The sequence below is a fragment of the Nonomuraea sp. NPDC050383 genome (assembly GCF_044459125.1).
GTDB lineage: Bacteria > Actinomycetota > Actinomycetes > Streptosporangiales > Streptosporangiaceae > Nonomuraea.
Window position 1 is genome coordinate 1 of sequence record NZ_JBITIP010000017.1, and the last position, 170,354, is coordinate 170,354.

The 170,354-nt window shown below is 73.7% G+C and carries 128 protein-coding genes and 1 tRNA gene; 51 read left to right on the plus strand and 78 right to left on the minus strand.

Annotated elements, in window-relative coordinates:
• Positions 1-186: 186 nt before the first annotated feature.
• The 3 genes from ACIBG4_RS32895 to ACIBG4_RS32905 are packed head-to-tail and all read right to left on the minus strand — an operon-like array spanning position 187 to position 2,198.
• Positions 187-906, minus strand: coding sequence for a metallophosphoesterase (locus ACIBG4_RS32895; RefSeq protein WP_397205302.1), 720 nt, complete (start codon positions 904-906; stop codon positions 187-189).
• Positions 899-1,147: a BON domain-containing protein gene (locus ACIBG4_RS32900; RefSeq protein ID WP_310713372.1), complete on the minus strand. Its 249-nt coding sequence runs from the start codon at positions 1,145-1,147 to the stop codon at positions 899-901. Before ACIBG4_RS32900 ends, ACIBG4_RS32895 begins: the two co-directional genes overlap by 8 nt.
• Positions 1,148-1,190: 43 nt before the next feature.
• Positions 1,191-2,198, minus strand: coding sequence for a DNA topoisomerase IB (locus tag ACIBG4_RS32905; protein WP_397205304.1), 1,008 nt, complete (start codon positions 2,196-2,198; stop codon positions 1,191-1,193).
• A gap of 56 nt (positions 2,199-2,254) precedes the next feature.
• Here ACIBG4_RS32905 and ACIBG4_RS32910 point away from each other — a divergent pair, with 56 nt between their 5' ends.
• From ACIBG4_RS32910 to ACIBG4_RS32920, 3 genes are all read left to right on the plus strand, one after another.
• Positions 2,255-2,509, plus strand: a complete 255-nt coding sequence (locus ACIBG4_RS32910; RefSeq protein ID WP_310713368.1) for a hypothetical protein — start codon at positions 2,255-2,257, stop codon at positions 2,507-2,509.
• Positions 2,510-2,511: 2 nt separating this feature from the next.
• Entirely contained in the window at positions 2,512-3,609 is a 1,098-nt protein-coding gene (locus ACIBG4_RS32915) for an SDR family oxidoreductase (RefSeq protein ID WP_397205306.1), read from the plus strand.
• A gap of 81 nt (positions 3,610-3,690) precedes the next feature.
• Positions 3,691-5,517 (plus strand): transketolase, encoded by a 1,827-nt coding sequence (locus ACIBG4_RS32920; RefSeq protein ID WP_397205308.1) that lies wholly within the window; start codon positions 3,691-3,693, stop codon positions 5,515-5,517.
• A gap of 146 nt (positions 5,518-5,663) precedes the next feature.
• On the opposite strand, the gene ACIBG4_RS32925 is transcribed toward ACIBG4_RS32920, so the two are convergent.
• Both ACIBG4_RS32925 and ACIBG4_RS32930 read right to left on the minus strand, forming a co-directional pair.
• Positions 5,664-6,050, minus strand: coding sequence for a ChaB family protein (locus ACIBG4_RS32925; protein ID WP_310713362.1), 387 nt, complete (start codon positions 6,048-6,050; stop codon positions 5,664-5,666).
• A gap of 52 nt (positions 6,051-6,102) precedes the next feature.
• Positions 6,103-6,384, minus strand: coding sequence for a hypothetical protein (locus tag ACIBG4_RS32930; RefSeq protein WP_310713359.1), 282 nt, complete (start codon positions 6,382-6,384; stop codon positions 6,103-6,105).
• Positions 6,385-6,454: 70 nt separating this feature from the next.
• Between ACIBG4_RS32930 and ACIBG4_RS32935 the strand changes: the two genes are divergently transcribed.
• The 3 genes from ACIBG4_RS32935 (at position 6,455) to ACIBG4_RS32945 (ending at position 9,669) form a co-directional block, all read left to right on the plus strand.
• Positions 6,455-6,934, plus strand: coding sequence for a shikimate kinase (locus tag ACIBG4_RS32935; protein WP_397205310.1), 480 nt, complete (start codon positions 6,455-6,457; stop codon positions 6,932-6,934).
• Between the two features lie 193 nt (positions 6,935-7,127).
• Complete coding sequence (locus tag ACIBG4_RS32940; RefSeq protein WP_397205312.1) at positions 7,128-9,008, plus strand: protein kinase; 1,881 nt, start codon at positions 7,128-7,130, stop codon at positions 9,006-9,008.
• Positions 9,009-9,126: 118 nt separating this feature from the next.
• Complete coding sequence (locus tag ACIBG4_RS32945; RefSeq protein WP_397205314.1) at positions 9,127-9,669, plus strand: dihydrofolate reductase family protein; 543 nt, start codon at positions 9,127-9,129, stop codon at positions 9,667-9,669.
• Positions 9,670-9,699: 30 nt separating this feature from the next.
• Here ACIBG4_RS32945 and ACIBG4_RS32950 read toward each other — a convergent pair whose 3' ends face one another.
• Positions 9,700-10,737, minus strand: a complete 1,038-nt coding sequence (locus ACIBG4_RS32950) for an asparaginase (RefSeq protein WP_397205316.1) — start codon at positions 10,735-10,737, stop codon at positions 9,700-9,702.
• Positions 10,738-10,945: 208 nt separating this feature from the next.
• On the opposite strand from ACIBG4_RS32950, the gene ACIBG4_RS32955 reads away from it, so the two are divergent.
• The gene (locus ACIBG4_RS32955; protein ID WP_397205318.1) at positions 10,946-11,965 is read left to right on the plus strand and encodes a LacI family DNA-binding transcriptional regulator; all 1,020 of its coding nucleotides are present in this window, start codon (positions 10,946-10,948) and stop codon (positions 11,963-11,965) included.
• Here the strand turns inward: ACIBG4_RS32955 and ACIBG4_RS32960 are convergent.
• Entirely contained in the window at positions 11,962-13,305 is a 1,344-nt protein-coding gene (locus ACIBG4_RS32960) for a 6-phospho-beta-glucosidase (RefSeq protein ID WP_397205320.1), read from the minus strand. The two genes, ACIBG4_RS32955 and ACIBG4_RS32960, sit on opposite strands and share 4 nt — an antisense overlap.
• Positions 13,306-13,377: 72 nt before the next feature.
• Positions 13,378-14,136, minus strand: a complete 759-nt coding sequence (locus ACIBG4_RS32965; RefSeq protein WP_310713348.1) for a DeoR/GlpR family DNA-binding transcription regulator — start codon at positions 14,134-14,136, stop codon at positions 13,378-13,380.
• A 132-nt stretch (positions 14,137-14,268) separates the two neighbouring features.
• On the opposite strand from ACIBG4_RS32965, the gene ACIBG4_RS32970 reads away from it, so the two are divergent.
• The 7 genes from ACIBG4_RS32970 (at position 14,269) to ACIBG4_RS33000 (ending at position 23,607) form a co-directional block, all read left to right on the plus strand.
• On the plus strand, positions 14,269-15,459 hold the full coding sequence (locus ACIBG4_RS32970; RefSeq protein ID WP_397205322.1) for a carbohydrate kinase family protein: 1,191 nt from the start codon (positions 14,269-14,271) through the stop codon (positions 15,457-15,459).
• Between the two features lie 4 nt (positions 15,460-15,463).
• Complete coding sequence (locus tag ACIBG4_RS32975) at positions 15,464-16,876, plus strand: ABC transporter substrate-binding protein (protein ID WP_397205324.1); 1,413 nt, start codon at positions 15,464-15,466, stop codon at positions 16,874-16,876.
• Complete coding sequence (locus ACIBG4_RS32980; protein WP_310713343.1) at positions 16,873-17,769, plus strand: sugar ABC transporter permease; 897 nt, start codon at positions 16,873-16,875, stop codon at positions 17,767-17,769. The genes ACIBG4_RS32975 and ACIBG4_RS32980 overlap by 4 nt, the downstream gene beginning before the upstream one ends.
• The gene (locus ACIBG4_RS32985) at positions 17,766-18,581 is read left to right on the plus strand and encodes a carbohydrate ABC transporter permease (RefSeq protein WP_397205326.1); all 816 of its coding nucleotides are present in this window, start codon (positions 17,766-17,768) and stop codon (positions 18,579-18,581) included. The genes ACIBG4_RS32980 and ACIBG4_RS32985 overlap by 4 nt, the downstream gene beginning before the upstream one ends.
• Before the next feature lie 17 nt (positions 18,582-18,598).
• A complete protein-coding gene (locus ACIBG4_RS32990) occupies positions 18,599-21,382 on the plus strand; it encodes a sugar-binding protein (RefSeq protein WP_397205328.1) in 2,784 nt (927 codons plus the stop codon).
• Between the two features lie 65 nt (positions 21,383-21,447).
• Positions 21,448-22,551, plus strand: coding sequence for a winged helix DNA-binding domain-containing protein (locus ACIBG4_RS32995; RefSeq protein WP_397205330.1), 1,104 nt, complete (start codon positions 21,448-21,450; stop codon positions 22,549-22,551).
• A gap of 96 nt (positions 22,552-22,647) precedes the next feature.
• Positions 22,648-23,607 carry a sugar kinase gene (locus ACIBG4_RS33000; protein WP_397205332.1) on the plus strand — a complete coding sequence of 320 codons (960 nt, stop codon included), beginning with the start codon at positions 22,648-22,650 and terminating at the stop codon, positions 23,605-23,607.
• On the opposite strand, the gene ACIBG4_RS33005 is transcribed toward ACIBG4_RS33000, so the two are convergent.
• The 3 genes from ACIBG4_RS33005 to ACIBG4_RS33015 form a co-directional block, all read right to left on the minus strand.
• A complete protein-coding gene (locus ACIBG4_RS33005; RefSeq protein ID WP_397205334.1) occupies positions 23,597-24,532 on the minus strand; it encodes a slipin family protein in 936 nt (311 codons plus the stop codon). The genes ACIBG4_RS33000 and ACIBG4_RS33005 overlap by 11 nt on opposite strands.
• Before the next feature lie 74 nt (positions 24,533-24,606).
• Complete coding sequence (locus ACIBG4_RS33010; protein ID WP_397205336.1) at positions 24,607-25,170, minus strand: DUF4232 domain-containing protein; 564 nt, start codon at positions 25,168-25,170, stop codon at positions 24,607-24,609.
• Positions 25,171-25,270: 100 nt separating this feature from the next.
• Complete coding sequence (locus ACIBG4_RS33015) at positions 25,271-26,641, minus strand: MFS transporter (protein ID WP_397205338.1); 1,371 nt, start codon at positions 26,639-26,641, stop codon at positions 25,271-25,273.
• A 261-nt stretch (positions 26,642-26,902) separates the two neighbouring features.
• Here ACIBG4_RS33015 and ACIBG4_RS33020 point away from each other — a divergent pair, with 261 nt between their 5' ends.
• Positions 26,903-27,772: a LysR family transcriptional regulator gene (locus tag ACIBG4_RS33020; protein WP_397205340.1), complete on the plus strand. Its 870-nt coding sequence runs from the start codon at positions 26,903-26,905 to the stop codon at positions 27,770-27,772.
• Between the two features lie 30 nt (positions 27,773-27,802).
• Here the strand turns inward: ACIBG4_RS33020 and ACIBG4_RS33025 are convergent, their stop codons facing one another.
• Positions 27,803-28,546 (minus strand): ABC transporter permease, encoded by a 744-nt coding sequence (locus ACIBG4_RS33025; protein WP_397205342.1) that lies wholly within the window; start codon positions 28,544-28,546, stop codon positions 27,803-27,805.
• 218 nt (positions 28,547-28,764) lie between these two features.
• On the opposite strand from ACIBG4_RS33025, the gene ACIBG4_RS33030 reads away from it, so the two are divergent.
• Entirely contained in the window at positions 28,765-28,974 is a 210-nt protein-coding gene (locus tag ACIBG4_RS33030; RefSeq protein ID WP_397205344.1) for a S1 RNA-binding domain-containing protein, read from the plus strand.
• Between the two features lie 50 nt (positions 28,975-29,024).
• Here ACIBG4_RS33030 and ACIBG4_RS33035 read toward each other — a convergent pair whose 3' ends face one another.
• Together ACIBG4_RS33035 and ACIBG4_RS33040 are read right to left on the minus strand one after the other, a co-directional pair.
• Positions 29,025-29,501 (minus strand): VOC family protein, encoded by a 477-nt coding sequence (locus ACIBG4_RS33035; protein ID WP_397205346.1) that lies wholly within the window; start codon positions 29,499-29,501, stop codon positions 29,025-29,027.
• Between the two features lie 72 nt (positions 29,502-29,573).
• Positions 29,574-31,007, minus strand: a complete 1,434-nt coding sequence (locus tag ACIBG4_RS33040; RefSeq protein ID WP_397205348.1) for an MFS transporter — start codon at positions 31,005-31,007, stop codon at positions 29,574-29,576.
• 99 nt (positions 31,008-31,106) lie between these two features.
• Here ACIBG4_RS33040 and ACIBG4_RS33045 point away from each other — a divergent pair, with 99 nt between their 5' ends.
• Together ACIBG4_RS33045 and ACIBG4_RS33050 are read left to right on the plus strand one after the other, a co-directional pair.
• Positions 31,107-31,556 (plus strand): MarR family transcriptional regulator, encoded by a 450-nt coding sequence (locus ACIBG4_RS33045; protein ID WP_355438372.1) that lies wholly within the window; start codon positions 31,107-31,109, stop codon positions 31,554-31,556.
• Between the two features lie 544 nt (positions 31,557-32,100).
• Positions 32,101-32,388 (plus strand): hypothetical protein, encoded by a 288-nt coding sequence (locus tag ACIBG4_RS33050; RefSeq protein ID WP_397205350.1) that lies wholly within the window; start codon positions 32,101-32,103, stop codon positions 32,386-32,388.
• Between the two features lie 15 nt (positions 32,389-32,403).
• Here ACIBG4_RS33050 and ACIBG4_RS33055 read toward each other — a convergent pair whose 3' ends face one another.
• From ACIBG4_RS33055 to ACIBG4_RS33065, 3 genes are all read right to left on the minus strand, one after another.
• Positions 32,404-32,997 (minus strand): YdeI family protein, encoded by a 594-nt coding sequence (locus ACIBG4_RS33055; RefSeq protein ID WP_397205352.1) that lies wholly within the window; start codon positions 32,995-32,997, stop codon positions 32,404-32,406.
• 152 nt (positions 32,998-33,149) lie between these two features.
• The gene (locus ACIBG4_RS33060; RefSeq protein ID WP_397205354.1) at positions 33,150-34,037 is read right to left on the minus strand and encodes an NAD(P)H-binding protein; all 888 of its coding nucleotides are present in this window, start codon (positions 34,035-34,037) and stop codon (positions 33,150-33,152) included.
• On the minus strand, positions 34,034-35,287 hold the full coding sequence (locus ACIBG4_RS33065; RefSeq protein WP_397205356.1) for an MFS transporter: 1,254 nt from the start codon (positions 35,285-35,287) through the stop codon (positions 34,034-34,036). Before ACIBG4_RS33065 ends, ACIBG4_RS33060 begins: the two co-directional genes overlap by 4 nt.
• A 79-nt stretch (positions 35,288-35,366) precedes the next feature.
• On the opposite strand from ACIBG4_RS33065, the gene ACIBG4_RS33070 reads away from it, so the two are divergent.
• Together ACIBG4_RS33070 and ACIBG4_RS33075 are read left to right on the plus strand one after the other, a co-directional pair.
• Positions 35,367-36,266 (plus strand): LysR family transcriptional regulator, encoded by a 900-nt coding sequence (locus ACIBG4_RS33070; RefSeq protein WP_397205358.1) that lies wholly within the window; start codon positions 35,367-35,369, stop codon positions 36,264-36,266.
• Between the two features lie 136 nt (positions 36,267-36,402).
• Positions 36,403-36,966, plus strand: coding sequence for a hypothetical protein (locus ACIBG4_RS33075; protein ID WP_397205360.1), 564 nt, complete (start codon positions 36,403-36,405; stop codon positions 36,964-36,966).
• 118 nt (positions 36,967-37,084) lie between these two features.
• Here the strand turns inward: ACIBG4_RS33075 and ACIBG4_RS33080 are convergent, their stop codons facing one another.
• Genes ACIBG4_RS33080 through ACIBG4_RS33100 form a run of 5 tightly spaced genes read right to left on the minus strand, consistent with a single transcriptional unit; the run spans position 37,085 to position 43,521 of the window.
• Positions 37,085-38,011 (minus strand): dihydrodipicolinate synthase family protein, encoded by a 927-nt coding sequence (locus tag ACIBG4_RS33080; RefSeq protein WP_397205492.1) that lies wholly within the window; start codon positions 38,009-38,011, stop codon positions 37,085-37,087.
• A 2-nt stretch (positions 38,012-38,013) separates the two neighbouring features.
• The gene (locus ACIBG4_RS33085; protein WP_397205362.1) at positions 38,014-39,015 is read right to left on the minus strand and encodes an oligopeptide/dipeptide ABC transporter ATP-binding protein; all 1,002 of its coding nucleotides are present in this window, start codon (positions 39,013-39,015) and stop codon (positions 38,014-38,016) included.
• Entirely contained in the window at positions 38,999-40,951 is a 1,953-nt protein-coding gene (locus ACIBG4_RS33090; protein ID WP_310713311.1) for a dipeptide/oligopeptide/nickel ABC transporter permease/ATP-binding protein, read from the minus strand. Before ACIBG4_RS33090 ends, ACIBG4_RS33085 begins: the two co-directional genes overlap by 17 nt.
• The gene (locus tag ACIBG4_RS33095; RefSeq protein ID WP_397205364.1) at positions 40,948-41,907 is read right to left on the minus strand and encodes an ABC transporter permease; all 960 of its coding nucleotides are present in this window, start codon (positions 41,905-41,907) and stop codon (positions 40,948-40,950) included. Before ACIBG4_RS33095 ends, ACIBG4_RS33090 begins: the two co-directional genes overlap by 4 nt.
• 6 nt (positions 41,908-41,913) lie before the next feature.
• Positions 41,914-43,521: an ABC transporter substrate-binding protein gene (locus tag ACIBG4_RS33100; protein WP_397205366.1), complete on the minus strand. Its 1,608-nt coding sequence runs from the start codon at positions 43,519-43,521 to the stop codon at positions 41,914-41,916.
• Positions 43,522-43,663: 142 nt separating this feature from the next.
• Between ACIBG4_RS33100 and ACIBG4_RS33105 the strand changes: the two genes are divergently transcribed.
• The gene (locus ACIBG4_RS33105; protein ID WP_397205368.1) at positions 43,664-44,380 is read left to right on the plus strand and encodes a FadR/GntR family transcriptional regulator; all 717 of its coding nucleotides are present in this window, start codon (positions 43,664-43,666) and stop codon (positions 44,378-44,380) included.
• A gap of 216 nt (positions 44,381-44,596) precedes the next feature.
• On the opposite strand, the gene ACIBG4_RS33110 is transcribed toward ACIBG4_RS33105, so the two are convergent.
• Entirely contained in the window at positions 44,597-45,829 is a 1,233-nt protein-coding gene (locus ACIBG4_RS33110; RefSeq protein WP_397205370.1) for a serine hydrolase domain-containing protein, read from the minus strand.
• A gap of 291 nt (positions 45,830-46,120) precedes the next feature.
• Between ACIBG4_RS33110 and ACIBG4_RS33115 the strand changes: the two genes are divergently transcribed.
• From ACIBG4_RS33115 to ACIBG4_RS33125, 3 genes are all read left to right on the plus strand, one after another.
• Positions 46,121-46,852 (plus strand): helix-turn-helix domain-containing protein, encoded by a 732-nt coding sequence (locus ACIBG4_RS33115; protein WP_397205372.1) that lies wholly within the window; start codon positions 46,121-46,123, stop codon positions 46,850-46,852.
• Between the two features lie 112 nt (positions 46,853-46,964).
• Positions 46,965-47,399: a MarR family winged helix-turn-helix transcriptional regulator gene (locus tag ACIBG4_RS33120; RefSeq protein WP_397205374.1), complete on the plus strand. Its 435-nt coding sequence runs from the start codon at positions 46,965-46,967 to the stop codon at positions 47,397-47,399.
• A 40-nt stretch (positions 47,400-47,439) separates the two neighbouring features.
• Positions 47,440-47,793, plus strand: coding sequence for an ester cyclase (locus ACIBG4_RS33125; protein WP_397205376.1), 354 nt, complete (start codon positions 47,440-47,442; stop codon positions 47,791-47,793).
• A gap of 24 nt (positions 47,794-47,817) precedes the next feature.
• On the opposite strand, the gene ACIBG4_RS33130 is transcribed toward ACIBG4_RS33125, so the two are convergent.
• The 3 genes from ACIBG4_RS33130 to ACIBG4_RS33140 all read right to left on the minus strand — a co-directional run bounded on the left by ACIBG4_RS33130 (position 47,818) and on the right by ACIBG4_RS33140 (position 50,514).
• On the minus strand, positions 47,818-48,996 hold the full coding sequence (locus ACIBG4_RS33130) for an acyltransferase family protein (protein WP_397205378.1): 1,179 nt from the start codon (positions 48,994-48,996) through the stop codon (positions 47,818-47,820).
• Positions 48,997-49,371: 375 nt separating this feature from the next.
• Entirely contained in the window at positions 49,372-49,800 is a 429-nt protein-coding gene (locus ACIBG4_RS33135; RefSeq protein ID WP_310713295.1) for a DUF1707 domain-containing protein, read from the minus strand.
• 48 nt (positions 49,801-49,848) lie between these two features.
• Positions 49,849-50,514, minus strand: a complete 666-nt coding sequence (locus tag ACIBG4_RS33140) for a phosphotransferase (RefSeq protein ID WP_310713293.1) — start codon at positions 50,512-50,514, stop codon at positions 49,849-49,851.
• Between the two features lie 185 nt (positions 50,515-50,699).
• Here ACIBG4_RS33140 and ACIBG4_RS33145 point away from each other — a divergent pair, with 185 nt between their 5' ends.
• From ACIBG4_RS33145 to ACIBG4_RS33165, 5 genes are read left to right on the plus strand one after another with little or no spacing between them, the layout of a single operon-like run.
• Positions 50,700-51,530 (plus strand): ABC transporter ATP-binding protein, encoded by an 831-nt coding sequence (locus ACIBG4_RS33145; protein WP_310713291.1) that lies wholly within the window; start codon positions 50,700-50,702, stop codon positions 51,528-51,530.
• Positions 51,520-52,338, plus strand: a complete 819-nt coding sequence (locus ACIBG4_RS33150; RefSeq protein WP_397205381.1) for an ABC transporter permease — start codon at positions 51,520-51,522, stop codon at positions 52,336-52,338. The genes ACIBG4_RS33145 and ACIBG4_RS33150 overlap by 11 nt, the downstream gene beginning before the upstream one ends.
• Before the next feature lie 60 nt (positions 52,339-52,398).
• On the plus strand, positions 52,399-57,096 hold the full coding sequence (locus ACIBG4_RS33155; RefSeq protein ID WP_397205383.1) for an SDR family NAD(P)-dependent oxidoreductase: 4,698 nt from the start codon (positions 52,399-52,401) through the stop codon (positions 57,094-57,096).
• On the plus strand, positions 57,093-61,067 hold the full coding sequence (locus tag ACIBG4_RS33160; RefSeq protein ID WP_397205385.1) for an SDR family NAD(P)-dependent oxidoreductase: 3,975 nt from the start codon (positions 57,093-57,095) through the stop codon (positions 61,065-61,067). The genes ACIBG4_RS33155 and ACIBG4_RS33160 overlap by 4 nt, the downstream gene beginning before the upstream one ends.
• 7 nt (positions 61,068-61,074) lie before the next feature.
• Complete coding sequence (locus ACIBG4_RS33165; RefSeq protein ID WP_310713285.1) at positions 61,075-62,235, plus strand: acyl-CoA dehydrogenase family protein; 1,161 nt, start codon at positions 61,075-61,077, stop codon at positions 62,233-62,235.
• On the opposite strand, the gene ACIBG4_RS33170 is transcribed toward ACIBG4_RS33165, so the two are convergent.
• The 11 genes from ACIBG4_RS33170 to ACIBG4_RS33220 form a co-directional block, all read right to left on the minus strand.
• Complete coding sequence (locus tag ACIBG4_RS33170) at positions 62,198-62,929, minus strand: 4'-phosphopantetheinyl transferase family protein (RefSeq protein WP_397205387.1); 732 nt, start codon at positions 62,927-62,929, stop codon at positions 62,198-62,200. The genes ACIBG4_RS33165 and ACIBG4_RS33170 overlap by 38 nt on opposite strands.
• Positions 62,920-63,714 carry an alpha/beta fold hydrolase gene (locus tag ACIBG4_RS33175; RefSeq protein ID WP_310713281.1) on the minus strand — a complete coding sequence of 265 codons (795 nt, stop codon included), beginning with the start codon at positions 63,712-63,714 and terminating at the stop codon, positions 62,920-62,922. The genes ACIBG4_RS33170 and ACIBG4_RS33175 overlap by 10 nt, the downstream gene beginning before the upstream one ends.
• On the minus strand, positions 63,711-64,799 hold the full coding sequence (locus tag ACIBG4_RS33180) for an HAD-IIIC family phosphatase (RefSeq protein WP_310713280.1): 1,089 nt from the start codon (positions 64,797-64,799) through the stop codon (positions 63,711-63,713). Before ACIBG4_RS33180 ends, ACIBG4_RS33175 begins: the two co-directional genes overlap by 4 nt.
• On the minus strand, positions 64,796-65,971 hold the full coding sequence (locus tag ACIBG4_RS33185; RefSeq protein ID WP_397205390.1) for an acyl-CoA dehydrogenase family protein: 1,176 nt from the start codon (positions 65,969-65,971) through the stop codon (positions 64,796-64,798). The genes ACIBG4_RS33180 and ACIBG4_RS33185 overlap by 4 nt, the downstream gene beginning before the upstream one ends.
• Complete coding sequence (locus ACIBG4_RS33190; protein WP_310713276.1) at positions 65,968-66,219, minus strand: acyl carrier protein; 252 nt, start codon at positions 66,217-66,219, stop codon at positions 65,968-65,970. Before ACIBG4_RS33190 ends, ACIBG4_RS33185 begins: the two co-directional genes overlap by 4 nt.
• Before the next feature lie 19 nt (positions 66,220-66,238).
• Positions 66,239-67,084, minus strand: coding sequence for a 3-hydroxyacyl-CoA dehydrogenase family protein (locus ACIBG4_RS33195; protein ID WP_397205392.1), 846 nt, complete (start codon positions 67,082-67,084; stop codon positions 66,239-66,241).
• Positions 67,085-67,168: 84 nt separating this feature from the next.
• Positions 67,169-76,999, minus strand: coding sequence for an SDR family NAD(P)-dependent oxidoreductase (locus ACIBG4_RS33200; protein WP_397205394.1), 9,831 nt, complete (start codon positions 76,997-76,999; stop codon positions 67,169-67,171).
• 74 nt (positions 77,000-77,073) lie between these two features.
• Positions 77,074-82,182 (minus strand): beta-ketoacyl synthase N-terminal-like domain-containing protein, encoded by a 5,109-nt coding sequence (locus ACIBG4_RS33205; protein WP_397205396.1) that lies wholly within the window; start codon positions 82,180-82,182, stop codon positions 77,074-77,076.
• Positions 82,183-82,215: 33 nt separating this feature from the next.
• Positions 82,216-87,555 (minus strand): SDR family NAD(P)-dependent oxidoreductase, encoded by a 5,340-nt coding sequence (locus tag ACIBG4_RS33210; RefSeq protein ID WP_397205398.1) that lies wholly within the window; start codon positions 87,553-87,555, stop codon positions 82,216-82,218.
• A 31-nt stretch (positions 87,556-87,586) separates the two neighbouring features.
• Positions 87,587-92,989 carry an SDR family NAD(P)-dependent oxidoreductase gene (locus ACIBG4_RS33215; RefSeq protein ID WP_397205400.1) on the minus strand — a complete coding sequence of 1,801 codons (5,403 nt, stop codon included), beginning with the start codon at positions 92,987-92,989 and terminating at the stop codon, positions 87,587-87,589.
• Positions 92,979-101,693, minus strand: a complete 8,715-nt coding sequence (locus tag ACIBG4_RS33220) for a type I polyketide synthase (RefSeq protein WP_397205402.1) — start codon at positions 101,691-101,693, stop codon at positions 92,979-92,981. Before ACIBG4_RS33220 ends, ACIBG4_RS33215 begins: the two co-directional genes overlap by 11 nt.
• Before the next feature lie 274 nt (positions 101,694-101,967).
• Between ACIBG4_RS33220 and ACIBG4_RS33225 the strand changes: the two genes are divergently transcribed.
• Together ACIBG4_RS33225 and ACIBG4_RS33230 are read left to right on the plus strand one after the other, a co-directional pair.
• On the plus strand, positions 101,968-103,362 hold the full coding sequence (locus ACIBG4_RS33225) for a condensation domain-containing protein (protein WP_397205404.1): 1,395 nt from the start codon (positions 101,968-101,970) through the stop codon (positions 103,360-103,362).
• Between the two features lie 33 nt (positions 103,363-103,395).
• Complete coding sequence (locus tag ACIBG4_RS33230) at positions 103,396-104,964, plus strand: amino acid adenylation domain-containing protein (protein ID WP_397205406.1); 1,569 nt, start codon at positions 103,396-103,398, stop codon at positions 104,962-104,964.
• 82 nt (positions 104,965-105,046) lie between these two features.
• Here the strand turns inward: ACIBG4_RS33230 and ACIBG4_RS33235 are convergent, their stop codons facing one another.
• A complete protein-coding gene (locus ACIBG4_RS33235) occupies positions 105,047-105,304 on the minus strand; it encodes a phosphopantetheine-binding protein (RefSeq protein ID WP_310713259.1) in 258 nt (85 codons plus the stop codon).
• A gap of 212 nt (positions 105,305-105,516) precedes the next feature.
• Here ACIBG4_RS33235 and ACIBG4_RS33240 point away from each other — a divergent pair, with 212 nt between their 5' ends.
• The 3 genes from ACIBG4_RS33240 to ACIBG4_RS33250 all read left to right on the plus strand — a co-directional run bounded on the left by ACIBG4_RS33240 (position 105,517) and on the right by ACIBG4_RS33250 (position 109,475).
• On the plus strand, positions 105,517-107,313 hold the full coding sequence (locus ACIBG4_RS33240) for a condensation domain-containing protein (protein WP_397205494.1): 1,797 nt from the start codon (positions 105,517-105,519) through the stop codon (positions 107,311-107,313).
• A gap of 83 nt (positions 107,314-107,396) precedes the next feature.
• Complete coding sequence (locus ACIBG4_RS33245; RefSeq protein WP_397205408.1) at positions 107,397-108,299, plus strand: hypothetical protein; 903 nt, start codon at positions 107,397-107,399, stop codon at positions 108,297-108,299.
• Positions 108,300-108,305: 6 nt separating this feature from the next.
• On the plus strand, positions 108,306-109,475 hold the full coding sequence (locus ACIBG4_RS33250; RefSeq protein ID WP_310713254.1) for a cysteine desulfurase family protein: 1,170 nt from the start codon (positions 108,306-108,308) through the stop codon (positions 109,473-109,475).
• A 21-nt stretch (positions 109,476-109,496) separates the two neighbouring features.
• Here ACIBG4_RS33250 and ACIBG4_RS33255 read toward each other — a convergent pair whose 3' ends face one another.
• From ACIBG4_RS33255 to ACIBG4_RS33350, 20 genes are all read right to left on the minus strand, one after another.
• Positions 109,497-110,498 carry a hypothetical protein gene (locus tag ACIBG4_RS33255; protein WP_397205410.1) on the minus strand — a complete coding sequence of 334 codons (1,002 nt, stop codon included), beginning with the start codon at positions 110,496-110,498 and terminating at the stop codon, positions 109,497-109,499.
• Positions 110,499-110,520: 22 nt separating this feature from the next.
• A complete protein-coding gene (rfbA, locus tag ACIBG4_RS33260; protein WP_397205412.1) occupies positions 110,521-111,399 on the minus strand; it encodes a glucose-1-phosphate thymidylyltransferase RfbA in 879 nt (292 codons plus the stop codon).
• Entirely contained in the window at positions 111,396-112,352 is a 957-nt protein-coding gene (rfbB, locus tag ACIBG4_RS33265; RefSeq protein ID WP_397205414.1) for a dTDP-glucose 4,6-dehydratase, read from the minus strand. The genes rfbA and rfbB overlap by 4 nt, the downstream gene beginning before the upstream one ends.
• 5 nt (positions 112,353-112,357) lie before the next feature.
• Positions 112,358-113,542 carry an ABC transporter permease gene (locus tag ACIBG4_RS33270; RefSeq protein ID WP_310713250.1) on the minus strand — a complete coding sequence of 395 codons (1,185 nt, stop codon included), beginning with the start codon at positions 113,540-113,542 and terminating at the stop codon, positions 112,358-112,360.
• The gene (locus ACIBG4_RS33275) at positions 113,539-114,717 is read right to left on the minus strand and encodes an ABC transporter permease (protein ID WP_310713248.1); all 1,179 of its coding nucleotides are present in this window, start codon (positions 114,715-114,717) and stop codon (positions 113,539-113,541) included. Before ACIBG4_RS33275 ends, ACIBG4_RS33270 begins: the two co-directional genes overlap by 4 nt.
• 26 nt (positions 114,718-114,743) lie before the next feature.
• Positions 114,744-115,688, minus strand: a complete 945-nt coding sequence (locus ACIBG4_RS33280) for an ABC transporter ATP-binding protein (RefSeq protein WP_397205417.1) — start codon at positions 115,686-115,688, stop codon at positions 114,744-114,746.
• Complete coding sequence (locus tag ACIBG4_RS33285) at positions 115,685-116,713, minus strand: nitrous oxide reductase family maturation protein NosD (protein WP_397205419.1); 1,029 nt, start codon at positions 116,711-116,713, stop codon at positions 115,685-115,687. The genes ACIBG4_RS33280 and ACIBG4_RS33285 overlap by 4 nt, the downstream gene beginning before the upstream one ends.
• A gap of 11 nt (positions 116,714-116,724) precedes the next feature.
• Positions 116,725-117,255 carry a 4'-phosphopantetheinyl transferase superfamily protein gene (locus tag ACIBG4_RS33290; RefSeq protein WP_397205421.1) on the minus strand — a complete coding sequence of 177 codons (531 nt, stop codon included), beginning with the start codon at positions 117,253-117,255 and terminating at the stop codon, positions 116,725-116,727.
• Positions 117,252-118,106 carry an alpha/beta hydrolase gene (locus ACIBG4_RS33295; protein ID WP_310713244.1) on the minus strand — a complete coding sequence of 285 codons (855 nt, stop codon included), beginning with the start codon at positions 118,104-118,106 and terminating at the stop codon, positions 117,252-117,254. The genes ACIBG4_RS33290 and ACIBG4_RS33295 overlap by 4 nt, the downstream gene beginning before the upstream one ends.
• A gap of 29 nt (positions 118,107-118,135) precedes the next feature.
• Positions 118,136-119,023 carry an ester cyclase gene (locus tag ACIBG4_RS33300; RefSeq protein WP_397205423.1) on the minus strand — a complete coding sequence of 296 codons (888 nt, stop codon included), beginning with the start codon at positions 119,021-119,023 and terminating at the stop codon, positions 118,136-118,138.
• Position 119,024: 1 nt separating this feature from the next.
• Positions 119,025-119,459: a phosphopantetheinyl transferase gene (locus ACIBG4_RS33305; RefSeq protein WP_397205425.1), complete on the minus strand. Its 435-nt coding sequence runs from the start codon at positions 119,457-119,459 to the stop codon at positions 119,025-119,027.
• Entirely contained in the window at positions 119,456-120,361 is a 906-nt protein-coding gene (locus tag ACIBG4_RS33310) for an ACP S-malonyltransferase (protein WP_397205427.1), read from the minus strand. Before ACIBG4_RS33310 ends, ACIBG4_RS33305 begins: the two co-directional genes overlap by 4 nt.
• Positions 120,362-120,441: 80 nt before the next feature.
• Positions 120,442-121,311 (minus strand): alpha/beta fold hydrolase, encoded by an 870-nt coding sequence (locus ACIBG4_RS33315; protein WP_310713240.1) that lies wholly within the window; start codon positions 121,309-121,311, stop codon positions 120,442-120,444.
• A complete protein-coding gene (locus tag ACIBG4_RS33320) occupies positions 121,308-122,555 on the minus strand; it encodes an NAD(P)/FAD-dependent oxidoreductase (protein WP_310713239.1) in 1,248 nt (415 codons plus the stop codon). Before ACIBG4_RS33320 ends, ACIBG4_RS33315 begins: the two co-directional genes overlap by 4 nt.
• The gene (locus ACIBG4_RS33325) at positions 122,552-123,319 is read right to left on the minus strand and encodes a nitroreductase family protein (protein ID WP_310713238.1); all 768 of its coding nucleotides are present in this window, start codon (positions 123,317-123,319) and stop codon (positions 122,552-122,554) included. Before ACIBG4_RS33325 ends, ACIBG4_RS33320 begins: the two co-directional genes overlap by 4 nt.
• Positions 123,316-125,658, minus strand: coding sequence for a beta-ketoacyl synthase N-terminal-like domain-containing protein (locus ACIBG4_RS33330; RefSeq protein ID WP_397205430.1), 2,343 nt, complete (start codon positions 125,656-125,658; stop codon positions 123,316-123,318). The genes ACIBG4_RS33325 and ACIBG4_RS33330 overlap by 4 nt, the downstream gene beginning before the upstream one ends.
• 29 nt (positions 125,659-125,687) lie before the next feature.
• Positions 125,688-126,752 carry a glycine cleavage T C-terminal barrel domain-containing protein gene (locus ACIBG4_RS33335; protein WP_355439402.1) on the minus strand — a complete coding sequence of 355 codons (1,065 nt, stop codon included), beginning with the start codon at positions 126,750-126,752 and terminating at the stop codon, positions 125,688-125,690.
• 2 nt (positions 126,753-126,754) lie between these two features.
• Positions 126,755-127,240 (minus strand): 3-hydroxyacyl-ACP dehydratase FabZ, encoded by a 486-nt coding sequence (gene fabZ / locus ACIBG4_RS33340; protein WP_310717295.1) that lies wholly within the window; start codon positions 127,238-127,240, stop codon positions 126,755-126,757.
• Positions 127,237-127,527, minus strand: coding sequence for an acyl carrier protein (locus tag ACIBG4_RS33345; RefSeq protein WP_175601782.1), 291 nt, complete (start codon positions 127,525-127,527; stop codon positions 127,237-127,239). Before ACIBG4_RS33345 ends, fabZ begins: the two co-directional genes overlap by 4 nt.
• Before the next feature lie 36 nt (positions 127,528-127,563).
• Positions 127,564-128,316, minus strand: a complete 753-nt coding sequence (locus tag ACIBG4_RS33350; RefSeq protein ID WP_310717296.1) for a 3-oxoacyl-ACP reductase family protein — start codon at positions 128,314-128,316, stop codon at positions 127,564-127,566.
• 156 nt (positions 128,317-128,472) lie between these two features.
• On the opposite strand from ACIBG4_RS33350, the gene ACIBG4_RS33355 reads away from it, so the two are divergent.
• Positions 128,473-130,140 (plus strand): FAD-dependent oxidoreductase, encoded by a 1,668-nt coding sequence (locus tag ACIBG4_RS33355; RefSeq protein WP_397205434.1) that lies wholly within the window; start codon positions 128,473-128,475, stop codon positions 130,138-130,140.
• A 105-nt stretch (positions 130,141-130,245) separates the two neighbouring features.
• Here the strand turns inward: ACIBG4_RS33355 and ACIBG4_RS33360 are convergent, their stop codons facing one another.
• Positions 130,246-131,712 (minus strand): BTAD domain-containing putative transcriptional regulator, encoded by a 1,467-nt coding sequence (locus tag ACIBG4_RS33360; protein ID WP_397205436.1) that lies wholly within the window; start codon positions 131,710-131,712, stop codon positions 130,246-130,248.
• Positions 131,712-132,905 (minus strand): macrolide family glycosyltransferase, encoded by a 1,194-nt coding sequence (locus tag ACIBG4_RS33365; protein WP_397205438.1) that lies wholly within the window; start codon positions 132,903-132,905, stop codon positions 131,712-131,714. The genes ACIBG4_RS33360 and ACIBG4_RS33365 overlap by 1 nt, the downstream gene beginning before the upstream one ends.
• Positions 132,906-133,076: 171 nt before the next feature.
• Between ACIBG4_RS33365 and ACIBG4_RS33370 the strand changes: the two genes are divergently transcribed.
• Complete coding sequence (locus tag ACIBG4_RS33370) at positions 133,077-134,189, plus strand: DegT/DnrJ/EryC1/StrS family aminotransferase (RefSeq protein ID WP_397205440.1); 1,113 nt, start codon at positions 133,077-133,079, stop codon at positions 134,187-134,189.
• A 15-nt stretch (positions 134,190-134,204) separates the two neighbouring features.
• Here the strand turns inward: ACIBG4_RS33370 and ACIBG4_RS33375 are convergent, their stop codons facing one another.
• From ACIBG4_RS33375 to ACIBG4_RS33390, 4 genes are all read right to left on the minus strand, one after another.
• Positions 134,205-136,520, minus strand: a complete 2,316-nt coding sequence (locus tag ACIBG4_RS33375) for a M28 family peptidase (RefSeq protein ID WP_397205442.1) — start codon at positions 136,518-136,520, stop codon at positions 134,205-134,207.
• A gap of 103 nt (positions 136,521-136,623) precedes the next feature.
• Positions 136,624-137,223: a dTDP-4-dehydrorhamnose 3,5-epimerase family protein gene (locus tag ACIBG4_RS33380; RefSeq protein WP_310717302.1), complete on the minus strand. Its 600-nt coding sequence runs from the start codon at positions 137,221-137,223 to the stop codon at positions 136,624-136,626.
• A complete protein-coding gene (locus tag ACIBG4_RS33385) occupies positions 137,223-138,443 on the minus strand; it encodes a methyltransferase domain-containing protein (protein ID WP_397205444.1) in 1,221 nt (406 codons plus the stop codon). Before ACIBG4_RS33385 ends, ACIBG4_RS33380 begins: the two co-directional genes overlap by 1 nt.
• Before the next feature lie 28 nt (positions 138,444-138,471).
• Positions 138,472-139,071 carry a DUF1707 domain-containing protein gene (locus tag ACIBG4_RS33390; protein WP_310717304.1) on the minus strand — a complete coding sequence of 200 codons (600 nt, stop codon included), beginning with the start codon at positions 139,069-139,071 and terminating at the stop codon, positions 138,472-138,474.
• Between the two features lie 199 nt (positions 139,072-139,270).
• Here ACIBG4_RS33390 and ACIBG4_RS33395 point away from each other — a divergent pair, with 199 nt between their 5' ends.
• Positions 139,271-140,692 (plus strand): NDP-hexose 2,3-dehydratase family protein, encoded by a 1,422-nt coding sequence (locus ACIBG4_RS33395; protein WP_397205496.1) that lies wholly within the window; start codon positions 139,271-139,273, stop codon positions 140,690-140,692.
• Here ACIBG4_RS33395 and ACIBG4_RS33400 read toward each other — a convergent pair.
• Both ACIBG4_RS33400 and ACIBG4_RS33405 read right to left on the minus strand, forming a co-directional pair.
• Positions 140,673-141,509, minus strand: a complete 837-nt coding sequence (locus ACIBG4_RS33400; protein WP_397205446.1) for a TIGR03621 family F420-dependent LLM class oxidoreductase — start codon at positions 141,507-141,509, stop codon at positions 140,673-140,675. The two genes, ACIBG4_RS33395 and ACIBG4_RS33400, sit on opposite strands and share 20 nt — an antisense overlap.
• On the minus strand, positions 141,506-142,207 hold the full coding sequence (locus tag ACIBG4_RS33405; RefSeq protein WP_355439374.1) for a 4'-phosphopantetheinyl transferase superfamily protein: 702 nt from the start codon (positions 142,205-142,207) through the stop codon (positions 141,506-141,508). The genes ACIBG4_RS33400 and ACIBG4_RS33405 overlap by 4 nt, the downstream gene beginning before the upstream one ends.
• Before the next feature lie 281 nt (positions 142,208-142,488).
• Between ACIBG4_RS33405 and ACIBG4_RS33410 the strand changes: the two genes are divergently transcribed.
• Positions 142,489-143,448: an aldo/keto reductase gene (locus ACIBG4_RS33410; RefSeq protein WP_397205449.1), complete on the plus strand. Its 960-nt coding sequence runs from the start codon at positions 142,489-142,491 to the stop codon at positions 143,446-143,448.
• Here ACIBG4_RS33410 and ACIBG4_RS33415 read toward each other — a convergent pair.
• The 3 genes from ACIBG4_RS33415 to ACIBG4_RS33425 form a co-directional block, all read right to left on the minus strand.
• Entirely contained in the window at positions 143,424-144,050 is a 627-nt protein-coding gene (locus ACIBG4_RS33415) for a response regulator (protein WP_397205451.1), read from the minus strand. The genes ACIBG4_RS33410 and ACIBG4_RS33415 overlap by 25 nt on opposite strands.
• A gap of 19 nt (positions 144,051-144,069) precedes the next feature.
• Positions 144,070-144,711, minus strand: a complete 642-nt coding sequence (locus ACIBG4_RS33420) for a sensor histidine kinase (RefSeq protein WP_397205453.1) — start codon at positions 144,709-144,711, stop codon at positions 144,070-144,072.
• A gap of 529 nt (positions 144,712-145,240) precedes the next feature.
• Entirely contained in the window at positions 145,241-146,206 is a 966-nt protein-coding gene (locus tag ACIBG4_RS33425) for a UbiA family prenyltransferase (protein ID WP_397205455.1), read from the minus strand.
• Between the two features lie 407 nt (positions 146,207-146,613).
• Here ACIBG4_RS33425 and ACIBG4_RS33430 point away from each other — a divergent pair, with 407 nt between their 5' ends.
• Both ACIBG4_RS33430 and ACIBG4_RS33435 read left to right on the plus strand, forming a co-directional pair.
• Positions 146,614-148,446: a 2-isopropylmalate synthase gene (locus tag ACIBG4_RS33430; protein ID WP_397205457.1), complete on the plus strand. Its 1,833-nt coding sequence runs from the start codon at positions 146,614-146,616 to the stop codon at positions 148,444-148,446.
• A 43-nt stretch (positions 148,447-148,489) separates the two neighbouring features.
• Positions 148,490-151,384, plus strand: coding sequence for a LuxR C-terminal-related transcriptional regulator (locus ACIBG4_RS33435; protein WP_397205459.1), 2,895 nt, complete (start codon positions 148,490-148,492; stop codon positions 151,382-151,384).
• A gap of 45 nt (positions 151,385-151,429) precedes the next feature.
• Here the strand turns inward: ACIBG4_RS33435 and ACIBG4_RS33440 are convergent, their stop codons facing one another.
• Positions 151,430-151,672, minus strand: coding sequence for a DUF5988 family protein (locus ACIBG4_RS33440; protein ID WP_310708871.1), 243 nt, complete (start codon positions 151,670-151,672; stop codon positions 151,430-151,432).
• Positions 151,673-151,954: 282 nt separating this feature from the next.
• On the opposite strand from ACIBG4_RS33440, the gene ACIBG4_RS33445 reads away from it, so the two are divergent.
• Positions 151,955-155,194 (plus strand): GH92 family glycosyl hydrolase, encoded by a 3,240-nt coding sequence (locus ACIBG4_RS33445; protein ID WP_397205462.1) that lies wholly within the window; start codon positions 151,955-151,957, stop codon positions 155,192-155,194.
• A 16-nt stretch (positions 155,195-155,210) separates the two neighbouring features.
• Here ACIBG4_RS33445 and ACIBG4_RS33450 read toward each other — a convergent pair whose 3' ends face one another.
• Positions 155,211-156,122, minus strand: coding sequence for an SMP-30/gluconolactonase/LRE family protein (locus tag ACIBG4_RS33450; protein WP_397205464.1), 912 nt, complete (start codon positions 156,120-156,122; stop codon positions 155,211-155,213).
• Positions 156,123-156,322: 200 nt separating this feature from the next.
• On the opposite strand from ACIBG4_RS33450, the gene ACIBG4_RS33455 reads away from it, so the two are divergent.
• Positions 156,323-157,729: a glycoside hydrolase family 6 protein gene (locus ACIBG4_RS33455; RefSeq protein ID WP_397205466.1), complete on the plus strand. Its 1,407-nt coding sequence runs from the start codon at positions 156,323-156,325 to the stop codon at positions 157,727-157,729.
• A gap of 191 nt (positions 157,730-157,920) precedes the next feature.
• Positions 157,921-158,487: an NADAR family protein gene (locus ACIBG4_RS33460; RefSeq protein ID WP_397205468.1), complete on the plus strand. Its 567-nt coding sequence runs from the start codon at positions 157,921-157,923 to the stop codon at positions 158,485-158,487.
• A gap of 18 nt (positions 158,488-158,505) precedes the next feature.
• Here the strand turns inward: ACIBG4_RS33460 and ACIBG4_RS33465 are convergent, their stop codons facing one another.
• A complete protein-coding gene (locus ACIBG4_RS33465) occupies positions 158,506-159,462 on the minus strand; it encodes an SDR family NAD(P)-dependent oxidoreductase (RefSeq protein WP_397205470.1) in 957 nt (318 codons plus the stop codon).
• A 90-nt stretch (positions 159,463-159,552) separates the two neighbouring features.
• Here ACIBG4_RS33465 and ACIBG4_RS33470 point away from each other — a divergent pair, with 90 nt between their 5' ends.
• Positions 159,553-160,143, plus strand: a complete 591-nt coding sequence (locus tag ACIBG4_RS33470; RefSeq protein WP_310708865.1) for a TetR family transcriptional regulator — start codon at positions 159,553-159,555, stop codon at positions 160,141-160,143.
• Between the two features lie 195 nt (positions 160,144-160,338).
• On the opposite strand, the gene ACIBG4_RS33475 is transcribed toward ACIBG4_RS33470, so the two are convergent.
• From ACIBG4_RS33475 to ACIBG4_RS33485, 3 genes are all read right to left on the minus strand, one after another.
• Positions 160,339-160,412 (minus strand) — tRNA-Lys (locus ACIBG4_RS33475).
• A gap of 46 nt (positions 160,413-160,458) precedes the next feature.
• Complete coding sequence (locus ACIBG4_RS33480; protein WP_397205472.1) at positions 160,459-161,385, minus strand: nucleoside hydrolase; 927 nt, start codon at positions 161,383-161,385, stop codon at positions 160,459-160,461.
• Between the two features lie 284 nt (positions 161,386-161,669).
• The gene (locus ACIBG4_RS33485) at positions 161,670-162,062 is read right to left on the minus strand and encodes an OsmC family protein (protein WP_397205474.1); all 393 of its coding nucleotides are present in this window, start codon (positions 162,060-162,062) and stop codon (positions 161,670-161,672) included.
• A gap of 52 nt (positions 162,063-162,114) precedes the next feature.
• On the opposite strand from ACIBG4_RS33485, the gene ACIBG4_RS33490 reads away from it, so the two are divergent.
• Positions 162,115-162,864: a hypothetical protein gene (locus tag ACIBG4_RS33490; protein WP_397205476.1), complete on the plus strand. Its 750-nt coding sequence runs from the start codon at positions 162,115-162,117 to the stop codon at positions 162,862-162,864.
• An 84-nt stretch (positions 162,865-162,948) separates the two neighbouring features.
• Positions 162,949-163,722, plus strand: coding sequence for an FAD:protein FMN transferase (locus tag ACIBG4_RS33495; RefSeq protein ID WP_397205478.1), 774 nt, complete (start codon positions 162,949-162,951; stop codon positions 163,720-163,722).
• A 25-nt stretch (positions 163,723-163,747) separates the two neighbouring features.
• On the opposite strand, the gene ACIBG4_RS33500 is transcribed toward ACIBG4_RS33495, so the two are convergent.
• Entirely contained in the window at positions 163,748-164,023 is a 276-nt protein-coding gene (locus ACIBG4_RS33500; protein ID WP_310708856.1) for a hypothetical protein, read from the minus strand.
• A 195-nt stretch (positions 164,024-164,218) separates the two neighbouring features.
• On the opposite strand from ACIBG4_RS33500, the gene ACIBG4_RS33505 reads away from it, so the two are divergent.
• Positions 164,219-164,599, plus strand: coding sequence for a phage holin family protein (locus ACIBG4_RS33505; protein WP_310708855.1), 381 nt, complete (start codon positions 164,219-164,221; stop codon positions 164,597-164,599).
• 4 nt (positions 164,600-164,603) lie between these two features.
• Positions 164,604-165,941 (plus strand): aromatic amino acid ammonia-lyase, encoded by a 1,338-nt coding sequence (locus ACIBG4_RS33510; RefSeq protein ID WP_397205481.1) that lies wholly within the window; start codon positions 164,604-164,606, stop codon positions 165,939-165,941.
• A gap of 4 nt (positions 165,942-165,945) precedes the next feature.
• Here the strand turns inward: ACIBG4_RS33510 and ACIBG4_RS33515 are convergent, their stop codons facing one another.
• Positions 165,946-166,800 (minus strand): alpha/beta fold hydrolase, encoded by an 855-nt coding sequence (locus ACIBG4_RS33515; RefSeq protein ID WP_397205483.1) that lies wholly within the window; start codon positions 166,798-166,800, stop codon positions 165,946-165,948.
• A 48-nt stretch (positions 166,801-166,848) separates the two neighbouring features.
• Between ACIBG4_RS33515 and ACIBG4_RS33520 the strand changes: the two genes are divergently transcribed.
• Positions 166,849-167,451 (plus strand): TetR/AcrR family transcriptional regulator, encoded by a 603-nt coding sequence (locus ACIBG4_RS33520; protein WP_310708852.1) that lies wholly within the window; start codon positions 166,849-166,851, stop codon positions 167,449-167,451.
• A gap of 12 nt (positions 167,452-167,463) precedes the next feature.
• On the opposite strand, the gene ACIBG4_RS33525 is transcribed toward ACIBG4_RS33520, so the two are convergent.
• Complete coding sequence (locus ACIBG4_RS33525; RefSeq protein ID WP_397205486.1) at positions 167,464-168,453, minus strand: LacI family DNA-binding transcriptional regulator; 990 nt, start codon at positions 168,451-168,453, stop codon at positions 167,464-167,466.
• Positions 168,454-168,646: 193 nt separating this feature from the next.
• Between ACIBG4_RS33525 and ACIBG4_RS33530 the strand changes: the two genes are divergently transcribed.
• Both ACIBG4_RS33530 and ACIBG4_RS33535 read left to right on the plus strand, forming a co-directional pair.
• Entirely contained in the window at positions 168,647-169,537 is an 891-nt protein-coding gene (locus ACIBG4_RS33530) for an amidohydrolase (RefSeq protein WP_397205488.1), read from the plus strand.
• Positions 169,534-170,223, plus strand: coding sequence for a cysteine dioxygenase (locus ACIBG4_RS33535; RefSeq protein WP_397205490.1), 690 nt, complete (start codon positions 169,534-169,536; stop codon positions 170,221-170,223). Before ACIBG4_RS33530 ends, ACIBG4_RS33535 begins: the two co-directional genes overlap by 4 nt.
• The last annotated feature ends 131 nt before the right edge of the window (positions 170,224-170,354 follow it).

Genomic DNA, 170,354 nt, shown 5'->3' on the forward strand with positions numbered 1-170,354 from the left:
ATTTTTTCCGCTTTATCTTTTAAATATTAAAAAAAAACCACAAAACAACACAAAACTTTCCCTTTTTTTCTGTGTGGGGGGGGGGGCGGGGGGGGGCCCCCCCCCCCCTTCTGTTGCGCGGTTCCCGGAGTTTCGGTTCCTGACGTCTCGGTTCAGGATGCTTCCCGGGTCCTCAGCGTGCCCGCCTCAGCATTCGAGGCAGTACACCCCGTACGCCTTGCCCAGCACCGGCAGCGCCACGTTGCGGACCCGGATGCCGCCCGGGGTCAGGCCCTTCTCCGTGCCCTTGTGGGCGTGGCCGTGCAGGACGAGGTCCGCGCCGGCCGTGTCCACGGCCTCGGCGAGCAGGTAGCTGCCGAGGAAGGGGTAGATCTCCAGCGGCTCGCCCTCCAGGGTCTCCTTGATGGGCGAGTAGTGCGACAGGAGGACCCGCCGGTCGGCCTGCATCTCCTTCAGCGCGAGCTTCCAGCTCTCGGCGATGAGCCGCGTGTGTCCCACGAAGTCCTTGATCTCGCGCTCACCGAACTCGCTCGCGCACTTGCCGGCGAACCCGCCGCCGAACCCCTTGCCGCCCACGACGCCCAGCCTCGTGCCGGCGCACGTGAGGACCGCGCCGTCGTCGTCCAGCACGGTCACCCCGGCGTCGCGCAGCTCACTGGCGATCTCGTGCTGGAGGTCGGAGTGGTAGTCGTGGTTGCCGAGGACGGCGACGACCGGCACGGGCAGGTCGCGCAGCTCGTCGGCGACCACCCGGCCCTCCTCCAGCGTGCCGTGCCGGGTGAGGTCTCCCGCCAGCATCAGCACGTCGGCGCGCTCCTCGATGCCCTCGAGCCGCTTGCGGTACTCGCCACGGACGTCCTCGCCCAGATGGATGTCGCCCACGGCCGCTATGCGGACTTCAGTCAAGGTGCTCATCCTCCCCCGGCTCGTTGACGACGACGACCTTGATCTCGTTGTGCACCTTCAGGTCCGGGGCGGTCTCGTGCGCCACCTCCCCGAGTCGTACGCGTTGATCGCTCCCGCTCACCTGGCCGCGCAGGAACAGCTGGTCCCCTCTGACGTCGACGTGGATGCCGAGCTCGTGGGTCCGCGCATCCTCGGCCAGCGCCTGCTGGATGCGGGCCGCGACGTACTGCGGAGCTTCCATGGATGCCTCCTTCCCTGACGCCGCATGCCCGGGTATGAATCCCTCAAACGGCGCGTATCAGGTCGATAACGGCGCGTTCTACGGCGCCATGGGTGGCGAGCTGGCCGAAGTCCGCCTCGGCTCCCAGCTCGGTCAGGACGGGCGCGACCGTGCGTCCCCGCTGGTACGCCTGGACCACACGGGGGTCCACGTACGACTCGCGCGCCACGGTGGGCGTGTTGCCCAGGTAATCGGACACCTCCCGCATCACCCGGGTGATCGCCCGCTTCCGGGCGGCCTCCCCCCGCCCCTCCGCCGCGTGCGTGGACACCGAGAGGCCGACGGCGGCCAGCACGGTCGCGTGCCAGGTGCGGAAGTCCTTGGCGGTGAAGTCGTCGCCGATCTTCTCGCGGAGGTAGTCGTTGATGTCGTCGCTGCGCACGTCCACCCAGCCGTGCCCCTGCCGGTAGAACAGCAGCTCCCCGTCAGGGTGGCGGCGCTTGAGCGACCTGATCACCGAGCACACCGAGGAGTCGGCGATCACCACCTCGCGCGGGATGTCGCCCTTGGCCGGGTACGCGCAGGTGATCGTGTCCCGCGAGCAGGTCACGTGCTCCATCCGCAGGGTCGCCAGCCCGAAGGTGTCGTAGGTCTCGCCGCCCACGCGGAAGAAGCCCACGTCCAGCATCCGCGCCGCGGCGGCCAGCACCCGCTCCCGGGTCAGGCCGCGGCCCCGCAGCGCCTCGTCCACCGCCTTGCGGAAGTCGGGCAGCCGCTCGGCCAGCTCCAGCACCCGGTCGAACTTGATCTTGTCCTGCTGTTCGCGCCACAGGTCGTGGTAGCGGTACTGGCGGCGCCCCGCGGCGTCGGTGCCGGCCGCCTGCAGGTGACCGGCCGGCGAGGCGCAGATCCACACATCGGTCCACGCGGGCGGGATGACCAGCGCCTTGATCCGCGCCAGCGTCTCCGGGTCCACCGGGCGGCCGTCCGCGTGGTGGTAGCCGAAACCCCGCCCACGGCGCCGGCGGTGGATCCCCGGCTCGTTCTGGTCACTGGGATGCAGCTCGGCCACGGACGCCCGGCTACCCCCAACGTTAGGCGCCAAACGGCAGGGGCAGGTGATCCGCCATGTCTGAGAACAACCAGTGGGAACAGCGCTCGGAGTCGGGCAAACCCATGGTGCCGGCCACGCCGAGGGACGTGGTCCACATCCGGGCCGGCTCGTTCATCCTCGTGTTCGCCCTCGCGCTGGCGGCGCTGGGGCTGATCGCCGGGATCCCGGTGCTGACCGGCATCGCGGCCGTCGCGGCCGTGGTCACCATCGTGGACATCGTGCTGGCCGTACGGCGGCAGAAGAGCAGGAACGTGGGAGAGGCAGGCTGAGCATGACACCGCAGCGAACCGAACTGGACACCTCGGCCGGGGAGCCGGCCGGCTCCCTGGCCGGCGCCGTCGCCGAGACGGCCGAAGGGCTGCGCACGCACGACCTGCGCGGCAAGGTCGTCGTGGTCACCGGCGCCAGCGGCGGCGTGGGCCGGGCCGTGGTGCGCGAGCTGGGCGCCAAGGGGGCCAAGGTGGCGCTGATCGCCCGCGGCACGACCGGGCTCGGCGCCGCCGCCGTGGACGTGGGCGCCGCCGGCGGCAGCGGGAAGGTGTTCGAGGCCGACGTGGCCGACTACGAGCAGCTCCGGGATGCGGCCGAGCAGATCGAGGCCGAGATGGGCCCCATCGACGTGTGGATCAACGTCGCGTTCTCGTCGGTCTTCGCCAAGTTCACCGACGTCACCCCCGAGGAGTACGAGCGGACCACCGCCGTCACCTACCTCGGCTACGTGTGGGGCACCCGCGTGGCGCTCGACCTCATGCGCCCCCGCGGCCGGGGCGCCATCGTGCAGACCGGCTCGGCCCTGTCGCACCGCGGCATCCCCCTGCAGTCGGCGTACTGCGGCGCCAAGCACGCCATCAAGGGCTTCACCGAGTCGGTGCGCACCGAGCTGATGGCCGAGAACAGCGACATCAAGATCACCCTGGTGCAGCTCCCGGCGGTCAACACGCCGCAGTTCGACTGGGTGCTGTCCAAGCTGCGCCGCCATCCCCAGCCGGTGCCGCCCATCTACCAGCCCGAGGTCGCCGCGCGCGGCATCGTGTACGCGGCCGAGCACCCCGAGCGCAAGGAGTACTGGGTCGGCATCACCACCGCCGCCACCATCATGGCGGAGCGCGTCGCCCCGGCCCTGGTGGACCGCTACCTGGCGCGTACCGGGATGAAGTCGCAGGTGACGGACGAGGAGCAGCCGAGCGGCGTGGCGAACCTGTGGGAGCCGGCCGACGAGGACAAGGACTACGGCGCCCACGGCAGCTTCGACCGGCGCTCGCACGCGCGCAGCCCCCAGCTCTGGCTGTCCCAGCACCGCCGGCCCGTCCTCCTCGGCCTCGCGGCGGGCGCGGCGGCGGCCACGGCGCTCCTCCGGCGCAAGCGCTGAAAGGTCTGCCCGACCGGCGGGGACACGGCGTTAAGCGGGCGAGTTGGGGTAGTCGGCGGACGACCAGAGGAGGCCCTGACCATGCCTGAACGCGATCTGCACTACCTGACCGAGCTGGCCGCCCAGCTGCGCGTGGACTCCGTGCGCAGCTCGGCCGCCGCCGGATCGGGCCACCCCACCTCGTCGATGTCGGCCGCCGACCTGATGGCGGTGCTGTTCACCTGCCATCTGCGCTACGACTTCGACCATCCCGACAACCCCGCCAACGACCATCTGATCTTCTCCAAGGGGCACGCCTCGCCGCTGCTGTACGCGCTGTTCAAGGCGGCGGGCGCCATCGGCGACGAGGAGTTGCTGTCCTTCAGGAAGCGTGGCAGCCGGCTGGAGGGGCACCCGACCCCGCGCCTGCCCTGGGTCGACGTGGCCACCGGGTCGCTGGGCCAGGGCCTGCCGGTCGGCGTGGGCATGGCGATGGCCGGGCGGCTGGAGCGCCTGCCGTACCGGGTGTGGGTGCTGTGCGGCGACAGCGAGCTGGCCGAGGGCTCCGTGTGGGAGGCCGCCGAGCTGGCGGGCGACGAGGGGCTGGCCAACCTGACGCTCATCGTGGACGTGAACCGGCTGGGCCAGCGCGGCCCCACCCGGCACGGCTGGGACACCGGCGCGTACGCGCGCCGGTTCGGCGCGTTCGGCTGGCACACCATCGAGATCGACGGCCACGACCCCGGGCAGATCGACTTCGCGCTGGGCGACGCCTGCAACACCCGCAGGCGGCCCACCGTCATCCTGGCCAAGACCCGCAAGGGCGAGGGCGTCGTGGAGGTGGAGAACCGCGAGGGCGCCCACGGCAAGGCCCTCAAGGACCCCGACACAGCCGTCGCCGAGCTGGGCGGCGTGCGCAACCTCACCGTGGACGTGCACCTGCCGGAGCCCATGCCGCAGCCGTACCGCTTCGACGACGGGCCGCTGACGCTGCCGGAGTACGAGCCGGGCACGCGCGTCGCCACCAGGACCGGGTACGGCGAGGCGCTGGCCGCCCTCGGCGCGGCCCGCGGCGACGTGGTGGCGCTGGACGGCGAGGTGGCCGACTCCACCAGGACGGAGGAGTTCGCCAAGGCGTTCCCGGAGCGCTTCTTCGAGATGTACATCGCCGAGCAGCAGCTCGTCGCCGCCGCCGTCGGCATGCAGGCGCGCGGCTTCGTGCCGTACGCGGCGACGTTCGCGGCGTTCCTCACCCGGGCGCACGACTTCATCCGGATGGCCGCGGTCAGCCAGGCGTCGATCAGGATCGTCGGCTCGCACGCCGGCGTGGCGATCGGCGAGGACGGCCCGTCGCAGATGGGGCTGGAGGACCTGGCCATGTTCCGGTCCGTGTACGGCAGCACGGTGCTCTACCCGTGCGACGCCAACCAGGCCGCGGCCCTGACGGCCGAGATGGCCGGCGTCTCCGGCGTGTCGTACCTGCGGACCACCCGCGGCGACACACCTGTCATCTACCGGCCCGGCGAGCGCTTCCCCGTGGGCGGCTCGCGGGTGCTGCGCCACACACCGGCCGACCGGGCCACGATCGTGACCGCCGGGGTGACCGTGCACGAGGCCCTCGCGGCGGCCGACGAGCTGTCCGCCGCGGGCATTCCGGTGGGCGTCATCGACCTCTACTCGGTCAAGCCCGTCGACACGGCCGCGCTCACCGCCGCCGCCACCACGACCGGGAACCTCATCACCGTCGAGGACCACCGGCCCGAGGGCGGCCTCGGCGACGCGGTCCTGGACGCGGTGAGCGAGCTGGGGCCGCGCGTGGTCAAGCTGGCCGTACGGGGGCTGCCGGGGTCGGCCACGCCGGAGGAGCAGCTCGCGGACGCGCGCATCGACCGCCGCGCCATCATCGACGCGGTCAAGCGCCTGCTCTGAGCGCGGCTTCTCCGCTTCGCGGGGGAGGCAGGCGAACGGCCCGCCGGGACGAACCTGGCGGGCCTGACGGGTGGGGACGGGTGGGCGATGCGGACCGGTGGGGATGTGCGGACCGGTGGGCCGGGCCGGCCCGCCGGGCGCGCGTCCTAACGGCGGGCCTTGGCGGTGGCCCGGCGGTTGGCCTTCTTGATGGCCTCGACCAGCTCTTCCTTGGTCATCTTCGACCGGCCGGTGACGCCCAGCTCGGACGCCACCTTCTGCAGGTGGTCCTTGCTGGCGTTGGCGTCGACGCCCTCGGCCGTGCGGCCGGAACGATCCTTGGCGCCCTGGTCCGACGGTCCCTTGCCGGACTTGGGCTCCCAGTGGTCGCCGACCTTCTCGAACGAGTGCTTCAGCGCGGCGAAGGCCGTCATGTGGGCGCGGCGCCCCTCGCCGTACGTCTGCACCGCGGAGTCGTGCGCCTTCATCCACGTGGCCTGCGCCTTCTTCGGCGAACGGCGGATCGTCGACGGCAGTTCATCTTCGGCTGGCATGTCGGTTCACCTCCTGCAGGGGCTCTTCCCCGCTCGTGGCTGATGATGGCGGTTACAGCGGGGGCTCGTCGTAGCGGCGGCGCTCCTCGTACACCGTCGTCCGGCGCGCCTCGGGCTCCTCGTAGATCTCGTGGCGGTGCACCGGCTCGTCGATGGGTCCTACCGCCCTGCGGGTGACCTGGATCCGGTAGATGCCGAACAGGAGCCCGATCAGACCACCGAGCATGAGGATGACGCCGACGACGTTGATGTCGAGGCCCGCGAGGTCGAACTCGACGGCCCACGTGAGGATCGCGCCCAGCATGATGAGGATGATGCTTCCGGCGATGGTCATTAGTACCTCCTTGACAAGAGGAACCTCTATCCACATGGCAAAAAACAAACCAGTAGTGATGGTCGGGCTTATGGGCTCAGGCAAGACGTCCGCGGGACGCCTCGTCAGTCAGGCCCTTGACCTGCCCTTGAGCGACAGCGACCCGTTCCTGCTCGACCGGTACGGAGCCACGGCGGCGCAGATCGTGGCGCGCGACGGAGCCGACGTCCTCCACCGGCGGGAGGCCGAGCACGTCCTGTCCGAGCTGGGCGGCGAGCCCAAGGTGATCACCGCGGCGGCCAGCACCGTCGAGAACCCCCGGGTACGCGCGGAGCTGCGGAGCAAGGCGTTCGTGGTGTGGCTGGACGCGCCCGACGCGGTGCTGGCCGAGCGGATGCGCTCCGGCGACCACCGGCCGGAGTTCGCGCCGTCGGTGATGCGGGCGCGGCGGGAGCCGTACTTCCGCGAGGTCGCCGACCTGACGTGCGACGTGAGCAGGATGACGCCCGAGGAGGTGGCCGAGGAGGTGCTGCGGAAGATGGGCTCGTCCGCGGGCGGCGACGGCTCCTAGCGGCCGGCGCGGGTCGTCCCCGTCCGGGACGCTGGCATAATGATCATGACGCACGGGTCCTCCGAGGCGCGCGGAGGACCTGTGACGTCCTCTCCCGTACCGCCGTCACCACCGCTCTCCCGGGGCAGGCCCGGCGGCGGCCGGCGCGAGGCGCAACCAATCTCCCTCCGGCGGCATCTAAGCATCAGTGACGATGCGCTTGGTGCCGGGCGACCCCGTGAGCCTCGGCGGCTACTGGCTAGCCGGACGGCTGGGTGCCGGCGTGCGGGGCGTGGTCTACGACGCCTACGACGACGAAGGCCGCCGGTTCGCGCTCAAGGTGCCCCGAGGTGAGGTCACCGACCAGCTCTCCGACGCCGTCTGGCGGGTCTCGCCGCGACACCTGGCCCGAGTGGTGGACGTCGGGGTCGACGGGGCCGTGCCGTACATCGTGAGCGAGTTCGTCGAGGGTCCCGACCTGCGGCAGGCGGTGGAGCGGCACGGGCCGTACACGGGCGGGGAGCTGGCCGCGCTGGCCCTCGCGGTGGCGACGGCGCTGCGCTCGCTGCACGCGGTGGGCATCGCCCACCGGGACCTGCGCCCCGAGAACGTGCTGCTCTCCCCGTACGGGCCCACCGTGATCGACCTCGGCGTGACGGTCCCGGACACGGTCGGCACGCGTACGTACCTGGCCCCCGAGGTGTTCACCGGGGGACGGCCGGGGCCGGAGGCCGACGTGTTCGCCTGGGGCGGGGTGCTGCTGTTCGCCGCCACGGGCCACGACCCGTTCCGCGGGGAGAGTCTGGGCGAGGTGATGCACCGGCTGCTCGCCGTGGACCCCGACCTGGACGCGCTGCCGGAGCCGTTGCGCGCCCTGGTGGGGCAGGCCCTGTCGAAGAACCCGGCCGACCGCCCGCCGTCCGCGGAGCTCCTGGCGGTCGCGGACGCCCTGCCCCGCCCTCCTGTCCCGGCGGCCGGCAGTGCGGGCGCCGGCGTCGAGGGGGCCTGGAGCGGGTGGGGGCGGCTGGTGGCGCCGGCGGGGCTGGTGGGGCCGCCGTCGCTCGGCGAGGTGGCCGAGCGGGTGTTCGCGTCGCTGACGCCGCGTCAGCAGGAGGAGGCGCCCGCGCTGCTGCTGCGCCTGCTCGACGAGGACGCCGTCGGCTGCGACGCGCACGGGGTCCTGGACCGGCTCACGGAGGCCGGTCTCCTCGTACGGCGGAGCGTGGCCGTGCCGCCCACCCGGGCGGAGGCCGGCACGCTGGTGGCCGTCAGCGGCGACTGCGTCGAGCCGGCCAGCGCCGCGCTGGTCCGGGCCTGGCCCCGCTTACGCGCCTGGGCGTCCGAACGTCCCCCCGCCCGGACCGGCCCCCGGCCCGGCACCGCGACCCGCACCGGGGACGACCACGCGGACGACCACGGGACCGATCAAGGGGCCGGTCCCGCAGTCGTTCCCACGGTGGGGGGCGCGTCCGGAGGGCGTGGCGGGGAGGGCGAGCCCGACCTGACCCCGATGTACGTGGCTCACCGGGCCATGCTCACCGACCTGCGCCGCCTGACCGGCCTGCTGGCGGAGCCCGCCACGTTCACCTCCGCGCGGGCGGGCGCGGTCCGCTGGTACACCAGGTCCCTGCTGACCGCCATCCATCACCACGTCGACGGCGACGCGGCCCTGTGGCCGGTCGTCGCGCGCGCCGCCGGCCGGGACGTGGACCTCTCCCCCTACACCGGCGGCCACGAGGCGCTGAGCCCTCTGCTGGAGCGCTGCCACGCGGCCGTGGACGGCGATCTGGCCCGGCTCGGGCGCGAGCTGAAGCCGATGCTGAATCTCCTCGCCGAGCACATCGCCGGGGAGGAGGCCGAGCTGTTCCCGATCATCAGGGTGTCGGTGCCACCTGCGGCCTGGGCCCGGGTCGAGAGGCAGGTCGCCGGGCGGGCCGGCGTACGGGAGATGACGTTCAGGATGCCGTGGCTCGACCGGCACGCCACCGGGGACGAGACCGAGCGGCTCCTGGCCGGGACGGGCCGGACGTCCAGGGTGTTCCTGGCGCTGACCCGGCCCGGCTACCGGCGCCGGGAGCGGCTCGCGTTCGGTTAGCGGCCCCGCGGGGCCCCGGCAGTCGCTCGGAGGTCACTCGGGTCTCTCCCGTGACGGCTCTCACCGGCTCGGGTCATGATGGAGCGGCACGAGGTCCGGGCCTGGGAGAGGCGGGGCGATGGGCAAGCTGCTGTACTCGGCCACGATGTCGCTGGACGGCTTCATCGCCGGTCCCGGGGGCGACATGTCGTGGCTGACGGACTACCTGGGCCCCAACCCGGCGGTGGAGGAGCTGATCGGGCGGATCGGCGCGCTGCTCGTGGGCAACCGCAGCTTCGGCGGCGACGATCCGCACAAGGGCACGGACAAGGAGGGCAAGGCGTTCGGCGGAGGCTGGAGCGGGCCGCAGTTCGTGCTCACCCACCGGCCGCCGGAGCGTCAGGTGCCGGGGACCACCTTCGTCGCCGACCTCGCCGAGGGGGTCGCCGCGGCCAGGGCAGCCGCCGGTGACGCGTACGTCAACGTCATCGGCGCCGACGTCGCCCGGCAGTGCCTGGAGGCTCGGCTGCTCGACGAGGTCTTCGTGTGCGTCGCGCCGATCATGCTGGGCGACGGGGTGCGGCTGTTCGACCATCCGGGCGGGCGGACCGTCAAGCTCGAACGTCTCAGCCTCACGGAGGCGCCGCTGGCCACGAACATCTGGCTGCGCGTGGTCAGCTGACGGCCCCCGGGTGGGGGGTTCTCCTCGAAGTCACCTCGTCCTCTCGGTCGTGCCGGCGGGCCAGGGCCGGTCCTTGGTGTGTGAGGCGCCGGTGCGCGCCGCCAGCTCCTCGCGCACCCGGGCGCGGTCGCGGTGGCAGCCGAGCAGGGCGCCGAGCAGCACCCGAGCCTGCGACGCGCGCAGAATCCCGGTGGGGATCGCGCCGGCCGCCACGAGGTCCGCGCCGCCGCCGTTGCCGTACAGCGCGGCGACGGGCCCGGCATCGACCCGGGTCGACAGGGCGACGACGACGCCGGCCTCGGTGAGCCGGGCCACCTCCCGAGTGACGATGGGGTTGGCGTTCCCCGCGCCGAGCGCCTGGAGCACGATCCCGGTGGCTCCCGCGCGGGCCGCCGCGACCAGCGCCGTGTCGTCGCAGCCCGGGTAGAGGGCCACGACGTCGGTCCGGACGCCGTCGAGGTCGTACGCGTCCAGGTCGAGCGGCTCGGACCGCACCGGCGTCAGCGTGATGTCCACCTCACCGGCGCGCACCCGGCCGAGCGGGCCGCCGTCGGGCGCGGAGAACGCCGCCGGCGCGACCGTGTGGGTCTTGCGGGTCCCCCGGGCGGCGTGGACGACGCCGTCGAAGCAGATCAGCACGCCGAGGCCGCGGGCCGCGCCGGACGCCGCGACGGTGATCGCGTCGGCGAGGTTGCGCGGGCCGTCGCCGTCCACGGCGTCGGCCGGACGCTGGGCTCCGGTGAAGACGACCGGCCGGGGGTCGTCGTGGAAGAGGTCCGCCAGGTAGGCGGTCTCCTCCATGGTGTCGGTGCCGTGGGTGACGACGACGCCGAGCACGCGGTCGTCGGCGAGGGCCTCGCGGGTGCGCAGGGCGACCTCGCGCATGTCGGCCGGTGTGAACAGGTAGCTGCCGGCGCGCAGCACGTCCACGCCCTCCACCTCGACGCCGGGATCGGCCGGGAGCCGCCCGAGGAGGTCGCCGGCCGCGTCCTTGGCCAGGCCCACCCCTTGCGTGTCCCGGCGGGTGGCGATGGTCCCTCCCGTGGACAGGACGATGACCTTGGACACGCGACGGCCTCCTAGGGAACGTGATTGCCCAAACGTTTGGGCCAAACGTTTGGTAGCATCTGACCTGCGCCTGAGTGATGTCAATAACTCAGCGTTAAAATCAAGAAAACGCCGGCCGCCCGCCACGGCACACGAACCAGGCGAGCCAGAGTTCACCGGAGGCCGAAGGGCATTGGGTGCGGAGAAGGCACGACCGGTAACCCTGCAGATGATCGCCGACCAGCTCGGTCTGCATGTCTCCACCGTGTCACGCGTGCTGCACGCCAAGCCCGGCGAGGGGCTGCGGGCGGCGTCCAGCCCGACCGTCGAGCGGGTGCGCCGGCTCGCCGACGAGCTCGGCTACCAGCGCAACCCCCATGCCATGAGCCTGCGCACGCAGCGCAGCAACCTCGTCGGCGTCCTCGTCCCCCGCCTGTCCGACATGGTTCTCGCGACCATCTACGAGGGCGTCGAGGAGGCCGCCGCCGAGCACGGCCTGTCCACGTTCGTCACCAACACCCGCGACGTCCCCGAGGTGCAGCGGGCCCGGACCGAGATGGTCCTCGGCCGCCGCGTCGACGGCCTGATCTTCGGTGACGCCCACTCCGACTCGTCGTTCCTCGACGAGGTGGCCGCGCGCGGGGTCCCGTTCGTGCTGGTCAACCGGCGGGCCGGCGGGCACCCGGCGGTGGTGTGCGACGACTACCTGGGCGGCCGGATGGTCGCCGACCACCTGCTGGAGCAGGGCCACGAGGACGTGGCGGTGGTGGCCGGCGAGCCGTACGCCAGCACGGGCATCGACCGCACCGGCGGCTTCGCCGACCGCTTCCGCGAGGCGGGGCTGCCGATCCCCGCGCACCGGATCGTGCACTCCCGCTTCGACGCCCAGGGCGGGCGCGCGGGCACCGAGCGGCTGCTCGCGACCGGCCCCCGTCCGTCGGCCGTCTTCGTGGTCAACGACTTCGGGGCCATCGGCACGATCGGCGCGCTGCGCGACCACGGGCTGCGGGTCGGCGCCGACATCGCGGTCGTGGGGTTCAACGACACGCCGCCGGCGGCCGAGCTGCCGGTGCCGCTGACCACGGTCCGCTCCCCCATGCGGGAGATGGGCCGCCGGGGGCTGCGGCAGCTCGTCCGCGTCCTCGGGGGCGAGCAGGCCGAGAGCGAGCTGCTCCGCCCCGAGCTGATCGTCCGCGCGTCGAGCGACCCCACGCTGTACGAGCGGCTGACGACCGGGACCGTGGGCTAACGGCCGGGCAGCACCTCGGCGAGCTGCGGCACGCGGGCGCGGTAGCCGTCGAGGAGCCGGCGGGCCGTCCCCACCGAGTCCACCAGGGGGTGCAGCGCGAACGCCTCGACCGCCAGCCGCGACGAGCCGGTCAGGGCGGCCTCGATGGCCGTCTGCTCCACCGCCTTCACCTGCTGGACGAGTCCCAGGAACCGGCCGGGCAGCGGCCGGGTGGCCAGCGGCCTGACCCCCGAGCCGTCCACCGCGCACGGGATCTCGACCACCGCGTCCTCCGGCAGGCCCGGCACGGCCACGCCGTTGCGCACGTTGAGGATCATCGTGGCGGGCTCGCCGCGGGCGATCGCCGCCATGAGCGCCAGCGCGATGCCCTCGTACCCGCCCGCCTCCAGGTCGGCGGCGTCACGCTCGCCGGCGTCGGTGACGTCGCGGGCCTCGGCCATGTACGACTCGTCCCGCTCCCTGCGCGCCCGGGTCCACTCGGCCAGGGCCTGTCCGGGCCGCTCGCGCACCGCCGCGTAGAACCGCTCCTGCTGCTCCAGCAGGGACTCGCCGCGGGTGCGGCCCGAGGTCGCGGCGACGGCCTCGCGGGTGAAGTAGTAGTAGTACAGGTACTCGTTGGGCAACGCCCCCAGGGTGCGCACCCAGTCGGGGCCGAAGATCCGCGCCTCCTCCACCTGCCGCAGCGCCGTGTCGTCGGCCAGCAGGCCGGGCAGCACGTCACGGCCCTGGTGGGACAGGCCGCGCAGCCAGCCGAGGTGGTTGAGGCCCACGTAGTCGGGCGACACGCGGGCCGGGTCGAGCCCGAGGGCGGAGGCGGCCCGCCGGACCAGGCCGATCGGCGAGTCGCAGATGCCGACCACGCGCTCGCCGAGGACGCGGCGCATGGCCTCGGTGACCATGCCGGCCGGGTTGGTGAAGTTGATGACCCACGCCCCGGGGGCCAGGGCGGCCACCCGCTCGGCCACGCGCACCGCGACCGGGATCGTGCGCAGGCCGTAGGCGACCCCGCCGGGGCCGGTGGTCTCCTGGCCGAGCAGGCCGAGGTCCAGCGCGACCCGCTCGTCGGCGGTGCGGCCGGCCAGGCCGCCGACCCGGATGGCGGAGAAGACGAAGTCGGCGTCGCGCAGCGCGGTGTCGAGGTCGGTGGTGACGCGCACCAGGGGCGGGTCGTCGTGCCCCGCGGCGAGCTGCGCCAGCACGTGGCCGACCGCCTCCAGGCGCTCGGGCGACACGTCGTACAGCACCACCTCCTCCACCCGGGGCTTGGCGGTGTCGCGCAGCAGCGCGCCGTACACGAGCGGGACCCGGAAGCCCCCGCCTCCCAGAACGGCCAGTCTCATCCGATCTCCTCACATGCTCGCGTCGTCACACGGGTCGTCGCAGGGGTCGTCGCACAGGTGGTCGTACGGTCGTCATGCCAGCAGGATCTCGGCGCCGGCGTCCGCGCAGGCGCGCAGCGTGGACGGGTCGGCGCCCTCGTTGGTGACGAGCACGTCCACGTCCTCCGGCCCGCACACCCGCAGCGCCCCCGTTCCGGGGAACTTGTGCCGGTCCACCACCAGCACGACCTGCCCGGCCGCGGCGATCATCGCGCGCTTCAGCGGCACCTCGGCGAGGGTGGTGTCCACGAGCTGGCCGTCCGCGCGGACCCCGCTCCCGCCCAGGAACACCCGGTCCGCGCACACCTGTCCGAGCGCCTCCTCGGTCAGCACGCCGACCAGCGAGTGGTACGGCCGGCGCAGCATCCCGCCGAGCAGCAGCAGCTCGACCACCGGGTCGTCGCGGAGCACGTCGAGGACGGCGAGACTGGAGGTGACCACGGTGACGCGGCGCCCGCGCAGCCGGCAGGCCAGCCGCATCGTGGTGGTGCCGATGTCGAGCAGGACGACGTCGCCGTCGCCGACGAGTGTCGCGGCGCGCGCGGCCACGGCCTCCTTGTCCTGCTCGTCGACCACGGCCACCTCGGCGAAGGGCCGGTCGGCGTCGGCGTCGGCGCCGGCCAGGGCACCGCCGCGCACGCGCCGGAGCGTGCCGTCGCGGTCGAGCACCTCCAGGTCGCGGCGGATGGTGGACGGGCTCACGCCCAGTTGCGCCGCCAGGTCGCGGACGCTGGTCGCCCCCGAGAGCCGGACACGGCGCATGATCTCCGCATGCCTGAGGTGCTGGAGCACGATCGGATTCTAACAGTCAAACACGCGCATGAACGAGCATCTTCTACCATTTGCTCACACGAAACACTTGATGTACGCGAGTAAACGTGCAAGATTGCGCACATCTCGGTCTGTCGAGGAGGTCCCATACCCGTGTCTGCCCAGGCGTACGACCCTCTCGCCGATCAGCGGAGCCCCGGAGCCCCGCAGTTCGACGTCTTCCTAGCGGGCACCGTCTTTCTCGACATCGTGTTCACCGGCCTGCCCGCGATGCCCGCCGCGGGCACCGAGACGTGGGCCGAGGGCATGGGCTCGTGTCCGGGAGGCATCGCCAACCTCGCCATCGCCACCAGCCGGCTGGGCCTGCGCACGTCGCTGGCCGCCGCGTTCGGCGACGACGACTACGGTGACTTCTGCTGGCGCACGCTCGCCGAGCAGGAGGCGGTGGACCTGTCCAAGTCGCGGCGGTTCGAGCACTGGCACACGCCGGTGACCGTCTCCATGGCCGTCGACCGCGACCGGAGCATGGTGACCCACGGCCATCCCGCGCCCATGTCGGCCTCCGACATGATCGGCGATCCGCCCCGGTCGAGGGCCGTGATCGTGACGCTCTCCGCCGAGGAGCCGCTCGGAGCGCCGCCCGGCGCCGCGTGCAACTGGGCCGAGCTGGCCCAGCGCGAGGGCGCCCTCATCTTCGCCGACGTGGGCTGGGACCCGTCGGGCGCCTGGTCGCCGTCGCTGCTGGACCAGCTCTCGGTGTGCCACGCGTTCATGCCGAACGCGGTCGAGGCGATGGCCTACACCGGCACCGACAACCCGCGCGACGCCCTGTACGCCATCGCCGACAAGGTGCCGCTGGCCGTCGTCACGGACGGCGCGAACGGGGCCATGGCCATCGACTCGACCACCGGCGAGGAGGCGTACGTGCCCGCCCCCCGGGTGCGGGCCCTCGACCCGACCGGCGCAGGCGACGTCTTCGGCGCCGGCATCGTGCTCGGCACCCTGCGCGGGTGGCCGCTGGCCGACCGGCTGGCGTTCGCCGGGGTGTGCTCGGCGCTGGCCGTCCAGCAGTTCGGCGGGTCGCTGGCCGCGCCGGGCTGGGGCGACATCGCGGACTGGTGGCACGGGGTGCGGGGCGCGGCCGGGAGCGGCGGCGCCTACGGCGACTCGCTGGCCCGCCGGTACGCCTTCCTCGACCGGCTCGTGCCGGCCGTCCCGGTGGGCGCGGTGCGCCGGGCCGCCGCCACGATCGCCCGGCACGCCGACCTGGAGAAGCCCGCTCCGGAGGCGCCCACGGAGCCCGACGTACCGGCCGCGCCGCGCGTGCCCGTTCAGAAGGAGTAGCACCATGATCACCCCGACGCGTGAGGGCCGGACGCGAGGCCACCGCGCTCCGCGGAGGCGGGGCGCGCTCGCCGCGTTCGCGGCCGGTGTCCTGGCCCTCGCCGCCACCGCGTGCGCGCCCGGCTCCTCGGCCCCGCCCGCGCCGACCCCCGACCAGCCGGCTCCCTCGGCCGTGCGCACCGACGCCGGGTCCCTGGGCGATGTGACGCTCACCGTCTGGGACCAGGAGGTGCGCGGCGGGCAGGCCGCCCAGATGAAGCAGCTCAACGCCGCGTTCGAGGCCAAGTACCCCAACATCAAGCTCAAGCGGGTGTCCCGCTCGTTCGACGACCTCAACACCACGCTGCGCCTGGCGCTGAGCGGCAACGAGCCGCCCGATGTGGTGGAGGCCAACAACGGCCGCTCCTCGATGGGCCAGTTCGTCAAGGCCGGCCAGCTCCTGCCGCTGGACTCCTACGCCGACGCGTACGGCTGGAAGAGCCGCTACCCGGAGTCGGTGCTGCGCTACTCCCGCTACAGCGCCGACGGCAAGGTGTTCGGCGAGGGCAACCTGTATGGCCTGCCCCAGGTCGGCGAGGTCGTCGGCGTCTTCTACAACCGCGCCAAGCTGACCAAGCTCGGCCTGGAGCCGCCGAAGACGTGGGCCGACCTCCAGACGGCGCTGGCCAAGGCCAAGACCGCCGGCGAGCTGCCGATGCAGCTCGGAAACCTCGACAAGTGGCCCGCCATCCACGTGTTCGGCACCGTGCAGGGCCGCCACGTCCCGGCCGACCAGATCGCCACGCTGGCCTTCGGCCGCAAGGGCGCCTCGTGGACCACGCCGGAGAACGTCAAGGCCGCCGAGGAGCTGGTCGGCTGGGTCGACCAGGGCTACTTCGAGAAGGGCTTCAACGGCCAGGGCTACGACCCGGCCTGGCAGGCGTTCGGCAAGGGCCAGGGCGTCTTCCTCGTCGCCGGCACCTGGCTGCTGGCCGACCTGGAGAAGGCCCTCGGCAAGGACCTCGGGTTCATGCTGCCGCCCGGCGCCACGCCGGACGCGCCACCCGTCGCGACCGGCGGCACCGGCCTGCCGTTCGCGATCACCGCCAAGAGCCCCCATCCGGACGCCGCCGCGGCCTACGTCGACTTCATCACCAGCGCCGACGCCATGAAGGTGCTCACCTCCACCGGCAACCTGCCGGTCGCCGACACCGGGCAGCAGACCGTCAAGGCCGGGCCCCAGCAGGACGTCTTCACCGCGTTCGGCACCGCCACCAAGGAGAACGGGCTCGTGCCGTACCTCGACTACGCCACCCCCACCTTCGCCGACACCCTCGGCGCGGCGCTGCAGGACCTGCTCGCCAAGAAGGTCACGCCGAAGGAGTTCCTCGACACGCTGGAGAAGGACTACAAGACCTTCGCGGAGAGCAACGGGTGAGCAGGCGGGTGAGCATGGGCCGGCCTCCGGGAGAGCCCAGGCGCATCGCCTACCTGTACCTGCTGCCGGCGTTCGCCGTCTACGCGGCGTTCCTGCTCTACCCCATCGGCCGCGCGGTGCAGATCTCCCTGTACGACTGGGACGGTCTCACCCTGGGCCGGTGGGCGGGCCTGGACAACTACACCGCGATCCTCTCGGACGAGCGGCTGCGGGCCGGGTTCGGTCACGCGCTGGTGCTGATCGTGTTCTACGCGGTGATCCCGCTGGCCATCGGGCTGACGCTGGCCGCGATCCTCAACCACGCCAAGGTGCGCGGGCTCGGGTTCTTCCGGACCGTGGTGTTCCTGCCGCAGGTGGTGGCCATGGTCGTGGTGGCCGTCGCCTGGCGGCGGGTGTACGCGCCGGACGGCACGCTGAACGCGGTGCTCGGCGCGCTCGGCCTGGACGGGCTCACGCGGGGCTGGCTGGGCGACCACACGTTCGCGCTGCCGGCCGTCGGCGTGGTGGGCACGTGGTTCGAGACGGGGCTGGTGACCGTGCTGCTGCTGGCCGGGATGAGCCGCGTGCCGATGGAGCTGTACGAGGCGGCGCGGCTCGACGGGGCCGGCGCGGTCAGGGAGTTCTTCGCGGTCACGCTGCCGTCGGTGCGCGGGGAGATCGCCGTCGCGCTGACGCTGACGGTGATCGCCGCGCTGCGGACCTTCGACCTGGTGTACGTCACCACGCGCGGCGGGCCCGGCGACTCGACGTCGGTGCCGTCGTTCGAGGTCTACCACCGGGCCTTCGGGCTCGGCCAGGTCGGCTCGGCCGCGGCGATCGGCGTGACGCTGACCGTGGTCATCTTCGCGATCTCGTTCGCGGTCAACCGGCTGGCCGACAGGGGGACCTCGTGATCTCGCGTACCGAGCGGGTGGCGAACTACGTCATCCTGTGGGCGTTCGCCGCGTTCGCGCTGTTCCCCGTCGTGACGATCCTCGGCGCCGCGCTCGGCCCGGACGACGCGGGCCCGGCGGGACAGGGGTTCGGGCCGCACCTGGGCAACTTCGCGGCGGCGTGGGAGGCCGGCCGGTTCGGCACGTACCTGCGCAGCAGCCTCGCCGTGTCGTCGTTCGTCGTGGTGGTCAGCGTGGTGCTGTCGATCATGAGCGGGTACGCGTTCGGCACCATGCGCTTCCGCGGCCACACCGTGCTGTTCTACCTGTTCATGCTCGGGATCATGATGCCGAGCGAGGCCATCGCGGTGCCGCTCTACTTCGACCTGCGCTCGCTCGGCCTCATCGACACGTTCTGGTCGGTGGCGCTGCCGCAGGTGGCGCTGTCGGTGGCGTTCGGCACGTTCTGGATGAGGGCCTACTTCCGGGCGAGCAGCAGGGCGATCGCCGAGGCCGCCCGCATCGACGGCGCCTCGACGTGGCGCACGCTGTGGCAGGTGCTGGTGCCGCCGGCCCGGCCCGCCATCGTCACCTTGATCGTGCTGGTCTTCATGTGGACGTGGAACGAGTTCCTCATCCCGTTGATCATGGTGACCAGCGAGTCGCTGCGGACGGCCCCGCTGGGCCTCGCCTTCTTCCAGGGCCAGTACACCTCGGGCTTCACCCTCCTCGCGGCCGGATCGGTCATCGTGGCCACCCCGGTCGTGGTGTTCTACCTGTTCCTGCAGCGTCACTTCGTTCGCGGGCTGCTCCAGGGGGCGGTCCGCGAGTAACCCACCCGGAGGTCCCTTTGCGCAGACCCTCGCCACCCCCCTCACCTCGCCGATGGGCGGTCCTCACCGCCGCGGCGTCGCTCGTCCTCGCGCTCGCCCCCGCCCCGCCCGCGTCAGCGGACCCGGCCGCGTCAGCGGACCCGGCCGCGTCAGCCGACCCGGCCGCGTCAGCCGACCCGGCCGCGACCGGCTCGGGGCCGGCGGCGGATCTCGACGTGCTGTTCGTCGGCGCCCACCCCGACGACGAGGCGTTCAGCCTCTCGACGCTCGGCCAGTGGAACGAGGACCACCACGTGCGCACCGGCGTCGTCACCGTCACCCGGGGCGAGGGCGGCGGCAACGCCGTCGGCCCCGAGGAGGGCCCGGCGCTCGGACTCATCCGCGAGGCCGAGGAGCGCACGGCCGTCGGCGGGGCCGGGGTCCGCGACGTGTTCAACCTCGACGACGTCGACTTCTACTACACGGTCAGCGCCCCGCTCACCGCCCAGATCTGGGGCGACGACACGCTGGAGAAGGTCGTCCGGATCGTCCGGCAGACCCGTCCCGAGGTCCTGCTGACCATGGACCCGGCCCCCTCCCCCGGCAACCACGGCAACCACCAGCAGGCCGCGCGCCTGGCCGTGCAGGCGTTCCACGCGGCGGCCGACCCCAAGGCGTACCCGGAGCAGATCACCCGCGAGGGGCTGCGGCCGTTCGCGCCCGCCAAGGTGCTCCTCGGCGGCGGGCGCGGCACGTCACGCACCGGCCCCGACTGCGCCGCCACCTTCCGCCCCGCCAACCCGGCGCAGAACGTCTACGGCGTGTGGAGCGGACGCCCCTCAGCGAGCCACGGCGGCCGGACGTGGGCCGCGATCGAGCGCGACTCCCAGCGCGCGTACGCCTCGCAGGGCTGGGCCGTCTTCCCCGACGTGCCCGCCGACCCGGCCCAGCTCGGCTGCGACTTCTTCACCCAGGCGGACGCGCGGGTGCCGTTCCCCGAGCCGGGCACGGCCGCCGCCGCGGCGCCCACCGCGATCCTCGACGGCGCGCTGGTGCGGGCGAGCGGCGCCGTGCCGCTCGGCACGCTGCTCGACCTGCGTCCCGGCACGTTCGACGTCCGCCCCGGCGCGGCGTTCACCGTCAAGGTCACCGCGACGGCGCCGCCGCGCGAGCCGCTGGGCCGCTCCACCGTGGCGCTGCGCGTGCCCGACGGCTGGAAGGCCGACGGCTCCGGCGACCTGGGCCGGCTCACGCCGGGACGCACCGGCACGGCGACGTTCACAGTGACCCCGCCGAAGGGCGCGGCTCCCGGTGACCGGGCGCGGCTCGCCGCGACGCTCACGACCGAGCGGGGCACCGGCCACACCGACCGGCAGGTCGAGGTGAGCCCGGCCGTGCGCGGCGTCCAGCAGCTCCTGCCGCAGGTCGGCCAGTACGAGAAGTGGGCCGCCGAGGTCGGCGTGCCGCAGCTCCGCGGCCTGGTCACCCCGGTTCTCACGCTCCCGTCCGGCGGCTCGCGCCAGGTCGGCGTCGTCGTCACCAACGTCAGCGACGCGGCGCAGTCCGGCACCGTGCGCCTGGACCTGCCGGCGGGCTTCACCGCCGACCGGGCGGAGGCGCCCTACAGCGGGCTGGCCGCCGGGGCGTCGGCGACGGTCACGTTCACCGTCACCAACACGGACGCCTCGCTGAAGACGTCCAACGACGGCGGCGACTACGCCTACACGATCACCACGACCAGCTCCGACGGCTCCAGCGTGACCAAGCCGGCCCTGGAGCTCGTCCCCGCGACGGCCATCCCGCGGGCCGCCTCGGCGCCCGCCGTGGACGGCGCGGAGGGCGACGGCGAGTACACCGGCGCGGCCCTGGACATCTCCCGCCTGTGGGAGGGGACCGCGTGCTCGTCGGCGGCCGACTGCTCCGGCACGGCCAAGGTCACCTGGCACGACGACACCCTCTACCTGCTCGTGCAGGTCAAGGACGACGTGCTCGGCACCCGGCTGGCCGCCTCCGACTGCAAGCGGCACTGGCGCACCGACGCGGTCGAGGTGACGATCGACCCGCGCGGCACCTCCGAGAACACCTCCACGACGTTCAAGGCGGCGGTGCTGCCGGTGACGGCCGAGGGGCCGCCGTGCGCGCTGCGCGACGCCGACAACCACCAGGGGCCGGCCACGGGCGTGCGGATCGCGTCCAAGGTGTCGTCCGGCGCGTACGCCGTGGAGCTGGCCGTCCCGATGGAGCAGCTGCCAGGCGCGGTGGACCCCGCCCACCTCGGGCTGAACATCCTCGTGTACGACTCCGACACCCAGGACAAGACCGGCCAGACGCGCATCGGCTGGTCGACGTGGGGCGGCGTCCAGGGCGACCCGTACCGGTGGGGCGTCGCGACACTGCCCGGCTACCAGCCGCCGGCGGGCCGGCCCACCACGCCGCCCGACCCGGTGATCCCGGCCACCGGCCTGTCGAGCCTGGACTCGCCGCAGTCGCTGGAGCAGGCGGTCCGGCTCGGGCTGCCGCTCGCGGGCGGCCCGGCGGCGAAGGCGTCCGAGAGCGGCCGGGTGAGCGCCGCCACCCCTGGCGCCACCGGGGGCCAGGGCTCGGTGAGGGTGACGCTGCGGGCAGGTGGCGCCGGTGAGGCGCACCTGTTCGTCCGCGACGCCCAGGGCACGGCGGGCAGCCGGGTCGTCAAGGTCGGCGGGAAGGGCGTCACGACCGTGAGCGTGCCGCTGACGCGGGCGCTCGGCGCCGATCCGGCCGTCGTGGCCGGCTGGCTGGCCCCGGGCGGAGGCACCGCGGCCTCGCGGGTGACCGTGCGCTGACAACCTCGCGGTAACGAGGGAATCGCGGAAGGACGTCTTCCGCGATTCCCTCTAGCGTTGCCGGCATGGATCCCCTGCTCAGCCGCCGGGCCCTCAACCGGGCCACCCTCGCGCGGCAACTGCTGCTGCGCCGTACCGGCCTGCCGGTGGTGGACGTCGTCGAGCACCTCGGCGGCCTCCAGGCGCAGACCCCCCACACCTGGTACACCGGCCTGTGGAACCGGATCGAGGGCTTCGACCCCGCCTCGGCCTCCGGCCTGCTGGAGTCCCGCGCGCTGGTCCGCATGGCGTTGCAGCGCTCGACGATCCACCTGGTGAGCGCGCGCGACTGCCTGGCGATGCGGCCGCTGGTGCAGGTGGTCACGGAGCGGATGACGCGTACGACGTTCGGCCGGCGCCTGGCGGGCGTGGACCTGGACGAGCTGGCCGAGACCGGCCGAACGCTGCTGGCGGAGCGGCCCATGACGTTCGCCGAGCTGGGGCGGGCCCTCGCCGAGCGGTGGCCGGGCAGCGACCCGCACGCGCTCGGGCAGGGAGTGCGGTGGCTGGTGCCGCTGGCGCAGGTGCCGCCACGCGGGCTGTGGGGCAGGAGCGGCCCGGTCGCGCACGTCCCGGCCGACACGTGGCTGGACGGCCTGGACGTGCCACCCATGACGGCGGCCGAGCTGGTCACGCGCTACCTGGCGGCCTTCGGGCCGGCGACGGTGAAGGACGCGCAGACCTGGTCGGGCCTGACCCGGCTGGCGGAGGCGGTGGAGGGGATGGACCTCCTGCGGTTCCGCGGCGAGGACGGCCGCACGTACTACGACCTGCCGGACGCGCCCCGGCCGGACGAGGACGTCCCGGCGCCCGCCCGGCTGATGTACGACTTCGACAACCTGTTCCTGTCGCACGCCGACCGCTCCCGCGTGATCACGGAGTCGGGGCTCCGCGCGCTCGGCGGGTTCATGGGGACGAACGTGATGCCGCGCCTCGTCCTGGTGGACGGCTTCACGGCCGGGGACTGGACCGTCACCCGCGCCAGGGGCGTCTCCACGCTCACCCTCCACCGGTGGGAGCCGAGCGCCTCCTTCGACGAGGCCGAGGCGGAGGCGCGGCGGCTGCTGGAGTTCCTGGCCCCCGGCGACGAGCACCGGACAGCGGTGGCCGACGGCCCCTCCAAGTCCTGACATGCCGTGCGATGTACAAAGGAGGGCCGCGAACAGTGGATCTACGCCCCCCACGGGCCGTATGTTGGCGAGCGTGCACGAGCGGAACCACCTCCGATGACCTCCCCCGCGACCGATCTGGTGACCTTCGGCGAGACCATGGCGCTGTTCGCCGCCCGCCGTACCGGCCCGCTCCGCTTCGCCCGTGACTTCGATCTCGGGGTGGGCGGCGCGGAGTCCAACGTCGCGATCGGCGTCTCCCGGCTGGGCCATCGCGCGGCCTGGGTGGGCCGGGTCGGCGCCGACGAGTTCGGCGACCTGATCCGGTCCACGCTGCTGGGCGAGGGCGTGGACGCCCGCGCCATCACCGACCCGGGCGCGCCCACCGGACTGATGATCAAGGGCAGGCGCACCGCCGAGCTCGTGGACGTGCGCTACTACCGCTCCGCGAGCGCCGGCTCCCGCCTGTCGCCCGGCGACCTCGACCCGGACCTCGTCGGCGGCGCCCGTGTCCTGCACGTGTCCGCGATCACGCCCGCGCTGTCCGGCTCCGCCCGTGAGGCCGTCCGGCACGCGATGGCGCTGGCGCGCTCGGCGGGCGCGCTGGTGTCGCTCGACGTCAACTACCGGGCGGCGCTCTGGTCGCCCGCGGAGGCCGGGGCGTGGCTGCGGGAGACGGTCGCGGACGTGGACGTGCTGTTCGCCACCGGGCCCGAGGGCCGGCTGATCGCCGACGTCGAGCAGCCGGTCGAGCTGGCCCGCGCCCTCGCCGACCTCGGCCCCCGGCACGTGCTGGTCAAGGCGGGCGCGGAGGGCGCCCTGGAGCTGTCCGATGGCGTGGTGCGGCACGCCGAGCCGTACCGGGTGACGGAGGTGGACCCGGTCGGCGCGGGTGACGCGTTCGCGGCGGGCTGGCTGGCCGGCTGGCTGTCGGGCCACGGCCCCGAGGAGCGGCTGCGCACGGCCTGCGCGGCGGGCGCGTTCGCGGTCACCTCGCAGGGCGACTGGGAGAGCCTGCCCCGCCCCTCCGACCTGCACCTCCTCCAGCGCGGCACGGACGACGGCGTCAGCAGGTAGCCGCCCCGCGCTCCTTCGCGGGCTCCGGCACGGCGGCCTCGGTCAGCGCCGGCGTGTCCTCCAGCGGCGCTTGCTCCAGCCTCGGCTGCTCCAGCGGCGGCTGACTGTCTCCTTCGATCTCGCCCGGCCCGGCCCGCTCTTCCCGAGGCTGCTCGGCCACCTGTCCGGTGGCCTGCGTGGCGCGGTCGAAGAAGCGCAGCAGCTCCACCGGCAGCGGCATGATCAGGGTGGAGTTCTTCTCGGCGGCGACCTCCACCACGGTCTGCAGCAGGCGCAGCTGCAGCGCGCCGGGCGTCTTCGACATGATCTCGGAGGCGTCGGCGAGCTTCTGGGAGGCCCGCAGCTCCCCGTCCGCCACGATCACCCGGGAGCGCCGCTCGCGCTCGGCCTCCGCCTGACGCGACATGGAGCGCTTCATGGTCTCCGGAAGCTGGACATCCTTGATCTCGACCCGATCGATGTGGATGCCCCACCCCAGCGCCGGGCTGTCGATCATCAGGGCGAGGCCCCTGTTCAGCTCCTCGCGGTTGGTGAGCAGGTCGTCCAGTTCGCTCTTGCCGATGATCGAGCGCAGCGACGTCTGGGCCACCTGCTCCACCGCGTACAGGTAGTTCTGGACCTCGATGGTGGCCCGCAGCGGGTCCTGGACCCTGAAGTAGGCGACCGCGTCGACGCGGACGGAGACGTTGTCGCGGGTGATGCCCTCCTGCGTGGGGACGGGCATCGTGACGATCTGGACGTTGACCTTCTTCATCCGTTCCGCGAACGGGATGAGCATTCTCAGCCCGGGCTCCCGGACCTCCTTCTGTGCCCGGCCGAAGCGGAAGACGATGCCCCGTTCGATCTGGTTGACGACCCGCACGCTGCTGAGTGCCACCACGATGACGAAGAAGGCGATCACGATGAGAATGATGTTGATGTCCATGACGGCATCCCTTCCATGTCGAGCCTAGGCCCGGAAGAACCGTCATGGGAGGGTGCGGCCGACGTCGCCGGAAGTCAGCCCACCGGCGTCACGTCGACGCCGCCGCACACCGGGCCGCCCGGGAGGCGGACGGTCACGCCGGGCCCTCCGCCCGGGGGCGTCGCGCGCAGCCGGGCCGGGCTGACGCATCCCGGCTCCACGACCGTCCAGTGCAGGACGGAGCTCACGCTCGCGCCCGGCTCCAGGGTCGCCACCTCGCCGGGCCCCTCCAGGTTCCGCACGCTCACCGGCAGGAGGCCGCCGTCCGCGTCGAGCAGGGCGATGCCCGGATGGCCGGACAGGACGCAGGCCGCGCCGGACACGTTGGTGAAGGTCAGGGGGGCGTACCGGTTGCCCGCCCCGGGGTCCACCCGGCCGAGCCGCACCCGGAGGCCGCCGGCGGAGCAGACGTCCGCGCCGGCCGGGCGCCCGGTGATGGGCGACGCGGGGGTGGACGACACGGGGGCGGACGACACGGGGGCGGACGACACGGGGGCGGACGATGCCGCGGCGGAGGACGCGGGGCGTGCCTGGGTGCAGGCGGTGCCCGCCGTCAGCAGCAGCCCGCCGATAATCCCGGCAATCCCCAGCTTTCTCATCAACACCACTTATGCCCATCCAGAGCCCACCCAACTCCGCCAATCAGCCACGTAAGTGCAGCTAACGGGCATCGTCCCGCGCCCGCGCCCCGGCGGCTGGTCAAGCTCGTCGGGCAGCCCCTGAGCCACGGGTGAACCAGACCGCGGCCACCCCGCACAGCACGGCCGCCAGCACGAGCGAGAGTGCGGAGCCGGTCACCGTTCCCAGACCGGCGAAGGCGCCCATGAGGGCGACCCCGAGCGTGGCGCCCGTCTGGCGCACGGCGTTGAGCAGCCCTCCGGCGGCCCCGGCCGTGCCCTCGGGCGCCGCGGCGATGACGGCGGCCGCCAGGGCGGGCAGCACGAGCGACACCCCCGTGCCGGTGAGCAGCAGCCCCACGGCCAGCCACCCGTACCCCGCCTCGGCCGCGACCGCCCAGGCCAGCCCGCCGCCGCCCGCGGCGAGCAGCGCCAGCCCCACCAGGATCGGCGGGCGCGGGCCGACACGGGCGACGATCCGGCCGGTCAGCGGCGGGTTGACCGCGAACGGCAGGGTGAGCGGCAGGAACGCCAGGCCGCTGGCCACCGCGCTGAGGTGACGGCCCTGCTGGAGCAGCAGCGGCAGGACGAAGAGGCTGCCGTTCAGGGTGAAGCTCACCGCCGCCCCGGCGGCCAGCCCGGCCCGTACGCCGCCGCTGCTCAGGAGCGGCCGGTTGAGGACGGGGGCGTCGCTGCGCCGTTCCAGGACCACGAACGCGCGGGCGGCCAGCGCCGTGGCGACGGCGGAGACGGCCGCGTGCGCCCAGGACCGCGAGCCCGCGGCGATGAGCGCGTCGGTCAGCAGCGCGAGCACCGCGCAGGCGGCGAGCTGGGCCGTCCAGTCGATCCGCCGCTCGCCGCGCGGGCACGCCAGGCCCCGCCCCGCGGTCAGCGCGAGCACCAGCAGGCCGATCGGCACGTTCACCAGGAAGATCGCCCGCCATCCGGCCAGGTCCACCAGCGCACCGCCCGCGACGGGGCCGGCGGCCACGGCCGCGCCGCTGATCGCCGCCCACGCCGCCACGGCGCGGGTCCGCTCGGCGGGCGCGGGGTAGAGCCGCGCGATGACGGCCATCGAGGCGGGCACGCAGGCGGCTCCCGCCGCCCCCAGCACCGCCCGCAGCCCGACCAGCACGCCCAGCCCCGGGGCGAACGCCGACAGCAGGGAGCCCAGCGCGAACACGGCCACACCGGCGCGCAACACCCGTTCGGCCCCGTAACGGTCGGCGACCGCCCCGGCCGACAGCAGCAGCGCGCCGAAGACCACGGTGTAGCCGGTGGTCGCCCACTGCAGACCGGCGATGGAGGTGCGCAGCGAGACGGCCAGGTCCGGCTCGGCGACCGAGAGCACGGTCATGTCCAGGAGCACCATGAAGTAGCCGAGCGACACACCGAGCAGCGCCGCCGCGCGCCCGCGACCCGGCGGGGCCGCGACGATGGAGGGAGAAGTCATGCGCCCCACTGTCCGGCCCGGCCCCCGCTCCCCTCCACCGGCAGGACCGCAGCCCGCGTTCGGAATCCCCGAACGCCCTCGCTACACCGGAGGCAGCGGGAAGCGGTGGATCTCGGCGCGGTGACCCGCCGAACCGGCGAACTTGGCGTCATCGGTGAGCAGCGGCACCCCCAGCAGCTCGGCGAGCGCCACGTACATGCCGTCTACTCCGGAATGCCGGGGCCGGTGCGGGCGGTTGGGACGGGCGTGGAGTTGCGTCAGTTGCGGACCTTCGAGGCCGTCGTACGGCACCGGACGGTGACCGACGCCGCCAACGCCCTCGGCATGGCCCCCTCCAGCGTCTCCGAGCAGATCCGCGTCCTGGAGAAGTCCCTCGGCGTGACGCTGTTCGACCGGACGCCGAAGGGGATGCTCCTGACCGGGGCCGGGCGGCGGCTGCAGGGCTGGGCGCGGCGCCTGCTCGACCAGGCCGAGCAGGCGCGCCGGGAGGTGGCGCGGCAGCCGGAGGACGTCCGGCTCGGCGCGCTGGAGACGATCGTCGCCGCGTGCGTGCCGCGGGTGCTGGGCAGACTGGCCGAGCGCCGTCCGGGGCTGCGGGTCGAGGTGCGGCCCAGTGTGAGCCGCGACGACCTGCTCGCCGACGTGACGTCCGGGCGGCTGGAGGCGGCGCTGGTCCTCGACACGGGCGACGCGCTGGGCGATCTCGGGTTCGCCCCGCCACCGGCGCCGCTGACCTTCCTCGACGTCGACTCCGTCCCCCTCGTCCTGGTCGCCGCTCCCGGCCATCCGCTGCTCGAACGGTCCCAGCTGTCCCCGGACGACCTGTCCGGCGAGCGGCTGCTGGTGAACGCGCCGGGGTGCTCGTTCCTCATGGCCGCCGACCGGCTCATCGGCCCCGGGCCGGAACGGCTCCCGGTGGGCGGGGTGCAGGTGATGCGCGCCTGGGCCGAGCAGGGCCTGGGCGTCGCGCTGCTGCCGGACTTCGCGGTGTCCGCCGCGCTCGCGGCCGGCACGCTCGCCCGGCTGCCGTTCCCGGCGCCGGATCTGGAGCTCCGGCTCGTCTGGCACGCCGACCGCGAGCACCTCCCCGGACTCCGCGACGTCCTCTACGCGGCCGGCACCCCGGGCTGACGCCTGTCCGCGGGTTCCCGGACGGCGCTCTCAGCTGCCGAACCCGCCGCGCGCGACCACCTCGATGGTCACCACGGTCGCCACCGCCTCGGCGGCCAGCAGCGCCACCAGCACCACGAGCTGCACGATCCCGGCCTGTACGGGGCTCGCCCCGCCCAGCAGCATGCCCACGAACGCGCCCGGAAGCGTGACCAGCCCCACGGTTCGCGTCTGATCCAGGGCGGGCACCAGCGCCTGGGCGGCCGCCGGGCGGCAGATCTCCAGCGCCGCCTCCCTCGGGCCGAACCCGAGCGACAGGGCCGCCTCCACCTCTCCCCTGCGCTGGACCAGCTCGTCCATGGCACGCCGCCCGGCCAGCGTGGTGGCGGTCAGGCAGCCGCCGAGCAGGATCCCGGCGACCGGAATGATCACGATCCCGGCCGTGGTGATCACCCGGCCCGCGGCCAGGACGCCCAGCACCGGTACGGTGCCCGCCGCGATGGGCACCCCCGCCCACCACCCGGCCCGGCCGGGGGTGATGCGCCGGCCCGCGGTGAAGGCGGCGACCCCGTACATGAGCAGGATGAAGCCCGCCACCGCGGCGGAGAGGGTGACCACCCAGGCGATCACCGCCGACACCGCGCCGAGCTGCGCGGCCGCGCGCAGGCAGGCGGTGACGACGGCGCGTCCGTGACCGAGCCGGCCGAGCCACGCCACCAGGGTCGCCAGCACGACGAGGACGACCAGCGCGACCGGCAGGAGCGGGGTGACGGTGATCAGCGATGAGGAGCGCACGACAAGCAGTCTGACGTCGCCGGCCGCTCCCGCCGGGAGGCGGGGCCCTTCCGGACCGGCCTTTCCCGGGCTACCATCGTCCTCATGACTGCCGGGTCGGCCATGCGCCGCGCACAGAATGGGCCCCCGGCCGGCGTTTGATCACCGCGCGGGCCAGAGGCCCGCCCCCGTCACGAGCAGTGCGGACAGCCACTCGTGACGGAATGGAGGTGACATGTATGAGCTGGCAGGATTTTCTCGCCCGTCACCAGGTCGGTGACGTCGTCGAGGGCGTGGTGACCAGTCAGGTGCCGTTCGGTTCGTTCGTCGAGTACGACGGCTTCACCGGTCTCGCGCCCCAGCAGTCCTGGCCCGTCGGCAGCCGCGTCTCGGTCAAGATCCTCGCGATCGATTCCGAGAGGCAGCGGTTCAGCCTGGCCGGAGTGTGAGTGAGCGCTGATCCGGGGGAAGGGCACTCCCCCGGATCAGCCGCCTGAGGTCAGTCCGTCGGCAAGGGCGCCTCGGTGCCGAAGCCGTCGAGCGAGCGGCGCTCCTCAAGGCTCAGCGTCTCCTGGAACACCGTGATGTGCAGCCCGGCGGGGGCGTCGAGCCGCGCGTTCAGGGACTGCCACGGGGTGAGGGTGGGCGGCGCGACCTGCTCGGCGCCGGCCTCCACCAGCCGGTCCGTGGTGGCCTGGGCGTCGTCGACCTCGAACGCGATCCGGATCCTGGGCGCCACCTGGCGGCCGACCTCGACCTCGTCGATGAACTCCTTCTGGGCCGTGTTCGCGATCTCCAGGGTGGCGCGGCCGGCGTCGAGGATCGCGACCCGGGCGTCCCCGTCGTTGGAGAACGCCGCCTGCTCGGGCAGGCCCAGCACGTCCCGGTAGAACGCGAGCGCCGCCTCGTAGTCCTCGGCCTCGACGACGAGGCGGAGCTGGCGGACGGGGGACGGCTTGTCCTCGGCTGTGGTCATGGGAGGCTCCTGCCCTTCACGTGCTCGATGCTTTGTGCAGGAACAACCGCCGCGACGCCTGAGCCGTTCCCGTCATGCGTCCTGCGGCGTGGCGGAGACCGCGGCCGCGGGAGCCTTACGCCGCACGGCGAAGGGAGAGATCGCGGCGCCGATGACGGCGACGGCCGCGCTGAGCCAGAACAGGGTGGTGAAGGCGGAGTCGGGCACGCCCACGGCGCGTCCGGAGGTGCTGGAGACGATCACCGCGGCGGCGAGCTGGCTGCCGATGACGCTGCCGACGGTGCGGGAGATGTTGTTGATGCCGTTGGCGGTGCCGGTCCGGGTCAACGGCACGATGTCGGCGATCAGCTTGGGCAGCGCGCCCATGACAAGCCCCGATCCGGCCCCGACGATCCCGTAGAACACCAGGTGCTCCCACCGAGCGGTGTGCGCCATGGCGATCAGTACGGCCCCCGTGGTGAACAGCAGGAATCCGCCCGCCAGCGGCCAGCGCGGACCGAGGACCGAGGTGATCCGGCCGACGGCCATGCCGGCAGGGATGATGGCCAGCATTCCCGGGAGCAGCAGCAGTCCGGCGACGGTGACGGACGTCCCGAACCCGGCGCCGTCCGCCCCCGGCTGCTGCTGGGCGAACAGCGGCATGGTCAGGTAGAAGAAGTAGGATCCCGCTCCGAACAGCAGGGCGGCGGCGTGCGTCACCAGCATGGGCGGGTCGGTCAGCTCGCCGACGTCGATGAGCGCGTCCTTCCTGGCCCGCTCCACCACCATGAGCCCGCCGAGCAGCAGCACGCCGAGGGCGAACAGGCCGAGCACCCACCCCGACGTCCAGCCCCATGAGGGCCCCTGGGTGAGGGCGAGCAGCACCGCGACGAGGCCCGCGGCGAGGAGCGCCGCCCCGGGCAGATCGAGGCCGCCCGAGGCGGTGTGCCTGCTGGCGGGCACCCACCGCGTCACCATCAGCAGGCTCACCACCGCCAGCAGCGCGCCGAGGACGAACAGATACCGCCAGGACAGGTGGTCGGCCATCAGCCCGCCGACCACCAGGCCGAAGCCCGCGCCGGCGCCGACGACGCCGGACACCAGTCCCATCGCGAACGGCAGCCGCTCCCGGGGCAGAGCCTCCCGCAGGATCGCCATGGACAGCGGCACCACCGCCAGCGCCGCGCCCTGGACGACGCGGGCGGCGATGAGCTGGCCGATGTTCTGCGCCATGGCCGCCCCGGCCATACCGGCCGCGTACGCGACCAGCACGCCGATCATCACCTGCCGCTTGCCGTACAGGTCGCCCAGGCGGCCGAGCAGCGGCGTCAGCACGGCGCTGGAGAGCAGGAACGCGCTGAGGATCCAGGCGGACCAGGTCCGGGTGGTTTCCAGCTCCCGGGTCAGGAGCCCCAGGGTGGGGACCACCACTGTCTGCATCAGCGAATAGCCGAAGACCGCCGTGACGAGCGTGACCATGACTCCGGTGACGTTCGCGGCGGGGTCCGTCGTGGGGGACGCGGTCATGAAGACCCCTTCTAGTTCGTAGTACGTATAGTTGGCTGTACGAACTACAGTAGTTGGGACCGCGAACTATCGTCAATTAGACTGAGCGGAGGAGGTGCCATGACCAGCACGACGGGCACAGAGGCCGACGTACACCTGGACTTCGCCGCGGCGTTGGTGCGCATGTCGCATGTGGTGCAGTACGTCTTCGCCGATGTGAGCCGCGAGCACGACATCACCCCGCAGCAGGCGCAACTGTTGTGCCTGCTGATCGGCGGCCCGGTCGGCATGACCGAGCTCAGCAGGCTCCTCCATCTGGAGAAGTCCAGCCTCACCGGACTCGTGGACCGCGTGGAGCGGCGCGGGCTGGTCACCCGGGTCCGCGACCTGGAGGACCGCCGCGCCTGCCGGATCGAGCTGACACCGGAGGGCACACGGCTCGCCGTCGAGTCGCACGAGCAGATCACCCGGAAGCTCACCACTCTGGGCGAGGTGCTGCCGGACGCCGACAGGCAAGGGTTCGCCGCCGTCGTCACACACCTGCTCACCCGGTACGCGACCCAGCAGTAGGCCACCGTGCGGCCCGTGACGATCGCCGCCGGCTCCGGCTCCTCAAACGCGGATGATCTCCATGGTCACCCAGCCCTTGATCATTTGTGGCCCGGTGGTCACACGCAGGTCACCTGAGCTCATTACGTTGCCCTCACCTTTGTGCCGACGTGAGAGGCGGATCACCCCTGGCGGAGCCCTTCCAGCTGATGCTCGACGAGCTGACCGCGGAGTACGAGCGGCAGCTGCGTCGCGTCCGGGACGCCTACGGCAGGCTGGCCGAGCTGAAGGCCACCGCGCGGTCGGGCGACGGGATGGTCACGTCAGGTGGGACCGCGCGGAGAGGTGCGGGCCATCGAGCTGAACCCCCGGGTCTACCGCAAGCTGTCCCCCTCGGAGCTCTCCCACGAGATCATGACGCAGATCGAGCGGGCCACCGCCTCCGTGACCGCGAGCTCGCAGGAGCTCATGGGCCCGCTGGTGCCCGGGTCACGTCTTCACCCCGGCCGCTCCGGACCTGACCGAGGAGCCGGACGACGGCCCTGCCGACCTCATGGACGCCCTCGTGGTAGACGCCCTCACCGAGCATGCCGGCGTCGTCGCGGTCCGGCGGGCCTGGCGGACCGTGTCAGGAGGGTCGCCGGAGCGCGGGCGGCGGGCCTACCTGGCCGAGGCTGACCCGGGCGTCCCGGCCTGGGACCTGACCGTGGACGCCCAGCGGGAGCTGGTCCAGATGGGGATGGACTCGCCACAGGTCGAGGTGTACTGGAGCGGCGACGACCTGCCGCCCTACCACCGGGCGGCCCGCACGGGCGCAGCGCTCCTGTGGCGGCGACCGGAGACCACGCCGTAGCCGGCGGTCGTGTGGTCAGCGCACCTTCTCGCCCGCCGCGAGCGTGGCGACCATCCTGCGCAGGCGGGCCGACCGCGTCCGCGGCGTCCTCGCGGTCATGAGCCGCAGGATGACCGTGTACCGGTCCGTCTTGCCGAGGGTGTCGAAGAAGGCCCTGGCCCGCTCGTCGCCCTCCAGCGCCACGGTCAGATCTTCGGGGACGGTGACGTTCCTCGGCGACTCGTACGCCGCGTCCCACCGCCCGTCCGCCTGGGCCGCCAGCACCGCCGCCAGGCCCGCCGGACGCATGCGGCCCTCGGCGAGGAGCTGCTCCACCTTGGCGACGTTCACCTTCGACCACACGCTCCTGGGCCGGCGCGGCGAGAATCGCTGCAGGTAGGACGCCTCGTCGCACGACCGGGTGTGGCTGTCGATCCAGCCGTAGCAGAGGGCGACGTCGAGGGCCTCGCCGCGGGTCACGGACACCGTGCCCGACCCCTTCTTCGCGATCCTCAGCCAGACGTCGGCCGCCGATCCGTGCTGCTCGGCCAGCCACGCCTCCCACTCGCCGGCGCTGCCGAACGCCATGACACTCGTGTCCGTGCCGGTGGCGACGGGTCCTCGGGGCATCTGGATGTTCCCTTCCTCGGCTCGGGTGACGCCGGCGTCCTGCCGCGCACAGGGAACGCTACGAGGCATCGAGGAACGTCACGTTCCTCAAGGGAAGGGGAGAACGTCGTACCTTCGTGACGACCGCTCTCCCGGGAACCTGATCGATCGCGTCATCGAGCGACGTCGGCGAACGCCGCGGCGTGGTCGCGGACGAAGTCGGCGATGTCGCGCGGGGGGCGGCCGAGCAGGCCGGCGACCGTGCCGGTGGTGAAGTCGCCCCAGCCGGAGACGTACGCCTGCGCGTACTCCTCCAGCATGTCGACGATCCAGGCCGGGACGCCGTGGCCGAGCAGCGTCTTGCGCTTGGCGTCGTCGCTGACCGGCAGGTACGTGACGGACCTGCCGAGGACGTGACTCAGCCGGCCGGCGACCTCGTCGAACGTCAGCGAACGCGGGCCGGTCAGGGTGTACGTCTCCCCGTGATGACGGTCCGGGTCGTCGAGGAGCACGCGGGCGGCGCACTCGGCGATGTCGCGTACGTCGATCATGCCGATCCGCGCCGAGGCCATGTTCAGCGCGAACGTGCCGGTGGCGGCGATGTCGCCCGCCTCGTTCAGCAGGTTCTGCATGAACCAGTGCGGGCGCAGGACCGTCCAGCGCATGCCGCATCGTTCGGTCTCCTGGTCGGACAGCGCGTGCAGTCTGCCGCTGCGGTTCGGCGCGTCGTGCGCCGCGCCGACGACGGACAGGCGCACGACGCGCTCCACACCGGCCTGGCGTGCGGCCCACATGACGTTCATGTTGTTCTCCGGAGCGCGCGGGCCGTTCGGGGTGAGCAGCCACACGTCGTGCACGCCCTCGAAGGCGGGCGGCAGCGACCGGGCGTCGTCGAGGTCGCCGACGAACACCTCGGCGCCCTGCCGGCGCGGGCCGTCCGCTCTGGACTCTTCGCGGACGAGAGCGCGGAGGTCCACATCGGCCCCTTCCAGCGCGGTCAGCAAGGCGGTGGACACGGTCCCGGTGGCTCCGGTGATCAGTACGGTGCGCGACACGGTCATTCTCCTGTGGTGGTGGTGGGGATACGGACTGAGGTCTTCGAGGGCCTGCCTGCCGCCCGGTTTGTGGTGACGCGCTCCAGGCACCAGAGCACGACGGTTCCGGCCGACAGGAGGGCGCCCAGGACGCACACGCCGGTCCAGCCGCCGGTCGACCAGACGACCGAAGCCAGCGCGGAGCCCACCGCGCCGCCGACGAACAGGGACGTCATGAAGGCGGAGTTGATCCGGTTGCGGGCCTCGGGCCGGAGCGCGTAGAGGACGTTCTGGCTGCTGTTGAGCACCGCCTGATGCGCCAGGTCCAGCACGATCACGCCGGCGAGCAGCCAGATCAGCGAGCGCCCGCCCGCCGAGATCGCCGCCCAGGACGCCACCAGCAGGACCGTGCCGGCGCCGGTCACGATCTGTACGAGCCCGCGGTCGGCCAGCCGCCCCGCCACCAGGGCGGTCAGCGCACCCACGGCGCCGACCAGCCCGAAGAGGCCGACAGCCGACTCCGACCAGCCGTACGGCGAGCCCACCAGCAGGAACGTCAGCGCCGTCCACAGCACGCTGAACGAGGCGAGGCTCAACGCGGCGATACCCGCCCGCCAGCGCAGCAACGGCTCGTACCGGAACATCGCGACCGTCGAGCGCAGCAGGCCCAGGTAGGACCGGTTTCCGCCGTCTCCCCCGAGCCGGGGCAGGAAGGTGCGCAGCAGCACGGCCATCAGCACCATCAGCGCCGCGTTCACCCAGTAGACCGTCCGCCACCCGCCCAGCTCCGACAATGCTCCGGACGCGGTGCGCGCCAGCAACAGGCCGAGCATCAGCCCGGTCATCACCGTGCCCACCACCCGGCCACGCTCGGCCGGGTCCGCGAGCGTCGCCGCGAACGGCACCACCACCTGCGCCCCGACCGAGGTCAGCGCGGTCAGGGCCGTGCTGACCAGGAGCACCGTGCCGTTGGGGGCGGTGGCCGAGACCAGCAGGAACACCGCGGTCACCGCGTAGAGCGACACCGCCAGCCGTCGCCGCTCCATCAGGTCGCCGAGCGGCACCAGCAGGATCAGCCCCAGCGCGTACCCGCCCTGCGCGGCCGTCACCAACAGCGCCGCCCGCGACGGCCCGATCGCCAGCTCCCGGCCGATCACGTCAAGCAGCGGCTGCGCGAAGTAGTTCCCCGCGACCGCCAGCCCCGTCGCCACGGACATGAGCAGGAGCAGTCCGGGTGACAGGCCGCCGCCGTCCCCGTGAGGTCTCATCGCTGTCATGCCCCCAGCCTGGATGACAGGGGATCAATGAGTCCAACACATGCTTGTCATCGAAGCGATCGCGCATCACGATTGATCCATGGAGCTCCAGCAAATGCGCTATGTCGTCGCTGTCGCGGAGACGAGCAACTTCACCCGCGCCGCCGAGCAGTGCCTGGTCGTCCAGTCCGCGCTGAGTCACCAGATCGCCCGCCTGGAACGCGAGCTCGGCGCCAAGCTGTTCGAGCGCACCAGCCGTCGCGTCCAGTTGACCCCCGCGGGCGAGGCGTTCCTCCCCGCGGCCCGCCAGGCCCTCGACGCCGCCGAACGAGCCCGCGCCGAGGTGGCGGCCGCCGCCGGCGAGATCCGCGGCCGGCTCGCCGTCGGCGCCATTCCCACCGTCGCGGCGGTCGACCTCCCGACCGCGCTGCAGCACTTCCACCTGCGGCACCGGCAGGTGCGGATCAGCCTCCGCTCGGGCGCGAGCGAGGAGCTGACCGAACGGGTGCGGCAGGGCACCCTGGACGCCGCGTTCCTCGGACTGCCGGTGGGCGTACGACCCGAGGGCGTCCGCGGTCGCGAGCTGGGGCGCGGCGACCTCGTCGCCGTGGTGGCGCCCGGCCACCCGCTGGCCGACAGGGAACGCGTGGACCTGCGCCAGTTGTCGGACGAGCCGTTCGTCGACTTCCCCCCGGGCACCGCCGCGCGGGCCCAGTCGGACGAGGCGTTCGTCGCAGCCGGGGTCCGGCGCGAGGTCGCGTTCGAGGTGACGTCCGTGGACTTCATCGCGCGCCTGATCCGGCAGGGCCTGGGCATCGGAATGCTGCCCGCCGCCTTCGTGTCCCAACTCCCCGACCTGCCCGTCCTCCGGCTTCGCGACGCCCCCGCCCGCATGGAGCACCTCATCTGGAGCCGTTTCCCTCCCTCGCCCGCGGCGGCGGCGTTCCTGTCCGGGCTCGGCGTCCCGGCAGCGGAGGCCTCAGGATCGCCGGACTCCTGACGCGACGATGCCGGGCGAGAGCGGATGGATCACCGTACAGGCGGACCCGTGCTCACCCCGCAGGCGGACGACGGTCGCCGTCATGACGGCGACCATGGATTTCGCTCACTGCAGGCTCTCGCCGAAGGACATGGACATGCTCATGAAGTCTCTGCCGGCCGCGCTGGCGGCAACGGCTGTCGCCGCCCTCACCCTGGTCCCCGCCGGCCCCGCCGCGGCTGCCACGATCGAGATCCGTCCCGGACAGGTCTCGACCCTGAGACAGTCGAACAGCAAGTTCAGCTGCCCGACGAACGAAGTGCTGATCGGCCGCGAGCACCGCGGCGACGAGAACGGCGACACCACGTTCCGCTGCGGCCGCATCTACATCGACAACGTCCAGGTCACGGTGCTCAAGGTGGACATCTGGGGCACCAAGACGGACGAGAACAGCCACGACTACCACACTCCGGCGAACCAGGCCATCACCGGGATCCGGCACGACGGGGACGAGAACGGCGACACCATCTACTACAGCGGCGCGCTGTTCCTGGGCGGCCAGGCGGTGCAGATCACCCCCAGGCAGCTGGAAGGCTGGGTCAGGGAGAACAACCACGCCTCGATGGGCGGCGCCAACCAGGTGATGACCGGCCGCAGGCACAGCGGGGACGAGAACGGCTGGACCCAGTACGAGTACGGCTGGATCTCGTACATCGGCTGATCACGGGAGCGATGGCGATCCTGGCAGGACGGCAGCCCGGCTGACGGTGGGGGAGCTCGGCTCCCCCACCGTCACAGCCCGGACCCCGTCGTTGTCCCGACCCGTGGGCGGCCAGGCGTTACAGCAGGCCCGCCGTGGCCAGGTGTTTGCCGATGCGGCCGATCTCGTCGTCGTTCAGGGGGATCTGGGGCGGGGCCGTGACCGGGCAGGCGATGATGCCGCGCAGGTACAGCGCCGCCTTGAAGGCCCCGAGTCCCGCCGAGCTGCCGCCCATGCGGCCGCCGCCCACCCGGACGATGTCGAAGAGCCGCACCAGGCGCTCCTGCTCCTGCCGGGCCGCCTCCCACTCGCCCCGGCCCGCGCAGGCGGTCAGCCGGACGTAGCCGTGCGGGTCGACGTTGCCGAGCCCGGGCACGACGCCGTCGGCGCCCATCCACAGGGCCGAGTCGACCGTCACCTCCGACCCCGTGAGCACGCTGAACCCCGGTGTGCGGCCCAGGATGACCTCCCGCAGGCCGCCGTCGTCGCCGCTGGAGTCCTTGACCCCGGCCAGCACCCCTTCGGCGGCCAGCTCCAGCAGCAGGGCGGCGGGGAGCTTGGTGTGGACCGAAACCGGCAGGTCGTAGGCGTACAGCGGCAGCCCGGTCCGGTCGGCGATGAGCCGGAAGTGGGTGCGGATCTCCTCCGGGTGCGTACGCGTGTAGAAGGGCGCCGTGGCGACCAGGCCCGACACGCCCGCCTCGACGGCCACCCGCGCGTGGTCGAGGACGCGGGGCGTCGTCATGTCGATCACTCCGGCGAGCACCGGGACCTGCCCGGCCACGTGCCCCACCACCGTGTCCAGCACCACGCGCCGGTGGGCGTCCGGGAGGTAGGCCACCTCGGAGGACGAGCCGAGCACGAACAGCGCGTCCACGCCGCCCTCGATCAGGTGGTCGACGAGCCGGGTGAGCGACCGGACGTCCACCTCGTGCTCGGGGGTCATCGGGGTGCACACCGGGGGGATCACCCCCGTCGCGGGCGCGGGTCCGGCGGGGTCAGGCATGGTCACGAGCGCTCCTGGATCAGGTCGAGGTCGGTCGCTCCCGCCGCCACCGGGTGGTGGCAGTGGAAGTGGTGGTCGTCGCCGTCGGCGGTCGCGGCGGGCCAGGCCGCCGCGCACGTGTCGTCCGCGCGCCAGCAGCGGGTACGGAACGGGCAGCCGCTCGGCGGCCGGGTGGCCGAGGGCACGGCGCCGGTCAGCGGGATGGGGGTGATGGGCGAGATCAGGCCGGGCGTCGCGGAGAACAGGGCCCGGGTGTACGGGTGCCGGGCCCGCAGGGGTACGGCCCGCGCCGGCGCCTGCTCCACGATCCGCCCCAGGTACATGCTGACCACCCGGTCGCTCATCCGCCTGACCGTCTGGATGTCGTGCGAGACGAACACCATGGCCAGGCCGAGTCGTTCCTTGAGGTCGAGCAGCAGGTTGAGGATCTGCGCCCGTACGGACACGTCGAGGGCGCTGGTCGGCTCGTCGGCGACGAGCAGGGCGGGCTCCAGCGCGAGGGCGCGGGCGACGGCGACGCGCTGGCGCTGGCCGCCGGAGAGCTGGCCGGGCAGGGCGTCGGCGACGGAGGAGGGCAGCCCGACGAGGCCGAGCAGCTCGCGGACCCGGGCGTCACGCTCGGCGGGCGTGCCGCGCCGGTGCACGTCGAGCGGGTCGCGCAGGACCTGCCGGACGGGGAGCCGCCGGTTGAGCGCCGTGGACGGGTCCTGGAACACCATGCCCACGCCGGTGCCGACGAGGGCGCGGCGCTCGGCGTCGTTCATGGCCCACAGGTCGCGGCCGTTCAGGGACACGGTGCCGGACGTGGGCCGTTGCAGCCCGACGAGGACCCTGGCCAGGGTGGACTTGCCGCAGCCGGACTCCCCGACCACGCCGACGGTCTCACCGGAGGCCACGGTCAGGCTCGCGTCGGTCAGGGCGTGGACGCGGTCGCGGGAGAACAGCCCGCCGGTGCGCGCCTTGTGGACGACGTGGACGTCCTTGAGCTCAAGCAAGGTGCTCACTCCCCGCGGTCTCCAGGCCGGCCGGCTGCGTGGTCGCCGGATGGTGGCAGGCGTACGCGTGCCGGTGCGCGTCGCCCTCCAGCGGTGGCGCGTCGGTCCAGCACACGGCGGTCGCCATCGGGCACCGGTCGGCGAACCGGCATCCGGCGGGGAACCCCGAGGGCGGCGGCACGACGCCGCGGATCTGGGTGAGCCGCTCGGCCCCCGACTCAAGGGACAGCACGGAGCCGAGCAGCCCGCGGGCGTAGTGGTGGGCGGGCGCGCCGACGAGCGCCGCCGTGGCGCCGGTCTCGACGATCTGCCCGCCGTACATGACGACGACCCGGTCGGTGACGTCGGCGACGAGCGCGAGGTCGTGGGAGACGAGGATCAGCGCGAACCCCAGCTCCTCGCGCAGCCGCAGCAGCAGCTCGATCACCTGGGCCTGCACGGTCACGTCGAGCGCGGTGGTGGGCTCGTCGGCGACGATCAGCCGGGGCTCGCGTGACAGCGCCATCGCGATGAGCACCCGCTGCCGCTGCCCGCCGGACAGCTCGTGCGGGTACGCCGACAGGGTACGGCCGGCGTCGAGGCCGACCAGCTCCAGCAGCTCGGCGGGCGAGCGGCGGCCGCCGCGGCGGGTGACCTGCTTGAGCTGGGCCTTGATGGTCATGGCGGGGTTCAGGGACGACAGCGCGTCCTGGTAGATCATCGCCATGTCGTGGCCGAGCAGCCGGCGGCGGGCCTTGCGCGGCAGGCCGAGCAGCTCCCGCTGGTCGAAGCGGACGTGGCCGCTGACGCGGGCCTCACGGGGTTGCAGGCCCATGATGGTCAGCGCGGTCAGCGACTTGCCGCACCCCGACTCGCCGACCAGGCCGAGCACCTCGCCGGGCCGTACGTCGAAGGCGACCCCGTCCACGATGTCGACGCCCCCGGTGAAGCCGATGCGCAGCCGCTCCACCGACAGGATCGGCGGCCCCGAGGGCAGGGGCCGGGCCCGCTCGGCGAGTCTGCGGGCGGCCTCGGCCAGGCCGGGCAGCTCGACGAGCTCCCCGGAGCCGGGCTCGGCGCGCTCCACCGGGTCGTCCTTGACGGGCACGGCCTTCTTGGCCGCGGGCGCCGCCCAGGCGTCGGAGACACCTTCGGACAGGATGTTCAGGGCGAGCACGGTGAGCAGGATGAACAGGCCGGGGAAGACTGTCGCCCACCAGCCGCCGAGCAGCACGAGGTTCTTGCCGTCGGCGATGACGCTGCCCCAGGACGGGTTCGGGGGGCGGACGCCGGCGCCGATGAACGACAGCGACGCCTCCAGCACGATGGCGTCGGCCACCATCACCGTGCAGAACACGAGCACCGGCGCCGCGCAGTTGACGGCCACGTGCCGGAGCAGGATGTGCGGGGTGCGGGCGCCGATGACGCGCTCGGCCGCCACGTAGTCCTCCCCGTACTGGGCGAGGACGTTGGCCCGCACGACCCGGGCCACGGACGGCATGTAGAGGAACGCGATGGCCATGACCAGCACCGGGATGCTGCCGCCGAAGACGGCCACCAGCACCGCGGCCAGCGCGATGCCGGGGAAGGCCATGATGACGTCGAGCACCCGCATGAGCGTCTCGTCCACGCCCCTGCGGGAGGTGGCCGCGACCGCGCCGACGACCGCCCCGGCCACCAGGGCGAGGCCGGTCGCGCCGAGGCCGATGAGCAGGGACCAGCGGGCGCCGTACAGGAGCCTGGACAGGATGTCGCGGTTGGCGCTGTCGAGCCCCATCCAGTGCCCGGCGGACGGGCCGCCGCCGGCGGCCTCCTGCACGTACGGCGAGTGAGGCGCGATCCACGGCGCGAGCAGGGCGGCGAGCACGACGAGCGCGATGACGGCGAGGGCGGCCCACGACAGCGGGCGCAGCCGGCGGAAGCCGATGCCGGGCCGGGACAGGCGCTCCCCCAGGGCACGTCTCATGCGGCGCTCCTCAGGCGGGGGTTGACGAGCAGGTAGAGGATGTCGACGGCGAGGTTGACGACCATGAAGCCGACGGCGATGGTCAGCACCACGCCCTGCACCACGGCCGGGTCGCCGTCGCGCACCGCGTTGATCATGAGCTGGCCCATGCCGGGCAGGCCGTAGATCTGCTCGATGACGACGGTGCCGCCGATGAGGTAGCCGATGCGCAGGCCGAGCACGGTCAGCGGGTTGATGAGGGCGTTGCGCAGCACGTTGCGGCCGACCACGACGACGGGCGGCAGGCCGCTGCCGACGGCGGTGCGGACGTAGTCGCGGTCCAGCTCCTCGACCATGGACGTGCGGATGACGCGGGTGAGCTGGGCGGCGGCCGGCAGCGACAGCGACAGGGCGGGCAGCGTCATGGAGCGCAGCCAGCCGGAGAAGGAGTCGGCCGGGTTGATGTAGCCGCCCGTCGGGAACAGGCCCTCGCCGACGGCCAGCCACTGGATCAACAGCAGCGCCAGCCAGAACGCGGGCGCCGCGACCCCGACCAGCGAGACGATGCGGATCACCTGGTCGGGCCAGCGGTCGCGGAACAGCGCGGCGGTGACGCCGAGGACGAGCGCCAGCCCGACGGCCACGGCCAGGCCGAGGAACGTGAGCTGCAGCGTCAGCGGCAGCGCCGTCGTCACCGACTCGATGACCGGCTTGCGGGTGAGCACGCTGGTGCCCATGTCCCCGCGCACCAGGTCGGCGACGAAGCGCAGGTAGCGCAGCGGCAGCGGGTCGAGCAGACCGTTCTCCAGCTGGAACTGGTGGATCTGCTCGGGGGTCGGGTTCGCGCCCTGGAAGTACGCGTACTCCGGCTTGCTGTTGGAGAAGCGCATCACGATGAACACGAACGCGACGACCCCGAGCACCAGCGGCACCAGGATGAGGACGCGCCGGACGAGCAGGCGGGCGATGAGGACCATGGCGGCTCAGACGCGCTTGGTCTGGAGCACGTTGATGCCCGGGTACGGCTGCGCGCGCACGCCGGACAGCTTCTTCGGGTCCCAGGCGGTCATCAGCTCGGTGTGCACGACCGGGTAGACGACGGCCTGCTCGGCGATCAGGTCGAGGTACTTGTGCAGCAGCTCGGCCTTCTTCGTCTTGTCGGGCTGCTTGGTGGCCTCGTCCATCATGGCGAACAGCGCCTTGGCGTCCTTGCTGCCCTCGAAGTGGCTGTACTTCATCCACAGGCCGCCGGAGACGTAGTTGTAGCGCATGATCAGGTCGGCGTCCATGCCGAACTGGTTGGGGTTCGAGGCGGCGGCGACCACCTGGTAGTCCTGGAACTGGTCCATCTTGGCGAACAGCGCGGCCGTGTCCTGCGGCTCCAGCGTGGTCTTGACGCCGATGGCCTCCCAGGAGGCGGCGATGGTGGGCAGGCAGTCCACGAGCCAGCTCACGTTCACCGACATGAGATTGACCGTCAGGCCGCTCACCCCGGCCTCCTTGAGCAGCGCCTTGGCCTTGTCGGGGTCGTAGTCGTAGACGACCGCGGCGCGCTTGTGGTCGGGGTGGCCCTCGTTGAGGAACGAGCTGGAGGCGGTGCCGTGGCCCTTGAGCGCCACGTCGATGAGCTTCTTCTTGTCGATCGCGTAGTGCAGGGCCTGGCGGACGCGGACGTCGTCGAACGGCTTCGCGCCGGTGTTGAACATGAGGAACAGGTGGTTCATGCCGGCGCCGCCCTCGACCGTGAGTCCCTGCTGCTTGAGCTGGTCCACGTTGGCGTACGGGATGTTGTCGGCGATCTGCGCCTCGGCGGACGAGCCGGAGATCTTGGCGACCCGGGCGGAGGCGTCCACGATGCTCAGCCAGTTCATCTTCTTGGCCGCGGCCGGGCGGGGCCCGTTGTAGCCATCGAACGCCTCGAAGGTGGTGTTGGATTTGGGGTTGTGCGCGGTCAGTTTGTACGGTCCCGAGCCGACGGCCTTGCCGCCCTTGGCGGCGTCCCAGGCGCCCGGCTGGCCGAAGACGTGCTTGGGCATGATCTTGGCGATCGTGAGCCGGGGCGCGGCGTCGGGGAAGGGGAACTTGAAGACCAGCTCCACGGTCCGGTCGTCGACCTTCTTGACCTCCTGGAGCCAGGAACGGAAGAAGTTGCCGACGAGGACGTTGGCCTCCGGATCGAGGACCCGCTGGTAGGTGAAGACGACGTCGTCGGCGGTGACAGGCTGCCCGTCGTGCCACTTTGCGCCCTCGCGCAAGGTGAACGTCCAGGTCGTCGCGTTCAGGTCCGACGGCAGCGCGGTCGCCAGCGCCGGGTACGGCTCGCGGGTGATCGGGTCGGTGTCGAGCAGGCCCTCGTAGATGTGCGTGATGCCGGCCATGGCGAAGGCCGAGGCCGTCTGGGTGGGGTCCCAGCTCTGGTCGTTGCCGTACCCGATGACGGCGGTGATGAGGTCCTTGTTCGAGCCGGCCCCGACCGAGCCCGTGGAGGCGGGGCCTCCCGAGCAGGCGGTGAGGGTGGCCGCGATGAACGCCGCCGCCCCCGTTGCCCCGCTGTAACGCAGGAAGTCGCGGCGGCTGAGGTCAGAGCTCACGGATGCCTCCTGAAGGGGGTAGAACGTGGGACATCCCATGTCCTATGTTGTGCGTAACGTGGACGCTAGAGGCGGGGAGCGCTTGAGGTCAACAGGAGATTTCCGGAATGTTACCTAAGCGCCTACCAGAGAGGGATTCTTCATGACGACTGTCCCGCGCTCCCGGCTCAGCCGGGCCGTGGAGGCCCAAGAGGGCGTCAAGGACCTGATTCTCAGGCGCGGGCTGGTCGCGGGCGACCCGCTGCCGACCGAGTCGGAGCTGATGGAGGAGCTGGACATCAGCCGTAACTCCGTCCGGGAGGCGCTGAAGGCCCTCCAGGCGGTCGGGATCGTGGAGATCCGCCACGGGTTCGGGATGTTCGTCGGGCGTATGTCGCTGGCCGGCCTGGTCGACGAGCTGGCCTTCCACAGCCGCATCACGCTCCAGGACGGCCGCAACCATCTCGGCCACCTGACCGAGATCCGGGAGGTCCTGGAGAGCGGCCTGGTGGTGCGCCTCATCGACCTCGGCGACGACGCCGACCTCGCTCCGGTGACCGAGGTGATGGCCCGGATGGAGGCCGAGGCCCAGGTCGGCGCGGTCCCTCCCGAGACGGACCGGCTCTTCCACGACCTGCTCTACCGCCCGCTCGGCAACCCGCTGGTGAGCCAGCTCCTCGGGGCGTTCTGGGACGTCTACCACCAGCTCCGCGACGAGATCGGCACGCCGGACGAGGCGCCGGCGGACGTGGCCAGGCGGCACCGCGACATCCTGGCGGCGGTCACGGCGGGCGACCGGGCGGCGGCCACGGCGGCGGTCGAGGCGCACTTCGAGGGCGTCCGCAACCGCCTGGAGCGTCTCGGACCGCGCCCTCTCTGATCACTGGCTACGGGATTGAGCCGAAACGCGAGCAGGGCCGTATCTCCACGCGAAGGCGATCCCCTCACGGGGGCCGGGCAACCTCTCGGGCGAGGCGCCGGCCCCCGCGGGATCAAGTCTTCGGGCGTTCGGTTCGGGCGTACAGCCAGGAAGGAGCGGAACGGTGGCGGGATGGGCGCGGCTTCCCCGGTGCGGAAGCGGCGCCCGTCCCCGCCGTCACTTGCTCGGCGTCCGGGAACCGGATGGGCAGAACTCGGCCTGCAACACGGTCTTGGAGATGTCGAGCGAGTTGTTCTGGCCGTACTGGTCGATGTTCATGTTGATGGCGATCACGCGCTCGGCGTCCCGGGTGCCCATCGCGAAGGTGAACCCACCGGTGATGGCGCCGCCGATGCCCCATACCTTCACACCGCATGACAGTTCCCACGAGAAGACGCCGGTACCGTACGTGGTGCCGGGGATCCACGTGTCCTTCCAGGTGCCGTCCGGCATCTTGACCCCGGTCTTGACCATGGTGAACATCTCCCGCTGCTGAGCGGGCGGAAGAAGCTTGCCGCGCAGCAGCGCGCTGCTGAATCGCTGGAGATCGCCGACCGTGGAGACCACGCCGCCGGCCGCCCAGCCGGTGGTGGCGCTCTGGTCGGTCACGTCGTAGACCTTGGCGTCGGTCTCGGCGGCGAACAACGTCGAGTAGTGCCGTGGGTGCGGTCCGCGGATCTTCGTCTCCTTGCCCGGCAGGTACGTCCCCGTCAGGCCCAGCGGGCGGACGATCCGCCGCTCGATCTCGCCGGCGAGCGTCTTGCCGGTCACCTTCTCGACGATCATCCCGGCGATGATGTAGCCGGTGTTGGAGTACACGAAGCCGTCACCCGGCGCTTCGAAGGAGCGCGGATTGCGCAGGCCGATGTTCACGAGCTGCTCGGGCGTGTAGGTGTCGTAGCGGTGCTCGAGCCACGCGGGGCCGGAGAACTTGGCGAACTCCTCCTTGTCGTTGCCGTAGTTGAAGATCCCGCTGGTGTGGTTGAGCAGATGCCTGATGGTGATCGTGCCGCCGTCGTTGTTGTTGCCCTTGACCAGGCCGGGCAGCCACTTGTCCACGGTGTCGTCGAGGCTCAGCTTCCCTTCGGCCGCCAGCTGCAGGACCACGGTGGCCGTGAACGGCTTGGCGGCGCTGCCGATACGGAACCGCTCGTGCGGCCGGCGCTCGCGGCCGGTCCGGGTGTCGGCCACCCCTGCCAGGCCGACCCACCGCCCACGACTGTCGCGAACCTCGGCGACCATTCCGGGCACACCGCCGTCGGCCACGGCCCGGTCGAGCGCCTTCTGGACCCGGGCGTGATCGGGGGTGTCCGCCGCGGCGGCAGATGCCGCGGGAGCCGCCGTCGCGGCCCCCGCCAACGTCACGGCGGTGATGAGCAGCCCTGCGGTTGAGGGGAGAGATCTGGTCATGTCGATTCCTTCCAGGCGGGGGACGTCAGCGCGAAACTGATCGCTTCGATCGCGATAGTACTCATTCGGCGCAGATCAAAAGCTAGCTTGCATTCAGAAATTCGGCAACTCAAATCCAGGAAATATCGCGTTTTGCCAGGTCATCTCACTGTTAACTTGCAATGAGCATGCCAACGAATGCAAGTTGGATGAACCGACTTGCAATGAGATGTCGACGAACGCAATACTGTCCACTGTCCGCGGACACATCCGAGCGGGCTGGGCATGGCACAGCGACAGGAGGCACGCCCAATGCCGGGAGGCAGGCTGACTCACCAGGACCGCCGGCACATCGCCACGGGGCTGGCCGAAGGACTCACCTACACCGAGATCGCCAAGCACCTGCAACGACCGATCTCCACCATCACCCGGGAGGTGACCCGCAACGGTGGAGCCGACGGTTACCAGGCCGACCGGGCACATCAGGCAACCGAAGGCCGGGCTCGCCGCCGTAAGCAGGCCCCCGCCCCGGCTCCGGCGCCGCCGGCTGCCACCGGCGCACCCGGGCGAGACCCCCAAGCGGTTCACGCCCTGGAGGAACGATTGACCGCAGTGATGATCACGACAGGGCTGCCGCGCATGACCGCCCGGGTACTCACCTGCCTGTACACCACCGACAGCGGCAGCCTCACCGCCGCCGAACTCGCCCAGCGTCTCCAGGTCAGCCCGGCGTCCATCTCCAAGGCCATCGGCGAGCTCGAACAGCATGAGCTGATCCGGCGTGAACGCGATCCCCGGCGGCGGCGCGACCGGTACGTCATCGACCCCGACGTCTGGTACCGAGCCTGGCTGGTCAGCGCCCGGCAGAACGCCACAATCGCCGGTCTCGCCCGTGACGGAGCCGAGATTCTGGACGCCACCACCCCTGCCGGCGCCCGGTTGCAGGACATGAGCCAGTTCTTCGAGCACGTCAGCCAGAGCCTGGTCCAGGCCGCCGAGCAGTGGCGGCACGATTTCATGTCGAGGCGATCGACGGAGCGTTAGCTTGCCCTTTCGCTCACAAGGCGCCCCCGCGCACCACCCGGCGCCGGGTCTTTGACATGCCAACCCTTGACGTCGACAATGGTTGGCAACATCAAGAGAAGGCGGGCAGCCGATGGCGGACAGCGAGGACACTCCGGAGGACGTGTTCTTCCAGGAGCTGACCGGCACCTACGCGGAGGTCCGGGAGGCGTTCGCCGGTCACGTCGGCATGAGCCGGCCGCGGGTCCAGCTGCTGACGCGGCTGTGGAGCCACGGTGAGACGAGCCACAGCGACCTGCGGCGGATCCTCTCCCTCGACGGGGCGAGCGTGACGCGGCTGGTCAAGGAGTTCGAGGCGGAGGGGATGGTCAGCCGCCGCCTCGACCCCTCCGACAACCGCTACACCCTCGCCCGCCTGACCCCCGCGGGTGAGGAGGCGGCCGCCGAGCTGGCGAGCGCTCACCGGCTCTACCAGACGCGGCTGCTGGACGGCGTTCCTCCCCAGGACCAGCAGACGGTGCTCGGCGTCCTGGCGCGGCTGCGCGCCAACGTTCGGGCGAGCCGGTGACGCCCTCGGTTCCCGGCCCATCACGACAGGAGTGGATCAGATGACGGACGACGTGCGCGCCCTCGGGCGGCGGATGTACGAGGCGTTCAACACCCGCGACGTGGGCGCCGCCGACGCCATCTTCGCGGCGGACTTCGTCAGCCACCCGATGGGCACCGTCGGCGTCGAGAGCGTCAAGCGGGCCTGGTCCGGGATGCACGCCACGTTCCCCGGCATGCGGGTCGTGGTCGAGGACATGCTCGTGGACGGCGACCGGGCGGCCGTGCGCACGACGCTGCACGGCGTCACGGACGACGACGGGCAGCCGCCGCCCGCGATGCTGGAGATCTTCCGCGTACGGGACGGGCGCATCGCCGAGCTCTGGGGCATGTCCACCCTGCGCCGCCCCGAGTGACCCGCCGCGCGGGGCCGGACGGTCCTATGACGGGGTCTCTCCGCGGTGGGCGGGGCGCATGCCGAACAGGAAGCGCGTCACCGCCGTGCGCCGCACCAGCAGGTCGTACGCGGCCAGGATCAGCACCAGCGACATCGCCACGATGGCCACGAACTTGACCGGCCCCGGCACCGGCCAGCGCACCACCCAGAAGGCCACCACGACCACGATCGGCTGGTGCAGCACGTACAGGGGAAGCACCCCCTCCGACAGGTAGGCGTACAGCCGCCGCCCGGACCCGCCACCGGACGTCCCGTTCCCGGACGCCGGGCGGCGGCGCTGGAGGAGTGACATGATCACCACCAGCCAGCACCAGCCCGCCGCCCCGTACAGGGCGCGCGCCGTCATCGCCATCGGAGTCAGCTCCGTGAACGCGTCACCCTCCGCGACCAGGAACAACGGCAGGCCCACCGCCGGCAGCAGCAGGCCGCCCACCACGGCCGCGCGCCTGTCGCGGCGCAGCGCGTCCCGAAGCCGCCCGTCGGAGGCGAGCACCAGCCCGTAGACGAAGAACAGCAGGTACGCCCAGCGGCTCCAGCCGGCGTACTCCTCCTCCAGCCCCAGCACCGCGCTGACCAGGGCCAGCGGCAGGGCCGGCAGCAGCGCCGCGCCCGGCCGCCGCGCCAGCGCCGCGAGCCCGCCGCCCAGCGCGCGGGCGCCCGCGACGGGGAACCAGCGCACCACGGGCGCCAGCATGAGCGCGAACGCGAGCAGCAGGAGGAGGAACCACAGGTGACCCGTCTCGAAGCTGTCGCCCTGCAGCACGAACGGGAACTCCCACGGCTCCACCCGGATGTCGAAGAAGCGTGGCAGGAAGGCCAGGTACGACTCGTGGTAGGCGGGGTCGGCGCGCAGCCGCAGCCACTGCGGCACCGGCACGAGCATGGCCGTGCCGAACACGAGCGGGACGCCGATGCGGCGCAGCCGCTCCAGGGCGAACCCGCCGGGGCCGCGCCGGCGGAGCGAGTGCCAGGCGCCGAAGCCGGCGATGAGAAACAGCAGCGGCATGGCCCATAAAACGCCGAAACCGGCGAAGATTGTCGTTATGCCGGTGGTTTCCGCATTTTTCACGTAAAAGTCGTCGTTGACGTCGAAGACCAGGGACGAATGGAACAGCACGAGGCCGGCCACCACGAGCACCCGCACGAAGTCCAGCTCAGCCACCCGCCCGGGGCCTCCCCCGGCTCCCCCCGTCCGATCGGGGACCCGCTCCTCTCCGGCACTCCCCTCTTGCGGAGGCCGGCCCTCGAAGGGGCGCGGGGCCTCGGGGCGCTTCCCTCCCGGGCGTTCCGCTCCTGACGATCGCCCTTCTCCGCGTGGAGGGCGCGAGGACGACGCGGGGCGGGGTGCGGGGGCCGGGCGGGGTGCGGGCTTCGGGCGGGGAGCGGGCTCGGGGCGCGTGGCGCGGGCGGGACGGGACTGCGGAGCCTGGTCCGTGCGGGCCCGGCCCCGTCCCGGAGCAGGACGTGGGTCGGAGGGCCGTGGGTCCGAGGGTCGTTGGTTCACGGGTCGTGGGTTCACGGGTCGTGGGTCCACGGGTCAGCCCGCCGACGGGGGCGCGGAGCGGCGGCGCAGGACCACCGTCAGGACGAGCAGGACGACTCCCGGCCCCGCCAGGCCGCCGGGCGAGAACTCCACCGGGCAGGGATCCGACAGCGCCTCCACCACCCAGCTCGCGACGCTCACGACCAGGGCCACGCCCCAGACGGCCCACGCCACCTTGAGCCAGCCGGGTAAGGAGGGCCGTCCAGGCGGGGGGCTCGCGGGGTCCGGGGCGGGCAGGCCGGGGTCCGGGAGGTCGGCGACCAGCTCCGCCAGGTCGCGGCGCGTCACCGACTGGTAGGCGAGCCCGACCCGCTCGTCGAACTCGCCGAAGTCGAGGCAGCCCTCCTCCACGGCCACCCGCAGCCGCTCGGCGGCCGCCTCCCGGTCACCGTCGGAGGCCCGTACCTCGCGCCGCTCGTCCATCTGCCTGCCTTCCCGGGTGTCGCCTGTCGTGCTGCCCGTCCACTCGCCTCAGGGGGCCTCGCGGGCCAGGAAGCGGTCGATCGCCGCCCGCTCCTCCGCCGTGACGTTGCCGTCCGCGCCGCGCCGCTCGCCCATCACTCTCAGGTACGGCCGCGCGGCCTCGGTGTCCGCGCCGTCGCGGAAGCCCTCCAGCAGCCCCTCCCGCCCCGCCTCCACGGCCGGATCGCCCACCGGCGCGGCGGCCAGGATGAGCCAGGTGCAGGCGGTGTCCGCGCCGGGGGCGCCGCGCGCGGCGTTGGCCCAGTCGATGACCCGGGGCCCGTCGGCGGTGAGCAGGACGTTGGCCGGGTGCAGGTCGAGATGGAGCAGCCGGTTGCCGGGGCAGCCGTCGGCGGCCTGGAGCCAGCCGGGGGCGCGCACGGCGGCGAGCGCGCGCAGCAGGTCGCCGAGGAGACGCCCGTGGGCGGGCATCCGCTCCGGCCGCTCGGCCGCCTCCTGCCGCATGCTCGTCCCCTCGACGTGCTCCATGAGGATGTCCGACCCCTCGGCGTCGAAGACCCGGGGCACGGGGAACCCGTTGCGCCAGGCGTGCCGCATGACCGAGGCCTCGCGTTCGAGGCTGCGGCCCTCGCGGGCGCGCCGGATGATCTTACCGGGCCCCGCCTGGAAGATGTCGCAGTCGTAGCCGGCCGCGATCAACGAGCCTACGTGCATATCAGTCAGATTAGACGGTCAAATGGAATACACGAAGCATCTTGTAATTGGCCGGTTTTGCCGGTCATTACTGGCCACCAGGCGTCGTGATATTCATCGCTATCGTGCAAGGGAACATAGGTTTGCCGCACTTATCCGCCTAACTCCATCAATTGTGGGTTGGCTGAGGAGGTGACACGTTGCTGGTGGCAACCGATCTCGTCAAACGGTACGGCACCATCCAGGCCCTGGACGGGTTCAGTCTGAGCGTGGCCGCCGGCGAGATCGTCGGGCTCGTCGGACACAACGGCGCGGGGAAGTCGACCTTCGTCGAGATCGTGTCGTACCTGATCCGCCCCGACGGCGGTCATGTGACCATCGACGGCAGGCCGCCCTCGGCCACCCGTGGCGAGGTGGGCGTCGCGCCCCAGCACATCGCCCTCTACCCGTCGGCCACCGTCCGCGAGCACCTGGAGCTGTACGGCAGGCTCGCCGGCCTGCGGCGGGTCGCGCTGCGCGACGCCGTCGAGGACATGAGCACCGTGCTGCGCCTCGGCGGCATCATGGACCGGCGGGCCGGCAAGCTCTCCGGCGGTCAGCAGCGCCGGACCCAGGCGGCCAGCGCGCTCGTCCACCGGCCGGCCCTGCTGCTGCTCGACGAGCCGACCGCGGGCGCCGACCTGGAGACCCGGCAGGCGATGCTCGACGTGGTCAAGCAGCGCGCGGGCGAGGGCGCGGCCGTCGTCTACACCACCCACTACCTGCCCGAGCTGACCGAGATGCGGGCCACGATCGCGGTGGCGCGCGGCGGCCGGGTCATCGCCCGGGGCACGTCCGAGGAGCTGCTGAGGGACCTGCCGGGCGAGGTGCGCGTGACCCTCTCCAACGAGGAGGAGGTCAGCGTCTCCACCTCGGAGCCCACTGTCACCCTGATCGACCTGCTGCGCCGCATCGACCGCCCGATCAGCGCGGTGGACGTGCGCAACCCGTCCCTGGACGACCTCTATCGCTCCCTGGCGGTCCACGATGCTCCTTGACTCCGCGCCCCGCGACTCCACCCGCCGGACCGGCGCCCCGGCCCGCACGTCCCGCCTGCTCGACTCCGCGTACCGGATCGGCGCGCTGGCCCGGCACAACACCATCCTGCGCCTGCGCGACCCCGGGCAGATGATCAGCTACGTCCTCATGCCCATGGTGCTGATGCTGGTGCTGAAGCCCCTGTACGTGCGGGCCGTGGACGGCGGCGCCACGCAGGTCGCGACGGGCCTGATGGTGATGTTCTCGGTGTTCGCCATCTCCCTGGTCGGCAACTCGATCCTGTCGGAGCGCACCTGGCGCACCTGGGACCGGCTGCGTGTCAGCAGGGCGCCGGCCGCGGAGCTGGTCGTCGGCAAGACGCTGCCGCTGTTCGTGGTGATGGTCGTCCAGCAGACGATCCTGCTCGTCTACGGCTGCCTCGTCATCGGCCTGCCCGTGCCGCCCAACCCGGTGTACGTCCTGCTCGCCATCATGGTGTGGGCGTTCGCGCTGCTGGCGATCGGCGCGGCCCTGGCCGCCGTGGTGCGCAGCCACGGCGAGCTGAGCGTGATCTCGGACGTGGGCGCGCTGACGCTCAGCTCACTGGGCGGGGCGCTCGTACCGCTGAGCCTCATGCCCGAGTGGGCTCAGATCGCCGCCCACGTCTCACCCGGCTACTGGGCGCTGAGCATGATGCAGGCCGCCGTCCGCGGCGACGTGGCGGGCGCGCTGCCGTCCGCCGGTGTCCTGCTGGTGGTCGGCCTGGTCGCCGGCGCGTTCGCCGCCCGCCGGCTCGCTCGCGGCTGGGGCCGCGGCGGGCCCATGTGACGCGCGGCGGCCCCCCATGAAGCGAACGGCAAGGCAACTCCAGTGAAGAGGGGCACCTTGATGGATCAGCAAAATCCGGCCGGCGACGCCGACATCGCCATCATCGGCATGTCCGGCCGGTTCCCCGGCGCGGCCGACGTCGAGACGTTCTGGCGCAACATCAGCACCGGCGTCGAGTCGTTCACGAGGTTCACCGACGACGAGCTGATCAGCGCCGGCGTGAGCCCCGCCACCTTCCAGCAGCCGAACTACGTGCGCTCGCGCCCCATCCTGGACGACATCCGGGGCTTCGACGCCGGCTTCTTCGGCTACAACCCGCGCGAGGCGACGCTCGCCGACCCGCAGCAGCGCATCTTCCTGGAGTGCGTGTGGGAGGTCCTGGAGTCCGCCGGGTACGCGGCTCCCGAGGGCCGGGGCAGCGTGGGCGTGTTCGCCGGCATGAACATCAGCGGCTACCTGCTGACCCGGCTCAGGGCGTTCGAGATGGGCATCGACACCTCCGCCCTGATGATCGGCAACGACAAGGACTCGCTGGCCACGAACGTCTCCTTCCGCTTCGACCTGACCGGCCCGAGCCTGTCCGTGCAGACGTTCTGCTCCACCTCGCTGGTGAGCGTCCACCTGGCGAGCGAGAGCCTGCGGCGCGGCGAGTGCGACATGGCGATCGCCGGCGGCGTGTCCGTCCGCATCCCCGACCGGATCGGCTACCTGTGGGAGGAGGGCGGCCAGGAGTCGCCCGACGGGCACGTGCGCACGTTCGACGCCGAGGGCCGGGGCAGCATGTTCGGCGACGGCGCGGCCGTGGTGGCGCTCAAGCGGCTGCCGGACGCGCTGGCCGACCGCGACACGGTGCTCGCCGTCATCCGCGGCTCGGCGATCAACAACGACGGCGCGATGAAGTTCAGCTACCTCGCGCCGAGCGTCGACGGCCAGCGCCGCTGCGTCTCCGCCGCCATCAAGCGGGCGGGCGTCGACCCCACGCAGATCTCGTACGTCGAGGCGCACGGCACCGCCACCGAGGTCGGCGACCCGATGGAGGTGGCCGCGCTGACCCGCGCCTTCGGCGCCACCCCGGACAAGCAGTACTGCCTGCTCGGCTCGATCAAGCCGAACGTCGGCCACCTCGACCGCGCCTCCGGCGTCACCGGCCTGATCAAGGTGGTCCAGTCGCTGCGCAAGGAGCTGATCCCCGGCACCCTGCACTACCGCTCCCCCAACCCGGAGATCGACTTCGACAACAGCCCGTTCCGCGTGACCGCCGAGCCCACCCCGTGGCCGCGCACCGCCGAGCGGCCCCGCATCGCGGGTGTCAGCTCGCTCGGCATGGGCGGCACGAACGCGCACGTCATCGTGACGGAGGCGCCCGAGCCCGAGCCGCGCCGGCCGCGCTCGCGCCGCTGGCAGATCCTGCCCGTGTCGGCCCGCTCGTCCGACGCCGCCGACCGCTCCCTCGCCCGGCTGGCCGAGCGCCTCACGGACGCCGCCGACGACCTGGGCGACGTCGCGTACACGCTCCAGGTGGGCCGCAAGGTGTTCAACCACCGCAGGTTCGTCGTCGCCGGCACCACCGAGGAGGCCGCGGCCCGCCTGGCCGACCCGGCCGCGGCGCTCGGCCGCAACGACGCGACCGTGGGCCGCAGGACCGGCTTCCTCATCGCCGGGGTCGGCGAGCAGTACCCGGGCATGGTCGCCGACCTGTACGCGGACGAGCCCGGCTTCCGCGCGGACGTCAACGAGTGCCTGGCCGTGCTCGGGCTGACCGAGGCCGCGCAGCTCTCGGACGTGTTCACCCCGGCCGAGCGGGGCGCCGCCGGCGGCGACCTGGCCCGGATGCTGGGCCGCGCCGAGCCCGCCGCACCCCTCTCCACCACCGAGGCGCACCTGGTCCAGCCGGCCGTCTTCGTCGCCGAGTACGCGCTGGCCCGGCAGCTCATCCGCTGGGGCGTCACCCCGGAGATCATGGTCGGCTACAGCCTGGGCGAGTACGTGGCCGCCTGCCTGGCCGGCGTGCTGTCGCTGCCCGACGCGCTGCGGCTGGTCGCCTACCGGGCCAAGCTCATCACCTCCCAGCCGGAGGGCGCGATGCTCGCCGTCTCGGCCGACGAGCGGCGGCTGCGGACCGTCCTCGGCGACCTGTACGACGAGGAGCTGGACGTCGCCGTGCGCACCGGCTCCCAGACGGTCCTCGCCGGCCCCGCCGAGGCGGTCGAAGCCGCCATGGCCGTGCTGCGCGAGCTGAAGATAGGCCACCGGCGGCTGGAGACCACGCACGCCTTCCACTCGCGGATGCTCAAGCCGATCGCCGCCGAGCTGACCGCCTGGATCAGCGACAACGTCACGCTGAACCCGCCGGCCCTGCCGTACCTGAGCAACGTCACCGGCGAGCTCGCCACCGCCGAGGTCGTCACCGACCCCGGCTACTGGGCGCGGCACATGTGCGAGACCGTCGAGTTCGGCGCGGCGCTGCAGAAGGTGCTCGGCATCGCCGACCTCGCGCTCGCCGAGATCGGCCCCGGCCAGTCGCTGGGCGCGCTGACCCGCGGCCACCCCGCCTGCGACCGCGCGCAGTGGCCGCTCATCGTCACCACGCTGCCCGGCGCCAACGACCAGCAGGACACGGGCGCGGCACTCGCCACCGCCGTCGGCCGGCTCTGGCTCACCGGCGTGGCGGTCGACTGGGCCGCCCTGCACGAGGACACCGGCTGGGCTCCCGGCCGCGTGCCGCTGCCCTCCTACCCGTTCGAGCACCAGGAGTACTGGCTGGAGATCGACGAGTCGGCCCTCGGCGGCGGCGGCACGCCGGTGTTCGACGAGAGCGACCCGACGAGCATCGCCAAGGCGTACCCGCGGCTGCCCGACACCCGCTGGATCCACACGCCCGTGTGGCGGCAGACCACGCTCCGCCCGCCCCGCGCCGACGAGGCCGCCCGCTGGCTCGTCTACACCGCCGAGGGCGTCGCCGACGCCGTCGCAGCGCCGCTGCTGGCGCACCTGCGCGAGGCCGGCCGCGAGGTCGTGACGGTCCGGCCCGGCGACGCGTTCTCCGTCGGAGAGGATTGCATCACGGTACGGCCCGGCTCGCCCGAGGACGCGCTGGCCGTGCTGCGCGAGCTGGCGGCCGGCGACCGGGTGCCCGACCGGGTCGTCCACCTGTGGTGCGCCGACCCCGACCAGCCCGCCGACGAATGCCTCCAGCGCGGCCTGCACACGCTGGTCGGCTTCGCCAAGGCGGCCGGCGACCTCGGCCTGCCCGGCTGGTCGCTGGACATCGTCGCCAGCGGCGGCCAGAAGGTCCACCCCGGCGACCGGGTCGTGTCCGCCCGCGGCACGCTGCTCGGCCCGACCCGCCTGATCCCCGTCGAGTACCCGCGCGTCACCACCCGCCTCGTCGACGTGGCCCCGGGCGACCTCGACGCCGGCGCGCTGCTGGCCGAGCTGCGGGCCGAACCGGCCGACCAGGTCGTCGCGCTGCGCGGCGGCGGGCGCTGGATCCCCGACTACGAGGTCCTCGACGCCTCCGTCATCGAGCAGTCCCCGCCCGTGGCGCAGGTCAGGCCCGGCGGCGCGTACCTGGTCACCGGCGGGCTCGGCGGCATCGGCCTGGCCATGGCCGAGCGGCTGGCCGACCAGTTCCAGGCCCGGCTCGTCCTGCTGGGCCGCACCCCCGTGCCGCCCCGCGACCAGTGGGACGCGATCCTCGCCGCCGAGAGCACGGCGAGCGAGGTGCGCAGGCGCCTGGAGGGGCTGCGCCGGCTGGAGGCGGCGGGCGCCGAGGTCGTCACCGTCGCCGGCGACGTGTCCCGTGTCGAGGACGTACGCCGCGCGGTCGGGGCCGCTCTCGACCGGTTCGGCGAGCTGAACGGCGTCGTGCACTGCGCCGGCGTGCCCGCGGTCGGGCTCATGCAGTTCAAGACCGCCGCCGACATCGAGCGCGTGCTCGCCCCCAAGGTCGGCGGCACGCTCGCGCTGGCCGAGGTGCTGCGGGACGTGCCGGTCGACTTCCTGGCGCTGTACTCGTCCACCACCTCGGCGACGGGCGGCGGCGCCGGCCAGGTCGACTACTGCGCGGCCAACGCCTTCCTCGACGCGTTCGCGCTCAGCGACGAGCTGCCCGGCGTGACCGTCACCTCCGTCGACTGGTGCGAGTGGACGTGGAACGGCTGGACCGACGGCCTGGAGAACTACGACGAGGGCTCCAAGCAGTACTTCACCTGGTACCGGGAGAACTTCGGCCTCACCTTCGACCAGGGCTGGCAGACGCTGCTGCGGGTGCTGGCCAGCGGTGAGAAGCACGTGGTGGCCTCCACGCAGGACTTCGCCCCGCTCGTCGCGATGAGCCGGAAGTCCTCCATCGAGAGCCACCAGGCGACGGTCAAGAAGATCCGCGACGCGTTCGGCCGGCACCCCAGGCCCGACCTGTCCACCGCGTACGTCGAGCCGCAGTCGCCCACCGAGGAGACCATCGCCGGCGTGTGGGCGGAGGCGCTCGGCCTGGAGCAGGTCGGCGTGCACGACAACTTCTTCGAGCTGGGCGGCAACTCGCTGCTCGGCATGGAGATCATCGCCGAGGTCAGGCGGGCCCTGGAGCTGGCCTACCTGCCGCCGCACATCCTCTACCAGGCGCCCACCATCGCCTCCCTGGCGGAGGCGGCCCGCGCCGGCCAGGACCCGGAGGAGCAGCCGGCCGACGCCCGCGACCAGCAGCGCTCCCGCATCGCCCAGCGCCGCACCATGCTCAGAAGCGGAAGGACCTCATGACCGACAACGGAACCGATTACGACTCCGCGGTCGCGCTGATCGGCATGTCCGGGCGTTTCCCGGGCGCCGGGAGCGTCGGCGAGCTGTGGGGCAACCTGCTCGCCGGCGTGAAGGGCCTGCGCGCGATCACCGACGAGGAGCTGCGGGAGGCCGGGGTCGAGCCGGGCAAGCTGGCCGACCCGCGCTACGTGCGCGTCGGCGGGCCGCTCGACGGGCTCGACCGCTTCGACGCGACCGTCTTCGGCATCAACCCGCGCGAGGCCGAGACCATGGACCCGCAGCACCGGCTGTTCCTGGAGTGCTCGTGGGAGGCGCTGGAGGCGGCCGGCTACTGCCCGACCGACGTGCCCGGCCAGGTCGCGGTCTTCGGCGGCTGCGGCTTCCCCGACTACATCGTGCAGAACATCCAGCACCTCACCACCCAGCCGGGCGGCGCGCTGCTCATGGCCGTGGGCAACGAGCGCGACTCGCTGGCCTCGCTGGTGTCGTACAAGCTGGGGCTGCGCGGGCCGGCCGTGTCGGTGCAGACGTTCTGCTCGACCTCGCTGGTGTCGGTGCACCTGGCGTGCCAGAGCCTGCTGACGTACGAGTGCGACATCGCCGTGGCGGGCGGCGCGTTCACGCCGCTGCCGCAGCCGTCCGGCTACCTGTACGAGCAGGGCGGCATCATGTCGCCCGACGGCCGGGTGCGCAGCTTCGACGCCGAGGCGAGCGGCACCGTGATGGGCAGCGGCGCGGGGGTGGTGGCGCTCAAGCGCATGTCGGACGCGCTGGCCGACGGCGACGTGATCCACGCGGTCATCCTGGGCTCGGCGGCCAACAACGACGGCCGGCTGCGGGCCGGCTACACCGCGCCGGGCGTGGACGGGCAGGCCGAGGTGATCGAGTCGGCGCTCGGCGTGGCCGGGGTCAAGCCGGACACGGTCGGGTACGTGGAGTGCCACGCCACCGGCACGATGCTGGGCGACTCGATCGAGCTGGCGGCGATGAACCGGGTGTTCGCGCAGACGCGGGAGACGCCGTGCGTGCTGGGCTCGCTGAAGCCGAGCCTGGGCCACCTCGACCGCGCCTCCGGGGTGACCGGCCTGATGCGGGCCGCGATGACGCTGAAGCACGAGCTGCTGCCCGGCACTCCCGGCTACGAGACGCCGAACCCGGCGCTGGCGGGCGCGCAGGACCGGTTCACGGTGCTGACGGAGAACCGGCCGTGGGCGGCGGGGCCGCATCCGCGCCGGGCCGGGGTGAGCTCGTTCGGGCTCGGCGGCACGAACGCGCACGTGGTGCTGGAGCAGGCGCCGCCCCGGCCCGCGCGGCCGGCGCGCCCGGGCCCGCACCTGCTGGTGCTCTCGGCAGCCGACGAGCAGGCTCTCACGGACGTGACCGAGCGGCTGCGCACGCACCTCGCGGAGGAGGCGGGCGAGGACGTCGCGGACGTGGCGTTCACGCTCCAGGTGTCGAGGGGCGGCTTCGCGCTGCGGCGCGCGGTGGTGTGCCGTGACCGCGCCGACGCGGTGGCGGCGCTCGGCGACCCGTCGCGGTGGATCGGCGGCAAGACGCAGCGGCGCAACCCGAGGGTACGGCTGAGCGTCCCGGACACCGAGGCGCCGGCCGCGTGGTGGGCGGAGCTGCGCGCCGCCGTGGACACGGTCCTGCGGCCGGGCGCAGGCGGTGAGCAGGTCCTGCGGCCGGGCGCAGGCGGAGAGAAGGCCCTGCGGCCGGGCGCCACGGGGCCTCAGGCGACGGGCGGGGACCGCGAGCAGGCGGTGGCCGCGCTGGCCGACGGGCTGGGCGGCGTCGGCGTGCACATGGTGAAGGGCGAGCCGTCCGGACCGGCCACCGGACCGGCCTCCGGGCAGGTCTCGGGGCAGGTCTCGGGGCAGGTCGAGGAGGTCGTGGTCGCGCCGGACGGTGACACCCCGGCCGCCGAGTGGCTGCTGGCCACGCTCGCGCGGCTGTGGCTGGCGGGCGCCGCCGTCGACTGGCCGGCGCTGCACGGCGGCCAGGGCCGCCGCGTGGAGTTGCCCACGTACCCGTTCCAGCGGCGCAGGTTCTGGATCAAGCCGAACCCGGCGGCGCAGGCCCAGGGGCAGCAGCAGGGCCCCGGGAAGAGCTTCGACCGCGGCCGGTGGACGTACCTGCCGACCTGGCGGCCGCACCCGCTGCCCCTCGCCGGCCTCGACGAGCGGCTGCGCCTGGCGGGCCCGTGGCTGGTGTTCACCGGCGACGCGCGGGGCGAGGCGCTGGTGGAGCGGCTCACGCGGGCGGGCGCCGAGGTGACGGCCGTGCGCGCGGGCGACCGGTTCGGCCAGGACGACGACGGTGACTTCACGATCCGGCCGGGCAAGGCCGACGACATGGCGGAGCTGTTCTACTCGCTGGTGGCCGCGCCGCGCGCCATCGTCCACGGTTTCAGCCTGGCGAGCCCCGAGGCGGGGCCCGAGGCGGACCCGGTGCGGCATTTCACCGCCGAGCAGGCGCGCGGCTTCTACTCCGCGCTGGCCCTCGCGCGGGAGCTGGTCGACAACACCGGGTCGGCGCCCCGTGCCGAGCTGGTGCTGCTCACCTCGCACGCGGTGAGCGTGTCCGGCGCCGACCTGCGCCATCCGGAGCACTCCACGCTCGCCGCCCTCGCGCCCAGCCTCCAGCAGGAGAACCCGCGGCTGCGCTGCCGGCATGTCGACGTGGACGGCGCCGGCGCGGGCGGGGACGTGGCGCCGGCCGAGGACGTGCTGGCCGAGCAGGTGCTGGCCGCGGCGGTCTGCCCGCACGAGGGGCCGGTGGCGCTGCGCGCGGGCGAGACGTGGCTGCGGGACTACCGGCAGTACCCGGTTGACGAGCCCGGCCCGGACGAGCGCGGCTTCCGCGACGGCGACACCGTGCTGGTCACCGGCGGTCTCGGCGACGTCGGCCTGGTGCTCGCGCGGCACCTGGCGAGCACGTACGGCTGCCGGCTGGTGCTGACGGCCCGCTCGGCGCTGCCGCCGCGCGAGGAGTGGGACGCCTTCCTCGCGGCGGCCCCGCCAGGGTCGGAGCGCACGGTCCGGCACATCCGCAACATCCGCGACCTGGAGAGCCGGGGCGCGACGGTGCTCGCCCTGTCGGCCGACGTGGCCGACGAGGAGGCGATGCGCGCCGTCGTGGCGGAGGCCGTGAGCCGGTTCGGCGGGATCGACGTGGTCGTCCACGGGGCGGGCGTGCAGGACGGCGCGTACTTCAACTTCGCGCACCTGATGGACCGGCAGCAGTGCGACGCGCACCTGGCGGCCAAGGTGACCGGCTTCCACGTGCTGCAGAAGGTGCTCGGCGAGCACGCCGGGGGACGCATCCCGGACCGGCGCATCACGCTGTCGTCGATCGCGGCCGTGCTGGGCGGCATGACGCTCGCGCCGTACGCGGCGGCCAACGCGGCGCTGGACGCGTACGTCCGCGCGGCCCGCACGGCTGGCGCCGGACGGTGGGTGACCGTCGACTGGGACACCTGGAACATCGATCCCGACCGGGTGGCCGGGCACAGCGGCGCGGTGATCGACTACGCGATGACCCCGGCCGAGGGCGTGGACGTGCTGGAGCGGGCGCTGTCGGCGGCCGACCGGGCCGGGCACTTCGTGATCTCGACCGGCCCGCTGGAGGCGCGGCTGGCGCAGTGGGTCACGGGCGACATCCACGAGGCCGGGGACGATGACGACGACCAGGAACGGCATCCGCGGCCGGAGCTGAACAACGCGTACGTGGAGCCGCGCGAGGGCACTGAGGCGACGCTGGCCGCGATCTGGTCGCGGGTGCTCGGCATCGAGCCGATCGGCGCGCTGGACAACTTCTTCGAGCTCGGCGGTCACTCGCTGCTCGCGATCGAGCTCACCACCCGGGTCCGCAAGCAGCTGAACGCGTCCGTGCCGGTCACCGGCCTGCTGGAGTGCCCGACGGTGCGCCAGCTCGCCGAGCTGCTCGACACGCGCGACGGGCAGGAGTGAGCAGCCGATGAAACAGCCCGAGTACCTGCGCGCCGTCCAGGGCTTCGCCCGGCGCGAGCTGACCGGCAACGACGCCTACCTCGACTCGCTGGCCGACGCGCCGCTGCCCCTCTACGCGCGGTTCGCGGAGACGGGGCTGGCCAACTGGTGGCTGCCCAAGGAGCACGGCGGGCTCGGTCTCGGCCTGGAGGAGAGCGTCCGCATCACCAGCGAGCTGGCCTACGCCGACGCCGGGGTGGCGTTCACGCTGTTCATCCCGGTGCTGACGACGAGCATGGTCGCCTGGTACGGCTCGGAGGAGCTGAGGGAGCGGTATCTCGGCCGGCTGGTGGCGGAGAACGGCTTCTGCGCCACGCTCGGCAGTGAGCACGCGGCCGGCAGCGAGCTGGCCCGCATGACGACGACCGCGCGGGTCGAGGGGGACACGGTCGTCCTCGACGGGCAGAAGGCGTTCTCCACGAACACGGGCTTCGCCCAGTTCCTCGTGGTGGTCGCGCGCAGCCAGGAGGACCCGTCGGGCTACCTGGCGGTGCTCGTGCCGCGTGACACGCCGGGCGTCACCGTGGACAAGCGGTGGGACGTCATCGGGCTGCGCTCGTCGGCCACGTACCAGGTGTCGCTGTCGGGGGTGCGCGTGCCGGCCGCGAACGTGCTGCGCGGCAACGGACTGCGCCTGCTGGAGGTGGGCCTGAACGCCAGCCGCATCCTCATCGCCACCACGGCCCTCGGCGTGGCCCGCCGCATCCGGGACGTGTGCATGGAGTACGGCAAGTCCAAGTCGGTGAAGGGGGCGCCGCTGACGGGCAACGCGGTGTTCGCCTCCCGGCTGGGGCAGTTCGAGATGCAGATCGAGGTGATGACCAACCAGTGCCTGGCCGCGGCGCGGGCGTACGACGCGATCGCGGCCCGGCCGGACGCGGGCGAGGAGTTCCTGCGCACGGGCACGCTGAAGCAGGCGCTGACGACGAAGATGTTCTGCGGGCAGACCGGCTGGCAGATCGCCTCGACGGCGTCGGAGATGTTCGGCGGGCTCGGCTACACGCACGAGTCGGTCATCGGCAAGCTGACGCGCGACATGAGGTACGTGTCGATCGTGGAGGGCGGCGACGACGTGCTGCGGGACCTGGTGTTCAGCCGGTACGTGGTGCCGGTGTCGAAGCGGTCGTGACCAGGGCGGCGGCGTAGCCGGGGGCCACGTCGAGCCACCGCACCGGCCACCCTTCGCGCGGGGAGCGGGACGCGACCGTCCCGCTCCCCGTTGCCGTGTCGCGCACCAGGCAGGAGCGCAGGCCGGCGAGCCCGGCTCCGGTGGCCTTGACGTACGCCTCCTTGGCGGTCCACAGCCGGAAGTACTCCACGAGTCCGATCTCCCGCACCCGCTCGGCCTCCTCCGGCTGGTACATGCGCCGGGCCAGCTCCAGGTGGTCGAGGTCGGCGCGGACGCGCTCGACGTCCACGCCCACCCGCGTGCCGGGCGCCGCCACGGCGACCAGGGCCCAGTCGCCGGAGTGCGACAGGTTGAAGTCGGGCCGCCCGCCGCCGGGCTCCAGGCACGGCCGGCCGGACGCCTCGGCGGTGAGCCGGACCGCTCCAGGGGGCACGCCGCACAGCTCGCCCAGCACGGACCGCAGCGCGGCGTGCGCCACCACGTACCTGTGGCGCTCTCCCGCGTCGGCGAAGCGGCCCGCCCGGTCCCGCTCGGCGGCGGACAGCCAGTCCTGCCACTCCGCCCGCTGGGGCCGGTCGAGCCGCACCTTCCACACCTCCGGCCACACCTCCGGGGCGGCCGGCCCGGAAACGCGCGAACGGTGCGGGAGTGGCCGCCACTCCCGCACCGTCACCGGGCCGACCGTCACACCCACGGCCGCAGCGCCTCCGCCAGGATCCGGTGGGTCCGCTGCGCCTGCTCGAACACCGCGAAGTGCCCGCCGTCGAACCCGTGCAGCGTGAACTCGCGGGCCGTCTGGTCCAGCCACCTCGCCAGCTTCACCGGCGACACCCGCGGGTCGGTCTCGCCGCACAGCGCCGAGACGGGCACGTCGAGCGGCGGCTCGTCCTGGTAGACGTACGTCTCCTTGACGGTGAAGTCGGCCTGCACCGACGGGAGCACCATGTCGAGCGCCTCCGGGTCGGCCAGCAGCCACTCCGGCGTCCCGCCGAGCGCGCGCAGCAGGTGCACCAGCTCGGGCCTGCTCATCCGGCCGACCGGCGGCCCCGGCTCGTCGGTGACGTGCGGGGCGTCGGAGCCGGACACGAACAGGTGGACCGGCTCGGGACCGCCCCGCCGCCGGATCTCCCGGACCAGCTCGAACGCCACGATCGCGCCCAGGCTGTGCCCGTACAGGGTGTACCTGCGGCCGGCCGCCGACAGCTCCACGTCGGCGAGCACGACGTCCGCGAGGTCCGACACCAGCGGCTCCATCCGCAGGTACGGCGGCTCCTTGTGCCGGGCCTCCCGTCCGGGCGGCTGCACCGGCTGCACCGCGACGCCGGGCAGCTTGCGCTGCCACACCCGGAAGGCCGAGGCGGCGCCGCCCGCGTGCGGCAGGCAGTACATCGGCAGCGCGCCCGGCTCGGCGCCGGTCTGCGTGCGGAACGGCAGCCAGCGCGCCAGCGTCTCGTCGCTCACCAGCTCGCCGACGGTCATGCCGCCCTCACCTCCAGCCGCACGTACGACGGGGGCGGCTGGAGCGTGCTCAGGTCGGCCTGGAGCACCACGTGGGCGCCGTCCCTGTCGGCCTCCCTGAAGCCGGCGAACGCGTACGTCACCTGCATCATGCGGTTGCGGCCGGTCTCCACGAAGTCGGCGCGCAACGCCACGCCGGCCTCGGCGGCCAGCCGCATGATGTGGTTGAGCAGCACCATGCCGACGCCGCGCGACATCACCCGGCACGACATGAGCATCATGTTGAGCCGCCAGGCGTCCTCGCCCTTCTCCACCAGCGCCAGCCCGATCTTGCCGTAGCTGCCGAACCGGTCGGTGAGCGAGGCCACCAGCAGCAGGTGGTCGTCGGACTCGCGCAGCTCGTCCAGCTCGTCGTAGGAGTACGTGCGGCCGGTCGAGTTGAGCTGGTTGGTGCGGACGGTGAGCTCCTCGGCCCGCTGGAGGTCCTCCCGGGCGGCCGGGGCGATGGTGAACTCCATCTCCAGGCTCGCCAGGAACTCCTCGTTGGTGCCGACGAACTCCTCCTCCAGCTCGTCGCGGGCGATCTGCCCCCGGTACATGTGGCGCCGCTGCGCCGACTCGTCGGTGACGAACCGCGGCTGGAACTCCGGCCGGGCCAGCGCCTCCTCCAGGTCGAGGATGTCCACGCAGGTGACCTCCGGCACGCCGTGCGCCACCTCCGCCCGCTCGAACTCCTGGTCGTCGACGAACGCGAACGCGTCCAGGCCCAGGTTGAGCGCCTTGGCGATGTTCCGGATCGACTCCGACTTGGGGTTCCAGCCGATCTGGGGGTGGAGGAACATCTCCTCCAGGCCGAGGGCGCGCAGCTTGGCCAGCGCGGTGTCCCGGTCGTTCTTGCTGGCCACGGAGTGCAGGATGCCCTTGCGGTCCAGCTCGTGGATGCGCTCGACGACGGCCGGGCGCACGGTCACCTCGCCGTCCTCCAGCAGCACGCCGTTCCAGAGCGTGTTGTCGAGGTCCCACACGATGCACTTGATGCGGCCCCGCGCCGGCTTCCGTGGAAGCAGGGCGACGCCGGCGTCCGGGCTCTCGGCGGTCACGCTCATCCGGTCTTCTCCCGATCGGCCTGGCCAGCGATGGTCATCCGCTGGATCTCGTTGCTGCCTTCGATGATCTCCATCACCTTGGCGTCCCTGTAGTAGCGGGCCACGGGGTAGTCGGTGCTGCACCCGTTGGCGCCGTGGATCTGCACGGCCTCGGAGGCGTGCCGGGCGGCGGCGGTGGAGGCGAAGTACTTCGCCACCCACGTCGCCATGATCGTGGACGCCTCGCCGGCGTCCTTGAGGCGGCCGGCCTCGGCCAGCAGCAGCCGGGCCGCCCGCGCGTCGGTCACCATGTCGGAGAGTTTCGCCTGGATGAGCGGCAGCTTCGCCAGGGGCGTGCCGCCCACCTCGCGGCTCGCGGCGTAGGAGGCCGACGCCTCCAGGCACGCCTGGACGATGCCGACCGACCCCGCCGCCACGCTGTAGCGGCCGAGGTCGAGGGTGCCGGTGAGCACCATGCCGGCGGTGAAGCCGCTCGGGCCGAGCAGCGCGTCCCGGTCGAGGACGACGTCGGTGAAGCTGATCTCGGCGAGCATGGAGGCACGGGTGCCGAGCATGTCGTCGATCGGCCGCACCTCCACGCCCGGCGTGTCCCTCGGCACGAGGAACGCGCCGATGCTGGACGCGGTGCGGGCGAACACGAGGAACACGTCCGCCCGCTGACCGCCGGTCGTCCACTTCTTGACGCCGTTGAGCACCCAGCCGCCGCCGGACTCGGCGGCGGTCGTGGTGATGCCGGAGGTGTCGCTGCCGGCGCCCGGCTCGGACAGGCAGAACGCGCCCAGGCTGTCGCCCGCGGCGAACGCGGGCGTCCACCGCTCGCGCTGCGCCGGGCTGCCCCACCGCTGCACGGTCCACGCCGCCATGGTGTGGACCGTGAGCAGGCTGCGCAGCGACGAGCAGCCGCGGCCCACCTCCTCGTGCACCTCGCCGAGCGTCACCCAGTCCATCCCGGCGCCGCCCGCCGCGGCCGGCAGGAACGGCGCCCACAGCCCCGCCTCCGCCACCCGCCGCAGCAGCTCCTCCGGGACGCGTCCCGCCCGGTCGTAGGCGTCGGCGTACGGCATCACGTGGGTGTCGACGAACGCCCGCGCGGTGCTCCGGTCGGTGACCCGCCCCACCGGCGGCGAAGCCGGTGGGGCGGCGGCGGGCGGCGCCACGCCGGTGACCGTCACGCGACGGCCGGCTCGGCCACGAGCCGGCTCACCAGCTCGGACATGGCGGTCGCGGTGCGGAAGTTGTCGATCCGCAGCTCCTCGTTCGGGATGGTCACGCCGAACGTCTTCTCGACGAACATCACCAGCTCCATCGCGAACAGCGAGTTGACGAAGCCGAGCGCGAAGATGTCCTGCGACTCGGTGATCTCCGCCTGCGGGTACCTGTCGCGGACGAAGCCGAGGATCTGGCCCTGGGTGTCGGTCATCGAATGGCTCCTTCAGTCGTTACTGGGCGTAGGTGTAGAAGCCGCGGCCGGACTTGCGGCCGTGCAGCCCGGCGTCGGTCATCTGCTTGAGCAGCGGGCAGGGGCGGTACTTGCTGTCGGCGTAGTGCTCGTAGAGCACCTCGACGCTGTAGAGGATCGTGTCGACGCCGATCAGGTCGGCGGTCTCCAGCGGTCCCATCGGGTGGCCGAAGCAGCTCCGGAAGACCTCGTCCACCGACTCGGCGTCGGCCACGCCCTCGTGCACGAGGTAGGCGGCCTCGTTGACGGTGAGCATCAGCACCCGGTTGGAGATGAAGCCGCAGGAGTCCTTGACGTCCACGGCCTTCTTGCCCATGGCGCTCAGCAGGTCCCGGGTGCGCTGGATCGTCTCCGGCGAGGTGTGGAAGCCGGGGATCAGCTCCACGGCCGGCTTGGCCGGGACGGGGTTCATGAAGTGGACGCCGATCACCTTGTCGGGCCGCCCGGTGACGGCGCCGACCTTGGTGATGGGGATGGCGGAGGTGTTGACGACGAACACGGTGTCCGGACTGCACTCGCGGTCCAGCGCCTCGTACACCTCCCGCTTGACGTCCCAGTTCTCGGTCACGTTCTCGATGACCACGTCCGCCTTGGCCGCGCCCGCGACGCCAACGGACGTGGAGATCCTGGACAGCACATCGTCCGGGTCCAGGGCGGGTCCGCCCATGAGCCGGCTCATCCGGGTGTTGCGGGCGATGGTGGCCAGCGCGTCGGCCAGGATCTGCTCGTCCTTGTCGACCAGCACCACGTCGTGTCCCGTCTGGGCGAGGTTCTGGGCGACCCCGACTCCCATGACGCCAGCGCCTATCACGCCGATAACGGTCATGTCCGCTCCGTTCCGCTCATCGTTGGTCTCTCATCCCTTGTCGGTCTTCTCGGGGGGCTTGCCGGTCTTCTCGGAGGAATGTCGTCACCGTCCTCGCCTGCGCGCCGCCGACGCCTCCAGGCCCGAACGGCGGAGCTGGGCGCGTACCTGGCTGCCGCCGCCCGAGCCGGCCAGCACCGGGGCCGCCCCCGAGGCCAGCGCCTCGACGGTCCGGCTGAGCGCGGCCACGGTCGGCGCCTCGTACAGGACGTGCGGCGGCAGCTCGTCCAGCTCGAACGCGCGCCGCACGGCGGCCACGATGGCGACGCCGAGCAGCGAGTTGCCGCCGAGCTCGAAGAAGTTGTCCAGCACCCCCACCCGGTCCAGGCGCAGCGACTCGCCCCAGATGGCCGCGATGGTCTCCTCGGCGTGGCCGTCCGGCTCCTGGTAGGCGGTGAGCAGCTCGGGCCTCGGGTGCCGCTCGCCGCTCGCGCCGCCCATCGCCGGGGAGGTCACCACGTCCACGGTGAACTCCGCGCTGCCGCGCACCAGCGTCGGGAAGTCCTGGGTGGAGACGACGACCCGCGGCTCGCCGGTGGCCAGGGCCCGCAGCAGCGAGCGCCAGCCGTCGTCGAACGCGATGCCGACGCGGGCCCGGTTCTGCCGGAAGAAGTCGCGCAGCGCCTCCTCGTACCCGGCCAGCCCGGCCTCCCAGGCGTTCCACGTCCACTCGCCCCAGCCGACGGACACCACGCGGCGGCCCGTCGCGGCGAGCCGGTGCGCGTAGGCGTCGAGGAAGGCGTTGGCGGCGCAGTAGTCGACCTGGCCGGGGCCGCCGCCCGTGGCCGAGGTGATCGAGGAGAACAGCACGAGGAAGTCCAGCACGACCTCGTCCGGCCCGCCCAGGCGCAGTGCCTCGGCCAGCGCCAGCGTGCCGGCCACCTTGGGCGCCAGCACCTCGTCCAGCTCCTCGGGACGCTTGAACTGCATGAGCCCCATGGCGGGGACGCCGGCCGCGTGGAGGACGCCGTGCAGGGCGCCGAAGCGGGCCACGGCCGTGTCCACGGCCCGGCGCACGTCCTCCGGGCGGGCGACGTCGCCGGTGACGACCTCGACCTCGCCGCCCAGTGCCTCCAGCCCGGCGACGGCGGCGACGCGCCTGCGGGTGACCTCGCCGGCGGCGATGTCCCCCGACAGGACGCCGGGCCAGTCGGCGCGCGGCGGCAGGCCGTGCCGGGCCAGCAGGACCAGCCTGCCCCGGCACTCGCGGACCAGGTGCTCGGCCAGGCCCAGCGCGATGCCGCCCAGGCCGCCGGTGACCAGGTACACGCCGCCTTCGCGCAGCGCCGCCTGCTCCTTGACGGGCGGGGCCGGAAGGGGGTCGTAGCCGGGCACCCAGCGGCGGCCCCGGCGCAGCGCCACGGTCCGGTCGGTCTGCGGCCGGGCCAGCTCGGCCGTCAGGGCGGTCAGGTCCCGCGCCCCGGGCTCGGCGGGCAGGTCCACCAGGCGGGTGGTCACGCCGGGGTACTCCAGCGGGATCACCGCGCACGGGCCGAGCAGCGTCGCGCCGTACGGGTCGGCCACCTCCTCGCCGAGCACCGGCTGCGTCCCGGCCACGGCCACGTCCAGCGACCACGCGCCGATGCCGGACTCCCCGGCGGCGCGGGCGAGCGCCACGAGCGTCCGCAGCCCGAGGTCCACGGCGTCCTTCCCGGAGTCCTGCGTGCCGCCGGCGTCGAGGGTCCAGAGGTGGACGACGCGGTCGAGGGGGCGGCCGGTGAGGCGCAGGTCGCGGAGCAGGGCCAGCGTGTCGGTCACGTCGCCCGGCCGGATCGTGTAGCCGTCGCCGGTGGCGGCGTAGGCGTCGCCCGGCCGTACCAGCGTGACGGGCGCGCCCGTGGCGGCGACGGCGGCGCGCAGCGCGGCCACGGCCTCCCCTGCGACCCCGTCGTCCCCGGCGAACACCAGCCACGAGTCCGGCCGGCGCTCGGCCGCCGCCGGGGGCGCGGTCTGCCGCCACACCGGCAGGTACAGCCACTGCTCCTCGGGCAGCTTGGGCAGGCTCGTGATGGCCTCGAACAGGTCGGCGGGCACGTCCGCGGCGGACTCGGCGGCCTGCCTGCGCGTCGCGGGCGGGTCGATCCAGTAGCGCTGGCGCTGGAACGGATACGTCGGCAGCGGCACCCGCCCCGGCAGGCCAGGGCGTGACTCGCCCGGGTCGCCGGTCCGGCCGTGGTAGGCGTTCCAGTCGAGGGTGACGCCGCACAGCCACAGCCGCGCCAGGCAGCCGGCCAGCACCTCGTCACCGGGCCGGGCGTCGCTCGCGGCGGGCAGCGTGTGCGTGACGAGCGGCCACCGCTCGGGCGGGCAGCCCGCGCCGCGCACCATCGCGCCCAGGGACTGCCCCGGCCCGATCTCCACCACGGCCAGGCCTGGGTCGGCGAGCAGCGTGCCGATCCCGTCGGCGAACCGGACGGTGCCGCACATGTGCCGCGCCCAGTAGCCGGGGTCGCGCACCAGCTCGGCGTCCGCCACGGCGCCGGTCAGGTTCGACACGTACGGCAGGGCCGGGGGGTTGAGCCGGATGTTGGCCTTGACCCACTGGGTGAGCTCGCCGGCCAGGGGCTCCAGCATGCGGGAGTGGAAGGCGTGGGTGGTCTCCAGCGGGCGGCACGGCACCTCCGCGGCGCGCAGCTCCTCCGCCAGCCGGTCGACGTCCTCGGCCGGGCCGGCGACGACGGTGACCTGCGGGCCGTTCACGGCGGCCACGTCGAGCCCCCGCTCCTCCAGCCGGAACCGGCGGCGCAGCCGGTCGGCGGGCAGCGAGACGGCGAGCATGGAGCCGGCCGGCATCCGGGCGATGAGCCGGGCCCGGTGTGCGACCAGGGCAACGGCGTCGGGCAGGGACAGCACGCCGGCCAGGCACGCGGCGACGTACTCGCCGAGGCTGTAGCCGAGCATGAGCCGGGGCTGGAGACCCCAGGCCATGAGCGTGCGCGCGAGGGCGTACTCGACGGCGAACAGCGCGGGCTGCACCACCTCGGTCCGCCGCAGCGCCGCCTCCCGCCCGCCCTCGCCGGGCTCCCCCCTGCCGAGGAGGGCGGCCAGGCCGGTGGCCTCGCCGCGTTCCCCGGTCAGCAGGTCGGCGAGCTCGGCGGGGTCCACGACGCCGTCCAGTGCCTCGCCCAGGTGGCGCAGGCACTCGTCCAGCTCGGCGCGGAACACCGGCTCGTGCCGGTAGAGGTCGCCCGCCAGGCCCGGGTACTGCTCGCCGACGCCCCCGAACAGGAACGCGACCTGCCTGTCCCGCACGGTCTCGACGCGGCCCAGCAGGTCGTCCGCGCGCCGCCCGTCCAACGCCGCGGCGGCGGCCGCGAGGTCACCGGCGACGATCGCCCTGCGGTGCTCGAACGTCTTGCGTCCCACCTGGAGCGTGTACGCGACGTCGGCCAGCCGCGGGGCCGGCCCGTCGGCGAGGTGCCCGCCGAGCCGCCGGCACGCCTCGTCCGCCGCGTCGGCCGTACGGGCCGAGACCGTCACCACCTGGTACCGGCGGCCCGGCCCGGGGGCCTCGTCGCGGGCGGGGGGCTCCTCGATCACCATGTGCACGTTCGTGCCGCCCATTCCCAGGGAGTTGAGCCCCGCGATGCGCGGCCGGCCGTCACGGGTGCGCCACGGGGACAGCTCGGCGTTGACGTAGAAGGGGCTGCCGTCGAAGTCGATCTCCGGGTTGGGGCTGGTGTAGTGCAGGCTCGCCGGGATGACCCCGTGGTGCGCCGCGAGCGACGTCTTGATGAGCCCGCTCGCCCCGGCGGCCCGGTCGAGGTGGCCGACGTTGGTCTTGACCGACCCGATCGGGCAGTACCGCCGCTCCCGCGTCGTACCGAACGCCCGGGTCAGCGCGGCCACCTCGATGGGGTCGCCCAGCTCGGTGGCGGTGCCGTGCGCCTCCACGTAGCTGATGTCCTCGCCGGTGACGCCCGCGTCGGCCATCGCGTCGGCGATCACCCGGGACTGGCCGACGACGCTGGGCGCCGTGTAGCCGACCTTGAGCGCGCCGTCGTTGTTCATGGCCGAGCCGCGGATGACGGCCCAGATGTGGTCGCCGTCGCGGATCGCGTCGGGCAGCCGCTTCAGCAGCACCGCGGCGGCCCCGTCACCGAACATGCTGCCCTTGGCCCCGGCGTCGAACGCCCGCACGTGGCCGTCGGGCGACTCCTGGCCGCCGGGCCCGTACAGGTGGCCGACCCGGTCGGGGACGCGGATCGACACGCCGCCCGCCAGCGCCAGCTCGCAGTCGCCGGCCCGCAGGCTCTGCACGGCCAGGTGCGCGGCCACCAGCGACGTGGAGCAGAACGTCTGCACCGCGACACTCGGCCCGTACAGGTCGAACAGGTACGACACGGTCGTGGTCAGGGCGTCCTTGTCGTTGCCCATGATCACCTCGAACCCGCTGAACTCCTTCTGGCCGCCGCCGAGCAGGTGGTCGGCCATCCTGAGCAGGTACGTGCTGATGTTGGCGCCGCCGAACACGCCCACCCGGCCCCGGTGCTCCGGAGCCGCGTAACCGCCCTGTTCGAGGGCCTCCCAGCACACTTCGAGGAAGGCGCGCTGCTGCGGGTCGGTGATGGCCGCCATGCGGGGGCTCATGCCGAAGAACGCCGCGTCGAACCCGCTGACGTCGTCCAGGACGGGCCTGGCCGGCACGTACGCGGGGTCCTTGATCTGCTCGGGGTCGGCGCCGGCGGCCAGCAGCTCGTCCTCGGAGAAGAAGCTGATGGACTCGACGCCGTCGTTGAGGTTCCGCCAGAACGTGGCGACGTCGGCGGCGCCGGGGAAGCGGCCGGCCATGCCGACGATCGCGATCCGCCGGTCGTCGTCGGTGGCGGTCGTCTTCGCCCGCTCCCCCACGACCCGCACGCGCTCCTGCGCTTCGCGAGGCTGGGGCTCGGGTGTGGCCGTGGCGCCACGCTCGTCGAGGATGACGGCCAGCGTGCCGACCGTGGGCGCCTCGAACAGCGCCACCGTCGGCACCGCGACCCCGAACCGCTGCTTCACCAGGGAGAGCATCTGCAACGCCACCAGCGAGTTGCCGCCCAGGTCGAAGAAGTTGTCCCGGGTCCCGACCGGCTCGACGCCCAGCACCTCGGACCAGAGCTCCGCGAGGCCGCGCTCGGCCGCCGACTGCGGCGGGCTGTACGGCTGGGGAAGCTCGGGGCGCGGAAACCGGTCCCCCGCGCCGCCGGGCAGCCCCTCTCCGCCGGCTGCTCCGGCTGAGCCGTCCGGCGCGGCCGCCGCGAGCAGGGCCGTCGCCGCGGGCACGGACCGGGGCAGCCGGTCGTCGAGCCCGCCCGCCGCGACCACCAGCCCGGGACGGGTGGCGGCCGTCAGCCGGTCGAACGCCGCCAGCGACTCCGCGGCGCTCATCGAGTGGGCGGCCATCGCCGCGCCCATGCCGCCTTCCAGCCGGTCGAGCGTGACGGCCCAGGTGTCCCAGCTCGCGGCCACCCACCGGGTCGGGGTACGGCCGGCGAGATGCGCGGCGTGGCCCCGGTGGGCGAGCGCGGCGAGGGCGGCGTTGGCGGCGGCGTAGCTGCCGAAGGTGATGCCGCCGAGGACGGCGGAGGTGGACGAGAACACGAGGCAGAACCGGGGCGCGAGGCCGGCCGGGAGCTCGCCGAGCACCTCCTCCAGGACGAGCGCGCCGGTCACCTTGGCGGCGAAGTGGCGGCCCACGGCCTCGGCATCGAGGTCACGCAACGGCCGGAACCCGTCGGCCCGCGTCTCGGCCGCGGCATGCACCACCCCGTCGAGCCGCCCCCTCCCATCGGCGGCACCGGCCCGGCCGGGCCCGCCCGGGACGCCCTGCCCGCCCGGCACGCCCTGCTCGCCCGGGTCGCCGGCGGCTGTTTCGGTGAGGAGGCCGGCGAGCAAGGCGCGCATGGCGGTGGCGTCCGTGACGTCCACGGCGGGGGTGAGCACCTCGGCGCCCAGGGCGCGCAGGCTCTCCACCGCCTGCCGGCGCGGGTCGCCGGCCTCGGCGGGGAGGCCGCCGCGGCTGGTGAGGACGAGGCGCGCGGCACCGGCGCGGGCGAGGTGCCCGGCGAGCAGCAGCCCGACGTCGCCCAGCCCACCAGTGATCAGGTACGTCCCTCCCGCCCGCACAGCGGCCCCGCCGCCGGACCCGGAGTCGGTCGCGGAGTCGCCGGTCCCGGAGTCGGTCGCGGAGTCGTCGGTGGGGGTGAAGGTGCGGAGGAGGCGGGCGCCGGCGCGGTAGGCGACGAAGACCTCGCCCGCCGGGGCCAGGATCTCGCCGGTCAGCGCGTCCGCCACGGCCTGGGGGTCGGCGCCGGGGTCGAGGTCCACGGCGGAGCAGTCGAGGTTGAGGTACTCCTGGTTGGCGACCATCGGCAGGGTGGCCGCGGCGGCCTGGGCGGCGTCGGGCACCTCCCCGTCGGCCACCGCCTGCCCGCCGCGCGTGACCAGCAGGACGCGGGTCCCGTCGCCGCCCTCCTCACCGAGAGCCGCCAGCAGCCCCGCCACGGGCACGAGCGCGTCCCCGATCCCGGCAGAGACGCTCTCGTACGCGGAGGCGGGCTCGCGCACGGCGTCCAGGAGGCGGAGGTCCACGACCGTGGCCGGAGCGGAGGTGTCCGGCCCCCGGGTGAGCGCCGCGAGGTCGTCCGGCTCGGCGACCGTGACGACGTCGACGCCGTGGGCGCGCAGTGACCGGCCCAGCGCCTCGGCGGCTTCTCCGTCCGTACGGCCCGCCACGAGAACGCACCGGCCCACCGGCACGCCCGGCTCGGCGGCCCCGATCGCGGGGGCATCCGCGCGGGTCCAGCCCGGGACGAGCAGCTCCACGTGCGGCCGCCCCGCAACCGCCGGGGAGGGTCCGCTGTTACGGTCCGCTCCGTTGAGGGATGCGGCTCCATTGAGAGAGGAGCCCGCGTTCAGGGAGATGCCCCCGTTGAGAGGGGCGGTCCCGTTGAGAGAGACGCCCCCGTTGGGAGAGGCGGTCCCGTTGAGGGGGGCGCCCCCGTTGAGAGGGACGATCCCGCTGGGAGAGGCTGACCCGTTCGAGGCGGTGTGGGGCGCGGTGCCGGTCGCGGCCGTTCCCCGCGTCGCCTGGGCGGACGGCGGGTCGATCCAGTAGCGCTCGCGCTGGAACGGGTACGTCGGCAGCCCGACCTTGGCCACCGGCCGGTCCTGCCGGTAGCCGGACCAGTCGATCGGCACCCCGGCCAGCCACAGCCGCCCCGCCGCCTCCGCCAGCACCTCGCCGGCCGGGCGCGGGTCGTCCGCCCCGGGAAGCGTGGCGACGACCAGCGGCCAGCGGTCCGGCGGGCAGTCGCGGTGGCCGCGCGTCATCGCGCCCAGCGACTGCCCCGGCCCGATCTCCAGCAGCGCCGCGTCGCCGTCCAGGCGCAGCAGCGTGCTCAGCACGCCGTCGAACTGGACGGGCGCGCACATGTGCTCGGCCCAGTACGCCGGGTCGGTGAACTGGGCGGCGGTGGCGAGCTCGCCGGTGACGTCGGAGACCAACGGGATGCGGGGCGCGTGGAGGGGGACGTTCTCGGCGATCCAGGCGGTCAGCCGCTCGCGCAGCGGCTCCATCATCCCGGAGTGGAAGGCGTGGCTCGTGGCCAGCGGCCGGCAGGGCACCCCGTCGGCCTCCAGCAGCGCCCTGGCCGCGGCCATCGCCGCGGGCTCGCCCGCCAGCACGGTCAGCTGAGGGCCGCTGATCGCGGCGACGTCCACACCGGCGACGCCGGCCAGGCGCTCGCGCAGGTCCGCGGCGGCGAGCGGCACCGCGCACATCTCGCCCGGTGGCAGCTCGTCGATGAGGCTCGCCCGGTGGGCGACCAGCGCGATGGCCGACTCCAGGGACATCACCCCGGCCAGGCAGGCCGCGACGTACTCGCCGAGGCTGTAGCCGGCCAGGGCGGCGGGCTCGACGCCCCACGACTGGACGAGCCGGGCCAGCGCGTACTCGACGGCGAACAGCGCGGGCTGGAGCACCCGGGTGGGGGGCGCCGCGGCGGGAGCGGAGGCGCGGCCGAGCAGCCGGCCGAGCGCGTCCCCCTCGCCGTCCCGCCGCGGCCCGATCATCTCGGCGAGCGGGTCGTCGCCGCCCGTCCGCCGGCGCAGCTCGGCGCGGCACCTGTCGAGCGCCGCGCGGAACACCGGCTCGGTCTCGTACAGCTCGGCGGCCATCCCCGGGTACTGCTCGCCGGTGCCGGCGATGAGGAAGGCGACGGGCCGGTCCGCGCGGTTCTCGGCGCGGCCGAGCGCGGCCCCGGACCGGATCTTCTCGGCGGCCTCGGCCGCGGTCGAGGCCACCACCATCCGGCGGTGGGCGAAGACCTGCCGCCCGGTCTGGAGGGTGTGGGCGACGTCGGCCAGCCGGTGACCGGAGCCGTCGCCGGCCGGATCTGCCGCCTGCCCAGCCGGGCGTTCCGTCTCCGCCGGATGTCCAGCCGAATGTCCAGCCGGATGTCCAGCCGGATGTCCGGCCAGGTGTCCCGCCAGGCGTTCGGTCATCGCCTCGGCGGCGCCGGCCGTACGGGCGGACCAGACGAGCAGCTCGGGGCGGGGCGGCTCCTCGGTACGCGGCACGAGCGGGGCCTCCTCGACCACGACGTGCGCGTTGGTGCCGCCGATGCCGAACGCGCTGACCCCGGCGCGGCGGGTCCGGCCCGCCTCGCGCGGCCAGCCGCGCAGCCCGGTGACGATCTCCAGCCGGGCCTGGCCGGAGGCGAGCTGCGGGTTGGGGTCGGTCAGGTTGATGGTGGGCGGGATCTCGTCGTGACGCAGGGAGAGGGCGACCTTGATGAGGTTGGTGACGCCGGCGGCGCGGTCGAGGTGGCCGAGGTTCGTCTTGACGGAGCCGATGAGCACCGACTCGTCCTGGAACACCTGCTGCAGCGCCGCCAGCTCGGCCGCGTCGCCCAGGGCGGTGCCGGTGCCGTGCGCCTCGACGTAGTCGATGTCGGCGGGCGTCAGCCCGGCGCTCGCCAGGGCCTCCGCCATGACCGCGGCTTGCCCCTGCACGCCGGGGGCGGTGAAACCGGCCTTGCGACCGGCGTCGTTGTTGACCGCCCAGCCGCGCAGCACGGCGTAGATCTGGTCGCCGTCGGCGAGCGCGTCCTCCAGCCGCCGCAGCGCGACCACGCCGACGCCGCTGCCGAGGGGCGCGCCCATCCCGGCCGCGTCGAACGCGCGGCACTCGCCGTCGGGCGGGGCGATGCCGCCCTGCTGGTAGAGGTAGCCGACGCGGTGCGGAACGTTCACCGCGACGCCGCCGGCCAGGGCCAGGTCGCACTCGAAGGCCGCCAGGCTGGTGGCGGCGGCGCACACCGCGACCAGCGACGTCGAGCAGTAGCTCTGCACGCCGTAGCTGGGGCCGGACAGCCCGAGCGTGTGCGCGACGCGGGTGGTGAGGGAGTCCTTGTCGTTGGCCAGCCCGACCGCGAGGTCGCCCATGACAGCGCCGACGCCGCTCGGCAGCAGGTTGTTCTGCATGTACGAGCTGTGCGCGCACCCGCCGAACACGCCGATGGCCCCGTCGAACCTCGTCGGATCGCACCCGGCGTCCTCCAGCGCGGTCCACCCGTGCTCCAGGAACAGCCGGTGCTGCGGGTCGAGGATCTGCGCCTCCTTCGGGCCGATCCCGAAGAAGCCCGCGTCGAACAGCTCGACGCCGTCGATCACCGGGCTCGCCTTCACGTACGACGGGTCGGTGATCAGCTCCTCCGGGACCCCGGCGGCGCGCAGCTCCGCGTCGGTGAACCGGGTGACGCCGGACGCGCCGGACCGGATCGCGGACCACAGCTCCGCCACGTCGGACGCCCCGGGGAAGCGCCCGGACATGCCGACGATCGCGATGTCGGTCCCGGAGCCTTCGCCGTCGATCTCGTCGATGTCGTCGATCACGTCTACCGTCCTCGTGTCGGGCCTGCTGTCGGGCCGCGTCGGGGGCCGCTGGTCCACGGGCTCGCCTCCCGCGCTCATCTCCGTTTGCCGGAACGGGCCCTGCGCCGCCGTTCCCCCCGTGCCGAACTGCCGGCCAGCGCCTCCTGGCCGGTCGCGCCGCCGTCCTCCGCCGCTCCGAGCGCCGCCGTGAACTCCGCGACGGTCGCGTGCTCGAACAGCAGCGCGGGCGGCACCGGCCGGCCGAGCTCCTTCTCGATGGCGAGCACCATGGCCATGCCGACCAGGGAGTTGCCGCCGAGGTCGAAGAACGGGTCGTGGACGCCGACGCCGTCGATGCCGAGGTACGCGCCCCACAGATCGGCCATCCGGGCCTCGGCGTCAGTCCGGGGCGGCGCGTAGTCGGCGCGCAGCCCGGGGCGCGGGAACCGCTCCCCCTTCGGCCCGGCCGCCACCGCCGCGCCGACGAGGTCGTCCAGGTCGAGCATGCTCGACCAGGCGTTCAGGACCTCGCGCAGCGGCTGCCGTACGGCCATGACGCCGCCGTGGCCGCCGGCCAGGATGCGGTCGAGCAGCGCGCACCCGGCCTCGTCGGGGAAGCCGTGGGCGTCGCGGTAGGCGGCCACCCGTTCGGCCAGGCCGCCGGTCGTCTTCAGCCCCTCGGCCTGCCACACGTCGTGCCGCCACGGGCCCCAGGCCACCGACACGACCCTGGTCGACGGGGCGGTGGCGGCCAGCGCCTGGCCGTACGCGTCGAGGACGGTGTTGGCGGCGCAGTAGTCGGCCTCGCCGATGCCGCCGAACGCCGTGACGGCGGAGGAGTAGAGGACCAGCAGCTCGGGCCGCTCGGCGGCGGGTGTGCCCTCGCCGACCAGCTCGGCGAGCGGGCCCATGGCGAGGACCTTGGGGGCGAGCACCGCGGTGGCGTCGGCGACCGTGCGGCGCTGGGTCAGGCCGCCCGCGGGGAGGCCGGCGGCGTGGACGACGCCGTGCAGCCGGCCGAACCGCTCGCGGGCCCGTCGCAGGGCGTCGCGCAACTGGCCGGGGACGCCGGTGTCGGCGGCGAGCAGCAGCACCTCGGCCCCGGCGGCCTGCAGCTCGGCCACGTCCCGGAGGGTCGCGGCCACCCGGGCGTCGGTCTCGCCGGTCTCGGCTCGCGTGGGGGTGCCGGGCGTGGTGTCCGTGGGGATGGGGGTGCGGCCGACGAGGGCGAGGCGGCGCACGCCGGCGCGGACGAGGTGCTTGGCGAGCGCCATGCCGAGTCCGCGCGTCCCACCGGTGATGAGGTAGGCGCCGTCGGGCCGCCACACGGCTTCGGCCGTGTTGTCCGGGACCTGGGCCCATGCGCGGATCCAGCGGCGGCCGCGCCGCCATCCCGTGAGCGCGTCGCGGGCGTCGGGGTCGGCGCCATCGGGCGGCGCGGCCGTCAGCTCCGCCAGCAGCACGGTGGCCGTCTCGGACATCGGCCCGGTCGTCGGCCCGGTCGTCGGCCCGGTCGTCGGTCCGGAGACCGGCCCGGTGGCGGGCTCGTGCGGCGGCCGTGCCGTTACCCGGCCGCCGGACTCCGGGTCGAGGTCGACGCCGCTCCAGGTCAGGCCCGGGTACTCGTGCCGCACCGCGCGGCCGAGCCCGTGGGCGAGCGCCTGGTGGGGAGCCGGCGCGTCCCGGCCGACGATCTCGGTGGCGCCGCTGGTGACGGTCAGCAGCCGTACGCCTTGGCGGGCGGGCAGGTCGCCGAGTGCCTGGACGGCCAGGAGGAGCCCGGTGAAGCCGTGCTCGACGGCGGCGCGCAGCTCCGCGTCCCCGGCGAACGCCGCCGGAGCTGTTTCGGAGGCGTCGGACGGGGCGGGGCCGTCGCCGAGTCCCCACAGGTACGCCACGTGCACGGGTCCGTCGCCGAGACCGGCGAAGACCTCGGCGTGGTGCTCGGGCACGGCCGGGTCGATGGTCAGGCGGCGCCCTTCCCGTCGCGGCCCGGTCGTTCCGGAGCCGGGCGGGGCGGCGACCACCTCGACGACGGGTGTTCCCGCCGCCTCGGCCAGGTCGGCCAGGGCGGTGCCGGCGCCGCCGGGGTCGGCGAAGACCACGAGCGGGCCGGGCAGCCGCACGGACCCCGCAAGCGGCGCGCGGGCCGGGTCCTGCTGCCAGGCCGGGACGAACACGAAGTCCCCGTCCGGCTCGCCGGCCGAAATCGCGCCCGCCGCCTCGGGGGCACCGGCGCCGTCCGGCCGGCGCGGTCCTACGGCCGCCGTGGTGGAGCCGGCGCTCCCCGGTCGGCGCGGCCCGATACCGGCCCCGGAAGCGCGGCGGGGCCTGAGGTCGGGGCCGAAGCCCGAGCCGAGGTCCGGGTCGGCGTCCGGCCAGAAGCGGGTGCGCTGGAACGGGTACGTCGGCAGGCCGAGCACCCGGCCGTCGCCGGGCCGGGTGAGGTCCCAGGTGACGGGCACGCCCAGCTCCCACAGCGCGGCGCAGGCGGCCAGCAGCTCCTGGTGCGCGTCGCGGCGCTCCCCCGCGGTCCACCGGGGCGGCAGCGTGCCGAGAACGGCCGGGGCCGGCCCGCCGGTGAGGTTCTGCCGTACCAGACCGCCGAGGGTCTGCCCCGGCCCGAGCTCCACGAACGCCGCCACGTCCTGCCCCACGCAGTGCCGCACGCCGTCCGCGAAGCGGACCGTGCCGACGAGCTGGTCGGCCCAGTACGAGGTGCTGGTGGCCTGCTCGGCGGTGAGCGGCCGGCCGGTGAGGTTGGAGACGATGGTGACGGCGGGCGCCCGGCGCGGCACCGACTCCAGCACCGCGGCGAGCTTCTCGCGGGCGGGCTGGAGCAGCGCCGAGTGGAAGGCGTGGGCCGAGCGCAGCGGGCGGCACGCGATGCCGGCTCCCGTCAGCGCGGCCGTGGCGGCCTCGATGTCGGCGGGCAGGCCGCTGAGCACGGTCATCGCGGGGCCGTTGCGGGCCGCGACGTCCACCTCGATCCCCGCGCCGGTCAGCGCGGCGGTGACGCGCTCCTCCGGGGCGGCGACCGCGACCATGCGGCCGGCGGGCACCGCGCTGATCAGGTGGGCGCGCTCGACGACCACGTGCAGCGCGTCCTCCAGGGTGAAGACGCCGGCCAGGCAGGCGGCCACGTACTCGCCGAGGCTGTAGCCGACGAGCACGTCAGGGGTGACGCCCCAGTGCTGGAGCAGCCTGGCCAGCGCGTACTCGACGGTGAACAGGAACGGGTGGGCGATGGCGGCCTGGTCCAGCGGGTCGTGCCCGGTGGACGCGTCGCCGGGCGCGGGGCGGCGGCCGAGCAGGGCGGCCAGGTCGTCGCCCGCGGGCGCGGGGCCGGTGTCGCCCTCGGGGAAGAACAGGGGGCGCAGGTCCACCCCGGAGCGCCGGGACACCAGCTCGACGCAGGTGTCCACGGCCTGGGCGTACACGGGCTCCCTGGCGTACAGCTCCCTGCCCAGGCCCGCGTACTGGTCGCCGACCCCCTGGAGGAGGAACGCGACCCGCGGGCGGCCCTTCACCCGGTGCCCGCCATCCTGACGGCCCTCCGGACGGGCGATGGCGCGCAGGCGCTCCACCGCGTCGCCGGGGTCGGAGCAGAGGACGGCGCGGCGGTGGTCCAGCTCGGCGCGCCCGGCCTGGAGGGTGCGGGCGAGGTCGGCGAGCGGCGTCCCGGGACGCTCGCCGAGCCACGTGGCGAGCCGGTGGGCCTGCTCGCGCAGCGCCTCCTGACCGGCCGCCGACACCGGCAGCACGTACGCGGAGACCGGTCCGGCGCCGGCCGGGACCGCCGGGTCGGGCGTGGCGGGGTCCGGGGCCGCCTCCACGATCACGTGGGCGTTCGTGCCCGACAGCCCGAAGGAGCTGACGCCCGCGAGCCGGGGCCGGTCCTGGCGGGGCAGGGGCACGGCATCGGTGACCGGCCGGACGCTGCCGTCCTCGGGGATGGCCGTCGCCGGGGTGGTCAGGTGGAGGTTCGGCGGGATGAGCCCGTTCTCCAGGATGAGTGCCGTCTTGATGAGGCCGGCGATACCCGCGGCGGCCTGGGTGTGACCGATGTTGGTCTTGACGGCGCCGACCCGGAGCGGCCGGTCGGGTCCGCGTCCGCCGAAGACGTCGTGCAGGGCGGACAGCTCGATGGCGTCGCCGAGGTGGGTGCCGGAGCCGTGCGCCTCGACGTAGTCGATGTCGTCGGGGGCGACGCGGGCCGCCGCGAGTGCCCGGCCGATGACGTCGGCCTGCGCGCGGCGGCTGGGCGCGGTCAGCCCGTTGCTGCGGCCGTCCTGGTTGACCGCCGAGCCGCGCAGGACGGCGCGGACGCGGCGGCCGTTGGCGAGCGCCTTCGACAGCGGCTCCAGCACGACCAGGCCGCCGCCCTCGCCCATGACGTAGCCGTCGGCCCCCTCGTCGAACGTCTTGCACCGCCCGTCGGCGCTCATCATCAGGCCCGCGCACGCCTGCACGAACGTGGTGGGGTGCAGGGTCAGCGACGCGCCCGCCGCGATGGCGAGGTCGCACTCACCTCTGCGCAGGCTCTCCATGGCCAGGTGGACCGCGATGAGCGACGAGGAGCATGCCGTGTCGATCGTCATCGTGGGGCCGATCAGGTCGAGCTGGTAGGCGATCCGCCCGGCCGCCACGCTCGACACCGCGCCCTGCCCCAGGTACGGGTCCGAGACGGCGTCGGGACCCTGCCGCTCCATCTGCAGCCGGCCGTACTGGAGGGTGTCCATGTAGCCGACCATCACGCCGGTGCGGCTGCCCGCCAGCCGGGACGGCGAGATGCCGGAGTTCTCCAGGCCCTCCCAGGCCAGCTCCAGCAGCAGCCGCTGGTGCGGGTCCATGCGGAGCGCCTCGCGCGGCGACAGGCCGAAGAACTCGGCGTCCCACCCCGAGACGTCGTCCAGCCATGCCCCGTACCTGGTGTACATGGCGCCCGGCACACCCGGCTCGGGGTCGTAGTAGTCGTCGACGTCCCAGCGGGAGGGCGGCACCTCGCGGACGACGTTCCTGCTGTCGCGCAGGAGGCGCCAGAAGTCCTCGACCGTGTCACCGCCGGGGTAACGGCAGGCCATGCCGATGACGGCGATGGGTTCGTGGCGGCGCTCCTCGGCCTCGGTGAGGCGGTGGCGGGCCTGGGCGAGTTCGACGGTGGCGCGCTTGAGGTAGGCGCGGAGCTTGTCCTCGGTCCCCATCGGGCGAGCCTTTCCGGTCGTGGGCTTCACAGGTCACAGTTCGTTGTCGATGAGGGCGAAGATCTCTTCGTCGGAAGCTGAGTCGATCTTGTCGGCGACGTCCGCGACGCCGTCGGGGCCGGGGCCGAGCCGGTCGAGGGTGCTCTGCAGGAGCGACACGAACCGGTCGCGCAGGGCGTCACCCTCGCCGTTCGCCGCGGCGATCATGTCCTCGACCCGGTCGAGGACGGCGCGCAGCGTGTCCTCCGGCGACGGGGACGGGGGTGCGAGGGTGCGGAAGAGGTACTCGGCCAGGGAGTTGACCGTCGGGTGGTCGAAGACCAGGGTCGCCGGCAGGCGCAGGCCGGTGTCGGCGTTGAGCCGGTTGCGCAGCTCGACGGCGGTCAGGGAGTCGAAGCCGAGCTGGTTGAAGGCCCGGTCGACCTCGATGTGGTCGGCGCTGCCGTGCGCCAGGACGGCCGCCACGTGGGCGCGTACGGTGTCGGTGAGCATCCGCTGGGCGTCGGTGCGGGGCAGGTCCGCCAAGCGCTGGGTGAGCGCCGCGGGTCCGGCTCCACCGGCGGCTCCGGCGTTCCCCGCGGTACGGCGGGGCGCCCGTACGAGGCCGCGCAGCAGGGCCGGCAGGTCGCCCGCCTCGGCGCGGGCCCGCAGCCCAGCGGTGTCCCAGCGGGCTGCCACCACCTGCGGCTCGGCGCCGGTCAGAGCGCCGTCGAACAGCTCCAGGCCCTGCTCCACGCTCAGCGGGGCGATGCCGGCCCTGGCCAGCCGGGCGTGGTCGGCTCCGGTCAGCCCGCCGGTCATCCCGGAGTCGGTGTCCCAGAGTCCCCAGGCGACGGACACGGCCGGCAGGCCCAGCGCGTGCCGGTGCCCGGCCAGGGCGTCGAGGAAGGCGTTGGCCGCGGCGTAGTTGCCCTGGCCCGCGTTGCCGAGCACCCCGGCGAGGGACGAGAACAGCGCGAAGACCGACAGGGGCCGGTCGAGGGTCAGCTCGTGCAGGTGCCAGGCGGCGTCCGCCTTGGGCGCCAGCACGGTGGCCATCCGTTCCGGCGTCAGTCCTTCGACGACCGCGTCGTCCAGGACGCCGGCCGTGTGGACGACCCCCGCGAGCGACGGCACCTCGGCCAGCAGGGCGGCCAGCGCCGCCCGGTCGGCCACGTCACAGGCCGCGACCCGCACCGACGCGCCGAGCCCGGACAGCTCGGCCGCCAGCGCGCCGGCCCCCGGAGCCTCGGGCCCGCGGCGGGAGACCAGCACCAGGTCCCGTACTCCGTGCCGCTCCACCAGCCGCCGCGCCACCAGCGCGCCCAGCCCGCCGGTGCCGCCGGTGACCAGCACCGCACCGGACATCTCCCCCGACACGGGGGAGGAGGAGGGCCGGGAAGGGCGGCGGGCCAGGCGTGGCACGAGGACCTTGCCCCCGGCCACCCGTACCTGCGGCTCCCCGAGCGCCACCAGCCGGGCCCAGTCGGAGAACCCCTCCTCCACCTCCGCCAGCACGAACCGGCCCGGCTGCTCCGACTGCGCCGACCGCACCAGCCCGTGCACCGCCCCGGCCGCCAGGTCACCGGGCCGGGTCGCGAACACCACCACCCCGTCGGCCGGAGCGGCGGCCACCGCCTCCAGCACCCGCCCGGTCAGCGCCCGCACCGACGACGGCACGTCCGGGTCCTCCGGCACGCACCACACCACCGAGGGCACCCCGCCCAGGGCGCCGGCCGCCGGAGCCTCCACCCACTCCACCCCGTACGAGGACGGAGCGGACGGGGCGGCGGACCGGGGAGCGGCGGCGCGGACGCGTAACCCGTCGATGGAGAGCACCCGGTCACCCGCCGGGTCCGCGGCCTCGACGACCACGTCGTCCCCGGACAAGGAGCCGGGCAAGGACCCGGAGCCGGACACCCGGACCCGGAGCGCCGACGCCTCGCCGGCGTGCAGCCGCACCCCGCTGAAGGCGAACGGCAGCCGCAGCTCGTCGCCGTCGCCGCCGGCCAGCACGACCGGGTGGAAGGCGGCGTCCAGGAGCGCCGGGTGGATGCCGTACCCTGCGACCTCGACCCCCTCCGGAGCCACGACCTCCGCGAACAGCTCGTCCCCGCGCTGCCACAACGCCCGCAACCCCTGGAACGCCGGACCGTACTCGTACCCCCGCTCCACCAACCGCTCATAACCACCCTCCACCTCCACCGCCACCGCGTCCGCGGGCGGCCACGCCACCGCCCACGAAGCGGCGTCCTCGGCGGGGGCGGAGTCGGCGAGCACGCCCGAGGCGTGCCGCCGCCAGCCCTCCGAGGAGTCAGGGAAGCGGGAGAACACGCCGACGGCGCGGCGGCCGTCGGCGCCGGGACGTTCCACGGTGACCTGGACGGTGACCGCCCCGGTGTCGGGCAGGTACAGGGGCGCCTCGATGACCAGCTCCTCCAGCACGGGCGAGCCGGCGTGGACGCCGCCCTCCAGCGCCAGCTCGACGAAGGCCGCGCCCGGCAGCAGCACGCCGCCCTGGACGGCGTGGTCGGCCAGCCAGGGGGCGCCCTTGAGCGAGAGCTGCCCGGTCAGGACGTAGCCGTCGCCGGCCACCGGGACGACCGCCGTGAGCAGCGGGTGCCGGGCGTCGTCGATGCCCGCGCCGGCGGGCCGGCCGACGCGCTCGCGGTCGCCGAGCCAGAACCGGCGCCGCTCGAACGGGTAGGTGGGCGGGTCGACGCGGGGATGCGGCGCGGGCCCGAGCGCGTCGGACCAGGCGACGTCGGCGCCGAGCACCCATGCCTGGGCGAGCGCGGCGAGGAAGCGGCTCCAGTCGCCCGCGCCGCGGCGCAGGCTCGCGCACACGCCCGCGGTGACCCCGGCGTCGTCGCAGATGTCGCCGGTGTCGCCGCCGAGCACGGGGTGCGGGCTGACCTCGACGAACAGCGGCGTCCCGGTGAACGCCCTGATCGCCTCCTCGAACAGCACGGGGTTGCGCAGGTTGTCGTACCAGTAGCGGGTCGTCAGGCGGGCGGGCTCGACGACCGCGCCGGCCAGCGAGGAGCAGAAGACGGTCTCCGTCGGCCGCGGCAGGACGCCGTCGAGCGCGGCCAGCAGCTCGTCGCGGAGTGCCTCCACGTGCGGGGTGTGCGAGGCGTAGTCCACCGCGATGCGGCGCACCCGCACGGTGTCCCCGCAGACGGCGGCGAACTCGTCCAGCGCGCCGTCCTCGCCCGCGATCACGCACCCGGCGGGGCCGCTGTGCACGGCCACCCACAGCCGGCCGGCCCACGGCGCGATCCGCTCCTCGGCCCGCACGGCGGGCAGCGCGACGGCGAGCATCCCGCCGGTGCCGCTGAGCCCGATCAGGGAGCGGCTGCGCAGCGCGACGACCTTGGCCGCGTCCTCCAGCGAGAGGGCGCCCGCGACGCAGGCCGCCGCGATCTCGCCCTGCGAGTGGCCCACGACGGTGCCCGGGTGGACGCCGTACGAGCGCCACAGGGCGGCCAGCGACACCATGACGGCGAACAGCACCGGCTGGATGACGTCGGTCCCCTCCAGCTCGGGCGCGCCGCCGGTGCCGCGCAGCACGTCCTCGGCCGCCCAGCCGGTGTACGGCCGCAGCGCGGCGTCGCACTCGCGCAGGCGGGCCCGGAACACGTCGCTGGAGTCGAGCAGGTCCACGGCCATGCCGGCCCACTGCGTGCCCTGGCCGGGGAAGAGGAACACCGGGCGCGGCTCGGCGAGCGCCTCCCCCGTCACGGCGGCGGCGTGCGGAGCGCCGGCGGCGACGGCCTCCAGGGCCTCGGCCAGCTCCTCCCGGTTCGCGGCGACGACCACGGCGCGGTGCGGGAACCGGGCCCGGCTCGCCAGCGCCCGGGCGGTCGCGGCCACCTCCGCGCCGGTGACGCGGCCGGCGTGCTCGCGCAGCCGGCCGGCCTGGGCCCGCAGCGCCGCGACGGACTTGGCGGAGAACGCCCACACGATCGGGCCGTCCGGGCCGGGGGTCTCCTCCGCGGGGCGGGGCTCGGGCGCGCTCTCCAGGATGACGTGCGCGTTCGTGCCGCTGACGCCGAAGCTGGAGACGCCCGCCCGCACCGGCCCGTCGGCGGGCAGCTCGACCGCCTCGGTGAGGACGCGCACCCCGCCGGACTTCCAGTCGACGTGCGGGGTCGGCTCCTCGACGTGCAGGGTGGGCGGCAGCAGGCGGTGTTCGAGGGCCTTGACCATCTTGATGACCCCGGCCACGCCGGCCGCGGCCTGGGTGTGGCCGATGTTGGACTTGACGGAGCCGAGCCAGACCGGCCGGTCGGCGGCGCGGGCCCGACCGTAGGTGGCGAGCAGCGCCTGGGCCTCGATCGGGTCGCCCAGCGTCGTGCCGGTGCCGTGCGCCTCGACGACGTCCACGTCCCGGGTGTCGAGGAGGGCGTCGGCGAGCGCCTGCTGGATGACCCGCTCCTGGGCCGGTCCGCTGGGCGCCGTCATGCCGTTGCTGGCGCCGTCCTGGTTGACGGCCGAGCCGCGGATCACCGCGAGGACGCGGCGGCCGTTGCGCTGGGCGTCCGAGAGGCGTTCCAGGGTGAGCACGCCGACGCCCTCGGACCAGGCGGCCCCGTCGGCGGTCGAGGAGAACGACTTGCAGCGCCCGTCGGGCGCGAGCGCCCGCTGCCGGCAGAACTCGATGAACGGCACCGGCGACGCCATGACCGAGACCCCGCCCGCGAGGGCCAGCGAGCACTCGCCGCGGCGCAGCGCCTGCACGGCCAGGTGCAGGGCGACCAGCGACGAGGAGCACGCGGTGTCGACCGAGATCGAGGGGCCTTCCAGGCCGAGGGTGTAGGAGACGCGGCCGGACATGACGCTGGAGGCGCTGGAGGTGAACAGGGTGCCCTCGACGGCCTCGGGGGTGATCTCCAGGAACCGGGTCGAGTAGTGCTCGTACATGTTGCCCGCGTACACGCCGGTGCGGGTGCCACGCAGCGACGACGGGTCGATGCCCGCCCGCTCCAGCGCCTCCCAGCACGACTCCAGGAACAGCCGGTGCTGCGGATCGGTGGCCAGCGCGCTGCGCGGGCTCATGCCGAAGAACGCGGCGTCGAAGTCGGCCACGGCGCCCACGAACCCGCCGTGCCGCGTGTACGACTTGCCCCACGCCTCGGGGTCCGGGTCGAACAGCCCCTCCAGGTCCCAGCCGCGGTCGGCGGGGAAGTCGCCGATGGCGTCGCCGCCCGCGGCCACCAGGTCCCACAGGTCGTCAGGGCCCCATACCCCGCCGGGGTACCGGCACGCCATGCCCACGATGGCCACCGGCTCGTGCCGCCGGCCCACGTCCTCGGCGAGGCGCTGGCGGGTCTCCGCCAGCTCGACGGTCGCGCGCCTCAGATAGTCGCGGAGCTTGTCCTCGGTCCCCATCGGTGAACCCTTCGGTCGCGGGAGTCAGGCGTCACAGTTCGTTGTCGATGAGGGCGAAGATCTCCTCGTCGGAAGCCGAGTCGATCTTGTCCACCACCGTTTCGGCGGGCCCGGAGCCGTCCGGCTCCGCCCCGAACCGGGCCAGGCTGCTCTGCAGCACGGCGACGAGCTTGCTGCGGACGGTGTCCGCGTCTTCCCTGGCGCCGGCCAGCATGGAGCCGACGTGCTCCAGGGCGGTGCGCAGCGTGTCCTCGGGGGACGGCGCCTGGGGCGCGAGCGTGCGGAAGAGGTACTCGGCCAGGGAGTTGACCGTCGGGTGGTCGAAGACCAGGGTCGCCGGCAGGCGCAGGCCGGTGTCGGCGTTGAGCCGGTTGCGCAGCTCGACGGCGGTCAGGGAGTCGAAGCCGAGGCGGTTGAAGGCCCGGTCGGCCTCGATGTGGTCGGCGCTGCCGTGGGCGAGGACCGCGGCGACGTGCGTCCGGACGCGGTCCGTGAGCAGCCGGAGGGCCTCGTCCCTGGTCATCACGGCGAGCTTGGACACCAGCCCGGCCACGCCGCCGCCCTGCTCTCCTGCGCTCCGTCGCGGCGTCCGTACGAGGCCGCGCAGCAGGGCCGGCAGGTCACCGGCCTCGGCGCGGGCCCGCAGCCCGGCGGTGTCCCAGCGGGCGGCCACGACCAGCGGCTCGGCGTCCCCGAGGGCGCGGTCGAACGCCTCCAGGCCCTCCTCCACGCTCAGCGGGGCGACGCCCGCCCGGGCGAGCCTGGCCACGTCTGCGGCGTCGAGGCCGCCGCCCATGCCGGTCGCGCCGGTGTCCCACAGACCCCAGGCGACGGACACGGCCGGCAGGCCCAGCGCGTGCCGGTGCCCGGCCAGGGCGTCCAGGAAGGCGTTGGCGGCCGCGTAGTTGCCCTGGCCCGCGTTGCCGAGCACGCCGGCCAGCGACGAGAACAGGACGAACGATCCCACGGGCCGGTCGAGGGTCAGCTCGTGCAGGTGCCAGGCGGCGTCCGCCTTGGGCGCCAGCACCGTGGCCATGCGCTCCGGCGTCAGCCCCTCCACCACCGCGTCGTCCAGCACGCCCGCCGTGTGGACGACTCCGGCCAGGGACGGCACCTGGTCCAGCAGCGCGGCCAGCGCCGCCCGGTCGGCCACGTCACAGGCCGCCACCCTGACGCTCGCGCCCAGCGCGGAGAGCTCCTCGACGAGCGCGCCGGCCCCCGGGGCCGCGGGTCCGCGGCGCGAGACGAGCACCAGGTCCCGTACGCCGTGCCGCTCCACCAGCCGCCGCGCCACCAGCGCGCCCAGTCCGCCCGTGCCGCCGGTCACCAGCACCGCACCCGGCACCTCGCGGGGCGAGGCGGCCGGCGGTGTGCGGCGGGCCAGGCGCGGTACGAGGACCTCGCCTCCGGCCACCCGTACCTGCGGCTCCCCGAGGGCCACCAGCCGGGCCCAGTCCGAGAACCCCTCCTCCACCTCCGCCAGCACGAACCGGCCCGGCTGCTCCGACTGGACGGTGCGCACCAGGCCCTGCACCGCGCCCGCCGCCACATCACCGGGCCGCGTCGCGAACACCACCACCCCGTCGGCCGGAGCCGAAGCCACCGCCTCCAGCACCCGCCCCGTCAGCGCCCGCACCGACGACGGCACGTCCGGCCCCTCCGGCACGCACCACACCACCGGCGGCACCCCGGCCCCGGGAGCGGATGCGGCACCGGCCGCAGGGGCCGCCACCCAATCCACCCCGTACGACACCGGAACGGACGACCCGCCCAGCGCGCCCGCAGGCACCGGCCGCACCCGCAGGGAGCCCAGCGACAGCACGGGCCGCCCGGACGGGTCGGCGGCCTCGACGGCGCACCCGTCGGAGCCGATCTCCCTCAGCCGCACCCGCAGATCCGTGGCCCCGGCCGCGTGCAGCCGCGCGCCCCGCAGCTCGAACGGCAGCCGCAGCTCCCCGTCGGGCGCCGCCACCACCAGCGGGTGGAACACCGCGTCGAACAGCGCCGGATGGACGCCGTACCCGGCGACCTCGACCCCCTCCGGAGCCACGACCTCCGCGAACAACTCGTCCCCGCGCCGCCACAACGCCCGCAACCCCTGGAACGCCGGACCGTACTCGTACCCCCGCTCCACCAACCGCTCATAACCACCCTCCACCTCCACCGCCACCGCGCCGGCGGGCGGCCACGCCACGGCCCAGGAGGCGGCGTCGTGGGCGGGGGACGCCGTGTCGGTGATCGTGCCGGACAGGTGCCGCGTCCACCCCTCCTCGGGGTCGCCGGCGGGCCGGGAGTGGAGCCGCACCGGCCGGGCGCCGGAGGCGTCGGGGCGCTCCACGACCACCTGGACGACGACGCCGCCCCGGGCGGGCAGCACCAGCGGCGCCTCGAACATCAGCTCCTCGACCAGCTCGCAGCCGGTCCGCGCGCCCGCCTCCAGGACCAGGTCGGCCATGGCCGCCCCGGGCAGGACGACCGTGCCGCCCACCCGGTGGTCGGCCAGCCACGGCGCGGCGTCCACCGACAGGCGGCCGGTCAGCACGGTCGGCCCGTCCTCCGCCAGGTCCACGACCGCGCCCAGCAGCGGGTGACCGGCCTCGGCCAGCCCGGCCGAGGGCAGCGCCTCGGACAGGGCGGCGGCGCGGGCGGGCGGGTCGAGCCAGTAGCGGCGCCGGTCGAAGGCGTACGTGGGCAGGTCCGTACGGGTGCCGCGGCGGAACAGCGCGGGCCAGTCGACCGGGAGCCCGGCGACCCAGGCGCGGGCCAGGCAGGCGGTCAGCGCGTCCGGCTCCGGGGTGTCACGCCGGTGCAGCGGGATGACGGCGGTGTCCTCGCGGGTCACGCAGTCGTGGGCCATGCCGGACAGCACGGCCTTCGGCCCGACCTCGACGAGGACGCCGATGCCCTCGCTCTCCAGCCGCTCCACCATGGCGTGGAACATGACCGGCAGCCGGATCTGCTCCAGCCAGTAGCCCGGCGACGTCCAGCGGGTGTCGGCCAGGCCGGTCAGGCCGGTGACGTACGCGAGGCGGGGCTCGCCGAACCGGACGGCGGCCAGCTCGGCGGCGAACGCGTCCAGCATCGGCTCCATGAGCGGCGAGTGGAAGGCGTGGCTGACGGCCAGCCTGCTGGTGCGACGGCCCCGGTCCCGCCACTGGTCTGCCACGGCCAGGCAGGCGTCGGCGTCGCCGGACAGGACCACGCTCGCGGGCCCGTTGACGGCCGCGACGGAGACCAGGTGCTCCAGCCCGTCGAGCGTGGGCCGGACCTCGTCGGCGCTCGCCGCCACGGCGGCCATCGCGCCGGGCGCGGTCAGCCGCTGCATCAGCCGGCCACGGGCCGCGACGAGCCGGGCGGCGTCGGCCAGCGACCAGACGCCCGCCACGTGCGCGGCGGCGAACTCGCCGACCGAGTGCCCGGCGACCGCCGCGGGCGCCGGGCCCAGCGACTCCAGCAGCCGGAACGCGGCCACCTCGAAGGCGAACAGCGCGGGCTGGGTGTAGGCGGTCTCGTCGAGCAGCGCCGCCTCGGGCGTGCCGGGCGCGGCCCACATCACCTCGCGCAGCGGCCGGTCGAGGTACGGGTCGAGCGCGGCGCACGCCTCGTCCAGGGCGGCGGCGAACACCGGCGAGAACCGGGCCAGCTCCTCCCCCATGCCGGGCCGCTGGCCGCCCTGGCCGGTGAACAGGAAGGCGGCACGCGGGTGCTCGGGGGCGACGCCCTCGATCACGGCGGAGGTGGGCTCCCGGCGGGCGTACGCGCCGAGGGCGGCGGCCAGCTCGTCGCCGTCGCGGCCCAGGACGACGGCGCGGTGCGGGAAGAGGGCCCGGGTGGTGACGAGCGAGTGCGCCACGTCGGCGGCGTCCGGGCGCCGGCCTGTCGTGACGTCGGCGGCCATGACGCGGGTGCTCAGGCGGGCGGCCTGGCCGCGCAGGGCGGCGGCGCCGTGCGCGCTGACCGGCCACGCCAGCGGCCCACCGGCTTCCGGGACGCGGCTCGGCTCGGCCCCGGTCTCTGGACCGGTCCCGGTCCCGGCCTCGGTCTCGGGGACGTACTCCTCGATGATGGCGTGCGCGTTCGTGCCGCTGATGCCGAAGCTGGAGACGGCCGCGCGGCGCGGGCGCTCGCCGCGCGGCCAGGCGCGGCCGGCGGTCAGCAGCCGGACACCGCCGGAGTCCCAGTCGGCGTGCGGCGTGGGCTCCTGGACGTGCAGGGTGGGCGGCAGCGTCTCGTGCTCGAGGGCCTTGACCATCTTGATGACCCCGGCCACACCCGCGGCGGCCTGGGTGTGGCCGATGTTCGACTTGACCGATCCCAGCCAGAGCGGCCGGTCCGCGCCGTGCTCCCGGCCGTACGTGGCGAGCAGCGCCCGCGCCTCGATCGGGTCGCCCAGCGTCGTGCCCGTGCCGTGCGCCTCCACGACGTCCACCTCGTCGGCGCCGAGCCGCGCGTCCGCCAGCGCCTGCTCGATGACCCGCTCCTGGGCCGGTCCGCTGGGCGCCGTCATGCCGTTGCTGGCGCCGTCCTGGTTGACGGCCGAGCCGCGGATCACCGCGAGGACGCGGTGCCCGTTGCGGCGTGCGTCGGACAGCCGCTCCAGGACGAGGACGCCGGCGCCCTCCGACCAGGCGGCCCCGTCGGCGGTCGAGGAGAACGACTTGCAGCGCCCGTCCGGCGACAGCGCCCGCTGCCGGCAGAACTCCACGAACGCGTCCGGCGAGACCAGCAGCGTGACCCCGCCGGCCAGCGCCAGCGAGCACTCCTCCTGGCGCAGCGCCCGCACGGCCAGGTGCAGGGTGACCAGCGACGACGAGCAGGCCGTGTCGACGGTCAGCGACGGGCCCTCCAGGCCCAGCGTGTACGAGACGCGGCCCGACATGACGCTCGGCGTGCTGGAGGACAGCAGCGTGCCCTCGACGGAGGTGGGGATCGAGCCGTGCACGAAGCGCGAGGAGTAGTCGTTGTACATGTTGCCCGCGTAGACGCCGGTGCGGCTGCCGCGCAGGGTCGACGGGTCGATCCCGGCGTGCTCCAGCGCCTCCCAGCACGACTCCAGGAACAGCCGGTGCTGCGGGTCGGTGCCGAGCGCGCTGCGCGGGCTCATCCCGAAGAACGCGGCGTCGAAGTCGGCCGCCCCCTCCAGGAACCCCCCGTGCCGCGTGTACGACTTGCCGAGCGCCTCCGGGTCGGGGTCGAACAGGTCCGTGTCCCAGCCGCGGTCGGCGGGGAACTCGCTGATCGCGTCACGTCCGGAGGCCACCAGCTCCCACAGCTCGTCGGGGCCGGAGACGCCGCCGGGGTACCGGCACGCCATGCCCACGATCGCCACCGGCTCGTGCCGGCGGCCGGCGTCCTCGGCCAGGCGCCGCCGCGTCTCCGCCAGCTCGACGGTGACGCGCTTCAGGTACGCGCGGAGCTTGTCCTCACTCGCCATGGCCAGGCCTTTCCACCGCGGGCTTCAGGGGGGCCGTCATGGCCCGGTTGTCGATCAAGGCGAAGATCTCCTCGTCGGAGGCGGTGACGATCTCCTCGGCGGCCCCGCCGGGCCGGCTCGGCGTGGCGGCCGGCGCGGCGGCGGGGGCGGTCCCGATGCGGCCGAGCGCGCTCTGCAGGATGGCGACGAGCTGGCCGCGCAGCGCGTCCGCCCCGCCGTTGGCGGCCAGCAGCACCGACTCGGCCTGGTCCACCGCCGTTCGCAGGGCGTCCTCGGGGGACGGGGTGTCGGGCGCGAGGGTGCGGTAGAGGTAGCCGGCGAGCGCGGTGACGGTCGGGTGGTCGAAGACGAGGGTCGCCGGCAGCCGCAGGGCGGTCTCGGCGTTGAGCCGGTTGCGCAGCTCCACGGCGGTCAGCGAGTCGAACCCCAGCTCGTTGAACGCGCGGTCCACGTCCACCTGCTCCGGGCTGCTGTGCGCGAGGACGGTGGCGACGTGCGAGCGGACCAGCGCGGTCAGGTGGGCGTGGGCCTCCGGCTCGGTCAGCGTGGCCAGGCGCTCGCCGAGCCCCTGCCCGGCCGTGCCCGGCAGCGTGGCCGGCCGAGCGGACGCCGCGCTCGGGACGGCACGGCGGGACGCGCGGACCAGCCCGCGCAGCACGGGCGGCAGGTCGCCGGCCTCGGCCCGGTCGCGCAGCCCGGCCCGGTCCCACCGGGCCGCCACGAGCAGCGGATCGGCCTGGCCCGGCAGCGCCAGGTCGAACAGGTCCAGGCCCTCCTCGACGGTCAGCGGCGCGATGCCGCCCCGCGCCAGGCGGGCCACGTCGGCGCCGCCGAGCCCGCCCGCCATGCCGTCGGCGCCGGTGTCCCACAGTCCCCAGGCGATGGACACGGCGGGCAGACCGAGGTCGCGCCGGTGCCGCGCGAGCGCGTCGAGGAAGGCGTTGGCGGCGGCGTAGTTGCCCTGCCCGGGGTTGCCGAGCAGGCCGGCCACGGACGAGAACAGCACGAACGACGTCAGCGGCAGGTCACGGGTCAGCTCGTGCAGGTGCCAGGCGGCGTCCACCTTCGGGGCCAGGGCGGCGTCGAGCCGCTGCGCCGACAGGCCCTCGACGACCGCGTCGTCCAGCACCCCAGCGGTGTGGACCACTCCCGTCAGGGACGGGAGCCGCTCCAGCAGGGCGGCCAGCGCGCGCCGGTCGGACACGTCGCAGGCCACCACCTCGGCGCTCGCGCCCAGCCCGGCCAGCTCGGCCGCCAGAGCTCCGGCTCCCGGGGCATCCGGGCCGCGTCGGGAGGCCAGGACCAGCTCCCGCACGCCGTGCCGCTCCACCAGCCGCCGCGCCACCAGCGCGCCCAGCCCTCCGGTGCCCCCGGTCACGAGCACACAGCCGTCCCGCTCCTCCGGAGAGGCGGGGGCCGGGACGCGGCGGACCAGGCGGGGCGCCAGCAGGCCGTCCTCGCCCGTGGCGAGCTGCGTCTCGCCCGCCGCGATCCCGCCCGCCAGCGCGTCCCACGCGGAGAAGCCCTCCGGCAGCTCCGCCAGAGCGAACCGTCCCGGATGCTCCGACTGCGCCGACCGCACCAGCCCCCACACCGCGGCCCCCGCCGCGTCGCCGGGCCGGGTGACGAACACCAGCCGCGACCCGGCGAACCGCTCGTCGCCGAGCCAGCTCTGCACCAGGTCCAACGCCTGGTGCAGGGTGTCGTGCGCGGAGTACGGCAGATCGGCGGCGTCGCCCCGGCAGGGGGCGAGCACCAGGCCGGGGATCTCCCCCGTGCTCATGTCGGCCACGGAGGCCAGGTCGTAGTAGCGGGGGGCGCCGATCCCGGCCGCCGCCAGCTCGGCGTCGATCTCGTCGGCCAGGTCGTCGAAGCCGACGACGGCCCACCGCTGCCCGGCCGGGTCCGCCGGGGTGACCGGCACGGGCGTCCAGTCGAGGGCGTAGGAGGCGGCGCCGTTCCCCGTGCGGGCGGCGTCGCCGGTACGGGGCACCCGGCGCAGCGCCAGGCCGGCGGCCTCGCCGACCGGTCGCCCGGCCGCGTCGTGGGCGGCCAGGGAGATCGTGTCGCCGTCGCCGTCGGTGATGCGGACGCGCAGCGTGCTCGCGCCCCCGGCGCTCACCCGCACCCCGCTCCAGGAGAACGGCAGCAGCACGGTCGCCGGGTCCCCCGCCCGCTCCAGCACCACCAGGTGCAGGGCGGCGTCCAGGAGGGCGGGGTGCAGGGTGTAGCGCTCCGCGTCGTCGCGCACCGCCTCGGGCAGCTCCACCTCGACGTACGCGACGCCGTCCCCGCGCCAGGCGGCGCGCAGCCCCTGGAACGCGGGCCCGTAGTCGTAGCCGCGCCCGGCGAGCCGGCCGTACAGGTCGTCCAGGTCCACCGGCTCGGCGCCGGGCGGCGGCCAGGCCGCCGCCGAGCCCGGCAGGCTCGGGGTGGCCGTGGTGAGGAGGCCGGTGGCGTGGCGCGTCCAGGGCGCGTCCGGGTCGTCCGCCGGGCGGGCGTGGACGGCGAGCGTGCGCCGCCCCTCCGCGTCGGGCCCGCCCACGGCGACCTGCGCGTGAACGGTGCCCGTCTCCGGCAGGTACAGCGGCGCCTCCAGCGTCAGGTCCTCGACCGTGTCGCACCCGGCCGTGGCGGCGGCCTCCAGCGCCAGCTCGACGAACGCGGTGCCCGGAAGCAGCACCGCCCCGTCCACGGCGTGGTCGGACAGCCACGGGACGGCGGCCCGCGACAGCCGGCCGGCCAGCAGGAAGCCGTCGTCGGCCGCCAGCGGCACGGCCGTGCCCAGCAACGGGTGGCGGGAGGCCGGGGAGTCGCCGGCGGGGCCGGGGTCGAGCCAGAACCTCTGGCGTTCGAACGGGTAGGTCGGCAGTCCCGCGTCGTGCCGGGACGCCGGCCCGAGGGCGGCCGTCCAGTCGAGGCTCGCGCCGAGCACCCACGCCTGGCCGAGCGCCCGCAGCAGCCGCTGCCTGCCGCCGTCGCCGCGCCGCAGCGTTCCGGTGGCGCCGCCGGGCAGCCCGGCCACCGCCAGGGTGTCCTCGATGTGGCCGATCAGCGTCGGATGCGGGCTGGCCTCGACGAACAGGGTCGTGCCCGACGCGGCGACCGTCTCGACGGCCTGCCGGAACAGCACGGGGTTGCGCAGGCTGGTGAACCAGTACTCGGCGGTCAGGGTCTCCGTGTCGAGGAAGTCACCGGCGTACGAGGAGCAGAAGGCCGTGTCGGCCGGGCCGGGACGCACGTCCGCGAGCGTGGTCAGCAGCTCCTCGCGCAGCTCCTCGATGTGCGGGGTGTGGGCGGCGTACCCGACCGCGACGCGGCGCATCCGCACGCCGTCGGGGCAGGCAGCGATGAGCTCCTCCACCGCGTCCGCGTCACCGGCGACCACCGAGCTGGCCGGACCGCTGTGGACGGCGGGCCACAGCCGGCCGCTCCACGGCTCCAGCAGCTCCGCGGCCCGCTCGGCCGGCAGGGAGACGGCCACCATGCCCCCGCGGTCGCCGAGCCGGACGAGCGCTCGGCTGCGCAGCACGACCACCCGGGCGGCCTCCTCCAGGGACAGCACGCCGGCGACGCACGCCGCGGTGATCTCGCCCTGGGAGTGACCGAGCACCGCGGCGGGGTTCACGCCGAGCGAGCGCCACAGCCCGGCCAGCGACACCATGACGGCGAACAGCACGGGCTGGATGACGTCCGCCCCTTCCAGCGGGCGCGCGCCGTCCGCGCCGCGCAGCACGTCCACGACGGACCAGCCGCTGTACGCGGCCAGCGCCCGGTCGCAGCGCTCCAGCCGCTCGCGGAAGTTGGGGTCGGCGTCGAGCAGGTCCACGGCCATGCCGGCCCACTGGGAGCCCTGACCGGGGAAGACGAACACGGGGCGGGGGTCGTCGAGGGCCGTTCCGGTGGTGAGCGCGGCGTGCGGGGCGTCGGCGGCGAGGGCGTCCAGGGCGGCGAGCAGCTCGTCACGGTCCTGGGCGACGACCACGGCGCGGTGCGCGAACCCGGCCCTTCGCGCCAGCGCCCTTCCGGCCGCGCCCAGCTCCTCCTCGGCGAGGCTCGCCGCGTGGCCGCGCAGCCGTACGGCCTGCGCCCGCAGCGCGGCCGCGCTCTTCGCCGAGAACGCCCACACCAGCGGGTCGCCGCCGGCGGGAACGCCGGAGTCCCCGGCGCCGGGGGCGCTCTCCAGAATGCCGGGGGCGCTCTCCAGGATGAGGTGCGCGTTCGTGCCGCTGATGCCGAAGCTGGACACGCCTGCGCGTACCGGTCGCGGCCCGTCCGGCAGCTCGACGGGCTCGGCCAGCAGCCGCACCCCGGAGGCGTCCCAGTCCACGTGCGGGGTCGGCTCGTCCACGTGCAGGGTGCGCGGCAGCGTCCGGTGCTCCAGCGCCTTGACCATCTTGATCACGCCGCCGACGCCGGCCGCGGCCTGGGTGTGCCCGATGTTCGACTTCAACGACCCCAGCCAGACGGGACCACTCGCCTGGTGTCCCTCGCGGGCGGAACCGTACGCGGCGATCAGCGACTCGGCCTCGATGGAGTCGCCCAGCCTGGTGCCGGTGCCGTGCGCCTCGACCACGTCCACGTCGGCCGCGGACAGGCGGGCGTCGGCCAGCGCGAGGCGGATGACGTCCTGCTGCGCCTGGCCGTTCGGGGCGGTCAGGCCGTTGCTGGCGCCGTCCTGGTTGACCGCGCCGCCCCTGATCACGGCCAGGACCGGGTGCCCGAGGCGGCGGGCGTCGGACAGCCGTTCCAGCAGCAGCATCCCCGCGCCCTCGGCCCAGCCGGTGCCGTCGGCCGCGGCCGAGAACGCCTTGCACCGGCCGTCGGGCGAGAGCCCGCCCTGCCTGCTGAACTCCACGAACATCCCCGGCCGCGACATCACCGTCGCCCCGCCGGCCAGCGCCAGCGCGCAGTCGCCGCGCCGCAGCGCCTGCACCGCGAGGACGATCGAGACGAGGGAGGAGGAGCACGCGGTGTCGGTCGTCATGGCCGGGCCGCGCAGCCCCAGCAGGTACGAGATGCGGCCGGAGACCACGCTGAGCGCGGTGCCGGTCAGCAGGTGCCCCTCGGCGGCGCTGTCGGGCTGGTCCAGGCGAGGGCCGTAGTCGGGGGCCATCGCGCCGACGAACACGCCGGTCGCCGAGCCGCGCAGCGCGGCCGGGTCCAGGCCGGCGCGTTCGAGGGTCTCCCAGCAGACCTCCAGCAGCAGGCGCTGCTGCGGGTCCATGGCCAGCGCCTCGCGGGGGCTGATGCCGAAGAACGCGGCGTCGAACCGGTCGGCGTCGTGCAGGAAGCCGCCCTGCCGGGTGTCACTGGTGCCGGACCGGTCGGACCCGGTGGCGAACAGGGTGCCCAGGTCCCATCCGCGGTTGGCGGGGAAGTCACCGATGGCGTCGGTCCCGCTGCTGACCAGCCGCCAGAGGTCGTCGGGCGACGCCACGCCGCCGGGGTAGCGGCACCCCATCCCGACCACGGCGACCAGCTCGTCATCGGCCGGCTCGTCATCGGCCGGGTCGTCCGCGGTCAGGGCGTCCGCGGTCAGGGCGTCGGGGGCCGGGCCGGTCCCGGCGGACCGGTCCGGCCCGTCCGTTCCGCGCGTTCCGGTGGAGGCGAGGAGGCCGTGCAGGTGGTCGGTGAGGCGTTCCGGGGTGGGGTGGTCGAACAGGACACCGGCCGGCAGCCGCAGGCCGGTCGCGGCGCGCAGCCGATCGCGCAGCTCCACCGCCGCCACCGAGTCGAACCCGAGGTCCTTGAACGTCCTGCCCGCCTCGATCCCGCCCGGGTCGCGGTGTCCGAGCACGCGGGCGGCGGCACCCAGCACCAGCTCCCGCGCCTCGACCCGGGACACGCCCGCGCCGCCGCCGCCCGGAGCGGCTCCTCCGGCCTCACCCACGGGAACGGCGCGGCCGCCGGAGGAAGCGGCGTGGCCGATGCGCGTGGCCGGGAGGAGGGGGGCGGTGGTGGGGCCGTAGGGCTCGCGCTGGAACGGGTACGTCGGCAGGTCCACCGGCCGCGCGCCCGGCGTGGCGCACGGGCCCGACCAGTCCACCGGCGCTCCCTGCGTGAACGCCTGCGCCAGCGACCGCAGCACCCGCTGCGGCCCGCCCTCGCCGCGCCGCAGGGTCCCGGTGACCGCCACGTCACGCCCGGTGGCCTCGGCCGTCTCCTCGGCGCCGGTGACCAGGACGGGATGCGGGCTGCACTCCACGAACAGCGCGCAGCCGCCCTCCAGCGCCGCCTCCACCGCCTGGGCGAAGCGCACCTGGTGGCGCAGGCTGCGGTACCAGTAGCCGGCGTCGAGCCCGGCCGTGTCCATCGGCTCGCCCGTCAGCGTGGAGACGAAGGTCGTGGCGACGCTCACCGGCCGTACCGGGGCCAGGGCCGCGAGCACCTCGTCGCGCACCTCCTCGACCTCGGCGGAGTGGGAGGCGTAGTCGACGGGGACGAGCCTGGCCCGGTGCTCCGAGAGCCGGTCGGCGAGCACGGCGAGCGCGTCGCTCGGACCGGAGACCACCACGGAGCGGGGGCCGTTGACGGCGGCCACCGACACGGGGGCCTCGACCTCGGCGATCACCCGCCGCACGAGGTCGAGGGGGGCGGCCACCGACAGCATGCCGCCGCGGCCGGTGATGCCGGCGATGGCGCGGCTGCGCAGGGCGACGACACGGGCGGCGTCGGCCAGGGTGAGGGCGCCGGCGACCGTGGCCGCCGCGATCTCGCCCTGGGAGTGGCCGATCACCGTGCCGGGCTCGACGCCGTGGGAGCGCCACACCTCGGCCAGCGACACCATGACGGCCCACAGGGCGGGCTGTACCACGTCCACCCGCTCCAGGCCCGGGGCGCCGGGGGTCTCCTGGAGGACGTCCATGAGCGAGAAGTCGATGAAGGGAGCCAGGGCGGCGGCGCACGCGGCCAGGCGCGCGGCGAAGACGGGCGAGGAGGCCAGGAGCTCGCGGGCCATGCCGGGCCACTGGGACCCCTGGCCGGGGAAGACGAAGGCGATCTCTCCGCTCGAACCGGTCCCGGCCACGTCTCCGCGCGCGGCGTTCCCGATCACGCCGTTCGCGGCGGTTCCCACCACGACGTCGTCGTGCGGCTGCCCGGCGGCCAGGGCGCGCAGCGCGGCCAGGCGAGTGGGCCGGTCGGGGGCCAGGACGACGGCGCGCCGCTCGAAGACCGCCCGGCTGCCCACCAGGCTCAGGGCGACGTCATCGGGGGCGACGGCCGCGTCCTCGGCGAGAGGCAGCAGCCGGCGCGCCTGCTCCCGCAGGGCCGCCCCGTCACGCGCCGACACGACCCATGGCGCCCCCTGGGTGGGCATGGGCGGGAGGGCGAAGGGGTCGGGGCCTGACGGGGCGGTGGGGGCGCACGGTTCGGCGATGGCCGGGCCCGAAGTCGAAGGCAGGAGTGAGGAGGAGGCCGGCGGTTCGGTCAGGAGAAGGTGGCAGTTGGTGCCGCCCATGCCGAACGAGCTGACCCCCGCCACCGCCGCCCGCCCGTCCCCCGGCCACTCGCGGCGCGCCCGCGCCACCTCCAGCCGCAGCTCCCCCAGCGGGATCTCCGGCGGCGGCGCCTCGAAGTGCAGGCTGGCGGGCACCGTGCGGTGCTTCAGTGCCAGCACCACCTTGAGCAGCCCCGCGATCCCCGCCGCGCCCTCCAGGTGGCCGATGTTGGTCTTGGCCGACCCGACCAGCAGCGGGTCGTCCGCCGGGCGGGCGGCGCCGTAGGCGGCGCCGAGCGCCGCAGCCTCCACCGCGTCGCCGACCTTGGTGCCCGTGCCGTGCAGCTCGACGTACCGCACGTCGGCCGGGTCCACCCCGGCCCGCGCGCACGCCAGGCGGATGACCTCCGCCTGCGCGTCCCGGCTGGGCACGGTCAGGCCCTCGCCGCCGCCGTCGTTGTTGACCGCCCCGCCGAGGATCACGGCGTGCACGGCGTCGCCGGCGGTGAGCGCGTCGGACAGCCGCTTGAGGACGACCAGCCCGCCGCCCTCGCCCCGCACGTAGCCGTTGGCGCGGCCGTCGAAGACGTGGCACCGGCCGTCGGGCGACAGGGCGCCGAGCCCGGCGATGGCGTCGGTGGTCTCGGCGAGGAGGTTGAGGTTGACGCCGCCGGCCAGCGCGAGGGCGGTCTCGCCCCGGCGCAGGCTCTCACACGCCATCTCCACGGCGACGAGCGACGAGGACTGGCCGGTGTCGAGGGTGAGGCTGGGGCCGCGCAGGCCGAGGAAGTAGGACACCCGGTTGGCGATCATGGCCCGGTTGGCGCCGACGTACGCGTGCCGGCCGCGCTCCTCCGCGCCGAGCCTGGCCTGGAGCGCGGCGTGGTCGTTCGAGATGGCGCCCAGGAAGACGCCGGCGGCGCTGCCGCGCAGGCCCGTGGGGACGGCGCGGGCGTTCTCCAGCGCCTCCCAGGCCAGCTCCAGGACGAGGCGCTGGTGCGGGTCCATGGCCGCGGCCTCGTTCGGCGAGATGCCGAAGAACGCGGCGTCGAACCCGTCCACGGACTCCAGGAACCCGCCCCGCCGGTGACCGGCCCCCGGCCAGCGCTCCTCGGGGGCGGCGGTGACCGCGTCCACGCCCTCGCTCAGGAGCCGCCAGAACTCCGCCGGTCCGGCGGCGCGCGGCAGCCGGCACGCCATGCCGACGACGGCGATCGCGTCCGGCCCGCCGGTCCCCGCCCGCTGTGTCGACTCACCAGCCATCAATGCGCCACCTCAAGCCTCGGGCGCCATTCGACACGGCGCCGCCGGTTTATTGGGACCGCGCGGATAATTACTCCGCGGCGTTCTGGTCTAGCGGCTTTCGCATAGTTGTGGATAAGACACTATGGGCGTGCACAATTCGGGGACACGGTCGCCGACTGGCACCTTGTGACCGCCATTAGTGGCCAGCGCCGGCCACCCCCGCCGGCCTTGACCCCGGACGTTCGCCCGCGCAATGAATGACGGACGGAGAAAGCCGCCGGGAGGAGACCACATGTCCGTCGAGGCGCCTCTCAGCAACGGCCAGCTCTTCAGCTGGCGTGAGATCGAGCGGTATCCGGAGGACTGGCTGCACGAGGCGAACCTGGCGACGACATGGGACCTGCGGGGCCTGTCGAACCGGCAGGTCACGACCGCCCTGCGACGGCTGGCCGACCGGCACGAGGCGCTGCGGACGACCTACCGTCCGGACGGCGACCGGCCGGTCCAGGTGGTCCACGACGACGCGCCCCTGCCCGTCGAGACGGTGGACCGGGTTGTCACCGACCCCGCCGAGCACGAGCAGACGAAGGCGGAGCTGGTGGCGCGGCCGTTCGCCATGAGCGGCGACCTGAACTGGCGGGGCCGGCTGGTCCGCTCCCCCGACGGCGCGCCCCTCTACATCAGCCTGGCCTTCTCCCATCTCATCCTCGACCTGTGGTCGATCCACCACCTGCAGGACCAGTTCAAGGCGCTGGTGGCCGACCCGGACGCCACGGCCGCGAGGGGCCTCACCCCGCGCGAGCTGGCGCGGCGGCAGCGGGAGGAGGCGTGGCGGCCCCGGCAGGAGAGCTCCGAGCGGTACTGGCAGGACGTGCTGGCCGAGGGGCTCATGGACCGGCTGCCCACGCTGCCGGCCCGCGTCAAGCGCAACAGGCTGGAGCTCACGCTGCACTCGCGGCGGCTCGGCGGGCTCGCGGCGGAGGCGGGCCGCCGGCACGGGGTCACCGCGCCGGCCGTGGTCATGGCGTTCATCGCCGCCGGGCTGGCCCGCCACCTGGGCACCGACCGGGTGACGATGAGCCTGATGTCCTCCAACCGGTTCGCCCAGGAGGACCAGCACAACGTGGGCACGATGAACCAGCTCATCCCCTTCGTCACCGGCGTGGACCCCGGCGCCACGCTCGCCGAGCACATCAGGCGGCTGCACTGGGCGGGCGCGAAGTCGTACCGGTACTCCTGCTACGACTTCGACCGCGTCGCCGAGCTGGCCGCGGGCGACGCGGCCAGGACCGGCCGGGACCCGGGGCACGACTGCTGGATCAACCACCTGTTCCGGGCCTGGTTCAACTACATCCAGGTGGACCGCCGTCCTTCGGACCCGGCCGACCAGAGCCCGGCGGAGCTGGCCTGGACGCCGCTGGCGCAGCAGTACGGGCAGGCGTTCCGGGTGCGGGTGGCGGTGCAGGGGGGCCGTACCAGCGTGCTCATGCTGGCGGACCCGGACGTCCTGCCCGCCGAGGCGATGGTGGACATCATGCGGACACTCGCGCTGGGCACGCAGCTCGCCGTCGCCGACCCTGACCGGCGGCTGGCCGACCTGTGGGAGGGGTCCGGCCGGTCCGGGCAGGACCTCCCGCCGTCGCTCTTCCCCCGCGACCTCCCCGACCCGCCGCGGCACCCCGGGTAGTCCCGGGGGCCCGGGACGACCATGGAGACGACCATGGAGACGACTGTGGAACGCACCCTTGTGGAACGCACCCGCGTGGAACGCACCCTTCACCAGTGGTTCGCCGGCTCGGTGGCGCGCTTCGGCGACCGGGTGGCGCTGGAGGCGGGCGGCGCCCGCCACACCTACGCCGAGCTGGACGACCTGGCGGCGCGCCTGGCCGCGCGGATCCTGGCCTCCTGCCCCGGCGGGCGCCCGTCGCGGGTCGGCCTGTACGCGGCCCGCGACACCCTGGCCTACGCCGGGTACCTGGCCGTCCAGCGGATCGGCGCCACCGCGGTCCCCCTCAACCCCGCCATGCCCGCGGCGCGCAACCTCGCCGTCGCCCGGGCCGCCCGCCTGGACGTCGTCCTGGCCGACGCCGCCCGCGGCCCGCTGCCGCCGTTCCCCTCGCGAACGCTCGCCGTCACCCTGGACGACCCGGGCGGCGACCGGGCGGAGCCGCTGGCGCCGCCGGACGGGGTGGACGGGCTCGCCTATGTCCTGTTCACCTCGGGCTCGACCGGCGCGCCCAAGGGTGTGCCGCTGCGCCACCGCTCCGTCGGCGCGTACCTGTCGCACGTCGTCCCCCGCTACGGGCTGGGGCCGGGCGACCGGACGTCGCAGACGTTCGACCTGACCTTCGACCTGTCGGTCTTCGACATGTTCGCCACCTGGGGCGGCGGGGCGACGCTCGTCGTCCCGACCCGGTACGACCTGCTCAAGCCGGTGTCGTTCGTGGCCAGGGAGCGGCTGACGCACTGGTTCTCGGTGCCGTCGGTGGTCTCGCTGGCGCTGCGTCTGCGCCGGCTGGCCCCGGGCTCGATGCCGTCGCTGCGCTGGAGCCTGTTCTGCGGCGAGCCGCTGACGCTGCGGCAGGCGGACGCGTGGCGGGAGGCGGCGCCGCACAGCGTGCTGGAGAACCTGTACGGCCCGACGGAGCTGACCATCTCCTGCGCCGAGTACCGCCTGCCCGCCGACCGGGCCCGCTGGCCGGAGACTCCCAACGGCACCGTGCCGATCGGCCTGCCGTACCGGGGGGTGGAGCACGTGGTGCTGGACGCGGACGGCCGGCCGGCGGCGGAGGGCGAGCTGTGCCTGCGCGGCCCGCAGCGCTTCCCGGGGTACACGGACCCGGAGGTCAACGAGGGCCGCTTCGTCGCCTTCGACGGCGTCCGTACGGTGCCCGCCCCGGCCGCCGCCACCATGGCCGGCGAGCTCTGGTACCGCACCGGCGACCGGGTCGCCTGGCGCGACGGGCTGCTCGTCCACCTCGGGCGGCTGGACCAGCAGGTGAAGATCTCGGGGCACCGGGTCGAGCTGGGCGAGGTGGAGGCCGCCCTGCGGGCCAGGCCCGGAGTGCACGAGGCCGTGGTCCTGGCGCTGCCCGGGGCGGACGGCGAGCTGGAGCTGGAGGCCGCCTGCACCGGGACGGCGCTCGACCCGGTGGCGCTGGTCAAGGGCGTCGCCGAGGTGCTGCCGGGCTACATGGTGCCGCGCGCGGTGACCGTGCTGGGCGAGCTGCCGCTCAACGCCAACGGGAAGGTGGACCGCCGCGCACTGGCCACAACTCTGAAGCCCTGACAAGGGAGCCTGAAACGGCAGCCTGGAAAGGGAGAGGGCGGGGACCGGCGAGACCGGCCCCCGCCCTTCTGACGTCCGTGCGTCAGTGGACCGGCGGGAACGCCGGGAGCGTGGTCAGCGCCTGCCAGAGCGAGCCGACCGTGGCGAACGTCGTCTCGTCCAGGATCTCGTCGGGCAGCTCGACCGCGTAGCCGTTCTCGATGTCGACCAGCAGCCGCACGACGCCCATCGAGTCGAGGCCGAGACCGGCGAGCTCGTCCCGGGCGGAGAGCTCCGCCGCGTCCGCGTACGGCAGGTGCGCGCGCAGAAGGCTCTGGAACTGATTCGGAATTTCAGACATCGTCATCCGCCGATCTGCCAGAGAAATCCATTCATACAAAGCTTCGGGGAATGGCGGAGCAGCGGTCAAGAAGGCCGGGAAAGAGCACGCTGGCAGCTTGTGGCGCGCCCAACATGCCAGCGCGGACCGCTTGTCACGGTCCCAGGAAAAGCCAATCCTCGGTTTGTTCGGTAGTCCGACTATCGCCGGCGGTGGAGGCCGAGTTGTCCACTGTGAGATCCGCGAACCTGTGCTGGGGGCAGCGCTACATGTGGCTGCGCGTCCACCAGCTCCCGCCCGGGCACCAGCACGAGACGCACGTCGTCCTCACCTTCGACGTGCCCCCCGGTGTGACGCTCGCCCACTGCCGCGCGATGATCACCTCTCTGGTCCGCCGGCACGAGACGCTGCGGACCACGTACCACCTCGACGCCGGAGAGCCCGGGACCGGGCCCGTGCAGCGGATCCACCCGCCGGGCGCCCTGAAGGTCATGGAGGTCACCGCGGAGCGGGACGGCACCGCCGCACCCGCCGAGGTGATCGAGGAGCTCAGCACGCGGCCGTTCGACCTGGCCGGCGAGTGGCCCGTCCGGGCGGTCGTCATCACGGCGGGCGGCGTGCCCAAGCGCGCCGTCGTGGTGCTCAACCACCTGGCGGTGGACGTGTGGACGCTGGGCGAGCTGAAGCGGGAGCTGCGCACGCAGGCCGCCGGTCTGGCCGCGCGCCGGCCCGCCACGCTCATGCCGGTCCGCCACCGGCCGTCGGACCTGGCCCGTCACGAGACGTCGGCCGACGCCACCGTGGTGGCCGCCCGCTCCGTCGCGTACTGGCAGGAGCAGGTCGCCGCGCTCCCCTCGGACCCCTTCGCCGCGCGCCGCCGGGAAGGCGCCGGCCGCCGGGAAGGCGCCGGCCGCCGGGAAGGCGCCGGCCGCCGGGAAGGCGCGGGCCGCCGGGAAGGCGCGGGCGGGGACCCCTTCGCCGCGCTCCGGGACGGCCCGGGTGCGACCGGTGAGCCGCCGGCCAGGCACGCGACGCTGACCTCCCCCGCCCTGCTGGAGGCCACCCGGCGGGTCGCCGCCCGGTACGGCGTGTGGCCGTCGCTGGTCCACCTGGCCGCCCACACCGCGCTGACCGCCGCCTACACCGGCCTGGACTCGGCCGGCCTCCTGTCGTTCGTCAGCAACCGCGAGTCCCACCCGTACCCGGACGTCCTGACCTGCATGTTCTCGCCGACGCTGGTGCGGGTGGACTGCTCCGGCGATCCCACGTTCGCCGAGCTGCTCGCCCGGGTGGCGGCCGCCTTCGAGCGGGCCAAGGAGCACTCCTACCTCCCCTACGACGAGGTGACCGAGCTGGTGTCCCGGGAGGGCTCGCGGCGTGGCCAGGCGGTGCGCCTCGGCTCGGAGGTCAACTTCATCAAGCAGCGCACCAAGGACTACGGGGGCCGGCGCACCGCCGTCGCCTGGCATCCGGTGCCGGAGGCGTGGGCGCACGCCGGGTCCGAGACGTACCTGCGGGTCGACGAGTGGCGCGACGCGGTCGCCGTGTCCCTCCAGGCGTCGTCCGCGGTCATGGACGGCGCGGCCGTGGAGGCGTTCCTGCGCGGCCACGAGGCCCTGATCCTCGCCTGCGATGACAGTGCGGCGGCTGGTCCCCGCCTCGGTGACGTGGCCCGGCTGGCCGGGCTGCCCGATCCGCCCCCGGTGGCCGCTCCTGGGACGGCCGCGCTTCCCTCCTGGGACCGCGCCCCGGCCGACGAGGCCGCCCGCGCGCTCGCCGGCGCCGTGCGGCTCGTCCACGGGCTGCCCCCTCTCGACCTCTCCGACAGCTACACCCTCGCCGGAGGCCGCGCCCTGCGCATCCCCCGGGTGCTGGCCGAGCTGCGCGAGAGCGGCTGGGAGGGCCTGACCCTCCAGCAGCTCGCCGGACCGGTCCCGCTCGGCGTCCTCGCCGGCCTGCTCGTCCCGATCCGGCCGCTCGCGGATGACCACCGTCCATCAGATCTCATGCGCCTCGGAGTGAAGCCTTGACCATCCATCTCGCCACACCTGAAGGCCGGGAGACGGTGTCCGGCTTCCCCCCAGGACCGAAGCCTCAGCCTCAAGGAGTTTCGATGAACCACGCCGTCACCGACCGAGTGACCAAGACCCACCGGCTGGTCGCCTCCGAGCAGGAGCTCCGGGACGCGATCGCCCACGAGCTGCCCGCCTCCGAGCTCGGCGACCTCGTCGTCATGGGCGGGCACTTCATGCTGTTCGAGGACGAGGCCACCGGCCGGCTCGTGCCGGGCGTCGTCGAGGAGCAGAAGGACGAGACCATGCGCCGCCGCGTCGCCGGCCGCGTCGGCATCTTCCCCGGCTACACCTGGGAGCTGTCGCTCGACCTGCTCGGCGAGTACGCCGAGGCGGGGGTCTCCGGCCGGCTGCTGCTGCTGATCAACGACTGGCAGTACGTGCCGGCGCACGACCGCCCGGCCGGCGAGCTGCGGGCCGAGTTCTTCGAGCGGTTCACCACGCTGCCGACCTCGTACGAGAAGGCGCTGTGCGACTACGGCCTGCCGGCGGAGCTGGTGCTGCCGAGCCGCAAGCACCCGCTCGCCTTCCCCGAGACGTGGCTGAAGTACCGCTTCCAGAAGGCCGCCGACAAGTTCGTCAAGCAGGGGCTGCTGGAGAAGCGCTACCTCGACCCCGCCGGCGGCTCCGGGCGGCGCGACGCGGAGGTGGCGTTCGTGGACGCCGACGGCAACTACCGCACGCTGATCAGTTGCGGCATCACCGGCTGCGCGGGCGAGATCACCGAGATGGTGTCGGAGGTCCACAAGGCCGGCTACCGCAACCTGCTGATCTTCGCGCCCGGCGAGTGCCTCATGCCGGTGCAGACGGGCGTGGACATCGCGCTCAACCTGTACGGCCTGCCGGACATGCGCGTGGTCATCGCCGACCCGGGCGGCAGCGGCGAGACGTCCACCGACGAGATCTACGCCAAGCTCGTCACGGTCAGCACCCTGAGGAGCTGACGCGCCATGAAGGTCATCTACCTGGACGGCTGCGCCACCACCCGCGTCGACGACGAGGTGCTGGACGCGATGCTGCCGTACCTGCGTGAGGAGTTCGGCAACCCGTCGTCGCCGCACGTGCTCGGCAAGCGGGCCCGCCGGGCCGTGGACGCGGCGGCCGAGTCGGTGGCGCGGCTGATCGGGGCCGACCCGGATGCGGTGCTGTTCACCTCCGGCGCGACCGAGAGCAACAACATCGCGCTGCTGGGCGCGTTCGGCCACGACGACCGGGCGCCGGTCAACGGCGTGTTCTGCCCGACCGACCACAAGTCGTCGCTGTCGATCGGGCGCGCGCTGGCGGCCCGCGGCGTGGACGCGCGGACCGTGCGGGTCGGCCGGGACGGCCAGGTGGACCTGGTGCACCTGGCCGAGCTGCTCGACCTGCACACGCGCGTGGCCACCGCCGCGTGGGTGAACAGCGAGATCGGCACCGTGCAGCCGGTCCACGCGATGGCCTCGATCTGCCACGACGTGGGCGCCCTGCTGCACGTGGACGCGGCGCAGGCGGCCGGCCGGGTGCCGGTCGCCGTGCGCGAGGCGGAGATCGACCTGCTGTCGCTGTCGGCGCACAAGCTGCGCGGCCCGAAGGGCGTCGGCGCCCTGTACGTCCGGCCGGAGATCCGGCACCGGCTGCGGCCGGTGATGTTCGGCGGCGGGCAGTACGAGCTGCGCAGCGGCACGATCCCCACCCACCTCGTGGTGGGCATGGGCAAGGCGGCGGAGCTGGCGCTGGCGCGGGCCGAGGCGGATCTGCGGCGGGTGCGCGAGCTGCGCGCGACGGCGCTGGACATCCTCCTCGCGGGCATCCCCGGCGCGCGGCTCAACGGCGACCCCCGGGGCGGCGTGCCGCACGTGCTGAACGTGGTCCTGCCGGGGGTACGCGGCGAAAGCCTGGTCTCCAGCCTGACCACGGTCGCGCTGTCCACCGGGTCGGCGTGCAACTCCGGCTCCCAGGAGCCGTCGTACGTGCTGACCGCCATCGGGGTGGAGGCGGAGGACGCCAACAGCTCGGTCCGGATCTGCCTGGACCCGCGGATGCCGTACGAGGACCTGGTGGCCGGCGTCGAGACGGTCGTCGAGCGGGCCCGGGGGCTGGCCGGGGTGGCCGCCGCGATGCGCGGTCACCAGGTCGTCTGAGATTCCTTCCACGGGTGGCGGTCAGCCGGCGTTGCGCAGGAAGCTCCTGGCCGCCGCCACCCCCGCCTGGAACCTGCTCGTCGCCTCCAGGTCGCGCATCAGCGAGGCGATGTGCCGGCGGCAGCTCCGGACCGACATGCCGAGCTTCCTGGCCACCACCTCGTCGGTGTAGCCCTTGGCCATCAGCGCGGCGATGGCCTGCTGGAGGTCGTCGGCCACGTCGGCGTAGCCGAACTCGATGCCCTCCAGCGGCGTGGCCATCTCCCACAGGTGGTTGAACAGGTCGAGGAAGAACTGCGCGATGCCGTGGTCACGCACCCGCGCCACGTTCGCCTCCTCGCCGTTCGCCCCGAACATGACGACCAGCGACCGGTCGAAGACCACCGCCGAGCGCGGGATGTGGCTCAGCGTGTAGACGACGGCGCCGGCATCGGTCAGCCGCTTCATCCGCATCCGGGTGGACACGTCCCCGCGGTTGCGGTGCTGGCAGATGATGCGCACCACCACTCCGCGCGCCAGCAGCGTGAGGAACGTCTCCGACAGGTCGCCGGTCACGCCGCCGGACGCCTGGAGCACCAGCACTTCGTCGCGGCAGGCGTCGCCGGCCGTCTTCAGGAAGCCGCGCACCTCCATGGAGCCCACCAGGTAGTCCACGGCGCGCGGCGCGGTGCCCGCCTCCACCGCGGTGTAGTCCTGCTGGAACACCCCGATCCGCTCCCTGATCTGGTCGATCAGCTCGCGCCGCTGGTAGATCTCCCGCTCGACCGAGGACACCAGGGAGGCCGCGGCCAGCTCCGGGTCCACGGGCACGAACCGCAGGCCCGCGTTGTCGTCGATGCGGAGCAGCCGGCTCTCCACCAGGTGCTCCACCGCCTCGCGCACCTCGCGCACGGCCAGGCCGAGGTCCTCGGCCGCCGCCTCGACCGTCTCGATCGCGCCCTTGCGGGCGGCGTAGCGGTACACGTCCGTCACATGGTCGCCGCCGGCCGCCGAACGGCCGGTGAACAGTGCTGTCATGGTCATGGCTTGCCTCCTTGCTCACGAGTCACCGGGCGGCGAACTGCTCCGCCACGGAGATCACGTACTGGCCGTAGGCCGACTTCTCCAGCTCGACGCCGAGCCGGTGGCAGGCCTCCGCGTCGATGTAGCCCATCCGCAGGGCGATCTCCTCCAGGCACGCGATCCGGACGCCCTGCCGCTGCTCCAGGAGCTGGACGTACTGCCCGGCCTGGAGCAGCGACTCCGGGGTGCCGGCGTCGAGCCAGGCGAAGCCCCGGCCGAGGTCGACCAGCTTCGCCCGGCCCCGCTCCAGGTAGGCGCGGTTGACGTCGGTGATCTCCAGCTCGCCGCGCGCCGACGGGGAGAGGTTCTTGGCGATGTCGACCGCCTCGTTGTCGTACAGGTAGAAGCCGACGACCGCCCGGTTGGAGCGGGGCGCCGCGGGCTTCTCCTCGACGGACAGCAGCCGGCCGGCCGCGTCGGTCTCGGCGATGCCGTACCTCTCCGGGTCGCGCACCGGGTAGCCGAACAGCACGCAGCCGTCGATGTCGCGGCACTCCTGGCGGAGGATCTCCTGGAAGGAGTAGCCGTGGAAGACGTTGTCGCCGAGGATGAGGGCCACCGAGTCGTCGCCGATGTGGTCGGCCCCGATGACGAGCGCCTCGGCGATGCCGTTCGGCTCGTCCTGCTCGGTGTAGGTGATGCGCAGCCCGAGGTGGGAGCCGTCGCCGAGCAGGCGGCGGATCTGCGGCAGGTCCTCGGGCGTGGAGATGACCAGGATGTCCCGGATCTCGGCCAGCATCAGCACCGAGAGCGGGAAGTAGATGAGCGGCTTGTCGTTGACCGGCAGCAACTGCTTGGACACCGCCAGCGTCGTGGGCAGCAGCCGCGTGCCCCTGCCCCCGGCGAGCAAGATGCCCTTCATGTGACCCCCTTGTGTCTGGTGCGGTACCACGCGACGGTCTCGGCCAGCCCTTCGGCGAAGGGCACCCGCGGGCGGTAGCCGAGGCCGCGGAGCTTGGAGTCGTCCAGGGAGTACCTCCGGTCGTGACCGGGCCGGTCGGCGACGCGGCGGACCAGCTCCGGCCCGGCGCCGCACTCCCGCAGCAGCATCGCGGTGAGCTCCCTGTTGGTCAGCTCGGTGCCGCCGCCGATGTGGTGGACCTCGCCGGCCAGGCCCTTCTCGACGACCTGGTGGACGCCGCGGCAGTGGTCGTCCACGTGGATCCACTCGCGGACGTTGCCGCCGTCGCCGTACAGCGGGACAGGCCGGCCGGCCAGCAGGTTCGTGACGAACAGCGGGATGAGCTTCTCGGGGTGCTGGCGCGGGCCGTAGGTGTTGCCGCAGCGGGTGACGCGCACGTCCATGCCGTGGGTGCGGGCGTACGCGAGCGCCATCAGGTCGCCGGCGGCCTTCGAGGCGGCGTACGGCGAGTTGGGCCGGAGCGGGCTGTCCTCGCCCCATGAGCCGGTGTCGATGGAGCCGTACACCTCGTCGGTGGAGACCTGGACGAACGTGGGCACGTCCGCGTCGAGGGCGGCCCGCAGCAGCGTCTCGACGCCCGCGACGTTGGTGCGGACGAACCGGTCGGCGGCGGCGATCGAACGGTCCACGTGGCTCTCGGCGGCGAAGTTGACGACGAGGTCGTGGCCCGGCATGAGCGAGGAGACGAGCGCGGCGTCGGCGATGTCGCCGCGGACGAACGTCAGCCGCGGCCCGCCCAGCACCGGCTCCAGGTTGGCGACGTCGCCGGCATAGGTGAGCGCGTCCAGCACGGTCACCTCGGCGTCGTCCCAGCCGGGGTAGGCGCCGCCGAGCAGGTTCGCGACGTACGCGGAGCCGACGAAGCCGGCCGCTCCCGTGACGAGGACCCGCATGGCGCTCACCCCAGGGCCCGGGTGCGGCGGCTGAACAGGACGAGGGAGGCGCCCAGCAGCAGGACGGCCATCCCGGCGAGCACGGCGAGCTGCGGCAGCACCGCGCCGATGCCCGTGCCGGGCACGGCCAGCGCCAGCAGCGCGTCCATGCCCCACGCGTGCGGGAAGAGGTGGCCGACGGCGTTGATCAGGTCGCCCGAGGACTCCCGCGGCCACAGGCAGCCGCCCAGCATGCCGAGCACGACGCCGAGCGGCGGGCCGATGGCCGGGGCCTGGTCGGGGGTGCGCAGCAGCGTACCGACGAGGATCGCCGCGCCGGTCGCGACCAGCGCGAACGTCCCCACGACCGCCGCCACTCCGAGCGGGTCGCCCCAGCGGACGCCGAACGCGAGCGAGCTCACCACCATGATCAGCGTGGCCTGCGCGATGGCCACGAGGAACCGGCTCAGCGCCTCGCCGAGCAGCACCGACCGCCGCCGCACGGGGGCGGTCAGCGCCCGCTGGAGCATGCCGAGCCGGCGGCTCTCCACCAGCGCGGCGGCCACGGCCATGGAGTTGATGAAGGTGAACAGCAGCAGGTTCGCGGGGGCGGTGTAGGCGAAGCCGCGGGGGTCGCCGGCCGAGGTGGAGCTGTCGGTCACGGCGACGCGGCCGGACTCGGCCTGCGCCTGCCGTACGTATTGGGCGGCCTGCTCCGGGGTGGCGCCCGCGGTCCTGGCGGCGCGGGTGGCCTCCTCGACGGCGGCGACCTTGCCCACGGCGACGTCGATGGCGCTGCGGGCGGCCATGCCGCTGCCGTTGGTCTCGGTGACGACCAGGTCCAGCTTCGTGGAGCCGGCCGGGATGACCAGGCCCGCCGCGAGCGAGCCCTCCCGCACGCCGGAGCGCAGGTCGGCGGCCGAGGTCATGGTGGTGACCTCCAGGTCGGGGTGGCGGCGCAGCTCGGCCAGCAGCGCGGTCGTCACCGGTCCCGAGTCCTCGGCGACCACGCCGACCGGCAGCCGGGACGAGCCCGCCGTGCCGCCGCCGAGCGCCATGCCGACGAAGACGATGGAGACGAACGGCATGACGACCATGAAGAACAGGCCGACGCGGTCGCGGGTGTGGCGGCGCAGGTTCGCGGCCACGAGCGCCAGCACGGGCCGCGGCCGCAGCTTCTCGGCCTCCACGGGCACGTCCACGGGGGTCATAACAGCAGTCCTCTCCGGAAGCCGAGGACGGCGAGGCCGCCCGCCGCCAGCGCGATCCCGCACAGCACGCCCACCGGCAGGGCCACGGCCGCGAGGCCCGCGCCCGAGCCGGCCAGCTCGGTCAGCGCCTTGGACGTCCAGCCGTTCGGGGTGAGCAGCGCGACCGTCTGGAGCGCGCCGGGCAGGTTGTAGATCGGCACCAGGCTGCCGCCGAAGAACGCCATCACGAACGACACGACCATGATCACGCCGTCGGCCTGGGCGTCGGTCCTGACCCGGCTGGTCACCAGCATGGTGATCGCCGCGGCGGCCAGCACGTGCGTGACCAGCACCACGGCCACGGCCGCCGGGTCGCCCCACGTGGAGCCGAAGATGAGCACCGAGGCGCCCCAGTTGAGGAACACCCCGACGACGGCCAGCGCGAAGCCGACCACGGCCTTGCCGGCGACCGGCACCCAGGCCGCGACCGGGGCCGCGCGGATCCGGTCGAGCGTGCCGAGCTTCCGCTCGGTCAGCAGCCCACGGAACGACGCCCCCACGACGAAGAACGCGAACAGCGCCGCCATGCCGGAGCCGTAGTAGACCGACAGGTCGATCTTGCCGCCGGCCAGCGGATCGTCGGCCAGGCTGAGGGCGGCACCGGCCGCGCCGTTCCGCTCCACCAGCTCCTTGACCTGGTCACCGGGCACCCCGGCGCGCAGCACGGCCCGTACGGCGAGGGTGCGGGCGTCCACCACGGCCGAGATGCGGTCCACGATGGCCCCCGCCACCACCCCGGCCAGCGGCGACTCGGGCGTCTTCAGCACCGCCACGTCGCCCCCCTTGCCGGCTCCCACGCTCTGACTGAACCCGGCCGGGAACACGATCGCCGACCCGATGGCGCCCGAGTCCAGTGCCCGCCGGGCCTCGTCCCTGCTCGGCAGGTCGCGCAGCGTCACGGAGCCCTTCAGCTCCTTGGCGGCCAGCACCTCACGCCGCACGCTCGCCGGGAACTCGCCGCCGTCCAGGTCCACGAAGCCCACCGTGGCCTTGAGCGGCGGGTCGTCGCCGCCGAGGGCGAGGCCGAACAGGGTCGCCAGCGTCACCGGCACGATCAGCGCGATCACGATCGCCGTGCCGTCGCGCAACCGGGCGCGCAGCTCCAGCGCGCTCACCGTCCACATCGCCCGCCACATGGCCTGTCCCCTTTCCGACCCCATCGTCAGTCCCTGAGTGTGCTGCCGGTGAGGTGCAGGAATGTGGCCTCCAGGTCGGGCTCGATGACCTGGGTGGCCGTGACGGTGGCGCTGCCCTCCACCGCGGTGATCAGGGCCGGCAGCAGGTACCTTCCGCCCTCGGCGATCAGCCGTACCGACGAGGCGCCCGTCCGGGCCGCCTCGACCACGCCCTCGACGGCGCGCAGCTTGGCGAAGGCCGTCTCCACGTCCCCGTCGAGCACCAGCTCCACCTTGTCGGCGCTGCCGACCAGGGAGACCAGCTCGTGGCGGGTGCCGTCGGCGATGATCCGGCCGTGGTCGATGATCGCCGCGCGGTCGCAGACGCGCTCGATCTCCTCCATGTAGTGGGAGGTGTACAGCAGCGCCATGCCGTCCTGGACCAGGCGCTCCACGCCGTCGAGGATGGCCTTGCGGCTCTGCGGGTCGACGCCGACGGTCGGCTCGTCCAGGATCAGCACCTCGGGCCGGTGCAGCAGCGCGGCGCCGATGTTGATGCGGCGCTTCATGCCTCCGGAGTACGTGCTGAGCTTCGTGTCGGCCCGGTCGGTCAGGCCGATGAGGGCGAGCACCTCGTCGATGCGGGTCGCCAGCCGCCGGCGCGACAGGCCGAACAGACGGCCGAAGAAGCGCAGGTTCTCCCGGCCGGTCAGCTCCGGGTAGAGGGCGATCTCCTGGGGGACGTACCCGATCCTCGCCTTGGCGCGGGTCGGTTCGGCCGCCAGGTCCACGCCGCCGACCAGCACGGTGCCGGAGTCGGGGCGCAGCAGGCCGACGAGCATGGAGATCGTGGTGGTCTTGCCGGCGCCGTTGGGGCCCAGCAGCCCGTACGCCTGGCCGGGCGCGATGGCGAAGCCGACGTCCTCGACGGCAACGACGTCGCCGTAGCGCTTGCTCAACCCCTGGCAGGACAGGGCGGCCGGCGCGGTCATCGGCGCCACCCCCCGGCGGCGTCGTCGCGGTCCAGGAGCTCGGCCGGGTCGCCCTTGCCGGCCACGTTCCCGGCGCAGGTCTGCCGGGCCAGGTCCGCGCCGAGCTGGAAGTCGAGCGGGGTGTTGCCGGTGATCCGGTTCCACAGGACGTGGTTGTCCAGGGCGTCGTCGCCGCCCCAGTCCTTGGAGGAGCCGATGACGAAGCCCGCGCCCATGACGGACTCGCCGCTCGGGTGGTTGTCGTGGATGTGGTTGTCGACGACGGTGACCCGATGCGTGCCGATGAGCGCGAGGCCGACGCCGGAGATGGGCGGCCCGGCCGCGCCCAGCCCGTCGGGCTCCGCCCCGGCTGCCAGGTCGTTGCCGTGCAGGTCGTTGCCCGCCACCAGGCAGTCCTGGACGCCGCCCGCCGGCTCGCCCTCGTACACCTGGTTGAGCAGGAGCATGCCGATCGCGTTGCCGTGGCAGTCGTTGCGCACCACCCGGGCGCCCGACGAGTTGTCGATGAAGATCCCGAAGGCGTTGGCGGTCGTCTCGTTGTCCGCGACCAGGCCGTCCGAGTCGGGGCAGAAGCTCAGCGCGACGCCGCCGTACTGGCTGCCGGAGGCGCGGCAGCCGGTCACCTCGCAGCCGCTGGACTCCCGCAGGTAGACCCCCCAGACGGCATTGCCGCGGGCCTCCACGTCGCGGACGCTCACCCCGGCGGCCGAGTGCGCGTAGACGCCGGCGCCGGTGAACCCGGCGACGGTCAGCCCCTCGACGCGCACGCCCGCGACCGCGTCGCCGAAGACGGTGACGCCGCTGACGACGTCCTCGGTGGCGTCGTGCAGCCTCGGCACGTCCGCCGGGACGCCGCCGCCGGGCGCCAGCACGGTCCGGCCGGGGCCGGCGCCGGTCAGCGACACGCCGCCGTGCCGGATCCACACGCTCTCGGTGTACGTGCCCTCCGTCAGCACGACGCTCGCTCCCGGACCGGCCTCGTCCAGCGCCCGCTGGATCGACTCCCCCGGTCCTACCGTCCTCACCTGGGCCGTCCTCACCTGGGACATCGGGCACTTCCCTTCCTGTCGACGTAGACGATCGCCAGCGCTGCGGACAACCCGCCCCCGCTCCCCCACCGAGCCACCCCGGCCACCTCGGCGGGCTCGCCCGGATGGAGGCGCTGCAGAGCCGCGTCGCGGGAGGCGCCGCGGACCGCGTACGCGGCGCACCCGTCCAGCCGGACGCCGGTCGAGGCGGCCAGCTCGGCGGCGGCCTCGTCCAGCAGGCGGAGCGCCCAGGCGTCCGGCGCCGCGGCCACCGCCTCGAAGTCGTGCCACGCGAACCCCGGCGCCCGCCCGCCGACCGCCTTGATCAGGCACTCCTTGACGGCGAACGCCGGAGCCTCGGGGGCGGCCTCCCGCTCGGCCGCGGTGGTGACGTGCCGCGCGAACACCTCGCCGCCCCGCTCCACCGCCCGCGCCAGCCGCCCGGCCTCCACGATGTCCACGCCGAGGAGCACGGCCGGCTCGCCGGGAGCGGGCGCGGCGGCCCGGGGAGGGGCGGCGGGGGCGACGACGGCGCTCATGCCAGGGCACCAGCGCAGCGCGTCACGAAGGACTCCAGGGCCCCGGTGTACTCCTCGGCCCGCTCGACCATCGGGATGTGCCCGCTGCCCTCCACGACCAGCACCTCGTTGCCCGGATAGTCGGCCAGCAGCTCCAGCCACGGGTCCACGGGCGTCATCCGGTCGTGCCGCCCCCAGGCGTACAGGGACGGGCACCGCACCTTGTCCATCGCGGGCCGCACCGAGTAGCGGCGGGTGGCCTTGAGGCTGCGCGCCATGCTCACCATGGCCTCGGGGCGGCGCAGCATCTCGCCCACCTCGGACATCCGCTCGTCGGAGAACAGGCTGCGACCGCCGTGGAAGAGCGCGGCCACCATCCGCTCGCCGAACTCGTCACCGAACGGCCGCACGCTGCCCCGCCGGTCGAAGCTGAGCCCGACGTCGGGGTCGGCGGTGAGGCCGGGCGCGCCGCTCACGACGATGCCCCGCACCCGGTCGGGGTACCGGCCCGCCAGGTCGATGGCGACGAGGCCGCCGAGGGAGTTGGCGCAGACGATGACGTCGTCCGCTCCGGCGGCGTCGCAGGCGCGCAGCAGCGCGTCGCCGAGCTGCTCGATCGACCCGGCCACCTGCCGGTCGAGGGCGCAGATCGCCTCGTGGGTACGGATCACCGGCCACCCGGCCGCCCCGAGGCGCCGGTACGGGTGCTCCCAGATCCAGCCGCCCGCGAACAGCGCGGACATGAACGCCACCGCGGGCCTGCCGTCGCCGCCGCCCCTGAGCCCGCCGGCGGCGTGCCCGGCGTCGCCGGGCGGCTCCGGGACGGAGCCGGTCCTGTCGCCGATCCTGTACTCGGCGGTGAAGTCGATCATCAGGTGCTCCCGTGGTTCGCGAGGGTGGATCACAGCGTGGACGCGTCCTCCGGCGCCCATCCGCACGCGCAGGCCGCGTCCTTGCCCGCCGCCACGACCGTTCCGCAGGCGGGGCAGCGGGCGTAGTCGCGGATGGTGGCGGGGTACCAGACGCTGGTGTGCACCCGTGTGCACAGTCCGCCTTTGAAGAAGCGGCGCATGGCCCGCTGGTGCGGCCGGGCGTGGACCGCGCGCAGCGACTCGGGCCGGTCGAAGGCGCTCAGCGTGAACTTGCGGGCGCCGATGTCGAACGTGGTCACGCCGAGGAACCCCTTCGAGGACCGCAGCGACTTGACGATCTCCACGCTGAGCAGGTCCACGTCGGCGGCCTCGGCGTCGTCGCGGATCTCCAGCCAGGTCAGCACGAGCGCGCCCGGCTTGTCGGTGCGGCCGGTGGCGGCGCGGGCGCTGACCCCGAACTCCCGGGCCTCGTCCGCCCCGGGCACGAACCGGGCCGTGTAGCCGAGCGCCTCGGCCAGGGCCAGCCGGTCGAAGAGGCGGCGCACGTGGACTCCGCGCTCGTCCCGGGTGACCAGGTCGGCACCGCTCACGGTGACGGCGCCGCCGGTGGCGGGCATGCCGAGGTAGGACTCGCGGTGGTCGGCCATCAGCGTCCAGGAGACGGTGGCCGCGTCGGCGTCGCCGGTCACGCGGTCCACGGCGAAGCGCGCGTTACGGAAGCGGGCCGTCGTCCGGGTCACGTGCTCGGCGAGCGCAGCGCCGGCCAGCGCGCCGCCGGAGTCGGGGTCCTCGTACGTGGCCACCGCCGCCGCCACGGCCGCGGCGTCAGCGGCCCGCCAGGCGTCCAGGTGCGCCTCCGCCGCCTTCCGCACGTCCGCGGCGGCTTCGGGAGCAGGAGTGGGGGGTTGGGCGGTCATGTCAGGTCTCCTCGTCCTCGGGGAGGCGGGTGGAGCAGATCGCCACGGCCAGCGCCCGCCGGTCCGTGTGGCTGATGGAGACGCGGACGCGACCGTCCGGCCGTACCAGCTCGGCCAGCGCCGGTGCCAGGCGTACGGCCGGCGGGTGGCCGTCGCGGCACGCGGCCGTCGCGCGGCAGGCCGCGGTGGGCCGGGGCAGCACCTCGACCTGGCCGAGACGCGCGGCCGTGGGCGCCAGGCCGAGCAGGCGCAGGACCGCCCGCTTGCCCGCCAGCCGGCCCGCCCAGTGCTGCACGGTGGCGCCGCCGGACCGGACGCGCTCGGCGGCCGTGTAGACCTCGTCCAGCGGCATCGCGCCGACGAGCTCCTGCGGCCGGGTGAGCCCCGCGAAGCCGACCAGCGCGCTCCCCCACCGGAGGGGGCCGCCGCCCGTCATGCCGCCACCGCCTTGGCCAGGCGGCGCAGGGTGGCCGGGTCGGCCATGCTGAGGCAGCGCGCCTCCGCGCGCCGCGACAGGCCCGTGAGGACCTTGCTGTCGCCGACCTCCACGCCCGAGGCCGTGGCGTCCACCGCGGCTATCGTGCGCGTCCACCGGACCCGCCCCGTGAGCTGAGCCACCAGCGCCTCCCGGAGCGTGCCCAGGTCCGTGGTGGGCTCGCCCGTGACGTTGGGGACGACGGGCACCCGCGGCTCCCGCATCGGCACGGCCGCCACCGCCGCCGCCCACCCCGCCACCGCGGGCCCCATGAGCGGCGAGTGGAAGGCGTTGCCCACCGAGAGCGGCACGATCTTGCTGGCCGCCGTGGCGAGCTCCGTCAGCCGGTCGAGCGCCGGCAGCGCGCCCGAGACCACGACGTGGCCCGGGGCGTTCTCCAGCCCGACGACGGCCGGCTCGCCCGGCGCGGAGGCCGCGGTGGCGAGGGCCTCGACGTCCTCCACGGGCAGGCCCATCACGGCCCGCATCCCGCCGATGACGCCGACCGAGGCCATGAGCCGGGACCGGGTCTCGACCAGGCGGACCGTGTCGGCCAGTCCCAGGACGCCGGCCGCGTGCAGCGCGGTCAGCTCGCCGACGCTGTGCCCGGCCACGATCGCGGGCTCGTAGCCCTCCTCCTCCAGGACGGCGAGCGCCGCGAGGTTGCAGGCCGTGACCGCGATCTGCGCGTGCTCCGTGGCGACCAGCCGGTCGAGCGGCCCCCGCGCGCACAGCGGCGAGATGGGGCGCGACAGCAGCGCGTCCACCTCCTCCAGCCGGTCGCGCGCGGCCGGCCGGCGGCGCAGCCACGCGCCCATGCCGACTCGCACCGTCCCCTGCCCGGGGAAGAGGTAGCCCAGCATGACGTCGCTCCCTTCACGGGCCGGCCGTTCCACCAGCCGGCCGCATCAACAGGCCAGTCGCTCCACGAGCCGGTCGCCGGCTACAACCGGCGCCGGGGCCGCCGCTCCTCGTGGGCGGGCCGCTCCGTGCCGAGGAAGCCGAGCAGCAGCTTGTTCACCTCGTCGGGCGCGTCGAGCGGCAGCCAGTGCCCGGCGTCCTCGACGCGCTCGTAGCGCCACGGCCCCTTGACGAACTTGCCGGAGCCCGTCATGCCCTCCTCCAGCAGCGCCTTGTCGCCGGCGCCCCAGATGCCGAGCGTCGGCGCGAGCACCGGCGGGAACGGGCGGGCGGGCCGCAGCTCGGAGGCGGGCGAGCGGTTGGCGCGGTACCAGTTGAGCCCGGCGGTCAGCGCGCCGGGCCGGGCCAGGTCGCGCAGGTAGCGGTCGTAGTCGCCGTCCCGCCCCATGATCTCCTTGAACAGCCGCCAGCCGTTGCGGCGCAGCAGCTCCTCGCTGACCCCGGGGAACTGGTAGAAGAGCATGTACCAGGACGCCGCCCGCTGCTCGATCGACGGGGTGGCGAAGACGCCGGGGTGCCCGACGGACAGCACGACGAGGTGGTCGAGCCGGCGCGGCATCATGAAGGCGTACATCCAGGCGATGGCCGCGCCCCAGTCGTGGCCGACGATGTGCGGCCGCTTGACGCCGAGCTGCATGGTGAGGGCGACGACGTCGTTGACGATCGTCTGCATGCCGTACGCCTCGATCTCCTGCGGCTTGCCCGAGTCGCCGAAGCCGCGCAGGTCGGGCGCGATGACCCGGAACCCGCCCTCGACCAGCGCCGGGATCTGATGCCGCCACAGGTAGGAGGAGTCGGGGAAGCCGTGCAGCAGGATGACGGGGTCGCCCTCGCCCTCGTCGACGTAGGCGATGTCGACACCGTTGATGTGTACGGTCTTCTTCTCGGTCATGCCGTCTCCCTGAACAACCGCTCAGCGAAGAACTCGCTGAAGCCGAACTCCGGTACGTCCTCCGGGGCGACCATGTTGAGCAGCCCCGTCACCTGGGCGGCGAAGTTCTTCGCCATCAGCCTGCGGACGCGGCGGCGCCGCTCGACCGCCGCGGGCCCGAACTCGACGTGCAGCCTGCTGATGATGGAGGCGCCGAAGTCCAGCCGTTCCAGGCGGAACTCGCGCTCCTTCACGTACGGGGCGAACGCCTCGTGCGACCAGTCGTCGGAGGCGAGCAGGATCTCGCAGACGGTCCGCGAGTCGCGCATGGCGCACGACAGGCCGGTGCCGAGGACCGTGTCGGCGTTGCCGGCCTCGTCGCCGATGAGCACGACGCCCTCGGCCAGCGGCGGCCCCTCGGGCACGCTGGACACGGACGGCCACACCGACAGCGGTCCGGCCGGGATCGCCTCGGTGACGGCCTTGCCGCGGTCGGGCAGGCAGTTCAGCTCGAACGCGGCGAGGAACCGCTCGACGCCGCCCGGCCCCCGGTAGCGGTGCTTGTTGACCGTGGGGAAGTTCAGGTAGAGGCGGGCCCGGCCGTAGCCCTGGGGGAACACCATGAACATGACGTCGCCCTCGGTGCCCATGGCCTGCACGTCGGGCGGCCAGCCCGCCATGCCCTCCACCATCATGCCGCCGCCCCAGTGGTGCATGGAGTTGCTCATGGTGATGCCGACCTGGCGGCCGACGGTGCAGCCGCGGCCGGTGGCGCCGATCACCAGGCGGGGCCGCAGCTCGTGGTCGCCGTCGGGCGTCCGGTACGTCACCACGGGCGGCGTGCCGGCGGTGACGCCGATGCGGGAGGCGTCCATCACCAGCCGGGCGCCGCTCGCCACGGCCTGCTCGGCCATCAGCTCGCACACCGCGTGGTGCGGGAACGACATCGGGCCGCCGATGCCGGGGATGAACCTGGTCATGTCCACGGCCTCGACCTCGTCGTCGGTCACGGCCTCGTCCCAGGTCATCCACTCGCGGATCTCCCAGGCGCCGCCGGCCGAGAAGCAGTCGTAGACGCCGAGGCGCTGGGCCTCCCGGATGCCCCAGGGCGCGAGCCACTCGCCGCGCACGAGGTCCTTGTAGGCGTCCTGCTTCTCCAGCAGCACCACGGACAGGCCGCCCGCGGCGAGCCGGCACGCCGCGGACGCCCCGGAGATGCCGCCTCCGACGATGACGACGTCGGGCTGCTCGGGTCGTACGGTCACATCCCCCACCTCTCCCAGTAGGTGCGTTCCTTGGCGCTGTAGCGCTCTGCGGGGCGGAAGTCGGTGCCCACGGTGTACGCGACGGGGATCATGCACACCTGGGTCACCCCCGAGGGGATGCCGAGCATCCGCGCGACCTGCCGCTCGTGCGGGACGTGCAGGCAGGTGATCGTGCTGCCGAGCCCGCGGCTGCGCAGCGCGAGCTGGAAGGACCAGATGGCCGGGAAGATCGAGCCGTAGAAGATGCTGGCCCGCGTCTCGCCGTGCTGGACCTGGTGGCCCGGGTCCTCGGCGACCTTGTCGGACATCCGCCTGCGCCAGGCCTCGTTGATGGCCGTGATGTCGGGCGGGCGGCCGAGGACGCACGGGATGACGAGGATCGGCACCGCCGCGATGGTCTCGGTCAGCGCCTGCGCGGAGGCGTAGTTGCGGCGCGCCTGGGCGTCGTTGCGGCGGCGGCCGGCGTTGGTCCACATGTCGTTGCGGTGGAACGTCCAGGACGACTGGATCATCCCGGCCAGCTCCTGCTTGACGGCGGCGTCGCTGATGACGAGCCACCGCCAGTTCTGGTGGTTGTTGGCGGTGGGCGCCTGCACGGCGACCTCCAGCGCCTCCTGCACCACCTCGCGGGGCACGGGCCGCTCCACGTCGAGGCGGCGGCGCACGGACCGGGTGGTGGTCAGCAGCCGGTCGGTCTCGGCGACGTCGAACGGCAGGCCGGTGAGGTGTCCTGGGAGCGCCGCGGAGGCGGGCGGGCCGTTCACGCCGACCCCAGGAGGACCGCGCCGCGGACCGAGCCGGGTGCCGCCGTCAGCGCCAGCGCCCGCTCCACCGGACCGTCCAGGCCCGGTTTGGTCACGTACGCGGTGAGGTCGCCGGCGAGCGGGTCGGCGAGGCCGGTCAGCGCGGGGGCGACGCCGTCGCGGACGGCGAGGGCGCCGAGGGCGATATTCATGGCGCCGGTGGCGGCCTGGCAGTCGCCGGCCAGCGCGGTGGAGGCGGTCAGCCGCCCGCCGGGCACGCCGGCCAGCACCGCCGCGGCCTCCGCGCCGTCGTCCGCCGTCCCGTTCGCGGCGCCGACCACCAGCCCGGCGCCCGGGCCGCCGTCCGTGCCCGCGGCCACGCCGGACGAGCCGGACGCGCCAGGCGAGCCGGGCGAGCCGGTGAGCTGGGCGATGCTGCGGGCCACCGAGCCGGCGTCGCCGCCGCTCACGTGCCCGGTCCCCAGCACCTTCGCGTACGGCGTGCCGCCCCGGGCGGCGCAGTGCTCGGCCGACTCGACGACGAACGCCACCGCCGCCGACCCCCGCACCGCCCCGCCGGAGCCCGCGTCGTACGGCGACGGCACCGGGCCGTCCCCGTCGAGGCCCGGCAGGCCCGCCGCGCCGGGGCTCTCGTCGGCCGCCACCACGAGCACCACCTCGGCCTTGCCCGACCGGATGAGCTCCAGCGCGCAGTCCAGCGCGATCGAGGCCGAGGCGCCGCCGTTGCAGATCGTGGTGGTCGGCCCGCGCAGCCCGAGGGTCTGGCAGACCGCGCCGCCGGTGGCGTTGAGCACGACGTTGGAGAAGCTGAGCACGGCCGGCTTGTTCGGGTTGACCGCGATGCTCTCGTCGAAGCCCCCGGTGCTCTCGGCCGAGCCGGCGCCGGTGGCGAAGATCAGGCCGACGTCGTCGAGCTCCTTGCGCGGCAGCTTGAGCCCGGCGTCCTCCCAGGCCAGCCGGGAGGCGGCGATGGCCAGGCGGGACAGGTGGTTCATGTGCCGCCACAGCGAGCGCGGCGCGAACGTCCGGCCCTCCAGCGACGGGGCCCGCCCGGCGCCCTGGCGGCCGGCCAGGATGGCCTCGGTCACCTCGGCGACGCCCGTGCCGGCTCCGGTGACGGGCCCGAGCCCGGTGATCACGGCCTCGCGGCGCGGCAGCTCCTCGTACGGGCGCGGCTCGCCGGGCCGGGTCAGCACGAGGGAGACGTTGTTGCCGCCGAAGGCGTAGTTGTTGGACACGACAGTGCCGATCGGCATCGGCCTGGCCACGTTCGGCACGAAGTCGAGGTCGCCGGCCCGGCCCTGGCCGTCCTCGTCGAAGCCGATCGTCGGCGGGGCCACCGCGTGCCGCAGCGCGAGCACGCTCGCCACCGCCTCGACCGCGCCCGCCGCGCCGAGCGTGTGGCCGACGAACGACTTGATGCTGCTGGTCGGCACCTGACCGGCCCGCTCGCCGAAGACCAGGCGCATGACCTTGGCCTCCATGGCGTCGTTGGCCGGGGTGCCGGTGCCGTGCCCGCTGACGTAGTGGACGTCGTCCGGCGTGAGCCCGGCGTCGGCCAGGGCCCGCCGCACGGCGCTGGCGCCGCCGCGTCCGGTGGGGTCGGGGGCGGTCGCGTGGTAGGCGTCGGCCGACAGGCCGTAGCCGGCGACCTCGGCGAGCGGCACCGCGCCCCGGGCGAGCGCCAGGTCCAGCGGCTCCAGCAGCAGGAACGCGGCTCCCTCGCCGAGGTTCAGGCCGTCGGAGTGGCTGTAGGGCCGGCACGGGCCGGTGCTGAGGGCCTGGAGCCCGGCGAAGCCCGCGTACGTGCCGAACAGCAGGGGGTCCACGCCGCCCGCGAGGACGGCGTCGGCCTCGCCGGTGAGGATCTTGTCCTTGGCCAGCCCGACGGCGTTGCCGCCGGCGGCGCAGGCCGTGGACACGAGGACACGCGGCCCGCGCAGGCCGAGCCGCTCGGCGACCACGTCCTGGGTGCGGTGCATCGGCTGGTACCGGCCGGCCGCGTCGGGGGTGGCCTGGCACTTGCCGAGGATGATGCCGAACCGCTCGTCCCCCGCCTCGGAGGCCGTCAGGCCGGCCATCTCGACCGCCTGGCGGGCCGCGACGAGCGCGAGCCGGGCCGTCCGGTCGAGGGCGGCGTCGGAGTCGGGGAGCTGACCGGCGATCCACTCGTCGGGCACCTGGCCCGCGTGCCGGGCCGTGAACACGGCGAACGCCTCGTCCTCGACCGGCGTGAGTCCGCCCTGACCTGTGGTGAGCCGCTGCCAGAACTCGGCTGGGTCGCGGCCGGCCGCGCAGATGATGCCCAGGCCGGTGACGACGACGGGCCGCAGCGCCATGCTTGTTCCCTTCTCAGCGCACCTGCCGATCAGATGATCGGGATGCTCCAGCTCTTGGGCACGATGTACGGGCTGGTCAGCGTGGTGACCTCGGTGCCGCCGACGGTCAGCTCCAGCCCGGCGGCGGCCAGGTCCTGGTCCACCCGGGCGAGGCCGAGCGTGGTGCCGAGGCCGACGCTGTGGACGGCGTGGACGACCTCGCCGATGTCCTGCCCGTTCACCCAGACGCGGGTGCCGGCCGCGGGCACGCCCTCGCCGCCGGTGAAGCCGACGGTGCGCCGCCCGCCGCCCGACTCGAACGCCTCCAGCACCGCGTCACGGCCGAGGAACTCGTCCTTGGTGACGTCGACCAGCCAGTTGGCGCCGATCTCGATGACGGTGGCGCCCTCGGTGACCTCGTGGCGCGGGATGGGCTGGCGCACCTCCAGCATGGCCAGCTCCAGCGCCTCCTGCCCGGCGGCCTGGGCGTGCTCCAGCGCCTGGCCCCACAGGTCGGTGGCGTGCTCGATGGGCACGATCATCTGGTAGCCGTACTCGCCGGTGAAGCCGGTCCTGGCGAAGACGATGTCGGCGCCGTTCCAGGTGGTGTCCACGACCGACTCGAACGGCAGCGACGCCAGCTCGGCGTCGATGAGCCGGCCGACGACGCCCCAGGCGTACGGGCCCTCCAGCCCGAGGACGGTCAGGTCCCCGGAGCGGTCGGTGATCTCGACACCCTCGTCGTTGTTCGCCCTGAGGTGCTCCAGCAGGCGCGCGCCGGCGCCGCAGGAGCTCTCCAGCAGGATGCCGTCCTCCCGGCCGAAGGCGAGGACCTGGTCCACGACCCCGCCCTCGGCGTCGAGGAGGAGGGACATCATGCAGCGGTCGGACGTCAGGTACTCGACGTCGCGGGCCAGCAGGCGCTGGGCGAAGGCCACCGCGTCGGGGCCGGTGATCTCGATGAGGCCGTGGCCGCCCAGGTCGAGGACCGCGGCGCGCTCCCTGAGCACCTTGTACTCCTCCGCCAGGGAGGAGAAGCGCAGCGCGACGGTGGTGTCGCCCACCTCGCCGTAGACGGTCTCCTGCGGATGCGCGGACGCGAGGACGCTTGCCATGTTCACACCTTTCGCACGGGACGTTGACGGGCCGGGTCGGCGATCGTCAGGTTTCCTTCGGCGGCGACCTGGCCGTCCACCCGGGCCGAGACCCGGTACTCGGCGAAGCCGGCGCCGCCGCCCGTCCGCTCGGCCGTCAGCATGAGCTGGTCGCCGGGGACGACGGGGCGCCGGAACCGCATCGACCTGACCCCCGCCAGGTAGCTGATCTCGCTGGCCCCGGCCAGGGCGAAGACCACTCCCGCGAGCTGGGCCAGCGCCTCGGTGATCACGATGCCGGGGAGCACGGCCTCGCCCGGGAAGTGGCCCTGGAACCACAGCTCGGTGCCGGCGACGTTCTTGACGGCCGTGCCCTTGACGCCGGGCTCGACCTTGCCGACCCGGTCGAGCAGCAGCATCGGCCAGCGGTGCGGCAGGACGGCGCGCACCTGGTCGTGGGTCAGCCCGCTGACGGTCTCTCCTGCGGGCGGTGCCTCGGCGACCGTCATGCCGACGCCCGCAGCGCGGGGTTGACCTCTTCGGCCAGCCGCGACACCGAGCCGAAGACGGCCATCTCGCTGTCGTACAGGGCGACGCCGAACTCCGCCTCGATGGCCACGTACAGCTCCAGCACGTCGAGGCTGTCGAGCTCCAGGCCACGGCCGAACAGCGGCTGGTCGTCGGTGATCCAGTCGGGGTCGATCTCCAGGTCCAGCCGCGACACGATCATCTTCTTGATCTGGCTGCAGGTCTGCTGCCGCTCCGCGGCCCGCGCGCGCAGCTCGTCGATCGTCATCTGGTCCTCCTTGAACCGGGGGGAAGGGGGGACGGCTCAGCCGAGGCCGCCGCCGTGGGCGACCACCACGGAGCCGGACATGTACGACGCCTTGTCGGAGGCGAGGAAGCTCACGATCGACGCGATCTCCTCGGGCCGGCCCATCCGGCCGAGCATGATCCGCGACTCGTACTGCTTCTTGATGCCGGAGGGCACCTTGCGGGTCATGTCGGTCTCGACGAACCCGGGTGCGACGACGTTGGCCCGCACGCCGTGCGGCGCGGCCTCGTTGGACAGCGCGTGGGTGAAGGCGATGATCGCGCCCTTGGAGGCCACGTAGTTGGTCTGGCCGGGGAAGCCCCCGTCGAGCCCGCTGGAGGACGACAGGGTCACGATCGCCCCGCGGCGCTGGTGCTGCATGAGCTTGAGCGCCTCGCGGCAGGCGAGGAAGGTGCCGATGAGGTTGGTGTCCACGGGGGCGCGGAACTGGTCGAGGCTCATCGTGAGGAGGTAGCGGTCCAGGGTGATGCCGGCGCTCGTCACGAGGACGTCGAGCCGGCCGTGGTCGGTGCGCACGCCGCGGAAGAGCCGCCGTACGGACTCCTCGTCCGTCACGTCGGCCTGCACGGCGGTGGCGCTGCCGCCCTCCTCCTCGATCCGGGCGACGACCTCCTTGGCGTCGCTCTCGGAGCGGGAGTAGTTGACCACGACGTGGGCGCCCTCACGGGCCAGGTCCAGCGCGACGGCCCGGCCGATGCCGCGTGAGCCGCCCGTCACCACGGCCACGGAGCCCTGTGCGAAAAGCATCATCCGTCTCCAGGAATTGAGACAATCGCGGATCGGCTTATCCGGATCTTCAGTCAGTAAGCTACTAAGCGCCGACATCACCCCTGTATCACCCGGTTATCCGCGCATTGACCAGAACAATGGCGATGAATGACGCTGACAACCATGAAAATGATGGACGTGGAAGTGTTGATTGTCGGGGGCGGCCCGGTCGGCCTCTCCACGGCCATCGAGCTGTCCCGGCACGGAATATCGACGCTGCTCGTCGAAAAACATGAGGGCACGTCAATTTTTCCGAAGGCCCGCCTCGTCACCACCAGGACGATGGAGATCTTCCGCGCCTGGGGCATCCAGGAGGAGGTGGAGCGGGCCGGCATGCCGCGCGAGGAGTTCCTCGCGGTGGGCGTCGGCAGCTCCCTGACGGCCGACGACTTCGTCAGGTCCGCCGCCGCGCTGCGCCGCGACGCCCCGCAGAGCCCCACCTACATGTTCCTGTGCTCGCAGGACCTGCTGGAGGTCATCCTGCGCCGGCTGGCCGAGTCGCGGCCCGGCACCGAGGTCAGGTACGGCGCCGCCATGACGGGCTTCCGCGCGACGGCGGACGGCGTCGAGGCGGTCGTGTCGGAGGCGTCCGGCGAGACGCTCGTGCGCTGCTCGTACCTGGTGGCGGCGGACGGCAGCCGCAGCGGGATCCGCGAGGAGCTGGGCATCGCCACCGAGGGGCCGCCGCCGCTCGGCCACATGATCAGCATCATGTTCGAGGCCGACCTGGGCTTCCTGCCGCCCGAGCGGCGGGCCGCGCTGTCCTTCCTCACCGACCCGCCGTGCGCGGTGGAGGCCGTCGACCACCGGCGGCGGTGGATGGTGCAGACCGGCTACGAGCCCGAGGAGGGCGGCAGCCCGGACGACTTCACCGAGGACGTCTGCCTGGCCGCCGTGCGCGCCGCCGTCGGCGTGCCCGACCTGCCGGTCTCCATCCTGGGCGTGCTGCCCTGGCTCCAGCAGGCCAAGGTGGCGGCCTCGTTCCGCTCGGGGCGGGTGTTCCTCGCGGGTGACGCCGCGCACGTGGCCACCCCGCAGGGCGGTTTCGGGATGAACTGCGGCATCCAGGATGCCCACAACCTCGCCTGGAAGCTCGCCGCCGTCCTGCGCGGCGCCGCCGGCCCGGCCCTGCTCGACACCTACGAGCCCGAACGCCGGCCCGTCGGCGCCCGGACGGTGGACGAGAGCCTGCACAACGCGTTCATCACCTTCCAGATGATGGAGGGGCGGCTGTCGATGCGGGAGGCCATCGAGCAGCAGGCCGGGCGGCGCAGCTCGGAGGGGCTGGTGCTGGGCTTCCACTACGACTCGGCGGCCGTGGTCCCGGACGGGACGCCCGCCCCGGCGCCCGAGGACCCCTACCGCACGTACGTCCCCACGGCCCGGCCGGGCCACCGCGCTCCGCACGTCTGGCTGTCGAGCCCGTACGGCCCCGTCTCGACGCTCGACCTGCTGGGGCCGTGCTTCACGCTGCTGGCCACGGCGGACGCCGGCTGGCCGGCCGCCGCGTCGGAGGCGTCCTCGCGGGCGGGCGTGCCGGTCACGGCGGTGGAGGTCACCACCACGGACGCCTCCACCGGCCCCGTCCCGGTCCCCGCCGCCGAAGGTCAGGCGTCCGGCCCGTCCGAAGGTCAGGCGGCCGGCCCGTTCACCTCGCCGACGTGGGCCAAGGAGTACGGCCTGGAGGCCGGCGGCGCGGTCCTGGTGCGGCCCGACGGGCACGTGGGCTGGCGCTGCCCCGGCGGCCCGGCCTCCCCCGACGCCCTGGCCACCGCCCTGGCCACCATCCTGGCCCGCACCCCCTGAGCCACCATCCTGGCCCGCACCCCCTGACCGCCCCGGAACCGTACGGCGAAGGCGCGCCGCGGTCACGAGACCGTGGCGCGCCGCCGGGGACCGGCCGGTGGACCGTCAGCCGAAGCCGCTGCGCGCCGGACGGCGGGACTGGAGGCGGGCGGCGCCCAGCCGCAGCGACAAGGGGCTCCCGCAGGACGTGGCCACCAGCTCCGACACCGCCTGCGCCCCCACCGCCGTGTCCACCAGCAGGTCGGCCAGCTCCCGGGCCTCGTCCTCCGGCAGCGGCCGCAGGAACTCCCGGTGCGCCCCCTGCCGGGCCACCAGGTCGTCCAGCGGGTCCGTGCTGGTGATGACCACCCGGCAGTTGGCGCCCCCGGGCAGCAGCGCCCGCGCCTGGTCGCCGTCGCGGACGTCGTCCAGCACCACGAGCAGCCGCCGCCGCGCCGTACAGCTGCGGTAGAGCGCGAGCTTCTCCGCGCGCCCGGCCGGGAGGTCGGCCCCCGCCACGCCGAGCGCCCGCAGGAAGCGGTCGAGCACCGCGTCCAGGCCACCGCCGTGCCCGTCACCCTCCGCACCCACCTCGGCCATGTCGGCGTGGAGCTGCCCGTCGGGGAACCAGTCGATCCGGCTGTGCGCCCAGCGCAGCGCCAGCGTGCTCTTGCCCACCCCGGCCGGCCCGCTCAGCACCATCACGCCCGGCACCGCCACGCCCGGATCGGGCCGCAGGGCGGTGTTGAGCGCGTCCAGCTCCTCCTCGCGTCCCACGAACGGCAGCACCTGCGGCGGGAGCTGGCACGGCACGACGTGCCCCGGCGCGGGCCGTTGGGCGGGCGCCCGCATCAGCGCGGACTCGTCCCGCAGGATCTGCTCGTGCAGCCGCCGCAGCGCCGGGCCGGGCTCCAGGCCGATCTGCTCCAGCAGGTAGCGGCGCGTCTCCTGGTACGTGCGCAGCGCCTCGGCGCGGCGACCGGCGCGGTACTGCGCCAGCATGAGCTGGGCGCGCACCCGCTCACGGAACGGCGACTCGGCGACCAGGGCCAGCAGCTCGGGGATCACCTGGTGGTGACGCCCGAGCTCGATCTCCAGCTCCAGGCACGTCTCCAGCGCCTCCAGCCGCGACTCGGCCATCCGGGCCACGTCGTAGCGCAGCCCCCTGATGTCCTCGAACGGGGTGCCCTGCCACAGGGCGAGCGCCTCGCGCAGCACCTGGACGGCCTGCTCGCGCAGCCCGGCGGCGGCGTGGCCGCGCGCCTGCGCCACCAGCGCCTTGAACCTGACCCAGTCGATGCTGTCCGGGGCGGCCCGTAGCAGGTAGCCGGGGCTGGAGGTCTCGATCAGGCCCGCGCCGAGGGCCCGGCGCAGCCGGGAGACGCAGATGGCGACCTGCCGCCAGGCGCTGCGCGGCGCCGAGCCGGCCCAGACGGCCTCGATCAGCCGCTCGACGCTCATGACGCGGTTGGCGTTCAGCAGCAGGCTGGCCAGGATGGCCAGCTCCCGGTTGGCGCTCATGGGCAGCTCGGCGCCGTCCTTCAGCACCGTGAGCGGCCCGAGCACCCGGAACTCGAACGACGGAGAGCCCATCAGGCCATCACCTCCGCCAGGCGGCCTTCGAGCAGGTCGGCGGCTCGCCCGGTGCCGCCGGCCCGCTCGATGTCGCGCCGCATGGCCTGCGCGCCGTGCCGTACGCGCTCGTCGCCCGCGACCGCGAGGACCGCCGCGACGAGCCCCTCGGGGGTGAGCGTGTCCGGGTCGAGGGCCCGGCCGAGGCCCAGCTCCTCGACGCGGCGCGCGGCCACCCGGTCGATGGGGGTGGCGGGGACGACGACCATGGGGCAGCCCCAGTACAGGGCCTCCATGGCGGTGCCCAGGCCGCCGTGGGTGACCGCGACGGTGGCGTGCCGGAGCACGCTCACGTGCGAGACCCAGCGCCGGACCTCGATGGTGGGCGGCAGCGGCCCGAGATAGCCGGGATCCATGCCCGGAGGCAGGGTCACCACGCCGCGCCAGGGCAGCTCGGCGAAGGCCCGCACGCAGGTCCGGAACAGCTCCGGCCGGCCGGCGGCGACGGTGCCGAAGGTCAGCAGCGCGACCGGCAGCCCGTCGTCCGGCGGCTCCCACTCGGCGAGGAAGCCGCGCTCGCCCAGGCAGGGCCCGACGAACGCGAACCGCTCGTCGAAGGTGTCCCCGGCGGGCTGGAACGAGCGCGGCAGGCTGACCAGGTTGGAGTCCTGGACGTCCCACCACAGCTCGGCCGGGTCGGCCTCGACGCCGTGGTCGGAGGCCAGGGCCCGGGTCCTGGCCAGCATGCCGTCCACCCATCCGGGCAGGTCCGGGCCGGAGCGCTCGCCGGCGTAGACGGAGCCGAGGAAGGAGTAGTGCTCGTTGGAGGCGAAGATCGGGATGAGCTGCGTCGCCGGGACCCCGAGCTTCCTGGCCAGGAGGCGTCCGGCGTGCAGCACCGTCAGGTCGTAGACCACCAGGTCCGGGCGGTCGGTGAGCAGCCGGTCGGCCGCGTCGAGCATCGCCCGGCTCTCGTCGAGGAAGAGTGAGACGAGGGCCAGCGGGTCGCTCTCCAGCGCCCGCAGGTCGGCCCCCGCGTAGATCGAGTCGTAGCAGAGCAGGCCGGCGCCCGTCTCCTCCACCAGCGGCGCCATGCCGCCCCCCGTGAGGTACGTGACCCTGTGCCCTCTGCGAACCAATTCTGCGACCACGGCGAGACTGGGAATGACATGGCCGTGATCGGGCTGACACATGAAGAGATAATGCCGCGTCATGTGAATTCTCTCGGCTTGGTGCGCGTGAGGATTTCTCCACCGCAAAGCTAAAGGACCGCCGGCGAGCCGCGTCACCCCTAGGCGCCCCCTCAACCGGCCCCCTTTTCTAGGGGTTCCACCGGCCTGGAGGAGGGTGTTTATCCTGGGCCGACCCTTGGAGGAGGACAGTCGATGCCCACCCGCGTCTGGGATTATCTGCCGGAATACGCATCCGAACGGGACGACATCATGGACGCGGTCGAGACCGTGTTCCGCTCAGGGCAGCTCGTCCTCGGTGAGAGCGTGCGCCGCTTCGAGGAGGAGTTCGCCGCCAGCCACGGCGCGCGCCACTGCGTGGGCGTGGACAACGGCACCAACGCCGTCAAGCTGGGGTTGCAGGCGCTCGGCGTGGGGCCCGGCGACGAGGTGGTGACGGTGTCCAACACCGCCGCACCGACCGTGGTGGCCATCGACGCCGTCGGCGCGACGCCGGTCTTCGTGGACGTCGACGCCGGGACGTACCTGATGGACGTGTCGCGGGTGGAGGCGGCCGTCACGTCGCGCACGCGCTGCCTGCTGCCGGTCCACCTGTACGGGCAGTGCGTGGACATGGACCCGCTCCTCCGGCTGGCCGAGGAGCGCGGCCTGGCGGTGCTGGAGGACTGCGCGCAGGCGCACGGGGCGCTGCACCGCGGGCGGCACGCCGGCTCGATGGGCCGAGCGGCGGCCTTCTCCTTCTATCCGACGAAGGTGCTGGGCGCGTACGGCGACGGCGGGGCGACGATCACCTCCGACGAGGCGGTGGACGCGGCGCTGCGGCGGCTGCGCTACTACGGCATGGAGCGGACGTACTACGTCGTGGAGACGCCCGGCCACAACGCGCGGCTGGACGAGGTGCAGGCGGAGATCCTGCGCCGCAAGCTGCGCCGCCTCGGCCGCTACGTCGAGGACCGGCGGGCGGTGGCGGCCCGCTACGAGGAGGGCCTGGCGGACACCGGCCTGGTGCTGCCCGTCACCGCGCCGGGCAACGAGCACGTCTACTACGTGTACGTGGTCCGCCACCCGCACCGCGACGAGATCATCGAGGCGCTGCGGGCGTACGACATCCACCTCAACATCAGCTATCCGTGGCCGGTGCACACCATGTCGGGCTTCGCCCACCTCGGCTACGGGCCGGGCAGCCTGCCGGTGACGGAGGAGCTGGCCGGGCAGATCTTCTCGCTGCCGATGTACCCGTCGCTGCCCCGGGGCGTCCAGGACAAGGTCATCGACGCCCTGCGCGAGGTCCTCCGGCGCTGGTCGTGATCAGAGGGTGTGTGATCAGAGGGTGTACGTCCGCGTGACGGCGACGAGGTCGCCGTCCTCGCGCGTGGCGGCCACCAGCCCCGGCGGCCTGGGGACGAAGCCGGGCACGGCGGACAGCCCGTCGGTCTCGCCGATCGCGGTGAGCCGGATCCGGCCACCACCCGGCACCCGGAGCGTGATCCGCGCCCCCGTCGCGGGGATCCCACGGAAGCGGACCTCGGCGGGCCAGGTGCCGGCTCGCGTGCCCGTGACGGGGACGGCCGCCGACCCGGCCCCGCCGACGGACGCCGTGGCCTCGGTGATCGGCCGATCGACCCGCAGCGTCACGGAGCGCGCCCCGCGCCCGCCGGTCACACGCAGCCTGACCGTGTCCCCGTCGCGGCCCAGCACGGACACGCGAGGGCCGTCCGCCCTGATCGCGGGCGCGGCCCCGGTCCACAGGGTGCCCCGGGCGTAGCCGGGCGGCAGCGCCGTGACGTCGCGCCCGGACACGTACCGTCTGGTCCAGTCCGCGGGCTCCTCGTCGGCGCTGACCCATCGGGCGGTCCCTGTGCCGGCGTCCATGACGTACGCCAGGTGCGTGCGGCGCGGATGGTCGGCGTCGAACCCGTCCGCCGCCAGCCCGCAGCCCACCAGCGCCACGGCCAGCCCGGCGGCGGTCAGAGGCACGGCCACGGCAGCGCCGCGCGGCAGCCCGCGGGCGAGGTCGGGCAGGAACAGCTCCACGACCGGCAACGCCGTCATCCCGAACAGCGCCAGCGCCAGGGCGCCCGCCCCGCCGAGCGCGAGCCCCATCCCGTCGAAGGCGTTCCCGGCCAGGGCGGGCAGCAGCGCCGCGGCCGTCACCATCCCCAGGGTCACCGCGGCGACCCGCGTCCAGGCAGGCCCGGGGAGCAGGAGGGCCGCCAGCCCGCCGAGCGCGCAGAGCAGCGCGGGCAGCGTGAAGACGTAGGAGGCCCCGGGTGCCACCTGGGCGCACAGCAGGCCGAGCCCGGCCGGCCACGCCAGCGCCCCGACGGCCGACGCGGCGGGGCCCAGCCTGCGCCGCAGCGGCAGGTACCAGCCCAGCAACGCCAGGCCCGACAGCACCGCGACGGCCGCCTCGAACGCCTCCGGCCGGTGCAGCAGCCCGCCCATCCCGTCGTACGCCGGACGCCAGGCCACCAGCAGCTCCCACAGCGCCTGCGCCGCGAGCACCGACAGGATCGGCGGCGCGGCGGCCGACGCCGCGGCGCCGAGCAGTCGCGGCAGGCTGATCAGCCGCCTGCGGCGCGCCACCAGCGCGAGGGCCGCCACCGCGAGCACGCCGAGCACCGCCAGTGGCTGGACGACCATGTCCGGGTACGTGATCATCGTGCCCAGCAGCCGGAAGTACGTGACGTCGTGGTCGGAGGCCAGCGTGGGCAGGTCGGCGGCGCCCAGCGCGTGGGCCAGCGCCAGCATGTTCGAGCCGTGGTGCTGCAGGCTGCCCCGGTCGAGGTTCTCGATGGAGTCGCCGGCGGTGTGGTAGTGCGAGGAGCCCTCGATGTAGGCGAAGTTCATGCCGGTGAACCCGGCCTTGGTCAGCGGGGTGAAGTCGGTGTTGTTCGGCAGCAGCCGGTACAGCTCGACCATCGACGAGTCGCCCCGCGGCCGCGGAACGGCGTCGACGAACGTCTCGACCAGCCGGGCGTTGTCCCTGGAGGTCTCGAACATCAGGGAGGGGCCGCCGACCCCGCGGGCCTCCCAGTTGAGGAGGACCCCGCCCTTGCGGCCGAGGGGATGCTCCCGGACGAACGCCTCGGCGCCGAGCACGCCGTCCTCCTCGCCGTCCGACATCAGCAGCACCAGGTCGTTGCGGAGGCGTCCGCCCGCGCCCAGCGCGCGGACGGTCTCCAGCATCGCGGCGACCGCCGCGCCGTCGTCGGAGGCGCCGGGTCCCATGGCGGCGGAGTCGTAGTGGGCCGCCACCAGCACGGTCCCCGTGGGGTCCTGGCCGGGCAGGGTGGCCACGATGTTGCGCACCTGCCCGAACGTCGCCAGCCCGGCCGCCGACCGCGCCCCGACGGCGCGTTGGATCTCGACCTTGAGCCCCGCCGCGCGCAACTGCCCGGCCAGGTAGTTCCTGGCCCTGCCGCTCGCCGGGCCGCCGAGCGGGCGCGGCTCGGCGGCGAACCTCTCCAGGTGGGCCAGGGCCCGCGCGGCGCTGAACTCGCCGGGCGGTGCCGAGGCCGGCGACGGCTGCGTCGTGCTGCCCGTCATGGCGGTCAGCATGGCCACCGCGGCCAGCGCGAGCACGGCGGCCAGCCCGGCCCGCACCCGTCGCGGGACGTCGAACAACTTTCCCATCATGGCGATGAACGGTAGGTTCGGCCGCCCCCCTGCCGGAATGATGCGCACACCCGGACATACCTGTGGTTTTCCGCAGGTCACCGCGGGCGGGTGCCTGCCCCGGTCAGCGGGTGTACTCGGGGAGCAGTCCCCGCGCCGCCGCCTCACCGAGGGTGGGCGCCCGCCGGTCGCGCTCGGACAGCACCAGCGGCCCCAGCCCGGACGGCAGCCGCAGCCCGATCTCCTCGTCGAAGACCGACAGCGTCAGCTCGTGCTCCTTGCGGTACTCCCTGGACAGCAGGTAGCTGACCACCGAGCCGTCCTCCAGCGCGGCGAACGCGTGGCCGACCCCCGGCGGGACGTACACCGCGCGGGCGGTGTCGGCGGCCAGCTCGACCGCCTCCCACCGGGCGAACGTGGGCGAGCCCACGCGCAGGTCCACCACCATGTCGAGGACCCGGCCCGCCGCGCAGTAGACGTACTTGGCGGTGCCGGGCGGCACCAGCGTGTAGTGGACGCCGCGCACGACGCCGCGCCGCGACACGTTCCGGCTGACCTGCGCCACGGGGAAGAGCGGGCGCCCGACGGCGCCCGCGAAGACGTGCTCCTGGTACGGCGAGGCGAAGTCGCCCCGCTCGTCGTGGAACACCTCGGGGACGAACTCGACCGCCCCCTCCACCGCGAGCCGCCGGTGCCTCATGCCGTTGCTCGTCAGGGCGCTCATCAGGCTCGGACCAGCCGGACCTCGGGCACGTAGAGGATCCACGTGCCGCCCGCCTCGCGGAACCCCTCCTCCTTGGCCATGATCTCCTCGGCGTGGTTCCACGCGAACAGCAGCGCGTAGTCGGGATAGGGGTCGGCGAACGCCTCGGGGCCGCGCACGGGGATGTGCGAGCCGGGCGTGAGCCTGCCCTGCTTGGCCGGGGTGGTGTCGGACACGAACGACACGAGGTCCGGGCCGATGCCGCAGTAGTTGAGCACGGTCGCGCTCTTGGCCGTGGCGCCGTAGCCGTACACGCGGGCGCCCTCGTCGCGCAGGCGGGTGAGCAGCGCCACGAGCCGGTCGCGGCTGTCGGCCACGCGGGCGGCGAAGGCCGTCAGTGTGGCGAGGTCGCTGACGCCGGCGGCGTCCTCGGCCGCGAGCAGCTCGGCCACGGCCGGGCTCGGCGTCCGTGCCCCCCGCCGGGCCAGCGTGTAGCGGACCTCGCCGCCGTGCACCGGCAGCCGCTCCACGTCGACCAGCTCGAAGCCGTGCCGCCGCGCCATGCCGCTCACCGAGCGGGCGGAGAAGAAGTAGAAGTGCTCGTCGTAGATCTGGTCGTAGGAGGCGCGCTCGACGATGTCGCCGAGGTAGGGGTCCTCGAAGACGAACACGCCGTCCGGCCGCAGCAGTGTGGCGACGCCGCCGAGGATCGAGTCCATGTACGGGATGTGGCACAGGGTGTTGGCCGCGTAGATCACATCGGCCGGCCCGTCCTCGGCCAGCACGGCGGCGGCCGTGGCGGCCTCGAAGAAGTCCTTGCGCACCCGCACGCCCTTGGCCGCGGCCAGGTCGGCGACCCCGCCGGACGGCTCCACGCCGAGGTGCCGCACCCCGGCCTCGGCCACGCGCTGGAGCATGGTGCCGTCATTGCAGCCCAGCTCGACGATGAACGGGTCGTCGCCGGCCAGGTCGGTGGCGAGGAACCGCTCGGCGAGGCTCCAGAAGTGCTCGCGCATCACGGCGGAGCCGGAGGACAGGTAGGGGTATCCGTCGTGGAACATGCGCTCCCGGGGCACCTCCTCCAGGAGCTGCACCATGGAGCAGTCCTCGCAGACGCCCACGGCCAGCCGGAACACGTACTCCTCCCGCGGGTCCCCGGGGGTGACGAAGGCGTCCGAGACCGGCTGGCTGCCGAAGTCGGCGAACTGGTGGAGACGGCCCGAACAGATCCGGCACGCCATGCGTTCCTCCTCAGGTTGCGGACGGCCGTCACGTGGCCGGCCGGCGGTACCTCACCCAGACGTCTCCCGTCTGCACGTAGCCCGTGAGCCGTACGGTGACGCCGTCCGGCGCGAGGGGCGCCGGGGGGCGGTTGTGGACGGCGCCCATCCATCGCCGGACGACCTGCTCGTCACGGACCTGCCAGCCGCGCGGGACCGCGACGACGATGTCGCCGAACCACGAGGTGATCTCCACGTCGAGATGGACCTCCGGGTGCGGGCACTCCGCGAGGGTGAAGTCGATCCGCACCGTGCCCCATCGGCCCGCCTTCGCGCTGATGTGCCGGGGCACCGCCCAGCGGCCCACCTGCGCGACCTTGCCGCTGCCCGTGTGGAGCTGGAGCTCGGCGGGCCCGGGTAAGCCCTGCGGCGGCGGGGCGGCGGTGACGACCGCGGGCAGCGAGCCGTCCCGCGGCAGGTCGGCCACGACCTCGTCGAGCTCCCCGAGCGTGCGCGCCCGGTAGGTCCGGTCGATGCGCTCGTTCAGCTCCTCCAGCGTGATCCGTCCCTCGCCGACCGCGACGCGGAGCGTCTCCGCCACCCGTTCGCGGTCCTGGTCACTGGCTCGCACGTCCCGATGATCGGTCATGGCGTCCACCCTAGAAGGCTACGAAGGGGCCGCCCACCGAAGAACCCCTATCCTGCCGGGGCTCCGGGCCGTGCCCGCGCCTGGGGTGGGGGGCGGGGCGGGCAGGGGTTGAGCGGCGCCGCGGGGCATGACAGCTTCGGCCACGGACGGTTGGAACGGCCCGCCGTGACGGGACCGCCGTGGTGAGGAGCCTGCCATCATCGACGTTCACGACTGGCTCCAGGAGGTCGCCGGGCACACCTCCATGGACGTGGCGCGGCTGCCGCTGGAGGAGCTGCCCGCCTGGCACGCGGACCCGGCGACGGGCAATCTGCGGCACGACAGCGGCGGCTTCTTCACCGTCGAGGGGCTCGACGTCCACCGCCCCGCTGGTCCGGTGCCGGCCTGGACGCAGCCCATCATCAACCAGCCCGAGACGGGCATCCTGGGCATCCTGCTCAAGCGGGTGGACGGGGTGCCGTACGCATTGATGCAGGCCAAGAACGAGCCGGGCAACCCCGACGGGCCGCAGGTGTCGCCGACGGTGCAGGCCACGCGGAGCAACTACACGCGGGTGCACCAGGGGCGGGCGGTGCCGTACCTGGACCTCTTCCGGGAGCCGCGCGGCCGGGTGCTCGCCGACACGCGCCAGTCGGAGCAGGGCGCGTGGTTCTACCGCAAGCGCAACCGCAACATGGTCGTGGAGGTCCCGGGGCACGTGGAGGCCGCCGAGGGGTTCCGCTGGCTGCCGCTGGCGCGGGTGTACGGGCTGCTGGGGGTGCCGGACCGGGTCAACATGGACGCCAGGACCGTGCTGTCCTGCCTGCCGCCCCAGCGGGTCTCGGAGGGCGCCGGACCGGCGGGCTTCGCCGGCGCGGTGGCGCGCTCCCGCGACGCCTCGCGCGGGGCCCGCCACGAGCTGGGCGAGATCCTGAGCTGGCTCAGCGGGCTGCGCTCCACGGCCGACGTCCGCGCCGCGCTCGTCCCGCTGGACCGGGTGCGCGGCTGGCGCCGCTCCGGCGGGCGCATCTCCCACGAGACGGGCCGGTTCTTCGACGTCATCGGGGTACGGGTGGAGGCGCGCGGCCGGGAGGTGGCCGGCTGGTCGCAGCCGATGCTCGCGCCGGTGGGCACGGGCCTGGTGGCGTTCCTGGTCAGGACGATCGGCGGGGTGGTCCACGCCCTGGTGCAGGCGCGCGTGGACCCGGGCTACACCGACGTGGTCGAGCTGGCGCCGACCGTGCAGTGCACGCCGGGCAACTACGACCACCTGCCGGCCGCCGCCCGCCCGCCGCTGGTGGACGTGGTGCTGGACGCCGTACGGGGCTCGTCGCGGGCCCGGCTCCGGTTCGACACCGTGCTGTCGGAGGAGGGCGGCCGGTTCTACCACGCGCGCAATCGCTACGTCGTGGCCGAGACGGACGAGGACCCGCTGCCGGGCCATCCGGGGTTCCGCTGGCTCGCGCTGCACCAGATCGACGAGCTGCTGCGGCACAGCTACTACCTCAACGTGGAGGCCCGCAGCTTGACGGCCTGCCTGCACGGCCTGGCGCACGGCCCCTCGTACGGGGTGCCCGGCGGGCGGCCGCCCGCGACGCCGTACGAGCCGCGCGTGCCGCTGCTCAGCGGAGGAGTTCGATGACCTTCCCGAAGTCGTCCATGGCCGGCTCCATCACCGTGACGTACGTGAAGCCGAACGTCTTCTCGTGCCGGCGCACCTGCTCGGCGATGTCCTCCGGCGTGCCGGCGAACAGCGTCGGCACCTCCAGGAGCTGCTCGGTGGTCAGGTCGGGGGCGTAGCGCCGCAGGCTCTCCACCCCCGCCCGGCGGTCGCGGGTCAGCACCGTGGCCTTGGACAGCACGTTCAGCTCCAGGTCCGCGGCGCGCGGCCCGGCCGCCTCCTGGGCGAAGACGACGCGGCGCGTCAGCTCGGCCGCGTCCACGAGCGCCGTCCTGCCGTACTCGGGGCGGAACGGCGCGCCGGTGAAGCTGACGATCTCGGCCCGCCGCGCGGCCAGGCGCAGCACGCGGTCGCCGTGGCCGCCGATCATGAGCGGCGGCGTCCGGCCGCCCAGGAGCCCGTCCAGCTCGCCGACCAGCCGCTCCAGCGCCCGTACGCGGTGACCCGCGCCGAACGGCAGGCCGGCCGCCTCGAACTCCTCCCGCACGTACCCGGTGCCGAGCCCCAGCTCCAGCCGGCCGTCGATGAGCAGGTCCACGGTCGCCGCCTCCCGGGCCAGCAGCGCGGGCCGGTGGAAGGAGGCGTTGAGCACGTACGTGCCGATGACCGGCCGCTCGGTGACCTCGGCGGCGAGCAGGGCGGTGGGGAACGGCGCCATCAGGTTGAGATGGTCGGGCACGGCGATGACGTCGTAGCCGAGAGCCTCGGCCCGGCGGCACGTGGCCGTCCACCGGGCGCGCGTGCCGCCCTCGCTGATGAGCACCACCCCGAACCTCATGACCGGGCCTCCACCCGGCGCGAGCCCGCCGCGGCGGCGGCCCGGGGGACGCCCACCACGGCGATGGCGGTGAGGAGAAGGCCGCGGCCGGCCGTCCAGCGCCCGGTGAAGCCGGTCAGCCGCTCCCCCTGCCAGCGCGGCCCCGACACCATGAGGTGCGCGGTGAACGTGCCGCGCAGCGGGTCCACGGTGACGGCGGCGTCCTGGAAGTCCAGCCACCGCCCCGCCAGCGGGAACCATGCCTTGTAGACCGACTCCTTGGTGCTGAACAGCAGGCGGTCCCAGGCGGTGCCCGGGTGCCGCTCGCCCAGCCGGCGCACCATGTCGCGCTCCTTGGGCACCGAGACGGCCTCCAGCACGCCGGGCGGCAACGGGGCGTCCGGCTCGGCGTCGATGCCGATGAGTGCCGGGTACGCGCCGACGGCCGCGGCCCGGTAGCCGGCGCAGTGGGTGATGCTGCCGGTGATGCCGTGCGGCCAGCACGGCTCGCCGTGGGAGCCGCTGAGCACCGGGACGGGGCGCAGCCCGAGCCGTTCCATGGCCTTGCGGGCGCAGTGGCGGCCGGTGGTGAACTCGCGGCGGCGCTTGTCCGCGGCCCGCCGCACCAGCTCGGCCTCCTCGGGAAAGAGGGCGGCCTCCGGTGGATCGTTGAAGGCGTCGAATGCCTTGACGGTCGCGGGCAGGATCTTCTCGATCACACGACCTCCTCACGCCCGTCAGCACGGAACATCCGCACAGTAGCTAATCCACCGATAACCCAAAAGGCCGACAAAACTCTTTATGGGGTCATGCTGGCAATTAGGGGGTTAATAGGGGGTGGGGCCGTTGCTTCTGCTTCAGCTTCCCCTACCATTGGGTAACACTGAAGCTCGCTAATCGACAGCCGCGCCTGGTCTCTCGCGCAAGACCGCATTCGCTGCCCGATTTCCCGGTCCCCGGTCGGAGCCGGTGATCGGGAAAGGCGCATGGAGGGATTTCGGTGCGTTACACGAGGCTGGGCCGGACGGGGCCGGTCATCTCTTCCATCGGGCTGGGCTCGCTGGCCCTCGCCGGCGCCTACGGCCCGGTGCACGAGGCCGAGGCCGACCGCCTGATCCGCAGGGCGCTCGACGCGGGGGTGACCTTCGTCGACACGTCCGCCTTCTACGCGGCGGGCCGGGCCGAGCGGCTCATCGGGCGGGCCGTCGCCGGGCGGAGGCACGAGGTGACGCTGTGCACGCGCGGCGGCGTGCGCGCCATGGAGGCGGACGGCCGGGTCTGCTACGACGACGGCCCCGGCGCGCTGGAGCGCGACTGCGACGCCTCACTCCAACGGCTCGGCGTCGACCACATCGACCTGTACTACCTGCACTGCCGCGACGGCCGCGTGCCGGTCGAGGAGAGCATGGGCCGCCTGGCCGAGCTGGTGCGCGCCGGGAAGATCCGCTATGTCGGGCTGACCAACGGCACGCTGCGGCAGCTCCGCGAGGCCCACGCCGTCCACCCGGTCACCGCGCTGAGCGCCGAGTACTCCGTCTGGGGCCGGTACGCCGACCCCGCGCTGCTCGCCGCGGTGCGCGAGCTGGGCATCGCGCTGGTGGCGGCGCGCCCCCTGGGCCGGGGCTTCCTCACCGGCCGGATCAGGGTGGACGCCGGCTTCGAGCCGGGCGACTGGCGGCTCGGCGACCCGCGCTTCGGGCCGGGACGGGACGGGCACTGCACCGGTCTGCAGGCGCTGGAGGCCGTGGCCGCGCGGCTCGACCTGAGCGCCGGGCGGCTGGCGCTGGCCTGGCTGCTGGCGCAGGGTGAATACACCGTCCCGGTGCCGAGCACGCGCAGCCAGGTCCACCTGGAGATGAACCTGGCCGCCTGCGCGGTCGAGCTGCCGTCCGAGGTCCGCGACAAGCTGACCGGCGTCTTCGCCTCCGACGGGGATCAGTCGCCGTCGCCCCTGCTCTGAGGCATGATGAGCGACCCGGCGAGCGCCTTGTTGACCGCGTCGATGCGCGAGACCGCGTTCAGCTTCAGGAAGATGTTGCGCATGTGCCGCTTCACCGTCGCCTCGGCCAGCCCCAGGCGGCGGGCGATCTGGTTGTTGCTCAGCGCCTGCGCGGCGAGCTGGAGCACCTCCAGCTCCTTGTCCGACAGCACTCCGGCGGTCGGCGCCTCCACGTGGGCCAGGCTGCTCCGCGACACCGCGAGCACCAGCCTGGACTGGTCGTCGTACACGCTGCGCACGGCCGCGATCAGCTCGTCCCGGTGGACGCTCTTGTGCAGATATCCCCGGATGCCGGCGGCGAGCAGCCGGGTGAGGAGCTGCGGCCCGTCATACATGCTGAGGATGATGATCCGCGTCTCCGGCGACAGCCGCCGGATCCGCGCCACGGTCTCGGTGACCTCGTCCCCGGGGATCTCCACGTCGAGCAGCACGACGTCCGGCTCGGTCTCCTCGACCAGGGCGACCGCCGCGCCGGAGTCGCCGGCCTCGCCCACGACGTCCATGCCGCCGAAGGATTCGAGGATCTCGCGCAGGCCCTCCCTGAACAGCGTGTGATCGTCCACCAAGGCGACGGAGATGGGCTTAGGCGTCGTCCGGTCCACCGGCCTGTCCTCTGAGTGGGATGTACAGCTCGACGAGGCATCCGCCGCCGGGCTCACTGGAGACCGTCACCGTACCGCCGAGCAGCTCCGCGCGCTCGCGCATGGAGGTGAGTCCCACGCCGCCGCGCCGGCGCGCGTTCGCCGGGTCGAAGCCCCGCCCGTTGTCGCGGGCCGACGCGATGAGCTCGTGCGGGGCGATGTCCACGTTGAGCCGGATGATCGTCGGGTCGCCGTGGGTGAGCGAGTTGCGCACGGTCTCGCGCAGGATGAGGAACGCCTCGTCGAGCACGCGCGGGTCCACCCACGACTCGTCGCCGTTGACGTCGAACGCGATGGAGATGGAGTCGTCACCGACCGCCTCCAGGAAGTCCAGCAGCGACTTCTCCAGGTTCTTCACCGGGGTCTGCGGGTGCAGCTCGGAGGTCATCTGGCGCAGGTTCTCCATGGTCTCCTGGATGGCCTGCTGCACCACCACGATCTTGGCGGAGGCGCGGGCCGGGTCGGTCGCCCGGTACGCCTCCGACAGGGCGAGCTGCTGGTGGGCGACGCTCGTGCCGTGGCCGATGCGGTCGTGCAGCTCACGGGCGATGCGGCGGCGCTCCTCCTCCTGGGCCTCGTGCACCTGGTTCAGCAGGAACCCGTGGTAGCTGTCGGCGGCCTCGCGGATGCGGCGCGACAGGCTCGCCTCCAGACCGGTCGCGGCCAGTACGAATTCCTCGGCCGGCGAGACGCATTCAGCGGTGATACGACGGGTGAGGTGCGAAAGCGCTATCCCGAAGAAAAGTGAGCCCGCCTCAAGCGAAGTTTTCGGATGGGTGCCGCTGGCCGCCCGCGCGTTCCCGACCTCCCAGGCGTGGAATTTGGAAAGACTACTTATCTGTATCTTTCCAGCGCGTAGCGTAGCCGCGACGTCGTCGAGCACGTATCGGGCCGTGGAGACCGCCTGGCCCCTGGCGACCGGATCGGAGAAGAGAGCGTTTCCGCTGGTCCGGAGTGCGATTTCGAATTCCGTGAGAACTTCTTCGCGACAAGCTTCGACGAATCTCGCCGGATCCTCCGCCGCCCCGTGTGCCGCGTCCAAGGTCCACCCTCCGCCATGGGGAGTGCACGAGTGAGCCTAGCATCGCGCAGCGGGCACACTAATGCAACACTTATGGCCATATATTAGTCAGAAGAGGGGTAATGTGTAGTAGATGCTGCGTTAACATGAATGCCCGGTATGGGCGACGTCGAGCACCACGACCGGCACTACCTGTACGCTTTCCGGGAGCAAGTGTTCCGGCCATCCTTCCGGTCACCGCTCCGGGCATCGTTCCGGCCACCGCGACGGCCACGACCCCGGCCGCCATGACCGCCAGCACCGCCACCAGGGGCACCTCCAGGAGCACCACCGCGAGCCCGAACGCGGCCAGGACCACCAGCGCCGCCGCGATCATCACCTGCCGCGACCTCCGCTCGCCGATCAGCACCCCGAGCGTCCGCCGGCCCGCCGCCGTGTCCCCCGGGATGTCCGACAGGTCCTTGGCGGGCACGCCCACCAGCACCATCCAACAGGTCGCCGCCGCGGCGAAGACCAGCAGCGACGGCGGCATCTGCACCATCGCCACAGCCGAAACCGTCGCCGACCCCGCCACGCCTTCATAGGTGGCCGAGCCCGCCACGACCGCTCCCCCCGCGTACGACAGCAGTCCCGACAGGCACAGGACCGCGACCGTGCCGCCGCAGCTGTCCTTCAGCGACAGCGGCGGTCCCGAGTACAGGAATCCCAGCACGAGGTTGGCCGCGATGATCCACACCATCGGGTGCGGCAGGCCGGCCGTCGCCGCCAGCGACAGCGCGCCCGCCGCCGCGGCCACCACGGCCGCGACCCGCGGATCGAGGTCGCCCCGCGCGATGGGCCGGCCCGACCCGTTGATGCGGTCCTCGGCCACGTCCGTGACGCCGTTGAACAGATAGACGGCGAAGATCGACAGGACCCACGCGGTCGCGCCCTGCACGACCTTCAGAGGTTCGGGAGCCGGAACGGCGGGCAGTACGAGCGCCATCCCGGACAGATAGCGCAGCGCCGACACGGCGAGCACTCCGGGGCGGGCCTCGGCGACGCACAGCAGGAGCACGCGAACGCCGGTGGAAAAGAGAAGGGGACGGGGGGCCGGAGGTGTCCAGGGAGCGGCCATAGCCCGGATTGTGACCTCAGGACCGGGCGGCGGTTAAGGGAGTAATCCGAAAGGTGTAGGCCGGATGCGCCTTTCGATACCCGGTCGTACTCCCCCTGGATATCCGCCCCTGAACTCCTGGTCCACCTTCTTGCCGGGCCCCCGACACCCCTATAGCTTCAGGGCCATCACACGAGATTATGACCGGCCCTTCTCCCCCAGCGGTACCGAACATTCACACCGTGGTATTCCGGAATTTGCACTCTAGCTCCGGGGCCGGCGAAAGCGGAAGACCCGCGACCACGCACCGCGACCATCCCGTTGCGATCCTCCTGGCGAAGCCGTGTTCCTGGAAAGGAAATCCGACGATGCAGGGTGCAGAACGCTATACCGGATTCACCCCCCTCGACCTCACCGACCGCACCTGGCCGAGCAGGCGCATCAGCTCGGCGCCGCGCTGGCTGTCCACCGACCTGCGCGACGGCAACCAGTCCCTGGCCCGCCCGATGAGCCCCGAGCGCAAGCTCATGATGTTCGACCTCCTCGTGTCCATGGGCTACAAGGAGATCGAGGTCGGCTTCCCGGTGGCCAGCCAGGACGACCACGACTTCGTCCGCCTGCTCATCGAGCAGGAGCACATCCCGGACGACGTGCGGATCACCGTGCTCACCCAGGCCCGCGAGGAGCTGATCACGGCCACCCTGGACTGCCTCAGGGGCGCGCCCCGCGCCGTGATCCACATCTACAACGCGACGTCGCCGCAGTTCCGCCAGGTGGTGTTCGACCTCGACCGGGCCGGCTGCAAGGAGCTCGCGGTCCGGGCGACGCGGGTGATGATGGACCACGCCGAGCGGACCCTGCCCGACTGCGACCTCGGCTACCAGTACTCCCCCGAGCTGTTCAACGAGACCGAGCTGGACTTCTCGCTGGAGGTCTGCGAGGCCGTCATGGACGTCTGGCAGCCCGCCGCCGGCCGCGGCATCATCCTCAACTTCCCGACGACGGTCGAGCGGTCCCTGCCGAACGTCTTCGCCGACCAGATCGAGTGGCTCGGCCGGCACCTGTCGCGCCGCGAGCACGTGTGCCTGTCAGTCCACCCGCACAACGACCGCGGCACCGGCGTCGCCTCCGCCGAGCTCGCGCTGCTGGCCGGCGCCGAGCGGATCGAGGGCTGCCTGTTCGGCAACGGCGAGCGGGCCGGCAACGTCTGCCTGGTGACGCTCGGCATGAACCTGTACGCCCACGGCATCGACCCGGGCATCGACTTCTCCGACATCAACGCCGTCCGGCGCACCGTCGAGCTGTGCAACCAGCTCCCCGTCCACCCGCGCCACCCCTACGGCGGCGACCTGGTCTACACCGCCTTCTCCGGGTCGCACCAGGACGCGATCAACAAGGGCTTCGAGGACCGCGAGCGCCGTGCCGCCGAGGACGGCGTCACCGCCGCCGGCCTGCCCTGGCGGATGCCGTACCTGCCGGTGGACCCCGCCGACGTGGGCCGCACGTACGAGGCGGTCGTGCGGATCAACAGCCAGTCCGGCAAGGGCGGCGTCGCGTACGTGATGAGCGCCTGGCACGGCCTGCACCTGCCCCGCGGCCTGCAGGCCGACCTGGCGGCCCGCGTCCAGGCCACGGCCGAGGACGGCGGCGGCGAGCTGTCGCCGAGCCGCATCGGCGCGCTGTTCGAGGAGGAGTACCTGCACCGCGGCGACCCGGCCGAGCCGCTGCCGGCCGGCGGCGAGCCGGTGACGGCGACGCTGTATGTCGACGGCGGGTTCGAGGTGAGCGGGCCGCGCGCGGACGCCGTGCGCACGATCGGGTCGGTGCTCGCGCCGTGGGGCATCGAGGTGCGCGCGGTCCACCGCACCGCGCCGGCGCTGGACGACCAGCGCCTGACGCCCCACCGGCCCGCGCTGGGCGGCCGGACACCGGAGGAGGTCGTGATCTACGCCGAGTGCGGGACGGGCGACGCCGTGGCGTGGGGGGCGGGCATCGGCCGCGACGTCGCCGCCGCCGCGTACGCCGCGGTCCGCGCCGCCGGCGCCCGCCTGCTCGCGGCCACCGGGCCCGAGAGCCGGCTCACCGGCGGCGACGCCTTCCCGGACGACGCCTTCGCGGACCGGACGGCCGCCGCCCCCGCGTGCGGCGCCGCCCAGGGCCGCCCCACCCGGCGGCGCCCGCTGGAACCGGCCGGCCACTGACCGGCCGCGAGCCCCACCACCGACGACACCGAGGAGGGCCATCATGGCCGTGGACGACGAACGGCAGGCCATGACCCTGCTGCACGGGCTCCTGGAGGAGGCGGTGGCCGGCCGCGGCCGGATCGCCCTGGTCACGGGCGCCATCGCCACCGGCAAGAGCCGGCTGCTGTACGGCTTCGCCGACGACGCGTTCGAGCACGGCGCGCTGCCGCTGAGCGCCATGGGCTCGCTGGCCGAGCGCGACCTGCCCCTGGGCGTGCTGTCGCAGCTCCTCCACAACGCGCCGATGACCGAGGAGCACCGCGCCACCACGCTGCGCCTGCTGCAGGAGGGCGCCCGCGCGCACATCTCCAGCGACCCGCGCGCCGACTCGATCGAGCACGTGGACGTGCAGATCGTGGACGCGCTCTGCACGGTGCTGCTGGAGCTGTCGGAGCGCTGCCCGCTCGTCATCGCGGTCGACGACATGCACCACGCCGACCGCGCGTCCCAGCTCTGCCTGTCGTACCTGGCGCGGCGGGTGAAGTACGCGCGCATCATGCTGGTGTTCGGCACGCCCGGACACCAGGCCCGCCTCCCGAACCTCCTGCACACCGAGGTCCTCCGGCAGCCGCACTGCCGGCAGGTGCGGCTCGGCCACCTGACGGAGCAGGGCGTCGCCGAGCGGGTGGCGCGACTGGCGGGCGAGGAGGCGGCGGCCCGGTTCGCGGCGCGCTGCCACGAGGTGAGCGGGGGCAACCGGCTGCTCGTGGACGCCGCGCTGGAGGACCTCCAGGACACCGGCGCCCCGGGCGACAGGTACGGCGAGGCCGTCGTCGCCTGCCTGCACCGCGCCGGCCCGGAGGCCCTGCTCATGGCCCGCGCGCTGGCGGTGGCGGGGACCACCGCCGCCGCGGCCCGTCTCCTCAGCCGCGCCGACACCGGCGACACGACCGGACGTGCGGGGACGACCGCGGATGGGGAGACGGCCGGACGTGGAGACACGACCGCACGTGGAGACACGACCGCACATGGAGACACGACCGCACGTGCGGAGACGGACCGGCTGTACGGGGGTCAGCCGGACCGGCGGGCGGGTGTGGCGGACGCGGCGCGGGCGGAGCAGGCGCTGACCGGCGCCGGGCTGCTCAGCGGCGGCCGGTTCCGGCACGAGGCCGCCAGGGCGGCGGTGCTGGCCGGGCTGGACGGCTCCGAGCGCGCCCTCCTGCACCGCCGCGCCGCCGAGCTGGCCTACCACGACGGCGCTCCCGTGGCGGCCGTGGCCGACCACCTCATCCGGGGCGGCCACGCCGCTCACCCGTGGGCGCTGCCCGTCCTGGAGGAGGCCGCCGAGCAGGCGCTGCGCGACGGCGACGTGGAGCCCGCGATCGAGTACCTCAAGCTGGCCTGGCAGGCGTGCGCCGACGAGCGGCGGCGCGCCCGGATCACCACCACGCTGGTACGCGCCAAGTGGCGCATCAACCCGAGCACCCCCGCCGGCCACCTCGCCGAGCTGACCGCCGCGCTGCACAACGGCCACCTGGGCGGCGGCGACGCCGTGGTGCTGGCCAAGGCGCTGCTGTGGCACGGCCACGACACCGACGCCAAGGACGTGCTCGCCCGCCTCGGCGAGCTGGCGGAGCCGGACCGCGAGACCGTGGCCGAGCTGGCGGCCGCACGCGCCTGGTTCCGCAGCAGCTACCCGTCGTTCCTGCCGCACCTGCCCAAGCTCAGCGACGAGCAGGCCAGCGGCGCGGCGCACTCGCTCAGCGTCGGCCGCCGCCTGGAGTCGGCGGGGGCGCTGGCCCGCGCGCTGGCCGACGAGTGCCCCGACGAGCCGGCCGCCACGGCCGAGCGGGTGCTGCGCGGCTGCCGTCTGGACGAGATGTCCATGGACACCGTCGAGAGCGCGCTGCTCACCCTCACCTACACGGGCCGGGCGGACCGGGCGGCGCCGTGGTGCGACGCGTTCATCGCCGAGGCCGCCTCGCGCCACGCTCCGAGCCGGCAGGCACGGCTGTCCGCGATCCGCGCGGAGATCCACCTGCGGCGGGGCGACCTCACGGGCGCGGTGGACGACGCGCGGCGGGCCCTGGAGATCATCCCGCCGGGGAGCTGGGGCGTGGCCGTCGGCGGCCCGATCGGCAGCCTGCTCCTGGCGGGCGCGGCCATGGGCCGGTTCGAGGAGTTCCTGCCCCAGGCGGACCGGCCGGTGCCGGAGGCGATGCTGGAGACCCGGTTCGGCCTGCACTACCTGTACGGCAGGGGCCGCTTCCACCTGATGGCCGGCCAGCCCCTGCAGGCGCTGCGCGACCTGCGGCTGTGCGGCGAGCTCATGCGGGCGTGGGGGCTGGACGCGCCGGGGTTCATCGCGTGGCGGCTGGACGTGGCCGAGGCGCTGATCCGGCTGGAGGAGCCGGAGGAGGCGCGGGTGCTCGTGGAGGACCAGCTCGCCCGCTGCGACCGCCGCGCCCCCCGCGTCCACGGGGCGGGGTTGCGGCTGCTGGCCGCCGTCGGCGAGCCGCGCCACCGCGTCATGATGCTGCGCCAGTCGGCCGAGCTGCTCCAGTCGAGCGGTGACCGGTACGAGCTGGCCAGGACGCTCGGCGAGCTCACGGAGGCGTACCGGGCGATGGGCGAGTTCCGGCGCGCGTGGATGGTGGGACGGCGGGCGCGCGCCCTGGCCGACGAGTGCCGGATCACGGTCCTGGACCCGGACCTCGCGCCGGGCGAGGACGAGGACGGCGAGGCGGAGCCGGGCGGCGTGCGGCCCGTGCTCAGCGACGCCGAGCGGCGCGTCGCGGCGCTGGCCGCCGACGGCTACTCCAACCGGGAGATCTCCGGCAAGCTGTTCATCACGGTCAGCACGGTGGAGCAGCACCTGACCCGCATCTACCGCAAGCTCAACGTCACCCGCCGGACCGAGCTGCCCGCCGACCTGATGAGCCGCCAGGCCTGACCCGGCCGAACCCCGGCCCCCCGAAAGGGCCGGGGAGGCGGCGGGTCACTCCGCGATGGCCGTGTGCATGACCCACTGGAAGACGAGGGCGTCCGCGCCGTCGACCGTGGTGCTCTCGCCGTGGTGCCGGAAGTGCTCGTACCCGGCGCCGTGCGGCAGCTTGAGCGTGTCGGTGCCGGCGCTGACCCGCTGGACGCGCCGGTCCCCCGGCAGGTGGTCGGGGCCGCCCACGAGCACGGCGGTGACCTGTTGCTGGACAGCTGGCTGGGACGGGGCGAGATGGGACATGGCGCCTCCTGGTGGACGGCAGTGTTCACAGCGGGATGTCGGAGTGGCGCCCGCGGCGCGCGAGGCGGCGCCTGGGCGGGACGGTCATCGCGGGATCTCCTCCGGCCGGGGTGCGACACAGGGGCTTCCTGCGAATGTGCCAACGACCCCGGGGGCGCGCCAACCCCTATTCGAGCCACGGGCGGCCACCGCCGGTGGCAGGCTCTGCCCGCCGTTTCTGCTCGTTGACCGTCTCCGGTCATCGGCGTTTCGATGCTGCAAACCGCGTTCTGGAGGCCCGCCATGTCCCCATGGTCCTTACCTACCGTCACCGTCCTGCTGGCAGCCCTGGCCCTGCCGCCCGGCGCCCCGCCCCCCGTGACCGCCGCCGCCGAGGTGGGCGTCGACGTCAGCCCGACCGAGCTGGTCAACGTCTTCCACGGCACGAAGGAGGCGGCCACCGACTTCGGCCACGGCGGGGGCGGCGGCATGACGTTCCCCGGCGCCGTTCTCCCGTTCGGCATGATGCAGTGGAGTCCCGACACGGTCGAGGACGCCGGAGGCGGCTACCAGTACGAGGACAACCGGCTGCGCGGCTTCTCCCTGACGCACATCTCCGGGCCCGGCTGCAACGGCGCCCAGGACTTCCCCGTCATGCCGTTCTCCGGGAAGATCGCCCGCTCGCCCGCCACCCACGGCATGGACTACGTCCAGACGTTCAAGCACGAGAACGAGAAGGCCGCGCCCGGCTACTACAGCAGCACGCTGGACACCGGCGTCTCCACGGAGATCTCGGTCAGCGCCCGCGCCGGCGTCGCCCGCTTCGCCTTCCCGCAGGGCAAGCCCGCCACGCTGCTGCTCAACACCAGCGGCTCCGTCAACGGCATCGACGACGGCGAGACCCGCATCGGCCAGAACACGGTCGAGGGCTGGGTGAAGACCGGCGGCTTCTGCGGCCCGCCCCTCCGGTACAAGGTGTACTTCCACGCCACGTTCGACCAGCCGTTCACCGGCTACGGCACCTGGAAGAACGACGAGGTGCGGCCGGGGACGCAGACCATCTCCAACGACGCCTCCAAGGCCCGCGTCCGGGCCGACCTGGTCACCGGCACCGACGTCACCGTCAACGGGCCCGGCTCCGGGGCGTACCTGGAGTTCGACCCCGCCAAGCCGGTGCAGATGCGCGTCGGCCTGTCGTACGTGAGCATCGACGGCGCGCGGAACAACCTGGACAAGGAGATCGGCGACAAGGCCCTCGACCAGGTGCGCCAGGAGGCCACCGCCGTCTGGGACCAGCGCCTCGGCCAGATCCGGGTCGCCGGCGGCACCGAGGACCAGCGCCGCACGTTCTACAGCAACCTGTACCACACGCTGCTCCAGCCGTACGTCTTCGAGGACGTGGACGGCACCTACACCGGCTTCGACGGCAAACCCAGGACCGTGCGCGCGGGGCACCACCAGTACGCGACGTTCTCCGGCTGGGACATCTACCGGACCGAGGTGCAGCTCCTGGCGCTCCTCGTGCCGGACGTGGCCGCCGACATCGCCCAGTCGATGTACGACAACGCCCAGGCCCTGGGCAACGTCTGGGACCGCTGGTCGCACCAGACGGCCGTCACCGGGGTCATGGTCGGCGACCCGTACCACTCCATCCTGTCCACGATGTACGCCTTCGGGGCGCGCGGCTTCGACTCGGCGGCGGCGCTGAAGGCGATGGCCGCGGCCGCCCGGCGCGTCGGCCCGAAGGACATCGGCCACCCGGAGGCCCAGTACGACGAGCGCCCCGGCAACGCCGACTACATGGCCAAGGGCTTCGTCCCCTCCGACCCGTCGTCCACGCTGGAGTACGCCGTGGCCGACTTCGGGATCGCGCAGCTCGCCACCCGGCTCGGCGACCAGGCGACGGCCACGGAGTTCATGAAGCGCGCCCAGTCGTGGCAGAACCTCTACAACCCGGGCAACGGCTGGATCCAGCCGCGCATGGGTGAGGGGTCGTTCACCGCGCCGTTCGACCCGGCCGCGCCCGACGTCTACATGGAGGGCAACGGCGCCCAGTACCACTGGATGGTGCCGCACAACCCGCAAGGGCTGTTCACCGCGATGGGCGGCCTGAGCAAGGTCATCCCGCGGCTCGACGGCTACTTCAAGAAGCTCAACGCGGGCCCGGCCGAGGCGTACGCGTACCTGGGCAACGAGATCGCGCTGCCGTCGCCGTGGCTGTACGCGTGGGCGGGGCAGCCGTACAAGACGCAGGACGTGGTGCGCCGGGTGCAGCAGGAGCTGTTCACCTCCGGCGCCGACGGGCTCGTCGGCAACGACGACCTCGGCACCATGGGCGCGTGGTACGTGTGGTCGGCCATGGGCCTGTTCCCGGCCATCCCCGGCCGGGCCGAGCTGCTGGTCAGCACACCGCTGTTCGACAAGGTCACGGTCACCCGGCCGGCGGGCGACATCGTGGTCAGCGCGCCTTCCCCGGCCAACCGCTACATCCAGACGCTGCGGGTGAACGGCGTGGCGACCGGTAAGGCGTGGCTGCCGGAGTCGTTCGCGACCCGGGGCGGGCGGCTCGACTTCACGCTCGGCTCGTCGCCGAACCTGACGTTCGGGGCCGACCCGCGCAACGCCCCGCCCTCGTTCGGCCAGGGCTCCAAGGCGTTCGTCGCCGGCCTCACCCCCGGCGCCACGCCCGTCGAGCCCGGCGGCGCGGTCGACGCGGAGCTGTCGGTGCAGTCGCTCGGCGCGGCGGCCACCGTGACCTGGCAGGCCAAGCCGCCGGCGGGCATCACCGTGTCACCGGCGAGCGGGACCCTGAGCGTGCCGGCCGGCGGCAGGGCCGCCGTCAAGGTGCGGATCTCCGTGGCCGCGGGCACCGCGCCGGACCTCGTGACCGTGCCCATCAGTGTGGACAACCCGGCGGGGAGCAGCAGCAGCGGAGTGACCGCGAGCACCCGGCTCAACGTGGCCAAACGCGGCACGATCGCCTGGTATCACAACAACTCCGGCATCGGCGACGCCGCCGTGCCCGACGAGGCCAACATCGACGGTCCCGGCTTCAGCTACCCGGCGCAGTCCCTGGCCGACGCCGGGCTCAAGCCGGGCGGCACGTTCGCCTGGAAGGGCTTCACGTTCACCTGGCCGAGCCGCAAGCCCGGCCAGTGGGACAACCTGCGGCCCGGCACCCAGCCCATCGAGATGGCCGCGCCCGCCGGGGCCACCAAGCTCGCCTTCCTCGGGGCCGGGGTCAACGGCTGGCCCGAGTCGAACGTGACCGTCACCTACACCGACGGCTCGACCGGCACCGGGAAGCTCGGCTTCAGCGAGTGGATCCTCGACTTCGGCGGAGAGCAGCCCGCGTTCGGCAACGAGATCGTGGCCAGCGCGCCGTACCGGCTGTTCTGGGGGTCGTGGGCACTGCAGCCGATCGGCGCGCACGTCTTCGCGGCGCAGCCGATCGCGCTGGACCCGGCCAAGACGGTGAAGAGCGTGACGTTCTCCACCCCCGAGGACGGGGAGATCCACCTGTTCGCCTGGGCGTTCGCCTAGCCTGCCCGGACGTCTCTCAGGAGCTCGCCCACACCGGGCGGGCTCCTCTGACGCTCAGCAGGATCGAGTACACGGACGTCGTCGCGGTGATGAACAGCCTGTTGCGCTTGGGGCCGCCGAAGACGAGGTTGGCGGCGGCCTCCGGCAGGATCATCCGGCCGAGGAGCGTGCCGTCGGGGTCGTAGCAGTGGACCGCCCTGCCGACGGCCGCCCACACCCGCCCCGTGTCGTCGAGCCGTAGCCCGTCGAAGCCGCCCTTGCCGGTGTGCTCGGCGAACACCTTGCCGCCCGACAGGCTGCCGTCGTCGTGGACGTCGAAGACGCGCACGTGGTCGCGCTCGGTGTCGGCGATGTAGACGCGGCTCTCGTCAGGGGAGAAGGCCAGCCCGTTCGGCCGGGCGAAGTCGTCGGCCACGACGCGGGGCTCGCCGGTGACCGGGTCGATCCGGTACACGTGGCAGCCGTCGATCTCCTGGTCGGCGCGGTGTCCCTCGTAGTCGCTGAGGATCCCGTACGGCGGGTCGGTGAACCAGACGGACCCGTCGGAGCGGACCACCACGTCGTTGGGGCTGTTGAGCCGCTTGCCCCGCCATCGGTCGGCCAGCACGGTGATGGAGCCGTCGTGCTCGGTCCTGGTCACGCGGCGGGCGCCGTGCTCGCAGGAGACCAGGCGGCCCTCGCGGTCGAGCGTGTTGCCGTTGGTGTAGCCGGCCGGCTCGCGGAACGTGCCGACGGCGCCGGTCAGCTCGTCCCAGCGCAGCATGCGGTCGTTCGGGATGTCGCTCCAGACGAGGAAGCGGCCCGCCGGGAAGTAGACGGGGCCCTCGGTCCAGCGGGCGCCCCGGTGAAGGCGTTCGAGCCACCTGTCGCCACCGACGGCGGCGATCCGGGGGTCCAGCGCCTCGAGTTCGAACGGTACGAGATCCATGCGCGAACCTCCTCAGGCTGATCCTTCCTACCAGATCATCCCGGCCGAACACACCCCCTCCGACCAGCGTATACGTCCGGCTCCGGCCATCACCTGTCAACAGAACGTCTTGCCCGATGTTCGGATATGTCGTCACATGGTGGTTGATCTCCTGTGATAGTTGGGGTCTTCGTAGTCAGATCTACCGAAGGGAAGCATTGATGCGGTTGTTAACCCGCGTGCTGGCGATCACCGCCTCGGCCGCGACAGTGGCGGCAGCGGCGACGGTCGCCGTCGCCACGCCCGCCTCGGCGGCGCCCGAGCTCGTGGTCAACGGCACCTTCGCCGGCGGCACCGCCCCCTGGTGGAGCTCCGCCAACACCTCGATGGCCGTCAACGGCGGCAGGCTCCAGGTCCAGGTGACCGGCGGCACCGCCAACCCCTGGGACGCCATGGTCGGCCAGAACGCGATCACCCTGGCCCAGGGCAAGAGCTACACGCTGTCGTTCGACGCCTCGGCCTCCGCCCCGGTCAGCGCCGTCACCACCGTGCAGCTCGCGGACTCCCCCTACACCAGGACGCTGACCCAGACCCTCTCCCTGGGCACCACCAGCAAGCGCTTCACCTTCCCCTTCACCTCCACGCTCGGCACGACCGGCGGGCAGGTCTCCTTCCAGCTCGGCAAGAACGCCGGCTTCACCTTCTCCCTGGACAACGTCTCCCTCACCGAGACCTCGCCCTCCACCCCGCCCGGGTCGGGACCGCTCGCCATGACCGACGGCTTCTACGTCGACCCCGACTCCAACCCGGCCACCTGGGTACGCGACCACTCCTCCGACTCCCGCGCCGCCCGCATCCGGTCCGCCATCGCCGACAAGCCCATGGCCCGCTGGTTCGGCAACTGGAACAGCGACATCGGCTCCGCCGTGTCCTCCTACGTGACCGCCGCCGACACGGCCGACAAGCTGCCGGTCCTCGTGGCGTACAACATCCCCGGCCGCGACGCCTGCGGCGGCCACTCCGGCGGCGGCGCCGGCAGCGAGGCCGCGTACAAGACGTGGATCTCCGCGTTCGCCTCGGCCATCGGCGACCGCCCCGCGGTCGTCGTCATCGAGCCCGACAGCCTCGGCGACTTCAACTGCATGAGCGACGCGGCCGTCCAGGAGCGCAACCGCATGCTCACGTACGCCACCCAGCAGTTCCGCGACAAGGCCACCAACACGTGGGCCTACCTCGACGGCGGCAACTCCGGCTGGGTCGCGGCGGGCACCATGGCCACGCGCCTGGCCGCCGCGGGAGTGCGCAACATCCGCGGCTTCTCGGTGAACGTCTCGAACTACTACACCACCAGCGAGTCGGCGACCCACGCCAATGCCGTCAACTCCGCCCTCGGCGGCACCGCCACGTTCGTCATCGACACCAGCCGCAACGGCAACGGCTCCAACGGCGAGTGGTGCAACCCGGCCGGCCGCAAGCTCGGCGTCCCGGCCCAGGCGGGCGGGGCGGCCGAGATGCTGCTGTGGGTGAAGGTGCCCGGCGACTCGGACGGCAACTGCGGCATCGCGCCCGGTGTCCCGGCCGGCCAGTTCAGCCCGGACATCGCCGTCCGCCTCATCGACGGCACCTGACGCCGCTTCTCGTCTCACGACGAGGGACGCCCCCACCTCCGGCGCAGCCACCCGATCGCGGCCGCGCGGACCGCTCACGACGGTCCCGGAGGTGCGGGGCGTGCGCGGGCCCCGGCGGCGCGGGCCCGGCGCCCCCTCCACCAACGAATATCCCTCGACCGTGCACACGGCCCTGTGCCACGGTGGTCACCATGTCCAGCCCCCTCCCCCGCACCCTCGACGAGGCCGTCGCCGCCGAGCAGGCCGGCCGCGACCTGCGCTGCCTCTACTTCTGGGGCCACCGCCCGGCCCGGGACGGCGGCGTCGGCCCCGGCTGCCTGTCGCAGTGGTGGCCGGCCGCCTTCACCTCCGGCGGGCACACGTTCGCCACGGCCGAGCACTACATGATGGCCCACAAGGCGTGGCTGTTCGGCGACGACGAGACGGCGGAGGCGATCCTCGCCGCGAGCCACCCGGGCGAGGTCAAGAAGCTCGGCCGTACCGTGCGGAGCTTCGACGAGGAGCGGTGGAACGCCCACCGCTTCGACATCGTGGTCCGGGGCAACCTCGCCAAGTTCGGTCAGGACGCGGAGCTGGGCCGCTTCCTGGCCGGCACCGCCGGGCGCGTCCTGGTGGAGGCGGCCCCGAACGACCGGGTGTGGGGCATCGGCCTCACGGCCTCGGACGAACGCGCCGCCCGCCCCTCGGCGTGGCAGGGCACCAACCTGCTCGGCTTCGCCCTGATGGCCGTCCGCGACACCCTCGCCACGGCCGGGTAGCCGTTCGTACGGCCCGTGTCACCCGAAACGGGAGCTCGGATCGACGCCGGTCAGGTCGCGGCTCGCGGCCCACACACGGGCCGCGAGCTCGGTGTCGGCCAGGATGCCCCGTACGGGCTCGGGTGCGGGCAGGCCGCGCATCCCGAGCACCCGGGGGCCCCACAGCTGGCCGCCCCGGACGGACGGGTCGAGGACCGCTCGGACGGCGGACCACGCGGCGGCCTCCTTGCCCTGAAGGAGCACGCCCAGCGGCAGGGCACGCAGCCGCGCTCCGGCGGTCCGGACGTGGAACGGCGGGCGTGAAGGGGTGAGGGAGTCGAGCGCGCCACCGGGATGGACCACCACACTCAGCGTCGAGCTGCCGGCGGCGCGCAGCCGGCGATCGAGCTCGAAGCCGAAGAGCATCTGCGCGAGCTTCGACCGCGCGTAGGCGCGCTTCGGCTGGTAGCCGTGCGTGCTCTGGAGATCGTCGAGGTCCACGGACTTGGCCGTGAAGCTGCCGATGGTGACGACCCGGCTCGCGGGCGCGGCTGTGAGCAGCGGCGCCAGCCACCAGGTCAGCGCGAAGTGCCCGAGGTGGTTGGTCGCGAACATCAGCTCGTGACCGTCTCCGGTCTCACGGCGCTGCGGCTCGTCGAGCAGCACACCGGCGTTGTGGACGACCGCGTCGAGACCGTGCGGTCCCAGCGCGTCCACGGACGCCTTGAGCGAGGACAGGTCGGCGAGGTCCAGGGGGACGCGGCGTACGCGGGCACCGGGGACGCGTGAGCGGATCGACGCCATCGCGGCCTCGGCCTTCGCGCTGTCGCGGCTGCCGAGGACGACGGTGGCGCCGGTGCCGGCGAGCTGCTCGGCGACGAAGTAGCCGATGCCCGCGTTGCCGCCGGTGACCAGGAAGGTCCTGCCCTCGGCGGGTGGCAGCCGATGGACGTCCCAGCGATCCTGGGCCGGGTCGGGGCTGTGATGGGAGGACATGGAGGACAGCTCTCTGCTGAAAGTAGAAGCACTATGAATCTAGAACCATTCTGACTTTATACCCATTCTGGTCCCAGCTAGCATGGAGGCATGGCGACGACGATGGGGCGACGCGAGCGCAAGAAGGCACAGACCCGTCAGGCGCTGGCCGACGCGGCGAGGCGACTGTTCTCCGAGCACGGGTACGACAAGGTCACCGTGGCGCAGATCGCCGACGAGGCGGACGTCTCCATCGCCACCCTGTTCGCGCATGTGCCGGACGGCAAAGAAGCGTTGATCTTCGACGACGGCGCCGAACGGCGCGCGGGCCTGGTCGCAGCGGTCCGCGACCGGCCCGCCGGCCAGCCGATCCTGGCGGCCCTGCGCCGGTTCATGGCCGGCCGGGGCCCCTTCACCCCGGACATGCCGCCCGAGCGCCGGCGCCTGCGCGATCTGATCGTGAGCACGCCCGCCCTGCGGGCCTACTCGCGCAAGCTCTGGATCGCCGGCGAGGAGCCGCTGGCGAAGGCGATCGCCGACGAGACCGGCCGGGACCCCTCCGACATGACCATCCGCGCCCTGGTCCGCTACGTGCTGGAGATCCCCGACCTCGCGGGCGCGGAACCCGACCCCCTCACCGCCATGAACGCCGTCTTCGACCTCCTCGAGTCCGGCTGGCCCGGCCTGCCCGAGCGACTCTGAGGACCACAGCCCGGCCGCGTCCCAGGTCCGTCTCGCCCGAGCCCGCACCGGCACGGTCGCCGGAGAGCCCTGGAGGTGCGGCCCGGTCAGGGAGCGGTCGGGCGGAAGGTGGTGTCGGCGCGGAAGGCGGAGGCGTCCTGGCCGGGCAACGAAAAAGGCACCCCCGCCTTCGCGAGAGTGCCCTCATCGTTGTTGTGCGCCGCCAGGGACTCGAACCCCGGACCCGCTGATTAAGAGTCAGCTGCTCTAACCAACTGAGCTAGCGGCGCCCGCAACAGGTGTAACTGTAGCAGCCGCCGCGGACCACCCGCACACTCAGCCGAGGCCGGCGGCCAGCCGGGTGTACGCGTCCAGGACCAGGTCCCAGAACCTCTTGACGTCCAGCGACGTCGCGACCAGGGCGTTCGGCCGGCGATCGCGCAGCTTGAAGTCGGTGACGGTCATCCCGGAGGTGTACCGGCCGGCCGTCTCCACCTGGACCACGGCCGGCACGCAGGTGAACAGCGACGGGTCCAGGACGTAGGCGATCGCGCAGGCGTCGTGGATGGCCGGGCCACCGTCGGCCGTGACCATCCCGTACGCCGTGGCGGCCGGCACCACCAGCTGTTCGGCGAGCCGGCCCAGGGGGCGCAGGCGGTCCAGGACGTCGGTGGTCACCAGGGCGGTGAGCGTGACGTCCAGGCCGAGCATCGTGACGGTCCAGCCGGCGTCGAAGACGATGGCGGCGGCCTCGGGGTCGGCGAGGATGTTGAACTCGGCCGCCGGGTTGGTGTTGCCCCGCGTGTACGAGCCGCCCATGATCACGAAGTCGCGGGCCCACTCCACCACGCGCGGCTCCTTGCGCACGGCGAGCGCGATGTTGGTCAGCGGGCCGATGGCCACGAGCGTGATCTCGCCGGGGGCCGCGCGCAGGGTCTCCACGATGAAGTCGACCGCGTGCCCGTCCCCGGCGGGGCGGGTGGCCGCAGGCAGGACGGCGTTGCCGAGGCCGGAGCTGCCGTGGACCTTGTCGGCGCGGATGACGTTCCGCAGCAGCGCGCCGGGGCTGCCCGGCACGACCGGCACCTCCCCGAGGTGGAGGAACTCCCTCAGGGCCAGCGCGTTGGCGGTGGTGAGGGCGAGGTCCACGTTCCCGCCGACCGTGGTGACGCCGGCGAGCTCCAGGGAGGGGGAGCCGGCCACCAGGGCGAGGGCCAGGGCGTCGTCGATGCCGGGGTCACAGTCGATGAGGAGTTTTGTCACGGATGAACCTTATGAGCTCACCGGACGGCCACGACGCCTGGCTCCGGACATGAGTCGGGGCCGGGCAGTTCCCCCAAACCTGCCCGGCCCCGATCGAAGGCGGTCCAGGCCGACGCTTCCCCCAAAACGCCGGCGGTCCCGCACTTGCGGACCACGGTCCCCCTCCGCGTCCGCTTCGGTAAAAGCTGTTCTGGCCAGTCGGCGTACCTTCTGACCTGCCTCGACACTACCGAGCGGAATGCAACGGACGCGTCATAACGGGGTCGAATATCGGCCTAATCCGGCTATGAAAGCTCCAACCGGACCTCCGTGCCCTCCTGAAGGGACCGGCTCACCGTGCAGTACTTCTCGTGCACCCGCTCAGCCACGGCCCGGTAGACCTCACCGGCCTCCTCCGACGGCAGCTCGACGTCGTACGTGATCGTCACGGGACCGAGGAGGTTCGGCTCGACCTTCTCGGCCGCCACCGTCATCGCCAGCCGCACCAGCCGGTGCCCTCTCTTGGCGGTCAGCGGCTCCACCGTCACGATGTTGCAGCCGCCCACCGCGGCCAGCAACAGCTCTACCGGCGTGAAGACCCCGTCCTCGTCGCCGCCGCCCATCCGGACCTCGGCGCCGCGGGCGTTGGTCGCCCTGAATCCGCCGTCATCGGTCCGCTCAACACGCACGTTAGCCATGTTTTAGACCCTACTCAGATACCTCTCATGTTCGGCACGCATCGTTAATGTCATGGTTGGTAAGGCGAAAACGGATCAGTGGCCCGTCCTGTTCTGGTGCGGGGTGGCCGTGGCGGAGTTCGGTGCGATCCAGCCCGGCTTCGGGTACCCGTGGCGTCCCACGGCCTACGCGACGGCGGCCTTACTCGTCGCCCTCGGCTTACTGTCGGTCAAGGCCGCGGACCTGCTGCGCTCCGAGGCGGCCCGGCAGCGTCTGCGGCTGGCGACGTACCTGGCGGCCGTGCTCGTGCCGGTGCACCAGCTCAGCTCCACCGCGTACGTGACGGGTCTCAGCCGCACCGGCTCCCTCATCCTGTACGGCATGGCGGCCGTGATGGCCGTCTGGCACCACACCACGCCGGCACCGGCGCAGGGTGCGCTGATCGTCGCGTCCGGCCTCGGCCCCGCCCGGCTGCGGCAGCTGCTGTCGAGCCGCGCGGACGACACCGTGGTCATCTACCGGGCCGACCGGCTGACCCCCGAGCTGCGCGACCTCCAGGCCGAGTACGGCCTGCTGGTGGTCGTCGGCGACGAGCACGACCCCCGCGTCAAGGAGCGGGTCAGCGCCTCGGGGCTACGGCGCCAGGTGCCCGACATCGCCACCCGCGAGGTGGTCGTGGCCGGCCCGCGGCCCTTCCGGAGGTACGTCCGCGGGGCCCTGTCCCGTCTCGCCGTGCCCGGCGCGCGGATCAGGACGGCCGACGCCGCGACCCGGCTGCTCCGCATCGCCCCGCGGCGGGTAGAAGACACACAGAGCGTTTGACCAGCTCCGCGGCATCGGAGCGCTTAGGGCGGCATTACGCCCGATATGGGAGGGTTACAGCCCGCAGGCGCACAAGGAGGCAAGGTGACGACTTTTCCCGGTAGCACCCGCGTCGAGATGATCGCCGGCATGCGGGTCGAGGTGGACATCCGCACCCCGCTGCCGGCCCGGGAGCTCGCCCCCCTGCTCGACAACGCGTTCGCCTGGCTGCGCTGGGTGGAGGACACGTTCGACCCGCGCCTCGAGGGCAGCCAGATCGGGCGGCTGAACCGCGGCCAGACCATCGAGCAGATCCCCGAGCTGATCGAGGTGCTGCACCGCTGCGACGAGCTGAGCGCCGCCACCGGCGGCTGGTTCGAGCCCCGCATCAACGGCGTCATCGACCCGTCGGGCTACATCAAGGGCTGGGCGCTGGAGCGGCTCTCGCGCGCCCTGGCCAACACCGGCGCGGGCGACCACCGCATCGACGCGGGCGACGACATCAGGCTGCGCGGCTCGGCCGCGCCCGGCCGCCGCTGGGAGGTCGGCATCCGCGACCCGCGCACCGGCCTGGTACGCGCGGTGGTGGCCGCGCACGACCTCGGGATCGCCACCTCGGGCGCCTCGCCCGTCGTCGATCCCCGTACGGGAGTGCGGCTCGCCACCGTCAACTCCGTCACCGTGCTCGGCCCGGACCTGGGCGTCGCCGACGCCTACGCCACCGCCATGTACGCCATGGGGCCGGTCCGCGCCCGGCGCTTCGCCGCCGAGACCGCGTCGCGGGGGCCGTACCAGACCATGATCATCGAGCGGGACGGGCAGGAGTACGTCACACCGGGCTTCGCCGCGCAGACCGTGGAGACCCGCCTCGCCGGATGACGGCCGGCTCCCGAGCGGGCCGGCGCTAGGCGTCCGGGTGCTTGGCCAGGTACTCGATGTAGATGGGCCGGAGCGCGTCGCCCAGCTCGCCCTCGCCGGCCGCCAGGGCGTCGCTGAGCAGGGCGGAGACGCGGCTGAGGTCGGCGGCCGTCTCCATCTCGTTCCCGGTGCTCGCCTCCGCCGCCGGGATGACCTTCAGCAGGTTCCACAGGAACCCCAGATCCCCGTGGCGCACGGCGTAACGGACGGCGCGATCGTGCAGCTCGCTGGCGGGCAACGACTCCAGACCCTCGGTGTTCATCTGATCTCCTCCCAGGGCCCTCCTTCCCTCCGCGAGCACGCGATAACGGGCGGCCACCACCCCGGCCACCCCGCCCTGTCCCCGGAGTCCGCAAAGGCCGCGGCAGCGCCCGGCGCGGCGTGATCCCCGACCGCGTAGTGTCGAAGCCCCTCGCCCCCTATCGGCCCCCTTGCCGGAATGGGAGGATCTCCCAGCGTGAGATTCATCATCAGGACCCTGGCGGCCGCGGTCGCCCTGTGGGTCTCCATCCAGTTCCTCGACGGCATCCGCGTCACCACCGCCGAGAACTCCCCCAAGTACTGGGGCACGCTGCTCGTCGTGGCGCTGATCTTCGGGATCGTCAACGCCATCGTGAAGCCGATCGTCAAGACACTCGGCTGCGCGATCATCGTTCTCACGCTCGGTGTGTTCCTGCTCATCATCAACGCGGCGATGCTGCTGCTGACGAGCTGGATCGCGGGGCAGCTCGACATCCCCTTCCACGTGGACGACTTCTACCCGGCCGCGTTCTGGGGCGCGATCATCATCAGCGTGGTGAGCTGGGTGCTCGGGATGATCATCCCGGACGGCGACTGACGACGTGGACCGGCTGACCCTCGACGGCACCGGCCTGAGCTGCGCCGGCGTCCACGCGGCCGCGCACGGCCGCGTGGAGGTCGTCGCCGGCCCGGCCGGACGGGCGCGCGCCGCGTGGGCCACCGCCCGGGAGCTGACCGGGCCGGTGTACGGCCGGGGCACGGGCGTCGGCGCCAACAAGGACGTGGCGGTCGAGCACGGCGGCCACGACCTGCTGCGCAGCCACGCGTGCGGGGCCGGTCCGCCCGTGCCGCCCGAACGGGCCAGGGCCATGCTGACGGTACGACTCAACCAGCTCCTGGCGGGCGGGGCGGGGGTGGACCCCGAGGTGCTGCCGGTGCTGGCGTACGCGATCAACGCCGGGTTCACGCCGCCGGTCCGCACGTACGGCGCCATCGGCACCGGCGACCTGACGGCCCTGGCCACCACGGCGCTGTGCCTGCTCGGCGAGCTCCCCTGGCACACCCCGCCCTCCCCCTCGCAGGCGCCCCTCTTCCCGCTGGCCCCGGAGGACGCGCTGCCGTTCATCAGCTCCGGCGCCGCCACGCTGGCCGACGCCGCCATCGCCTGCCACCGGCTGCGCGAGCTGCTCGATGCCGCCGTCGGCGTGGCCGCCCTGTCGTTCACGGCGGCCGGCGCCTCGGCGGAGCCGCTGGCGGCCGCCGTGCAGGAGGCCCGCCCGCACCCGGGGCAGGCCGCCGTCGCCGAGCGCCTGCGCGCGCTGCACGCTCCCGGCCCGCCCGCGCGCGTCCAGGACCCGTACGGCTTCCGGGCGTTCGCCCAGGTCCACGGGGCCGTGCTGGACGTCCTGGGCCGGGCCGAGCAGACGGTCGAGACCGACCTGAACGCCGCCACCGAGAACCCCCTGATCTCCGGCTCCCTCGCCTGGCACAACGGCAACTTCCACTCGGCACCGGTCGCCCTGGCGTTCGACGCGCTGCGCGCCGCCCTGGTCCAGACGGCGCAGCTCGGCACGGCCCGGCTGGCCACGCTGATGGATCCCGCCCACACGGGCGGGCTGCCGTTCCTGGCCGACCGTCCCGGGGCGTCCGGGGCGATGATCCTGGAGTACGTCGCCCAGGACGCCCTGGCCGAGCTGCGCCACCTGGCGACCCCGGTGACGACCGGCACGGCGGTGATCTCCCTGGGCACGGAGGACCACGCGGGCTTCGCCACCCAGGCGGCCCGGCAGGCGCTGCGGTGCGTGGAGCCGTACGAGATCGTGCTGGCCTGCGAGCGCGTCGCCGCGACCCGCGCCCTGGACGGGCCGACCCCGGACCGCCCCCTGACGCGGGACCTCGACGCCGCCCTGTCCGCCCTCCGCACGCCGTCCACCTCTTGAACGCTCACGCGGTCAGGAAGTCGCGGAGGGACGCCACCAGCGCCTCTGGCCGGTCCTCCGGGATGAGCGTGTAGCTGTCGCCGATCTCCACCAGCCGGGCATCCGGGAACAGCGCGGCCAGCCTGGGGCCGTGCTCGCGCGGCATCAGCCGGTCCTCCGCGGCCCACACCACCAGCACCGGCCGGTCGAAGGCGCGCATCCGCTCCGCCCATGCGAGCAGCACCGCCTTCGGCGGGGTGGAGCGAGCGTACGCGGCCAGGTCACGGCGGATCGCCGGGTTCGTCATGGCCGGCCGGAACCAGCCGTCCATGATCTCGTCCGGGATCGGCCGCTTGCTCATCCACCCCCATCCACCGGGGGCCCGGCGCGTCGCCCGAAGACGTAACGCCCGCATGGTCAGCCACAGCCCGCCGGGGATCTTCGCGGCGGTGGCGACGGCGCGGCCCGGCACGCCCGGCGGGTAGTTGTCGAACGCCTCGCACGCCGTGAGCACCAGCCGCCCGACCCGCTCGGCCCGGCCCTCCGAGACGAGCACCTGCGCGCCGCCCCAGTCGTTCAGCACCAGGGTCACCTCCCGCAGGTCGAGCCGCTCCAGGAACTCCCCCACGAGCAACGCGAGACCACGCAGCGACAGGTCGGCGCCGGGCCTCATCGGCCGCCGGTGGCTGCCCAGCGGCAGGGTGGGCAGCACGCACCGGTACTCCCCCGCCAGCCCGGGGACGACCTTCCGCCAGACCGTGGAGTCGATCGTCAGCCCGTGCAGGAAGACGATGACCGGCCCCTCTCCCCCGGTGTCCTCGTACTCGATGACTCCCGCGCTCAGCTCGATCTCCGGCACGCCCGCCTCCGTTCCGTCCATGACCCATGAACGTTCTAGATAGATCGCTCTAGCGATAGACTAGCGACCATGAACGCAGGCCCCGCGACGGGCAGACCGTCTACCAAGGAGCGCATCATGGCCGCCGGCGCCGAGCTGTTCCGGCGTCAGGGCTACACCGGCACTGGGCTCAAGCAGATCGTGGCCGAGGCCGAAGCACCGTTCGGCTCCATCTACCACTTCTTCCCCGGAGGCAAGGAGCAGCTCGGTGCCGAGGTCGTGCGCAGGTCGGGAGCCGGGTACGGGCGCCTGTTCACCGCCGTCATGGAGGAAGCGCCCGATCCGGTGACGGGGGTCCGCGACTTCTTCGCGGGCGCGGCGCGCACCCTGGTGGAGACGGGCTACGCCGACGCCTGCCCGATCGCCACCGTGGCCCTGGAGGTGGCGAGCACCAGCGAGCCGCTGCGCCAGGCCACCGTCGACGTCTTCACCGAGTGGATCGCCCTGGGAACGGGCTTCTTCACCCGGGCGGGGGCCGGTGAGCGGGAGGCCCGCGAGCTGGTGATCACGTTGCTGTCGGCGCTGGAGGGCGCGTTCGTGCTGAGTCGGGCGCTGCGCACCACCGAGCCCCTGGAGATCGCGGGCGAGTCGATCGCGGCACGCACCGCCGCCCTCTTCACCCCCACTCCCTGACGCCAGGTCCGCTCAGGTCAGGTCGCGGACCGAGCCACGCTCCTTGAGGGTCGGCCGCTGGACGACGCGGCGGCGGCGCGCGCCCCCGTCGGCCGCCGCCGACACCAGCCGCACGGCCGCCTTGACGATGCCGTCGATGTTCCAGTCCACCGTGGTGAGCCCCGGCGTGAGCAGGCCGGACATCGGGTGGTCGTCGTATCCCATGACCGAGATGTCGCCGGGCACCGACAGGCCGAGATCCCGGGCCGCCGCGTAGACCCCGTACGCGATCGAGTCGGAGAAGCAGAACACCGCCGAGGGGCCGCCCGGGCGCAGCGCGTGGTGCGCGGCCTCGGTGGCGGCGGCCAGGCCGTGGGGGGCGATGACCACCTCGATGTCGAGCCCCAGCCGCTCGGCCTCGGCCGTGACGTGCACGTCGGCGGGGCGGTCGGGGGTGCTGTCGCGGGTGGGGGTCAGCACGGTGACCCGCTGGTGCCCCAGCTCGCGCAGGTGCTCCAGGGCCAGCGTGACGCCGCTGCGGTTGTCGAAGACGACCTCGGCGGCCGTGCCCGCCAGCGAGTCGCCGATCGCCACGACCGGCACGGTCTCGCACAGCTCCGGCCAGAACGGCGCCGCCGGGTCGAGCGGCTGCACGATCATGCCGTCGACCCGCTGGTCGCGCAGCTGCTGGGCGAGCGCCTGCTCGCGGGCTGGGTCGCCGACGGCGTCGAGGATGAGGGCGTAGCGGTCCTTCTCGCGCAGCCCCCTGCTGATGCCGACGGCCAGCGACTGCTGCCAGAGGTCTTCGAGGGAGCCGCACAGCAGCCCGATCATGCCGGTGCGCCCGCTGGCCAGGGCGCGGGCGATGGGATCGGCCTCGTAGCCGAGCTCGTCGGCGGCGGCGCGCACCCGCTCCATGGTCTCCTCGGAGACCTGCAGGCCACGTAGCGCGTAGGAAACGGCCGCCGGCGACAGGCCGGTCGCCTTGGCCACTTCCCGGATCGTCGCTCTCTTCCGGGGCATTGAATCAGCCTATTGCGTGGCGCTGACAGAAACCCGCACCCACGGAGGTTCGTGACCCTCACCCGTTGACATGTCGGAGGTGAAGCGGTTCACTGAACCGTATCACTGAAACGGTTCACCACCCTTCGTGGCGTTTCGGTCGATCAGTAACCTATATTATCAGTAGGAAATGCCGGGAGGAGGCGATCAAGTCGTGACCATCGACGTGCACCAGCACCTGTGGACGCCCGAGTTCATCGAGGCTCTGCGCGCCCGCACGGCCCCTCCCCGCCTCGACGGCTGGACCCTGTACCTCGACGGCGAGCCGCCCTACGAGGTGAACCCGGCCGACCACGGGCCCCGCGACACCACGGGGCTGGAGCTGGCGCTGGTGTCGCTGTCGAGCCCGCTCGGCATCGAGCTCCTGCCGCCGGAGGAGTCCTGGCCGCTGATCGACGCCTACCACGAGGGCGCGCTCGGCCTGGGCGAGCCGTTCGGCGCGTGGGCCGCCACCTGCCACGCCGACCCCGACCCCGGCCGCCTGGCGCGCGACCTCGACCGGGGGTTCGCCGGGCTGCAGATCCCGGCCACGGCCGTTCCGGACGACCGGCTCCTGACGGTCCTCACCGACCGCGACCTGCCCCTCTTCATCCACCCGGGCCCCGCCGCACCGCCCCACCCGGGCGGCCCGGTGCAGCCGCGGCCGGGCGGGACGCCGCCGTGGTGGCCGGCCGTCGTGCCGTACGTGCAGCAGATGCACGCGGCCTGGCACTACTTCCACGCCGTCGTCCGCCCCCGCCACCCCACGCTGCGCGTCTGCTTCGCGCTGCTCGCGGGCCTGGCGCCGCTCCACGCCGAGCGCCTGATCGCCCGGGGCGGCGGCGGGCGCGGCCGGGTCGATCCCGGCTTCTTCGTGGAGACGTCCTCGTACGGCCCGAGGGCGATCGACGCGATCGTCCGTGAACTGGGCGTCGACGTCGTCGTCAACGGCTCCGACGCCCCCTACGCCACCGCACCCGACCCGGGCCTCGGCGCGGCCGCCGCGCACGCCATCCGGGTCACCAACCCCCGTCGTCTACTCGCCAGAAAGGAGACTCGTACGTGAACGAGGGCACTCGACCCACCGGCACCATCGGTGACCCGGCCGTCAACCTCGCCAGTGACCCGGCCATCGACCACGGCAGCGCGCGCCAGACCCAGGACGGGGGCGTCTGTGCCGACCTGCCGGAGCGGACGCTCGACCGGCGGGAGCTGCGCGGCCTGGTCGACACGCTGGCGGCCCACCCGGAGGAGTGGGAGCACGAGGTGGACTTCCCCGCCGACGGCGGCCGGCACTACGCCTCGCTCTACCGGGACGCGTACGTGGACGTGTGGCTGCTGTGCTGGCGGCCCGAGGACGACACGGGCTGGCACGACCACGACGTGTCGTCCGGGGCCGTGCACGTGGTGCGGGGCGCGTTGCTGGAGTGCAACCCGCGCATCGGCGGTGAGCACCTGGAGACGGTGGTGCCCGAGGGGCGCTCGTTCTCGTTCGGTCCCGACCACATCCACCGGCTGACGGGCGCGACGGACGGCAGCGTCTCCATCCACGCGTACTCGCCGCCGCTGTGGCGGCTCGGGCAGTACTCGATCGACGGCACCGGCGTGATGCGCCGCGTCTCGGTCAGCTACGCGGACGAGCTGCGGCCCCTCGACGACATGGCGCCGCCGGCTGACGAGGCCGTCGCCCGGAGCGACGCGGGCACACAGACCTCGCCGGAGCCGGAGCTGGGGGACGTGGCCGTCGCCTGAGGCGACGGCCGTCCACGGGCGTGGGCGGGGGGGGGGACACCCCGCCCCCGCCGGCCCCGCCCCCCCCCGCCCACGCCCCCGCCCCCGCCCGCCCCCCCCCCGCAACGGCCCCCCCCCGACAGGCCCCCGCC

What these genes read in the sequence shown, in the direction of transcription:
- ACIBG4_RS33300 (WP_397205423.1), bottom strand. Translation starts at nt 119,023, where the DNA reads ATGACCGCCCAACCCCCCACTCCTGCTCCCGAAGCCGCCGCGGACGTG.
- ACIBG4_RS33150 (WP_397205381.1), top strand. Translation starts at nt 51,520, where the DNA reads ATGCTCCTTGACTCCGCGCCCCGCGACTCCACCCGCCGGACCGGCGCC.
- ACIBG4_RS33440 (WP_310708871.1), bottom strand. Translation starts at nt 151,672, where the DNA reads ATGTCCCATCTCGCCCCGTCCCAGCCAGCTGTCCAGCAACAGGTCACC.
- ACIBG4_RS33330 (WP_397205430.1), bottom strand. Translation starts at nt 125,658, where the DNA reads ATGGCGCTGCGGCCCGTCGTCGTCACCGGCCTGGGCATCATCTGCGCG.
- ACIBG4_RS33515 (WP_397205483.1), bottom strand. Translation starts at nt 166,800, where the DNA reads ATGGACGGAACGGAGGCGGGCGTGCCGGAGATCGAGCTGAGCGCGGGA.
- ACIBG4_RS33250 (WP_310713254.1), top strand. Translation starts at nt 108,306, where the DNA reads ATGAAGGTCATCTACCTGGACGGCTGCGCCACCACCCGCGTCGACGAC.
- ACIBG4_RS33390 (WP_310717304.1), bottom strand. Translation starts at nt 139,071, where the DNA reads ATGACCGATCATCGGGACGTGCGAGCCAGTGACCAGGACCGCGAACGG.
- ACIBG4_RS33080 (WP_397205492.1), bottom strand. Translation starts at nt 38,011, where the DNA reads ATGCCTGACCCCGCCGGACCCGCGCCCGCGACGGGGGTGATCCCCCCG.
- ACIBG4_RS33275 (WP_310713248.1), bottom strand. Translation starts at nt 114,717, where the DNA reads ATGTGGCGGGCGATGTGGACGGTGAGCGCGCTGGAGCTGCGCGCCCGG.
- ACIBG4_RS33110 (WP_397205370.1), bottom strand. Translation starts at nt 45,829, where the DNA reads ATGACCAGATCTCTCCCCTCAACCGCAGGGCTGCTCATCACCGCCGTG.
- ACIBG4_RS33140 (WP_310713293.1), bottom strand. Translation starts at nt 50,514, where the DNA reads ATGCACGTAGGCTCGTTGATCGCGGCCGGCTACGACTGCGACATCTTC.
- ACIBG4_RS33205 (WP_397205396.1), bottom strand. Translation starts at nt 82,182, where the DNA reads ATGGGGACCGAGGACAAGCTCCGCGCCTACCTCAAGCGCGCCACCGTC.
- ACIBG4_RS33290 (WP_397205421.1), bottom strand. Translation starts at nt 117,255, where the DNA reads ATGAGCGCCGTCGTCGCCCCCGCCGCCCCTCCCCGGGCCGCCGCGCCC.
- ACIBG4_RS32910 (WP_310713368.1), top strand. Translation starts at nt 2,255, where the DNA reads ATGTCTGAGAACAACCAGTGGGAACAGCGCTCGGAGTCGGGCAAACCC.
- ACIBG4_RS32920 (WP_397205308.1), top strand. Translation starts at nt 3,691, where the DNA reads ATGCCTGAACGCGATCTGCACTACCTGACCGAGCTGGCCGCCCAGCTG.
- ACIBG4_RS33175 (WP_310713281.1), bottom strand. Translation starts at nt 63,714, where the DNA reads ATGACCGTCGGCGAGCTGGTGAGCGACGAGACGCTGGCGCGCTGGCTG.
- ACIBG4_RS33450 (WP_397205464.1), bottom strand. Translation starts at nt 156,122, where the DNA reads ATGGATCTCGTACCGTTCGAACTCGAGGCGCTGGACCCCCGGATCGCC.
- ACIBG4_RS33350 (WP_310717296.1), bottom strand. Translation starts at nt 128,316, where the DNA reads ATGATGCTTTTCGCACAGGGCTCCGTGGCCGTGGTGACGGGCGGCTCA.
- ACIBG4_RS33225 (WP_397205404.1), top strand. Translation starts at nt 101,968, where the DNA reads ATGTCCGTCGAGGCGCCTCTCAGCAACGGCCAGCTCTTCAGCTGGCGT.
- ACIBG4_RS33360 (WP_397205436.1), bottom strand. Translation starts at nt 131,712, where the DNA reads ATGGGCTCTCCGTCGTTCGAGTTCCGGGTGCTCGGGCCGCTCACGGTG.
- ACIBG4_RS33315 (WP_310713240.1), bottom strand. Translation starts at nt 121,311, where the DNA reads ATGACCGAGAAGAAGACCGTACACATCAACGGTGTCGACATCGCCTAC.
- ACIBG4_RS33060 (WP_397205354.1), bottom strand. Translation starts at nt 34,037, where the DNA reads ATGACCGTGTCGCGCACCGTACTGATCACCGGAGCCACCGGGACCGTG.
- ACIBG4_RS33165 (WP_310713285.1), top strand. Translation starts at nt 61,075, where the DNA reads ATGAAACAGCCCGAGTACCTGCGCGCCGTCCAGGGCTTCGCCCGGCGC.
- ACIBG4_RS32945 (WP_397205314.1), top strand. Translation starts at nt 9,127, where the DNA reads ATGGGCAAGCTGCTGTACTCGGCCACGATGTCGCTGGACGGCTTCATC.
- ACIBG4_RS32915 (WP_397205306.1), top strand. Translation starts at nt 2,512, where the DNA reads ATGACACCGCAGCGAACCGAACTGGACACCTCGGCCGGGGAGCCGGCC.
- ACIBG4_RS33375 (WP_397205442.1), bottom strand. Translation starts at nt 136,520, where the DNA reads ATGATGGGAAAGTTGTTCGACGTCCCGCGACGGGTGCGGGCCGGGCTG.
- ACIBG4_RS32975 (WP_397205324.1), top strand. Translation starts at nt 15,464, where the DNA reads ATGATCACCCCGACGCGTGAGGGCCGGACGCGAGGCCACCGCGCTCCG.
- ACIBG4_RS33455 (WP_397205466.1), top strand. Translation starts at nt 156,323, where the DNA reads ATGCGGTTGTTAACCCGCGTGCTGGCGATCACCGCCTCGGCCGCGACA.
- ACIBG4_RS32960 (WP_397205320.1), bottom strand. Translation starts at nt 13,305, where the DNA reads ATGAGACTGGCCGTTCTGGGAGGCGGGGGCTTCCGGGTCCCGCTCGTG.
- ACIBG4_RS33525 (WP_397205486.1), bottom strand. Translation starts at nt 168,453, where the DNA reads ATGCCCCGGAAGAGAGCGACGATCCGGGAAGTGGCCAAGGCGACCGGC.
- ACIBG4_RS33210 (WP_397205398.1), bottom strand. Translation starts at nt 87,555, where the DNA reads ATGGGGACCGAGGACAAGCTCCGCGACTATCTGAGGCGCGCGACCGTC.
- ACIBG4_RS33460 (WP_397205468.1), top strand. Translation starts at nt 157,921, where the DNA reads ATGTCCAGCCCCCTCCCCCGCACCCTCGACGAGGCCGTCGCCGCCGAG.
- ACIBG4_RS33490 (WP_397205476.1), top strand. Translation starts at nt 162,115, where the DNA reads ATGGTTGGTAAGGCGAAAACGGATCAGTGGCCCGTCCTGTTCTGGTGC.
- ACIBG4_RS33445 (WP_397205462.1), top strand. Translation starts at nt 151,955, where the DNA reads ATGTCCCCATGGTCCTTACCTACCGTCACCGTCCTGCTGGCAGCCCTG.
- ACIBG4_RS33335 (WP_355439402.1), bottom strand. Translation starts at nt 126,752, where the DNA reads ATGGCAAGCGTCCTCGCGTCCGCGCATCCGCAGGAGACCGTCTACGGC.
- rfbA (WP_397205412.1), bottom strand. Translation starts at nt 111,399, where the DNA reads ATGAAGGGCATCTTGCTCGCCGGGGGCAGGGGCACGCGGCTGCTGCCC.
- ACIBG4_RS33035 (WP_397205346.1), bottom strand. Translation starts at nt 29,501, where the DNA reads ATGACCACAGCCGAGGACAAGCCGTCCCCCGTCCGCCAGCTCCGCCTC.
- ACIBG4_RS33115 (WP_397205372.1), top strand. Translation starts at nt 46,121, where the DNA reads ATGCCGGGAGGCAGGCTGACTCACCAGGACCGCCGGCACATCGCCACG.
- ACIBG4_RS33000 (WP_397205332.1), top strand. Translation starts at nt 22,648, where the DNA reads ATGACCTCCCCCGCGACCGATCTGGTGACCTTCGGCGAGACCATGGCG.
- ACIBG4_RS33245 (WP_397205408.1), top strand. Translation starts at nt 107,397, where the DNA reads ATGAACCACGCCGTCACCGACCGAGTGACCAAGACCCACCGGCTGGTC.
- ACIBG4_RS33255 (WP_397205410.1), bottom strand. Translation starts at nt 110,498, where the DNA reads ATGACCATGACAGCACTGTTCACCGGCCGTTCGGCGGCCGGCGGCGAC.
- ACIBG4_RS32940 (WP_397205312.1), top strand. Translation starts at nt 7,128, where the DNA reads ATGCGCTTGGTGCCGGGCGACCCCGTGAGCCTCGGCGGCTACTGGCTA.
- ACIBG4_RS33125 (WP_397205376.1), top strand. Translation starts at nt 47,440, where the DNA reads ATGACGGACGACGTGCGCGCCCTCGGGCGGCGGATGTACGAGGCGTTC.
- ACIBG4_RS33010 (WP_397205336.1), bottom strand. Translation starts at nt 25,170, where the DNA reads ATGAGAAAGCTGGGGATTGCCGGGATTATCGGCGGGCTGCTGCTGACG.
- ACIBG4_RS33065 (WP_397205356.1), bottom strand. Translation starts at nt 35,287, where the DNA reads ATGACAGCGATGAGACCTCACGGGGACGGCGGCGGCCTGTCACCCGGA.
- ACIBG4_RS33465 (WP_397205470.1), bottom strand. Translation starts at nt 159,462, where the DNA reads ATGTCCTCCCATCACAGCCCCGACCCGGCCCAGGATCGCTGGGACGTC.
- ACIBG4_RS33520 (WP_310708852.1), top strand. Translation starts at nt 166,849, where the DNA reads ATGAACGCAGGCCCCGCGACGGGCAGACCGTCTACCAAGGAGCGCATC.
- ACIBG4_RS33135 (WP_310713295.1), bottom strand. Translation starts at nt 49,800, where the DNA reads ATGGACGAGCGGCGCGAGGTACGGGCCTCCGACGGTGACCGGGAGGCG.
- ACIBG4_RS32900 (WP_310713372.1), bottom strand. Translation starts at nt 1,147, where the DNA reads ATGGAAGCTCCGCAGTACGTCGCGGCCCGCATCCAGCAGGCGCTGGCC.
- ACIBG4_RS33385 (WP_397205444.1), bottom strand. Translation starts at nt 138,443, where the DNA reads ATGGCGTGCCGGATCTGTTCGGGCCGTCTCCACCAGTTCGCCGACTTC.
- ACIBG4_RS33105 (WP_397205368.1), top strand. Translation starts at nt 43,664, where the DNA reads ATGACGACTGTCCCGCGCTCCCGGCTCAGCCGGGCCGTGGAGGCCCAA.
- ACIBG4_RS33270 (WP_310713250.1), bottom strand. Translation starts at nt 113,542, where the DNA reads ATGACCCCCGTGGACGTGCCCGTGGAGGCCGAGAAGCTGCGGCCGCGG.
- ACIBG4_RS33280 (WP_397205417.1), bottom strand. Translation starts at nt 115,688, where the DNA reads ATGACCGCGCCGGCCGCCCTGTCCTGCCAGGGGTTGAGCAAGCGCTAC.
- ACIBG4_RS33160 (WP_397205385.1), top strand. Translation starts at nt 57,093, where the DNA reads ATGACCGACAACGGAACCGATTACGACTCCGCGGTCGCGCTGATCGGC.
- ACIBG4_RS32995 (WP_397205330.1), top strand. Translation starts at nt 21,448, where the DNA reads ATGGATCCCCTGCTCAGCCGCCGGGCCCTCAACCGGGCCACCCTCGCG.
- ACIBG4_RS33470 (WP_310708865.1), top strand. Translation starts at nt 159,553, where the DNA reads ATGGCGACGACGATGGGGCGACGCGAGCGCAAGAAGGCACAGACCCGT.
- ACIBG4_RS32930 (WP_310713359.1), bottom strand. Translation starts at nt 6,384, where the DNA reads ATGACCATCGCCGGAAGCATCATCCTCATCATGCTGGGCGCGATCCTC.
- ACIBG4_RS33015 (WP_397205338.1), bottom strand. Translation starts at nt 26,641, where the DNA reads ATGACTTCTCCCTCCATCGTCGCGGCCCCGCCGGGTCGCGGGCGCGCG.
- ACIBG4_RS33370 (WP_397205440.1), top strand. Translation starts at nt 133,077, where the DNA reads ATGCCCACCCGCGTCTGGGATTATCTGCCGGAATACGCATCCGAACGG.
- ACIBG4_RS33435 (WP_397205459.1), top strand. Translation starts at nt 148,490, where the DNA reads ATGGCCGTGGACGACGAACGGCAGGCCATGACCCTGCTGCACGGGCTC.
- ACIBG4_RS33430 (WP_397205457.1), top strand. Translation starts at nt 146,614, where the DNA reads ATGCAGGGTGCAGAACGCTATACCGGATTCACCCCCCTCGACCTCACC.
- ACIBG4_RS33305 (WP_397205425.1), bottom strand. Translation starts at nt 119,459, where the DNA reads ATGACGGGCGGCGGCCCCCTCCGGTGGGGGAGCGCGCTGGTCGGCTTC.
- ACIBG4_RS33295 (WP_310713244.1), bottom strand. Translation starts at nt 118,106, where the DNA reads ATGATCGACTTCACCGCCGAGTACAGGATCGGCGACAGGACCGGCTCC.
- ACIBG4_RS33155 (WP_397205383.1), top strand. Translation starts at nt 52,399, where the DNA reads ATGGATCAGCAAAATCCGGCCGGCGACGCCGACATCGCCATCATCGGC.
- ACIBG4_RS33120 (WP_397205374.1), top strand. Translation starts at nt 46,965, where the DNA reads ATGGCGGACAGCGAGGACACTCCGGAGGACGTGTTCTTCCAGGAGCTG.
- ACIBG4_RS33070 (WP_397205358.1), top strand. Translation starts at nt 35,367, where the DNA reads ATGGAGCTCCAGCAAATGCGCTATGTCGTCGCTGTCGCGGAGACGAGC.
- ACIBG4_RS33180 (WP_310713280.1), bottom strand. Translation starts at nt 64,799, where the DNA reads ATGAGCGTGACCGCCGAGAGCCCGGACGCCGGCGTCGCCCTGCTTCCA.
- fabZ (WP_310717295.1), bottom strand. Translation starts at nt 127,240, where the DNA reads ATGACGGTCGCCGAGGCACCGCCCGCAGGAGAGACCGTCAGCGGGCTG.
- rfbB (WP_397205414.1), bottom strand. Translation starts at nt 112,352, where the DNA reads ATGCGGGTCCTCGTCACGGGAGCGGCCGGCTTCGTCGGCTCCGCGTAC.
- ACIBG4_RS32925 (WP_310713362.1), bottom strand. Translation starts at nt 6,050, where the DNA reads ATGCCAGCCGAAGATGAACTGCCGTCGACGATCCGCCGTTCGCCGAAG.
- ACIBG4_RS33310 (WP_397205427.1), bottom strand. Translation starts at nt 120,361, where the DNA reads ATGCTGGGCTACCTCTTCCCCGGGCAGGGGACGGTGCGAGTCGGCATG.
- ACIBG4_RS33500 (WP_310708856.1), bottom strand. Translation starts at nt 164,023, where the DNA reads ATGAACACCGAGGGTCTGGAGTCGTTGCCCGCCAGCGAGCTGCACGAT.
- ACIBG4_RS33190 (WP_310713276.1), bottom strand. Translation starts at nt 66,219, where the DNA reads ATGACCGACACCCAGGGCCAGATCCTCGGCTTCGTCCGCGACAGGTAC.
- ACIBG4_RS33030 (WP_397205344.1), top strand. Translation starts at nt 28,765, where the DNA reads ATGAGCTGGCAGGATTTTCTCGCCCGTCACCAGGTCGGTGACGTCGTC.
- ACIBG4_RS33075 (WP_397205360.1), top strand. Translation starts at nt 36,403, where the DNA reads ATGCTCATGAAGTCTCTGCCGGCCGCGCTGGCGGCAACGGCTGTCGCC.
- ACIBG4_RS33400 (WP_397205446.1), bottom strand. Translation starts at nt 141,509, where the DNA reads ATGAGGTTCGGGGTGGTGCTCATCAGCGAGGGCGGCACGCGCGCCCGG.
- ACIBG4_RS33485 (WP_397205474.1), bottom strand. Translation starts at nt 162,062, where the DNA reads ATGGCTAACGTGCGTGTTGAGCGGACCGATGACGGCGGATTCAGGGCG.
- ACIBG4_RS33055 (WP_397205352.1), bottom strand. Translation starts at nt 32,997, where the DNA reads ATGCCCCGAGGACCCGTCGCCACCGGCACGGACACGAGTGTCATGGCG.
- ACIBG4_RS33040 (WP_397205348.1), bottom strand. Translation starts at nt 31,007, where the DNA reads ATGACCGCGTCCCCCACGACGGACCCCGCCGCGAACGTCACCGGAGTC.
- ACIBG4_RS33220 (WP_397205402.1), bottom strand. Translation starts at nt 101,693, where the DNA reads ATGGCTGGTGAGTCGACACAGCGGGCGGGGACCGGCGGGCCGGACGCG.
- ACIBG4_RS33215 (WP_397205400.1), bottom strand. Translation starts at nt 92,989, where the DNA reads ATGGCGAGTGAGGACAAGCTCCGCGCGTACCTGAAGCGCGTCACCGTC.
- ACIBG4_RS33230 (WP_397205406.1), top strand. Translation starts at nt 103,396, where the DNA reads ATGGAGACGACTGTGGAACGCACCCTTGTGGAACGCACCCGCGTGGAA.
- ACIBG4_RS33095 (WP_397205364.1), bottom strand. Translation starts at nt 41,907, where the DNA reads ATGGTCCTCATCGCCCGCCTGCTCGTCCGGCGCGTCCTCATCCTGGTG.
- ACIBG4_RS33195 (WP_397205392.1), bottom strand. Translation starts at nt 67,084, where the DNA reads ATGACCGTTATCGGCGTGATAGGCGCTGGCGTCATGGGAGTCGGGGTC.
- ACIBG4_RS32935 (WP_397205310.1), top strand. Translation starts at nt 6,455, where the DNA reads ATGGGCTCAGGCAAGACGTCCGCGGGACGCCTCGTCAGTCAGGCCCTT.
- ACIBG4_RS33345 (WP_175601782.1), bottom strand. Translation starts at nt 127,527, where the DNA reads ATGACGATCGACGAGCTGCGCGCGCGGGCCGCGGAGCGGCAGCAGACC.
- ACIBG4_RS33365 (WP_397205438.1), bottom strand. Translation starts at nt 132,905, where the DNA reads ATGACGCGGCATTATCTCTTCATGTGTCAGCCCGATCACGGCCATGTC.
- ACIBG4_RS33045 (WP_355438372.1), top strand. Translation starts at nt 31,107, where the DNA reads ATGACCAGCACGACGGGCACAGAGGCCGACGTACACCTGGACTTCGCC.
- ACIBG4_RS33005 (WP_397205334.1), bottom strand. Translation starts at nt 24,532, where the DNA reads ATGGACATCAACATCATTCTCATCGTGATCGCCTTCTTCGTCATCGTG.
- ACIBG4_RS32955 (WP_397205318.1), top strand. Translation starts at nt 10,946, where the DNA reads ATGATCGCCGACCAGCTCGGTCTGCATGTCTCCACCGTGTCACGCGTG.
- ACIBG4_RS33090 (WP_310713311.1), bottom strand. Translation starts at nt 40,951, where the DNA reads ATGAGACGTGCCCTGGGGGAGCGCCTGTCCCGGCCCGGCATCGGCTTC.
- ACIBG4_RS33235 (WP_310713259.1), bottom strand. Translation starts at nt 105,304, where the DNA reads ATGTCTGAAATTCCGAATCAGTTCCAGAGCCTTCTGCGCGCGCACCTG.
- ACIBG4_RS33380 (WP_310717302.1), bottom strand. Translation starts at nt 137,223, where the DNA reads ATGAGCGCCCTGACGAGCAACGGCATGAGGCACCGGCGGCTCGCGGTG.